We start from the raw sequence: 197,459 nt of genomic DNA on the forward strand, positions 1-197,459 counted from the left end.
GGAAGGTGGGGGCGAAATCCGGGTAGGTGGTAAACAGCCGGGAAACCAGTTCGCGCCCCTGGTCGTACACATCGGGGCCTCCGGCTGAAATCTCGCCGAAGGCGAGGGCGAGTTCCCGCAGCCCATCGGCAGGACTGAGCTCGCGGGTGCGGTTCAGGAATTCCCGGGCAAAGGTTTCCAGCAGCCGGCGGCAGTGTTCCGCGTATTCCAGATCGTCCATGGTGACTCCGGTTCTAGGCCCCCCGCCTTTGCGGGTAGAATGGGGGCGTGGCTCAATGATTCAACTGTTAAGGGTAGTGCATGGTTCCGGCTCTGAAAATCGACGCGCTCAGCAAGACGTACCCCGGCGGCTTCCAGGCCCTCAAGGGTATCAGCCTGCAGGTGCAGCAGGGCGACTTCTTTGCGCTCCTTGGCCCCAACGGCGCCGGCAAGTCGACCACTATCGGCATCATCTGCTCGCTGGTGGCAAAGACCGGCGGCAGTATCCAGGTCTTCGGTGTCGATATCGATGTCGACTTCCCGGGTGCCAAAAAACACATCGGCATCGTGCCGCAGGAATTCAATTTCAACATGTTCGAGAAGGTCGGCGACATCGTCGTCAACCAGGGCGGCTACTATGGGCTGCCGCTGCCGCTTGCGCGGCAGCGGGCGGAAAAGTACCTGCGGGCCCTGGGCCTGTGGGAAAAGCGCGACAACGCCTCGCGTATGCTCTCCGGCGGCATGAAGCGTCGGCTCATGATCGCCCGGGCCCTGGTGCACGAGCCGCGGCTGCTGATCCTCGACGAGCCCACCGCCGGTGTCGACATCGAGATGCGTCGCTCCATGTGGGACTTCCTGCAGGAGATCAACCGGGCTGGCACCACGATCATACTCACCACCCACTACCTCGAGGAAGCCGAGGCCCTGTGTCGCAATATCGCGATTATCAACCACGGCGAAATCGTCGAGTACGGCTCGATCCGTGATCTGCTCCGCCGTCTTCATCGCGAGGTCTTTATCTTCGATAGTGCGGGCAAGCTGCCGGAGCCGCTCACCTTGCGGGGTTTTGAGGTCCGCCGCGTCGACGACCACAGCTTCGAGGTCGAAGTCGAGAAGGGGCAGCATGTTAACGAGGTCTTCGAGGGACTGAGCGCCGCCGGCGTCCGCGTTACCAGCATGCGCAATCGGGCGAACCGACTGGAGGAGATGTTTGTGAAGCTGGTGGAGAGCGCGGCATGAGCCTGCGGGAACAGTACATCGCCCTGATGACCCTTCTGCGCAAGGAGATCCGTCGTTTTTTGCGGATCTGGCCGCAGACGCTGTTACCCTCGGCGATCACCATGTCGCTGTATTTCGTGATCTTCGGTTCGCTCATCGGCTCGCGCATCGGCGAGATGGGCGGCTTTCGCTACATGGAGTTTGTGGTGCCCGGGTTGATCATGATGGCCATCGTCACCAACAGCTACTCGAACGTTGTGTCGTCCTTTTTCGGCTCCAAGTTCAACCACAGTGTTGAGGAACTCCTCGTGTCGCCGACGCCGAACTACGTCATACTCCTCGGCTTTTTGCTGGGCGGCATTGCCCGGGGTCTTCTGGTCGCTATTATCGTCACCGCCGTGTCCCTGTTCTTCACCCGTCTGCCTATTTACAACATCGGCATCGTTATGCTGGTGGTGCTGTTCACCTCAACGCTGTTCGCCCTGGCCGGTTTCATCAACGGGGTTTACGCGAACAACTTCGACGACATCAGTATCATCCCGACCTTTGTACTGACCCCGCTTACCTACCTCGGCGGCGTGTTCTATTCGCTCGATCTTCTGCCTGAGTTCTGGGCCAACGTCTCGAAGCTCAATCCGTTGGTCTACGTCGTCAACGCGTTCCGCTACGGCGTGCTGGGGGTATCCGATGTCAATGTCACTTTTGCCTTTGCCATGATCGCCGTCTTCACGGTGCTTCTGTTTTTCTACAGCATGCACCTCCTGTCCAGCGGCAAGCGACTGAGGCAGTAGGGACGCATGGATCGCGAACTTCCCCTGGGCCGCCAGGTCAGCGGCAGCGCGAGCTACGACCCGTCGCTGCTTTTTCCCCTTGCCCGTAGCGAGGGTCGGGCGCGTCTGGGCCTGGGGGAGGGCGCCCCACCGTTCCACGGCGTCGACGTGTGGCATGGGTACGAGCTGTCCTGGCTTGAGCCTGACGGGCGCCCCCGGGTCGCGCTGGGTCGCATCGAAGTGCCGGCGGATTCGCCGTGGATGGTCGAGTCGAAATCGCTCAAGCTCTATCTGAATGCCATCAACGGCAGCACCTTCGCCAGTGCCGGGGCGGTCCGCGACACCATTGCCAGGGACCTCACTGAGGCTACCGGCGGCGCGGTCGCGGTCAGCCTTGCCCACCTCGACGATCCGGCCTTCCATGGTGTGGCCGCGCCCGGGGAGTGCATCGATGACGCGCCCTTTGCCGGCCCGGTTGATGCCCCCGCGCGGGACCTCCTGCGCGTCGAGTCCGACGAGCGGGTCGAGGAAACGCTGCACTCCCACCTGCTGCGCTCCCTCTGCCCGGTCACGGCCCAGCCGGACTGGGCGACCGTGATTGTGAGCTACCGGGGCTCGCGGCTGGACCGCGGCGCGCTGCTGGCCTATCTCGTCGCCTTCCGCGAACACCAGGACTTCCACGAGCAGTGCGTTGAGCGCATCTTTCTCGACCTTGCCGCCGTCCTCTCGCCCGAGACCCTGGCCGTGCAGGCCCTTTATACGCGCCGGGGCGGCCTCGATATCAGCCCGTGGCGCAGTAGCGGGCCCGGAAAGGCCCCGCAGTATCGACTCCACCGCCAGTAAGCTGCTATGATCCGCGCCCTCCGGTGGGGTGGCCGAGTGGTCGAAGGCGCACGCCTGGAAAGTGTGTAACGGGCAACCGTTCGAGGGTTCGAATCCCTCCCCCACCGCCATCCCCTTCGCGGTCCTTTTTTTGACCTGCCTCTGCTGCCCGGTCTATGCTGCATGGCAATGTTGTGTTGCCGATGAGCTGACGTGCCCGCTGTCTCAAGTGCAGTCCTGCGCGCTGGCGCGTTCCGGATCGCCCTTTACGCGCTTCTCTGGGGCATCCTCGCCGGCTTCGAGCCCGGGAGCTGGTTTCTGGGGGCGCCGGCGGTCCTGCTGGCCGCCTGGCTGAGTCTGCAGCTGGCGTCCCCCGTACCCTTCAGGCCCTGGCCGGTGCTGGTCTTTGTCGCTTTTTTTATCGGGCGCTCTGTGAGCGGAGCTGTGGATGTGGCAAGGCGCGCGCTGGCGCCCCGACTGCGCCTGGCGCCCGCGCTCGTGGTCTATCAAACGTCCCTGCCTGCGGGGTTGCCTCGGGTGCTGTTTCTCAACAGCATATCGCTCACCCCGGGAACGCTCAGTGCGGATATACGCGACGATACCGTCTGGGTACATGTGCTTGATGAAAATGGCGATCATGAGCAGGCTCTAAGTGGGCTCGAGGGTCGTCTTGCGCGGGTGTTCCCGCAGTGACTATCGACGCCGTGCACCCATGGTTGGCGCTGTTTCTCCTGGCGAACCTGCTCGCGGGTCTCTGGCGGGTGCTGACGGGGCCGACGGCCGCCGACCGTATGTTGAGCACGCAGCTTTTCGGTACGACCGCAGTGGCCCTGCTTGCGATCGAGGCCGATACGCGGGCGATGCCGGCGCTGCGTGACGTTGCCCTGGTCTTTGCGCTCCTTGCTGCAATCACCGCGGTCGCTTTCGTGCGCCGGGTGTGGCAGCCGCGGGAGGGCAGTAAATGAACTGGCTGGCGCTTGCGTCCCTGGCGCTCGGGGCGTTTTTCTTTCTTGCCGGCACCGTCGGCCTGCTGCGCTTTCCCGACGTGCACAGCCGGCTGCATGCCTTGACCAAGGCGGACAACGTGGGGCTCGGTTTCCTGCTCTTCGGCCTTGCGCTGGAGGTGGGTTCGCCCCTGGTGGGGGCGAAGCTGTTTGTGATCTGGTGCCTGGTGCTTCTCGCCAGCGCCTCCGTTTCCCACGTTATTGCCCGGGCGGCGCTGCGGCGGGGAGTTGAGCCATGGCAGCGCTGAGCCTTCTGCCGCCGGCGCTGGACCTGTTGCTCGCTGTGGCACTGCTGTTGACGGCCTGGCGGGCCCTTTATACCCGCGCCCTTTTCCCGGCGGTCGTCTTCTTCGTCGCCTTCGGCATGCTCCTGGCGTTGGCCTGGATGCGCCTCGAGGCGCCGGATGTAGCGCTGGCGGAGGCGGCGATCGGTGCCGGGCTGACCGGCGCGCTGCTCATGGCCGCCGTGGCCCGGCTTCGTGGTCGCGACGAGGATAAACCGTGAAGCGCCTCGGTCATGCGGTCCTGGGGCTCCTGCTGCTGATGCTGGCGGGAGTGCTGGCCTGGGCCGTGAGCCTGCCCGTCGCCCCCGGGCAGGACGTCCCGGCGCACATCGCCGGATCCCTTGCGGACAGCGGTGTGAGCCACCCGGTTACAGCCGTGCTCCTGAACTTCCGCGGCTATGACACGCTGCTGGAGCTGGTGGTACTCCTGGTAGCCCTGGCCGGCGTGCGCTGCCTGGCCCCACTGCCGCCGCCCAGCGGCGGGGGGGCTGTCGGCGGCGTGTTGCGGGAACTCGCCGCGCTTCTCCTGCCCGTGCTCGTACTTGTCGCGCTCTACCTTCTGTGGGCCGGTGCTACCAGGCCCGGTGGTGCCTTTCAGGGTGGCGCGCTCCTCGGGGCGGCAGGTATTCTGGCACTCCTTGCAGGGCGTGATCGCTTCCTTGCTGTGTTGGAGCAACGGCTGTGGCTTCTGGCCGGCCTTGGCGTCGGCGTGTTCCTTGCCGTCGCCGCGGGGACGCTGGTGTGGGGTGGCACCCTTCTCGGGTTGCCCCCGGAGCAGGCGGGGATCCTGATACTGGTGATCGAGAGCTTCGCGCTCTTGTCTATCGCAGTGACTCTGGTGGCTCTCTTCCTGGGTACCGGTGAGCTTGAGGACCGGGACCCGTGACGGGGCAGGCCTGCTACGCGGTGCTGGGTGCACTGCTGTTCTGCCTGAGTTTCCACGCGCTGATCATCGCGGTCCATCCCTTGCGCCGCCTGCTGGCGGTGAATGTAATGGGCAGCAGCGTGTTTCTGGTCTTCATCGCCGGCGCCGGCCCCCGTGATCCGCTTCCGCAGGCGCTGGTTATTACCGGTATCGTTGTGGCTGTGGCTGCCACGGCCCTGGGCCTCAACCTGCTTTTGCGCCTTGCCGGGCCGGCGGAAGACGACCGGCCTTCGGCCGGGCAGGATGGTTCGTGAGCGCGTCGTCGCTGCTGCCCCTGCTCGTGCTCTGGCCCCTGGCGGGGGGGCTGCTCGGGCTGCTCCTCCCGCGCGGTGCCGGGCCGCTGCTGCTTGGCGTCAGCACCGGCAACCTGGCGCTGGCTGTGGCGCTGGTGGACGCGCTGGCAGGGGCGGGCAAGGTGGCACACAGCGTCGGCGGCTGGAGCACGCCCCTGGGCATTGCCCTGCGCGCCGATGGCCTATCGGCGGTTCTGATCCTGGTAGCCGGCGCCGTGGCGCCGCTCCTCGCGCTGTACGCCAGTGCCGCCTATGCCGGCCGGGAGCTGCGCTATTTTGCCGGTCTTTTCCTGCTCTTTCTCGGCGCCCTGAACGGGCTGTTCATCGCGGGCGACCTGTTCAACCTCTACGTTACCCTGGAGCTCCTCGGCTTGTCCGCGGTTGCCCTGGCTGCCCTCGGCGGCGGCGCGGCGGCGCTGGCTGCGTCGCTGCGCTATCTGCTGGCGACTATCACGGGCTCCCTGGCCTACCTCCTTGGCGTGGCGCTGCTATACCGTGCGACAGGTACCCTCGATCTTCTTCAGCTCTCGGGCCAGGGTCCGGCCCTGCCGGGCGGTGCCGTGGCCTTTGCGCTTATGGTCGCCGGGCTGCTGCTCAAAGCGGCGGTGTTCCCGCTGCACTTCTGGCTGCCGCCGGCGCACGCGAATGCCTCGCCGCCGGTCAGTGCGGCGCTCTCCGCTCTGGCCGTAAAGGCTCCCCTCTACCTCCTGCTGCGCCTCTGGCTTTCTACCTACGATGGCGCCTGGCCCCTCGTTGCCGAACTGCTCGCAGCTATCGGTGCTGCCGGTGTGCTCTGGTGTTCCCTGCAGGCAGTACTGCAGCGGCGCGCCAAGCTGCTGGTGGCCTATTCCACCGTCGCGCAGCTGGGCTATCTGCTCCTGGCCCTGGCCCTGGTCCCCGCGGCGGGAGCGGCCGCCTACGGTGCCTTTACGCTGCTGCTGGTCTCCCATGTGCTGGCCAAGGCGGGGTTGTTCCTTGCCGTGGGCAACCTCGCGCGACGTGCGGGCCATGACCGCTTAGACGGCTTCGAGCGGGTAGTGCAGCACCTGCCGTTGTCCGCCAGTGCCATCGCTCTGGCCGGAGTCAGCCTGATGGGTATGCCGCCCAGTGGTGGTTTCAACGGCAAGTGGCTGCTGCTTCAGGCCGCTATCGCCACCGGGGACTGGTGGCTGGTAGCGGTGATACTCGTCGGCGGTCTGCTCGCGGCCGTGTATATCTTCAAACTGATCGAGCACACCTTCGGCGGCAGTGATCGCCCCGACGCAACGGCGCTGCCACGGCGCATGGAATGGGCTGCTCTGACACTGGCCGCAAGCGCCGTGGGTGTCGGCTTTCTGGGTCAGCCTCTGCTGCGGCTCCTCGGGGGCGTGCCATGAGCGAGCACGAACTGCTGCCGCTGGCGGTGCTGGCGACATCGCTCCTGCCGGGCCTGGTGATCTTTTTCCTGCCCGAGGGGGCTGTGCGTGTGCGAAGCGTGCTCAATCTCGCCGGGGCCACGGTGAAGCTGGTCCTGGTGGCGGTGATGCTCTGGGGGGTCTCCAGGGGCGAGAACTATGCCGTGTCCTATCCGTTGCTGCCGGGCTTGACCTTTTCCCTGCGAGCGGACTCCCTCGCCTTGCTTTTTGTGACCCTGTCAGCGCAGCTCTGGTTTCTCACCACCATCTATGCCATCGGTTATCTCGAGAGTTCGCCGAACCGGGCGCGCTTTTTCGGTTTCTTCAGCCTCTGCGTCACCGCCACCGTGGGCGTCGCCATGGCCGGGAACCTGATCACCTTTTTGCTTTTCTACGAATTGCTGACGCTATCGACCTACCCGCTGGTGGTACACCGGGAAACAGCCGCGGCGCGGGCGGCGGGCAACCGCTACCTCGCCTATACGATCGGCGGTGGCGCGGCGCTGCTTCTCGGTACGGCCTGGCTTTACGCCGAGACCGGGACTCTGACTTTTACGCCGCGGGGCTTCGTCGATGGCTCCGGGGCATCGTCACCGGTGCTGGCGGCGATTTTTTTCCTTCTCGTAGCCGGCGTCGGCGTCAAAGCTGCACTGGTGCCGTTGCACGGGTGGCTGCCCCGGGCCATGGTGGCACCGGCTCCGGTGAGTGCGCTCCTGCATGCGGTGGCCGTGGTCAAGGCGGGCGCTTTCGGCATCATCCGTATTGTCTACGACGTCTTCGGGGTGGAATACGCGGCAGAGCTCGGTGTGACCGACGCCCTGGCGGCGGTCGCTGCGGTCACCATCATCTATGGCTCCCTCCGCGCCCTGGCGCAGGACGACCTCAAGCGGCGGCTGGCCTTCTCGACGGTGTCGCAGGTGTCCTACATCGCCCTTGGCGTGGCTATCGTCGGCCCGCTCGCCAGCATTGGCGGTATCGTCCACCTCGTCCACCAGGGGTTGATGAAGATCACGCTGTTCTTCTGTGCGGGCAACTACGCCGAGACCCTCGGCCTGCACAAGGTCAGCGAGCTGGACGGCGTAGGACGGCGTATGCCGCTGACGACCGCTGCTTTCACTGTGGCGGCGCTGGGCATGATCGGCCTGCCACCGATGGCCGGGTTTATCAGCAAGTGGTACCTCGGTCTCGGTGCGATTGAGGCCGGCGCCACCTGGGCTGTCTTTGTGCTGGCCGGCAGCAGTGCGCTGAATGCCGCTTACTTTCTGCCGATTCTCCACCGCGCATGGTTCCGCGCGCCCACCGCCGCCTGGGCACCGGTGCCCGCAGGCGTGCGGGCAGAGACGGCCCTTGCGCTGCTGCTGCCCCCGGTGATCACCGCATTGCTGGTGCTCCTCGCAGGCGTGCTGGCATCCGTCCAATACAGTCCCCAGGAGTGGGCTACGCTGGTGGTGCGGCGGGAGTTCTACGCGCCATGAGTCTGCTTACCCTGGTCGTCTTCGCGCCTCTGCTTCTGCTGCCGTTGCTCCCGCTCCTCTGCGGCCGCCCTCGTCAATGGCTGGTGCCGCTGGTCGCGCTTCTGCCTGTCGCGCTGCTGCTGCCGGCCCAGCCCCTGGCGTTACCCTGGATTCTGCTCGGCAGCGGTGTGGCCGGGGGTGGGCCGGGAGCCGCTGTAGTCTCGCTTGTTTCCGTGTTCTTTGCGCTGGCGCTGGCGCCGTGGGGGAAGGGTGCCGGGCTATCGCCCCGCGTCAGCGCTTGCCTGCTCCTGGCTCAGGCAGCGTGTATCGCTGCCCTCGTCGCCACAGACCTGATGCTCCTGCTCGCTGGCTTCACCGTCGCGAGTTACGCGCTGCTCGCTGCCCGCCTGAGCAGCGGTGCGCTGGCCCCGGGCCGGCTGCCGGCCATCGTGCTGCTGCTGGTTCCCGGCGACCTGGCGGCGTTTGAACTTGCGCTGCTTTTTGCCAAGGTCGCAGACAATGCCGTCACTCCCTCTGTTGCCGGCGCAGCCGCTGTGCTGCCGGGGGCAACGGTCATCGCCGGCTTTGCTGCCCTCGCCGCTGCAAGCCGTGGCGCCCTGTTGCTCCTGGTGGCGCGGCGACCGGGGCAGCTGTTGCCCACTGCCACCCTGGTGCTGCTTGTTGTTCCCACGCTGGGCTGGCGCCTCGGCGATGCCGCTGGTGCCCTGAGTGCTGTCCTGGCGGTAGCCGCCGGCGCGGCTGCGACAGCGGCGCTGTCGAGGCTGTGGCCGCCGCTTGCAGCCCGCTTTACTCAGGCGCGGGAACGGGTGTCCTGGCGGTTGTTGCTGTGGCAGGGACTCGATGCCGGCGCATGGCCGGGCCGGCTCGCTGGCGCAGAGCGGGAGCTGGGTAGTTGGCGCTTTGCGCTCGCCGGGGCGATCGTGCTGGTGCTTTTACTGCTGATCGCCACGTTTTTTTAAGTTCGTGCGCTGCGTTTCAGGACACGGTATTCTCGCCAACCCCCGGCGGAATGCCACTGCGGCGGCCGCTGAAACGGCATTTTTTCACAGGCAGACGCTTGACCCGGCGGGTCCGTCGGATACACTTGCTAGACACAAACAAGCAACTCGTCTTACCGAGCCTGACATAAGCCCGAAGGGCCATAACAGGGCAGGAGAGCACGACTATGAGCGCAGACGCCGCGACGATCGAGGTCCTACTGGGGCGCATCGACCAGCTGGAAAGCCGCCAGGCGATCATCGACCTGGCTTCCGAGTACTGCCATGGCTTTGACAAGCGGGATTTCGACCGCTTCCTCGCCATATGGTGGGATGACTGTGTCTGGAATATCGGCCCGCCCTTCGGCGCCTTCGAGGGGCACGACGGGATCCGCGAGGCAGTAAAGAATGTGCTTTGGCCGGCCTGGGACGAAAGTCACCACCTGAGCACCAACAACACGGTCAAGTTCGATGGTCCCGACCGCGCCCGCGCCGTTTGTGACGTCGACTGCGTCGGCCGCCTGGCCGGGGAGAGCGTCTGTCAGATCGTCGGTGCCACCTACGAAGATCTGGTGGAGCGACGCGACGGGATCTGGCGCATCAAGCAGCGTGATGTGACGATCCACTATTTCAACCCGGTCAATGGCACGCCGCTGACAGCTCCCGGCTGAGCGGCGATCGGCCGCGCGCGGCCGCGACAGAATAATAGAAAGAAACGTTAAACCCAGAGTAATAACACAAGGATGTATCGCCGAGGAGGCAAGCCCCATGATGAATCGTAAGAAGCAATTGGTAATTGCGCTGTCTGCCGCCGGTGTAGGGATCACTTCCGTACCGGTTGTACAGGCTCAGCAGGGTGTTCTGGAAGAAATCACCGTTACCGCGCGGAAACGCGAAGAAAGCATGCAGGACGTCGGCCTTTCTGTCAGCGCACTCAGCGAGACGGAAATCCAGCGCCAGTTTGCCCGCGATATTCAGGATCTGGCGAACATCGCTCCCAACCTCATTATTGATGACACGGGGCAGGGGCCGGGCGGTACTGCGGCGATCTTCATTCGCGGCGTCGGTGTTGCCGATCTGGAGAAAAACTTTGACCCGGCTGTCGGTGTCAGCGTCGACGGTGTTTTCATCGGTTCCACCGCCGGTGCCTTGATGCGCAGCATTGACCTGGCCCGGGTGGAAGTCCTTCGCGGTCCCCAGGGGACGCTGTTCGGGCGGAATACCGTCGGCGGCATGATCAATATCGAGCGTACCCGGCCCACCGGTGAACTCGGCGGCCGCTTCCGCGCCGGTGTTGAAAACTACGACACCGCTTACCTGGACGGTATTTTCAATTTCGCCCTTACGGAGGATCTCGCCGTGAAGCTTACGGCGTCGATGCGCGACCAGAACGAAGGTTACTACGACAACGTCACCCGTCGTGGTGACCAGGGTCGCCAGGAGTACACTAACCTCGGTGCAAACTTCCTCTGGAACGCCACGGATACGCTGGAACTCGAGTACACCTACAACAGGGAAGAACTCGATCAGGACACGCCGCCGCTGGTGAATGTCACCCGTCCGGATCAGGCCTTCTGCGGCGTCTACGGCTACTGCGGCACCGCGATCGGCAACACGATCACCGGCGATCGCCTCGGTGCGGCCGGTGGCGGTGGTGCACCGACTCCGCCGCCGGGCTTCGACACGAATGTATCCCTGCGTTCGCAGGTCGGCAATGAGTGGATGGAGGCCTTCTTCGACACGGAGACCCATATCTTCGAGGTGCGCTGGGATATCACCGATTCGCTGCGCATGGACTACATCTACGGCCGTTGGGAGTCAGACGAGGATTCGCTGCAGGACTGGGATGGAACGCCGGATCTTCTTTACCACACGCAGCGCCCCGGCGAATGGGAACAAGACAGCCATGAGCTTCGCTTCACTTGGGACAATAACGGCCCGCTCACGGCCCAGGCTGGCCTGTTCTACTGGGACTCCGAGTATGAAAGCCGTATGCGCAGCTACATCGGCTTCCTCGACCTCGCAAATGGAGCACCGAACGATCCCGCGTTTACGTCGTTGATCGCGGATATCCCGCAGACTACGAATCAGACGACGGAATCTATCGCGGCCTTCCTGGAGGCCGACTGGCGCCTTAGCGATAAGTGGACGCTGACTTTTGGCGGCCGCTATACGGAAGATGAAAAGACCTCTGCGCAGTTTGGCGAGGTCAACACGCTATCGCAGGGACGCACGCAACATCCAAGCGAGAAGTGGGATGAGTTTACTCCGCGCGTCGGTTTGAAGTACTTCTATAACGAAGACGTTATGTTCTTCGCGAACTATTCCGTTGGTTACCGTGCCGGTGGTTTCAATGGCCGCGTGGCGAGTCTTGAGGAAGCCATTCAGCCCTACGACCCGGAGACTGTGGACAACTACGAGCTGGGTGTGAAGTCGGAACTGTTCGATAACCGTCTGCGCATCAACGCCACGATCTTCACCATGGACTACCAGGACAAGCAGGAAGAACTGCAGCTGCCGTCGAACGAGACCGATACCGGGCAGAAGACCGTCGTCATCAACCCGTCGTCGGCTACGATCAGCGGCTTCGAGGTAGACGTGCAGGCCTACGTCACGCAGGGCCTCAGCCTTCGCGCCAACCTGGGCTACCTGGATTCGGAATACGATGATTTCGTGTACACGGATGTCGAGGGAGCCGTTGTGGATCTCAGCAACCTTGAGTTCCGTCGTGCGCCGGAGTGGACCGGTACCCTTGATGCCACCTACGAGTGGGAGATTGGCAGCGGCAATGCCTGGGTGCGGGGTTCCTACCGTTATATCGACGATCATTACACCTCGATCACCAACAACGTGGAGTCGGAGAACGGTTCTCAGGGCCTGGTGGATGCATCGGTCAACTACGCGATCGGCGATCTCCAGTTCAGCCTGTTCGGCCGCAACCTGACGGATGAGGATACCTTCACCCACGGTTATGAAGTTGCGGGCCTCTGGTCTTATGCGTCGGTGCGCCGGCCGCGGACCTACGGCCTGGAAGTGGTCTATAACTTCAACAACAACTGAGACCTCGGGAACCGGGGAGGAGACCTGGATGATGACCATGGAAGAACTCGCGGCCAGGGAGGCCATCAGAGACGTCATTCACCGCTACGTACGCGCCATCGACCGCATGGAAGAGGCGCTTCTGCGCAGCGTGTTCCACCCCGGCTCACGGCACAACCATTTTTACGAGGGCCCCTCCTCGGATCCGTCGGCGCCGTCGTCGCCGGAGGAACCGGGAGACTTTATTGCCTTCGCGTTCGGCTTCCTCTCGACCTGTGCCCGCACGCACCACCAGCTCGGCAATACGCTGATCGAGTTTGACGGTGACGACGCGGCCCGGGTCGAGACCTATTTCACTGCCTACCATCTCATGCGCCCGAAGGGCGATCCGCTCGCCGGGCCGACGGCCTATGACAGCGAGATGGACTACCTGGTAGGCGGGCGCTACGTGGACCGCTTCGAGTGTCGCGATGGCGAGTGGAAGATCGTGCACCGCACCGGTCTGACCGACTGGATGCGCCTCGAGCCGTCCTGCAGCCAGGGCATGGGTGACCTGCCCGCGGCGACGGTGGGGCAGCGGGCACCGCACGATTTCATCAACCAGGGCACCTGAGCGCCCACGCGCGGGCCCCTAGCCGCCAGGCAACAACAGGAAAAGGGAGATAGCAATGCGCCTTGAAGGCAAGACCGCGCTGATCACCGGCGGTGCCAGCGGCATCGGCGCCGCGGCCGCCGAACTGTTCGTCCGCGAGGGCGCGAAGGTGGCCATAGTCGATATCCAGCGAGAGGCCGGTGAAGCGCTCGCTGAACGGCTGGGGGCAGGCGCGTTCTACCGTGACTGTGATGTAACGGAAGAAAGTGATCTGGTGGCCGCAGTGGATGCCACCGTGGAGCGCTTTGGCAGCCTGGATGCATTGTTCCACTGCGCGGGTATCGTCGGCTCTGTAGGACCCCTTGCGACTACCCCGGGCAAGGAGTGGCGCTTCAGCATCGACGTGCTGCTGAACGGTACCTTCTACGCCATGAAACACGCTGCGCGGGTCATGGTCGGCCAGCGCAGCGGCTCCATCATCACCATGGCAAGCACCGCCGGTATCCTTGGTGGCCTTGGCCCCCACGCCTATACGGCTGCCAAGCACGGCGTGGTCGGCCTTACCAAAAGCGTGGCGACAGAGCTCGCTCGCAGTGGTGTCCGTGTTAATACGATCGCCGCCGCAAGCATGGCTACACCCATGGTAGCCAACGTTCTCACCGGTGATCCCAACGATATCGCCGGCGCTGAGCGGGCTCTCGCCGAGGCCTCTCCGCTGCAAGGCCGGCCAGGTTTGGCCATGGATGTGGCGAATGCGGCGCTGTGGCTCGCCAGTGACGACTCGGGCTATACCACCGGGCACACTCTCACCACCGACGCCGGCATCACCATCGGTGCGACTGCCGAGGGGCCGGCTTTTGCTGAGTACCAGCCGATCATCCGTGAGGCTGGGCGCACCGGGCTCGACGTCGACTAGCGTTACCCCGCTAAAATGAAAAAACCCCGGCCGGAGACGGCCGGGGTTTTTTTACGCTGGACGAGAGCTAGTCGGGCAGCTCGAAGACGTAAAGGGCCTGGCCGTTCGTCGGCTGGTAGATTTCCGGCGAGAGCACTGCGGTGAGTGCGCGGAACACACCGATACCGGTCGGTACGGCGATGTACTGCTTGCCGCCGGCCGTGTAGGTGATCGGGTAGCCGTGTAGCGGTGCGCCCAGGCGCGTTTCCCACAGCACAGTGCCGCTGTCCACGTCGAAGGCCTTGAAATAGCGATCCAGATCGCCGATGAACACGAGCCCACCGGCCGTGCCGAGGGCGCCGCTGAGGAACAGGGCGCGCTGCTCGTGGGACCAGCGCTCTTCCAGGGTGCGGACATCGTAGGCGGCCAGCTTGCCCAGCTTACCGCCGGCACCTGGCATTTCGTAGGTGCGTGAGTCACCGCCGTAGCCGCCGCCACCAACCTCGAGGGGTACCTCCCGCCCGACCATGTCGGAGCAGAGCTGGTGCAGGGGGATGACGAGACTGCCCGCTTCGGGGTTATAGGTCGAAGCCTGCCAATTATGGCCGCCGTAGATCCCCGGGCAGGCCTGGATGGTATCGCCTATCTTTGCTTCGAGGATGTCCTCCCGGTAGCTCACCCGGCCTGTTTCCCGATCGATCCCGGCAAAAACGTTCTGCGGCAGCGTTTCCTTGACCGCGATGAAGTCGCCGTTGCGCCGATCAAGTTTCCAAAGCAGCCCGTCTTTCCCGACGGTAAACAGAACCTGTCTACCGTCGATATCCACCAGGACGCGCTCGAAGCCGATATCCATGTCGATGGTCTCGCCGGGCACATGTTGAAAATGCCAGACGATGTCACCGGTTTTCGGGTTCAGGGCGAGGGTGGAATTTGTGTATAAGGCCTGGTCCGTTGCGCTCATGCCGCGGCTTGCCGCCACCCAGGGCTTTGCCTGGGAGGTGCCGATGAAAAACAGGTCGAGCTCCGCGTCGTAGGAACCGGCGATCCAGGCGTCGCCGCCGGCCCGCAGCGCCTGCGGTTGCCCGCCCCAGGTGTCACCTTCGGGGGTACCGGGGAGGGCGATCGTAGAGGTTCGCCACAGCTCCTCGCCCGTGTCCGGGTCGTGTCCGGTGATAAAACAGCCCGCTTTTGTATACAGCTCACAGCCGTTTATGCCCGACAGGACCACGCCGCCGCCGACGATGGGGCCGGCTGTGTGCGTATAGGCTTCACGGTAGTCGGCCTTCGCCGTACGCCAGAGCTGCTCTCCGGTGCGTGCATCGATGGCGATCAGCGCCGCATCGTAGGTGCTCAGGAACAGCTTGTCCTCATAGATGGCAATGTTGCGCACCGGACCGCCGAGGGTCTTGGCCTCCGGTGGGAAGGTGTAGACGAACTCCCAGAGGACCTCCCCACTGGCGCCATCCACGGCCTGGATAATGTTCCCCGGGTGGGTGACGTAGAGGATGCCGTCGTGGGCCAGCGGCGTGACTTGATTGCTGCCGTCGCGCATGGCGAGAACCCAGGCCAGCTTGAGGTCGCCGACATTGTCCCGGTTGACCTGGGCGAGGGGGCTGTAGCCATGTCCGTCCCGGGTCCGACGCCAACTCAGCCAGTCCCCCGGTGGCGGATTGGCCAACATGGCTTCGCTTACCGGGGTATAGCTGTCAAGTCCTTGTCCGCGGAAGCCACCCCGGCTGCGAGCGGCTTGATCGATTGTCCCTGCCTCAGTGAAATTGAACCAGCCCTCGTCGCCGCTTGCCTCTTCGGCACCTTCCCCCACGGGAGCCAGCGCCGCGAGGTCGAGCAGGGGCAGGTCACCGGCTGCGGACTCCCGGTTGCGCTCCAGCAGGTAGGCGACGGCTGCTGCGAGGTCGCGATTGCGCAGCACCGAGGTGCCGCCCGGGGGCATGTTCGCTGCGGTGTAGCGCAGCAGGTCTACCGGTGAGGCCTGGCCCCACTTGTCGAGGAAGACAGGCCCGAGGAGAGCATTGCCGTGCGGCGATCCGCGCAGGGACATACCGTGGCAATTGGAACAGTGCCGAAGGTAGACGGCCTCGCCCGCGCTGGCCAGCTCCGCTGGCGTTGGCGGCTTCGCAGCGGCACCGGAGACGCCGGCAAGGAGCGTGGTGGCGAGAAGGGCAGGGGACAGGGCCTTGGGCATGGGCTTTTCTCCTTCATGATATGCGGCGTCAGGCGCTGTAGCCGCCGTCGACGCCAATGATCTGCCCGTTGATATAGGCCGCCCCCGGGCTTAATAGGAAAGCGACGGTCGCGGCAACCTCCCCGGGATCGCCCAGGCGCGGCGCCGGAGTGCGGTCCAGGCACAGGCGTATCACGTCTTGAGCGGTCTGGTCGGCGGTAAAGGAAGAGTGGACGATACCCACATCAATCACCCCCGGAGCCACGGCGTTGATGCGCTTGCCATCGCCTGCGATCTCCCGGGCGAGCTGACGCACGATGCCGGCGATGGCCGTCTTCGGTATGCCTGACATGCCGTCGTTTTCGAGGGTGCGCAGCACGGCCGTGGTCAGCAGCTGCACAAGGGCGCCGCCGGGGGGGAGGCGCCGGGCCGCTGCCGTAAGTAGATGAAAGGCGCCGAAGACGTCGGTTTCCATGATCTCGCGGAACTGCTCGGGCGTGACATTCACGAGGGGGCAGAGAGGAATGGCGGGACCGGTCGCGTTGACGACCGCCGTCAGCGGCCAGTCACTACTGCCGGCTTCGCTGAGAAAATTATCCACCGCGTCCGGGTCCCGCAGGTCAACGGCGCTGCTGGTCACGGGCACGCCCAGGGCGCCGAGTTCTTCGCTGAGTGCGCGGGCACGGTCGCTATTGCGGTGATAACCGATGTGCAGTCCGTAGCCATCTGCGGCTAGACGACGGCAGCTGGCGGCCCCGAGACCGCCGCTGCCACCCACCACGGCTACCGTACGCTGGTCCATCCCCTGTGCCTTCTCCTGATGCGCCGGCGAGCCGGGAGCTGGGCTCCCGGGGACGCGCCGGCGGCTAGCGCTCAATCCTCCAGATAGTGGCCGTACTTCTTGAGGGCCGCTTCGCGCAGCGTGGGCGTGTGGTAAGTCGGGAACAAGCCCGGCGAAGGCTCGTAGTCACGTAATACCGTGCGCGCCACCGTGATCTTGTGCACCTCTGAGGGGCCGTCGACCACACCAAGCTCCGGAATGTTCGCCCACATGGTCATCAGGGGCGTCTCATCCGACATACCCCAGCTGCCGTGAAGATGCATGACGCGGTAGATAACTTCCTGCAGCACCTTGGGCGTCGCGGCCTTGATGGCGGCAATTTCCTTGCGGACCTCCCGGTTGTATTCCTTGTACTTGTCGATCAACCAGGCTGTGTAGAGCACGTGCAGGCGGTACTGGAGAATCTGCGTGTAGGTGTCGGCGATTTTTTCCTGGGTCAGCTGCTTGTCCGCCAGCAGCTCGCCCTTGGTGTGACGGCTCTTGACTCGCTCGCACATCATGTCCATGGCTTTCTTCAGTACGCCGACGCTGCGCATGGCGTGATGCACGCGGCCGCCGCCGAGGCGCGTCTGCGCCACCAGGAAACCGCCGCCTTCTTCGCCGAGGAGGTTCTCTGCCGGCACGCGGCAGTTCGTAAAGCGCAGGTAGCCATGCACGCCGCCGCCCTGTTCAACATAGGGTCCGACCGCGGTATTGCGCAGGATCTCCAGCCCCGGCGTGCCTTTCTCGACGAGCACGATGGAGGCGCCCTCATGAATCGGCACATCTTTATTGGTCACCACCATGACGAGGAGGAACTCGGAGAAGCTGGCGTGCGAGGCAAACCACTTTTCACCATTAATGACCCACTCGTCACCGTCGCGCTCCGCCGTGCAGGTGAACTGTGCCGGGTCGGCGCCTGCGTGGGGTTCGGTCATGGAGTAACAGGAGGCAATTTTGCCGTCGAGGAGAGGCTGCAGGAACTTTGCCTTCTGCTCCGGCGTGCCGAAGTGCGCGAGGATCTCTGCATTGCCGGAGTCAGGCGCCTGACAGCCGAATACGCTCGGTCCGAAGCGACTGCGTCCGAGGATCTCGTTCATCAGCCCGAGCTTGACCTGCCCGTAACCCTCGCCGCCCAGCTCGGGGCCCAGGTGGCAGGCCCAAAGCTTTTCTTTCTTCACGATATCCCGGAGCGGGGCCATGGCCTTCGCTGCGGGAGATTCCGGATCCCAGGGGTCCCCGGCGCCACGGAAGACGAGATCAAGGGGCTCGATTTCCTCTCGTGTAAAAGTATCAATCCAATCCAGCTTCCGCTGAAACTCAGGGTCAGTCTCGAAACTCCAGCTCACGCAGCCTCCCGTTTGATTTTAGGGCCTCTGGGGTTGGTCCCGGCGCGCCTTGCGGGGCGCTGTGCCTTGACTTGGTAGGCTGCAAGTTTAAACTTGCTAGTCGCAAACAAGCAAATATTTATAACTCCCAAGCGCAGGATGCCATGGACAAAGACACGACTACCTGGATTGTAACCGGAGCCTCCCGAGGGATCGGGCTGGCAGCTGCCGATCGTATCCTCGAGCAGGGCGGCCGCGTCGCCCTTGTGGCTCGCGGCGAGGGCCTGGAAGCGCTCGCAGAAGCTCGCGGTGACAACTGTATTGCCTGTCGCGCGGATGTCTCGCGGCCGGAAGAACTGGCCGCCGTCGCCGAGCGTGTGCTCGGCGAATGGGGTCGCATCGATGTGCTGGTCAACAACGCAGGCCTCCATCGCGGGGGCCGCGTCGGACGCCTCAAGCTCGAAGACTGGCAGGCCGTGCTGGATGTGAACCTTACCGGCGCGCTCCAGGCGATACGGGCGGTGGAGCCGCACTTCACTGACGGCGGTGCTATCGTTAACGTCGGCGCTGTTGTCGGTTTTCGGGGCTTTCCCGGCGATGTCGCCTACGCAGCGTCGAAGGCCGGACTCTCCGGCCTGACCCGCGCCCTGGCGATCGAGCTGGCCCCCCGGGGCATCCGGGTGAACCTTGTTATTCCCGGTCTCGTCCTCACGGAGATGACCGGCGGGGTCTCACCGAAGGCCCTCGAGGCCATGCGCCAGACCATTCCCCTGGGTCGTTACGGCGAGGCTGAGGACATCGCCCGGGTAATTCACTGGGTTGGCTCCAGCGATTATATGACCGGCGCCTTCGTGCCCGTGGACGGCGGCCTGCTGTCGAGCTTCGGAGTCCCCGGACAATGAATCCCGCACAGGAAACGGCCCTGGCCAACTGGCTGGCAACCCACGCCGGCGTAACCGGCGCCCGGGTGTCCGGCGTTCTGGGCGGCGGGAATGCCAATGTCACGCTTCAACTCGACAGTGACGACGGACGCCTGGTGCTGCGCACGCCGCCGGAAAACGCCGTATCCGCCAAGGCGCACCGGGGTATTGAACGCGAGGGGCGGGTACTCCGTGCCCTGTCCGGGCGGGCGCGGGTTCCCGGTTTCGTCGCCTGGTGTGAAGATCCGACGGTCCTGGGCCGGCCCTTTCTTGTTGCGCGCCACGTCGACGGCGTCGCGATCACCTCGACGCTCCCGGCGAGCTACGACGCTACAGCAGAGAGTGTCAACCGCCTCGGCGAGGACCTCGTGGACGAACTGGCGCTCGTGCACACGCTGCCGTGGGCATCGCTGGGTCTGGAGGACTTCGGGCGCCCGGAGGGTTTTCTGGAGCGGCAGGTGACGCGCTGGCGGGAGGTCCGACGGGCCGACCAGGTGCGGGAACTGCCCGAGCTGGAGACGCTGGCTGCCTGGCTGTTGGCAGAGAAGCCGGCAGATCATCCCGGTGCCCTGACCCATGGCGACTACCACCTGGACAATACGCTCTCCCTGCCGGACCGGCCGGGCCTCGCGGCGATCATCGATTGGGAACTGGCGACGATCGGCGACCCGCTGTCAGATCTGGCGCTGCTGCTTATGTTCTGGGGCGACCAGCGGCGCTCGGCCCCCCCCGGCTTCCCGCACATCCAGGAGGTGAGCCGGCGCGCCGGCGTCCACAGCCGCCGGGATCTCGCCGAGCGTTGGTCCGGTCAGACCGGCATCACCCTGGACAACCTTGATTATTACCTGTGTTTTGCCTTCTGGCGCCTGGCGGCCATTGTCGAGGGCGCCTACGTGCTGTACCGCCGGGGCAAGGTCGATACGGCCTATGCCCGCGGTATCGAACAGGACGTACCCGCGCTCCTGGCCGAGGCGGCTGCTGCAGCAAGAGGAGATTGGTAGATGGCCGATTACGCGCCTATGCCCGCCACCATGATGCACATGCCGATGACTGTGCAGATGATTATGCGTCACGGGGCGAGCGTGTTCCCCGACAGCGTCGTTGCAGATTTCGATGGCGACCGGGTAACGCACACCCGCTATGGTGAGATCGCCCGGAACGCTGTGCGCCTCGCCAACCTGCTCCGCGACCTGGGGGTCCGTCTCGGCGATCGCGTGGGAACCTTCAGCTGGAACAACCGCGAGCATCAGGAAGCCTATCTGGCTATCCCTGCCATGGGCGCGATCATGCACACGATCAACGTGCGCCTGTCCACGGAGCAGATCGCCTTCGTGATCAATCACGCCGAAGACCGCGTGCTGATCGTCGATGCGCAGCTTTTTGAGGTGCTCGCGCCGGCGCTGCCGCTCCTTGATACGGTCCAGCACCTGCTTGTTGTCGGAGCCGGGGCCGAGCCCGTCAGTGGCGCTGTTCACAGCCACGACTATCACAAGGCGGTGAGCCAGCAGCCGGATGACTATCCCTGGCCAACGCTGGACGAAAATGCGGCGGCCGCGATCTGCTATACGAGCGGTACCACGGGCAATCCAAAGGGCGTGGTCTACAGCCACAAGACCACCTATCTGCATGCGCTCGCTTCCCGCGCCACCGATACCTTCGGCATCTGCGAGGCGGACCGGCTGCTGCTGCTGCCGCCCATGTTCCACGCCAATTCCTGGGGCATGCCCTACAGCGGTTGGTTCTCCGGCAGCGATCTGATCATGCCGGGGCCCCACGTGCAGCCGGACAAGCTCATTCGCCTGATCGGCAGTGAACGACCCACGTTCAGCGCGATGGTACCCACGGTGCTTGGAGACCTTCTGCGCGTGCCGGAAGAAGAGCTCGACATGCGCTGCTTCCGGCTGCTGGTGTCCGGCGGCTCCGCGGTGCCGCCGGCCATGATCGAAGCGGTGCGTGAACGCTGGGGGGTGCCCCTCCTGCAGGGCTGGGGTATGACTGAGACCAGCCCCATGTGCGTGCTGTCGCATCCGCCGCGGGAACTCGAGGGCCAGGCCGAGTCGCAATGGCGGGCCAAGAGCGGTCGCCCGGTGCCGGGCATTGAAGTGCGAGCAATAGACGATAGCGGTGAGCCGGTTCCCTGCGACGGGGAAACCGTGGGTGAACTGCAGTTGCGGGGGCCCTGGGTGACCGGCGCTTACCACGGCATCGACGCCAGCGACAGCTTTACGGCGGACGGCTGGCTGCGCACCGGCGATGTTGGTCACATCGATAGCAAGTACTTCGTGCAGCTGACTGACCGTACCAAGGACGTGATAAAGTCCGGAGGCGAATGGATCTCGTCCGTGGACCTGGAAAATGCCCTGTCGGCCCACCCGGACGTAACCGAGGCCGCCGTGATCGCTGTGCCGGATGAGCGCTGGCAGGAGCGGCCCCTGGCAATTGTGGTCAGTCACCGTCCCGACCTCGGTGCCGAAGAGCTTCGCAGCTTTTTGCGCGAACGCGTGGCGCGGTTCTGGATTCCTGAGCGCTGGGTTTTTGTCGATGCTCTCGAGAAGACCAGCGTCGGTAAGATCGACAAAAAACGTCTGCGGGAACGACGCGATGCGGGTGAGTTTGAGGTCCTGCGCGTGTCCTGACGCTGCAGCCTGACGAGGAGCCACTCATGCCACAGCCACAGCCATCCAGGGCCGAAGAAGGGCCGCTTACCCAGGCCGAGAGGACCGCGCTGTCTGACCGACGCATGTTCGAGGCGGCCATCGAACTTATCAACGAGTTCGGTACGCGCAAGATGACCCTGAAGGAGATCGGGGAGCGCGCCGGTTACAGCCGGGGGCTCGCGAGCTATCGCTTCGGTTCCAAGGACGGTCTGCTGCGGGAACTTTTCGGGCGCTTCGACATGCGCTGGAAGGAGCACCTCGGCGAGCGGCTCCAGGGGAAGCGCGGTATCGAGGCGATTCGCGCCGGCATCCACGCCCAGCGCGATTTCTTCCGCCGCGAGCCCAACTATCTGCGGGCCATGTACCTGCTCTGGTACGAATCCCTCGGCCACGAGTCGGATATCCGCAGTGCCCTCTCGGACCATCATGCGATCTACCGCAAGGATGCCCGGCAGTGGGCCGAGGCGGGAATCGCCGACGGCGATATCTCCTCGACCATCGACCCGGAGCAGTTCGCCGTGCGCTACTGCTCCTTCATGTTCGGCACCATCTATCAGTGGCTGGTGGATGCTGATGCGCTGGACATCGACGGGCTCTTCGCCGATTACGAAAAGCAGATCATGACTATCCTGAGAACTGGAGTGTAACCGCCATGGCTTACCTGCAACGCGACGACGGCAATGTTTACTTTGAGGATCACGGCAGCGGTGAGCGGACCATGCTGCTGCTGCACGGCTGGGGCATGAGCCTCCGCGTCTGGGATGCGACACTGCTGGCGCTTCTCGACAAGGGCTATCGGGTGGTGCTCATGGACCATCGGGGCTGCGGCGGGTCCGATAAGGATTTCGCCGACATGAGCATCGAGGCCATTGCCGGCGACGTGGTCGCCCTGGTCGGGCAGCTCGCCTTGAATCGCGTTGTGCTCAATGGCTGGTCTCTCGGTGGGGCCGTGGCGGTTGCGGCAGCCGCGCAGCTAGGCGAGCGCTGTGAGGGGCTGGTGCTGACTTGCGCAGCGTCACCGATTTACGTGCAGAAGCCTGATCTTGCCCTGGGTGGCACGCCGGAGGATATGGCCGCTACGGTGCAGGGTCTGAGTGAGGATCGCATCACTTTCCTCCATGGTTTGTCCCGGGCCGTCTGCGCGAAGCCCGTCGGCGAGGCGCTGGAGCATTGGATGTGGCGGGTGTTCACGGAGGCCTCCCCCCGGGCGATTGCGACCCTCGCCGAGCTCGGCCCGCTGGATCAGCGCGCTGTGCTCGCCGGGCTCAGCATGCCTATACTCAGCTACGTCGGTGGCCAGGATGGTTTTGTTGCGCCGCCGATCTGCCGTTGGGTGGCCGATAACAACCCGAATGCCCGCGCCGTGGAGCTTCCCGATTGTGGCCACGCACCGTTCATCGAAGAGCGGGAGCGCTACCTCGAGGAGCTGCTCGCTTTCCTCGGCAGCCTCAGCTGAGGCGCACTGTCCCTTCGCGCCGTCCTACCAGGCGGCGCTGTTAGCACCCACCCGGTCACGATTTGTTTCCAGCAGGGCCCCGTAAGTCAGCACCCGGAAGGTATCTGCCAGTTTGGTCTGGTGCGGCACGCTCTGGGTCATGAAAATGCCGACGATGTCGTCCACCGGGTCCACCCAGAAGCGTGTCCCGGCCGCGCCACCCCAGCCGTAGCTGCCGTCCGCACCCAATTCGCCGGTGGCCCCCGGGTCGACGCTCACGCCGACCCCCAGACCGAAGCCGTCGATGGAATAGAGGTTGTCCGTGGCGAGGCCCGCGACGTGATTGCGGCGCAGATGACGCACGGTAAGGGGTGCGAGTAGCCGCACGCCGTCCACGGCACCATCCCCCGCGAGCATCCGCGCGAAGCGCAGATAATCTCTGGCGGTGCTGACAAGGCCGCCGCCGCCGCTCTCAAACACGTTGCCCTCGACATAACTCCGGGTGAGTTCCGGGTCGGCAACCTGAAGCGCCTGTTCGTCGCTGAATTGCCAGGGCGCGTCCGGGGCCATGGTCGTTCCCCGGGGTGAGTAGAGCTGGGCAAGGCGGTCCCGCTTCGCTGCGGGCACCAGGAAGTGTGTGTCCGTCATACCCAGGGGCTCGAAGATCCGCTCGCGGAAGAAGTCGCCAAGGCTCATGCCGCTGACAGCCTCCACCAGCCGCCCCTGAACGTCCACGGCGACACTGTAATGCCAGCGCGTGCCCGGTTCATATTGCAGGGGCAGGGTGCCCAGAGTCTCTGTAAATGCCGGCAGGTCTGCCTTCTGGAACAGCCCGGCTTCCCGGTATCTTCGATCCACACTGCTATCGCCGAAGAGGCCGTAGCTGAAGCCGGCACTGTGCCGCAGCAGGTCCCGGATCGTCGGTTGCCGTGCCGCCGTCCGCGTGGTCAGGGGGGTGTTGGGGTCAAGGTCTTCGGCGACGGCGAGGTCCGCCAGCTCCGGAAGGTACTCTGCCACCGGATCTCCGAGCAGGAAATGACCCTCCTCATAAAGCATGAGGACCGCCACCGTGGTGACCGGCTTGGTCATGGAGTAGATGCGGTAGAGCGTGTCGGTTGTCGCGGGCCGGCCCGCCTCCCGGTCGCGGTCGCCCCAGGTGGCGTGGTAGACGACGTCACCACCTCTGGCGATGAGCCCCTCACCGCCAACCATGATCCCCGCGGCTACGGCGGCGTCCATGTGCCGGTCGATCCGGGCCAGGCGCTCGGCGGAAAAGCCGGTTGCCGCCGGGTCCGGGGCGGCCGTCAGCGTGCCGCAGGCAAAAAGAAGCAGGGAGAGGGCAAGCTGGCGCATCGCGGTGTTCCCGGTTCAACGAAAGCGCTACGCTAGCTCGCTTTGCCGGTCCAGGCAAATGCGCCTTTCAGCCTGGCTGAGGCGTCCCCACCAGGAGCGAGAGGGCGGCGTAGCGGAGGCCTTTGCCGACAGCAAGCAACGGAGCCACCTTCCATAGCGGTGCCTGCAAGGTGCCGGCGACCAGGGGAAGGGCATCACCGCCGAGGGGCAGCCAGGCGAAGAGCAGGCTCCAGTAACCGTAGCGGCTGTACCAGGCTGTAGCGCGGGCGAGCTGTCGCTCGCTCACAGGCCACCAGCGGCGTTCCCGGAAACGAAGCAGGGCGAGACCAAGGACCCAGTTCACCAGTCCCCCGAGCGTATTACCCAGGGTGGCGACCGCTACGAGTAGCGCAGGATCGCTGCCGCTGGCAAGCAGGCCAAGGAAGACCACCTCGGAGTAGAAAGGGAGAAAGGTCGCCGCGAGGAAGGCGCTGGCAAAGAGTACCGTGAGCTCAGCCACGGCGTTCGAGGGCTGCCCGTACCAGCCAGCGGAAGAGGGCGCGCTGCGCAGACAGATAGAGCAGGTATTCCGGGTGCCACTGTACGCCGAGTATCGCGCGCTCGCGGTGCTCCACACCCTGCACAAGTCCATCAAGGTCGCGGCCGGTGATAGCCAGTTCCTCGCCTGGTCGGTCGACGGCCTGATGGTGAAGGCTGTTTACCCGGAGCCGTTTGCGGTGGGTGACCGCTGCCAGCTGCGAGCCGTGTTCGAGATCTACGCGCTTGGTGGGTAGCAGGCTTCCGCGGTTGCGGGTGCGCCGGCGCAGGGCGCGGATATCGCCGTGGAGATTGCCGCCGAGGACGACGTTGATGAGCTGGGCGCCGCGGCAGATGCCGAGAAGCGGCAGTCTGTGCTCCAGTGCACGCCGAACCCAGCGGAGCTCCAGCGCATCGCGAGCCGCATCGATGCGTACCGCTCCTTCCAGAACGCCGCCATAGTGCTCCGGCGCGATGTCGTTGCCGCCGCCGATCACCAGACCGTCGATGTCCTCAAGGGACTGCTGATGGCGCAGGCTGATGCGGACTGCCCGGGCGCCGCAGAGAGCCAGCGCCACTCGCGTACACCACCAGGCGGATGCGTAGCGGCGGGCAGTGCCGGTCACGCCAATTCGCGGTCGCGCAGCCATGGGGTGAGTTCCGTGCTCCAGGCGGCCCGGTCGACTCCGACGAGCGGCCTTCCGCGTTCAAGAAAAGCTGTGGCGAGGTGCGCAAGGTCCTGCGGCCGCTGGGCGAGATCATCGATGATCCGCCAACCCTCCCAGGCGTTTCCGAGGGACCAGTCCGGGTCGTCGATGAGACAGTTCGGCAGGCGGTAGTGGAAGGCCGGCCGCGCCTTGACGCGGTCGTCCTGAACCGCTGCCTGCACGGCCGCGGCATCGAGGACGCTGAGTAGCGGCAGCATGTCCAGGGCCCGGTTGCGGGTGGAGTTGTGCTCAAGATAGGTGGCCAGGAGTGCCTTGCCGGTAGCTGGCGGTCCCCGCTCGCACAGCGTCCGGGTATAGGCTTCCGGGTAAAGGTCCACATAGGGGCTTACGCGTCGGGCGAGGTCTACGGCATGGGCGTCCACCAGCCACCACTGGAGCAGGGCGAAGGCAACCAGGTAGCGCCAGAGCGTCCCGGCTTCGAGGTCGGGCGCCTCGGTATTGATGTGGACGCCGTAGGCTGCGATCACCGAGTCGCGGGTACCGGCAGCCCCGGCATTGCGGAGCGCGTCTACGAGCGGGTCAAGCAATAGGGCGAGTTTATCAAGAGGGATCGGCGGACAGACCACCTCCAGCGGCACAATGCGCTCAGCGGCAAGGCTGAGGAGTTCTACCCAGCCCTCGCCGCTGCTGCCGTTCTGCTCGGCGGCCTGGCGCTTGAGGAAGTCCCAGTCGATCTCGATCGTAAAGTCGCCGGCTCCGGGAACGGCGAGCACGCAATGGGCCGCGTCCGCTTGCCGGCGCTCACCGCCGATGGCCTTTTGCACCACGTTCGCTGCATCGTCGAGGGACAGGCCGGTGAACTCGATCTCCAAGCCGGCCCGGCGCCAGGCATCCCGGCGTGTGTGTGTTACCGCGGGAAGCGTAAACATGTGCCCAGCATAGCAGACTCGTCCCGTGCCTCAGTCTTGCGCCGCAGCCGGCGTGCCGTCGCGGGCGAGATCAGCAGGCAGGTTGCGGGCCGCGAGGAGGAAGCTGCCGATGGCCAGCAGGCCAACGCAGGCGGTTATCACCATGGCCCAGCGCAGGTTCTGGTCGCCGGCCATCGGCGCAAGCAGATCGCTGGCCAGACCCGTAAAAAAGGGCCCGAGCCCAAGCCCGATCATGTTGAGTACGAAGAACAGCACTGCGGACGTGAGCGCGCGCATGCGGGGTGGCACGAGGGCGTGGGCAATGGCGATGCTGGGCCCGAGGTAAAGGGAGTTCACCACGGAGACCACCGCGAGGACCGCCAGCACTGACGTCGTATGGTTGCTGAGGATTACGTAGAAGTAGGGGAAAAAAGCAAGGCCCCCACCGATGGCGGGCACCCACACGTACCAGCGTCGGTCGCCCACCGCGAGCCGGTCACCGAGGTAGCCGCCGAGGAAAGTGCCAATCGCGCCGGAAAGGCCCGCGACCAGGGACAGCACCAGCCCGACGTCGCCGACGCTCATGCCGTGGTTGCGGATCAGCAGCGAGGGTAGGAAATTGCCGTTGCCATAGGAGACGTAGGAAGTGAGTGCGCAGCCCATCGCGACGTACCAGAAGGATCGCCGCTCGCGGAGCAGGCGCAGGGTCTCGCCGATGCTGGGGCGATGGTCGTTGCTGCCCGCAGCATCCCAGCGTCCGCGGGGTGGCTCGCGAACGGTGAGCGCCAGCACGATGGCGAAGAGAATGCCCGGAAGGCCCACGACCATGAAGGCTGCGCGCCAGCCGAAGGTGTCGGCGAGGATGCCGCCGAAGGCGTAGCCCAGGAGGATGCCAATATAGATACCCGAGGAGTAGAAAGACAGCGCCGTGCCGCGCTGTTCCGGCGGGTAATAGTCGCTGATCATGGAGTGAGCCGGGGGGCTGCCGCCAGCCTCTCCGAGGCCCACGCCGACCCGCGCCAGCAGCAGCTGTCCATAGCTCTGCACGAGGCCCGAGAGAGCCGTCATGCCGCTCCAGACGGCGAGGGCCGCTGCGACAATGTTGCGGCGGTTGCCCCGATCGGCAAGGTAGGCAATGGGGATGCCTGCGGTCACGTAGATGACTGCGAAGGTGAAGCCCGAGAGCAGCCCGAGCTGCGCGTCGGTCAGGCCCATATCGGCCTTGATCGGCTCCTGCAGGATCACCAGGATCTGCCGGTCGATGAAGTTGAAGGCGTAGACGATGGTCAGCATCACCAGCACGAAGCGTCGGTAACGGGAGCTGAAGTTGTCGTCGCGGACATTATTGTTCTGAGTTGTCACGGCGGCACCACTGCTGCAGAGTGCGGAAGACTGTGCCACAGGCGCGGCGGATTTGGTATTTCTGGCTTCAGGCACGGCCTTTGGCTAGACTGCCGGGCCGATGAACGCAAGGCCGGAGCGATGGCGGAGCTGACACACCTTGATAGTGAGGGCGAGGCCCACATGGTGGACGTGGGCGATAAGCCCGTGACCCGCCGGGAAGCGTCTGCGGCCAGTGACGTCATCATGGACGTTTCGACCCTGGCTCTGCTCCGGGCCGGTAACGCGGCCAAGGGCGATGTTTTTGCTGTGGCGCGCATTGCCGGTATTCAGGCGGCCAAGCGCACGGCGGAGCTCATCCCCCTTTGCCATCCGTTGCCGCTGGATCGGATCGACGTGGAAGTGACAGCCTGTGATGAGCTGCCCGGGGTTCGGATTGTGGCCCGCTGCGCGGTTGCAGGGCGCACGGGGGTCGAGATGGAGGCGCTGACCGCGGCGGCCGTGGCCGCGCTTACGGTCTATGACATGCTCAAGGCTGTTGACCGCGACATGACCATCGCCGCCACGCGGCTCCTGACGAAGCGCGGCGGCCGCTCCGGCGACTACCGGCGAGAGAACGCACCGGCGTGAAGGTATTGTTCTTCGCCAGCGTGAGGGAGCGTCTCGGCAGCGGTGAGTGCGAGTTCACCGGCGCAGCGCTGCCGCCGGACCTGGACACGCTGCGCGGTGCTCTGGCGGCACGCAGCGACGTGTATCGGGAAGTGCTTGCACAGCCGAATCTGCTCTGCGCCGTGAACCAGATTGTGGTGCACGGCAATGTTGCCCTCGGGCCCGATGACGAGGTGGCTTTCTTTCCACCGGTCACCGGCGGCTGACATGGGCCCGCGTTTCTGTCGTATCCAGCGGGAGGACTTCGACCCGGCCGCGCTGCAGGCGGCGGTGGCGACAGGAGATAGTGCGGGGGCAGTGGTGACTTTTACCGGGCAGGTGCGGCGGCCCGTCGGTGACGACAGCTTCAGCGGTCTCACCCTGGAGCACTACCCGGGCATGACGGAACGCGCCATCGCGGCGATTCTCGACGAGGCAGGGGAGCGCTGGCCGCTCCTCGCTATCGGTGTGGTGCATCGCATTGGCGAGCTGGCCCCGGGTGCCAGCATCGTCTGGGTCGGTGCGGCGGCCGCCCACCGCGGCGATGCCTTCGCGGCCTGCGAGTTCACCATGGACTACCTGAAAACCCGCGCCCCGTTCTGGAAGAAGGAATATCGGGGTTCCGGAGCGCGCTGGGTGGAGGCGCGCCGCGGAGATGATGAGCGCGCGGCGCGCTGGCAGCGCGCGGCGCCAATGACCACGGCAAGGACGGAAGACTAGCAATTATGGCACTGGATCCTCGGGCGCTGCGCAATACTCTGGGCAATTTCGCGACAGGGGTCTGTCTGGTCACGGCTTTGGACGGCGAGCTGCAGCCGCAGGCCCTCACGGTGAATTCCTTTTCATCCGTGTCCCTGGACCCCCCGCTGGTTCTGTGGAGCCTGCAGAACAACTCCGAAGCTTACGATATCTTTGCAACGCCGCAGCACTATGCCATCAACGTGCTGGCGGCGGAGCAGGAACTTTTGTCCACACGCTACGCGCAGTCCGGGGCTCATCTGCTCGACCCGGCCCATTTCACGCCCGGGGAGAACGGCGCACCGGTGATTACCGGCGCGCTGGCAGTCTTCGAATGCCAGCTGGCGGCGACGCATGAGGGCGGGGACCACACCATCATCGTGGGTCGGGTCGCCCGCTTTGCGGCGGATACCACCCGCGAACCGCTGGTCTTCTACCGCGGCGGCTACCGCGCGCTCGCGGTATCCTGAGCCCATGAAGTTCTGTAGCGATTGCGGCGCTGCCGTTACCTTCCGTATCCCCCCGGGGGATGACCGGGAGCGTTTTGTCTGTGATGCGTGCGAGACGATTCATTACATCAACCCGAGGGTTATCGTGGGCTGCCTGCCGACCTGGGGCGACCAGGTCCTGCTTTGCCGCCGGGCCATTGAGCCGCGCCGCGATTACTGGACACTGCCCGCCGGGTTCATGGAGAACGGCGAGACCACGGAGGAGGGGGCCGCCCGGGAAACCTGGGAGGAGGCCCGGGCGCGGGTCCGGGACCTCGCCCTCTACCGCGTTTATGACGTGCCGTATATCAATCAGGTGTATTTGTTCTACCGCTGCAGCCTGATTGACGGCAGCCACGCGCCCGGACCGGAGAGCACAGAAACCCGCCTCTACCGCCGCGACGAGGTGCCCTGGGACGACCTTGCGTTCCCGAGTATTTATCGGGCGCTGCGCGCCTTCTTCGATGATCGCGAGGCGGGCCGTGACTATCCGCACGCCGTGGAAACCATCTTTCGCCGTCGTGATGCCGGCGGCTGAAACACGCCAGCATGACAGCCAGCCAACGAGGAGATCGCCATGGCATTCCCCAAGATCGGTAACCTGGCTCCGGCCTTTACGCTGCCCGACCAGGATGGCAGCAAGGTCAGCCTGAAGCAGTTTCGTGACGATAAGAATGTCGTTCTCTATTTTTACCCGAAGGCCATGACGCCGGGCTGTACGGTCCAGGCCTGCGGCCTGCGCGATAGCAGCAAGGCGCTGGCGAAGAAGGATACGGTCGTGCTCGGGATCAGCCCGGACCCGGTGGCACGCCTTTGCAAGTTCATCGACAAGGAACAGCTGAACTTCACGCTGCTCTCCGACGAGGATCACGCCATCGCCGAGAAGTACGGCGCCTGGGGCCTGAAGAAGTTCATGGGCCGCGAGTTCATGGGCATCCTGCGTACGACCTTTATCATCGGCAGGGACGGGCGTCTGAAATACATCATGGACAAGGTCAAGACCAAGTCCCACCACGACGATGTGCTCGCTCTGATCGAAGAGCTGGGTCTGTAGCACACCGTGCTTTCCATCGTCACTCTCAACGCGAATGGCATACGTGCCGCTGCCCGAAAGGGTTTCTTTGCGTGGCTCGAGCAGGAACAGCCGGATATCGTCTGCATCCAGGAGACCAAGGCCCAGGAGCACCAGCTGGATGAGAGCCCGTTCTACCCGTCGGGCTACCACTGCTTCTACAATGACGCCGAGCGCAAGGGCTACAGCGGCACCGCGCTCTACTCGCGGGTGCAGCCGCGCAAGGTCATCGACCGGCTCGGCTGGGATCCGGCAGACAGCGAAGGGCGCTACCTTCAGGCGGACTACGACGGCCTGTCGGTGGTGTCTCTCTACCTGCCCTCGGGTTCCAGCAGCGAGGCCGCGCTGGACAAGAAATACGCCTTCATGGATCGCTTTTATGAACATCTTCGTGGCCTGCGCCGCAAGCGCCGGGAGTTCGTGATCTGTGCGGACTGGAACATCTGTCACAGGGAAATCGACCTGCGCAACTGGAAAGCCAACCAGAAGAACTCCGGTTTCCTGCCCGAGGAGCGCGCCTGGCTGGATCGGGTTTACAGCGAACTGGGCTACCGCGACAGCTTTCGCATCGTGGAGCCCGGCCCGGATCAGTACACCTGGTGGTCGAATCGCGGCCAGGCCTGGGCAAAAAACGTCGGCTGGCGCCTGGACTACCAGGTGATTACCCCCGGTCTCGCGGATCGGGTCCGTGCTGCATCCATCTACCGGGAGGAACGCTTCTCGGACCATGCGCCGCAGACCATGGTTTTCGATCTGGCGCTCGCGTCCTGAGCCCGCTTCGTTTGCCCGGGGAGGCCAAACCCGTTACATTGCCGCGGCGGGAATTCACCCTTTGTTTCCAGTGTAAGAAGGACAGCCATGATCCCTTTCATCGCAGCCGCCCACGCCCAGGGCGCAGAGCAGCCGCCCGGTGGCGGCCTGTTTCAGATCGTCTTTCTGGTCGGTCTGTTTGCTATCTTCTATTTCATCGCGATCCGGCCTCAGCGCAAGCGTCAGAAGGAGCACCAGGAACTGGTGGGCAGCCTTACCAAGGGCGACGAGGTCGTCACCAGCGCGGGCATCCTTGGCCGTATCACCGCCCTGGACGACAATTACATGGTGCTCAACGTGGGCGAAAACACGACGCTCAAGTTCCAGCGCCTTCACGTGCACGCCAAGCTGCCTAAGGGCACGCTGAAGGCGATCGGCGACTGACAACGCTGCCTCCTCACCGTACACCGGAACGTCTGTGCGCGATCTGATCGTCACCGTCAATGGCCTGGCCTGGGGGCCGGTCATGCTCCTGCTCCTCCTCGGCACGGGCATCTTCCTGACCCTCGGCCTGCGCTTCGCAACGCTGCGCCGCCTGCCCCGGGCCATCGGCTTGCTGCTGCGCGGGCGCACGGGCACAGGGCAGGGAGACATCTCGCCCTTCAGCGCGCTGATGACGTCCCTGTCGGCGACCATCGGCACCGGGAACATCGCCGGCGTCGCGACGGCCCTCGCCCTCGGCGGGCCCGGCGCTCTGTTCTGGATGTGGCTCACGGCTTTGTTCGGCATGGCCACCAAGTACGCGGAAGCCGTCTGCGCAGTGCGCTTCCGGGAGCAGGATGCCAACGGTAACTACAGCGGCGGCCCCATGTACTACATCCGCAACGGTCTCGGCCGGCGCTGGCATTTTCTCGCCTATGCGTTTGCTATCTTCGGCAGCCTTGCGGGTTTCGGGATCGCCAACACGGTGCAGTCGAACTCCATTGCCCAGGTGCTGAACGACAGCTACGCGGTGCCTCCGCTGTTCACCGGGCTCGTGCTCATGGTGCTGGTGGGGGCCGTGGTGCTCGGGGGTATCCAGCGCATTGCCCAGGTGGCCAGTTACCTCGTGCCGATCATGGCCTCGAGCTACTTGCTTATGAGCGTGCTGGTGGTGGTATTTCATATCGATGCAGTGCCCGGGGCGTTGGTGGAGATCGTTGCGTCGGCCTTCACGGGTTCTGCGGCCACCGGCGGCTTTGCCGGGGCCACGGTCTGGGCCGCGCTGCGTTTCGGGGTGGCTCGCGGTATCTTCTCCAATGAGGCGGGGCTCGGCAGCGCGCCGATCGCCCACGCGGCTGCGCGCACCGACTCGCCGGTGGAGCAGGGCATGATCGCCATGCTCGGGACCTTTATCGACACGTTGGTCGTTTGCACCATGACCGGCCTGGTCATCGTTATCATGGACGTGCTGCCGACCGGTGTGAGCGGTGCGAGCCTGACGTCCCTGGCTTTCGGCGGGGCCTTCCCGGGCGGGGAGATCATCGTCACCCTTGGGCTTTGTCTCTTCGGCTTTACGACCACCATCGGCTGGTCTTTCTACGGCGAGCGCTGCGTGGTGTTTCTGGTCGGGGTCCGCGGCGTCCTGCCGTTCCGCCTGCTCTGGGTCCTGGCCCTGCCGGTCGGTACGATGCTGCAGCTCGATCTCGTCTGGCTCCTCGCCGATACGCTCAATGCCTTCATGGCAATCCCCAACCTCATCGCGCTCCTGCTCCTGGGGCCGCTGGTCTTCCGTATCTCTTGGGACTACTTCGCCGGGGTGCGCTGAGAGCGATCGTCGCCGGTGTTGATCCTGCGCAACGCCGCCCTTCATATCCTGTGCTTTCTTTAGGCGTGCGGCAGCTTTAGGCCTGCGGCAGCTTTGCCGGGTCGAGTACGGGGTGCGCCGCTCAGTCGCTCCCCGTTCGCAGCCGCCCCGGAAAGACCACTCCGGGCCTTGCATGCATAGCGATAAAAAAGGGGACACTCGCCATGACCGAGCTGCAGACTTCTCCTGATGCCTGTGTGGATGCCGCGATCGCGGCCGTAGGCAAGGACATCCGCCTTGCCGCACCGCTGGGCCTCGGCAAGCCCGTCCAGTTGCTCAATGCTTTCTACCGTCGCGCCGCGGCGGACCGCAGCCTGCGGCTGCACATCTATACGGCGCTGTCGCTGGAGGTGCCGGTCCCGAAAGATCCGGTCGAAAAGGAGCTTGCCGGACCGATCATCGAGCGACTGTTCGGCGATTACGAGGGGCTGGCCTATCTGGAGGCGCTTCGAGGCGATGGGCTGCCGGAGAACATCACGGTCAGCGAGCTGTACTTCAAAGCCGGTTCCATGAAGGGGCTGGCCAGCGCCCAGCAGCACTATATCTCGAGCAACTACACGCATATTGCCCGCGATCTCTGCGCCGCCGGAGTCAACGTCCTTCTGCAGCTCGTGGCGGCCCGGGGCAGCGGCAGCGAGCGACGCCTCAGCCTGTCGTGCAATCCCGATACCGCCATGGACCTCCTCGCGTGCCTGCGCCGGGAACGGCCGGGCAGCTACCTGAGCATTGCTCAGGTCCATCCGCAGCTGCCTTTCATGACCAACGACGCGGAGGTGTCCCCGGAGACCTTCGACCTTGTGCTCGAGAACCCGGAGCTCGATCGGCAGCTTTTTGCCGTACCCAACCCGGCGATTCCGTTGACTGACTATGCTACGGCGCTGCATGCCAGCAGCCTGGTGGTAGACGGCGGCACGCTGCAGATCGGTATCGGCGCCCTGGGCGACGCGGTGGCCCATGCGCTTCTGCTCCGGCACCAACGCAGTGCCGACTACCGTGCGGTGCTCCGTGCGCTCGGGGGCACTGCCAGCGAAGGCCGTTTTGAACAAGGGCTGTACGTCTCCACAGAGATGTTCGTGAACGGCATGCTCCGGCTTATGGAGGCGGGCATCGTACGTCGTCGCGTTTACGATAATCTCGCGCTGCAGGAAGGGCTGAATGCCGGTGTTATCACTGACACCATTGACGAGACCCTTTACGGCTACGCCCGGGATCATGGGCTGCTGCCGCGGGTGCTGGACGCCGGGGCCCTGGTTCAGGGACAGCATTGGGGGCTGCTCCCGGAGGAGCTCGCCCTGGCCGGCGAAGCGCTCTCCCTTGGCGGTGTCATGCTCGCCAACGATCTCGATGATGCCGTCACCCGGGCGCAGCTCCTCGACCGCGTCGGCGGGCGCCTGCTACGGCATGGCCGGGTTATCCACGGAGGCTTCTTCCTCGGGCCGCGGGATTTCTATGCAAAACTTTGCAAGCTGGACGACGAGGCCCGCGACGCTATCGCTATGACCAGCGTGCTGCGCACCAACCAGCTCCTCAGAGATTACCCCCTGTACTGCGCCCAGCGCCGGGATGCGCGTTTTATCAATACGGGGATGATGGTGAGCCTGAGCGGGGCGGTCACCTCCGATGCCCTTGAGGACGGGACTGTGATCAGCGGCGTGGGTGGCCAGTACAACTTCGTCGCGATGGCCCACGACCTGCCCGGCGCGCGTTCCATTCTTTGTATCCGGGCTACCCGTGGCACAGGTAAAGGCCTGTCTTCCAATATTGTTCCGCACTACGGACACACCACGATCCCCCGGCATCTCCGCGATATCATCGTCACCGAGTACGGTGTGGCGGATCTGCGCGGGCAGGAGGATGCGGAGGTCATCCGGCGGCTCATCGCCGTCGCCGACAGCCGCTTCCAGGACGAGCTGGCGCAGGCAGCCAAGGCCGCCGGCAAGCTGCCGGAGCACTACCGGGTACCTGCAGACCGACGGCACAACCTGCCTGACCGCCTCGAGCAGGCCCTGGCCGGCTACTGCCAGGGAGGGCTCCTGCCGGACTACCCCTTTGGCACGGAGCTGACGGAGGAGGAGCTTACTCTGGCGGCGAGCCTGCGCCGGATCAAAGCCCTGAGCGAGGAACCCGCACAGTTCCTGGTGCGCTGCGTCCGCGCGCTCCTGCACCACCCGCAACACGAGGAGGCCCGGCACTACCTCGAGCGTATTCACCTCGACCATCCCGAGACCAGTCGCGAATTTCTGCTCCAGCAGCTGCTGCTGCTGGACCTTGAGGAGCGGGGTTTCCTGCGCGTGGGCTGAGCGGGCGTTTCTATGCCGAGCCTTCCACGTTGATGCATGGGCGCGCTATCCTTGCCGCATGCCTGTGACTCTGGACAACAAGCTCGTCATCGCCATCTCCTCGCGGGCGCTCTTCGATCTTGGCGAGAGCCACCAGGTGTTCGAGGATCAGGGCCTTGCGGCGTACTCGGAATACCAGGTCGCCCACGAAGAGGAGCCACTGGCGCCCGGTGAGGCCTTTCCCCTGGTGGAAAAACTCCTGCGCATCAATCAGCGTCTTGAGGGAGATGCCCGGGTTGAGGTCGTGCTGCTGTCACGCAACAGTGCCGACACGGGCCTGCGGGTGTTCAACTCGATCCAGCACTACGAGCTGGCGATAAGTCGCGCAGCGTTTTGCGGTGGCGCCAGTCCCTGGCGCTACGTAAACGCCTTCGGTTGTCATCTCTTCCTGTCGACGGAGCCGGAAGATGTCCGCAACGCGCTGGAGTGCGGAGTTGCCGCCGCCACCCTTGTTTCCTCGCGCGCTGCCAGCGGCGCCGACGACCAGCTACGCTTCGCCTTTGACGGTGACGCGGTCATCTTTTCCGACGAGGCGGAGCGCGTCTTCAAGCTCGAGGGGCTCGAGGCCTTCACCGCGAGTGAACGGGCTTCGGCGCGTAAGCCTCTGGAGGGCGGGCCCTTCAAACCTTTCCTGGCGGCGCTGCACGAGCTGCAGCAGGCTTTCCCGCCGGCAGAAGCGCCGATCCGCACGGCCCTGGTCACGGCGCGCTCTGCGCCGGCGCACGAGCGGGTGATCCATACGCTCCGGGCCTGGAACATCCGCATCGACGAATCCATTTTTCTCGGTGGCCTCGATAAGGCGGATTTTCTTCGCGCCTATCAGGCCGACGTGTTCTTCGACGATCAGGAAACCTATTGCCGCTCCGCCGGTTCCCATGTGGCGACGGGGCATGTCCCGCACGGTGTTGCCAACGACCCTCGCTGAGTCTTATTACGCGAGGTGCTGGCCTGACACTCGTTTGATGGCTATTCTTTATAAAGCGGGGGCGTCCTACGCCGTTCGGTTCAGGGAGGGCTTGCGTGAAACTGCAGCAACTGCGCTACATTTGGGAGGTTGCACACCACGACCTCAACGTCTCTGCCACGGCGCAGAGCCTGTTCACTTCCCAACCCGGCATCAGCAAGCAGATCCGCCTCCTTGAAGACGAGCTGGGCGTGGAGGTCTTTGCCCGCAGCGGCAAGCACCTGACCCGTGTCACCCCCGCGGGAGAGGTCATCCTCGAGACCGCCGGCGACATTCTGCGCAAGGTCGAGAGCATCAAGCAGGTGGCGCAGGAGTTCTGCGACGAGAAGAAGGGCGCCTTGTCCATTGCCACCACGCACACGCAGGCGCGCTATGTGCTGCCACCGGTGATCCGGGGCTTCATCGAGCGCTACCCGGATGTTTCCCTGCATATGCATCAGGGCACACCGATGCAGATCGCCGAACTGGCCTCCGATGGCACCGCCGATTTCGCGATCGCCACGGAAGCCATGGAGCTTTTCGGCGACCTGGTGATGCTGCCATGCTACCGCTGGAACCGCAGCGTGATTGTTCCTCGGAATCACCCGCTGGCCCAGGGCGGTGCGCTGACCCTCGCCGACGTTGCTGCGCACCCGCTGGTGACCTACGTGTTCGGCTTTACCGGCCGCTCGCGCCTCGACGAGGCCTTCTCGGTGGCAGGGCTCACCCCCCGGGTCGTGTTCACGGCCGCCGATGCGGACGTCATCAAGACCTACGTTCGCCTCGGCCTGGGCATCGGCATTATCGCCAGTATGGCGTATGACCCGAATAACGACCAGGACCTGGTCGCCCTCGATGCCGGTCACCTTTTTGCCCCGAGCGTGACCCGAATCGCCTGCCGCAGGGGAACCTTCCTGCGTGGCTACATGTATGACTTTATTGAGGACTTTGCGCCGCACCTGACCCGCGAACTGGTGCAGGAAGCGTTTACCACCCGTAGTCGTGGCGAGCTCGATGCCCTTTTTGAGCACGTTGATCTGCCCAGCTACTGAGCCGTTGTCTCCAGCGTACGCAGGTAGCCGCCCACCTTGTCGTAAATTTCCCGATGCTCCGCCTCGCAGACGGAGTCCGCGACCACTCCGCCGCCGCCCCAGCAGTGAAGCTGCCCGTCTTCCGCGAGCAGGCTGCGGATGAGGATGCTGCTGTCCATGCGGGCAGCGTCATCGAGATAGAACAGGCTTCCGCAGTAGGCCTGACGCGGAGCCCGCTCGAGGCTATGGATGATTTCCATGGCGCGGCGTTTGGGCGCTCCGGTGATCGAGCCGCCGGGCAGGCTGTCGCGGAGTAGCGCAACGGGGGTCTGACCGGGGGCCAGTTCGCCGCGGACGGTGCTCACCAGATGGTGTACCGCTGGAAAACTACGCAGGGCGAAGAGCTCCTCGACACGGATGCTCCCCGGGCGGCAATTGCGACCGAGGTCGTTGCGCAGCAGATCGACGATCATCAGGTTTTCTGCCCGGTCCTTGTCGGATGACATCAACTCCTGAGCCGTGGCGCGATCGGCGGCGGCGTCGGCCGAGCGGGGACGGGTGCCTTTGATGGGTTCGGTGGTCACCACGCCGCGGCGAACGGCGAGGAAGCGCTCCGGCGAACGGGAGAGCAGGGCGCGCCCCGGGCCCAGGGGGAAATAGGCCCCGAAGTGCGCGCTGCCGCTTTGCTGCAGCAGGGCGTAGGCGCCGAGGGGGTTGCCGCTGAACGGCGCGCTGAAGCGTAGCGCGAGATTGACCTGGTAGCAGTCGCCGGCCCCGATGAACCTCTGCACCTGGTCGAAGGCCTCGCGGTAAGCCTCCGCATCCATGTCAGCCTCGAAGGGGGCCGCCAGTTGAAACGCTGCCGTGGGGGGCGGTGACGGGTCTCTGAGGCGCGTCAGCAGCTCTCTGCGCCAGCCTGCGGGCAGTCCTGGCCGGGCGACGAGCCAGGCTTCCCGGCGGCTCCGATCCTGCACGACTGCCCAGGGGTACTCGTTCACCACCGCCGCTGGCGTGCTTCCGGGGCCAGCGCGGCCGGTCAGCCCGTGCAGCGGCAGAGTGGCGTCATAGCCGATGAACCCGATGAGACCGCCGGCGAAGGGCAGGGCGGCCCGGGCGTCGTCCACCGGTGGCCGCGCGCCGTGCCGCGCTTCAAGCCCGGCGAAGAAGGCCGCGACGGCCGCCGCGTCCGGCGCTGCGGGCAGATGCAGACAACAATCGGCCAACGGGGCGGCGGCGATGATATCGAAGCCATGGGGGCCGCCACTGTCCAGGAGAACCGGGTCTGGGAGGTCCGCGACGCACCGGTAGTGGTGCAGGGGGTCGCTGCGGTAGGGAACCGTCTCAATGGCACCGCAAGATGTACTCACCGTCAGCATGGCCGGGATTGACCCGATGGCTGGACTGAAACTCTGGTTATCTTCATAAGCTCTTGTTTTGCATTGACTTCCCGGCCCCCGGGGGCTATCGTCTTGGCCCCGAAATCCGGGTGTCCCCGTGCCGCGCTGCGTGCCCCCTGACCGCGCGGCGTACCCCGCGGGCGCCTGCAAGTAACAATAACCCCGCAGCCACGGTGGAGCACGCCATGAGTCAAGCCAAGCAGACGCCCTACGCCAGCCTCGAGAACCCGTTCGCACCACAGGTGGAACGCACCTTCGAAGTGCCGGGGCAGATCGCTTCGGAGCCCGGACCTTACGAGGAGGCGCTGCGCGCGGGCGCAGCGCTGCAGGCCCGCCCCTTTGAAGCCGCCGGCGTTCGCAATGTGCAGCGACAGCACCTCAAAAAACGGATGACGGTCTGGGAGCGGATCAAGTTCATCGCCGACGAGTCGCCGACGGTGTTATACCAGAACTGGGGCCCGAACCTGGATGGCGCCTCGTTGGTAACGGCGCTGATTCGCGTCAGCGGCCGGGACGTCGCCATCTACGGTCATGATTTCACCGTGCGCGCCGGCTCCATGGACGCCACCAACGGCAAGAAGCTCGCCCGCCTGTTCGAGCTCGCCGCCAAGCGGCGCATTCCCCTGGTCGGTCTTAACGATTCTGCCGGCGCCTACATCCCGGCGGGTGTCGGCGGCCTCGACGGTTATGCCGACGCCTTCACTGCGCTGCGAAAGATCAGCGGCGTGGTACCCAGCATTATGTGCATGTTCGGCTTCAATGCCGGTGGTGGCTCCTATCTCCCGCGCCAAGGTAGTTTCCTCATCCAGCCCAATGACACGTTCTTCGGGCTTACCGGTCCCGGGGTCGTGAAGTCCGTGCTGGGCGAGGACGTCACGCCGGATGAACTCGGTGGCCCCGGTGTGCACAGCCAGAGCGGCGTGACCGACTTCGTTGTGCCCGATGAAGTCGCCGCGCTGCGCAAGGTACGGGAACTGCTCAAGTACCTTCCCGGCTGTAACAACGAGCTGGCCCCGCACCAGCCATCCTCGGACCCGGTGAGCCGCAAGACCTGGGATATCGATATTCTCCTGAAGAAGGCCTTCAACTCGCCGACGGGTTTCAATACGCCGATCGATATCAGCGTTCTTATCCAGCAGCTTTGCGATCACGGTGATTTTCTCGAGCTCCAGAGCGAGCGCGCCCGCAACACCATCACTGCCCTCGGCCGTATGGGCGGTCATGTGATCGGATTCGTCGCCAACAACTCCGCGGTGGCCTCGGGGCAGATCGATATCGACGCCGCCTACAAGAACGCGCGCTTTATTCGGTTCTGCAATCTGTACAACATTCCGATTATCTTCCTCGAGGACACCACGGGCTTCCTGCCCGGAAAGGAACAGGAAAGCCGCGGTATCGTCCAGGCCGGCCGTGCCATGCTCGACGCCATCGTCGATCTGCGCACGCCGCGTTTCCTGGTGCTGGTGCGCAATGCCTTCGGCGGGGCCTACGCGTCTTATAACAACTATCCCACGGGGGCCGACTTCGTCGTTGCTCTGCCCACTACGCGGGTGGCCGTCATGGGCCCCGCCGGCGTCGAGTACGTCTACAAGGATGAGTTGCGCAAACTCCGCAGCGCTGTGCCGGAGCGCCTGGCTGCGGAAACGCGTGCCCAGGAGAGCGCCGGCCTGTCGCCGGCTGAGGCAGAAGACGCTGCCCGGGCCCTGGTCGATGCCTGGGTCAAAGCCGAGGAGGCCGCGCTGGCACAGCGCTACGAGCGCGAGCTCATGAATCCTAACGAGGCACTGAGCCTCGGCTCCATCTCCCAGATCGTCATGCCCTCGGAGCTGCGCCAGGTGCTGGCGGAACACATGGACTTCTGCCTCCGTCACTACACGCCCGCGCCGCTGGCTTCCGTGCAGCGCGAATTCCACTGACCCGGCGCCCCAGCTACGATAAGGAAATCCCGTGTCCAACGAACATTATCTGCACAATCCGCTTATTCACGCCGACCGTCGCCTCGGCCGCCACCGTTCACCCTGGGTGCGCCAGTTCGACTGCACGCACATCGCGCCGCTGATTATCTGCCGGGGGCCGATCCGCAAGGAAGCCATGGACGTGTTCCGGGAAATGGGCATTACCCGTTTTGGCATTCTGCTCTCCGAGAAGGACTCGATCACTTACCAGAATGCCCTCGCTCCCGAGCTGCGTGCCATGACCGACCCGGACCGCATCCACCGCGTGCCGGATTACACGGGCGCCAACAAGGAGGAGCGGGAGCAGCGCATCCGGCAGATCATCAATATTGCCCACGACAACGGCTACAACGCCATCTTCGCCGGCTATGGTTTCATGGCGGAGGATGAGGCCATGGTTGCTGCCATGGAGGCCGCCGGTCTGAACTTTATCGGTCCCTGCTCGCGTACCGTCCACGATGCCGGCCTGAAAGACGAAGCCAAGCGCACGGCCCTCAAGGCGGGCGTCTCGGTCACGCCGGGGGTGGACAACGCCACCGCGCTCACTTTGCTCAAGAAGTGCCCGGACGCTACGGCACTGAAGGCCCTTGCGGAGGAGCATGATCTTGCACTTGATCCGGCGATTTTCGAGGCAGGCGCGCTGGAACTGCCGGACCTCGCTGACCGCGTTCTCGCCGCCTCCTACGGCAAAGGCATTGATCTCTATACCGTCGACGAACTCTGCGAGACCCTCACGGAGGTCGTAGAGCAGATGACGGCCCAATACCCGGAGAACCGCGTGCGCCTCAAGGCCATCAGCGGTGGTGGCGGCAAAGGCCAGCGCATCCTGGGCATCGGCGAAGTCGCGCGCTCTCCGGAATTGACCCGCGAGATCCTCAACGAGGTGAAAACCACCGGTGTGGGCGACAACAAGAACGTGCTGGTGGAGCTGAACATTGAAACGACCCGGCACCAGGAAATTCAGGTGCTCGGCAACGGGCAGTGGTGCATCACCCTCGGCGGGCGGGATTGCTCCCTGCAGATGCATGAGCAGAAGCTGCTCGAAGTTTCCGTGACCGATGAGAGCCTGCGCACAGCGCTCGCCCAGGCCGAGGCGGAAGACAACGCGGAAGAGATCCGTATCCTCACGCAGGAAATCCGAACCCTCGAGGAGATGGAAGACGAGGCGGCGCGCTTCGGCAAGGCCGTCGGCCTGGATTCTGTATCGACCTTCGAGTGCATCGTCGACCGGGACAAGCATTTCTTCATGGAAATGAACACGCGTATCCAGGTAGAGCACCGGGTGACGGAGCTCTGTTATGCGCTCCGCTTCACGAATCCGGAGGATCCGGCCGATTCCTTTGTGGTCGAGTCGCTGGTGGAGGCCATGGTGCTGCTTGCTGCGCACGGTCCCGCGCTGCCGCAGCCGACCCGGGAGGTGCGCCACAATGACAGCGTTGAGGCGCGCCTGAACGCCACCAACCAGGCGTTGAAACCGGCCGCCGGCGGCGTTATTGAATACTGGTCCGACGCCGTCGACGGCGAGATCCGCGACGACCAGGGCATCAGTCTGCACAACCCGGACACCGACAGCTTCATGAAGTACACGCTGGCCGGGGCCTATGACTCGAACATCGCGCTTCTGCTCACGGTAGGGGATACCCGCCTGGAAACGTACCAGCGTCTGGCCGAGACGATCCGCCAGGCGCAGATGCGCGGCAAGGAGCTGGCCACCAACCTCGAGTTCCACTACGGGTTGGTCAATTGGTTCATCGGCAACAACATCAACGCCCGGCCGACGACACGTTTTATTGTCCCGTACCTCACCGCCGTGGGTGAGCTCAGGGCCCGGGCCAACAACATCGACCTGCATCACGCCTGGGAAGGTCTGCGCCGGCACCTGCTGGCAGCGCATGAGGGCGCAGCGGCAAAGGAGCTCGCTGCTGCCCTGGATCGCAAGCAGACGCTGATTCTTCGTCCCCTGGAGCTTCTCCTTGCCCAGCCGCACATGCTCGCCGGCTGGCTCAGCATCCACCGCGACAGCTACACGATGCTCGATGGCCACAGCAGCTGGAACGGCAACCCGCTGCTGCTTCTTGACGAGACCTATCATTACCTGGACATGGACTACGATCCCGATGCCCCCGCGGCCTCGGTGGTCTGGGACCACGATCACGAGCTTCTTCAGGCGGGCCTTGCCTTCTATGGCGAGCTGCATGCTGTGCTCGGGGAGGACGACTGGCTGGCGCTCAGTTCCCGCCTGGCGGAGGAGCGCGCCCCCGACGGTATGGCGGCGGACCGCTGGGCTGCGGTCCGGGCAGCTCATCGGGGCTTCCAGGCCGGAATGGAACTGCTATCCGTGCTGCCGAGGCTCGCGGAGGCGTCCGGTTTCTTCGAGCTGTCGGTGAACGCCGACCTCAGCATCCATATCCCTGAGCGTCTTCTCGATGCCGAGCACCAGGCGGCCATGGCCAAGGTCCTTGTGCCGCCGCCGCGGGCAAAGGCTGACGAGATTCTCGCCGAAAGCGGCGGTATGTTTTACGGCCGCGAAACACCGACGCACGAGCCCTACGTCAGCGTCGGCGATCATTTTGAGGCCGGCGACCCGCTGTATATCGTCGAGGTCATGAAGATGTTCAACAAGGTATACGCGCCCTTTGCGGGCACTGTGGACGAGGTGCTGGTGGAAGAGGACGGGGTGATCATCAGCAAGGGCCAGCCGCTGTTCAAGATCACCCCCGATGAGAAAATTGTCATCGAGTCGCCGGCGGAGGTCGCAGCGCGTCGCCGGGCCGCTACCGATGAATTCCTGGCCCAGCTAGTCTGAGGAGAAGCCATGATCACTGCCCTGGACCATATCGCCATCGCCGTGCCTGACCTGGATGCGGCCATCAAACGCTTTCTGGAGGATTTCGGCCTGCCCTTCGAGGGCACCGAGGATGTCGAGGACGCGAAGACCGCGACGGCTTTTTTCCCGCTTCCCGAGACCAGCATCGAGCTGGTGCACCCGCTGCGCGGTGAGGGGCCTATCGCCCGCTACCTGGAGAAGCGCGGTGGCGGTATTCATCATTTGTGTTTCCGCTCGGACGACATCCATGCCGACGTGGCGCGACTGCGTGATAAGGGTTATCAGTTCCTGGCCGACGAACCCGCACCCGGCGCACACGGCGCCCTGACTATTTTCATCCACCCGAAGAGCTGTGACGGTGTTCTTATCGAGCTGAACCAGCCGGGCGAAGGACACTGACATGAGCAAGAAGATCTACGACCCCGAGCAGGCGACGCCTGAGGCCTGGCGCGCGCTGGCCACGAAGCAGATGAAGGGCGGCGACCCCGCGGAGCTCACCTGGCACACGCCGGAGGGTATCGACGTGAAGCCGCTGTACACCGCGGCTGACCTCGAGGGCCTCGCCTACACGGACACGATGCCCGGGTTGTCACCGTACCTGCGGGGCCCGCAGGCGACCATGTACGCCGGCCGCCCGTGGACCATCCGTCAGTACGCCGGCTTCAGTACCGCCGAGGAGTCCAACGCCTTTTACCGCAAGGCCCTTGCCGCCGGTGGCCAGGGCATCTCTGTGGCTTTTGACCTTGCGACGCACCGCGGCTATGACTCCGACCACCCCCGGGTGACCGGCGACGTTGGCAAAGCCGGTGTGGCCGTGGATTCGGTCGAGGACATGAAGGTTCTCTTCAACGGTATTCCCCTGGACAAAGTGTCGGTATCCATGACCATGAACGGTGCCGTGCTGCCGGTTCTTGCGGGCTATATCGTAGCCGCAGAGGAACAGGGCGTTTCCCAGGAGCAACTCGCCGGGACCATCCAGAACGATATCCTCAAGGAGTTCATGGTCCGCAATACCTACATCTACCCACCGGCGCCGAGCATGAAGATCATCGGCGATATCATTGCCTACTGCTCGCGGCACATGCCGCGCTTTAACACGATCTCCATCTCCGGCTACCACATCCAGGAAGCCGGCGCCGATGCGGCCCTCGAACTGGCCTATACACTCGCCGACGGCAAGGAGTACATCCGCACGGCGCTCGCGGCGGGCCTGCATATCGACGACTTCGCGCCGCGCCTGTCCTTTTTCTGGGGCATCGGCATGAACTTCTACCTGGAAATCGCCAAGTTGCGTGCGGCGCGGCTGCTCTGGGCGAAAATCGTGTCCGAGTTCGAGCCCGAGAACCCGAAAAGCGCCATGTTGCGCACCCACAGCCAGACCAGTGGCTGGTCGCTCACGGAGCAGGATCCCTATAGCAATGTGGTGCGCACCACCATCGAGGCGATGGCGGCGGTATTCGGCGGCACCCAGTCTCTGCATACGAATGCTCTCGACGAGGCCATCGCACTGCCGTCGGAGTTCGCCGCACGCATTGCCCGCAACACTCAGCTCATCATCCAGGAAGAGACCCACATTACCGATGTTGTGGACCCCTGGGGCGGCAGCTATTTCATGGAGAAGCTTACCCAGGACATGGCAGATCGGGCCTGGGAGCTCATCGAGGAAGTGGAGGCGGCCGGCGGCATGGCCAAGGCCATCGAGAGCGGTATGCCCAAGTTGCGCATTGAGGAAGCGGCAGCGCGCAAGCAGGCACGCATTGATCGGGGCGACGACGTCATCGTCGGGGTAAACAAATACCGTTCCGGTAACGACGATGCGGTGGAGGTCCTGGAAATCGAGACGGAGGCCGTGCGCAAGGCGCAGCTCGCCCGCCTCGAGAAGCTGCGCAGTGAGCGCGACGAGCAGGCAATCGAGGACATCCTCGAACAGCTTTATCAAGCCGCTGTCTCTGGGGAAGGTAATCTTCTGGAGCTGTCTATCGAGGCGACCCGGCGCCGCGCCACCGTAGGCGAGATATCCTTTGCCCTGGAGCGTGAGTTCGGTCGTTATACGGCTCATGCGCAGACCGTGTCCGGGGTTTACGGGTCCGCCTTCAAGGAAGACGGCGACTGGCAGGAGATCGCCGGCGACATTGAGGCTTTTGTCGAGCGCCACGGGCGGCGGCCGCGCATGCTGGTTTGCAAAATGGGCCAGGATGGCCACGACCGTGGTGCGAAAGTAGTGGCCACGGCCTTCGCGGACGTCGGCTTCGATATCGATCTGTCGCCCATGTTCTCCACCCCGGAGGAGGTTGCCCGGCAGGCGGTCGAAAACGACGTGCACGTGGTCGGTGCCTCTTCCCTGGCCGCCGGCCACAAGACCCTGGTGCCGGCTCTCCTTGAGGAACTGCGCAAGCAGGGCGCCGGGGAGATCGTGGTCATTGCCGGCGGGGTCATCCCGCGCGGTGACTACGACATGCTGCGCGAGGCCGGTGTCAAATGCATCTTCGGCCCCGGGACGCCCATCCCCAAAGCCGCTCGCGAAGTGCTCACGGCCATCAACGACGCTGTTTGCGACTGAATGGCGGCCGTCGATGTCGAGGCGCTGAAGCGCGGCGAGCGCCGGGCCCTGGCCAAGGCGATCACCCTGGTAGAAAGCCGCCTCCCGGCACATCGGGATGCGGCCCAGGGTCTCCTCGAGAGCGTACTGCCGGCCACTGGCAACAGCGTCCGCGTTGGTATTACCGGCGTGCCGGGGGTTGGCAAGTCGACCTTCATCGAGGCCTTTGGCCTTCACCTCATCGGCAAGGGCAAGCGCGTGGCCGTCCTCGCCGTGGACCCGAGCTCACCGCTGGGCGGCGGTTCTATCCTGGGCGACAAGACGCGCATGGAACAGCTCTCCCGCCGGGACGAGGCCTTCATCCGGCCTTCGCCCTCGGAAGGCACGCTCGGCGGCGTGGCCCAGAAAACCCGCGAGACCATGCTGCTCTGCGAGGCCGCCGGCTACGACGTGATTCTTGTCGAGACCGTGGGCGTCGGCCAGTCCGAATATCAGGTTGCGGCCATGGTCGACTTCTTCATGGTGCTTATGCTCCCGGGCGGTGGTGATGAACTGCAGGGAATCAAGAAGGGCATTCTCGAACTCGCCGACGCGTTGGTGATCAACAAGGCCGACGGCGCCAGTGAAGAGCTCGCGCGACAGTCCCGTCAGCACTACGTTAACGCTATGGGGCTGCTTCGCCACACCACTTTCTGGACGCCGCGGGTGATGACCTGCTCGGCGCTGAAGGGGCTGCATATCGATGCGGTCTGGGGCATGGTTGTGGATTATTACCTGGAAGCAAAGAAGCTCGGGGCCTTCGATGCCCGCCGCGCGCGCCAGTATCGGGACTGGATGCACCAGCTCGTGCGCGAGATGCTCCTCGCCCGCCTGCAGGCGCAGCCTGAACTGAAGGGCCTGCTACCCCGGCTGGAGGCCGACGTCGAGGCCCAGCGTACGACGCCCTACAATGCTGCCCGGCAGATCGTCGAGCTCGTCTGAGGCGTCCCCGAGGCCTCTTCAGATATGCAGGGCGCGCAGTTCCGGCGTTTCCTGCCCCTGGCGCCACAGCACGTCGAAACGCTCCAGGGCCTGCGCTGCCCGGGGGCGGTCGTCGGGCTGGTAGCTGCCGCCGCTCAGTGGGTCGGCAGGCAGAGCGAGCAGACCATCCCGGTCGCGGATCACGCAGCTATCGCCGGGCCACTGCGGGTGCTCCGGCAGTTCGCGCAGGGACAGCTTACTGGGCAGGCGGCGGGCCAGGACGAGGAGGGCACTGCCGCGGGTTGTCAGAGCGCGCCCGTCGGCAACGAGGATGCGCACCTCCGCCTCCCGGGTCTCCCGGCAGAGGGCTGTAATCGCCTCCCTGAGACCGGGGGGCTCAAACAGCGCCGGGTCCAGAGCGGGGCTGAGCAAGGCCAGCTGTCGCCGGGCGCTGCGCGCCAGCGACAGCACGAGCGTGGCGAAGGGCTCCGGCTGGTACACCGGCGCCACAGGAACCGGGCAGTCAAGGAAGTCTATGGTCAGTGCCATGGCCACGTGCGGTATGCCTGCTTCCTCGAAGCGCTCCCCCTCGGCGGCAAAGCCCCGGCTCGCGTAGAAACCTTCGGCGTGAGCCTGGGCGTGGAGATAGACCCGGCGCAGACCGCGCTGCCGGGCTTCCTCGATCAGGGCGGCGAGTACCGCTGCGCCGACACCCCGGCCGCGCCAGGCCGGCAGCACGGCCATGCGGCCGATCTTGCCATCAGCGAGCAGCCGTCCGCAGGCGACGGCTTCGCCCCGGTCCCGGGCAATTACGTGCAGTGCGTCGCGGTCGCGGCCGTCCCATTCGATCTCCGGCGGTACCTGCTGTTCGTGGACGAAGACCGTTTCCCGAAGGCGCTGCAGCGTGGCTTCGTCCTGCGCCCAGCGGGCGCGCGTCAGCGTCAGCTCAGTCGACATCGATGGCCCCCTCTTCGAGGCAGTGCGCGAGCAGCCGCTCGCCGTCCGCCGTGGCGAGCAAGGTGGCGAGTTGGTTGCCGGCGAGGGCTTTGCCCGCCGCCAGCTCAAGCACACCATCGCGAAGCCCGCCCGCGACCCGCAGGGCGCAGCCGTTAGTGAACACGAGCAGATCGTCGCCATCGGCCTGCCAGGCGATGCGGGCGCCGGGACGGGGGGAGACCACGGCCTCCGCGTCAGCCAGGCGCCGCAGCGCCGCGTCGATTTCCTCCTCCCCGGGGGCCTCCACGTGTGGATTCTCCGTGACCAGCTCGCCGAACCAGTCATTATCCTCCAGCTGGTCGAGGGCGGCCTGCAGCTGCAGCCGGGCCCGCTCCAGGTCCCGGCTGCGGATTTCTCCGGCCCGTCGGGCGGGCTCGAGGTGCCGGTCCTGATAGAAAAGCTCGTTGTCCAGGGATTCGAGAGCCCGATCCGCCCAGCGAGAGACCATGTCGTTGAGGCGCGGTGCACGCAGCCCAAGGGAGTAGGTAGTGCAGGGACCCTCGGCGATTCCCCAGTGGGCGATGCGGGGCGGCAGGTAGAGAATGTCGCCGCACTCGAGGAGGTACTCCTGGCGAGTCTCGAAATCGGCAAGAAGGCGCAGCGTGGGGTGCGGCAGCAGCGCACAGTCACGGTCACAGTAGCCGCCGAGGTGCCAGCGGCGGCGGCCACTGCCCTGAAGCAGGAAGACGTCGTAGTTGTCGTAGTGCGGCCCTACGCTGCCGCCGTCGGTAGCCCAGGACACCATCACGTCCTCGATGCGCCAGCGTGGAATCGGGGCGAGGGTGTCGAGGAGGGCGGCAACCGCCGGTGACCAGCGGTCGACGCCCTGAACGAGCAGTGTCCAGGGATGATCGCGATGGAAGTCTTCCGGGGCGAAGGGCCCGTCGGTCTGCCTCCAGCCATCGGGCGCGCGCTCTACGATACGGGCCTCAGCGTCGGGCTCCATGGCGAGCCCCGCAAGGTCATCGCCGTCCAGGGGCGGGGCAAAGGCCGGCAGCGCGCCGCGAAAAAGCCGCGGCCGCTGCTGCCAGTCCCGGGCGAGAAAGGCCTCCCAGTCGATGGCGAGCGGCTCAGGGGCCACGGCTTCAGTCCAGGGCGCGGGCCTGATAGGCCGCGTTGCCGGTGTAGCTGCCGGGGGTCAGGGCGCAGAGCTCGGCGCGGGCGGCTTCCGGCAGCTCAAGGCCGTCAATGAAAGCGGCGAGGCGCTCCGCGGTAATGCCCTGGCCGCGAGTCAGCTCCTTGAGCTTTTCATAGGGCTGCTCGATACCGTGGCGGCGCATCACGGTCTGCACGGCCTCTGCCAGCACTTCCCAGGCGCCGTCGAGGTCCGCGGCCAGGCGGGCCTCGTCCAGCCCCAGCTTGCCCAGGCCCTTTTCGAGGCTGGCATAGGCGATAAGGCTGTAGCCGATCGCCACGCCCATGTTGCGCAGCACCGTGGAGTCCGTGAGGTCCCGCTGCCAGCGGCTCACCGGCAGCTTGCCGGCGAGATGCCCGAAGAGCGCGTTGGCGAGGCCCAGATTGCCCTCGGCGTTCTCGAAGTCGATGGGATTGACCTTGTGCGGCATGGTCGAGGAGCCGACTTCGCCGGCGACGGCCCGCTGGCGGAAATAGCCAAGGGAAATGTAGCCCCAGGCGTCACGGCTGAAATCGATGAGGATGGTGTTGATGCGTGCGAGCGTATCAAACAGCTCTGCCATGTAGTCGTGGGGCTCGATCTGCGTGGTGTAGGCGTTGAAGGACAGCCCCAGAGACTCAACAAAGGCGCGGGCGTGGCCGGGCCAGTCGACGTCCGCATAGGCGGCCAGGTGGGCGTTGTAGTTGCCCACGGCGCCGTTGATCTTGCCGAGGTACTCGCAGCGGTCCAAGGTGGCGAGCTGCCTGCGCAGGCGGGCCACCACGTTGGCGAATTCCTTGCCCACGGTGGTTGGGCTGGCGGTCTGCCCGTGGGTGCGCGAGAGCATGGGCAGCCCCGCGTGCTCCCGGGCGAAGGCCGCCAGCGTGTCTTCGATTCGCGCCAGTGCCGGGCGCAACACGCCGCCGATCCCATCGCGCAGCATCAATGCGTGGCACAGGTTGTTGATGTCTTCGGAAGTGCATGCGAAGTGCACGAATTCGCTGATTGCCGCGAGTTCCGGGCTGTCGGCGATGCTTTCCTTGAGGAAGTATTCTACCGCCTTGACGTCGTGGTTGGTCGTCGCCTCAATGGCCTTGACCCGGGCGGCGGCCTCGGGACCGAACGCCTTGAGCAGTTGTTCCAGTCGCGCCGTTGCATCGCCCGACAGGGGCGGCACCTCGGCGATTCTTGGATGGGCAGCGAGCTGCTGCAGCCAGCGCACCTCCACAAGCACGCGGCGCTTGATCAGTCCATATTCGCTGAAGATGTCGCGAAGGGCGCGGGTTTTGTCGCCGTAGCGACCGTCGATCGGCGAGACCGCGCTTAAGGCCGAAAGCTCCATGGGTGCCTCCCCGGAAAAAGCCGGGATGTTACACCACCCCAAGTTCCCGGGACAGCGCCTGGCAGGTGGCCAGAAGCCGGCGGCGCTCAAGGACCAGGCGCCAGCGGCGGCCGCCGAGCTGGCGCCATAGATAGGCTGAGCGCACGCCCGCCAGGAGCAGGGCGCGAACGGTGTCGGCCATGCGCGGATCCTGCAGGTGCTGGGCACTCCCGGTGACCTTGATGCGGAAGCGGAGCGTGCTCAGGGTGTCCTGGTAGATCCCGGCAATGCTCTGGCACACCGGACCGACATGGCTGCTGAAGTGCTCGGCTTTGAAGCTTGCGTGCTCCAGGCGAGAGTGGACCACCGCCATCCGTTCGGGATCTGCGGCGAAACGTCGTTCCAGATAGAGCAGGGCGAAAAGGTAGCGGACCACTTCCCGATGCTCCGGAGCCTGCCGGTTGGCGAGGACAGCTGCCAGGGTATCGAGACCGAGCCTGACTCCCGGGAGGCCGTCGAAGACCGCCGCGGTGTCGGGGGCATCAAACTGAAACAGGCTGTGGATCGAGGCCGCCAGAAAATGGTCCGGGTAGCTGCCCGTGCGCGCTACCTGGTCGACCAGGCGGGCCGCCTGGGCGACGCCGGCCAGCGCGATGGCCTGGTCTCGCAGTGCAGTCACAGCTACGCCCCGCGCTCGATGATGGCGCCACCGAGGCAGCGATCGTCCCGGTAGAAGACCGCCGATTGTCCGGGGGTCACCGCCCGCTGCGGCGCATCGAAAACAACCCGGAGGCCCTCGCCCTCGCTGTGCACGGTACAGGCCTGATCCTGCTGGCGGTAGCGGATCTTGGCCGCGCAGCGCAGGGGCAGGGACGGCGTCTCGTCGCTGACCCAGGTCGGTGCACCGGTCCACAGGGATTGCTTGAAGAGCGCCGGATGATCGTTGCCCTGGGCGACCAGCAGCTCATTGGTGTCCAGGTTCTTGCCGACGACGTACCAGGGCGCTTCGTCGCGTCCGGCCAGGCCGCCGATGCCGAGCCCCTGGCGCTGGCCGATAGTGTGGTACATGAGGCCCTGGTGCCGACCGAGCTGCTCACCGTCGACGCTGACGATAGCCCCGGGCTGTGCCGGCAGGTACTGCTTGAGGAAGTCGCTGAAGCGGCGCTCGCCGATGAAGCAGATGCCCGTGGAGTCTTTCTTGTCATGGGTGACGAAGCCCGCGGCCGCAGCCAGTTCCCGTACCCGCGACTTCGGCAGGTCGCCCAGGGGGAAGAGGGTGCGCGCCAGCTCGCCGTGGCCGACGGCGTGGAGGAAGTAGCTCTGATCCTTGGCCGCATCGAGCCCCTTGCACAGGGTGGCCCGCCCGGCTTCGTCCACCCCCCGACGTGCGTAGTGGCCGGTGGCGATGCAGTCGGCGCCAAGCTGCAGGGCATAGTCCAGGAAGGCGCGGAATTTGATCTCTCGATTGCAGAGTATGTCCGGGTTCGGTGTGCGGCCGGCCCGGTACTCGGCGAGGAAGTGTTCGAAGACGTTGTCCCAGTACTCGGCGGCGAAGTTGGCGCCGTGCAGGGGGATACCCAGCCGGTCGGCGACAGCCTGGGCGTCGGCGTAGTCGGCCTTCGCGGTGCAGTACTCGGTGCCGTCATCCTCGTCCCAGTTTTTCATGAACAGACCCTCGACCCGGTAGCCGGCCTCCAGAAGCAGGAGGGCGCTTACCGATGAATCGACGCCGCCGGACATGCCGACGATGACGGTCTTGGAGGCGTTCCCGGTCATGAGTCGAAGAGCAGGTCCAGAGGGTGGATGGCGCCGGCACGATGACGCTCTAAGGCGGCGAGCACCAGCGGGCTGCGCAGTTTAGCAGAACGCTCGAGGATTTCCTCGTAGCGGAGCCAGTGCACTGCGGTGATGTCCGCGTCGATCTCGTCCGATGCGCGGTGCGTTACGGGGCTTGCGAGGAAGGTTGTGCGCAGGAAGCTGGGCGCCCCGGCGGGCGGCGTATAAAGAGATACACCGATCACCCCGGTGAGGACTACCTCCCAGGCGGTCTCCTCGCGCACCTCTCGCCGGGCCGCGGCGGCCAGCCCCTCGCCCGGCTCCAGGTGTCCGGCAGGCTGGTTGAACACGAGTTCGCCGGTCGCCTTGTCGCGCTCTTCCACGAGCAGGTAGCGGCTGCCATCAAAGACCACTGTGGCCACGGTGGCACGCGGCGTCCAGCGTTTCATCGGCGCCTCCGGGGCGCGGAGGCCGGCAGGTGTACCCGTGTCTGCCGCCCCTGGCCCGGGGCGAGGTCACCGAGGATCCAGTCGGCAACGGCGATGCGCACCAGGCGCAGCGTTGGCAGGCCGACGGCGGCGGTCATGCGCCGCACCTGACGGTTACGCCCCTCGCGGAGGGAGAGCTCCAGCCAGCAGTCCGGCAACGTTGGACGGCTGCGCACCGGCGGCTGTCGGGGCCAGAGCGGCGGTGCGGGTACCCGGCGGACGCGCGCAGGCAGCGTCGGGCCGTCCTTGAGCAGCGGTCCGGCGCGCAGCGCGTCAAGCTGTGCCTCGCTGGCTGCACCCTCAACCTGGGCCAGGTAGGTTTTCCAGTGCCGGTACCGTGGATTGGCGATGCGCTGCTGCAATGCCCCGTCGTCGGTGAGCAGCAGCAGACCCTCGGAGTCGTAGTCGAGGCGGCCGGCGGGGCGGAAGCCCGGTGCGTCGAGGTAGTCGGCCAGGGTGCTGCGACCCTCGCCGTCGGTAAACTGGCTGAGGACCCGGAAAGGCTTGTTGAACAGGATGATCTCGGCCACAGGGCTCTCCCGCTACGGCGACTAGGGCGGCCTCGGCGCGCCTCGGAAGGAGAGTCCCGGGGGTTATTCTGGTACACTCCGTACCGCTTGAGCAGGGCCCCTGCACGGCGCTCCGCGCTCGACATCCAACCATACTGTATTGGAGATATTCAATGGGCTATCAGCACATCCAGGTGCCCGAGACGGGTGAACGCATCACGGTCAATGACGACCACAGTCTCAGCGTCCCGGACAACCCGATCATCCCTTACATCGAGGGGGACGGCATCGGCGTGGATATCAGCCCGGTCATGATCAAGGTGGTCGACGCCGCTGTCGAGAAGGCCTATGGCGGCAGCAAGAAGATCTCCTGGATGGAGATCTATACCGGCGAGAAGGCCGCGGAACTCTACGAAGGCGACTGGTTCCCCGGCGAGACCCTGGAAGCCATCAAGACCTACTCCGTGGCTATCAAGGGTCCGCTGACCACACCGGTCGGTGGCGGCTTCCGCTCCCTGAACGTGGCTCTGCGCCAGGAGCTGGACCTCTACACCTGCCTGCGCCCGGTGCGCTGGTTCGAGGGTGTGCCGTCGCCGGTGAAGAATCCCGGTGACTGCAACATGGTCATTTTCCGCGAGAACTCTGAGGATATCTATGCCGGTATCGAGTACCAGGCGGATACCGACGAAGCGAAAAAGGTCATTGATTTCATCATCAACGAGATGGGCGCCACCAAGATCCGTTTTCCGGAGAACTGCGGCATTGGTATCAAGCCGGTATCGAAAGAAGGCACGCAGCGCCTGGTCCGCAAAGCGATCCACTATGCCATCGATCAGGACCTGCCCTCGGTGACTCTCGTGCACAAGGGCAACATCATGAAGTTCACCGAGGGCGCCTTCCGCGACTGGGGTTACCAGCTTGCGCAGGAAGAGTTCGGCGGCGAGCTCCTCGATGGCGGTCCCTGGGTTGAAATCAAGAACCCGAACACCGGCAAGCAGATTATTATCAAGGACGTGATCGCCGACGCCATGCTGCAGCAGGTGCTGACCCGGCCGAAGGATTACAGCGTCGTCGCCACCCTGAACCTGAACGGCGACTACCTGTCTGACGCCCTGGCGGCCCAGGTCGGTGGTATCGGCATTGCGCCGGGCGCCAACCTGTCCGATACGGTAGCCCTGTTTGAGGCCACCCATGGCACGGCACCCAAGTACGCCGGTCAGGACAAGGTGAATCCCGGCTCGCTGATCCTCTCCGCCGAGATGATGCTGCGCCACCTCGGCTGGAACGAGGCGGCGGACCTGATCATCAACGGCATGAACGGTGCCATTCAGGCCGGCACGGTGACCTACGACTTCGAGCGTCTGATGGAAGGCGCCACCCTGGTCAGCTGCTCCGGCTTCGGCGACGCGCTCATCGAGCACATGTAAGGGTCTTGCCCCGCGTCAAAGGCCCGCTTGTGCGGGCCTTTTTTTTAATTTTCTGGCAGGTGTCCGGGATTGCTACGGGGTACTCCCGGGGGGCGCTGTTTAGTCCGCGCTTGCCGCAGCATGCCGGGGCAGCTGCTGGAGGGTGCGCCCAGTCGCTCCCCGATACACGCTTTGTGGGCGCACCCTCCAGCAGCCGCCCCTACCGCCGTGGAGCCGGCCACGCCGCGCCGGGAGCTGCACACAGCGGCAGGGTTGAGGGCCGGATGCTTCTCTCACAAAGCGTGTATCGGGGAGCGACTGAGAGAAGCATCCGGCCCTCAACCCGGAATCGTGCGACGCACGGTTCCCACTCCCAGCAGCTCCCCCGACACCGCTGGGATTCAAGGAGATTTGTCTTATAATGCTTGCGTTGGTAACGAATCCGAGGGAGCCGAAGAGCAGTATCGTGAGCATGATGCGCAGCCGTTTCACCGAGCGCCTGTCGGCGCAGGAAGACGACGCCGATGGTGGTCTTGCGCTGGAAAACGCGCAGCCCGAGCTCAAGAAGCCCCCGCTGTTCAAGGTCGTTCTGCTCAATGACGATTACACGCCGATGGAGTTCGTGGTCGAAGTTCTGGAGCAATTTTTCCTCATGAATCGCGAGCAGGCCACCCAGGTCATGCTCACGGTGCACACTCAGGGTAAGGGCGTCTGCGGCGTCTACACCCGCGATATCGCCGAGACCAAAGCGGCGCAGGTCAATCAATACGCACGAGAGCACCAGCATCCGCTGCTGTGCGAAATCGAGGCATCGGAGGGTTGAACCCCGGGGAGCACTGGCCATGCTGAGCAAAGATCTTGAGCAGACGCTCAACGACGCGTTTCGGGCAGCGAGGGCGCGCCGGCACGAGTTCATGACCGTGGAGCACCTGCTCCTCGCCCTCCTTGACAACAATGATGCGATCCGCGTGCTGAAGGCCTGCGGAGCGGCGCTCAGCAACCTGCGCGGGGACCTCGTCGAATTCATTGACTCGACGACGCCACTTATCCCCGAGGACGATGCCGAGCGGGAGACCCAGCCCACCCTGGGGTTCCAGCGCGTGCTGCAGCGGGCCGTGTTTCACGTCCAGTCCTCGGGCAAAAGCGAGGTCACCGGCGCCAACGTGCTGGTGGCAATCTTCTCCGAGCAGGAGAGCCAGGCCGTCTACTTCCTGAAGACCCAGAGCGTCACCCGCCTGGATGTGGTCAACTACATCACTCACGGCATCTCCAAGGTCTCCGACGAAGAGGGCGAGGACGAGCAGATTCCCGGTGCGACGGCAGAGGCGGGCGCCGAGGAGGCCGAGGCAAACCCGCTCGACACCTATGCGACCAACCTGAACGCCGAGGCCGAGGCGGGCCGCATTGATCCGCTTATCGGCCGTATCGCCGAGGTCGAGCGGGTAGTGCAGGTGCTCGCCCGGCGGCGCAAGAACAACCCGCTGCTCGTGGGCGAGTCCGGTGTCGGCAAGACGGCGATAGCCGAGGGCCTGGCCAAGATGATCGTCGATGGTGAGGTGCCGACGCTGCTCAAGGACGCCAGCGTCTACGCGCTGGACCTCGGCTCGCTCCTCGCCGGCACCAAGTACCGGGGTGATTTCGAGAAGCGTTTCAAGGGCCTGCTTGCCGAGCTGAAGCGTCGCGAGGGGGCCATTCTGTTCATCGATGAGATTCATACCATCATCGGCGCCGGTGCCGCCTCCGGGGGCGTCATGGACGCCAGCAACCTGCTCAAACCCCTGCTCACCTCCGGCAAACTGCGCTGCATCGGATCTACCACCTTCAGCGAGTACCGCGGCATTTTCGACAAGGACCGGGCGTTGTCCCGGCGCTTCCAGAAAGTCGATGTGCTCGAGCCCAGCCCGGACGATGCCTACAAGATTCTCAAGGGCCTCAAGTCGCGCTTTGAGGAGCACCACGGCCTGCGCTACACAGACAAGGCCCTGCGCGTTGCCACAGACCTGTCGGCGCGCTACATCACGGACCGCTTTCTCCCGGACAAGGCCATCGATGTAATCGATGAAGCCGGCGCCTTCCAGCAGCTGCAGCCGCCGTCCAGGCGCAAAAAGGTTGTTGGCAAAAGCGACGTTGAGGCGGTCGTGGCGAAGATTGCCCGCATCCCGCCAAAGACCGTGAGCAGCAACGACAAGGAAGTGCTCGCCAAGCTCGAGAGCAACCTGCGCATGGTGGTCTTCGGCCAGGACAAGGCTGTGGGCGCGCTGGCTACCTCCATCAAAATGGCCCGGGCCGGGCTCCGCGGTGGCGACAAGCCCATCGGTTCCTTCCTCCTTGCCGGGCCCACGGGCGTCGGCAAGACCGAGGTGACCCGACAGCTTGCCAACATTCTCGGCCTCGAGCTCATCCGCTTCGACATGTCAGAGTACATGGAGCGGCACACGGTCTCCCGGCTCATCGGTGCACCCCCCGGCTACGTCGGCTTCGACCAGGGCGGTCTGCTCACGGAGGCTGTCACCAGGCATCCGCACGCGGTGGTGCTCCTCGACGAGATCGAGAAGGCGCATCCGGAAGTGTTCAATCTGCTGCTGCAGGTCATGGACCATGGCACGCTGACGGACAACAACGGTCGCAAGGCTGATTTCCGCAACGTCATTCTGGTCATGACCACCAACGCCGGTGCCGAGAACATCAGCCGGCGCACCATCGGCTTTACTACGCAGGATCACAGTACGGACGCCATGGAGGCGATCAGCAAGTTGTTTACGCCGGAGTTCCGTAACCGCCTCGACAGTGTCGTGCAGTTCGAAGCGCTCGGTGAGGACGTGATCCTTACGGTAGTCGACAAGTTCCTGTCGGAGCTGCAGGGTCAACTGGACGAGAAGCGGGTATTGCTGGACGTCGACGAGGACGCCCGCCTCTGGCTGCTGGAGAAGGGTTATGACCGACACATGGGCGCACGGCCCATGGAGCGGGTGATCCAGGAATACATCAAGAAGCCCCTGGCAGACCTCGTACTCTTCGGGCCGCTGGCCACGGGCGGAACCGCTTTCGTACGCCTGAACCAAGCCGGTGATAAACTGGAAGTGCGGGTGGAAGAAGAAGAGGCCGCGCTCGCCGAGGAGGGTTGAGCGCCTGCCCGGGGCGCCTCAGCGCTCGCGGTAGGTGATACGCCCCTTGGTGAGGTCATAAGGCGTCAGCTCCACGCGGACCTTGTCACCGGTGAGGATACGGATGTAGTTCTTGCGCATCTTGCCGGAGATATGGGCCGTGACGACGTGGCCATTCTCCAGCTTGACGCGAAAGGTCGTGTTGGGAAGGGTGTCGATGACTTCCCCTTCCATCTCGATCTGGTCTTCCTTTGCCATATGACCCCGGGGTCCTGAAACGACGAGCGCGCATTTTGCCGCAAAGCTCGCCGGAGTTCCACCAGCCCGACAACGACAGATCGGGCGCTCAGAAAAGCCCGTCGTCCTTGCTAGGATCCACTGCCTGCCAGCGGTTCTCCCGGAATAGCTCCAGGGGCCGGTATTCTGCTTTGTAGGTCATCTTGCGGCAGTTGCGAATCCAGTAGCCCAGATACACGTGGGGCAGTTCCCGTGCCCGGGCCGTCTCCAGCTGCCAGAGGATGGCGAAGCGTCCGAGACCCCGGTCGGCGGCATCGGGATCGAAGAAGGTGTAGATGGCCGATAGGCCGTCGAGCATTTCATCCACCACCGCCACGGCCAGCAGCCGATCGTTTTCCCGGAACTGATAGTAGCGGGTGCAGTCCCAGGCGTTGCTTAGAAACGACTCGTACTGTTCCCGGTCCGGGGGATACATGTCGCCGTCGGCATGGCGCTCGCGGATGTAGCGCTCATAGAGCCCGTAGCATTCGTCGTCGCGGATATGGCCCGCTTCGTGCACGGCAAGATCGCTGTTGCGGCGCCAGCTCCGGCGCTGGCTCCGGTTCGGCTGGAACTGGTCCACGGGGATGCGGGCCGGGATACAGGCGTTGCAGTGCGCACAGTGGGGCCGATAGATGTGATTGCCGGAGCGCCGGAAACCGAGGAGCGACAGGTTGGTGTAGAGGCTCTGGTCGACCGGCTGCCGCGGGTCGATGAACAGAGTCGTTGCCTCCTCCTGCTCCAGGTAACTGCAGCGATGGGGGTAGGTGGTGTAGACCTTGAGATCCCGCAGTGAAGACGTCACGCCAATGCTCCCGTGTCTTCCGGCAGGCGCCAGGCGCCCGCCGCCATCTCGTCGGTCACAGTTTGGGCAAGCATAGCCTCGAAGTCCACTCGGGGGATGAGGCGGGCCCCCAGGGAAAGAAGATGCTCCGTTTCAACCTGGCAGTCGATGACGCGGCCGCCGCCCTCGCAGAGCAGGTGGGCGAGGCCCGCCAGGGCTACCTTGGACGCATCCGGAGAGCGGCTGAACATACTCTCACCGAAGAAAGCACCGCCAAGGCAGACCCCGTAGAGGCCGCCGGCGAGGCGGCCTTCGCGATCCCAGGCCTCGATGCTGTGGGCGTAGCCGGCATCGTGGAGGGCGGCATAGGCGGTCTCCATGCGCGGCGAGATCCAGGTTCCGTCCTGGTGAGGCCGTGGCGCGGCGCAGGCCGTCATGACCTCGCGAAAGCAGCGATTGACGGAAAGCTGGAAGCGCTGCCGGCGGAGGGTGCGGCGCAGGCTGCGAGCGCAGTGGAACTCGCTCGGGAAAAGCACCAGGCGGGGGTCCGGGGTCCACCAGAGCACGGGCTGCGGCTCCTCGAACCAGGGAAAGATGCCACGCCGGTAGGCGGCAAGGAGCCGTCCGGGGGAAAGGTCCTCGCTCACGGCAAGGAGGCCGTTGGGATAGCTCAGGGCCTCCCTCGACGGCGGAAAGGGGTCGTCCGGTGCCAGGAAGGGAAGCAGCGGCACGGCGCGCGAAGCCTAGGCCTTCAGCGCGTCCAGATACTTCTCGGCATCCAGCGCGGCCATGCAGCCGAAGCCGGCAGAGGTGATAGCCTGGCGATAGACATGATCAGCCACGTCGCCGGCGGCGAAGACCCCGGGCACGCTGGTCGCCGTGGCGTTGCCGTCGGTGCCGCTGGTTACCGTAAGGTAGCCTTCGCGCATGGCGAGCTGGCCGGCAAAGATATCCGTATTCGGCTTGTGACCGATGGCGATGAAGACCCCGGCGAGTTCCACCTCCTGCGGCGCATTGTCGATGGTGGAGCGCAGGCGCATACCGGTGACGCCGCTGTCGTCGCCCAGGACCTCGTCGAGCACATGATTCCAGAGGATGCGGACTTTGCCTTCTCGTTCGCGGGCGAACAGCCGGTCCTGCAGCACCTTTTCAGCCCGCAGGGCGTCCCGGCGGTGTACCAGCACCACTTCCTCGGCGATGTTGGCCAGATAGAGGGCTTCCTCCACGGCCGTGTTGCCACCGCCGATCACCGCCACCCGCTGATTGCGATAAAAGAAACCATCGCAGGTGGCGCAGGCGCTCACGCCCTTGCCCATGAAGGCTTCTTCGCTTGGCAGGCCGAGGTACTGGGCGGAGGCGCCGGTGGCTATGATCAGAGCGTCACAGCTGAAGCGACCGCTGCCCTCAAGGAGGAAGGGTCGGCGGGACAGATCCACGGCGTCGATGTGGTCGAAGATCACCGAGGTGTCAAAGCGTTCGGCGTGCTCCAGCATCTCCTGCATCAGCTGGGGGCCCTGCAGGTCCGCCGGGCCGCCCGGCCAGTTCTCCACCTCTGTTGTGGTGGTGAGCTGGCCTCCCTGCTGCATGCCCGTGATCAGCACCGGCTGGAGGTTGGCGCGAGCCGCGTAAACTGCCGCGGTGTAGCCGGCGGGGCCGGAGCCGAGGATGATCAGGGGATGGTGCTGGGGTTCGCTCATGGACCGGTCCTGTCTGCAACTGGCGGGAGTCGGGAAGGGCGCTAATGGTAAAGTATCGGGGCGATGCCGGCAAAGGCTGCGCATGATTTCAAAAGCAATCGAGCTTTTCCCTATAACTTTATGATTTAAATAGCTAAACTAAATCCTTCGCTGCCGGTTGGCAGCGTTCGGAGGAGAGCACGTGGCGCGGACCGCGAAAACAACGGACAGCCCCTGGGGCCCGCGCTGGCGCGAGGGCGCCTTTATCGGTATCAGTGCGGCCTGTCTCTATCTCCTGCTGGCGCTGGTTACCTACGCGACCGGCGACCCCGGTTGGTCTGCCACCGGGAGCGGTGGCGCCGTGCGCAATCTCGGCGGCCCCGCCGGCGCCTGGCTGGCCGACGTGTTCCTGTCGCTGGTGGGCTGGGCCGCCTATCTGTTTCCGGTGATGCTCGGCTATCGGGCGCTCGTGATCTTTCTCGAACGCTATCAACCGGGCTTCTTTGACTGGACGCATGCCAGCATCCGGCTCCTCGGCTTTGTGCTGGTCATGGTCGCGGGCACGGCGTTGGCCGCCCTGAACGACAACGGCCAGTCAGGGCTGCCCCAGGGTGCCGGTGGCATTCTCGGCCAGGCGATCGGTGGTGCCTTTGCCGGCGCCTTCAGCGCCGTCGGTAGCCGGTTGATTCTGGTTGCTGTGTTTCTCTTCGGCGTAACGATTTTCACGGACCTGTCCTGGCTGCGGCTCATGGACCGGGTCGGCGCCGCCGCCTTAGGCGCTGCGTCACGACTGCGCAGCGGCCTGGTGACACGGCTCGACGGTATCCGCGACCGCCGCGCCCGGGAGCGGCAGCTCGAGGCTCGCAAGGCCGTGATTACGCAGCATGTTGAAAAGGAAAAGAAGCGCAAGCCGCCAAAGATAAAGCCGCTTGAAATGAAGGTGGAGACCAGCGAACGAGCGGAGCGCGAGAAGCAGAAACCGCTCTTCGATGCACCGGTCACCGGCGAGTTGCCACCGCTGGAGCTGCTGGATGCCGAGGTCAAGGACCCCAGCAAGGGGTTTTCCGCTGAGGCCCTGGAGAAGCTCTCCAAGCTGCTGGAGCTGAAGCTCGCAGACTTCGGCGTCTCTGCGGAGGTCACCGCCGTCTACCCCGGGCCGGTGATTACCCGCTTCGAGCTGCAGCCGGCCGCGGGGGTCAAAGTCTCACGCATTTCCAACCTCGCCAAGGACCTGGCCCGGTCCCTGGCGGTGATTTCCGTCCGCGTGGTCGAGGTCATCCCCGGCAAGAGCGTGGTCGGCATCGAGATCCCCAACGAGGACCGGGAGGTCGTTAACTTCCGCCAGGTTCTGTCCTCCCGGGCCTTTGACCAGTCGAAGTCGGCGCTGACCCTGGCCCTCGGCAACGATATCTCCGGACAGCCGGTGGTCGCGGACCTGGCCAGGATGCCGCACCTGCTGGTCGCCGGCACCACCGGCTCGGGCAAGTCCGTGGGCGTCAACTCCATGCTGCTGTCGCTGCTCTACAAGGCGACACCGGACGAGGTGCGCCTGATTCTGGTCGATCCGAAGATGCTCGAGCTGTCAGTTTATGACGGCATCCCGCACCTGCTGACACCGGTGATCACCGATATGAAGGATGCGGCTAACGGGCTGCGTTGGTGTGTGGCCGAGATGGAACGGCGCTACAAGCTCATGGCTTCCCTCGGTGTGCGCAACATCGCCGGGTTTAATCGCAAGGTGGACGAGGCGCGGCGGGCGGGAACACCCCTGGTCGACCCGCTCTGGACCCCGGATCCGATCTTCGCCGAGACCGACGAGGAGCAGCAGCCACCGGAGCTCGAGCGCCTGCCCTTCGTGGTGGTGGTCATCGACGAGTTTGCCGACATGATGATGATCGTTGGCAAAAAGGTGGAGGAGTTGATCGCGCGCATCGCCCAGAAGGCACGCGCGGCCGGTATCCATCTGATCCTTGCCACGCAGCGTCCCTCCGTGGACGTGATCACCGGCCTCATCAAGGCCAATATTCCGACGCGCATTGCCTTTCAGGTCAGTTCCAAGGTCGACTCGCGGACCATCCTCGATCAGGGGGGCGCCGAGCAGCTGCTGGGCTATGGCGACATGCTCTACCTGCCGCCCGGCTCCGGGCTGCCGAACCGCGTGCACGGTGCCTTCTGCTCCGATGATGAAGTGCACCGGGTGGTCTCGGACTGGAAACGCCGCGGCGCGCCCGCCTACATCGAAGGGCTCCTGGATGAAGGGAGCGGGGTCGCTGTGACCGCCGGTGAGCTGCAATCCGGGGAGGGCGACGATGAGGACGACGCGCTCTACGACGAGGCCGTGCACTATGTCACTCAGAGCCGCCGGGCCTCAATTTCCAGCGTCCAGCGTAAGCTGCGCATCGGCTATAACCGGGCCGCCCGGCTCATTGAGGCCATGGAGGCCGCCGGGGTCGTCTCGGAGATGGGCAGCAACGGTCAGCGCGAGGTCCTCGCGCCGCCGCCGGTGGGGGACTGAGCCGTGTTTCTGCGCAGTCTCTTGCTCGTCGGCCTGCTTGGGCTGGCGGTGGTCGCCCGGGCGGACGGGGCGGCTGCGGAGCTGGCCGCCAGGCTGGCGCCGCTGGCCCAGCTGAGCGGGCGCTTCGAGCAGACCGTGGAGGGCGGCGGCGGCGCGACGCCAGCCCGAAGCGCCGGCCGTTTCAGCCTGCGCCGGCCGGACCAGTTCCGCTGGGAAATCATCGAGCCGGACCGCCAGCTCCTTGTCGCCGGCAATGGCGTGCTCTGGCACTACGACCGGGACCTGGCGACAGCCACCCGGCGCCGCTTCGACGACGCGGCGTCGGCGCCACTGCTGCTTCTGGCCGCCGACGGGCCGGCCCTCGCCGGGGCGTTCGCGGTGGAGGTCCTTGCTGCCGACCGCTACCGCATCGTGCCGCGGGCGGAAAACGCGGGCTTTCGCGAGGCCGAGCTCACTTTCGCCGCTACGCTGCCGGCCACGATGCGCATCACTGACCGGCTCGGGCAGGCTATCGACATCCGCTTTCTCGCGCTCGATCAGGCGCCGCTGCCCGCGGGTACCTTTGACTTCACCCCGCCCGCCGGAGTGGACGTGTACCGGGAAGACAATTGAGCCATGGCGGGGCTGAGTAGTGACGATCTCTTCGCCGGCAGCTCAGCGGGTGCCTACCAGCCTCTGGCGGCGCGCCTGCGCCCGGCCAGCCTCGATGCCTTTGTCGGGCAGCGTCATCTTCTGGGTCCCGGTAAGCCCCTGGCCAGCGCATTGGCCCGGGGTCAGCTCCACTCCATGCTCTTCTGGGGACCGCCGGGCGTCGGCAAGACCACCCTGGCCCGCCTCGCCGCCGGGGCTGCCGACGCCGAGTTCCTGCAGCTGTCTGCGGTGCTGGCAGGGGTCAGGGATATCCGCAGCGCCGTTGACCGGGCCCTCGCCGCCCGCGCGGGCGGGCGGGACACGGTACTTTTCGTCGACGAGGTACACCGCTTCAACAAGGCCCAGCAGGATGCCTTTCTGCCTTATGTAGAAGACGGCACGCTGATCTTCATCGGCGCCACCACGGAGAACCCGGCCTTCGAATTGAACAGTGCGCTACTGTCCCGGGCGCGCGTCTACAAGCTTCGCCCCCTTGCCCCCGCCGAGCTGGAGACACTCCTGGAGCGGGGTCTGACGGCGCTGCCAGAGGGGCTGCCGGCGGCCCCGGGGGTACTCGCACGGATTGCGACCCAGGCTGACGGCGATGGCCGCCGGGCCCTGAACCTGCTGGAGCTGGCCGCGGATCTGGCCGCCGCCGGCGACGGCGCCCCCGGCTACCTCGACGACACGCTCCTGGACGAGGTACTGCAGCAGTCCCTGCGCCGTTTCGACAAGGGCGGCGATGCCTTCTATGACCAGATCAGTGCGCTGCACAAGGCGGTGCGGGGGAGTGCGCCGGATGCTGCGGTGTATTGGCTCTGCCGCATGCTCGATGGCGGCTGTGACCCGCTCTATATCGCTCGTCGCGTTGTGCGTATGGCCAGCGAGGATATCGGCAACGCCGACCCCCGCGCGCTGGGTCTGGCTCTGGATGCCTGGCAGGTTCTCGAGCGCCTCGGCAGCCCCGAGGGAGAGCTGGCGCTGGCTCAGGCGGTGCTCTACCTCGCCGTGGCGCCTAAGAGCAATGCCGTATACAGCGCCTTCAAGGCCGCGGGCGCGGCCGTGCAGGCGGGCGGCAGCGAGGAGGTGCCGAACCACCTGCGCAACGCACCCACGGCGCTGGCGAAGGCGGAAGGCCATGGCTCGGACTATCGCTATGCTCATGACGAGCCGGAAGGTTATGCAGCGGGCGAGAATTACTTTCCTGAAGCCCTGCAGGGTCTGCGCTTCTATCACCCGGTGGATCGCGGACTGGAGCAGCGTATTGCCGAGCGGCTGGCGCGTTTCCGGTCCCTTGACGCCGGCAGCGCCCGGCGGCGCTACAGGGGTTGAGAGTGTCCGTGCGCTGGTAAAGGCCGTACAATCCCCGCGCAGGATGGCAAGGCAAGGCTCCGCCATGAAATACCTGCTTTTTGTAGCCCTCGGCGGTGCCGGCGGGGCAGTGACCCGATACCTGCTCGGCCTGTGGGCACACGGGCTCTGGGCCGGCCCCTGGCCTCTGGGTACCTTTATGGTCAACGTGCTGGGATCGGCGGGTATCGGCGTCGTATTCGTGCTGCTGGAGCGCGGCAGCCTGCACCCGGATTGGCGCAGCGTGCTTATGGTCGGCTTTCTCGGTGCCTTCACGACCTTCTCGACCTTCTCCCTGGAGACCGTCGAGCTGTGGCAGGGAGGGCAGGCTGGCCTGGCCCTGGCCTATGCGCTGGTCAGCGTCCTCAGCTGTGTGCTCGCTGTCGCCGGTACCCTAACCCTGCTGCGCGCTTTCTCCTGAGCCGCGGTAACAGGATCGATTACAGGACAGAACATGCTCGACGTTCGCGAACTCAGAAAGGACCCGGAGACGGCTGCCGCAGCTCTTGCCCGGCGGGGCCATCATTTTGATGTCGAGGCCTTCCAGGCCCTGGATGGTCGTCGCCGGGAGGCGGCTATTGCCAGCCAGGACCTGCTCGCTGAGCGCAAGGCTGCCAGCAAGCAGGTCGGCAAGCTGGTTGGCGGGGGTATGTCCGTCGACGATGCCAAGGCGAAGGTGAAAGAAACGCTCGAGGCCATCGGCGCGCGGATCGACAGCGCCACGGAAGCGGCCCGGGCAGCGCAGGGGGAACTGGAGGCCTGGCTGGCCACCGTGCCCAATCTGCCCGACGACAGCGTCCCGCCGGGAAAGAGCGAAGACGACAACGTCGAGGTGTTGCGCTGGGGCGAGCTTCCGGTCTTTGCCTTCGATGCCCGGGACCACGTAACTCTGGGGGAGGGGCTGGGCCTTCTCGATACGGACGCGGCGACGAAGATCACCGGCTCGCGCTTCGTCGTCATGCACGGTCAGCTGGCACGGGTGCACCGCGCCCTGGTGCAGTTCATGCTGGATCTGCACACCCGGGAGCACGGTTACCGTGAGGTCTACGTGCCCTACATTGTCAATGCCGACTCGCTACGCGGCACCGGGCAGTTGCCGAAGTTTGCCGAGGACCTGTTCCGCCTCGAGGGAGACGATGATTACTATCTGATCCCCACGGCGGAGGTGCCGGTGACCAACCTCGGTCGGGACCGCATCTTCGAGGCTGCGGAGCTGGGGGAGGGTGGCCTCGCCTTTGCCAGTCACACCCCCTGCTTCCGCAGCGAAGCCGGCAGCTACGGCCGCGACACCCGCGGTATGATCCGCCAGCACCAGTTCGAAAAGGTCGAGCTCGTGCGCTTCGTGCGCCCCGGCACGTCCGACGAAGCCCTCGAGGGCCTCACCGGGCATGCCGAAGAAGTCCTGCGGCGCCTCGAATTACCCTATCGCAAGGTGCTGCTCTGCGGTGGCGATCTGGGCTTCTCGGCGCGCAAGACCTACGATCTCGAAGTCTGGCTGCCGGGGCAGGCGGCCTATCGGGAAATCTCCTCCTGCAGCAATTTCGGTGATTTTCAGGCGCGCCGCATGCAGGCGCGCTGGCGCAATCCGGACACGGGTAAGCCGGAGTTGCTGCACACGCTGAACGGCTCCGGGCTGGCCGTGGGACGGACCCTTGTGGCGCTGCTGGAAAATGGCCAGCAGGCAGACGGCAGCGTAATACTCCCCGCGGCCCTGCGTCCCTACCTCGGCGGACTGGAGCGCCTGGTGGCCTGAGCATGCATTCGCTGCCGGTCTTCCTGCGCCTGGCTGAGCGCCCGGTGCTGCTGGTAGGGGGCGGCACCGTCGCCCTGCGCAAGGCGCGCTTCCTCTGCCGGGCGGGGGCCCGGGTGACCGTGATTGCGCCCACCATCGATCCCGCGCTGCGGTCGCTCCTCGAGACCCGGGGCGGGGTGTGGCTGTGCCGCTGCTACCGCCGCGGCGACCTTGCCGGCAAGGACCTGGTCATTGCGGCGACCCCGGACGGTACGGTCAACGCTGCCGTGGCTGACGAGGCCCGGGCCCGGCGACTGCCCGTGAACGTGGTCGACACCCCGGCGCTGTGCAGCTTCACGTTTCCCGCGATCGTCGACCGGGACCCGCTCCTCATTGCTATCGGTACCGGTGGTGCCAGCCCGGTACTCGCCCGCGCGGTGCGCCGACGCCTGGAAACGCAGCTCCCTGTGAACTTCGGCCGTCTCGCGCGGTTCCTCGGCACTTGCCGCGACCGGCTCCGCGCCGCGATCAGCGACGAGAGCGCTCGGCGCAGAATGCTCGAGACGCTGGCCGAGGGACCGATCGCCGAGCAGGTGCTCGCCGGCAACGAGGCCGGCGCCGGGGCTTCTCTGGAGGCGCTCCTCGCCGGTGGCGCGCAGCCGCGCGGGGAGGTCTTTCTCATCGGCGCGGGCCCCGGCGATCCGGATCTTCTGACCTTCCGCGCACTGCGACTCCTGCAGCGCGGCGATGTCATCCTCTACGACCGGCTGGTCGGAGAAGGTATCCTGGAGCTTGCCCGGCGCGACGCCGAGCGCCTCTACGTGGGCAAGCGCCGGTCCGAGCACAGCGTGCCCCAGGACGAGATCAACCGCACCCTTGTGGAACTTGCCCGCCAGGGCAAGTGTGTTGTGCGCCTGAAAGGCGGCGATCCCTTTGTGTTCGGTCGCGGCGGCGAGGAAATGGATGAACTGGCCCGGGCGGGCATACCGTTTCAGATCGTACCCGGTATCACGGCCGCCAACGCCGCCGCCTGTTATGCAGGTATCCCCCTCACGCACCGGGATTACGCTCAGTCGGTCCGCTTCGTTACCGGGCATACCCGGGACGGCCAGCTCCGGCACCAGTGGGAAGACTTCCAGTCACCGACGGAAACGCTGGTGTTCTATATGGGGCTGGTGGGCCTGCCGATCATCTGTGAGCAACTCGTGGCCCACGGCCGCGACCCCGCTACGCCGGTGGCGCTGGTGGAGAAAGCAAGCACGGCGGAACAGCGGGTCATTACCGGAACGCTGGGCACTATGAAGGCCATCGTGGCGCTGGAGAAACCCGAGCCGCCTACGCTGATCATCGTCGGCGATGTGGTCCGTCTGGCGGCGGAGCTGGGCTGGTACAGCAAGGTAGAGGGCCGGCCGGTCCACTGAGGGATCGGCGGCGCGGCGCCTAGTCTTTTTCGGGGCTGCGGATGGCGTAGGCCTGCTTGCGCATAAGCAGTGCATCAACGAGGATATTGCCGGCCTCGTCAAGCAGCACATCTTCGGCTTCCTCGCCATCCTCCGTGTCACCGGCTTCCGCCAGCGTCTCCTCATCATCCGGCTCTTCATCGAAGGACGTGAGCGGCTCCTCGCCCAGGGCTTCGCGGCGCTTGTTCTCGATCGCCAGGGCCCGGGCCTTGCGCGCCTCGCGCTCCGCGCGGCGCGTTTCCTCGTTCAGGGAGACCACCTTGATATCGTCATTCTCGTCGGCCAGTGCGACCCGATCCACCAGAAAGTTGAAGTCCGGGTCTCCCGCGCTGCGCTCCTGGAAGAGGGCGGAGAGCTCCGGTATGAGTTGATCAAGGTCGCCGTAGCGCCGGTGGCGCACCGGGTTGATCTGGTCCCAGGACAGCGCGTGCTCGAGGGCGCTCTCGCCAATGTCCTCGGGATCGTAAAGAGACGGGAACGTAATGTCCGGAACGACACCGCGGTGTTGCGTGCTATCGCCGGAGATGCGATAGAATTTGCTCTCGGTAATCTTGAGTTGCCCTTCCGTCAGCGGTACCAGCGTCTGCACCGTGCCTTTGCCGAACGAGCGATCCCCGACGATGATTCCGCGCTCGTAGTCCTGGATCGCGCCGGCGAAGATCTCGCTGGCCGAAGCGCTCAGGCGGTTGATGAGTACCACAAGGGGGCCGTCGTAGTAGCTCGAGCGCAAGCGCTTACCGTCCCGCCAGACGCGCCGGGAGGAGTGGCGGATCTGCACCGTGGGGCCGTACTCGATAAACAGGCCCGTGAGCTCATTGGCCTCCTGCAGGGAGCCGCCGCCGTTGTTGCGCAGGTCGACCACGATGCCTTCGACGCCTTCAGCCTCCAGCTCGCCGAGGAGTCGCCGCACGTCGCGCGTCGTGCTCTTGTAGTTGTCGTCGCCCCGGCGCATGGCCTCGAAGTCGATGTAAAAGGCGGGAATGCTGATGACCCCGACCTTGATGGTGCTGTCCTCGCCGGCGGGCACTTCCAGCACGCGACTCTGGGCCGACTGCTCCTCGAGCTTCACGGTGTTGCGCACAATCTGGATTTCCTTGTGCACCTCCGTGGAGGGCGCATCGGCCGGAATCACGCTCAGCCGCACGGTGCTGCCCTTGGGGCCGCGGATCAGGTCGACAACCTCGTCCAGGCGCCAGCCGATAACGTCGACCAGCGCTCCGCTGTCGCCCTGGCCCACCGCGATGATTCGATCGGCCGGCTTGAGCTCGCCCTGCTTGTCGGCGGGACCGGCGGCGACCAGTCGCGATACCTTGGTGTACTCATCCTCGAGCTGCAACACGGCGCCGATACCCTCGAGGGACAGGCTCATATTGATGTCGAAGTTTTCCTTTCGCCGCGGCGAGAAGTAGTTTGTGTGCGGATCATAGAGCTCGGTCAGCGCATTGGCGTAGACCTGGAACACGTCCTGGGCGTTGTACTGGCGGACCCGGGTAAGCTGGGTACGGTAGCGTTTGAGGAGGGTGTCGACGATATCGTCTTCATCTTTGTCGGCCAGGCGCAGACTCAGCGCCTGGTTCTTCAGGTGTTTGCGCCAGCGCTCGTCCAGCGCTGCCTCGTCGGCAGCCCAGTCGCGCAGCTCGGGATCAATCGCGTAGGTCTCGTCGCGGCTGAAGTCCATGGCCGAGTGCAGCTCCGGAAGGGACTCAACCACCCCTTCGAGGCGGGTAGTCAAACGTTCCTCGAAGCGGTTGAAGATCTCGAAGCCCGCATCGAGGCGGCCCCGGGGGAGGGCATCGTCCATGAGATAGCGGTACTGCTCGAAGGCCTCGATATCATCCCGGGTGAAGTACATCCTGCCGCCGTCGAGACTGTCGATGTAGTTGTCGAGGTGCGAGGAGGACACTTCATCGTCGTACTCGAGCTTGGCGTAGTGGCGCTCCTCGAGCTGCTCCACCAGTTCGGCTGCAGTCTCGGACTGGGAATCCGTGTACCACAGTTTCGCCGCGACGGGGGCGGTGGCAAGGAGGGCGGCAAGGGCCAGCCCCGTTCGGAGCCAGGAACGATTCGCTGACATGCGGTTGCCTGTTACCCGGGTATTCACGCCAGTGTAGCGGGATGCCCCCAGGTGGGAAAGCCTGCGGGGGCCATCGCCGCAGGGCTCACTCACCGGGGAGAACCAGATCGAAGACGGCATTCACCCGGCTTTCGAAGACGATGTCCCCGGTAACATAGCTTTCAGAGGCCGGTGTTGCTTCGGCGCTGCGCAGCATCATGTGACTCGCCACGGGGCGGGGCCCGGGATCAACCCGCTGCGCGTCCAGGGAGCGCACGGGGCCGACGGTGACGCCAAGGCTGCCGGCGAGGGCGCTGGCATTGGCGCGAGCGTCCCGGGCCGCTGCTGCGAGCGCATCCCGACGAAGCTGCGCCTCGTTGCTGTGGCCAAGGGCCGGCGGTGTTATCTCGTTGGCCCCCGCATCGGCGGCGTCCTCGATGAGCACGCCCAGGCGGGTCAGATCTGCCAGGCGCACAGCGATGTTCCGCTGCACCAGGTAGCCCTGCAATACCCGCTCTTCCCGCGCCTTGTCCCAGCGGTATTCCGGTCTCAGCGTTACCCCCGGGGCGCTGATGTCACTGTCGGGGATGCCCAGCTTGTCGAGGTGGGCGAGCACCGCCGCGGTACGGGCGTTGACGTCTTCCCGGGCCGTGGCGAGATCCGGCGAGCGCGCCTGCACGCCGAGGCCGATGCGGGCCTCGTCCGGTGCGGCGCTGACGCGGCCCTCACCGTGAACGCTGAGGGCCCGGGGCCGCGCGTTGTCTTCTGCCGTGGCGGCGGCGGGCAGGAGCAGGGCGGCGGCCAGGGCCATGGGGATAAAGGTGCGCATCGATCGCTCTCCTGGGGCGGGTACTACCTATGGACCGGCAGTGGCTGCGAGGGTTCCCGGGCAGTGAAGACAAGCACCGGGGCTTCCGGCGCCCAGAGCGAGCGTACCCGATTGGACTGCGCCTCGGCGACATCGAACAGCAGGGTGTTCGACAGCATCAGGGGCGCCGCGGCGCGGGATACCGGCAGGGTGAAGTACAGCCAGGTCTCGTCGTACGCGATTTCGAGGCCCAGGAACGCCACCGGAGCGGGTTCGGCGCCGTCGGCACTGATTTCGAAGTGGCGGTCGAGATAGGCCTCCATAAGCGCTACCGGCGGACTGGCAGGGTCAAGGAGCACGGGCCCCCCGGCTTCCCGGGACAGGGCGGTTTCCAGGTCTTCGGGGATCACCCGCAGGGCGACCTGCAGCTGATCACCGGCCGCGCTCCAGGAGAGCTCCGCGTAGCTGGCGTGGAAGGGGTGTGCCAAGGCGCCGCCCGCGAAGGTGAGGGCGGACAGCAACACGAGTGCAAGACGGGCCGCGGCCGGGGCCGCCCTCAGCGGATGGGCTGAGACCATGTTTCCTCATCGTCCCGGCGCATCGGATTCGGCTCCTCGCTTTCCTTGAAAAGCCGGAAGCGGCTCGGTACTACCTTGCGCGGCCAGGCGTTGTTGGCGGGCTGCGTGTCAGCGGTACTGCGGTAGGGGTCGAACTCGATGCCGGTGATTTCCCTGTCCGTAATGAAGAGCTTCCTCGCCCGGTCTGCATTGCGTCGCCACACCTCCGCGGGCACGGTGAGTTCTTCCACGGTGCCATCGGCGTAGCTGACGCGCAGCGGCAGAGGCGTGACCAGGCCGCCGAGATTGTCGAAGGTCACAACGTAGAAGTGCTCTGCGGTATCGAGGAGTGCGCGTTCACGCTCTGTGAGCCGATCCAGGGCCTTTTCATACTGTGCGTAGTCCCAGGGCGTTACCCGGTATTCGTCGCTCTCGTTGTAGAAATCCCGGAGCCCGGGCTCCTCGCCCAGCAGCCGCTCCAGGGTGACGTTGCGCTGCTCGCTGAGGGAAGGCTCCTCGGCCGCCTCCCGGGAGGCTTCCCAGGCCTTTTCCCGCTCGGGGTTCAGGCTGTCCACGCGGAAAAGCTCCACCTGGCTCAACGCCACGTCCACGTGGCCCGTGCCGTAGAACCAGCCGCGCCAGAACCAGTCGAGATCCGTGGCCGAGGCATCCTCCATGGTGCGGAAGAAATCTGCCGGCGTCGGCCGACGGAACTTCCAGCGCTCGGCATACTGGCGGAAGGCGTGATCGAAAAGCTCCCGGCCCATGATGCTCTCGCGCAAAATATTCAGCGCCGTGGCCGGCTTGCCGTAGGCGTTGTTGCCGAACTGGTGAATGGACTCGGAGTTGGTCATGATCGGCACCTGCTGGGCGCTGGCCATGTACTCGGTCATCTTCGCCGGCTCGCCGCGGCGGGACGGGTAGCCTTCCTCCCAGGCCTGCTCGGTGAGGAACTGCAGGAAGGTGTTCAGGCCCTCGTCCATCCAGGTCCACTGGCGCTCGTCCGAATTCACCACCATCGGGAAGTAGTTGTGGCCCACCTCGTGGATGATCACGGAGATCAGCCCGTATTTGCTCCGCTCCCAGGTCTTGTCGCCGGCTTTCTGGGCTACATCCCAGTAGGTGCGATCTTTATAAGGTCGCGGCTTGTTGAAGCTGATCATCGGGTACTCCATGCCACCGACAGGGCCATTCACGGAGATGGCCACCGGATACGGGTACTCGAAGGTGTAGCGGGAGTAGACGTCGATGGTATGGGCGATGGCTGCGGTGGAGTACTGGCTCCAGAGCGGCTCGGCCTCGTTCGGGTAGAAGGACATGGCCAGCACATCGCGTTCGCCGGCGCGGGCGCGGCGGGCGTCCCAGATGAACTTGCGCGAGCTGGCGAAGGCGAAATCACGCACGTTCTCGGCGCGGAAGCGCCAGGTGCGTGTACCGGAATCCGCCTCGCGGGCATTGGCGGCGGCTTCCTCCGGTGTGACGACGAAGATCAGCTCATCGCTGGTCCGAGCCTTGCGGAAGCGGGCCAGCTGCTCTTCTGTCAGTACCGCTTCGGCATTCTGCAGCTCGCCCGTAGCCGCGACTACGTGGTCTGCCGGCACCGTGATGGCCACATCGTAATCGCCCAGCTCCAGGGTGAACTCGCCCCGGCCCAGGAACTGCTTGTGCTGCCAGCCGGCATAGTCCGTGTAGGCTGCCATGCGCGGAAACCACTGGGCGATCTCGTAGAGATAGTTGCCGTCCTCCGGGAAATACTCGTAGCCGCCCCGGGCGCTCACTACGGTGGCATCGATGATGTTGTGGGACCAGGCGACGGAAAAGCTCAGGCTGTCGCCGGCGGCCAGAGGCTCGGCGAGGTCAATGCGCATCATGGTGCGATTGACGGTATAGGGCAGGGGGTCACCATCTGCACCGGTGACCGCCTCGATGCTGACGCCACCTTCGAAGCGCCGGCGCTCCAGCAGCGAGGCGAGGGCCCCGTAGGATAGCTGGCTGAAGTCCGGGGCGGTCCGGGTCAGCATGTCGTCGGAGCCGCGGCGGAAGCGGTTCTGGTCCAGCTGCAGCCACAGGTAGGGGAGATCATGGGGGCTCTCGTTGTGGTAGGTGATGGTCTCCCGCCCCTCGATGCGCTGTGCCTTGTCGTCGAGGGTGACCTCGATGCGGTAGTCCGCCCGCTGCTGCCAGTAGCCTGGCCCCGGCGCGCCGGTTGCCAGGCGCGTATCCGTCGGTGTGGCGAGGAGGTAATCGAGCTGGGCAAAGGCGTCTGCGCCGCTGCGCGCCGCAGGGTCGCCGGCGGCGCTGGCAAGGCCGCCAAAGCCGGCAAAGCCGGCAAAGCACATTAAAACCGTGGCGGAATAGGCAGGAAAGAACTTATAGATCATGGGCTTGGCGAACACTCTGAAGGGGCGGAGGCACATAGGGAAAGGCGGTGATTATAGCGTCCGGCTCCCGCTCGCGATAGCGTTGGCTTTGTTAACCGCCAGCCTGTAAGAGGAGCGCAGCTGCCTATCCTTCGACCTTTGCGCCGCTCCCGCGCTTGTCCACCGGGGGCCGCTATGCGACGCTTGAGGCACCGACTGCGCCGGACGGCACAATGAAAATAAGAATACTGGTCGCGACCTTCGGGCTGCTGGTGATCGCCGGCGTGCTTGGCTGGACTTTCCGGATAGACCTGCTCCTGGCGATCGCGGAGCGGCGGGCCGCAGCCGATGAGGTCGCGCCCGCCCAGTCCGTAGCCTGGCAGAAGGCTGCGCCCCAGCCCCGCGACGGCCGGCCCAATATCGTGTTCATCCTCCTCGATGATCTCGGGATCAACGACTTGTCCACCTTCGGCGGTGGCGTGGCCGGTGGTCGGGTCCAGACGCCACATATCGACCGGCTCGCCGCCGAGGGCGCGGTATTCCGCCAGGCCTATGCCGGCACCGCGAGTTGCGCGCCTTCCCGCGCCATGCTGCTCACGGGCCGCTACCCCACGCGCACGGGCTTTGAGTTCACCCCCACGCCCGATGGCATGGGACGCGCCGTGAGCATGATCGCCAACAGCACAGACAGCGGCCTGCCGCCGGTGCGCTACGACCGGGAGGCCGCGGACCGGCAGCCCCCCTACGAGGCCATGGGGCTGCCGTCGTCGGAGGTCACCCTCGCCGAGGTCCTGAAGGCAAGCGGCTACTACACGGCGCACATCGGCAAGTGGCACCTGGGACGAAGCACCGGTTCGCGCCCGACGGATCAGGGCTTCGACGACAGCCTGCTTATGGCCAGCGGCCTGTTCCTGCCCGAAGACCACCCCGATGTGGTCAATGCCCGACTGCCCTTCGACCCCGTCGATCGTTTCCTCTGGGCGCGTATGCGCTTTGCCGCCAGCTTCAACAACGGTCCCTGGTTCGAGCCGGGTGGTTACCTGACGGACTACTGGACCGACGAGGCCGTGAGCATCATTCGCGAGCACCGCGACGAACCGTTCTTTCTCTATCTGGCGCACTGGGGCGTGCATACGCCGCTGCAGGCGACGCGCAGCGACTACGACGCGGTCGGCACTATCCAGCCGCACCGGCTGCGCGTATATGCAGCCATGGTCCGCGCGCTCGATCGCAGTGTCGGCCGCATCCTCGCGGTCCTTGATGAAGAAGGGCTCGCCGAGGACACGCTGGTTGTTCTCTCCAGTGATAACGGCGGTGCCGGCTACCTGGGACTCGCGGAGATCAACGCGCCCTACCGGGGCTGGAAGCTGACCCTCTACGAGGGCGGGCTGCGCGTGCCCCTGTTCCTGCGCTGGCCGGGCAGGGTGCCCGCCGGTACGGTGGTGGAGCCGCCTGTAGCACACATTGACCTCCTGCCAACGCTGGCTGCTGCCGCAGGGGCGCCGCTGCCCACCGACCGGATTATCGATGGCCGCGACCTGCTGCCGATCGCCTCGGGCGCAAGCACCGAGGAGCCCCACGAGGCGCTTTACTGGCACAGCGCTCACTACGCCGCGGTGCGGCGCGGGGACTGGAAGCTGCAGCGCAGTGAGCGGCCGGCTTTCCGGCGTCTCTACGATCTGGTGACGGATCCTACCGAGGAGGTGAACGTTGCCGCCGACCACCCGCTTATCACCAGCGAACTCGACGCACTCCTCGACGCGCACCTTGCCGACCGGCGGCCACCGCTTTATCTGCCGACGCTCGAGGCCCCGGTGGCGCTCGACAAGACCCTCGCTGAACCGGTGAGTGCAGCCGACAGCATCGTGTACTGGCCGAACTGACCCGTGCGCCCGCAACGCCGCCTCCTGCTCGCTGCTGTCCTCCTGCTGGTCCTGGCGCTGGTGCTGTTGCTCGCCTTGCGCCGGCCGATCGGTGAGGCGCTCTTTGAACGCGCCGCGTCAGCGCGGATCGCCGCTGCGGCCGCGAGCACCGCGCCGGTCGACGGCTTACAGGTTTATCTGTGCGGCAGCGGCTCACCGATGCCCGACGCGGCGCGCGCCGGTCCCTGTGTGGGCATCCTCGCCGGCCCACATCGGCTGGTTATTGACGCTGGCGCCGGCGGGCCGCGCAAGCTGGCGGCCATGGGCTTTCCCGCCGGGGGACTCGACCAGGTCTTTCTTACGCACCTGCATTCGGACCACATCGACAGCCTCGGCGAGCTGGTGCTGGTGGACTGGGTCGGCGGAGAGGGAAGGGCGGCGCCGCTGCCGGTTGCCGGCCCTCCGGGGGTTGAGGCCGTCGTTGATGGTTTCAACCTGGCGTACCGCGCAGACCGTGACTACCGTCTCGCTCATCACGGCGAGGCCATAGCCAATCCGGAGGGCTACGGCGCGGAGGCCCGGGTGCTTACACCGCCGGGGTCGCGCGCGGGCGCTGTGCCCGTTTACCAGCGCGGGGAGCTCACGGTCAGTGTTTTCCTGGTAGACCACGCTCCAGTGGCACCGGCCTTCGGCTACCGGGTGACGTACCGGGACCGTATTGCGGTGATCAGCGGCGATACGGTCTACAGCGATAATCTCGTGCGCGCTGCCCGTGGCGCGGACCTGCTCCTCCACGAGGCCCTCGCGCCGGCGATGGTGAAAACGCTGCGCGACGCACTATCCCGGGAGGGCATCGGCAACACCGCGCGCATCATGCACGACATCCTCGACTACCACGCCTCACCGTCGGACGCCGCCCGCGCCGCGGCGGCTGCGGGGGTAGACGCGCTCGTGCTCTACCACCTGGTACCGCCGCTGCCCGGGGGCTATCTTTCCCACGCCTTCCTCGGCGATGCGCGGGCCCACTTCGATGGGCCGCTACGGGTAGCTGTTGATGGCCTGCGCGTGACGCTGCCCGCAAGCAGCGATGCTATCGTATTCGAGGAGTTACTTTGAGCGGCGCTGGCGGCCCAGGAGCACAGCGGCTGCGATAAGCAGTAGCGCCGCGACCGCGCCCAACCGGGGGGCGTAGGCGGCGAGCATGCGTTCCGTCGCGTTGCGGTCGAGCTGCATCGGCGAGGAATAGCCCGCGGGCATGGGCTGTACCCCGACGTGACCCGCGTAGCGGGCATAGGCCGCGGCGAGTTCGTCACGCAGCGCCGGGCGGGCCCCGGCGAGGTCGCGCGTTTCCCCCGGGTCCTTCGCCAGGTCATAGAGCTGCCAGTGTCCGTCGCCCCAGGGCGGCAGGTTGCGAACCAGCTTCCAGCGTCCGCGATAAAGCGCGGCGTTCCCCGCCACTTCGAGCCCAACGGCCTCGTCGAGACCGTACACGCGGTCTGCTTCACCGCGGAGAACCGGCAGCAGGCTGCGTCCGTCCATAGCCGACAGGGCCTCATCGAGCCCCGCAAGCTCAAGCAGGGTCGGCGCGATGTCCGTCGCCAGCGTGAAGGCTTCTGTGACTTTCGGCGCGGTCTCGCTGGCGCCGGCAATCACGAGGGGCACGCGCACGCCACCCTCCGCGGTGGTGAATTTGTAGCGATCCAGGGGCGAGGCCGCTGCGGCGGCCCAGCCGGGCCCGATAAACGCATAGCTGTCCGGCCCGCCGATCTTCGCCGCGTCGAGGCGATACCCCCGGGAGGCCAGCCAAAGGCGCATGCGCCAGTCGTCGTCGGCCCGGGTCGGCTCCGGGCCGTTGTCCGAAACAATCACAAACACGGTGTTTTCCGCGAGGTCGCGCTGGCGCAGGGCGTCGATGAAGCGGCCCAGCTCATGGTCCATGGCCGTCATCATCCCGGCGTTTGCTGCCATGCGCGCAGCCCACAGCTGCTGCTCCTCGTCCGTAAGGCCGTCCCAGGCGGGCACGGCCGGGGGGAGGGGCGCCGTGGGCGCATCGCGGGGGATAAGGCCTGCGGCCCGGGCGCGCTCGGCCCGCTCGGCCCGCAGTACCTCCCAGCCCCGCCGATAGCGTTCGCGATAGGGATCGATGAAGGCAGCCGGCGCCTGCACCGGGATATGGATAGCCTGGAAGGCCAGGTAAGCGAAGAAGGGCTGCTCCGCCGGCGTAGCATCGAGGTAATCGACCATCTGGTTGACGATGAAACGCGAGGAGTAGAAGTCTGGCGGCAGCGTCGCCGGCTCGCCGTCCTCAAACCAGGGCGCGCTGTCGTAGTAGGGCATGTAAGGCGCCTGCGTCCAGTTGTCCGCGCCGGAGGCGTCGAGGGCAAAGGACCGGTCGAAGCCATGGGCGTCGGGCAGGTCGCCGTCGCCGTGGCCCAGATGCCACTTGCCGGTCATCAACGTACGGTAGCCGGCGCCGCGCAGCTGCGTGGCCACGGTCTGCACCCCGTCGGCCAGGCGCATGCCGTAGCCCGGGGCGTCAGCCTGCTCCGGCGGTAGAATCTCGGGGATGGATGCTATCCCGGTGCGGTGACTGTCGAGGCCGGTCAGGAGCATGGCCCGGGAAGGCGCACAGAGGGGCGAGGTCCGGTATTGGGTGAAGCGCGTGCCGCGGCGCGCCAGGGCGTCGATGGTCGGGGTGGCGATCTCGCCGCCGTAGGCCCCGACGTCCAGGAGGCCGGCGTCGTCGATCACGACCAGGACCAGATTGGGGGGCTGCGCCACCGCCGGCATTAGCGGGAGAAGCAGCAGGGCCAGGAGGGCGCCCCGGGCGCGCAGGCAGCGCGCCCGCAGGGCACTCGCGGGAAAACAGCGCGGCCGCCGGGGGCGGGCCGCGCTGCAGCATGACATGGCGACCGCTAGGCCGAGTAGCCGCCGTCCACGGGGACGGACTGGCCGCTGATGTAACCGGCATTCTCGGAGGCGAGGAACGCAACGGTGTCGAACAGTTCCTCCGGGGCGCCGGGGCGTCCGAGGGCGACCTGCCTGGTCCACTGGTCCAGGATGCCGCCGGGGGGCGAGTCGATTTCCTGGGACAGGCCGATGGCAATAAGGCCGACGGCGACGCAGTTCGCGCGGATGTTGTTCGGGCCTTCTTCCCGGGCTATGGCCGTGCACAGGTGCTGCACGCCGGCCTTGGGGATGGAGGACAGGCCGTCTGTGGCGATGTAGCGGGGGATCGCCGCCGTCGTCAACGCCGTGATGGAACCGCCGCCGCCCTCACGCAGATGCGGCACCACGGCCTTCAGCACATGGTAGAAACCTTTAACGTCGGCATCGAGGGTGTCGTAGAACACCTGCGGCTCTGCATCCATAATCGGCAGGATGTGCAGAAAGGGGCCGGTGGCAAAGATCACCGAGTGAATGCGTCCGAACTTCCCTTTCACATCACTGGCGAAGGCCTCGACGGCAGGCAGGTCGAGCAGATCAACGCTGCCGATATGACCCTGCTGCCCGGCGTCCTCGATAGCCTTGAGGTTCTCCTCGGCGGCGTCGCGGTTCTTGTGGTAGGTAAAGGCCACGTTGGTCCCGCTCTGGGCCAGCAGACGGACAACACCACCGCCGAGGCCGCCGGAACCGCCGAATACCAGCGCCGCGCCTTCGGGGAAACGATACACACTCATGAGATACTCCTAGCTGAGTTATGGGTTATGGGGCCCCGGGAGTATAACGCCAAAGCCCCGGGGTAGGCCCACCTCCGGTACCGGAGGAGGCGGGCAGGATCCAGCGCCCCGATCTGCGCGAGGAACGGCACAGCGCCGGACGCGGGCAGCCTCAGGTAGCGAAGTCAATGACCAGCTTGCCCTGGAAGCCTCCGGCATCGAGGTCCCGCAGCGCCGCCGGGGCGTCATGGAAGGGGTAGCGGCGGGCAATGACCGGGTGCAGGCCCTTTTCGCCGACAAAGGCCAGCAGCGCCTCGAGATTAGCCCGGTGCCCGGTACCGATACCGTGAATGTTCGCGTTGCGGATAATCAGCGGGAAAACGGTCAGGTCCAGCGCCGCGCCGGCCACGTAGCCGATGACGTTCACATGCCCCCCGTGGCGTATGGCCGCCAGCGACTGGGGCAGGGTGCCTGCACCACCAATCTCGACCACCGCATCAACACCATGGCCGGCAATACCGTAGGCGCGCTCGCCCCAGTCGGGCGTTTCCCGGTAGTTAATGGTCTCGGTCGCACCCAGGTCCCGGGCGCGGGCGAGGCGCTCGTTGCTGGAGGACAGCACGATACTGTTCGCCCCCAGCGCATGGGCCAGCTGCAGGGCTGCGGTCGCGACGCCCCCGGTGCCCTGAATGAGGACCCAGTTGCCGGCGCCGATGGCTGACTTTTCCACCAGGGCGGTCCAGGCGGTGAGGCCGGCACAGGGGAAGCAGGCGAGTTCGGCAGCGGTGAGGCCGGCTGGCGCCTTCACCAGCGCGTGCTCCGCATAGACACCGTATTCACGCAGCACGCCTGCTGTCTCCAGGCCCCCGGACACCTTGCGTTCGTCGCCCAGGGCCTCGCCCTCGAGCCAATGGGGGAAAAATCCCGGGGCAACGAGATCGCCGACGGCTACCCGGGTAACCCCCGCGCCGACGGCGGTCACGGTGCCCGCACCGTCAGAGAGAGGCACCAGCGGAAAGTCGACATGCGGGGTGAAATGGCCGGCGATGATCTGACTGTCCCTCGGGTTAACACTCGCGGCCTCGATGCGCACCAGAACCTCGCCTGGTCCCGGAACGGGTTCGGGCAGATCGTGGAGGGTGAGTTTGTCGAGACCAAAAGCAGGAAGTTGCCAGGCGCGCATGGAAGTACCTTTATCATTAGCGGGTTCGCAAAGCAGGCCGGATGGCCGGCAGGGGCAGAGAGTGCCAGAGCCCGCTGCGAGGCGCTACTGGCGCGTTACTCGCTGAAGAAGTAATCGAGGGCTGTGGATGACCTGGTGGTCAAATACATAATTTAACATAATATATATTATGCGCACTTGTGGATAAGCGTGGCGACTGCGATGCCAGGCTGCCGGAAAGCTATAAATCGTCTTTTTCAGTCCGCACCGTGCCGCATGCACCCCTGCATGCCCCGTTTACCCTGCTGCGCGCTTTTCTTCCTGCCCGGGCGCATGCGGCGCGCCCGACGTCAAACGGCTGGCCCGTGACGGCATCACGGGCGCCACGTCGCTCCCGGCGTGTGGACAACCGGCCGCCTGGGCCGGCGAGCACGATCCTCCTTCAACTGTACAGGCGGCGAGCGCGAGGCGCCGGCCCGTCAATCCAGCGGCACAGCAAAAAACAGTGGGGAAACAGTCACCTGGCGGCGAAAGGGAAGAAATCTTCTAGCTTTTTTGCAACAACTTTCACAGCCGCCTCAGGCGCTGACCGCGGCATCGCGCCGTCAATAAATGTTTTATGTTAAATGTACGGGCGGCGGCAAAGCCCCCCCCTCCTGCCGCGCCTGCTATGGCCGGTAGCTCCTTGCAACGGCGCTCACCAGGCGAGCTTTCGATAGAGACTGCGCACGCTGATGCCTGCCGCCTGCGCTGCCTGCGTTTTACTGCCGCCGAAGTGGTCGAGAAGCCAAAGCAGGTAGCGCTGCTCTGCGCCCCGCAGGCTCAGATCTTCCGGGATAGCATCGACGGCTGACGCCGCCTCCGCGGGGCGCCCGGCCCGATCGAACTGCGGACGCGAGGGCGTGAGAGCGCGCTCGATAACGTCCCGGTCAAGCACGTTGGTATTGGCCAGCAGCATGGCCCGGGCAAGGATGTTGCGCAGTTCGCGGACATTTCCCGGAAAGCGGTATTCCCGGAGCCGGTCCGCAGCGGATTGGGTCAGATGATGGTGTCTCCCCTCCCCCAGTTCCTCCAGAACGCGCCGGGCAATACCCTGCAGATCCTCGGGACGCTCCCGGAGCGGCGGCACGCGAATGGGGAAGACATTGATGCGGTAGTAAAGGTCCTCCCGGAACAGGCCCTGCTCTACCAGCTGCCCGAGATTTTTATGGGTGGCGCAGACGAGGCGGAAGTCCGAGTGACGCACCTCGGTACTCCCCACCTGGCGATAAGTGCCTGTCTCGATCAATCGCAGGAGCTTGACCTGCAGCGATAGCGGCACGTCGCCGATTTCGTCAAGGAACAGGGTGCCGCCGTTTGCCGCCTCCACCAGGCCGGGCTTGTGGAAGTTGGCGCCGGTGAAGGCCCCGCGGACGTGACCGAAAAGCTCGCTTTCGAACAGCGTCTCGGTCAGGCCGGCGCACTCCAGGGTGACCATGTGACGCTTTGCGCGGCGACTGTGCCGGTGAATGCCGTGGGCCGCCAGCTCCTTACCGGCGCCGGATTCACCGGACAGGAGGACCGCAACATCGGAGGGCGCGACACGGGCTATGAGCCCCATCATCTCATTGAAGGCGGGTGAGCTTCCGGTCATGGCCAGCTCGGGCTCCCTTGCGCTTCCCGTGCGCAGAGGCCTGAGCAGCTCGATGAAGAACTCAAGCTCACCGGCCTCGTCAAAGACCGGGAGCATCTCGACGTCGACGTGCTCCTCACCCCGTGGCGTCTGATGGATATGCAGTACGCGCTCGCGGTTGCCCGAGGCCGTGGCGGCCCGCAGCGGACAGGTTTCACCAGCCTCGTCGCAGGGACGATCGTAGCCGTGGGAGACCGCGTAGCACCGGGGGTGCTCGTCGCTCTGGTCAAGTTCCCCAAACTTGTCCCGATAAAGATCGTTTGTGGCGAGGATCTCGTAGTCCCGGCTGACAAGGATTGCCGGACTATCATAGCTGTCGAGCATCCGCGCGACGGTGGGATGAGTATCGCGGGCAATAAGGTTCATGGCTGCCATTTTTGTCAGAGCTTCCTGCCAATAGTGTCATAATTGGCACGGTGCGGCGAGGGCTGGCGATCTCTCAGCCCCCCGGGTTTACGCCGCTTTATCTGTAAAGTTTCGTTAATTCAGGCTCTTGGCAGGCACCGAGGCAGAACCGGCGGACAACTGGCACGCCTTGTGCTCTAACTCACACAACACCGCATCGGCCGTCGGTCTGCGGACAACGCCTTATTCGACAGCGATAACGCCCGGAGAGATCACCATGGAAACAGCCCAAGCCGCAAACAGTGCCCACAAGGCCCTGGTAACGCCCTTCTTCGACGAGGCGACGAACACACTCAGCTATGTCGTCCGGGACCCGGGCAGCCAGGCCTGCGCCGTAGTCGACTCCGTGCTGGACCTGGACTATGCATCAGGGACCATCAGCTACACGAGTGCGGACCAGATCATCAGCTTCATCCGCGACAACACGCTCGAGCTTGAATGGATTCTCGAAACCCATGTCCACGCGGACCACCTCTCCGCCGCCCCGTACCTGCAACAGGAACTCGGCGGCAGGATCGCCATCGGCGACCATATCACCACCGTGCAGGAGACCTTCGGAGAAGTGTTTTCAACCGGCCAAGGTTTTGCCCGCGACGGCTCACAGTTCGATGTGCTCCTTTGCGAAGGAGACGCAATCAATATCGGCGGCCTTGCCGGCTACGCCATGCACACCCCGGGACATACGCCTGCCTGCATGACCTATGTACTCGGTGACGCTATTTTTGTCGGCGATACGCTGTTCATGCCCGACTATGGCACGGCCCGCTGTGACTTTCCCGGCGGCGATGCAGCCACCCTCTTCCGGTCAATCCAGCGCATCCTTTCCCTGCCGGCGGACATGCGCCTCTTTGTCTGCCATGATTACCTGCCGAACGGTCGAGAGCTTGAGTTCGAGACCACCGTGGGCGCCGAGCGGCAGGACAATATTCACGTGCATGAGGGCATCTCTGAAGAGGCCTTCGTGGCCATGCGAGAGAAGCGCGACGCCACCCTGGGCATGCCGACGCTGATCCTGCCCTCGCTACAGGTCAATATGCGTGCCGGCCATATGCCACCGGCCGAGGGCGAACGCTTTTTCCTCAAGCTGCCGCTCAATGCCTTTGGCGGCCCCGATCTCGGCCGCCTCGCAGCGAAGGGAGAGTAAGGTCATGAGCGTCGATATCATAAGAGTCAGTGACGAATACGCCGTCTCCGCCCAGATCAGCGCTGCCGACATCGAGGCAATTGTCGCCTCCGGGGCGAAGTCGCTGCTCTGCAGCCGACCCGATGGCGAGGCCAATGACCAGCCGACCTTTGCGGAGCTTGAGGCCGTCGCCCGGGAAGCGGGCCTCGAGGTCGCCCACGTGCCGGTTATCTCCGGCAAGGTAAACGAAAAGAACGTGGACGATTTTCTGGCGGTGGTAGAACGGCTGGAAAAGCCCATCCACGCCTACTGTCGCACGGGCACGCGCTCGATGACCCTGTGGACCCTTTACCAGCGCCGCCTCGGCGTGCCGGACGAGGAACTGCTCACGCGCGCCAGCGCCTGCGGTTACGATCTGTCGGAAGTCCTGGCAGCAAAGCAGAAAACCCGCGCCGCCGCAGGTCCGGGGCACCGCCGGGATCACTACGATATTGTTATCGTCGGCGCCGGTGCAGCGGGGATCGCGGTGGCTTCGAGCCTCATGGCGCGCACTCAGGATCTGGCCATCGCCATCATCGATCCTGCCGCCGTCCACTATTATCAGCCCGGCTGGACCATGGTGGGCGCTGGCGTATTCACCCAGCAGGAAACGGTCAAGACCACAGCATCTCTTATCCCCCGCGGTGTCACCTGGATCCAGGCGGCCGTCGGCGACCTGGAGCCCGATGAGAACCGGGTGCTTCTGGAGGACGCGCGGCCGGTGTACTACGACCGGCTCATCGTCGCCCCGGGTATCAAGCTCGACTGGAACGGCATCGAGGGGCTGGTGGACACCCTCGGTGACAACGGCGTGACCTCCAACTACCGCTTCGACCTGGCACCCTACACCTGGGAACTGGTGAGCCAACTGCGCTCGGGCCGTGCGGTCTTCACGCAACCGCCGATGCCGATCAAGTGCGCCGGTGCGCCACAGAAAGCCGTGTACATGTCTGCAGACCACTGGAAGCGCAGCGGCTCCCTGGGGGCTATCGACATCGCCTTCTACAACGCCGGCCAGGTGCTCTTCGGCGTCAAGGAATATGTTCCGGCGCTCATGGCCTATATGGAGGGCTACGGCGTTGACCTCAACTTCGGCAAGCGCCTGGTGCGCATCGATGGCCCGGGCCAGACGGCCTGGTTCGAGACGCAGAACGCCGACGGCGGGATCATTGAGGAAAGCACCGCTTTCGACATGATCCATGTGGTGCCGCCTCAGACAGCTCCGGATTTCGTCCGCGGCAGCCCCCTGGCCGACGAGGCCGGTTGGATCGATGTCGACCAGAACACGCTGCAGCACCGGCGCTACGCGAATGTCTGGGGCCTCGGTGATGCCATGAACGCGCCGAATGCCAAGACGGCGGCTGCGGCACGCATGCAGGCGCCGATCGTCGCCAACAACCTGCTGCAGGATCTCGGCAAGGCCCGGGGTGTGGCCCACTACAACGGCTATGGCTCCTGCCCGCTCACCGTCGAACGCGGCAAGATCGTGCTCGCCGAGTTCGGTTACGGAGGCAAGCTGCTGCCGAGCTTCCCGCGCTGGCTCATCAACGGCGAAAAGCCTTCGCGACTGGCCTGGATCCTCAAGGAAAAAATCCTGCCGCCGGTCTACTGGAAGGCCATGCTGCGGGGCCGTGAGTGGATGGTTGAGCCCGAGCGAAGCAAGCCCGGCGCCAACGCTGCATGAACGGGGGGCCGGCCCGCTTTCTGCCACCCCTCCAGTGGCTGCGGGGTTACGGTGGCGCGACCCTGGCGAGCGACCTGCTGGCGGCGGTGATCGTAACGATCATGCTGATTCCGCAATCTCTCGCCTACGCGCTCCTCGCCGGACTGCCGCCGGAGATGGGCCTCTATGCGAGCATCCTGCCACTGATCGCCTACGCGCTTTTCGGCACCAGTCGCACGCTGTCCGTGGGGCCAGTGGCCGTGGCCTCGCTCATGACCGCCACGGCAGTGGGCAAGGTGGCTGAGGCGGGCACCGCCGATTACGCCAGTGCTGCGGTGGCCATGGCCCTGATGTCCGGCCTCATGCTCGCCGCCATGGGTCTGCTGCGCTTCGGGGCCCTTGCCAACCTGCTGTCACACCCGGTGGTGTCGGGATTCATAACCGCATCGGGGATCATTATCGCCCTGTCGCAGCTGCGCCATATCCTCGGCATCGAGGCACACGGCGAGACACTCCTGGACCTGGGGCACTCGCTGCTGGCACACGTCGCAGCCTTCAACAGCCTCACGCTCGCCACGGGCATGGCCGCCCTCCTCTTCCTGTTCTGGGTGCGCCGGGGCCTGGCCCCGCTCCTTACCCGCGCCGGCCTCCCCGCGGCTACTGCGGGTATGGTGGCAAAGGCCGGTCCGGTGCTGATCATCGTGCTGACCACGCTGGCCAGCTATCTCGGTGGTTTCGAGGCGCAGGACGTAGCCGTCGTCGGCACGGTACCCAGCGGCCTCCCCGCCTTCAGCACGCCCGTCTTCGATGCCGAGCTGTGGTCCGAGCTCGCCGTGTCCGCCCTGCTGGTAAGCATCATCGGTTTCGTGGAATCCGTATCCGTGGGTCGGACGCTCGCCGCCAAGCGGCGCCAGACCATCGACGCAAACCAGGAGCTGCTTGCTCTGGGTGCCGCGAATATAGCCTCCGGGGTCTCGAGCGGCTTCCCGGTCACGGGGGGCTTCTCCCGGTCCGTGGTGAACTTCGATGCCGGGGCAGAGACCCAGCTGGCCAGCGTATTCACCGCCGCGGGCATCGCGCTGGCAGCACTTTTTCTGACGCCGGTGCTTTATTTTCTACCGCAGGCCACACTCGCGGCGACGATCATCGTTGCGGTGACTTCACTCATTGACTGGGGAACGGTTCGGCTGGCCTGGCGTTACTCGCGCTCGGACTTCATCGCGGTGACGGCGACGATCGTGGTCACCCTCGCCCTCGGCGTGGAGCTCGGCGTGCTCGCCGGTATCATCGCCTCCATCGCCCTGCACCTGCACAAGACCTCACGGCCGCACATCGCCGTGGTCGGCACCGTACCGGGCACCGAGCACTATCGGAATGTCGAGCGCCACGAGGTAGTGACCTACCCCGGAATCGTGTCCATCCGCGTCGATGAGAGCCTTTACTTCGTCAACGCCGCCTACCTCGAGAGTGCAATCTACGCCATTGTGGCGGCGCGCCCGGAGGTGCAGCATGTTGTGCTGCAGTGTGCCGCGGTGAATGAAATCGACCTCTCGGCTCTGGAGGCGCTGGAGAACATCGACCACCGTCTGCGTGAACGCGGTATGCAGCTTCACCTATCTGAGGTAAAAGGGCCAGTGATGGACGGCCTGAAGCGCACGGACTTTCTCGAACACCTGAGCGGTGACGTTTTCCTCAGCCACCACCAGGCTGTGGAAGCACTGCGCGACCGCCAGGACTGACGGACAGCACCGGGCTCAGACCTGGCGTCGGTCGAGTCCGCGCTGCCAGAGCCTGAGGATCGCGCGGGTGACGGCAGCTTCCGCAGCGATCCCCAGCCGGTCCTGCCAGCTGCGGCGCTCTACGAAGTGTACGGCGATGAGGTCCCGATCAGTGGCCAGCGCCGTAAGCAGGGCATCCGAGGTGCTGAGTTCATCGACAAGCCCGGCTTCGAGTGCCCGGCGCCCGTACCAGATCTCGCCGGTTGCTACCGCGTCTACGTCGAGGGCCGGACGGTTCTCGCGCACGAAGAGCTTGAACAGCTCATGGGTGTCCTCGAGCTCCTGCTGGAACTTCTGCCGGCCCTTGTCGGTGTTTTCCCCGAACAGTGTCAACGTGCGTTTGTATTCGCCGGCAGTGAGCAGCTCCACATCTACCTCGTGCTTTTTCAGGAGGCGATGAAAGTTCGGCAGCTGCGCAACCACACCGATGGAGCCGAGCACTGCGAAGGGTGCCGCGACGATACGCTCGGCAACGCAGGCCATCATGTAACCGCCACTCGCGGCGACCTTGTCGACACAGACCGTCAGCGGCATGCCGGCGTCACGCAGCCGTTGGAGCTGGCTGGCCGCCAGCCCGTAGCCATGCACAATGCCGCCGGGGCTCTCGAGGCGCAGGATCACGTCATCTCCGTCCCGGCGCGCGGCGAGTACCGCGCTCACTTCCTCCCGCAGCTGCCCGGCGGCGGTGGCGCGGAGATCGCCATCGAAGTCCAGCACGAAGCTCACCGGGCGCTCCCGGCCCCCTTCCCCGTCCCTGGAAGCCTTTTTGCGTGCTTTCGCCGCAGCCTTTTCCGCCTTGCGGCGTGCTTTGGCGGAAGCCTTGGCGGCTATCGGGTCCAGCGCCTCAGCGAGCGTCGCTGCCTGCTGACGGTAGCGCTCGTGCAGCTTGTGCACCTCAAGGTGACCGCCGCTGTCCCCTTTCTTCTGCCGCTGGGCGATCACAGCAATGCCGAGCACCAGGAGCAGCGCCGCCAGCACCACGCTGATCGCCTGGGCCAGGAACAGGCCGACCTCACTCAGGAATTCCACGTGCTGCACTCCCCGCCGTCAGGCGATTTCGTCAAGGTAGGACTGGATCAGCTGACCGGCGATGGAACCGGCCGGCGGGATCGGCGGCAGGTCCCGGTAGTGGAACCAGTCGGCGTGGGCAATCTCTTCCGGCTGACAGCAAATAGCACCACTGGCGTAGCGGGCATGGAAACCCACCATGAGCTGATCGGGAAAAGGCCAGGGCTGCGAGCTGAAGTATCGCGGCGTCTCCACTTCCACTGCGACCTCCTCACGTACTTCCCGTGCGACGCAATGTTCGAGGCTCTCGCCCGCCTCCACAAAGCCGGCGAGGGTGCTATAGAACGGGCGCCGGGTCCGTGCATTGCGCGCCAGCAGAAGATAGTCGCCGCGGGTAACGAGCACGATTACACAGGGTGAAATGCGCGGGTAGACGCTTCGGGCACAGCCGTCGCAGCGCATGGCACGTTCCCTGGCATCCAGCACCATGGGGGCGCCGCAGCGGCCGCAGAAGCGATGGTCACGCTCCCATGCCAGCAACTGAGCGGCACGGCCGGCAAGGGCAAAGAGTGGTTCGTCCACGCGCCCCAGAAGCTGATAAAGGCTGCCGCAATGGTGCTGCATGGGGTCCAGCTGAGCGGTCTCAAGCTCCACCGCAAAACATGGTCGCCCCTGCCAACGACCGATAAACTGTTCCCGGCGCACGGCCCAACCATTGAGTTCGAGCTGACGCAGACTCCACGCCGGGTTCCCGCCGCCCCGAAGCTCACTGACGAGCTGTCCTTCCTGGAAAACGAAATGTAGGGCGTCGTCCCGGTTGTCGGGCGGCGGCGCTTCGAACTCGAACATGGTTAGGCTATTCCCGGGAGAAACGGCGGCTGAGAGCCCGTCATGGTACGCAGCACGACAAGGTGGTCGCAAGGCCTGCCGGTGGCAGACCATCGTGGCCGGGGCTATGCATGCGGGGCGCTAGAGATACTCCAGGAACACATAGACGACTAGCAGCAGGAGCACCCAAAGGGCGATAGTCCGCGTTGACCAGACCCGCCCCAGGAGACCCACCCGCAGCAGCAATCCCTCGGCGCCATTGACGCCGCCTGTGACCAGGCGCTGGCCGCCCTCACCAAGGGCACCGAAACCGCTGCCGGCGACCCGGCGCACGGCACCGGCAGCGGCGGGCAGCAGCCGACGGTAGCTCCACTCCACATCCAGGTTGGTGCTCGGCAGCTCCGGCGGGTAGAGCCCCTTGAGGTTGAGCCAGACAAAAGCCAGGGCTGAGAAGAAGAGCAGCTGGCTCTGGGTGAGGATGTGCGCTGCCGTATAGGGCTCGTAGTTGACCGGGAACGGCAGACGGTCATAGAGGAGCCAGGGGTAGCTGCCGATAAACAGGCACAAGGCCGCGGCCAGTCCCATGGCGACCAACATGCTCCGCGGCGCCTCTCGGCAGCGCAAGCCTGAATCATGGGCATAGAAAGCAAAATAAGGGATTTTGATTCCGGCGTGGTGGAAGACGCCGGCGGAGGCAAACAGCAGTGCCAGCCAGACGATCTCGTGGTGCGCCTCCAGCGCCGCCACCATGACCATGGACTTCGAGACGAAGCCCGAAAACAGCGGGAAGGCGGAGATGGAGGCGGCGCCGACGATACAGAAACCCGTAGTCCAGGGCATGGACTTGTACAGACCGCCGAGATCCGAGCCGTTCATGCGGCCGGTGCGCAGGAGCACGGCGCCCATGGTCATGAAGAGCAGGCCCTTGAAAATCACGTCGTTGAAGGCGTGCGCGACCGCACCGTTGATCGCAAGCTCCGTGCCGATGCCAATACCGACAACCATGAACCCCACCTGGTTGATGAGGCTGTAGGCCAGTACCCGGCGCAGGTCATTTTCGATGACCGCGAAGAAGATGGGAAACATGGCCATGGTGGCGCCGATGTATACAAGGAGCTCCGTACCGGGGAAGGCCCGCGCCAGCGCATAGACCGCGACCTTGGTCGTAAACGCCGACAAAAACACGGTGCCCGCCGGTGTCGATTCCGGGTAAGCATCGGTCAGCCAGTTGTGCAGCCCCGGGAAGCAGCATTTGATCCCGATAGCGAGAAAAATGAGCCAGGGCCCAAGGCCTTCGAGCGTCATCGCCGTGAACGTTACATCGCCGGTTTCGGCGATCACCAGCAGCGCGCCTGCCAGGAGCAGCACGCCGGAGCCGATCTGGATCACCAGGTAGCGCATGGCCGCGCCGAAAGCCCGCGCCGTACGCCGTGCCAACACCAGGAAAACGGAGGTCAGCGCAAGCAGCTCCCAGAACACGAACAGGGTAAGCAGATCGCCGGCAAACACCGCGCCCAGGGCGCTGCCCGCATAGAGCATTGCCGCCACCTGTTGCATGCGATCGCGCAGGGTGAAGGCATAAATGAAACCGATGAACGCTGCCAGGTGGAACAGGTAGCCGAAGAGTTCACTGAGCCGGTCGAGCTGCACCAGCACCAGGGTGTGGTCGAACAGCGTCAGCGTGGCGCTGGCGCCTGCCTCCAGGCCGTAGAGATTCCACGCGCCGATGAGCGGTATAGCGAGCGCGAGCAGCCGACGCTGGGCATCGGGCAGCAGCGCCATGAGCAGACCGCCGGCATAGAAGATGAGAAACGGCGCGACGCTATTCATCGTAGTAGTCTTCTCCGCGCATCAGCAGCTTGCGCATCTCCTTGGCCACCAGCACAAGCAGCACGCAGGCGACGAAGCCATAAAGGCAATAAAAACCCCAGAGGGCTTCCCAGGGGTGATCCACATGCCGGTGTATGACGAAATCCAGCAGCAGGCTCAGGCCACAAAGCGCATAAAGGGCGTACATGAGGCGGCGTACGTTGCGCGGATCATCGAAGAGGTGTTTCTTTTCCGGTTCGGTCATGGCGCGGTCCTCATCCCGATGGCAGCAGGCGGGCCCACTGATAAAGCGGTTCTGCGGCGAAGAAAAGCACGAGACACAGCAGGGACGTGATGCCGATGGCAAGCAGGCTGGGCAGCGGCGCCTCGCGCACACCCCGGAACTCGTCCCCGGGCGCCGGCTCGCGGAAAAAAGCCAGCAGTGGGATCTGCAGCAGATAGATGATGTTCAGCAGCGACGACAGCATCAGCACCGCCACCGCAAGCAGTTCGCCGGCCTCCAGGGCGCCGAGCACCAGGAACCACTTGCTCCAGGCGCCGGCGAAGGGCGGCAGGCCGATAATACTGAGGGCAGCGATGGTAAAAGCGGCGAAGGTAAAAGGCATTGTGCGGCCGACGCCGCTAAGTTCGCTGACCAGCGTCTTGTGCAGCGCCGTGTAGATTGCTCCGGCGCAGAAGAAGAGCGTGATCTTGCCGGCAGCATGAGTCACGATATGCATGGTCGCACCGATGACGCCGGAGGCCGTGGCAAGGGCGGCACCCAGAACAATATAGGAAAGCTGGCTCACTGTGGAATAGGCGAGCCTCGCCTTCAGGTTATCCTTGGTCATGGCGATGAGCGATGCCAGCACAATCGTACCGCTGGCAATCCAGACCAGCCACTGCTGGGCCCCGGATTCGGCCAGCGTTTCCACGCCAAAGATATAAATCACCACTTTGAGGATGGTAAAGACACCGGCCTTTACGACGGCTACTGCGTGCAACAGGGCGGAAACGGGCGTCGGTGCCACCATGGCCGCCGGCAGCCAGCGGTGCACGGGCATCAGCCCGGCTTTCGCCGTGCCGAAGGCAAAGCATGCAAGCAGCACGCCCAGCGCAAGCGGCCCGGTGCCATCGAGGATTCCCCCCGGGGTGAAGTCCAGAGTCCCGGCCTGAACATAGGTCCAGATAACCGCCGGCAGCAGCAGCCCGATGGAGGTGGCGAGGAGAAGGCCCAGATAGACTCGCGCGGAACGCACCGTAGCCGCATCACCTTTATGGCTGACGAGCGGATAGGTGGAGATCGTGAGGATCTCGTAGAAGATAAACAGCGTTAGCAGGTTGCCAGCGAAAGCCACGCCGAGGGCCGCAAAGATCGCGACAGCGAAGGCTATATAGAAACGGGTCTGATGCTTCTCGCCGTTACCGCGCATGTAGCCGATCGAATAAATGGAATTGACAATCCACAGCGATGACGCAAGCGCGGCGAAGAGCATTCCCAGTGGTTCCACCTGGAATGTGATGGCAAGGCCATCAAAGAGTGTTGTCACCTCAAGCCGTGGCCGGGCGCCAGCGAGCACCGGCGGCACGAGGCTCCATACGGTAAACGCCAGCACACCGGCTGTGGTCAGCGTGACGGTTTCACGGAGATTCGGCTTGCTGCCCGCCAGCGAGATACCGGCGGCGCCGACCAGCGGCAGCAACAGAGCGACAAGCATCAGCGATTCGAGATTCATGGCGCTTCACCGAGCAGTGTCATGCTTGCGGCCCGGGCCAGGCCGAGCGGCAGGCTGCTGTCGATACCGAACCAGAGATTGGCCAGGGTCACCAGCCACAAACTGGCCAGGATCATCGGTGGCGCCTCGCAAAGCTCCGGGGCTTCCTCAGGGCGCGGTTTGAAGTAGGCCGCTTCGACCACCTTCCACACATAGACAACAGCGAGCAGCGATGACAGGAGCAGTGCCGCGGCGAGGAAATATCCAGGCACGCCGAACTCGAGGCAGGCCTGGATGAGGTACCACTTGGAGACAAAGCCCACGGTGAGCGGCACTCCGATCATGGAAAGACCTGCCACCACGAAGGCGGCCATGGTCAGCGGCATGGCCCGGGCGCAGCCGGCAATAGCCGGAAGCTGCACACTGCCTGTGCGATGAGCGATGCAGACCACGGCCATAAACAATGCCCCTTTGATAAGGGCATGGTTGAACAGATGGACAATGGCGCCCGTTAGCGCCAGCGGCGTCAGCAGTGCCACGCCGAGAAGAATGTAGCCTATCTGGGCCACCGACGAGTAGCCGAGCATCCGCTTCAGGTTCCGCTCGAAAACGGCAACGGTGGAGCCGACCAGGAACGCCACCACCGCCAGGGGGATGAAGAAGGCGCTTACCTGGGCGGCGTGCTCGGCCAGGTGCGGCAGGAACACGACGAAATCAAAGCGGATCAGCACATAGAGGGCTGCCTTGGTCGCGCAGGCGGCCAGGAACACACTTACCGCGTGCGGTGCAAAGGCATAGGCGTTGGGCATCCAGGCATGCACCGGGAACATGGCGGCCTTCAATGCCAGCCCCATGGTAATAAAGCCGGCGGCAACCAGGACCGGGCGGAGCTCAGAGACCTCTCCAATGCGCAGGGCCATGTCGGCGAGATTCAGGGTGCCGGTCATCATGTAGATGAGGCCGACCCCGATGAGGTAGAAAGTGGCGCCCAGGGTGCCGAGGATGATGTAGCGATGGGTGGCCATGAGGGCCCGCCGGTCGGGCCCTGCGGCGATAAGCACGTAGCTGGCCAGCGACGAGATCTCGAGGAATACAAACAGGTTGAAGGCATCGCCGGTCGTGACCATGCCGCAAAGCGCGGCCAACACAAGCAGCCAGGCGGCAAAGAACAGCGGCGCCCGCTCCTCACCGATCTCCCGATCGAGGCTGGCTTTGCCGAACACCAGGGCAACGGTAGAGGCGCCGCTGATGATCAGGAGCAGGAGCACCGAAAACTGATCAATGGCCAGCTCGATGCCATAGGGCGGCTGCCAGCCGCCCACGGCGTAGCTCAGGGCCCCGTCGGTGGCCACCTGTCCCGCAAGGGCGATCGCCAGAACAAAGGTCAGGGCACTGGTCGCCGTGCTTGCGGCCCAGGGGAGCGAACGCACGCGCAGAAGCGTCACCACCGGTGCCAGCAGAAGTGGCACCACGATCTGTAGCGCCGGCAGATGGTCCTCAATGCTCATGAGCCGACGTCCTGGGCCTTGATGTCGTCCTCTTCTACGCTGCCGTACTCCTCACGGATGCGCACAACCACCGCCAGGCCGAGGGCCGTGGTGGCAATGCCGACGACAATGGCTGTGAGAATGAGCACCTGGGGCAAGGGGTTGGAGAAGATCCGTTCCGTGTTGCCGTTGAGGAAAATCGGCGCCGTACCACCTTCGACCTTGTTCATGGAGATGTAGAGCAGGAAGACCGCGCCCTGGAAGATCGACAGACCGATGAGCTGCTTGACGAGGTTGGTCTTGGCAATCACGGCGTAAAGCCCGATAACCAGCAGCACAGCGAATACCCAGTAATTGAAGTAAGCAAGGATAGCCATGATCGGATCTCAGCGACTGGCGCGACGGGCAAAGGCATGGAATACGGATATGAGCACGCCGGTCACGGTAATGCCGACCCCCAACTCGATGAGCAGCAGGCCCAGGTGCTGGCCCGCGGAGGGGACGGTGGCGAGCACGGAGTAGTCGAGAAAGTTACCCCCGAGCAGGACACAGGCGAGGCCAACACCCCCATAGAGGAGCGCCCCGCCGGCAACCATAAGGCGCAAAAGCCACTCCGGCAGGAGTTCACGGCCGCGATCGTCACCCTCGAGCAGTGAATAGAGAATAATTGCCGCGGCCGCTATGGCGCCCGCCTGGAACCCCCCCCCGGGGCTGTACTCACCATGGAACTGCACGTAGAGGGCGAAGAGCATGATAAGAGGCACCATACCCCGGCCGACGATGCGGGGTATCAGATGATGACGCAGGGAGCGCTGCCGCGCGTCGAGCTCCGCGCCGGAAAGCTCTACCAGCGAATGGCGCACACCTAGAATGGACATGACCCCGATACCTGCAGTGAATACGACGAAAACCTCGCCGAGGGTATCAAAGCCCCGGAAGGAGCCGAGAACCGCAGTGACGACGTTGGGGATGTCGATGAGTGGCAGCGTATTGGCGAGGTACCAGGGCGCAACGTGCTGGTGAACGGGAGCGCTGCCATCGCCGATGTGCGGGTTCTCAAGGCTGGCGTAAAACAGCAGGCTGGCGGTGGCGAAGGAGACCCCTAGCGCCAGCCAGCGGCCGCCCGGGCTTACGGTGTGTCGCGCTTCCTCCTTGCCCGTCAGGGCCAGCGCGCCCAGGAAAAGCACTGTTGCCACCCCGGCACCGACGGCGGCCTCGGTAAGAGCGACGTCCGCGGCATCGAGGAGGAAGAAATTGACAGCCATGAGCAGGGAAAAAATCCCCGATAACATGACCGCCGCGAACAGATCCTCGCTGCGCACGATGGCCAGCGCCACAATGACCAGCAGGATAAGCAGGAACACTCCGAAGATCAGCGTCACGCGTGCCCCTCCCCTTCGCTGTCCGTAGCGCCGCTTTCGTCGCTGACGACCGCGGGACGGTAGCCGGAAACAAGCGCCGCATTGCCCAGTGCGTAGGCCGCCGTCGGCGCTGTGACGGCAAGAAAAACGAGAATCACGGCAAGCTTGAACAGGGCCAGACTCCAGCCGGCCTGCAGCGCCAGCCCCGCGAGCACCAGCAGCGGCCCCGCAGTGTCGGTGATGCTCGCCGCATGCATGCGCGTGTACAGGTCCGGCAGACGCAGCACACCGACACCACCGACGAAGACACAAAAACCGCCCGCAGCAAGCAGGGCGAAACTGATCATGTCGATCACGCTGGCCATGGCGCTAACGTCCCTGACGCTCGTAGCGCTGGCGGATTTCGCGGGATTGGAAAAACTGCAGCACGGCAAGCACCCCGATAAAGTTGATGGCCGCATAAGCGAGCGCGAGATCGAGGAAGTCCGGGCGCCCGAGCATGAAAGCCGTTACCGCCAGAAAGAGTACGGTCTTGGTCCCGAACATGTTGACGGCCAGCACCCGGTCGTAGAGTGACGGGCCCAGCAGCGCCCGCGCGAGCGCGAGAGCCATGGTGGCAATGAGTGCAAAGAGCACCGGATAGAAAATCATGCGCTGGCCTCCAGGGCGCTTGCGCGACGATCCATCTCTCCGCTGCGCAAAGCCTCGGCACCGGCCCGCTCCAGAGCGTGCACGAGCATCGTCTCACCGTCCACGTCCAGCGTCAGCGTCCCCGGCGTCAGGGTGATCGAATTGCCGTAGATGACTTTGCACAGCTGGGAACGCTGGGTGGCCCGGAGGCGAAAGAGCACCGGATCCAGGGCCATGCGCGGGCTCAGGACTACCCGCATCACCTGTAGATTGGCGAGCACGACTTCCTTGAGCAGCCAGGGAAGATAGGCGAGCAGGTGCAGAGGGCGCAGCGCGGGGCCTGCATCTTCCTCCACGCGGTGCATGCGGCTGGCGAGCCAGACACAGAGCAGGCAGGACACGACGCCGAGGCCGAGCACGAGCGGCTTCATCAGTCCGGACAACAACAGCCAGACCAGAGCAAAGACAAGGAACAGGCCCAGGGCGCGCATCAGTGATCCAGCCGATCTTGCAGGGAGGGCCGCGAGTGCATGACTGAAGTGCCTCTCATCCGAAAGGGGTGCAATGGTAGCGATTTTTCGCGAGGAGTCCAGACGTCCTGTCGCGGGAGTACCACAGAGACGCCGACGACGGGCCTCAGGCCCGGCGCCAGGCTACCTGGCCACCGCTGGCGTGTGCTATCACGTCAAGGGTTGCTTCATGCGCGGCAAGCTCAGCTGCGCTCGGTCCGATGACCGGCAGCCGCGGCCGGTCAGCCGGCAGCCGGCGCGGCTCGGCGCCACTGCGCTGCCCTTCCCCGCCGCGGCTCGACGCCTCGAGCTCGAAGGTCGTCTGGCCACCGGTCATGGCCAGGTAGACGTCGGCGAGAATCTCGGCATCAAGCAGAGCGCCATGCAGCTCCCGGGAAGCGTTGTCGACATCGTAGCGTTGACACAGGCTGTCGAGATTGTTGCGCTGCCCGGGATGTCTGTCCCTGGCCATAAGCAACGTGTCTACGATACGGCAGCGCGCGGCAAGCCCGGCTTCCCCGCCGTCCACGCGGCGCAGCTCGCTGTCGAGGAAACCAACATCGAAGGGCGCGTTATGTATCACCAGCTCCGCGCCCTCAATGAAGGCTAGAAAGGCCTCGGCAACGCGGGAGAAGACCGGTTTGTCGGCCAGGAATTCGTTGGTGATGCCGTGTACTTCGATGGCGCCCGGATCGACCTCCCGCTCCGGATTGACGTACTGGTGAAAATGGCGACCCGTGAGTCGGCGGTTGAGCACCTCGACGCATCCGATCTCGATCACCCGGTGACCCTGGCTCACTTCCAGCCCCGTAGTCTCCGTGTCCAGTACCACCTGTCTCATGGCGCATCCTTCTTCAACTGGTCGATACCGCGATTGGCGAGCGCGTCGGCACGCTCGTTGCCTTCGTGGCCGCTGTGGCCTTTTACCCACTCCCAATGCACCCGATGTCGCCGGGCCTCAGCGTCAAGGGCCTGCCAGAGCTCGGCGTTCTTGACGGGTTTCCTGCCCGCTGTCCGCCAGCCCCGGGCCTTCCAGGCCGGCAGCCACTCTGTGAGCCCCTTCATGACATAAGTGGAATCGGTGGTGAGGGTCACTTCGCAGGGCTCCCGCAGGGCCTTGAGCCCCTCAATTGCTGCGCGCAGCTCCATGCGGTTGTTGGTGGTGGCGGGCTCACCGCCGCAGAGCTCGAGCTCGCGGTCCCCGTAGCGCAGCAGCACACCCCAGCCGCCGGGCCCCGGGTTGCCGCGGCAGGCCCCGTCGGTGAATAGTGCGACGCGCTTCACGCGGCGATGTCACTGCCCTGGCGCCGAGGTTGCCGCGGCATACCCCCGGGCGATGCCGCCGGTTTCGGTACCAGGCCGATGAGGCGCCGCGGGACACCCCTGCGTTCCGCGGTCCGGCGGATATTCGGTACTTCCTTGATCGCGTGAGCGATGTACAGCGAGCCGCCGGGAAGATTCCGCCGCATCGCCCAGCCATCCAGCCTGCCCACGGTGGGGCGGAGTTTTTCGCCGCCCCAGAGCGGCAACGGGCAGATGTGGTGGAACTGCTCCAGTTCGCAGCCCACCAGATGGAGCCAGTCCGTGAGACGTCCCTGGCTGACCGGGCGCAGCGCACGCCAGGGACCACGGCGCAAGAGCCCGCGAGCGCGCTGGGAGACGCCGAGGAGGCTGGCCGGGTTGAAACCGACGACAAGGAGGTGCCCGTGCGGGGTGAGCACGCGCTGCATCTCCCGGAGACACTGGTGCGGTGTAGCGCAGAAGTCGAGCGTGTGCAGCGCCACGACCATATCGACACTATCACTCTCCAGGGGCAGCTCGCCGCAGTGGCAGACCAGATCGACCCCGTCGGCACGTTCCTCGCCGGCAAGGATGCGGTGGTTGATGGGGCTCGGGCCGAGCAGGCTGCGGAAGGGCAAGGGGCCGAGCTGCAGCGTGTGATAGCCGAAGGCGACATCCAGGAGAGGTCGCAGCCGTTCGCGCAGCGCAGCGTAAAGAAACGCTCCGCCGTCGCGCGCGTACCAGGTTTCCAGTTGCTGGGAAATCTCGCTAAACTCGCGGGTCATCCGGGTACCACGTGCTGGCCAGATCCAAAGGGTAGCCAGCGCGGGACACCTTTGGCAACCGCTTTCTCCGCGAGGGATCCTATGACAACGCTTGAGCCCCTGCGCGCTTTTAATGACAACTACATCTGGCTTTACGACAACGGCGCCGGCAGGGGCTTCGTAGTGGACCCGGGAGATCCGGGGCCGGTGCGCGCCGCCCTCGACAGCCGCGGTCTTGTCCTGGACGCGATCCTCGTTACCCATCACCATTTTGACCACGTCGGCGGCGTCGACGCCCTGAAGGCCGAGACCGGCTGCACGGTCTACGGCCCCGACAATACCGCGCTGCCTTTCACCGATCGACGCCTCGGCGACGGCGACCGGCTCACGGTGCTCGGCCTCGCCTTCGAGGTGCTGGCCGTGCCCGGCCATACCCTGGACCACATCGCCTATTTTTCTCCGGCGCCCACACCGGTGCTCTTTTGCGGTGATACGCTTTTCGCCGGCGGCTGCGGCAGACTCTTTGAGGGAACGCCGGCCATGATGCATGCCTCGCTGCAGCGGCTGGCGGCCCTGCCGGAGGATACCGCCGTCTACTGCGCTCACGAGTACACCGAGGCGAATCTCGCCTTTGCCAGCGCCGCCGAGCCCGGCAATGAAGCGCTGGCAACGCGGGTCGAGCAGGTGCGCAGCCTGCGCGAACGCGACGAGCCTACGCTACCCTCCTCCCTTGCCCTGGAGCGGCGCACGAACCCCTTCCTGCGGCCCGATGCCGAGGGCATTCTTGCCGGGCTGTGTGCGGCCGGTCAGACGCCCGCGGAAGACAGCATCGGCCGCTTCGCCCAGCTGCGCGCCTGGAAGGATAATTTCTGACCATGGCGACAGCGATCATCAGGCTCTGCCTTGGCGGCCTCGCAATCCTGCTCCTCGCTGCCTGCCAGGGAGCGGGGCCCGCAACTTCAGGCGCTGGTGCCGGGCTCGGCCCCTCCGGCGAAGGCCTGCTCGTCGCCGCGCCGGCGCCGGCGCCGGCGATACCTTCGCTGCCCCCGCCGGAAGATCTCTGGGAGCGGCTGCGGCTGGAGCTGCGCTGGTACGACATCCACAACGCTCAGGTCGCTCATGCGAGGGATCATTTTCTGTCCCAGCCCCGCTACCTTTCAGTCGTCAGTGAACGCGCCGGCTATTACCTCTTCCACATCGTGGAGGCAGTGGAAGCCCGGGGTATGCCGGCGGAAATCGCCCTGCTACCGCTGGTGGAGAGCACCCTCAATCCCTACGCCGTCTCACCGCAGCGCGCGGCGGGGCTCTGGCAGATCATGCCGGCCACGGCTGACTACCTCGGCATGCCCCGGGATTGGTGGTACGACGGTCGCCTGGACGTACGCGTGGCTACGGAGGTCGCCCTGGATTACCTGCAGTCCCTGCATGATCAGTTCGATGGCGACTGGCTCCTCGCGCTGGCGGCTTACAACGCAGGCAAAGGGCGCGTCGCCCGGGCCATTGCGCGCAACGAGCGTGCTGGCAGGCCGACGGACTACTGGTCCCTTCAGCTGCCGCGGGAAACGCGCCATTACGTGCCGAGGCTACTCGCCCTCTCCGCGATCGTGCGCTACGCAGATACCCTGGGAGCAGAGCTGTCTCCCGTGCCCAACGCCCCCGCCTTTGTTGCCGTGCCCACGGGCGGACAGATCGAGCTGCAGCGGGCCGCCCAGCTTGCTGGGGTCGAGCTGCGCACGCTGCGCGCCCTCAACCCCGGCCACCTGCGCTGGGCCAGTGCCCCGGGCCAGGACGAGCTGCTGTTACCGGTGAACCGTGCCGGGCGCTTTCGCAGCGCGGTGGCCCTGCTGGCACCGGAGGATCGCGTTTCCTGGGCCCACTACCGTATTGAGCCCGGCGACAGCCTCGTGCGTATCGCCCGGCGCTTCGACACACAGGTTGCGCTGCTGAGAGAGGTCAATAACATCGAGGGACACCTGATCCGTGCTGGTGCTACGCTGTTGATTCCCCGAGGCTCCGCCTGGCCCGACAGCCTGGCTCTGGCGGATGCGGCCGGCCCACGCAAGCCGCGGGGTTACCGGGTACGCCCGGGGGATTCGCTTTATCGCATCGCCAGCCGCTTCAACGTAACGGTGAACGACCTCGTGAGCTGGAACGCCCTGGATCCGGGCCAGTACCTGCAGCCCGGGCAGCAGCTGCGCCTGTTTCCTGACGGCCGCTAAGTCGCCGCACGCTGCCGAAAGAACAGCAGGTAGAGCGTGGGCACGACGAACAGCGTCAGCAGCGACGCAAAACCAAGGCCCGCCATGATGGTCACGGCCATGTTGACGAAGAAAACGTCGCCGAGCAGTGGTATCAGGCCCAGGATAGTCGTCGCTGCCGCAAGTATCACCGGCCGTAGACGGCTCACGCCGGCGTCGAGAATGCCCTCCTCCAGCCCTTTGCCCGCCGCCAGCTGCTGATCCATTTCCTCGATCAGTACGATCGCGTTCTTGATCAGCAGGCCGATAAGCGACAGCGCCCCTAGTAAAGACATGAAATCGAAGGCGCCGTCCGCTGCCAGCAGGCCGGCGGTGATACCGACAATGGCCAGGGGTACGGTAAGCCAGATAATCAGCGGCTGGCGCACCTTGCCGAAAAGAAACACGGTAGTCAGCACCATGAACAGGATACCCGCCGGAAAGACGCTCAGCAGGCCACCCTGGGCGTTCCTGGCGTCCTCGAATTCTCCGCCCCAGCTCAGGCTGTAGCCCTGGGGCAGCTCAAGCGCTTCGATACGCGGTCGCAGGCGCTCGAAGAGCGGGGCCGTCAGTTCGCCGACGGGGTTGCAGGAGGCGATGATTGTCTGCTGCCGGTTGCGGCCGCGGATGACGCCGTTCTCCCAGCGCGTCTCGAAACCGCTGACCACCTGCGAAATAGGCACCGAGCGGCCAAGAGCGGGGCTCCAGACCTGCAGGTCGCGGAGGCCGCCGATGTCGGAGCGGTCGCCCCCGGTTGCCCGGATAAAAACAGGCAGCACACGGTTGCCATCGCGGAAGGTACCGGCTGCGGCACCGTCGTGGCCGTACTTGAGGGCATCGCCGAGATCTTCCCGGCTGATCCCCAGCCGCCGTGCAAGTTGCTCGCTGAACTGCGGGCGCAGCACCTTTACCGGCGAACGCCAATCATCACGGACATCCCGGGCGTCCGGGTCGTCGCGCATAAGCTGCTTTGCCCGGTCCGCGAGACGGCGCAGCTCTACCGGATCCGGGCCCGAGAAGCGGGCTTCGATCTTGGCGTCCCGGCCGGGCCCCATGCGCAGCGGTTTGACCAGCGGGTCCAGCCAGGGCTTGTGCTCCGCCAGCATCTTCTCTAGGCGCCGCCGGAGCGGTGCCTGCTGTGCCAGCGTTTCCGTGCGCACGACGATCTGGGCATATGCGGGCGTGGATTCCTTTGCATCGTAGACCAGCGTGAACCGCTGGTGTGGCCCGCCGACGACTGCCGCGGCCTGGGTGACCTCAGGCTGCCCGGCCAGCCAGCCGCTCACCGCTCGCGCGTCGTCCCGGGTCTGGCGGATGTCGGTGCCCTCAGGCTCCCACAGGTCGACAAACATCAGCGGCGTGCTCGACGCGGGGAAAAAGCCGGCCTTGACCTGCCCGAAACCCATGACCGCCGCAACAAACATCAGCAACACCGCACCCAGAGTCATCCGGCGGTGCTGTAGCGCCTGGCCCAGCAGCACTCTATAGCCGCGGAACAGGCGGCCCTCGTAGGCGCCGGCGTCTGCTGCCGGCACGGTCTTCATCAGCAGGGAGAAAAGCAGCGGCGTAGAGCTGACCGCCGTGAGCCAGGACAGAGCCAGGGAAATCAGGATTACCCAGAACAGGGAGCCGGCGAACTCACCGGTATTGTCTGTGGACAAGGCGATGGGAGAGAACGCAAGAATGCCGATGGCCGTGCCGCCAAGGAGCGGTATCATGGTTTTGCCCACGGCTTCCCCCGCTGCGCTGCGCGCGCTGGCACCGGCCTGCATCCGCACCTGTATGCCCTCAGCAACAACAATCGCGTTGTCCACGAGCATACCGAGCGCAATGACGAGGGCGCCAAGGGATACGCGCTGCAGCTCGATGCCGCCAAGATGCATGAACAGCAGCGTTCCGGCGACCGTCAGGAGCAACACCGAGCCGATGATGATCCCCACGCGCAGGCCCATGAACAGCAGGAGCACCACGATAACGATGGCAATCGCCTGGGCGACGCTCAGCACAAAGCCGGCGACAGAGTTCTCCACCTCCGTGGGCTGGCTGTAGACGGGATCAAGGCGCATGCCGATGGGAACGCTGCCGCGCAGCGCCTCGAAGCGGGCTGCAAGCGCCCGGCCGACTTCAACGACGTTCCTGCCGGCAGCCATGGAGATGCCGATACTGAGACCGGGCTCGCCATTGACGTAGTAGAGCTTGCGCGGCACCGCCCGGTAGGCGCGGGTGATGTCTGCCACGTCCCGGAGGCGGACCAGGCGACCCTCCTCGGAACTGATCAGCGTGTTCCCCATGGCCTGCACGGAAGCGTAGGTGCCCGTGGGACTCAGGCGCAGGTACTCGTCCCCGAGGGGCATGTTCCCCGCGTCGACCACGCTGTTCTGGGCGCCGAGCACCGCAGCGATCTGCTTCGGCGAGATACCGAGTTCCCCGAGCCGGGCGCGGCTGATGTCGACATAGACCACCTCTTCCTGCACACCATCGATGGTTACCTTGCGAACACCGGGGACCAGTACAAGTTCGCGCTTGAGGGCATCGGCGGTGTCGTAAAGGTCGCGCCAGCTGTAGCCCACCCCGGTAAGCATGAGATAGACGCCGTAGACGTCACCGAAATCATCGATGACCAAGGGTTCGCCGGCCCCCGGTGGCAGTTCCCGGCGGACATCCGCAATCTTGCGCCGGAGCTCGTCGAAAATATTCGGCATTTCGGCAGCGCCGTAGCGGTCCTTGAATTCGATGGTGATATCCGAGAGCCCTGGCCGGGACACGGACATCTTGATGCGCTTTAGTTGTGGTAGGCGCTGCAGCGCATCCTCGAGGTGATAGGTGAGTTCTTCCTGCACCTCACGGGCCGTGGCTCCGGGATAGGGCGTTAGAATCTTGGCCATCTTGATGGTAAAGGCAGGATCCTCAAGCTTGCCCATCTTGGCGAAGCCCCAGAACCCCCCTCCGAGCAGCACAAGCACGAGCAGCCAGGCGCTCACCTTGTTGTCGACGGACCAGGTGGCAATATTATTCATGGGCAGGGACTTAACGATCGCCCGGGCGGGGTTCTGCCTGCTCGAGCTGCGGCAGCGGTTTTACCCGCATGCCCTCGGCCAGGTAGGGAGCGCCGGCGGTGATGATTTCTTCTCCTCCCGCGAGCCCCGCCAGCACCTCGATACGGTCTTCCGCAAGGCGGCCGACTGATACCGGGCGGCCGCTGACGGTGCCCGTCGCCGGGTCGTAGAGCCAGACCCGCGGCTCGAGCTCCGCATCGGCCTGTACCGCCGAAGCCGGCACCCAGAATGCCTGGTCGCCGCCGTAAAGCGGCGAGAAGTCCACGGCGACCTCGGCGCTCATGCCCGGCAGCACGGTGAACTCGGCCGGCGGCTCCATACTGAAGGTAACCCGGTAGGTCTGCGCCGCGGGATCGGCGCGGGTAGCCACTTCACGCAGCGTCAGCGGAAGCCGCAGGGCGGGGTGATCGTCGAAGCTGGCCCAGGCACGCACCCGCGCGGCGTCGGAACTGCGCACGTCCTCCTCAGCGTTAACCGCGGTTTCGCGACGCACGGTCCGGATGATCCCCTCGGGAAGATCGATCACCACGTCCAGCTGCCGCGAACCCTGCAGGTAGAGCACCGGCTGCTTCGCCTGGACCTCTTCAAAGTTCTCCACCAGCCTCTGGGCAACGCGGCCTGCGAAGGGCGCCCGCAGTTCGGTGTAGGCGAGGTTGTTGCGCGCCTGCTTCAGCGCCGCCTCGGCGCTACGGAACTGCGCCTCCATGCGGTCATAGTCGAGGCGGGAGATGCTGCCGCTCTCCACGAGCTCGCTGGCGCGGCGGAAATTGCGCTCGGCATTATCGAAGGTGGCCTGCCGGTCAGCAAGGGTCGTCTCGAAGTCCGTGGGATCAAGGCGGGCAAGAAGTACGCCCGTCTCCACCCGGTCGCCTTCGCGCACGGGTATGTCGCGCAGCAGGCCGGCGACCCGGAAGGACAGCTCCGCCTGCTGGGTTGCCTCGACCCGGCCGGGGAAGCGCCGCAACTCGCTGCCGGCGCCCTCGGCAACGACGTTAGTGCGGACCGGGCGCACTGCGGGCTCCGCCGGTGCGCCCTCCTTGCGCTGACCGCAGGCGCTCAGCGCGAGCGTAGCCGCGAGCAGTACAAGCGGCGCACGGGGGACGAAAAGCATGGGGCGCTCCTTGGGCGCGGGAGACAATCTCAGTATAGCGGTGCCTGCCGTCAGGGGAAGGGCAGCAGGCGGCCGAGGGCCGTGAAGTAGAGCCCGCAGCGCACGGGTGCAGCCAGGATGGCCTCCAGCGCCTCCCGGTAGCGTGCCAGCTGTCCGCCGTGAGCCGCGGCCTCCCGGGCTTCAAAAGCCTCGGCGGTCTCCTCAGGCAGAGGGCGGCTGGTCTTGTAGTCGATGATCCAGTGCTCACCGGTCGTTCCGTCGCGGAAGTAGCGGTCGAGGACCAGCTGTCTCGGGTCCCCCGCCTCATCGAGGGCCGTGAGCGACCATTCGGTAGCGCCCTCCGGGTGCGGGGCGAGCACCCAGCGGCCTTGAGGCTCGGCAAGGGTGCGATCTACGTGGGCGATCACCTCGGCAAGGGCCCCGCTCCGGCTGCCGGCGGGCAGCCCCGCCTGTGCCAGCACCAGCGCAGCCATCTGTTGTTCGACCTCGCCGCAGCAGGCCGGCAGTGGCTCGCGGCCGGTGAGCGCCTCAAGAACCCGGTGCACCGCGGTGCCGATGCAGCGCTCCTGAAAGCCCATGAACTCCCGCGGGGTTTGCGGCCCCGGGGACTCTGGACTCGGCGCTTCCGGTGCCCCTCCGGGGATGGCGAGGCGCTCAAGGGCCAGCGGGGCCGGCCCGGAGGGCGTCGGGCCGGGCTCCACGCTATGCTCTGCGGCTCCCTCGAGTAACCGGGGCCAGAGCGCTGCCGCCAGCGCCGCTGAAGCCGGCTCCCGGTAGCTCTCCCGTTGCTCATCCCAGCGCGGGCGGACGCAAAGCACTAGCTCGCGGACCGCCCGCGTGGCGCCGACGTACAGCAGGCGGGTGGCTTCCAGGCTCCGCTTCATGGCCGCCTCCTCGCGCAGATACTGATAGAGGCTTGGTGAGCGCCGGTCACTATGGTCCTCCGCGGCAAGCAGAAAGAAGCGCTCTCCGGCCCGGGTCACATGCTCGTCCCAGGCCAGGAGCTCGCGCTCGTCGCCGCGGGTGGACGCAGCGATGTCGAGGAGCCAGACGCGGTCGAACTGCAGCCCCTTTGCCTTGTGCAGAGTCATGACCTGAACCGGTGCCCGCGGGTCCCCGGGCGCGGCGTAAAGACGGCTTACCTCGCGTTCGAGCCAGGGCACAGCCAACCCCCGGGCCTCGGCCTCGGCGCGCTCGACCAGGGTGAAGAATTGGGCTGCGGCGCTGTCGCTATCGGGGTCGTAGCAGGCCGGACCGCCGAGGCCGAGCCAGGCCGTCTCGAGCCAGCCCCGCAAGCCGCGGCGGTCCCTGGTTGCTTCAGCGCGTCCGAGAACCGCCGCGAGCGCGGCCAGACGCGCCCCACCGTCCCTGCTGAGGCCGACGGCTGCACGTTCACCGGTCAGCCAGCCGGCTACCGTTCCCGCCCCGACTGCCCGGTGCACAGCGAGCAGGTCCGCGAGGCACAGCCCGCACCAGGGGGCGCGCAGCAGGGAAAACCAGGCGAGCCGGTCATAGCGGTCCGCAAGGGCCCGGCAGAGCACCAGCAGGTCCGCAATCACCGGCCGACTCGCCAGTGCATCCACGTCCTGAGCGGCAACGCTGACCCCGGCAGTCCGCAGCCGGGACAATACCGGCTGCAGCTGCCGGCGGGTACGACCGAGCACAGCGCATGGCTCTTCCGGTGCCTGCCGCAGGGCGGCCAGGACCCCCGCCGCGACGAAATCCGCCTCCGCGGCGGCCAGGTCGGCACCGTCCTCGCCCCGAAAGCAATGCACGGCGACGCCGCCGCTGCCCTGGCGGGTGGGCACCGCCGGCGTATAGCGGACGCGCCCGGCGACCACGTCGTCCTGCGGCGGGAACGCTGCGGCAAAGTGATCGTTGACCCATTCCACCACCGGAGCCACGGAGCGGAAATTACTCGCCAGCTGCAGCGGCACCAGGCGCAGGCCGTCGAAGCCCTCATCCCGGGCCTTCAGAAAGAGGCTGACGTTGGCATCACGGAACCCGTAGATAGACTGCATGCCGTCACCGACGACGAGCACCGTGCGCGGCGCACCGGTGTTGGCGGCGTTATGTTCTGCCCAGCCCCGGGTGAGCCGGCGCACCAGTTCGAACTGCATGTGGGAAGTGTCCTGGAATTCGTCGACCAGGATGTGCTCGATGCGGTAGTCGAGGCGCAGCGCGAGGTCCGTTGGCGTGTCGTCTTCGCCGAGGGCGTCAAGGGCGGCCAGGGCCATCTGCGAGTGGTCCACGGCCCCCCGGCGCTGGAAAACCAGAAGCAACTGCGCCACGGCCCGGGGCAGCACTCGTGCCAGGCTGAGGAGGATCGGCCAGGCGCCGGCATCGTCCGGAGAAGGCAGGATGCGCACCCGCGCCAGCGCCTGTGCCAGTGCCCTGTCGGCGCGGGCTTCTTCCAGCCAGGCATTCATGGCCGCAACTGCCTCGACCTTGGCGCCGCCGGGGAAGCCCTGGGTCTTTGTGACCTTTTTACGCCACTCTCCCTCCCCGGTGAGCAACACTGCGGCGAGCTCGCGCCAGGCCGGGAGCGCCGCCGGCGATGGCCCCGGCATGCCCTCAAGGTCTCCACCTGCCCCCTGCGCGTGACGCCAGCCGAGGAGCGGGCCAAGCGCTGCCGCCCGGAGGCGGAAACGCTCGCTGAGATCGCCGAGCACATCGGCGGCCAGCGCGTGCAGCGCCCGGCGCAGGAACGCTTCTGATGCGGTCCCGTCCCGGTGCTCCCCCAGGTAGCTGTACCACTGATCCCGGCAGGCGAGGAGCGAGGCGAGCAGGTTCGCCAGCCGCTCCCAGTTGTTGTCGAGATGAGCCAGGAGCGCAGCGAGCGCCGGGTTTTGCTGCGGATCCCGGTCCAGGCCGCCGAGCAGCCCCTCCGCCGCCTCCCGGTAGAGTTCGCTGGCATCGTCGACGGTGCTGACGGCACCGCCCAGGGTGCTGAGGAGCGGCATCTGCCGGGCGAGCTCCGCGCAGAAACTGTCTATGGTGCGCACCCGCAGGCGATTGCCATTTTCGAGCAGCCCCCAGCCCGCTTCCCGGTCCCGGAACAGGGCCCGCTCGGCAAGCTCGCGGGTGCGCCGGCCGTGCTCGCTCGCGATCGGCGCCTCCGCGGCGGCCTCCAGGAGTGCGCCGAGAATCCGCTCGCGCATTTCGGCGGCCGCCTTGCGCGTAAAGGTAATGGCCAGCACCGCCTCCGGGTGCTCGACGCGGGCAAGAAGCCCGAGGAAACGCTGGATCAGCAGCTCCGTCTTGCCCGACCCCGCCGGCGCACTGACGCAGACGCTCCGGGTCGGGTCAATCGCCGCCAGGCGGGCGTCTGCATCGGCGAGGCTCACTGTTGCCCCGCCGCCGCTGCGCTGTCGTCGGGCAGCGCAGCGGCAGTGCCGATGCGGCAGAGGCTGGCGAGGTCGCAGTAACGGCAGGCGCCCGGCGCCGGCTGCACGCCCGCGTCACCGGCCATGACTTCGGCGGCCAGAGTAGTGAGACGATCCTCCCAGACACTGCGGAGCGCCAGCCAGTCATCGACGGCCGGGTCGTCGGCGATGCCCGCACGAAGCTTCTTGTCGAGATCGTCAAGTCCGTCACCGACCCCCGCAGCCAGGAGGCGCAGCTGCCGTGGGCGCAGCTGCGCATAGGCGACACCGGCGAGGTCGGAGCCGCGGGCGAGACTGTAGAGCGGCAGCTGGGGACTGGTGATGCGGGTCGGGAAAATGCCGGCGAGCGAAGCACTGCCGCTCTTGTAGTCGATGACAAGCTCGCTTCCGTCGGCGAGCTTGTCTACCCGGTCCAGCTTCAGGCAGAGCTCAAGGCCGGCCAGCTTGAGCGTCACCGGGTCTTCCCGGGCGATTACGGTAAAAGGCCGGGGCCGCTCGGCCTCAAGCGCCAGCCAGGCTTCGAGGGTGTCGGCCAGACGCGTCCGCTCGAGGATCAGGCAGGCGCCGCCGACCACCTCCTGCCGGTCTTTGTGCACGGCATCCATGGCGCTCCCGGCAGCAGCTTCGCAGTGGCGGCGGCGAGCGGGTGCGGCGAGGGACAGAAGTGTTGCGCTGTCTCCGAGGACGCCCCAGAGCTGGTAAAGCGCCGCGTGCAGCAGCACGCCCCGCTCCTGAGGGGTCAGACCTGTGACCGGTTGTGCCGGCGACCTGAGCCGGAGCCGGTGGCGGGCAAAGGCACGGAACGGACAGGCCGCCTGCGCCTCGAGGAGTCCAGCGCCCCCGTGCACGCCCTCCTCGCCCACCGGCGGCGCCCGGGGGTCCTCGAGCTGTTCAAGTACCGCCTCTGCCCGGCGTGCCAGCCATGCCTCCTCTCCTGCCGTCGGCGTGGCCTCGACCGGAGGCAGCGTGCCGAGGAACGGACTTGGCAGCAGCGGTGCCCCGTCGGCGGCTAGCGCTGTGCTCATCACCAGGGTGCCGACGGCCGCCTCATAGCGCCTCAGCAGCTGGCTGGCAAAGGCGTGTTCGCCTTCCGGCGTACACTGGGCCATCCTTGCGCGCCGCTGCAGAGACAGCGGTATCAGCGGGCTCGGTCTGGCCGGCGCCGGCCAGGCGCCCGCGTGCATCCCGGAGACCCAGAGCGCATCGAAGGCCAGCCCCGCTGCCTCAAGAGCACCGAGCACCTGGATGTCCGCGTCTGCGGTCTTGGGCTGGAACACGCGCTGGCTCAAGCACTCACGCAGAAGCTGCAGCGCTTCCGCAGCACCGAGCGCAGGTCCGAGGGCTGCACATTGCGCAAAGCTGCAAAGCGTTTCCTCCCAGAGGCCCTGTTGCTGGTATTCCAGGGAGTCCAGGCTGGGTCCGGGCCAGCCGAAGACTGCAAGGACGTCGCGAAAAAGCTCCACCCAGCCGTCGCCATCGCGACGCCCGGGCCGCTCCGTAGCGTCGCGCAGGGCCATCAGCCGTTCACCGAGCTGTGTCTCCAGACGACCGGCGTGATGGCGCAGCAGGCCGACATCAAGTCGCCGGGCGCCGAGGGCGCGCAACCGCTCCACCAGGGTCACCATGGCCGGGAGGTCCCGATCGGGCAGTGGCACAAAGCGGGAGCGCAGAGTAGCCAGGACCTCCGCGAGGTCCACGCTGCCCTCGAGCAGAGCCAGCAAGCCGAGAGCGTCGCGGACGAGGGGCGCCCGGTCGAGCGCCAGTCCGGCACTGTAGTTGACGGGCAGGCGGTCGTAATTGGCGTCGATACAGCCGAAGGCGCGGCGCAGCTGGTAATCGAGGGCAGCGCGGCGCACCGGGTCAGCGTCGAGCACCACGCCGATGCGCGCACCCGGATCCGCGGCTGCCCGCGCGGCAGCCCAGTCAGCGATAGCCCGGAGTTCGTCATGCTGCTCCGCGAAGCAGCGAAGCTCGCGCTGCGCCCGGGGCGGGCTTGACGGCGCGTCGACCAGTGGCAGGCCGAACCGTTCCAGGCATGCGAACACCAGAGGGGGGAGATCATGGCAGTCGACAAGGGTCAAAGGCACGGGTGCCGGCGCCGGATCATCGAGGAGGTCGCGCAGACAGTCCGCCGGCGTGGCGGCTCCGAGGCGGCGAAGCTCCTCCTCAAAGCGGTGCCGCCAGCGCAGAAAATGGGCGCTGTCGCCACCGAGGCGGAACTGCTGGCGCGTTGCCTCGACATCGCAATCGATCCGCCAGCGCAATAGCGCGTCCCGGGCGCGCTGTGCCAGGCGCGCGGCCTCGCCCGGCTGGAGCAGCGAAAACCCTGTGGCATCATCGCTGTCGGCGGCGATCACCCGTCGCCAGAGGTAGTGGATTGCAGCGGGCTCAAGGCAGTAGCGCAGGGGCAGGCGCCCCGCCGCCACAGCCTCCTCCCAGCGGCCGAGGAGCCAGCTCTCCACCGCCGCCACCGGGGCGGTCACCCAGGCGCGGGCGCCGGTGGTCCGCTGGCGCTCATCCCAGGCGCGCTGAATATAGCGCGCCAGGCGGTGGTTCGCGGTAAGCACGCTGTCGCCACGCTCGAGGCAGGGCGCCAGCGGCGCCAGGTCATAAAGAAGTTTGCCGGCCATGGCCTTCCTGTCAAAGCGGGCGCTGCTGGTCTAGAATGCTGCGCCCTCCATTTGAGAGGGACTTTAGCAGGAAGGCGAGGAAAACCGCCATGAGCGAGCGCGAACTCAAGCAGTCGGTGCACAATGTCAATGTCGCGGGCCAGAAGGTTCTCATTCCGCCGGCGGCGCTGAAGGCCGAGCTGCCCCTCGGCGAAACGGCCCTCGGGACCTTGACCCGCAGCCGCCAGGTCATCGAGGACATCCTCGACGGCCGGGACCCGCGCCTGTTCGTGGTCGTGGGACCCTGCTCCATCCACGACCCGGAGGCCGCCCGGGACTATGCGCGGCGCCTCAAGGCGCTGGCCGACGAGGTCAGCGACACGCTGTTCATCGTTATGCGGGCCTACTTCGAGAAGCCGCGGACGACCGTCGGCTGGAAGGGGTTGATCAACGACCCCTACATGGATGATACCTTCCGCATCGAGGATGGCCTCCGCCTTGGCCGTAGACTCCTGCTGGACCTCCTCGAGCTGGGGCTGCCCACGGCGACGGAGGCCCTGGACCCGATATCACCCCAGTACCTCCAGGATCTCATCGCGTGGTCGGCGATCGGCGCGCGGACCACCGAGTCCCAGACCCATCGGGAGATGGCCAGCGGCCTGTCCTCCGCCGTGGGCTTCAAGAACGGTACGGATGGCAGCCTCACCGTCGCCACCAACGCGCTCAAGTCCGCCGCCCGCCCCCACCGCTTCCTCGGTATCAATCATGAGGGCCGCGTCGCCGTCTACACCACCCGGGGCAATCGTTACGGGCACATCGTGCTCCGCGGCGGAAGCCAGGGGCCAAACTACGACTCGGTGCATGTGAAACTTGCCGAGACGGCCCTGGCTGAAGCGGGTCTGTCGACGAACATCATGGTGGACTGCAGCCACGCCAACTCGAACAAGCGGCCGGAGCTGCAGCCACTGGTGGTGGAAAACGTCGTCAACCAGATTCTGGAGGGTAACGCGTCCATCGTCGGCCTTATGATCGAGAGCCACCTGGAGGCCGGCAGCCAGCCTCTCGCGCCGCCGGCGGAACTGGCCTACGGCGTGTCTGTCACGGATGGCTGCATCGGCTGGAGCGAGACGGAGCAATGCCTGCGTGAGGCGCGGGCTGCGCTGCGGGGGAGACTGCCCGGGCGCCGCCGGGGGGCGGCCGCCCCGGCCACCGATCAGTAGAAGGCCTGGCTGCGATCCGTGTGGTCGGTCACGTCGCGGACTCCAGCCAGCTGCGGTACCTGGTCCAGCAGCGTCCGCTCAACGCCGTTCTTGAGGGTTATGTCCACGGCGCTGCAGCCCTGGCAGCCACCGCCGAACTGGAGCACGGCAAACTGGTCCCCGGTAATTTCCACCAGGCTGACCTCTCCACCATGAGCGGCGAGTGACGGGTTGATCTCGTTATAAAGGATGTAGTTGACGCGGTCCTCCAGGGGACTGTCGTCGCCCACCCGCGGCATCTTGGCGTTCGGTGCCTTGATGGTCAGCTGCCCGCCCATACGGTCCTTGGCGTAGTCCACCAGCGCGTCTTCCAGAAAGGGGACACTCCGCGGCTCGAACCAGGCGGTCAACTTGTCGAAGGCATGCTCGATATCCTCCTCGCACAGATCGCCCTGCCGGCAGTAGGCGATGCAGGTCTCCGCGCGAGGGGTGCCCGGCTGATTGATGAAGACCCTGACGCCGAGCGCATCCTCCTGCTTGGCGAGCAGTTCCGCGAGATAATCCTGGGCAGCTTCGGTGATAGTAATCATGCTGGGCGCTTCTTCCTGAGTGATTTACTCAGGTATTATAGCAGCCCCGGCCGGGGCGAGTGCAAGCGCAGGTGTCCCACGGAAGGCGTCGCCTTCTGCTAGACTACGCCGCTTTCGACGGGTGCCTGCACACCCCTTAACAACCAGCCAGAGGTATCCGTGGCAGCCTACCGAACGCCCAGGACAAGCCCCATCGACAGTGAGCTGCGCGCGCAGCTGGACGCCCGTATCCTCGTGATCGATGGCGCCATGGGTACCATGATCCAGAACGAAGGACTGGCCGAGGCCGACTACCGCGGGGAGCGCTTCGCCGATTTTGCCGGTGACCTCAAGGGCAACAACGACCTCCTCTCGCTGACCCGTCCCGACGTGGTGCGCCGCATTCACGACGCCTATCTCGCTGCGGGCGCCGACATCATCGAAACCAACACCTTCAACAGCACCGCCGTCGCCCAGGGCGACTACGGTCTGCAGGCGCTGGCGCGGGAGCTGAACGTGGCGGGCGCTCGCCTCGCTCGGGCTGCCGCTGATGCGGCCATGGCAGCGGAACCCGATCGCCGCTGCTACGTCGCCGGAGTCCTGGGGCCGACGCCGCGCACGGCCTCGATCTCCCCGGACGTAAACGATCCCGGGGCGCGGAACATCGACTTCGACGCGCTGATCACCGATTACCGTGAGGCCACGGAGGGTCTTATGGACGGCGGTGTCGACCTGCTCATGATCGAGACGGTGTTTGATACCTTGAATGCCAAGGCCGCGATCTTTGCCGCCCAGGATGTCTTCGAAGCTCGCGGCGAGGCCCTGCCGCTGATGATTTCCGTGACCTTCCCGGATACCAGCGGCCGCAACCTCTCCGGGCAGCGCCCGGAGGCGTTCTGGAACGCTATTGCGCACGCCCGCCCGCTTATCGTGGGGAGCAACTGCGGCCGTCGCTTCGCCGAGGTGCGTCCGTTCCTCGAGGAACTGTCGAAGGCTGTGGACTGCTATTTCTCCGCCCACCTGAACGCGGGGCTGCCCAATGCCTTCGGTGAATATGATGAGCAGCCGGAGGATATGGAAGCGGAATTCCGCGACTTCGCCCGTCGCGGTTTCCTTAACGCCGCGGGCGGCTGCTGCGGGACCGGGCCTGCCCATATCGCTGCCATTGCTGCGGCCGTGGACGGCGTGTCCCCGCGGCCGCTGCCGAGCCGGCCCCCGGCCTGTCGCCTGAGCGGCCTGGAGCCCTTTGACATCGGCGCGGATACACTCTTCGTCAACGTGGGCGAGCGCTGCAATGTGACCGGCTCGGCGCGCTTCAAGCGCCTGGTGCTCGACGGTGATTACGCCACGGCCCTGGACGTAGCGCGCACGCAGGTTGAGGACGGGGCGCAGATCATTGACGTCAACATGGACGAAGGCATGCTCGATGCCGAGGCGGCCATGGTCACCTTTCTCCGACTGGTGGCGTCGGAGCCGGATATCTCCCGTGTGCCGCTGATGATCGATTCCTCGCGCTGGTCCGTGATCGAGGCGGGCCTCAAGTGCGTGCAGGGCAAGGCGGTGGTGAATTCCATAAGCCTCAAGGCCGGCGAAGCCGAATTCCTGGAGCAGGCCAGGCTCTGCCAGCGTTACGGCGCTGCCGTGGTGGTCATGGCCTTCGATGAAGACGGCCAGGCCGATAGCCTGGAGCGACGCAAAACGATCTGCCGACGCAGCTACGATCTGCTGCTGGACCGCCTGGACTTCAATCCGCAGGACATCATTTTCGACCCGAATATCTTCGCCGTGGCCACGGGCATCGAAGAGCACAACAACTACGCGGTCGACTTCATAGAAGCAACGCGCTTTATCAAGGCCGAACTGCCCGGGGCTCTGGTCTCCGGCGGTGTATCGAATGTGTCCTTTTCCTTCCGCGGCAATAATATGGTGCGCGAGGCGATCCACTCCGTCTTCCTCTACCATGCCATCCGCGCGGGCATGGACATGGGCATCGTCAACGCCGGCCAGCTCGCCGTCTACGATGAACTGCCGAAGGAACTGCGCGAGGGCGTTGAGGACGTCATACTCAACCGGCGCGAGGACGGTACGGAGCGACTCCTGGCCCTGGCTGAGCGCTACCGCGGCGACGGCAGCGGCAGTGAACGCAAAGAGGATCTCGCCTGGCGCGAATGGCCGGTGGCGAAGCGCCTGGAGCATTCACTGGTCAAGGGCATCAATGGTTTTATTGAAGAGGACGCGGAAGCCGCACGGCAAAGCTTCGATCACCCTATCGAGGTGATCGAAGGCCCCCTGATGGACGGCATGAATGTTGTCGGTGATCTCTTTGGCGAGGGCAAGATGTTCCTGCCCCAGGTAGTGAAAAGCGCCAGGGTCATGAAACAGGCCGTTGCCTACCTGCAGCCCTATATCGAGGCTGAAAAGCGCGAGGGCGCCAAGCCGAACGGCCGGATCCTCATGGCCACCGTGAAGGGTGACGTGCACGATATCGGCAAGAACATTGTCGGCGTGGTCCTCCAGTGCAACAACTTCCAGGTGATCGACCTCGGCGTGATGGTTCACTGCGAAAAGATCCTCCGTGTAGCACAGGAAGAAAACGTCGATATCATCGGTCTCTCAGGACTGATCACGCCCTCCCTCGATGAGATGGTGCATGTTGCCTCGGAAATGCAGCGGCAGGGCTTCCAGGTGCCGCTCATGATCGGAGGGGCGACGACCTCCAAGGCCCACACGGCGGTAAAGATCGAGCCGGCCTACGAGAACGACGCGGTGATCTATGTGCCCGATGCCTCACGCAGCGTGTCCGTAGCGACGCAGCTTGCCGGTCAGGGCAAGAGCAAATTCGTTGCCGAGCGCCGCAATGAATATGCCGAGGTACGCGAGCGCGTCGCCAACCGGAAACCCCGAGCGCCGCGGCTCACCTACCGGGCCGCCCTGGGCAATCGCTTCGCGCCGGACTGGTCGGCCTACAGTCCGCCGCGACCGAGTTTCCTCGGCGTGCGCAGCTGGAAGGACATTCCCCTCGGCGATCTCGTCGATACCATCGACTGGACACCCTTCTTCCTCACCTGGGAGCTCTCGGGGAAGTTCCCGGCGATCCTTGACGACGCGGTAGTCGGTGAGCAGGCGCGGGAACTCTACGCCGACGCCCGGGCCATGCTCGAGCGCATTATCACCGAGGGCTGGCTGAGTGCCCGGGCCGCCGTCGGTTTCTGGCCTGCAAACGCCGACGGCGATGACATCGTACTTTACGAGGACGATGACCGGGGCGCCCCGCTGGCCCGCCTCCACCAGCTGCGCCAACAGGCGCAGAAGGGTAACGACGAGCCGAACTACAGTCTTGCGGACTTCGTTGCCCCTGCCGGCACAGCTGACTACCTGGGGGGGTTCTGTGTGACCACGGGCCACGGCGTCGGGGAGCGTGCCAGCGCTTATGAAGCGGAGCATGACGATTACAACAGCATTCTCCTGAAGGCCCTGGCTGACCGCCTCGCGGAATCGCTTGCCGAGCACCTGCATCGACAGGTCCGCCGCGAGCTCTGGGGCTACGCGCCGGAGGAAGAGCTCGATAACAGCTCGCTCATCCGCGAGCGGTACCGGGGTATACGCCCGGCGCCCGGGTACCCGGCCTGTCCGGACCATACAGAGAAAGCGGCTCTCTTTGAGCTGCTCGATGCAACTGCACGCTGTGGTGTCAGCCTTTCCGAGAGCTTCGCCATGAGCCCCGCCGCCTCTGTGAGCGGGTGGTATTTCGCCCACCCGGATTCGCGCTATTTCAATGTCGGCAAAATCGGCCGGGACCAGCTGGAGGACCTTGCCTTGCGCAAGGGCATGTCCATCGAGGATCTCGCCCGCTGGCTGGCACCCATTCTCGACTAGCACAGGACCCTGAGGGAGCATATGCAAGACCGCGACGACAACGCCAGCGCCACGCCGGACGGGGACGCCGGAAAAAACACGGAGTCGCCTGCGGCGCCGGAAGCGCGGAAGGGTCTAGGCGTTCTTCAGGTGGTAAGCAGCGTGTTCGCCGCGGGCCTCGGTGTGCAGAGCAGCCGTAACCGCGAGAGGGATTTCAGTCAGGGGCGCGCCGGTAGCTTTATCGTGGCGGGGCTGGCTTTCACGGCGCTGTTTATCGGCGCCGTATTGACGGTGGTGAAGCTGGTGCTCGCCGGCGCCGACTGAGCGCGCTACCCCGGCATTCCAGAAAGCCACAGGTAGAGGCCGAAAACCGCGATGGCGATGATCGCCGTGACCGCTAGCGCGTCTGCCGCGCCGTCGCTGCTGCCGTTGTGCCGGGTTGCCATGGAGTTGCAGATCCTTCTTTGTTGTTCGCCGAGCGAGGGAAGTTGCGAGCGTGCCCGGAAGCCCGAGCCGGCGCATTATAACAGGGCCAGCGCCTTTCCCAAGCCCCCCGGAGCCGGCGGCCTTCACGTTCTAAGCTTACGCAGAAATCGAATATCTAGCGGCGTGGTTATTCTGCTAGAGTGCGCCCGAAGCCATAGATCCTGACTCCCATGTATCGCTACGACGACTACGATCAGCGCCTTGTCGACGAGCGCGTTGACCAGTTCCGTGACCAGACGGCGCGCTATCTGCGCGGCGATCTCCTCGAGGCGGAGTTCCTGCCCCTGCGGCTGCAGAACGGCCTCTACGTTCAGCGCCTGGCGCCCATGTTGCGCATCGCCGTCCCTTACGGCCTCCTTGAGGCTCGCCAGCTGCGTAAGCTTGCCTACATCACGCGCCATTACGACAAGGGCTATGCACACATCAGTACACGGCAGAACGTGCAGATCAACTGGCCGCGGGTTGAAGACGTCCCGGACATTCTCGAGGACCTTGCCAGCGTACAGATGCACGCGATCCAGACCAGCGGCAACTGCATCCGAAATACAACCACAGACCCCCTCGCCGGGGTGGCTGCCGACGAGCTCGAGGATCCACGACCGTGGTGCGAGCTCATCCGCCAATGGTCCACACTGCACCCGGAGTTCGCCTTTCTGCCGCGCAAGTTCAAGATCGCCGTGTGTGGCAGCGCCGAGGACCGGGCGGCCATCCACAGCCACGATATCGGCCTCGAAATTGTGCCCGGGCCTGCCGGTGAGAACGGCTTCCGCGTGCTTGCGGGCGGGGGCCTGGGCCGGACACCGGTGATCGGCAGCGAAATCCGTCCCTTTCTCGAGCGGCGCCATCTGCTTTCCTACCTCGAGGCAATTCTGCGCGTGTACAACCAGCACGGGCGCCGCGACAACAAGTACAAGGCGCGAATCAAGATCCTCGTCAAGGCCATGGGCGTCGAGGCCTTCACCGCAGCCGTCGAGAGCGAGTGGGAGCGCCTGCGGGACGGTCCAACGACCCTGCCCGAAGAGGAAATCGAACGCATTGCTGGTTTTTTCCGCGGACCCGCCTATGCGGCTCTTGACCCTGCCGCGGAGGCTGCTGTGCTTGAGGCACACTGCGCCAGCGAACCGATTTTTGCCAACTGGGTGCAGCGCAACAGCCACGACCATCAGGAACCGGGCTACCGGGCCGTTACGGTGTCTCTCAAGGCAACGGGCAACCCGCCCGGCGATGTCTCCGACGCTCAGCTCGACTGCCTTGCGGACCTCTGCGAGGCCTACAGCTTCGGCCAGCTTCGCACCACTCACCAGCAGAACATCGTGTTGGCCGATGTGCGCGAAAGCGACCTGCTTGCGCTCTGGCGGGGCCTGCAGGCCGTAGGGCTCGCCTGCCCCAATGCCGGTTATCTCACGGACATAATCTGCTGCCCCGGCGGCGACTTCTGCTCCCTCGCCAACGCCAAGTCGATTCCCGTTGCCGAGGCCATCCAGGCCCGCTTCGAGGACCTTGACTACCTCTATGACCTTGGCCCCCTCGAGCTCAACATCAGCGGCTGTATGAACGCCTGCGGCCACCATCATATCGGCCACATCGGCATCCTCGGGGTAGACAAAAAGGGCGAAGAGTTTTTTCAGGTGTCCCTCGGCGGCAGCCAGAGTAAGGAAGCGAGCCTGGGCCAGATTCTTGGCCCCTCTTTCCGCCGCGAGGACATGCCCGACGTTATCGAGACCCTGCTTCGGGTCTACCTCGACCACCGCCTGGAAGACGAGAGTTTTCTCGAGGCCCTCCGCCGCATCGGCATGCAACCCTTCAAGGACCGCGTCTATGACAACGGTAACGCCCGCTAACGGCTCGCCTGTGCGGGTAGCTCTCCTGCGCGACGGTGCCATCGTCGCTGACGACTGGCTGCCCCCGGCAGAGCAAAGCCCGAACGACGGCGAGGCCCGCATTCTAACCCTCACCCAGTGGCAAGGGGCCGCCTGCCCCGGCGATGCCGCCGTGCAGCTCGAAGCCGGGGATGACCTAGAGCCACTGCTCGCGGCCCTGGCAGGGCTGCCGCTGGTGGCCGTGCACTTCGCCAGCTTTACCGACGGCCGGGGCTTCTCCCTCGCCCGCAGGCTCCGGGAGGCGGGTTTTATCGGCGAGCTTCGCGCCCGGGGCCAGCTGCTTCCGGACCAGGCACAGTACCTGCAGCGCTGCGGTTTCAATGCGCTGGAATTCACAGATCCAGAGCGCCTGGCCCAGGCGCAGGAACGGCTTTCGGTGTTCAGCAACGGTTATCAGGGTGCTGCAGACCAGCCTCTGCCCTTGTTCCGGCGCCGCGCCTGACGTGCACCGAGCCCCACCGAGGGGCTAGACTGGCTCTTTACGTCATGCCGGGGGCCCCGTGGAAGGCGCGTCCATCACCTTCTCTTTCTTCCTGATCTTTTCCGGTGCGGCAGTCTTCGCTTCGGTTGCCCTCTATACGCGGCAACCCCTGATCATCGCCTATATCGCCCTCGGCGCCTGCATCGGGCCCTACGGCCTCAGCCTGGTGCCGGACCTCAAGCTGTTATCGGACATCGGTCACATCGGAATCATCTTCCTGTTGTTTCTGCTTGGCCTTGATATGCAGCCCCGGGCGCTTTTCGCCACCTTGCGTAATGCCACGGTGGTGATGGTGATCAGTTCGACTCTGTTTCTCCTGGCCGGCTATGCCCTGGCCCTCCCCTTTCTGCCAACGCGCCTTGATGCGCTCGTGGTGGGGGCCGCGATGATGTTTTCATCGACCATCATCGGCATCAAGCTGTTGCCGACCACAGTGCTGCATCACCGGCATACCGGTGAGTTGATGGTAGGGATGCTGCTGCTCCAGGACCTGCTTGCGATTGTTGTGCTCATGCTGCTCATGGGCGGCGACGGCGGCGGCAGCGCGGCCGCCCTGTCGCTGCTCAGCCTGCCGCTCCTTGGTGCCGGGGCCTGGGTCGCCGTGCGCTTCGTATTGCTGCCGCTCATCGCCCGCTTCGATCGCTTCCACGAGTACATTTTTCTGGTCGCTATCGGCTGGTGCCTGGGCGTGGCGGAAGTGGCCCAGCTCCTCGGCCTCAGTGAGGAGATCGGCGCCTTCATCGCCGGCGTAACCATTGCTACCAGCCCCATCGCCCAGTACATCGCCGGCAGCCTGCGGCCGCTTCGCGATTTCTTCCTGATCCTGTTCTTTTTCAGCGTCGGCGCCCGCTTCGACCTCGGTCAGCTGGACCGCATCCTGCTGCCGGCGCTGTTGCTGTCTGCGCTGGTGCTGGCGCTGAAGCCGGTCACTTACCGCTATCTCCTCGGCGGCATGAGCGAGAGTCGCAGCCTCGCCTGGGATCTGGGCTTCCGCCTGGGCCAGGCCAGCGAGTTCTCTCTGCTCATCGCCTATATCGCTTTTGATCGGGCGCTCATCAGCCAGGATGCCTCCCTGCTTATCCAGGCCACCACGATCCTGACACTTCTGGCCTCGTCCTATATCGTGGTGCTCAACTACCCCACCCCGATCGCCATCTCGGACCGGCTTCGGCGGGACTAGGCACAGCAAGAAATCGGGTATTAAGAAGAAACCAGGCCCAGGACAAAAAAAGCCGGCACAGGGCCGGCTTTCAGGGTAGTTGCCCGGCGGGCGGGGGCAGCTGTCAGAGTTTGCCTTCCAGCTCCGGCAAGGCCTCAAAGAGGTCCGCCACCAGGCCGTAGTCGGCGACCTGGAAGATCGGTGCGTCCTCGTCCTTGTTGATGGCGACGATGACCTTCGAGTCCTTCATGCCTGCCAGGTGCTGGATGGCACCGGAAATGCCCACAGCAACGTAGAGGTCAGGCGCCACGATCTTGCCGGTCTGGCCAACCTGCATATCGTTCGGCACAAAGCCAGCATCCACAGCCGCCCGGGATGCGCCAATGGCCGCCCCGAGCTTGTCGGCGATACCGTCGAGAAGCTTGAAGTTATCGCCGTTCTGCATGCCCCGGCCACCGGAGATAACCACCGGTGCCGCGGTCAGTTCCGGGCGATCAGACTGGGCCAGTTCCTCACCGACGAAGCTGGAGAGCCCGGCATCGTGCACCGCGTCCACAACCTCGATGGCGGCAGAGCCCCCCTCGGCCGCGACCGGATCGAAGGCCGTTGCCCGCACCGTGATCACCTTCTTGGCGTCGGCCGTCTGCACCGTGGCGATAACGTTGCCGGCATAGATCGGCCGCTTGAAGGTGTCCGCAGCCTCGACGGCAATGACATCGGAGATCTGCGCGACGTCCAGCAGCGCTGCCACGCGCGGCATGATGTTCTTGCCACTGGTCGTGGCGGCGGCAACAACGTTGTCGTAGCCGGCGGCAAGCTCGGCAATCAGGAGGCTGGTGTTCTCGGCAAGCGCATGCTCGTAGACGGCGTTATCGGCGACCAGAACCTTGCCGACGCCCGGCACCTTGGCGGCGGCTTCGCCTGCAGCACCGCAGCCGTTGCCGGCCACCAGCACGTCAATGTCGGCGCCAAGTGCCTGGGCGGCCGCGACGGCATTCAGGGTGGCCGGGTTGAGGGTCGCGTTGTCGTGTTCGGCTACTACCAGGGTTCCCATCAGATCACCTTCGCTTCGTTCTTCAGTTTGTCCACGAGCTCGTCGACGCTTTCAACCTTGATCCCGGCCTGGCGCTCCGCCGGCGGCTCGACCTTCACCAGCGTCAGGTGCTTTGTCACCTCCACGCCGAGGTCTGCAGGGGTATAGACGTCCAGTTGCTTCTTCTTGGCCTTCATGATGTTCGGGAGCGACGCATAGCGGGGCTCGTTCAGGCGCAGATCCGTAGTGACAATGGCCGGGAGCGTGAGGCTCACCGTCTGCAGGCCACCGTCAACCTCCCGGGTCACCTGCACCCGGTCACCGTCAACCTTGACCACGGAAGCAAAGGTACCCTGGGGCATGCCGGCAAGAGCGCCCAGCATCTGTCCAGTCTGATTGTTGTCGCCATCGATCGATTGTTTGCCCAGGATGACGAGCTGCGGCTCTTCCTTCTCAACCACTCCCTTGAGGAGCTTGGCGACAACCAGCGGCTCCACGGCGCCTTCGGTCTCGACCTGGATACCCCGGTCGGCGCCGAGAGCCAGAGCCGTGCGGATCTGTTCCTGGCAGGCCTTGTCGCCGATCGAGACGGCAATGACCTCGGTCGCAACACCGGCTTCCTTGAGGCGCACGGCTTCCTCGACCGCGATTTCGCAGAACGGGTTAATAGACATCTTGACGTTATTGAGGTCGACGTCGGATCCGTCGGCCTTGGCGCGGACCTTGACGTTATAGTCGACCACGCGCTTCACAGCGACCAAAACCTTCATGAAAACTCCAGTGTCGTGTGGTTGAAAGGGGGTGGGATCACACAGCGAACTGTCACAGCGGGACCCGGGCTGCGCCCCGGGGGGCGGAATCGGCGACACATGTTGCCGAGTTTGTGCGGGGGGGTCAATAGGAGTGTCCCGCCCGGCGGTGGCGCAAAGCGGCGGTTCGCCCGTGCCGGCGTTACCTGTAGACTAGGTGCCTTTTTCGGGCCACGGGGCGGGAAACCATGCTGCAGAGCTTTCTGGTCGCCATGGCCATTTACGGTCGCTGCTACCTGCGCAGTGTTCTGCCGGGGCGGCATCCGGCGGCGCCCCTCGGCCCGCGAAGGCTCCTGTTCCTGCTTCTCTTCCCGCTCTTCCTCCTCCTGCAGCTACTGCACTGGCTGGCTCTGGCGCTGGACGAGCTGTTGTTTCCGGACTATCGCCAGCAAGCCCTTCAGCGCCCGGTCTTCATCGCAGGCATCCCGCGCAGCGGCACCACCTATCTGCACCGGCTACTCGCCAGCGGAGAGGGCTTCACCACCGTGCGCACCTGGGAGGCGCTGCTCGCCCCTGCGATCTGCCAGCGCCGGGCTCTGCGGGCCCTCGCCCGCCTGGACCGGCGGCTGGGCGCCCCTCTCGCGCGGGCCCTGGACTGGCTCATTGCCCGGGGCAGTGGCGACTTTGCCAGCGTCCACGCCGTCGGGCTCCAGGACGCGGAGGAAGACTACCTCTGCCTGCTGCCGGTGGCCGGTTGCTTTCTGCTGCTCATGGCGTTTCCCTTCGACCGGAACCTCGAGCAGCTGGGCACCCTGTCGACCCTGCCCGCACGCCGACGCCGTGCGTTGATGGCCTTCTACCACCGCATCCTGCAGCGCCACTGCTACTGCCACCCGGGCGAGCGTTTCCTGTCGAAAAACGCGGCCTTCGCCAGCTGGCTCCCCTACCTCGCCGAACGCTATCCGGACGCGATGTTTGTTCTTTGTGTACGCCAGCCGAGCACGGCGCTGGCCTCGCAGCTCAGCGCCCTGCGCCCGGCCCGCCGCCTCTTCGGCACGGATCCGGATGGCACCCGGACCACAGCGCGTTTCCGGCGCCTCTACGGCGCTTTTCTGGACGATCTGGTGGCCTTTGCCGCCGCTGCCCCCGGGCGCGTAAAAATCCTGGCGCAGCGCGACCTGCGCGCCGCACCGGCGCCGGTGGCCGCCGCCCTCGCCGACTGGCTTGGAGCACGCAGCGGAGCGCTCCCACCCGCTGAGGCGCCCGGAGGCCATCGCTACAGCCTGGCCGCCTTCCGCCTGTCGGCGGAAAGCGTGGACCGGGAGCTGGGCGCTGCCTACAGCGCTCTCCTGGCCAGCCCGGCGCGTCTGGCGATCGCGCCGTGAGCATGCAGAGGACCACTGCCGGAGGCGATCTGCCCGGCCGTCCCCTGCGGGTAGCCTTTTTCTCCGACGCTCTGCCAGAGCGCAACGGCACGGGCGCCTATTATCACGATCTGCTTCCTCAGCTCGGCCCGCACCTGGCGGGGCTGGTCATGTTCCAGCCCAGCGCTCAGCCGCCGGGGCCGCTCCTGTCAATCCCCATGCCCGGGGACCCGAGCCAGCGCCTCGAGGCGCCGCCGCTGCGACGTACCAACCGGGCCCTGAAAGCACTGAGGCCGGACGTAGTCGTTGTGGTCACGCCCGGTCTCTACGGCCTTCTCGGCTGCTGGTACGCACGGCGGCGGGGCCTGCCGCTGGTTGCCGCCTTCCACACAGACTTCGAGCGCCTCGCCCGCCTGTACTGGCCGCCCTTGGCGCGCTGGCTGGTCAACGTCGTCGTCGGTACTGCCAACCGTCTGATCTGCCGCCGCGCCAGGCTGGTCCTGATCAACAACACTGGACTCACGGAAGCCGTACGCGGCTATGGCGCCGGCCACGTTCAGGTCGTCGGTACCCCGCTGCCCCGGGTGTTCCTCGAACAGCCGGGCCGGCCCATAGCCGGGCGCCTGTCCCGGGTCTGCTTTGCCGGCCGCCTGGCGCCGGAAAAAAATGTCGAGCTCGTGATCGATGCGGCCCGGGTACTGCCCGACGTGGAGTTCGTCATCGGCGGCGAGGGCCCGCTGCGCGAAGCCCTCGAGCAGCGGGCAGCGGGGCTCGCCAATGTGCGCTTCACCGGCTGGCTCGACCGTCCGGCACTTATCGACCTCATCGACAGTGCGAGCCTGCTGCTGCTTCCATCGCGCTTCGAGACCTTCGGCTCTATCGCCCTCGAGGCCATGGCCCGGGGCCGCCCGGCGCTGGTCTCGACGGCGGCGGGGATCCACGACTGGCCCTTGTTGCGCCCCGGGCTTATACCTTTTGCGCCGGGCGACAGCCTTGCAGAGTGCCTGCATTCGCTTCAGGCTTATGGCCCGGGGCGCTGGGAAAGGATTGAGCGCCAGTGCAGGACCTCCGCGGTGATCCTTAACAACGCCACCATCGATGAGTGGCAGGGTCTCCTCCGCACAGTGGTCGCTGACAACGGCAGGGAGACGCGATGAAACCAACGGCCCTCGTATCCGTTCACGACGTGATGCCGGACACTCTGCCGGCGGTGCAGGGCTGCCTCGCCCTCCTCGCCCAGTTCGGCATCAGCCGCACGGCGCTGCTGGTTGTTCCCGGCGCCGGCTGGAACGACACCGGCGTGGCGGTGCTGCGGGAGCTGGCGGGCGCCGGCCACGAGCTCGTGGCCCACGGCTGGACCCACCACACGGTGCCGCGCACCGCTTATCACCGCACGCACGCGGCACTGCTGTCGAGGAATGTGGCCGAGCACCTGGCCCTCGACCGCGGCGGTGCCATTGCCCTTACGTACCGCTCCCGGGACTGGTTTCTAGAGCGCGATCTGCCCGCGCCACACACCTATATTCCACCAGCCTGGGCCCTGGGGCGGCTGCGGGGTAGCGCCCGGGAGGAGCAACCCTTCGCCGTTCTCGAGTCCCTCCGCGGGGTGCACCTGCGCGACGCAGCGGGAACTTTCCGCTTTGTATCCCTGCCCCTGGCTGGTTTCGAGGCGGATACGAGGCTGCGCGCCGAGTTTCTAGGCAAGTGGAACCGACTGCAGCTGCGCCAGGCGCGGCGTCGTGGCCGTCCCTTGCGCATTGCCGTGCATCCGAGAGATCCCGAGCTGTTGCTGGGCCAGCAGCTGCGGGCCGTACTGGGCCTTGGCTGGACACCGCTTACCTACGCCGCTCTGTGCCCGGTGCAGGGTGCTGTCGCGCTGTGCGCCTGAGCCGCTTCGGCGAGAAGTTCGCGGGACGCTCCGGGGTCGTGGACCTTATGAGCGACCTCGGCGAGGCGCTGCGCGCCGATCCGGAGCTGGTATTCATGGGCGGCGGCAACCCCGCACGCGTTCCGGCAGCGGAAGAGACTTTCCGCAAGACCCTCGAGGCGCTGCTCGCCGAGCCCGGGGAGTGGCAGCGCCTGGTCGGGGCCTATCAGTCGCCCCAGGGTAACCCGTCCTTTCGTGAGGCTCTCGCCCGCTACCTCCGCGACCGTTACGGCTGGGAGGTGGGGGCGGAGCACATTGCTGTCTCCAATGGCAGCCAGTCGGCCTACTTTATCCTTTACAACCTCTTCGCCGGCGCCATGCCCGACGGCAGCCAGCGACGCATCCACCTGCCGCTGGTCCCGGAGTACATCGGCTATGCTGATGCGGGCCTTTCAGCTGATTTTTTCTCCGCCACAGCGCCGGCCATTGAGCTGCTGCCAGACCGGCAATTCCGCTACCACGTGGCCTTTGACCAGTTGGTCATCGACGACGGCGTTGGGGCGCTGTGCGTTTCCCGACCCACCAATCCCACGGGCAACGTGCTCGGGGCTGCCGAGCTCGAGCGCCTCGGTACCCTGGCGCGCTCAGCGGACATCCCGCTGATCGTCGACGGCGCCTATGGCGACCCCTTCCCGGCGATCACGTTTACCGAAGCCGCACCCGCCTGGGACGAGCAAACGATACTTACCCTGAGCCTGTCCAAGCTCGGACTCCCCGGGGCACGCACCGGCATCGTGATCGCCGCCGAGCCCATCGTCCGCGCCTTCGCAAGCGCCAGCACCATCATCAGCCTGGCCGCCGGCAACCTCGGGCCGGTGCTGGCGACGCGTATGCTCGAAGACGGCACCATGGACCGGGTCAGCGGCGAGCTGCTGCGTCCCTTCTACCGGGCGCGCTGCGAGGAGACCCTTGCCGGATTGCACCGGGAGCTTGAGGGCCTGCCCTGGCGCGTGCACCGGCCCGATGGTGCCTTTTTTCTCTGGCTCTGGTTCGACGACCTCCCGGTGCCTTCGCAGGAACTCTACCGGCGCCTCAAGGCGCGCGGGCTCCTGGCCATCCCGGGAGAACGGTTTTTCATCAGCCTCGATCCGGCCTGGGCTCACGCGCGCCAGTGCCTGCGCCTGTCCTACGCCCAGGACCCGGCAGTTGTCGCCCGCGGCCTGCGCCTCCTCGGGGAGGAACTGCGCGCTCTCTATGGTGCCGGGCTGAACTAGTTTTTGGCTCCCAGCCCGCTTATAATCCCTTTGCTTTTCAATCTCTTATCCCCACTCCCGGAAGGACGCAGCGAACATGCAGGAGACAGCCGTGGAACGCGAGTCAATGGAATTCGATGTGGTTATCGTGGGCGCCGGGCCGGCCGGCCTCTCCGCCGCCTGCCGCATCATGCAGCTCGCCCAGGCCCATGAGCACGAACTCACGGTCTGCGTGGTGGAGAAGGGCTCGGAGGTCGGTGCACATATCCTGTCCGGTGCTGTGCTCGAGCCCCGCGCCCTCGCCGAGCTTTTCCCGGACTGGCAGGACATGGATGCCCCGATCCAGACGCAGGTGACGGAAGACAACTTCTTCTTTTACACCAGCGCTAAGGGCGCCGTGAAGTTGCCGAACTTTCTCATTCCAAAGCCCACGCACAACGAAGGCAATTACATCGTCTCCATGGGCAATGTCTGCCGCTGGCTCGCGCAACAGGCGGAAAATCTTGGCGTTGAAGTCTACCCGGGCTTTGCCGCCGCTGAGGTTCTCTACCACGAAGACGGCCGTGTGAAAGGCATCGCTACCGGCGACATGGGCATCAGCGCCAGCGGCGAACAGAAAGACAGCTACATGCCGGGCATGGAACTCCACGCCCGCTATACGCTGTTCTGCGAGGGCTGCCGCGGTCACCTTGGCAAGCAGCTCATGGAGCGCTTCAACCTCGCCGCCGATCGCGACCCTCAGCACTATGGCATCGGCATCAAGGAGATCTGGGAAATCCCTGCAGACCAGCATCGGGAAGGCCTTGTGGTTCACGGCCTTGGCTGGCCGCTCAAGGAAAGCGGCACCTCCGGCGGCGCGTTCATGTACCACGCCGAGAACAATCAGGTGTACCTGGGATTCATTACCGATCTGAATTACAGCAATCCGCACGTCTCGCCCTACGACGAGTTCCAGCGCTGGAAGCATCACCCGGAGACGCTCAAGTATCTCGAAGGCGGCTCACGGCTCAGCTACGGCGCGCGAGCCATTGCCAAGGGCGGCCTCAATTCCCTGCCGCGCATGCAGTTTCCCGGCGGCCTGCTCCTGGGCTGTGACGCGGGGACCCTCAATGCCGTCAAGATCAAGGGTAATCACACGGCTATGAAGAGTGGACTGATCGCCGCCGAGGCGGTGGTCGAGGGCCTGCTTCAGGGCGACGACGCGCCCGCAGAGCTGAGCGGGTTCGAAACGAAACTCAAGGAATCCTGGCTCTACGACGAGCTTTACCGGACGCGGAACTTCTCCGGTTTCATGCACAAGTTCGGCTTCATGGTCGGCTCGGGCATGGTCTGGCTTGACCAGAACATCTTCGGCGGCAAGCTGCCCTTCACGCTGAACGACAGCAAGCCGGACCACGCCACCATGAAACCGGCGGACCAGTGTCCGAAGATCGACTACCCGAAGCCGGACAACGTTATCAGCTTCGACAAGCTCTCCTCGGTGTTCCTCTCCAACACCAATCACGAAGAAGACCAGCCCTGTCATCTGACGCTGAAGGACCCTGAGATCCCCATCGGGACAAACCTGCCGCTCTACCATGAGCCCGCCCAGCGCTACTGCCCGGCCGGTGTTTACGAGGTGGTGGAAGAGGCGAACGGCGATAAGCGCTTCCAGATAAACGCGCAGAACTGCGTGCACTGCAAGACCTGCGATATCAAGGATCCCTCGCAGAATATCGTCTGGGTCACACCGGAAGGTTTCGGCGGCCCCAACTACCCGAATATGTAGCGGCGGAGGCCACGCCCTGGCGGGGCTTCAGGCGAGGGGGAAACGCTGGCCTGCGCTGTAGATGACTGTTTCGCCGTCCTCATCGACCGCCAGGTTGACGAGGCGCGGCCAGGCCTTGCGGCTGAATAAAGCCGTCAAACCGTGCTCAAGGCTCACCACCGCCGCCCCCGCGGCAGCAGGCTCGGTGAACAGCGGGTGATCAGCGTCGATGGCCACCTGGCGCCCCGTGTTGCAGGTGGCCAGCAGGGTTGCCTGGCCGGCCTCCATGACAGCCTCGACGTCTTCCACGACCAGCGGGTGCAGATCCACGGCAATCCGCCACTTCTCTACCGGTGTCACCAGATAGTAAGCACCGTCGTTTTCCCGGCGCAGGATACTGGCAAACAGACGCACCAGCGCTTCCCGGCGGATCGGTGTACCTTCGTGGAGCCAGCTGCCGTCTGCGAGAATGCGAATGTCGATGGTGCCGGAGAGTCGCGGGTTCCACTGCTCCAGGGGCGGCCCACCGAGCCCGCTGCGCGCCGCTTCAAGCTGGCGCTGCACGTTGTCGAGGCTGTCACTCATGCAGGGATCTCCACGATAGGGGCCGTCCCTTTCCGCCAGGTGATGTTGCATGCCTGCAGGCAGAATAGCTGCCGCAACCGGGTCTCCCGGCCGCGACGGTCTATGCTACGCGACGTGGCGACGGTGTAAGCGCCGCCAGGGGCGCTCAGTAGACCTCAACTTCCGCGCTGGCGCGTAGCGCGCCTTCGTAGGCCCCGATGATGATGCTGCCGTACTCGCCGGCGATACTCCGGCGCAGCTGATTTTCGCGTTGCGCCGGCAGGTTCTCCAGGCTCCCGGGGGTGACCCGGGTGAGTTCGACCAGAAAGATATCCCCTGCCGGACTGCTGACCAGCTCACGCACCGGCGCCTCGCCTTCAGGCGGGGGCAAGGTGAAGACCCGGCGCCCCAGGGCAGTTGGCAGCGCATTAGCCGAGCGCGTGGCGCCGAGCTCAACCTGCCATTCGTACTCCCCTGCACTGGCCAGAGCATCCAGCCTTTCCCCTCCAGCCAGTGCCGCCAGCAGCCGTTCGCCTTCTTCCAGCGCCGCGGCCCGGGCCCGCTCGGCGGCTATGCGCGTGGCGATCTCGTCGCGCACGGCATCAAGCGGCTGCCGCTCCGGCAGGTGGTGTGCGTCCGCGTGCAAGACAAGATAGCGCTGCGGGGCAAGCTCAAGTACAGGACTGTTGTGGCGCTCGACCAGTACTTCTTCGGAAAACAAGGCACTTTGCACCCGTGGATCGGCAAAGCGCCCTTCGGCGCCCTCCCGGGGTATGCCTTCCGCACGCTCTACGGTCAGCCCGAGGGCCTCCGCAGGCGCCGAAAGGTCCTCGGCATTGAAGGCGCGATCTCGCAGGTCTTCCACGATCCGCAGCAACTCATCGCGCGCGGCACTCTCGCGCAGGCGCTGGGCGAGCTGGCCCCGCACCTCTTCGAAGCTTACCGCCTTGCCCTCCCGCCGATCGAGAATCTTGATGATGTGCGTGCCGGCGTCCGTTTCCACCGGCGCGGACACTGCATTAACGGCGAGTGCGCTGATCGCCTGCTCCATGGCGGCCGGGAAGGTATCGCCGGCGGTGTAGCCAAGATCCCCCCCCACCGAGGCGGAGCCGATGTCATCGGACAGACGGCCGGCGACGGCGGCAAAATCCTCGTCACCCGTTGCTGCTGCCTGGGCCTCCGCGATGCGAGCCGCGTAGGCCGCATCGCTCTCGTCATCACTCTGAATGAGCAGGATGTGCGCAACGCGCGCCTCCGTGGGGACGTCGAAACTGTCGCGGGTGAGGTCGAACTCCTCGCGCAGAGTCTCCTCGCTGACGGGCTCTTCGAAGTCCTCCAGGGTAAGCTCGATGTAACTTACGTCAACACTCTCAGGCGTCATAAAACGCTCGGGATGGTCGTCGTACCACGCAGCAACCGCTTCAGCCTCGACGGTATCCGTTTTATCGAAGCGGTCCACGGGAATCGCCAGATAGCGCAGGTCCCTCTGCTCGCCGGCTATGCGTGCCTGCAGCGCCAGCTCCGCCGGGGTGGCAAAGTCGCTGGCGGCCAGCCCCGCGCGCAGCTGGTTGGTAACCAGGTCCTCCCGCAGGCTTTCCTTGAACAGGGCCGGCGTGAAGCCAGCGGTCGCGAGAACGCTGCGGAACAGATCCTGATCAAAGCTGCCAGCCACTTGAAACTGCTCCATGTCGCCGACAACGGCGCCGATGGTCTGTTCGGCGGTCATCAGCCCGAGGTCACCCGCCGCCTGCACAAGCAACTCCCGCTGGATCAACGTTTCGATGGCCTGGCCGGTGAGCCGGTCATCGTCGAGGAGTGACGGGTCTGCATCGTCGCCGAGCATCGACAAGAGTTGCCGGCGCTGCAGGTTGACGGTCTGCTGAACCTCGAAGGCCGTGATCGCCTCGCCGTTGACCTCGGCCACGCCGCTCTGGCCGCCACCGAGCAGAATCGACTCGATGCCGAAGAGCGCAAAGGAGACAACGATCAGGCCGATGATGACCTTGGCCAGGGTGCCCTGGATATTGGAGCGGATGTTCTGGAGCATGGTGAGTCGCAGTCGCGTTAGTCAGGAATGACAGTGTCGGATACAAAAAGAGCGCACCCGTTGAGTGCGCTCCCTGTGCCGGAGCTACCTGGCTCGCCCCGGTGCCGGCCGTGGATCGTGGTCAGCTGTTGACCGCGTCCTTGAGCGCCTTGCCGGCCTTGAAGCCCGGCACGTTGGAGGGCGCGATCTGGATCGTGGCGCCGGTCTGCGGGTTGCGACCCTCGCGGCCGGCCCGGGGCTTCACGGTGAAGGTACCAAAACCCACGAGGGACACCTGGTCACCCTTCACGAGTGCCTTGGTGATGTTGTCGATAACGGCGTCAAGCGCGCGGCCCGCGTCGGACTTGTTGATATCGGCATCGGCCGCGATTGCATCAATGAGTTCGGATTTGTTCACTGTGATCCCCTTCGGTAATGGACGCCGTGCCGGCGTGTTCAAGCTTTGTTTTATCAGGCTGGAAAGGCCCGCGCAGGAAGGACGGCAGGTTATACCACGGCCCGACGCGCGGTCAACTTGACTGCATCAGTGAGTGTTCATGCGCGCCTCGTCGCCCTCCTCGCCGTCACTTCCGGACGGCTGCCGGTCGGGGGCAGGCGCGAGGTAGTCGTCGTCACTCAGCGGCTCCGGCGCCTTCTCCAGGGCAAGCGCCAGGACCTCGTCGATCCACTTCACGGCAACGATCTCCAGATCTTCCTTGATCTTAAGGGGTACCTCCTTGAGGTCGCGCTCGTTTTCCCGGGGGATAATCACCGTTTTTATCCCGCCGCGGCGCGCCGCAAGGAGCTTTTCCTTGAGACCGCCGATGGGCAGCACCTCACCACGCAGGGTGATCTCACCCGTCATGGCAACATCGGCCCGCACGGGAATGCCCGTGGCGACCGATACCAGAGCCGTGCACATGGCGATACCTGCGCTGGGACCGTCCTTCGGCGTAGCCCCCTCCGGCACGTGGATATGCAGGTCGTGGGTATCATGGTAGCGCGCCGGGATGCCGAGAAGCTGGGAGCGGCTGCGCACCACCGTGCTTGCCGCCTGGATGGACTCCTGCATGACGTCGCCGAGGGAACCGGTCTTGACGTAGCGCCCCTTGCCGGCGACTGTCGCAGCCTCGATGGTCAGCAGTTCGCCGCCAACGGAGGTCCAGGCCAGGCCCGTGACCTGGCCGATCTTGTTCTCTTCCTCGGCCACGCCATAGTTGAACTTGCGCACGCCGAGCAGATCCTCCAGGCCATCGGGCCCTACCTCGGTGCCCACTTCGGCCTCACTGAGCGCGATGTGCTTGACCATCTTGCGGCAGATCTTGGCGATCTCCCGCTCCAGCGCCCGCACACCGGCCTCGCGGGTGTAATAGCGGATGATATCGATGATTGCCGCGTCGCTGAGGGCGATCTCCCCTTTCTTAAGGCCATTGACCTTGAGCTGCTTTGGCAGCAGGTAGCGGAGGGCAATGTTGAGTTTTTCATCCTCTGTGTAGCCGGGGATGCGGATCACTTCCATCCGGTCCAGAAGCGGCGTCGGAATGTTCATGGTGTTCGAGGTGCACACGAACATCACGTCCGAGAGGTCGTAGTCCACCTCCAGATAATGGTCATTGAAAGCGTGGTTCTGCTCCGGATCCAGCACCTCGAGCATGGCCGAGGCGGGATCACCGCGGTGGTCCATGCCCATCTTGTCGATCTCGTCGAGCAGGAACAGCGGGTTGCGCACACCGGCCTTGGCCATTTTCTGGAGGAGCTTGCCGGGCATGGAACCGATGTAGGTACGGCGGTGGCCGCGGATCTCCGCCTCGTCGCGAACCCCGCCCAGGGCCATGCGCACAAACTTCCGGTTGGTGGCCCGGGCCAGGGACTCGCCGAGCGAGGTCTTGCCGACCCCCGGCGGGCCCACCAGACAGAGCACCGGGCCCTTGAGCTTGCGCACACGCTTCTGCACCGCCAGATACTCGACGATGCGTTCCTTGACCTCTTCGAGGCCGTAGTGATCGGCATCGAGGATGTCCTGGGCGCGCTTGAGGTCATGCTTGACCCGACTGCGCTTCGACCAGGGCACGCTGACCATCCAGTCCAGATAGCTGCGTACCACGGAGGCCTCTGCTGACATGGGCGACATCATTTTCAGCTTCGACAGCTCACCCAGGGCTTTCTCCCGGGCCTCATCGGGCATGCGCGCCTCGTTGATCCTGGCCTCCAGCTCCTCGGCCTCGTTCGGCGCGTCGTCCATCTCCCCGAGCTCTTTCTGGATCGCCTTCATCTGCTCGTTGAGGTAATACTCGCGCTGGCTCTTCTCCATCTGCTTCTTGACGCGGCCGCGGATGCGCTTCTCCACCTGAAACAGGTCGATTTCGGCTTCCATGAGGCCCATAAGGTGCTCGAGGCGGGGCTTTACATCAGCAATCTCGAGGATGCGCTGCTTTTCTTCCAGGTCCACGCCCATATGCGCGGCGATCGTGTCCGCCAGGCGACCGGGCTCGTCGATACCGGACAGGGAAGTGAGCACTTCTGCGGGCACCTTCTTGCTCAGGTTGACATACTTTTCAAACTGACTGGACGTGGAGCGGACCAGGCCCTCGGCCTCGCTCTCGTCAGGCTCGGCGCCTTCGATCTCACGTACGCCGGCAACCGCGTAGGCGCCATCGTCATCGACGGAATCCACTGCGGCTCGATACAGCCCTTCCACCAGCACCTTGATGGTGCCGTCGGGAAGCCTGAGCAGTTGCAGGATATTGGAAACGGTACCCACCTGGTAAATGTCGTCGGCACCGGGGTTGTCCTCGGCGGCACTGCGCTGGGCCACAAGGAGGACCTGCTTGTCGCCGCTCATGGCTGTCTCGAGCGCGTCGATGGATTTCTGCCGGCCCACGAAGAGCGGCAGTACCATGTGCGGGTACACCACGACGTCGCGCAGGGGAAGCAGGGGTAGCTGCAAGGCGGATACATCGCCCATAAAATTCTCCGGGTCTGTCACCTGTAATGATCAGTGTTGGGGCGCGACGGCAACTTTACAAGCGCCGCCGCCCGCCGGCGCTTGCCAGTGATCCGATGCCGGAAACGGCGAGAGCTCGCCGGGGACCGTCAGTCCTCCGGCGCCGCGGCGCGGGCCGGTTCGCTGTTCTGGTAGACGAGCAGGGGCTCCGAGTCGCCACGGATGACCGATTCGTCGATCACGACCTTGGCCACATCGTCCCGGGACGGGATGTTGTACATGGAGTCGAGGAGCACGCCCTCAAGGATGGAGCGCAGACCCCGGGCGCCGGTCTTGCGATCCATGGCCCGCTCGGCGACAGCGCGCAGGCCGTCCTCGCGGAAATCCACCTCAACACCTTCCATCTCAAACAGCTTGGCGTACTGCTTGGTGAGGGAGTTCTTCGGCTCGGTGAGAATCTTCACCAGGGCCGTGACGTCCAGTTCCTCGAGCGTGGCGATTACCGGCAGGCGACCGACAAACTCGGGGATAAGGCCATACTGCACGAGGTCTTCAGGCTCAAGTTCGAACAGCAGCTCACCGACGTTCCGGTTCTCATCCTTGCTTTTGACCTCGGCCGAAAAACCGATACCGCCCTTCTCGGAACGGTTACGGATGACTTTGTCGAGGCCGGCGAAGGCGCCGCCACAGATGAACAGGATGCTGGAGGTATCCACCTGCAGGAACTCCTGCTGCGGGTGCTTGCGTCCCCCCTGGGGCGGTACCGAGGCTACTGTGCCTTCGATGAGCTTGAGCAGTGCCTGCTGTACACCCTCCCCGGAAACGTCACGGGTGATTGAGGGGTTGTCCGACTTGCGGGAGATCTTGTCGATCTCGTCGATGTAAACAATGCCCACCTGGGCCTTTTCCACATCGTAGTCGCACTTCTGCAGGAGCTTCTGAATAATGTTCTCGACGTCCTCGCCGACGTATCCGGCCTCGGTCAGCGTCGTGGCATCGGCGATAGTGAAAGGCACGTCGAGGAGCCGCGCGAGGGTTTCAGCGAGCAGGGTCTTGCCGGAACCCGTGGGGCCCACGAGCAGGATATTGCTCTTGCTCAGCTCCACATCCTCACCACGACCGCTGCTACCGTAGCGCAGGCGCTTGTAATGGTTGTACACGGCGACGGAGAGGACTTTCTTGGCGCGCTGCTGGCCGATGACATACTCGTCGAGGATGTCATTGATTTCCCGCGGGGACGGCAGCCGGTCCTGCTTGTCGTCGCTGCCGGCCTCCTGAACCTCCTCGCGGATGATATCGTTGCAGAGATCCACGCATTCGTCGCAGATGAACACGGAGGGGCCCGCAATCAACTTGCGCACCTCGTGCTGACTCTTGCCGCAGAACGAACAGTACAGAAGCTTTCCGCTGTCGTCTCCGCTGCCGGAGGATTCCTTACTCATCTAACCGCCTGTCTCTCTGCCTGCTTGCCGGCAGCTCAAAAGCCGCCCTGATCACGGCCTCGGCCGCGACTCTCTACGCTCCAAGGGTGAGGTTTTTTCGGCGCCTTTGCAAGTCACCGCCGCCCCGGGGGCCGCTGTCAGACCCCTGCCGGCGCTGTGCCACGGGCGCTGACGACCGTGTCGACCAGGCCGTAGTCACAGCTCTGGTTGGCGTCCATGAACCGGTCGCGCTCCGTGTCGCGCTCGATCACCTCAATCGGCTGGCCCGTGTGCTCCGCCATCAGGCGGTTCAGACGCTCACGGATGATAAGGATCTCCCGGGCCTGGATATCGATGTCAGTCGCCTGGCCCTGGGCGCCGCCGCTGGGCTGGTGGATCATCGTGCGGGCATTGGGCAGGATGAAGCGCTTGTCCTTTGCCCCGCCGCAGAGCAGGAACGCGCCCATGGAGGCCGCCTGGCCGACGCACATGGTGCTCACGTCGGGCTTGATGAACTGCATCGTGTCGTAAATCGACAAACCTGCGGTCACGGAACCGCCGGGGGAGTTGATGTAGAGATGCACATCCTTATCGGGGTTCTCCGACTCCAGGAACAGGAGCTGCGCCACAATGAGATTCGCCATTTGATCCTCGATCGGACCCACGACAAAGATGACGCGCTCCTTGAGCAGCCGGGAAAAGATATCGTAGGAGCGCTCACCCCGGGATGTCTGCTCCACCACCATCGGCACGAGGCCGAGGTTCTGTACCGTTTGCCGCTCGTAACCGCCGGGCTGGTTGGCCATATGCTCACTTCCTCTAGCGCGGGGCCCGCAGGAAGCGGGCGCTGGTTTGCGTCCACCCCGGGGTGGACGCGGGTTCGGGTTCAGATGTTGTTCGCCTGCTGGCCGAGGCTGATTGCCTCCTGATAACTGCAGGGCGCCTCGGAGACCGAGGCCTGCTCGAGCAGAGCTTCGACCGCCTGATCTTCCAGCACTTTTGATTCTACGGCCTGGAGCTGCTCCTGGTTCCCGTAGTACCAGTTGATGACCTCTTCCGGCTCCTGATAGGTCGAAGCCAGCTCCTCGATCTCGCCGCGTACACGCTCCGGGTCCGCCTTGAGCTCGCGCTCGCTGATGAGCTCCGCGAGCAGCAGACCCAGCTTGACCCGGCGCCCGGCACGCTCGGCGAACATCTCATCCGGCAGCAGGGACTTGAGATCGAGGTTCTGGGCGCTGGCGCCGCCGAACTGCTGGAACATCTGCCGGCGCATGCCGTCGACTTCCTGGGCGATGAGGGCCTGCGGCACCTCAAGATCATCATGGGCTTCGAGCAGCGAATCCATTACCTGCTGCTTGACCCGGGCCTGGGTCGCATTGCGCAGCTCGCGCTCCATGTTCGCAGCGACTTCGGCACGGAAACTCGCCTCGTCATCGCCCTCAACACCGTAGGCAGCGAAGAGCTTTTCATCGAGCGGTGCCAGCTGAAGCTCGCTGACACTGTTGACTTTGACCGCAAATTCAACCGCCGCGCCCTGCAGACTCTCTTCCTGATAGTCTTCGGGGAAGGTCAGGGCGAGACGCTTTTCCTCGCCGGGGCTCATGCCGGTAATACCGTCCTCGAAACCGGGCACCATGCGACCGCTGCCCAGCTCCAGCTCCGTGCCCTCACCGCTGCCGCCCTCAAAGGGCTCACCGTCACGGGTGCCCGTGAAATCGATATTGACCTTGTCGCCCTCCTGGGCCGCGCGCTCGACTTCCTCCCAGCTGCCTTGCTGGCGACGGAAGACGTCGATGATGTTGTCGACGTCTTCATCGGTGACGCTGGCGGCGGGCTTCTCTACGGTGAAACCGGAGACGTCCTTCAGGGTAACCTCAGGGAACACCTCAAAGGTGGCGACGTACTCGAGATCCTGACCGGCCTCAAGATTGCGCGGCTCGATCGTAGGCTGGCCGGCCGGGCGCAGCTTCTCCTGCATTACCGCGTCCTGGAAGCTCTGACTCATGACCTCACCGAGCACCTCCTGGCGGACCCCTGCACCAAAGCGCTGGCGCATCACCCGCATGGGTACCTTGCCGGGCCGGAATCCTGGCAGCCGCACATTCTTTTTGGCCTGCTGCAGCCGGTTATCGACCTCCTGGTCAACCCGCTCCGCGGGGACCCCGACGGTCAGGCGTCGCTCGAGGCCGGAGGTCGTTTCGATGGAAACCTGCATGGTCTATCCTCACAGTGGTTGCCGGCGGCGCCGGGCGCCGCTCGCTGTCATACTCCGGCCCAAAGGCCGCTTGCACCTGGTGCGGAAGGAGAGACTCGAACTCTCACGCCGTTTAAGGCACTGGAACCTAAATCCAGCGCGTCTACCAGTTCCGCCACTTCCGCCTGAACACGCTCTGCACCTGCCCGCCACCACGGCAATCGCGTCTAAACTGGACCCAAGTCCATGAAAATAAAGCGGATTTCAATCTTGTTGGCAGGCTGGCGGGCTCGCTTCAAGGCGCGAGATTCTGCCACAAGCCCCCTACCCGTTCAACTGGCCTGCGCTCACTGGCCCGCACTCAGTCTGTAAGGCAGTCCGGGTCGAAGGCCCAGGCGCCGTCGAGCCAGGCCAGCAGTTCGCGCGGCGCCGAGCCCGGCAGTGCTGCGTAGCGCTCGCGCAGCCGCCGCCGCTCGCCCCGGTCGAGCTGGTCCCGGGGCCGCGCCTCGAAGAGGGGCGCGTCCTCCGCCAGTGCCGCGGCGACCGAGGGCCCCAGACGCTCCTCGAGCCACTGCGCCGCGCTTGCAATCCGGCCATGCAGCTCAGCAAGGCCAGCCAGAGCGGGTAGTGAGAGCGCGGGCTGGTTCATGGCGTTGCACAGGTGGCCTGCACAATGTGCTCCCAGGGCGCCGCCACGCTGTGGTGGTGGACCGAGGTAGAGATGCAGGGAGCGCTTTGCACCATCGTTTACCGGCCAGTTGTCCCAGAGGGTCAGCGGGCGGCGGAAAGCTGAGCTCGCCGCGGCGAGGTCCGCGCCACTGATGGCCGGGGCACAGACCTCGGGGCCGGTCCAGAAGATGCCCGCCCCCGGGGGTAACGCGGCGCCCAGGGCCTCCCGGTAAGCGTCGGGCCGGGGGCCGAAAACGCGGTCGAGAACCGGGTCGTCACTGTAATAGGTCGGGCAGACCAACAGGCGCTCGGCCCGGCTCCAGGCCGCGACATCGGCAACGATCTCCCCCTGGCGCGCAGCGAGGTCCAGGGTATCGCCGGGCATGTCATCGAAGAGGATGGCCAGCAGCGCCGCACCGAGATCATCGAGCTGACGGACGCGCACCTGCAGTTTGCGCCGGGCCGACGGGCCGTAATCCTCGTACAGCTTGAAGGGCGACAGGCCCAGGCCCAGCATAACGCCCGAGGAGCGGGCGTGGCCTGCCAGCCGCTCCAGCGCGGCAGTCTCGGCTGCAGGCCAGGGTAGCGACCAGCGCCGCCGAAGGTGCGCATCGGCCTTCGGGGCGTACAGGTAGGCGTCGAGTCCGAGGTCGCCCACATCGGTCACCAACTGCCACCGCTCAGCCGCTGACCAGGGACGGCCATAAAACCCTTCAATGGCTCCGGTGAGCCTGGAGGTCGCGATGACGTTAGCAGTCATGGAGATTTCAGGGCTCTTTTTTTATAGCAAAATGAACTAAATATTCCCCTAAAGGGGCATGGAAAATTGTCATGATTCAGCGATACTTAAGTCGTGATCCCATTTCCTCGCAGGAATGTGTGGTCGCAAGAGCAAACCCAATTGCTCTTCGAAGGAAGAAATTCCTTTATGTTTCACTCCTAATGGTCTTATTGGGCTCCTTTTTGGAGCCCACTTTTTTATTGAATATCATTGTGTTAGGAGTGGAGGCAAAAGTAATACTCTAACTATTTTTCACATGGTGTGGGTAGGTTTTTCCGAGGCGAGAAGACCAGCCAGGTACTCCTCAATCTTCGCATTCGCGCCCGCATCCTGCTCGGAGAACTGTACGCCGATGCCGGCAGTGCGATTGCCCTGCGCACCGCGCGGTGTAACCCAGATGACCCGCCCCGCAATGGGTATCTTTTCCGGCTCCTCCATGAGGGTAAGCAGCATGAAGACCTCATCCCCCACCTCGTAGGACTTGTTCGTGGGTACGAAGAGCCCGCCGTTCTTCACGAACGGCATGTAAGCCGAGTACAGGACGGCCTTGTCCTTGATGGTGAGGGACAAGATGCCCTGGCGGCTGCTGTGGTCGTCGCTCACGGGCGCGTCACCGGCGAAAATACGGAACGGAGTTTAGCATTGCCGCCCCGCTCTCCCAAGCGCGTCTCGACGGCGCCCAGTAACGTTGTGCGTACCAGCTCCGGCTGCGGGTTGGCACCGGCGGCGACCGCCCGCGCTGCGCCCAGCACCTCGTCCAGGCTGGCGAGGAGGCCGTGGCCGCGGGGACCACGCAGCGCCGGACCTTCGAGCGCCCGCACGGCGTCCTGCAGACCGCGGGCCAGGAGCTCAAGAAACCCCTCCAGCGAAAGCTCTGCCAGCGCTACCTCGACCGCCGGTGCTGTCGTGCGCCCCGCAAGCAGGGCCTCCAGCGCCGCCCGCTGCCTGCTCGCGGCTGCAAGCTCCCCCTCGCGAAGCAGCGCGGCCGCCCGCAGCGGCCGTCGCGCCGCCAGGGCCAGCGCCTGCCGCGCGGTTTCCGGGTCGCCGCCCTCCGCAAGCCACGGCAGGCACTCCGCCTCGACCGGCACCGGGAACCGCAATACCTGGCAGCGGGACCGTACCGTCGCTGGCAACCGGCTCTCCGCACCGGTGACCAGGAGCAGGTAGGTCTCCGCCGGCGGTTCTTCCAGGGTCTTCAGAAGCGCATTGGCCGCCGCGGCGTTCATACGTTCCGCCGGCGCGATGAGCAGCACCTTGCAACGCCCGAGGCTCGCTGTTTGCGTACCGAAGGCTATGGCCTCACGCACCTGCCCGACAGAAATGACCAGACCCTTGCCCGTAGGCTCAAGGACGAGGAAGTCGCCGTGAGCACCGCTCGCCGAGAGGCGGCAGGCCTTGCAGTGTCCACAATTCATGCCCTCCACCGGCGCCTCACAGAGCAGATAGCGGGCGAGAGCCTGGGCGAAGCGTTCGCAGCCGAGCCCCGGGAGACCAGCCAGGAGCAGTGCATGGGGGAGGCTGCCGTCCCGATGGCTGGTCAGGAGCCGCTCCCAGGCAGCGTGCTGCCAGGGCAGTGGCGGCGTGACCGGCGACAGCGTTTCCAACTCGTCGCTCACTGCCGGTCCCCGTTCTCGCAGGCCAGCAGCTCTGAGCAGATTACATCGAGCTGCGCCCGCACTGCAGACAAGGGCTGGCCCGCATCGATCACCCGATAGCGGCCGCTGCTCTCCCGGGCCAGACGCAGGTAAGTGGCGCGCACACGCTCGAAGAAAGCGACCTGCTCCCGCTCGAAGCGGTCCAGGTCGCCGCGGCCGCGCGCGCGCTCGATGCCGAGGGTCACGGGGGCGTCGAGAAGCAGCGTGCAGTCCGGCCGCAGCTCGCCCTGCACCAGAGTCTCCAGTTGCTGCACCCAGCGTGCTGGGAGCTCCCGGCCACCGGACTGGTAGGCGTAGGTGGCGTCCGTGAACCGGTCACAGAGCACCCATTGCCCCGCTTCCAGTGCCGGTCGGATGCGCCGGGCCAGGTGCTGGGCGCGGGCCGCAAACATGAGCAGGAGTTCGGCAAGATCGTCCACTGGCTCTTCGCGCACGGCCAGCAACACCTCCCGGATGTCCTCGGCAAGCGCGCTGCCCCCCGGCTCGCGGGTCGTCACCAGGGGAACACCGGCGTCACCGAGCCGGGAAGCGACATGCGCAAGCGCCGTGGACTTGCCGACCCCCTCTCCGCCTTCGAGGGTTATAAAAAGACCCCGGCCGCTCACCTACCCGGGTCCCGGTGCAGAGCGGTAATCGGCGCGTCGGCGCAGCTGGTAGTCGCGGACTGCGCGCCGGTGTTCTTCGAGCGTGTCGCTGAACACATGGCTGCCGTCGCCCCGGGCGACGAAGTAAAGGGCGCTGCCCCGGGCTGGCTGCACCGCGGCAAGCAGTGAGGCCCGTCCGGGCAGCGCGATGGGCGTGGGCGGCAGGCCGTTGTGACGGTAGGTGTTGTAGGGATTGCTGTCATCCTTGAGGTGTTCCCGGCGGAGGTTGCCATCATACCTTTCTCCAAGGCCATAGATGACTGTTGGATCGGTCTGCAGGCGCATGCCGCGGAGCAGGCGGCGAACAAAGACGCCGGCAATGCGGTCGCGCTCTGCCGGCACGCCCGTTTCCCGCTCGACAATAGACGCCAGCACCAGTGCTTCGTAGGGCTCACCCAGCGGCAGCTCCGGTGCCCGCTCTTCCCAGGCCACCCCGAGCGCGGCCACAAGCGCGGCGTGCGCGCGCTGCAGCAGCGCCCAGTCGCTTTCACCACGACGATAACGATAGGTCTCTGGTAGGAACAGACCCTCGGCAGAGGCGCGCTCCGGAGCGAGGCCGAGAAGCCGCGGGTCCCGGGGGCCGTCGAGCACACTCTCCAGGGGATCCTCCCGGGCGAGGATCGCGAGGGCCTGTGCGAGGGTAATACCCTCGGGCAGCGTCACCTGGTACTCGATGACCGCGCCCGCCACCAGCTGATCGAGAATCTCTGCGGCCGTCGGCGCCCCGCTCAGCAGATACTCGCCGCGATGGAGCCGTCCGTCGAGACCTGTATAGCGGCCGTAAAGTTCCAGCAGCAGCGCGTTCTCGATAATGCCTTCGGCCTGCAGGCGGCGGCTGACACCGGCCAGGGACTCGCCGGCGCCCACCACAAGCCGATAACCGCCGGTGGGCAGCGTCGCCGGCTGCTGCCAGCGATTAACGATCCAGAGCGCGCCCAGCGCAGCGACCAGGCACAGGCCCAGAAGCCCCAGCGCTAGGCGACGCTTGCGCACAGTGCCTCCCGGTACGCCACCTGCAGCCGCTCAATCATCGGATCATCCCGCCACTGTCGCTGTTCATAACGGCCCACGGCTACGATACCGCGCAGGCTGTTGCAGCAGAAAAGCCCATCCGCAGTCTCGATGGCATCGGGGCCCAGCGTCTGTACCCGGCAGGTGAGGCCCAGCGCGGGAGCCAGCGTTTCAAGGAGCAATCGGCGGCGCGTCCCGGCGATGCCGCAGGCCGTGAGATCCGGCGTGGTGAGCACGTCCCCATGAAGCGCAAACAGGTTGGCACTGGTCGCGGCAATAACCGCGCCGCCGGTGTCACAGACCAGAAGTTCATCGAGCCCCCGCGCCCGGCACTCCCGGGCGGCAAGTACCTGCTCAAGGCGATTGAGGTGCTTGAGCCCGGCAAGCGCCGGCTGACAGGCCCAGCGCAGGGCAGCCAGGGCCGTGTGCAGCGGGGCCGCAGCGGCGAGGGGGTCCCGGGGCGCGGGCGACAGCTCGATGACCGTGCGCGGTATCGGCTCCGCCGGAGGGCCGTAACCCCGGGGCCCGCCTCCCCGGGTGACCGTGAGGCGCACCGCAAGCCAGCGGTCCGGCGCCGGATCTGCCGCCTCCAGGCTCGTAACGAGGTGAGTCCGCCAGGGGGGTTCGGGGATGCCCAGCCGCTCGAGGCCGGCACCGAGGCGCTGCCCATGAAGCTCCAGCCAGGCCGCCTCGCGGCCACGAAAGAGCAGCGTCTCGAAGATACCGTCGCCATAGGCGAAACCGCGATCCGGCAGGGGGAGTGAAGACGCCCGGCGGCCGTCAACGAAGAGGCCGGTCGTCATGACGCCCTCAGGCGAGCTGGCTGAAGACGAGGGTGCCGTTGGTGCCGCCAAAGCCGAAGGAATTGCTGAGCACGTGGCGCAGGGAACGCTCCTGCGCCGCATGCGGGACGTAATCGAGATTGCAGCCCTCGTCCACGTTGTGGAGGTTGATGGTCGGCGGGGCGACCTGGTCGCGCAGCGCCAGGATCGAGATGATCGCCTCCACCGCACCGGCCGCACCGAGGAGGTGGCCGATCATCGACTTGGTGGAGCTCACAGCGACCTTCGACGCCGCTGGGCCGAGCACCTCCTCAATGGCCCGGCTCTCGGCGCGGTCGCCAGCCTGGGTGGAGGTACCGTGAGCATTGATATAGTCGATGGCGTCCGCCGGCAACCCCGCATCGGTAATGGCGTTGCGCATGGCAAGGGCGGCCCCGTGGCCATCTTCCGGCGGCAGGGTCATGTGGTAGGCATCACCACTCATGCCGAAACCGGTGAGCTCCGCATAGATGTTTGCGCCTCGCGCCCGGGCGCTTTCGTACTCCTCGAGGAGGAGCACGCCGGCACCGTCACCGAGCACAAAGCCGTCGCGATCGCGGTCCCAGGGCCTGGATGCTGCTTCCGGATCATCGTTTCGGGTAGAGAGGGCCCGCGCGGCGGCAAAGCCACCGAGCCCAACGGGCGTAGTCGCCATCTCTGCGCCGCCGACCAGCATGGCGTCTGCATCGCCCTGCGCAATCAGGCGCCCGCCAAGACCGATGTTATGCGTCCCCGTGGTGCAGGCGGTGACCAGGGCCAGGTTGGGGCCCTGCATACCGTAGCGCACGGACAGCGTGCCGGCGATCATGTTGATGATAGAGCCGGGTACGAAGAACGGCGAGATGCGTCGCGGACCGGCCGTGCGCACGATCTCCGTATTTTTCTCGATCTGGCCGATACCGCCGATCCCCGAGCCGATGGCGCAGCCCACGCGCGCGGCGTTGGCCTCGGTGATCACCAGGCCGGCGTCTTCCATGGCCTGGATGCCGGCAGCAGCACCATATTGTACAAAGGTATCGAGCTTGCGTGCTTCCTTGCTGCTCAGGTAGGGCGAGACATCGAAATCGCGTACGCTGGCGGCAAAACGCGTGCTGTAATCGCTGACGTCGAAGGCGGTGATCGGCGCCGCGCCGCTGCGACCAGCCAGGAGTGCTGCCCAGCTGTCGGCGACGGTGTGACCCACGGAAGTCACCGCGCCCATACCCGTGATGACAACTCTTCTGCCCTTCAAGGCTTCCGCTCCCCTAGTCTACCGTAGCGGCGCATGACCCACCTGCCCGGTCCGCCACAAAAAAAGCCGCCCTATCGCGCAATAGAGGCGGCCTCGGGGCGGGCAGCTACAACAATCAGGCGAGATGTTCGTTGATGTAATCGATGGCCAGTTTGACCGTGGTGATCTTCTCGGCTTCCTCGTCGGGAATCTCCGTCTCGAATTCCTCTTCGAGGGCCATCACCAGTTCGACCGTGTCGAGAGAGTCGGCGCCGAGGTCCTCAACAAAAGACGCCTCGGTGTTCACCTCTTCCTCTTTCACGCCGAGCTGCTCGGCGACGATCTTCTTTACGCGTTCTTCAATGCTGCTCATGACTGTTGTTGTCTCCTGCTGCTATAAGGGGTGTACCCGATTGAGACGCCCTCTCAGGGGGCGAAGTTTACAAGTTTTTACGGGGCAGTAATAGGACTTTTCCGGCTCGAAAAACAGCCTAGGTCATGTACATCCCGCCATTGATATGGAGCGTTTCACCGGTCACGTAGGCGGCCTGCTCAGAGCAGAGAAACGCGACCACAGCGGCGACTTCCTCCGGTTCACCAAGACGGCCCAGGGGGATCTGCGCCAGCATGGCCTGGCGCTGGTCGTCGCCGAGCTCCCGGGTCATGTCTGTGTCGATGAAGCCCGGCGCGACGCAGTTCACGGTGATATTGCGCCCACCGAGTTCCCGCGCCAGCGCGCGGGTAAAACCGCCGGCGCCCGCTTTGCTGGCGGCGTAGTTACTCTGACCGGCGTTGCCCATGGCGCCGACCACGGAGGTGATGTTCACGATGCGACCCCACCGCGCGCGGGTCATGGCCCGGGCGCAGGCCTTACTCACGCGATAAAGAGCTCCGAGGTTGGTGTCGATCACCGCGTCCCACTCTTCTGCCTTCATGCGCATAAGCAGGTTGTCGCGGGTGATGCCGGCGTTGTTAACCAGCACCAGCGGCGCGCCGAACTCGTCTGTCACCGCTTTGACAAGCGCGTCGACGGAGGCCGCGTCGCCGACGTCGAGCACCCGCCCCGCACCGCGGTCACCAAGGTCCTCGTCGATACGCGCTGCGCCGGCCTCGCTCGTGGCTGTGCCGACCACCGTATGCCCCGCAGCGGCAAGTGCATGGGCTATAGCCCGGCCGATGCCGCGGCTGGCGCCGGTTACCAGGGCGACGCGGGCTTCTGCATTCGCTTCACTCATCGTGTTCTCCCTCAGGCCGCCAGCGCGTCCTGCAATGCGTCCAGGTCAGCTGGCGCTTCGAGATACCAGCTTTCAAGGGTGCGGTCGATGCGACGGTTGAGGCCGCCGAGAACCTTGCCCGGCCCGCACTCAGCCACACGCTGTACACCGCTCGCTGCCATGGCGCGAATGCAATCGGTCCAGCGTACCGGGCTGGAGATCTGCTTGACCAACAGCGCGCGGATAACATCAGGATCGCTCGCCGTCCCGGCGTTGACATTATGCACAACCGGGATCGCCGGAGCCGCCACCGGCAGGTCCGCCAGGGCGTCGTGAAGGCGCTCGCCGGCGGGAACCATCAGGGTGGTATGAAAGGGTGCGCTCACCGGCAGGGACACAGCCCGGCGCGCTCCGGCTCCCTTCAGCGCCACGACCGCCGAGTCCAGGGCGGCCCGCCCGCCGGCGATCACGACCTGCCCCGGCGCATTGTAGTTGACGGCCTCTACAATGCCGCTGCCGGCAGCGGTCACCTCAGCACAGATGCGCTCAATCACTGCATCATCAAGCCCGAGCACTGCGGCCATAGCGCCCTCGCCTACCGGCACCGCCGTCTGCATGGCCTCACCACGCAGGCGCACAAGGCGCACAGCATCATCAAACGCAAAGCTGCCGGCACAGGTGAGCGCAGAGAATTCACCGAGGCTATGCCCTGCCATCATCGCCGGCGGGGCGCCGCCGGCCGCCTGCCAGGCGCGCCACAGCGCCACGCTGCAGGTGAGCAGCACGGGCTGGGTAATAGCAGTGAGATTGAGCGCGTCCTGATCATCGCCACTGACGAGGCCCCAGACATCATAGCCAAGGGCATCGGAGGCTTCCTGGAAGGTCTCACGCACGCACTCGAATCGAGCATGTGCGTCGCAGAGCATCCCTGTCCGCTGCGATCCCTGGCCGGGAAAGACGAACGCGAGGGTGCTGTCGGTCATCGGTGCGCTCCTGGGGGCGGGCCCATGCATCGGTGGCCGGCGCCCCGGGGACGCCGTCGCCGGCAGCAGCCGGCGCGGGTTGGGTCAGTCGTCGTTCCGGGTCTCGACGACCTTCTTGCCACGGTAGAAACCGTCAGCCGTCACGTGGTGACGACGATGGGTTTCGCCGGATACCGGATCCACCGACAGGGTGTTGCCACCGAGGGCGTCGTGGGAGCGGCGCATGCCGCGACGCGAACGGGTCTTCTTGTTCTGCTGAACAGCCATGGTGCTACTCTCCTGAATCCCGGTCCCGCTTCAATGTCGCCAGGACCTCAAATGGGTTGTCTCTCGCCGGCGCCTCCGCCGGTGCCTCCTGCTGCACCCCGTCCGGGGCCAGCCTGTCGATGCAGGCCGGATCGCTGTGATAGGAGAAAGGCGGCAGAGCCAGCACCAGCTCCTCCTCCACCAACTCCCAGAGATCCACCTCCTCGTCGCTGGTCAGCACCGGTTCCAGCTGTGCCGGCAACTGCCGGGCCTGCTCGTCGGTGTACACCGCGGCCAGCTCGCTCCGCGGTGCCAGCACTTCGTCAACCGTTTCCAGGCAACGCTGGCACTCAACCGGCAGCACTGCGTCGACGGCAAGGCTGGCCAGGAAGCGTCCTTCATCGTCGCGGTGAAAATCGATAGCTACCGCGATCGTACCCCGCGTCCCCGCGAGCAGCGGCAACAGACGCGGCAGATCCGCGGGCCGCAGGCTTCCGCTGACGCGCACCTCCCGGGACGCCGCCCTGCGAAAATCGAGCGCTCGCGGGAGGGGGCCAGTCGACATAGGCGCGCACTATAGGGCCGGCCCCCGGCGTTGTCAAAAAAATCTTTACAGAACAATGGCTTCAACAATGCGAGGACGGAGCCGCCCCGGTAGGCGCTGGCCGCAATCGACTGCGTAAAAATAATATTTATTTTTTTTTCATGGTGTTACGAAGCTTTTCGAGAAAGTCTTCCAAGTCTGGATCGAGCGGCGCCACAAGGTCATAAGCCCGCAGTGGATCGCCGAGAGAAAAGCACAGCCGCCAGGCGTGCAGGAAAAGACGCTCAAGCCCGCCCTGTTCGGCCAGGGTGGCTTCCCGTTCCCCCTGGTACTTCACGTCACCTACCAGGGGGTGGCCAGCGTGCAAGGCGTGTACGCGGATCTGGTGCGTGCGCCCGGTGACGGGCCGCGCCTCCACGAGCGTGGCCGTCGGAAAGCGCTCCACCACCCGAAAACGCGTGAGGGAGCGACGGCCTGCGGCCGAGGCCCGCACCACCCGCTCCCCGGAGGCCCGGGCCTGCTTCTCGAGCGGGGCGTCGACTTCATGCAAGCCGCGTGGCCAGCGGCCTGCCACCAACGCCAGGTAGACCTTCTCCACACCGTCGCCGCGCAGCTTCTCGTGCAGTGCCTTGAGCGCCCTTGGCCGCCGGGCTACGAGAATAAGACCGGAGGTATCGCGATCGAGGCGGTGTACAAGTTCCAGATCCCGGTCCTCGGGTCTGAGCTGGCGTAGACATTCAATCAGGCCCAGGTTCACTCCACTGCCCCCGTGCACGGCCAGCCCCGAAGGCTTGTTGATGACCAGAAGATTCTCGTCCTCAAGGACAACACGGCCGGCGAGGCGCTCAGCCCAGTGCCAGGGTACCGGTGGCGGCTTGCGCCTTGCGGGTTGGTGCAGCGGCGGCAGGCGCACGCTGTCGCCCTCGGTCAACCGCTGCCCGGGCTTGGCGCGTCCCCTGTTGACGCGGACCTCGCCCTTGCGAAGCGCCTTGTAAAGACGGGTTTTGGGAACGCCCGGCAGCTCCCGGAGCAGAAAGTTGTCGAGGCGCTGCCCCTCACTGCGGGCCGTCACAATAAGAAAGCGTACGCCACTGCGCTCCGCGGGGAGATTCCTGTCGGCATCGCGGCCGGCGTACTGCTCACCCATGGTGCGCCCGTTCTTTCCTCTTATATTTGAGTAGCGTAGGAATAGTTGCTATGCTGCGCCCGGTGCGAAGCCCGGCTACTGTAAACACCCTGTGCCGGGCTGGCAAATCGACGCCGCTGTAACCCGCCAAGGCCGGGATCGCGGCAGCCGACGCACGCCAGGACCCGGTGCAGGAGGCACGGGCAGCGGCGCGAGACCAAGAGCCGGCGACGCCTTTGCTCTATAGTGCAGTTTCTGCAGTACAGACAAAGCCCCGCCAGAGCCGCGCGCAACGCCACCCAGGAACATGACACCAGCCCCCTGCCCCCGGGAAAACCGATATAGCAAGGTTATCCGGAAAGCAGACAGGACAGCATCGCCCGGCGCCCACAGGCTGCCGGGCTCGATCACCGGGTGGTGGTCCCCGGCCAGCGGCACGCCGCCGCGCCGGCGCATGTCATTCACTTGTGCAAGCAGGAGTATCCGAAGCGTCGTGTTCCCCTGGGCCCTACCCGGGTAAACGAAACGCCAGCAGCGCGGTCCCACCGCGCGTGGGTCACGCACAGGTGCCTTTCCGGCGAACCTTTCACAAGGTGAGTCGCAGCATGAAGAAAATGCTTATCAACGCCACGCAGCCAGAAGAGCTGCGCGTGGCCCTCGTGGACGGGCAGCGCCTGTACGATCTTGACATCGAGAACCGCACCCGTCTGCAGAAAAAAGCCAACATCTACGTCGGCAAGATCACCCGCGTGGAACCCAGCCTCGAAGCCGCTTTCGTGGACTTCGGCGCCGACCGCCACGGCTTCCTCCCCCTCAAGGAAATTGCCCGCGAGTACTTTTATCGCAAGCCTGCCGACGCAGACGGCAAGACGAAGATCAAGGACGTGGTCAAGGAAGGCACCAAGATCATCGTCCAGGTCGACAAGGAAGAGCGCGGCACGAAAGGCGCCGCGCTCACGACCTTTATCAGCCTCGCCGGGCGCTACATGGTGCTCATGCCGAACAACCCCCGGGCCGGCGGCATCTCCCGTCGCATTGAGGGTGACGATCGCGCAGAGCTGCGCGAAGCATTAAGCGTTCTCGATATCCCCGACGGCATGGGCGTGATCATCCGCACTGCCGGCGTCGGCCGAAGCGCCGAAGAACTGCAATGGGACCTGGCCTACCTGCTCCAGCTCTGGGAGTCGATCAGTACCGCAGGCCAGGAGAACGCCAAACCGGTGCTGCTTTACCAGGAAAGCAACGTCATCATTCGCGCCGTGCGCGACTACCTTCGGGACGATGTCGACCAGGTGCTCATCGACTCTCCGGAGGCCTTCCGCCAGGCCACGGACTTTGTCGGCATGGTCATGCCGAAGTACCTGAACCGCATCAAACTCTACGAGGACAGCACTCCTCTCTTTAACCGCTTTCAGATCGAAAGCCAGATCGAGACGGCTTTCCAGCGCGAAGTGCGCCTGCCCTCCGGCGGCTCCATCGTCATCGACCCGACGGAAGCCCTGGTGTCCATCGATATCAACTCGGCGCGGGCCACCAAAGGCGCGAACATCGAGGACACAGCGCTGCAGACCAATCTCGAAGCGGCCGACGAGATAGCCCGCCAGCTGCGCCTGCGGGACATGGGCGGATTGATCGTTATTGACTTCATCGACATGTCTGCTGCGCGCAACCAGCGCCAGGTTGAGAATCGCATGCGCGACGCGCTCGAGCTGGACCGCGCCCGGGTGCAGGTGGGCCGCATCTCCCGCTTCGGCCTGCTGGAAATGTCGCGGCAGCGGCTGCGCCCATCGCTCGGCGAGACCAGTGCCATCGTCTGCCCGCGCTGCACCGGCCAGGGCGCTATCCGCGACACCAAGTCCCTTGCCCTGTCCATCCTCCGGCTCATGGAGGAAGAGGCCATCAAAGAGCGCAGCGCCGAAGTCCGCGCCATTGTGCCCGTCGATGTGGCCGCCTACCTGCTCAACGAGAAGCGAAACGCTCTCACCGATATCGAGCGTATCACCCGCGCCCGGGTCCTTGTGGTCCCCAACCCGAACCTGGAGACCCCGCACTTCGACGTGCAGCGCCTGCGTGACGACGAAGTGAACGGCGACCACGAAACCAGCTACAAAATTGACGTAGAGGTGCCGGAGGCAGATCAGATCAGCGATGCCCACAGCCCCGTGGCTGCCCCGCCGAAAGCTATTGTCGAGGCGCCGCGGCCCACGCAGCCCGCCCCGGTGAGCCGTGAAGCTGTCGAGGCGCAGACCCCCGCGGCGGAACCCGCGACGCCGCCCGCCGAAGCCAGGGCGGCGACGCCCGCTGCACCGCAGGCCGTACCGGCTGCTCCCCGGGAAGGCCTTCTGCGCCGCCTCGCCGTGACGCTCTTCGGCCCGGCTGAGCCTGTGGTGCCTGCGGAAACCGTACCCACCCCCGAACCGCCACCGACGGCCCGCAAGCCACGCGAGGATAACAGTGAAGAGCGCGAGGAGCGGAAGGAAGGTTCCAGTCGCCGTCGCCGTAAGCCGCGCCGGCCGCGGGAGGACGCGCCGAAGGAAGCAGTCGAAGCTGCCGGCGCTGAAACCCAGAGCGCTGACAATGTTGCCGACGACAGTTCCCAGACCGATCAGAGCAATGGCGAGCAGCGGTCGAGTAGCAGCCGCCGTCGGCGCCGGCGCAAGCCACGGCGCAGCGGCGACACGAGCGGCAACAGCCAGGCAGAGAGTCAGGCCGACAGCCGGTCGGACCACTACGAGACCGGTTACAACCCGGATGAGGACGACTCCCTTGAAGCTCAGGACAGTGACCTGGATCCCAAGGAAAGCGCCGAGCAGGGTCAGGACGACGCTGACCTGCGCCGTCGCCCGAGCGACATGAAGCGTGCCCGCCCCCAGCGCCGCCGCCGGGAGACGGAGGCCCTGGACCTGCCGGAGAACATCACCGGCGGAGACGGCGCCAATGTCGAACTGCCCAAGGCCATCGCCGACAAGGTTGCCAGAGACAGCGCAGCCGACACGGCCTCCGACGATGCGGCTACTACGGCGTCGTCCGAGACCGGCGTAGACCCGGAGCAGCCGGCAACCGGGCAGGAAGATGCACCCGCCCCGGTCGAAGACACACCACGGGCTGCCGCGGCTGACGCCACCTCCCCCACCGCGTGGACCGATGAGGAAACACCGGGCCCGACCGCGTCCATCGGTGATGAAGCTACGGGGGAAAGCACGAGCACGGCGCCCCTCGCCGAAACAGAAGAGGAGCCCATCCTCGAGCAGGCCCACCCGGAGCCTGTGCGCAGCCAGGCCGCTGCCAACGAGCAGCAGCCCGCGCAGGACGCGACCCCGACGCCCGCGAGGGGAACCGACGCCGGGAGCCGCGCGCCGAACGACCCTCGTATCGCACCGGCACCGGTCAACGAGCTGCGCATCGAGACGGCGCACATTACCCTGTTCAGTGACACGCCGGCGCCGGCCGTGGCGCCCCCGGCACGCAATGTACCGCGTGCCAGCAACGATCCCCGCGGCCCCCGCGGCAACAAAGACGCTGCAGGCCAGCAGGCCTGATACTAAAAGGCACTACCGGCGGTTGTTAGCCGCCGGCAGTGCCGTATAATCCCGTATTCACGGTGGGCTGGCTGAGTGGTCGAAAGCGGCGGTCTTGAAAACCGTTGAGGGGCAACCCTCCCGGGGTTCGAATCCCTGGCCCACCGCCATAACATGAGGAGAAACGGCACCTTCGCGGTGCCGTTTCCGTTTCCAGAAGCTTTCTAGAATGTAAGGCGCACACCCGCCTCAATGCTCTCCCCCGGCTGCGGTGCGTAATTCCGCAGGAAGGAGGTGCTGAGGCGGATTTCCTCGTCGCCGATATTCTTCAGCTTGAGGAAGGCCAGAAGCCGCGTATCACCGGCAAACTGTACGTTGTAGTCGATGCCGGCGTCCCAGCGGGTGTAACCGTCGGTCTCGGTCTCGAAATCGCCCGGGCTGTCCTGCTCCTCAGCGCTGAGAACGCTGACGTAGATGCCCAGATTGTCACTGCGCCAGGACAGCTCACTGCCAACGCGCAGCGGTGGCAGCCGAGGTACGTCGCCGGCATCGTCAAACTCGCCATTGACCATGTCACCGAAGACACCGAGCGTGAGGTCGCCGCCGCCCAGACTGGCCAGGTCCACGCTTGACTCGAACTCCACACCGTAGAAGTCCGCATCATCCTGCTCATAAACGAAGACCGGCGTCTCGCCTACAGCTCCCCCTGTGTTGAGCAGGAAGATGTAGTCGTTGAAGGTGTTGTAGAACACCGTCAGCTCCGCGAAAGAACGCTCCCCCTGCCAGGTGAGAGAGAGGTCTGCGTTAAGGGAGACTTCTTCATCGAGGTCGGGATCGCCGATCTCGATGATGCCCGTGGCTGCATGGGTGACCAGCTGCTGTTCCGCGTTATTCAAGTTGGAAAAGAGCTCCTCCGTAGACGGCGCCCGCGCCGAACGCGCCAGGGAGAGGCCGATGTTCCAATGCGGGCTGATCGTGTAGAGCGCCGTTCCCGACAGGCTGAAGCTGGTGAAATCCTCCTCGAACCCCGTGGCCGGATCGCGCTCCACGTAATCCGCACGCCCGCCAAGCTCGAACAGCCAGTCGGCCGTGTGGAAGTCCTGGACATAGAACAGGCCCCACTCGGAAGAGTCCGTTGCCGGCACGTAGGCCTCGTCACCGATCGCCTCGAACTCGTCGGCGCGCCACTGAAGGCCCAGGACACCGTGGTTCGCCCCTTCGCGGACGAGTTCCAGGCGGCCCTCGTAGGTCTGGCGATCGAACTGCGTACCGATCTCCATGCCTTCGAGTTCCACATGCTCGTAGTCCGTGTAGGTCAGGTAGGCCCGGGCCACATCAATCAGCCCGGGCATAAGGTCATGCATGTGCAGCTGCGCGTCGTAGCGCTCCTGCTTGAGGTCGATGCGGATGTTCTCATCTTCCTCACCGTGCGCGTGATCCTCGTGACCTTCCTCCTCGTGACCTTCCTCCTCGTGACCTTCCTCCTCGTGCTCGTCACCGTGCTCGTCGCCATGGTCGTGCTCGTGAGCCCCGGGCGGAATACCATAGTTGGTCTCGAAGCTGTTGTAGGCAAAACCGACGAAGTTGCGCTCCCCGAAATGGTAGCTGCCGCCGATGGTGAAGACGTCCGATTCACCGTCCGTGTTGGCGATGAAGCCATCGGAGTTCTCCAGTTCTTCCTCGTCGTGCTCCTCGTGGTCATGCTCTTCGTGATCGTGGTCAGCATGCTCAAGACCCAGGAGTTCCTCCTGCCGCTCCACGGCTGCCTCATCGATCGCCAGGCCGGGAATCTCCAGATCGTCGAACTCTCTGAAGGTGCCACTCAAATGGAAGGCGAAATTGCCTGTGCCTCCTTCGAGCTTGAGCACGCCGGTATCCATGTCCGCCGCCTCGTCGTAGCGATACTCCACGGCACCCTGCACGCCATCAATACGCTGGCCCGGAATCCGGTTGTCAAGGGTGTTGATCACGCCGCCGATGGCGCCGCCACCGTAGAGCAGCGTCGCCGGCCCGCGGAGTACCTCTACCGTTTCAGCCAGCATCGGTTCAATGCTGACAGCGTGGTCGGGGCTGAGGCTGGACACATCTGCCGCGGCGATGCCGTTGGTCAGATTGATCGTGCGGGGTCCGGCCTGGCCACGAATCACCGGCCTGCCGACGCCGGGGCCGAAGGACGAGTTGGAAATGCCCGGGCGATCGCCGAGAGTTTCACCGAGGCTGCTGGCGGTGAGGCGCCGTAGTTCGTCGCCGGTGAGGATGGTGACAGGCAGCGCGGTTTCCGCTGCCTTCTTGTGAATGGGCACTGTGACAAGCACGTGCTCGATCCGTGATTCCGGAATTTCTGCCATAGCCTGGCTGGCGGCGCCAACACAGACCGCAAGAAGAGTGCGCTTCATGACTTTCTCCTAATAGTAAACGAGGGTGTATGACTATCAGGAAAGGGCTGGCGGACCTCGCGCCTGGAGACGGTAAGGGGTGCTAAGGGGCGCCGCGACCAGCGGCTGGTCGGGGCTGGCTGGCTGCGGAATTAAGAGCGGAGCTGCGCCGGTGCCCGAAACGGCGGCGTCGCCATTGTAATGCTGGCACTGTGCGCAATCGACGATGGGATCGTCAGCCCCATGGAGGTGGCCGGCCAGTTCAACCTGCGCAGCAAGGAACACCAGCAGCATGGCGGCTGGCAGAGTCCCGAAGGTGCGAAGGGTCTGGCGAAGCTTGTGCATCAGGGCGTGAAGCTCAAACGGTTAGAGTAGGCAGCAGCGGCGGCGCCGGCGTGCGGCCCACGACGGCCGCAGATTGTTATGCGAATGAATCCCTTTTGCAACCGTCTCTTTCACTTCAGCGCTGCGGCGCCCTCGGTCAGCAGTTCATGTGGGGGCTGAAGTTCGAAGCGTTGCTAGCTAAAGGTGCTGACCGCAACACCACCCGGAGGCCCAGGCCCACTGGAAATTATAACCGCCCAGCCAGCCCGCCACATCCAGGGCCTCACCGACAACGTGTACGCCGGGCATTTTCTTCAGTTCAAAGGTTCTGGAGGAGACCTCGCTGGTTGCGATACCGCCCAGGGTAACCTCCGCGGTACGGTAGCCCTCGGTGCCATTCGGAAGGAACTCCCAGGCGTTCAGCCGTTCACCTACCGCCTGCAGTACAGCGCCTGGCACACTGCCGAGCCGCCCGTCCTCAAACCACATCATGCACAGCTGCTCGACAAGGCGTCGCGGCAACACACCCCTCAGCAGCGAGGAAAGCTGCTGCCGCGGATTGCGCTGCTGCGCATCGCGGAGCCACGCTGCAGCATCCCGGCCCGGCAGCAGATTTATCACCACGGGATCACCGTCCCGCCAGTATGATGAGACCTGTAACATCGCCGGCCCGCTGAGACCGCGGTGAGTAAACAGGATGTTCTCCAGGAAACTCATGCCGTTGACCGTGACAAGGGCCTCCAGGGAGATACCGGAAAGCGGCGCAAAGCGGGTCTTGTCGGCGGCTTTCCAGGTGAGTGGCACCAGGGCCGCCCGCGGCGGAACCACGTCCAGCGCCTGGCCCTGGGCGAAGCGAAAGGCAAGGTCGCTGGCGATTTTCGGCATCGACAGCCCACCGGAGGCAAGCACCACACGGGGCGCCTCATGGCGGTCAGACTCGGTTTCCACGGCATAGCCGCCCCCGGCGGCAGGCCGGATCGCGGTGACCCGTTGCCGGACGGCAATCTCAACGCCCGCCCATTCGCAGTGTTGCAGCAGCATAGCCACAATATCCCGGGCACTGTGATCGCAGAACAGCTGCCCGAGCTTTTTCTCGTGGTAGTCGATACCCGCCGCTTCCACCATGGCGATGAAGTCTTCAGGCGTGTAGCGCTTCATGGCAGAGATACAGAAGTGCGGATTGTCGGAGAGGAAGTGCTCGCGAGGGTCCGCGAGGCGATTGGTGAAATTGCAGCGCCCACCGCCGGAGACCAGGATCTTGAGCCCCACCTTGGGCCCTAGCTCCAGCACCTGCACGGAAAGGCCGCGGTAGCCGGCGCTGATGGCACACATCAGGCCGCTGGCGCCGCCGCCGACGACAATGACATCGGGCTGTTGCTTCATGGGCAGAGGAGGTATGGCAGAAAGGCCGAAAGTATACCCTGCCTCTTCGCCGTGATCAGGCAGCGGCTAGGAGACGCCCTCTGCCAGCAGTCGCTGCAGCGCCTCGTCCGGCTCTTCGCAGGCGGTCTGGCGCGCCTCGATTCCGTTGCGCTTCAGCCGCGCAACCAGGTTGTCGCACATACCCGTGGAAACCAGCGCGTCGATGGCCGTGAGCTCATGGGGTATACCCGGCGAGACCTCATGCAGCGTATCCGTCTTCGCCAGCTCGAGGAGCGCCTTACCCGTCACCCGGCCGTCCTCGACGTCATAGACCCAGAAGCGCCGGCAGCGTCCCGCGTGGGCTGTCACGGTACGGCGGTTCTGGCTGGTGATTGCAATCTTCATGAGGCTCAATCCTCGTGCTTCGCTCTGTGCATAGCGACCACGAACAGGCCGCGCAGTTCGTCGGGGCCGTAGCCGGTCGCCTTGTCGTCGGGATATTCCTGCTTGATCAGGGCAAGCGTTGCCGGGCTGATCTCTGAACCCGCCTTGCCGTGGCACTGCAGGCACATGCCGTTGGTGACGATCGGATAGTAGGCCACCACCTCGTCATCGCGCTCGCGCAGCGCAGGCGCAGGCTTCTCTCCAGCAGCGAGCGCTCCCTGGAGCTCACGAATGATAGCGAGCTCCTCCGCATCGGCCGCATTGGCCGGGTTGCGCGGCCGGTCGCTCACCCGACGGATAGACGCATCGAGCTTGGCCGACATCTCGGCCGCGATCGGCTGAGCCCGCGCCTTGCAGAACGTGACGGCATGCTCGGGACCGCCCTCCTTCAAGGCCTTCTTCAGGTTACTGCCGAGCTCGGTCTTGGTCTGCATGGCTACCTGCTGCCCGTAGCGAAGGTAGTCCTGCGTGGTAACGGGCCCCGCTCCCCTCGCTGCGTAGCGCGCCCGGTCGCGGGCATAGGACCAACCCGGCCTGTCCAGGGGCGTGTAATAAAGGTAATAAGCGACCGCATCGAGCGTGGCCTCGTCGAAGGACAGCTTCGGCATGAGACCGAAGCGGTTCACCGCACCGCGCATGCGGGCGTTGGTGGCGGACGGATCGTTGACGAAATTCACGAGGTCGCGGCGGAAGGCCTCGAAGGAACCATTGCCCATGAGGTAGCGGTGGCGGATAGCCGCCATGGGCGGGGCGATCCGGTCAGCCGGCGCCGCATCGGGGCTATGGCAGGTAAAGCAGGCGCTCTCGAGCGTCTGGAAGCCCGTGGCCATGGCGCTCTCGTCCAGCGTCTCTTCAGCGTTGGCGACAGCGACCCCGAGCGTTGCGGCGAGCGCTGTTGCCAGTAGCGCCCCCGGCACACGGCGGGTATTGAAGCAGTTCTGTCTTGTCATCGCGAACTCCAGTCAGGCGGGGGGAACTTTCCTCGCCGGTCAATAAGTGTTATTTGTTATAATAGTTTAATGTTCTAATGCAAGGCAAGCACGGGAAAGCCCGGGAGACTGAACGATGCGATTGACCAGCTACACAAATTACTCGCTGCGCATCCTCATGTACTGCGCGCTCCACCGGGACCGGCTCGTAACGATCCCGGAAGTGGCGGAGGCCTACGGCATCTCCCGGGCGCACTTGCTGAAATCGGCGCGGCACCTCGGCCAGCTGGGCTATCTGCGGACGGTCCGAGGGCGCAACGGCGGCATTGCACTCGCCCGCGCACCGGAGGCTATCCCGGTCGGCCAGGCGGTCCGCGACCTCGAAGACACCGGCGACTTCGTGGAGTGCTTCAATCCAGCGCGCAACCGGTGCCGTATCGCCGGCACCTGCAAACTCACGGGGTTGCTGCGGCGGGGCCTCGAAGGCTTCTACCGCGAGCTGAACGGCAGCACCCTCGCTGATCTCGTAACAGACGAGACCGCCCTTCGCGATCGACTGGCGCTGGCAGCCATAGCGTGAACCAACCGACCAGGGCCGGCGCAGAAGCCTGCCCGGAGACCAGATCAATCAGTTGACGATATCTTCGCGAAAAACGCCTGCGTTACCGGTGGAAACCTGCAGTGCCCGGATTTCGAGAACCCGTGCCTCGCCCTTCGCTGGAGGCAGCGTACCGGCGAAGCGACCTGTCTCACCGGTGAACGCCAGCGGGGCGCGGTGAAGGATCTCGCCCTCGCGATAAAGCAGCGCTTCCACCCGGTAGTCCCCGGCCCGCCAGGGGCCGTCGTCGGTGATCGTGCAGCCGCAGAGCATGGAGACATCAGCCTCGATGCTCAGCCCCGCCCGCGTGCTGTCGTAGCCGACAAGGTCCACCAGCAACCCGTTCAGGTGCAGCACCAGTGGATACGTGGAGCGGTCCTGACCGGGCAGGAGCCAGGTGGTCGTCGTCACCCGTTGCCGCCCCTGGGCCACCGCCTGAGGCCCCGTCACACTGACCTCGATGCGCCTGGGCTGCTCGAGGTCCAGGGTCAGTGCCAGACTGGCTGCATCGTCGCTAACGGCGGTAGCGCCGCGAGGCCGCGGCTCGCTCATGAGCGCCGCCGTGTCGCCCGTCCCCCCGGCCACGGCGCCGCCGCCGAGGAGCTCCCCCGTGTCCGCGTCGCGCACCGTCGCGTAGAGCCCGCCCACGCCCGTGCCGATGAATTTCGCGTCATCGGCGCGCACGAGGATGCGCAGCGGTGTGTCCTCGGCCCGCACCCCGGTCAGGGGAACGGCGCTGGCCAGCAACAGGATTACGAAAAGCGGGAGACGGCGGCGTCGATGCATGGCGGGTTCGCTCCGGTAGGATCAGAAAGCTCGGCAGTCTACCGGAATCCCGCGCGGTCGGCCTGCTTCCCTGGCCAGCACGATGCTATATCTGAAAAACCGATCTTTATTAACTTTTTTAACGGTTTCACCTTTTTCTGGCCTCGCCCTATGCTGGGTTCACTGCAACACAACAGGCCAAGGGAGAACGCCAATGACCGCCGCCGACGCAAACACCCTGAAACCCGTCGTCACCCATTTTTTCGACGAGCCGACCAATACTTTCAGCTACGTGGTCGAGGACCCGTCCAGCAGCGCCTGCGCCATCGTCGATTCCGTGCTCGACTTCGATTACGCCGCGGGGCGGATCGGCTACGCCGGCGCTGACCGCATCATCGCCTTTGTTCGCGAACGCGGGCTGACCGTGGAGTGGATCGTCGAGACCCACGTCCACGCCGACCATCTTTCCGCTGCGCCCTATCTGCAGGCTGCCCTGGGCGGCCGCACGGGCATCGGCGAACACATCGATGTCGTTCAGGAAACTTTCGGCAAGATTTTCAACGAGGGCACGGAATTCCAGCGCGACGGTTCGCAGTTCGACCGGCTGTTCAAGGACGGCGACCGCTACCGCATCGGTGCGCTGGAGGCAGAAGTGCTGCATACGCCCGGCCACACGCCGGCCTGCACCACCCACGTGATCGGCGATGCCGCCTTTGTCGGCGACACGATTTTCATGCCGGATGCCGGCTCCGCCCGCGCCGACTTCCCCGGCGGCGACGCGGCCACGCTGTACCGGTCCATCCGCAGGGTACTGAGCCTGCCCGGGGAGACCCGGCTCTTCATGTGCCACGACTACGCCCCCGGCGGCCGTGAGCTCAAGCACCTGAGCACCGTTGCCGAGCAGCGCGCGGAGAACATTCACGCCCGCGACGGCATCGACGAAGAGACCTTCACCCGCCTGCGCGAGGAGCGTGACCGCAGCCTGGCCATGCCGCGGCTCATCATTCCCTCGCTGCAGGTCAACATGAAAGCCGGCGAGCTGCCGAACGAGGACGACAACGGCACGCGCTACCTGCGCGTCCCCCTGAACACGCTGTAAGCCAGCGGCGCAAGCCGCCCCTTAACCCGCGCCCGCAGGCGCACACAACCCGAGCAAGGAGCAAGACCATGGAAGCAAGCAACGAAACGATCGGCCTCCCCCGCCTCAACGAGCCGGCGCCGGCCTTCAACGCCCCGACCACGGACGGGCCCCGCAGCCTCGACGATTACAAGGGCAAGTGGCTGGTGCTGTTCTCCCACCCCGCCGACTTCACCCCGGTGTGCACGACGGAGTTCATCGCCTTTGCCCGCCGCGCGGATGACTTCCGCCAGCGCGGCGCGGAACTCCTCGGCCTGTCCATCGACAGCACGCACTCGCACATCGCCTGGATGCGCAACATCGAGGAGAAGTTCGGGGTCGAGATCCCCTTCCCGATCATCGCGGACCTGAAGATGGATGTCGCCCGCGCCTACGGGATGATCCACCCCGGCGCCGCCGACACCTCCGCGGTGCGCGCGACGTTCATCATAGACCCCGAGGGGATCCTGCGCGCCATGGTCTACTACCCCATGAGCAACGGCCGCTCCATCGACGAGTTCCTGCGCCTCCTCGATGCGCTGAAGACCTCCGATGAGCACGGCGTCGCCACGCCGGAAAACTGGCAGCCGGGCGACAAGGTCATCGTGCCGCCGGCGAAGACGGCAGCGGAAGCCGCCGAGCGCATGGCGAGCGGTGAGTACGAGTGCACGGACTTCTACTTCTGTCAGAAGAGCCTCTAAGCTTCGGCTCCGTTATCGCCCCGGCCCTGAGCCGGGGCTTTTTTTTGGTTCTTCGTAGCCTTCCGGGGGGCAGCTTTAGCTGGCCGGGCGCTGCTCGAGATTCATGCATCGCAGCATTCCGGGCCGGCTGCGGGAGGGTGCCGCCGGTCCCTCTACCATATAGGCTCGGCGCCCGTTCTCGTCCTGGAGCGAAAATACCAGGGCCTTGGCCTCCTCTGCTGCCGCGAAGTACCCTTCAGGGGCTCGCCGGCAATGTGGTGGACGCTGTTTTCGTCCGCAGCGTGAAGCATCGGTGCAAGGAGCGACAGAACAGGGGCAGCATGCGAACCATGGCACGATACCTCGCCGCGACTGATCACGCCGTGAACACGAGCCGGCGCAGCGCCGGGCGGCCACCGAAAGCACCGGTGGTAGAAAGCTGATGGCAACGCTCGACTGGTGGGTCATCGGCTCCTACCTCGCTGGCATGCTGCTCCTTGCCCTCGGTCTCGGTCGGCACCAGCATTCCCGGGAGGACTATTATCTGGCGGGCCGCGGCCTGCCGAACTGGGCCTTGGCTACATCGATCATTGCCACTCAGTGCTCTACCAACAGCCTGCTCGGCGCGCCCGCCTTCGTCGGCTTTGCCGCGGCCGGCGGGCTGCTCTGGCTGCAGTACGAACTCGCGGTGCCGCTGGCGATGCTTGCGCTCTGCTTCCTGTTTGCGCCGGTCCACGCGAGCGGTGTGATCTCGATCTATGCGTTTCTGGAAAAGCGCCTCGGGCCGGCGGCCCGTCTGCTGGCCAGCGGCTGCTTCCTCGTTTTCCGGGGGGTCGCCACCGGGGTCACGGTCTACGGCGTCGCCTCGGTACTGGGGCTTATCACGGAGCTCAGCTACCCCGTGGCCGTTTGCCTGCTCATGGGTATCACGATCGCCTACGACGTGCTCGGCGGCATGCGCGCGGTGGTCATCTCCGACATGATGCAGATGGTCCTGCTGGTGGCGGCCGTGCTGTTTGCCCTCGCCTGGCTGGCCGAGCCGCTGCTCGCGGACCTCGACGGACTTGCGCCCCGGCTCGGGCCCCTGGTGAACGACTGGGGGCTGACCACGGGCAACGACTACGGCTTTTGGCCGATGCTCTTCGGTGGCTTTTTCCTCTATGTGGCCTACTACGGCTGTGACCAGAGCCAGGCGCAACGGCTGCTGGCAGCGCGGGACCGGCAGGGCCTCGAACGGGTGCTGGTCCTGAATGGCCTGCTCCGCTTTCCCCTGGTGCTCGCCTACTGCCTTCTCGGCCTGGGTCTGGCAGCCTATGCGACGCGGCAGCCGGAATTTCTGGCATCCCTGCCGCGCACGGCGGACGGCAGCGCCAACATCAACCTTGTCTTTCCGGCCTTCGTCTCCCGGGAGTTCGCTCCGGGCTTCGCCGGCCTCGCCATCGTCGGTCTGTTCGCGGCCGCCATGTCCTCTATCGACTCGGCGCTCAACAGCCTCTCTGCAGCCACGCTGGAGGACTTTATCGACCGGGGCCGGTTGCGCAGCGAAGAGCAGCTGTTCCGCCTCTCGCGCCTCGTGACCCTCGCCTGGGGAGCGGCGGCCGTGGGTTTTTCCTTCACCGTGGAGCGTATCGCTCCCACCGTGCTCGAGGCCATCAACAAGGTGGGCTCCATGGCCAACGGGCCGCTCCTGGCGCTGTTCCTACTGGCGCTCCTTGTCTCCGGGGCGCGGGGCCTGCCGGCACTGGGCGGATTCCTTGTGGGTATCGGCGGTAATATCATTATCGCGCTGACGCTGCCCGGGGTCTCCTGGCTTTGGTGGAATGTCTCCGGCCTGCTGCTGGCGCTGGCTGCGGCCCTGGTGCTCACCGCAGTGCAGGGACACCCGCTGAACCTGCAGGCTCTTCGCCTGCCGGGGCGGCGCAGCCTCCGCTGGCTCGGCGCCGGCACAGCGTCGATCATCGCCGTCCTGGGCGCTGTCCAGGTGCTGTCCCGGGGGCTCGGTTGACAGGTCCGATGCCTCTTGCAAAGCGCCCCACAGCCCCCATACTGTAGGACAGTGTCGGGGAACCATTAGTGGTGGCCCCGGTCTTACTTCAGCACGTGTTCCGACGGAGTTAACGATGGAGAACAGAAGCCTTTATAACGTTGCCAGCAGCGGCATGGAGCAGGCGGCCAGCACCAATAAGGTGCTTCGCAATACCTACATGCTGCTGGGAATGACCCTGCTCTTCAGCGCTGGCACGGCGGGCGTGTCCATGGCCCTGGGCCTCGGCCACGGCGCCGCGCTGGTGCTGACGCTCGTCGGCTTCGGATTATTATTCGTGGTCAACCGCCTCGCCGACACGGCGAAAGGCCTGCCGGCGATCTTCGCCTTTACCGGTGTCATGGGCGCTTCCCTGGGGCCGCTCCTCAGCTACTACCTGTCGATGCCCGGCGGCTCAACGCTGGTACTGCAGGCACTCGGCGGCACCGCCGTGGTGTTCTTCGCTTTGTCGGCCTATGCGCTGACCACCCGCAAGGACTTCTCCTTCCTGGGCGGTTTCCTCATGGTCGGCCTGCTGGTCGCCGTGGTGGCGATGATCGCCAATATTTTCCTGGCGATCCCGGCCCTGTCACTCACGATCTCCTCGGCTGTGGTGTTCATCATGTCGGGCCTGATCCTTTATGACACCAGCCGCATCATCCACGGCGGCGAGACCAACTACATCCGCGCCACGGTGGGCCTGTATCTGAACATCTACAACCTGTTCATCCACCTGCTGAGCCTGCTCACGGCGCTCGGCGGCGACGATTGACGGGGCCCCGCGCCGCCCCGGAAACCCCGGCCCTGCCGGGGTTTTTTGTTTATACTCCATCCCCATGCGTTACGCCCTCCTCGTGCTCGCCCCGCCCCAGGCCAGCGCCGTGCACCGCGCCGCCATCGCTCTCTGCGAAGCCGCCATCGCGGCGGGGCACGCGCTGCCCCGGGTTTTCTTCTCCGACGCGGGGACGCAGGTGGCCCTCGACAGCACTGTACCCCCCGGCGACGAGCCGTCCGCCCGGGAGGGATGGCAGGCCCTGGCCCGCAACCACGGCGTTGAGCTCATCGCCTGTATCGGCTCGGCCGTGCGCCATGGGGTGCTCGATGCGGACGAGGCCGCCCGCTTCGAGCGCCCGGCCGCCACCCTGGCGGAGGGCTTTACCCTTGGCGGACTCGGTCTGCTGGTCGAGGCCACCGCAGCCGCTGACCGGGCCCTGACCTTCGGCGGCGGTGCGCCGTGAAGGCGACACTGCTGCTCATGAACCGGGCGCCCTACGCCGGTACCCTCGCGCGGGCGGGGCTGGATGCCGCCCTCGCCTACGCCGCCTTCGACCAGTCGGTGAGCGTGCTCTTCGCCGGTCCCGGCGTCCTGCAGCTGGCGCCGGCACAGGAGCCGGCAGCCATCGGCCGCAAAAGCCTGCGCCGGTTGATCGACTCCATGCCGCTCTACGACCTCGAGGCGGTCTATGCCGACAGCGAAGCGCTTGACCGCCACGGCCTGGCAGAGGATGACCTGCCCGCCTTCGTCACCGTGCTCGATCCCGCGGCCCAGCGCGAGCTGCAGGACCGGCACGAACACCTGCTGGCTTTCTGATGGCGCTGCACACGGTCAACCTGCTCCCCGGCGCCCGGGCCGCCGAGACTGTCCTGGCCCAGCTCCGGGAAGGTGACGCGGTTCTGTTCCACGGCGATGGAGCCTGGCACGTCGCCGCTCCCGGCCTGACGGCCTGGGCGGAAAGCGGGGCCACGCTCCACGTACTGGCTGCCGACCTAGCCGCCTGCGGACTCACGGAGCGCTGCGACTCGCGCGTCGCGGTGGCCGACGCCGCCGGCTTCCTCGCCCTGACCGAGCAGCACACCGCCCAGCGGGCCTGGTTCTGACCCGCTCATGGCCCTGCCTCCGCTGGACAAGGACGGCTTCCTCCGCGACAGCGGCGACTGGGACCGCGACGTCGCCGCGGCGCTCGCCGTCGAGGAGGGTATCGCCCTGGGCGATGCCCACTGGGAGGTGCTCGAACTTCTACGGCGTTATTACGCCACCTTCGACAGCTCGCCGGCCATGCGGGCGCTGGTGAAGTATTGCCGGCAGGAGCTCGGCCCCGACAAGGGCACGAGCCTCTACCTTCTCAAGCTCTTCCCCGGTTCGCCGGCGAAGGTCAGCGCCCGCCTCGCCGGCCTGCCCCGGCCGGCGAACTGCCTGTGAGCCTGCCCCGCTTCCAGCCCGCGCGCTACGACGCCCTGCTCGCTGACAAGGTCGCCCGTGTGAGCGCCCTCCTGGCGCCCTTCGACCCGCCGGCAGTCACGGTCGCGCCCTCGCCGCCGGAAGCCTTCCGCATGCGTGCTGAATTCCGTTTCTGGCACGCGGGCGACGACAGCTTCTATGCCATGTTCGATCCGGCCGCACCGAAGGAACCGCTGCGCGTCGACGACTTTCCCATTGCCTGCATCCCGATCCGCGAGCGCATGGAGCCGCTGCGCCGGGCGCTCCGCGACCACGACCACCTGCGACGCAAGCTGTTCCAGGTGGAGTTTCTGGCGACAACCACGGGCGAGGTCCTGGTCACCCTGGCTTATCACCGGCGCCTTGACGAGGTCTGGGAAGCGGCGGCGACCGCACTGGCAGAAGCGCTCGATCTGGCCATCGTCGGGCGCAGCCGCGGCCAGAAAGTAGTCATCGGCCGCGACTGGGTCACGGAGGTGCTGACCGTGAACGGCCGTCCCTGCCGCTACCGGCAGCGCGAGCAGGCCTTTACGCAGCCGAACGCCGCCGTCAATGAGGCCATGCTCGAGTGGGCCTGTGCGGCCGCCGCGGAGCTGCCTGGCGACCTCCTCGAGCTCTACTGCGGCAACGGCAATTTCACCGTGCCGCTGGCCCGCTATTTCCCGCGCGTGCTCGCCACGGAGCTGTCCAAGGTGTCGGTGCGCGACGCCCGGCACAACCTCGCCGACAATGGCATCGACAACGCCGCCGTGGTGCGCCTGTCGGCCGAGGAGATGAGCAGCGCCCTGCGCGGCGAACGCCCTTTCCGCCGCCTCGCCGAGCTGCCGGTCGCGCTGGAAGAGCACGACCTGCGCACCGCCTTCGTGGACCCGCCGCGAGCCGGCCTGGACCCGGCGACGCTCGCGAGCTTGCGCCGCTTCGACCACCTGCTCTACGTTTCCTGCAACCCCCTCACGCTGGCGGAGAATCTCGCCGCGCTGCACGGCGACTACCGCATCACCCGTTTTGGGCTCTTCGACCAGTTCCCCTACACTGAGCACATGGAGTGCGCTGTTGCCCTGGGGCGACGCTGACCCATCTGCCGTTACTCCTGCGCGAAGCACGGCGCACACCACAGTACCCAACGCACACAAGGACCCATCACGGAGGTTTCCATGGAAAGGCTCGACGACGACACTGTCGCGGCGGCCCTCGACAAGCTCCCCGGCTGGCAGCGGAACGGCGACCACCTGCGGCGCGACTTCAAATTTGCCGACTTCAATGCGGCCTGGGGGTTCATGAGCCGGGTGGCGCTCCTGGCCGAGGCCATGAATCATCACCCGGAGTGGAGCAACGTCTACAACTCGGTGAGCATCGGACTGTCGACGCACGACGCCAACGGGCTGACGGAACTCGACCTGAAGCTGGCGGCGGCAATCAATGACAGCGCCGGGGACAGCTAGAAGCGAAAACCGAACTCCAGCAGCCGCCGCCCCAGTACCTCGTCGAGGCGGCTCTCGTCGCGCGCGTTGATCTCGATATTGCGCAAACCGAGCTCAACGTAGATGTCGCGCTTGCGCAGCCGGCTGCTCAGTTCACCGGCGGGCACATCCGCTTCCCAGCAGTCCACATAGATGCGGCCGGCGGGCAGGTAAAAATCGGCGCAAAGGGGCTCATCCACTGGCAGGGAACGGGCGTGCGCGTGCGTGAGCTGTGCCAGGTAGAGCCAGTTACACACATGCATCTGCAGCGGGCTGTGCAGCACGTGCCCGTCGATACCGGCATAGCCTTCTACGCTAAGCCGCCCCGAGCTTGCAAAAAGATCCGGCTCCGCGCTGTCGTCGACCCGCGGCGCGCCGTGCTCGGAGAAGCGACCGAGCTCCCGATGTACCACCGCCTCGTCGATAAGCTCATGGGGCCAGCTGACATAGAGCGCCCCCGAGTCGTCGCTTTCTTCCTGCTGGCCTCCGAAGCGGCGGCCGAGTTCGGTGAGCTCCCAGCCCAGGAGCGTATGCTCCTGCAAACCGAGCTCGGCCAGGGCACGGTTGATGGTCTGCGGATGAAGCTGCGGGTAGTAGCGGCGCATGCCCCGGACGGTGATCCGCTGCCGTGACTCGATGGCCGCGAGAAGCGGGTGGGTAGCAAGCTTCTGCGGCCAGACCACGTAGCGACCGAAACGCTTGCTGTCCTGGTAACCGCCGCCCTCGAACTCACCCTTCGGTGTCAGCAGCCAGTGGTCGCCGCTGCGCTCGATCCAACCGTAGTCGCGCAAGGTGGCGAAGAGCTGCTGCATCGGCAGCTGCAGCTTCTTGGCCAACGCCGAGGTGGAGAGCATCGTGCCCTCCTCCCGGTCGTCACTCCCCGGCGCCATAGCGCTCGCCGAGGGCGGCATAGAGCCGCTCGGGAAAGTCCGCGGCACCGCGGTCGAGGCTGCCGAGGACCTCGTGCAGATGCTCGTTGTCTTCGCGGCCGGCCCAGAGCTTGCGGTAGCTTCCGTCCTGGTAGCCGTGGTCCTGACGGAAAAAGTTGAGCACGTTCTTACCAACATAAGTGCTGTAGAGGTCGTCGATGGTCAGGCCGGCGGTAAGCATGAGGTCGCGAAAGGCGGTGACGGAAAAGCGCCGTGCTGTCAGCGCTTCGGCAGCCAGGGCTTCCGTGGCCAGGCGCAGGTCTTCGGTGGCCGGCGCCCGACTTTCAAGCGCCGCCGCCAGGCGCGCAGCCAGCGCCGCGTGGTCGTCGTCGCCCTGAAGGAGCATGGAGAGACCGAAGTGCCAGATGTCGACGACCTCCAGGCGCACCTGCTCCATGCACGGCTCCTGCCGCTTCCACCATTTGTAGCCGTAGTGCTCCAGAAGCTCGGCACACTCGATCCAGGTGGCCCGGTACCAGGCGAAGTTCTGGGCCCGCCACTCAGGGTGAACCCGCGTATTCATGCGGTCCTGCATGGCGAGCATGGTCTCGAGTTGCTGCTGCACGGCCTGGCTCCTACGCATCGGAGACCGCAGTGTAGCAGCGCCCGTGAAGGCCTCACAGCCTGCCGATCAGCCCGTTTTCTTCTCCGCAGGTGCGGCAGCCGGCACCTTGGCCTGCACGATGCGGAAGCGGCCGGCGACAAACGCGAGGTCCGCGAGGCAGGCATTGCCCGCAGGGTTGAGGCCGGTAACGTGATAGTCCGAATAGGCGGCCGCAAAATTGATCGGCATGCCGTGCAGGTTGCACGCAACGGACGCGCCGGCGTCGTGGTAGGCGTCAATGGCGCGCTCGATAAAAGCCGCATCCGTGCTGTACACATGAGCGGTAATCGCACCGCACTCGCGCGCGTTGCGCGTCGCATCTTCGAGGGCTTCGTCGGCGGAACGGTGGCGGATCACGAAGGACACCGGACCGAAAACCTCCTGGCGGTACCAGTCCGCGTCATCGGGTGTCGCGGCGATCATGAGCGGCGTCGCCGTTCGCGCAGCGGGGAAATCAGGATTTTCGTAGCCGGTGGAATCGCGCAGGATCGTCCCGGCGCCGGCGGCGCGTTCCCGGCACGCATCAACCGTTGCCTGCACCGATTCGTCGAAGAGGGTCCCGCACAGCGTCGCCGCACGACGCGGTTCCGCGAGCCAGCCATCCACAGCCTCGCGCAGAGCCTGCTCCACCGTCTCGACCGGCACCAGCTCGCCTCCCACGCGTACGCCAGCGGCGGGCACGTGAATGTTCTGCACGCTGGTACACATCTGTGCCGAGGCCTGGCAGAGCGACTGGGCAATGGCCCGGGCCGTTGCGGCAAGGTCATCGGTGGATTCAAGCACGACGGAGTTGCAGCCGGCGGTCTCCGTGAACACGAGCTTGCCCGGGCAGTTCTGCTCCAGCCAGCTGCCGAAGACCGGGCTGCCGGTGTAATCGACGATCGCGGTCTGCGGCTGAGCGAGCAGTTCCTGGGTGGCGGGCTCAGCGCGGGTATCGGCGACAAGCGTGACAAGGTTGGGATCGAAGCCCGCTTCTTCCAGCACCGCGCGGCACGCCGAGACCACAAGCGCTACCGGCAGCACCGCCCGCGGATGTGGCTTCAGCACCACCGGGTTGCCGGTCGCCAGGGAAGCGCAGAGCGCCGGATAAGCATTCCAGAGAGGAAAGGTGGCACAGCAGATCACCACGCCGACACCCCGGGGCCGAAGCCGGTACTGTTTGACCAGGTCCGCTACGCCGTCGCGGCCGAACTGCCGCTGCCAGCGGCCACTGCGCGGCACGTCAGCCATAGCCTTATGAGCGTAGGCCAGTGCTTCCAGTCCGCGATCCAGCGCGTTCGCTCCGCTACCGGCAAAGGCCATGACGTAGGACTGGCCGGACGTATGCATGGTGGCGTGGGCGTTTTCAAACAGCTGTTCACCGCAGCGCGCAAGCATCTCCAGGCAGACTCCCACCCGGGTATCGGGATCCGCGGCCGCCCAGGGACCGTGCGCGCTATCGATCGCCGCGTACAGGGCGGGCACGTCCACCTTCGGGTAACTGATGCCCAGGGGCTCGCACGTGTAGGGCGACACTTCTTCGCCGATGCGCCCACGCTCCGCCGGCTGCGCCAGCGGGAAGGGCCTGCCGAGCAGGTCTTCGAAGCGGGCCTTGCCGGCCGCCGGCACGTCCTCGCCGTGAAGCTTGCTACTCGGGTTTTCGGGCCAGCCGCTGAAATGGCGTCGGTCCGCGCAGGCGGCGAGCGCCTGATCGAGCAGGGTCCGATGGCGGGCAAGGTAATCGATCGTCATGATGCATAGTCTCCTGCGGTAGTGGGCTCCCGCTCCTCAGCGAAGGTCAGCTCCACGTCATGGGCCTCAAGCGGATCGCCACACTGGTCGCAGCGTACGCGGCTGCGCAGGCGTTCACCGCAGGGACCGTGGCGGAGCAGCATCGGCGGCCCTTTGCCGTTGAGGTCACACCATCGATCCCCCCAGTGGAGCAGTGTCTGGAAGAAGGGAAACAGGTCCCAACCCTTGCTCGTGAGGCGGTATTCAAAGCGCCGTGGCCGACGTTGATAGGCCTGGGCGGCGAGCACGCCGGCGTCTTCGAGCAGGCGAAGACGATCAGTCAGGGTGTTTGTGGCCACCGGTAATTCCCGGTGGAAATCGTCGAAGCGTGCGATACCGTGGAAGGCGAGTGCGATGACATTGGCGGTCCAGCGATCGCCGACCAGGGTCACGAGCTGGCGATAGACGTTGCGCGCCGCAGGGACGGCGCTTGCGGGCAGCGACGAGCGCCGCCGGGTCTTGACCGGCCGCTCGTCCCTCGCGGCGCCGGGGCCGGGCTCGTAGGCAACGGCGCGGCCGTCCACGGGCAGCTCACAGGCCTCACAGGCAAGCACCGGCGAAAATCGCTGCCCGCAGCGACGGTGACGCAGCGTGAAGTCCTGCTGCGGCGCTACCGGGTAGTGACACCGCTCCCAGGCCACGGCCATGAGAGCCGTATCGTAGAGGTCCAGGGACTTGCGGGTGAGGCGGTAACGACCATGCCGCTGACGCAGGCAGTCAATACCCCGGAGCCACTTCAGCCGGTCCGACAGAACGCCGCGGGAGGCGCCGGTCGCGGCGAGGAGGCCACCAAAGGTGGAACCGCCCCAGAAGGCTTCCTGCAGGATAAGCAGACACCAACGGTCACCGATCTCGTCAAGCGCCCGGTTGATGGAGCTGGCACGGGTGACGAGAACGCTCACGATTCAGGCGCGATACAAGTCCTCGCCCCGGGCCCAGGTGGCATGGAAGCCAAAGGGCACCCGCCGCGGCAGATGCACCCGGGCCAGGGGGCCGTCCTCGATGGCGCGGGCGTCGAAAACCAGGCAGTCCGACTGCCAGCTATTGCTGTCGGTCACCAGGGTGATCACGTAGCCATCGTCCTCGGCCCGTTCCCGCCCGGCACCGCGGCGCGGGGCGAAGACGGCTTCGCTGCCGAAAACCCCGGCACCGTAGTCCCACTGCCAGCGCCGGCCGGTCTCGTTGTCATACTTGACCAGCCCGGTGAAGCGCAGCGTATGACCGCCTTCATGGGACAGCGGGATGCGCTGGTGGTACGCATAGCGGCTCTTCTCACCATGAAACAGCGGATTGGTCTTGTTGAATTCGGTATTGAGATCGTCAATGTCGCCCTCGCGCACCTCGCCCGTGCGCAGGTTGAAGCGCCAGCGATAATTGTTCGCCTCCAGGCGCATGTAGGCGAGCATGTGCGCGAGCTCGCCCTCGCCGGGCCTGGCCTGCGGCATGGGGTTGCGGGAACGGCAGCCGTCCATCACCACCCAGTCACCCTCCTCCCAGCAGTTGCTCACGTGAAGGATGTAGCAGGGCTCGCACTCGAACCAGCGCACGTCCCCGCCGTCACCGTAGCGCGGCACGATGCCAAAGCGCGTCGGGATATCGCGGTGGAAGGTAAGTACGCGCAGATGGTGCTTGCGCAGCACGTCCATGTCGTGGAAGAACGGCAGGTCGTGCACGACCGCATAATGACGGGTGAAACCGATATCGTGGGGCAGCCGCGGTCCGGGCAGCTCGATGGCCGTCTCGTGCACCAGGCGCCCCGTGCGGTCTGCAATGCCGTAAGTCATGTAGGGCGGCTCGTCGCCATAGTCGAAGAAAATCAACTCTCCCGTGGCCCAGTCGACCTTCGAGTGTGCGGACATGCGCGCATGGCGCCGCCCGGGAAGCTCAAAGGCTCCATGGGTAGCGAGCGTTTCGCCGTCCAGGCGGCAGGGATTGCCCGCGTTGTACCAGAGGGAGATCAGGTCCCCGTGGTAGTAGACAAGATCCGTGTTCGATGTGTCCTTGATACCGAAGGGCGAAACGCTGTAATCGAAGGGGCCCATGACGCCGGGGGATAGGGAACTTCCCCGGGCCTGCTCCTCGGCGAGGGCATGGGTTGCGACCCACCGGTTGCGGTAGCCCACAGTTCCGTCGCGGAAATAAACCCCGTGAATCATGCCGTCGCCGTCGAAGGGGTGATATCGGTTCTTCGGCGGCAACTGCGGGTTGGGGCCATTGCGCAGGTACGCCCCCTCGAGGTCCGCTGGCAGCTCGCCGGTTACCGGCAGGGACTCTGCCGCCAGCTCGCCCGTGACCGGCGCGTACACGCCGTGAAGGTAGGGGTTATCGAGGCTGTAGATCCAGTCCGGAGCATCGTCAAAACGGGTCACGCCCCCGACGCAGTGATTAACGGTGGGATACTTGGGATGCTGTGCCGGAAGACCCATGGTGCGCTCCTGGATGGGTAACTCTTCCCCCGAGTATAGAGCCGCAGTTCTGTTATGCAAGCCACTGATGGGAGGACCGGGCGTACCCGTATCATGGGTATTTGCGGCACTGCGCCTGCTGGCCTAGACTTCAGGTCTAATTAAAAAAGTGACTGTGGTTACCCGATGACGGACTGCCTGTCCCGCCTGCGCCTGCCCGTGTTCCAGGCCCCCATGTTCCTTCAGTCAGGTCCGGCGATGGTCATCGCGGCCTGCCATGCCGGTATCGTCGGCTGCTTCCCGTCCGTCAATGCCCGCACCATCGAGGACCTTGAACGCTGGCTCACCGACATCACCGGGGCGGTAAGCGACAGCGAGCATGCGCCCTGGGCGATCAACCTGATGATGCATCGCTCCAATACGCGTCGGCACGCGGATCTGGACCTCGCCGTGCGCTTCCGCGCTCCGCTGGTGATCACCGCCCTCGGCAGCCCCCGGGAGGCCGTGGAGGCGGTGCACAGCTACGGCGGCCTTGTCTTCGCCGACGTCATCGACCCGCGCTTCGCCGCCAAGGCGCTTGAGGCCGGCGCAGATGGTCTGGTGCTGGTTGCTGCCGGGGCCGGAGGACATACGGGGCAGATCGCCGGCTTCGCTTTCGTAGAGGAGGTGCGCCGCTTCTGGGACGGGCCTATCGTCCTCGGCGGCGGCATCAGCACCGGACGAGCCGTCCGTGCCGCAGAAGTACTCGGCGCGAACTACGCTTACCTGGGCACCCGCTTCATCGCCAGTGAGGAGAGCATGGCAGACCCCGACTACAAGGCCATGGTTGTGGCCGCTTCAAGCAACGACATTGTCTGCTCCGATGCCCTCACCGGCGTGCGCGCCAACTGGCTGCGACAGAGCCTCCTTCGAGCGGGCTACGATCCAGAGGCCATGCCGGCAGCGGGGGACATCGACGTGCTTGCCGCGGCCGGCGAAGCCAGGCGCTGGCGCGACGTCTGGTCCGCCGGCCAGGGGGTCGGTGCGGTGCGCGCGGTACAACCGATCAGCGCCATTGTTGAAGAGCTCATCCGCACCTATAACGCTGCGAAGGAAACGCCCTGACATGAAAACGAGCACCGCGGCGCGGATCGCCGCTCACCGGCAGGCCGGCCACTGGGCTGACGACACGCTCCACAGCCTGCTTGCCGGCCTCGCTGGGCGCGCAGGAGACCGGCCGGCTGTCATCGATCCCCCGAACAGTGAAGCCCTTGGTGCCGGCCCACCGCGCCGCCTCGACTTCTCAATGCTCGACCGGGAGAGCAACGGCCTGGCCCGGGAACTCGCGGCGCGCGGCATAGGCCCCGGCGACGCCCTCCTCGTGCAGCTGCCCAACACCCATGCCCTCGTACTGCTCTACGTCGCAGCGAGCAAGCTCGGCGCCGTGCTGTCGCCGCTCGCGGTGCAATACGGCCTGCACGAGATCGCCGGCTTTGCCAGCGCCCTGTCGCCCCGCGCCTTCATCAGCCAGCAAGTGTTGGGCGACCGTACCCTTCTCGATGACGGCGCCGCCGCCCTGCCCGGGATAGACGCCTGGCCGATCGATGAACTCCTCGCCGGCGCGGCCGCGCGCGACCAGACCCGGGGCAACTGGGCGGATGATGCCGACGCCATCCTCACCGTCTGCTGGACCTCCGGCACCACCGGCACACCGAAGGGCGTGCCCCGCTCCCACAATATGTGGTCGGTGCAGGGCCGCACCACGCAGACCGCCGGTGGCTACCGCCCGGGGGAGGTACTTCTGGCGCCCTTCCCTTTCGTGAACATGGCGGCCCTCGGCGGCTTTCTGTTTCCCATGGCGCTGCTTGGCTGCACCGTCGTTCTGCACCACCCCCTGGACCCGGCGCTATACCTCGCCCAGCTTCAGGACGAGAGCGTAAACTTCACTATTGCGCCGCCGGCCCTCCTGAACCGCCTGGCGCAGCAGCCTGCGCTTTGGGAGCAGTTCGATTTCAGCGCCCTTCGCGCCGTGGGCTCCGGCTCGGTACCCCTCTCGCCCGCAATGATCGAAGCCTTTGAGGGGCGTTACGGCAAGCCAGTAGTGAACTTCTATGGTTCCAACGAGGGCATCGCCCTCTTTGCCACCCCGGAGACGGCGCCAGCGGCGGAACAGCGCGCAAAGCTGTTTCCCCGTCTCGGTGTCGCCGGCATGCCCTTTACCGGCTATGGCGCCGAGGTCCTGCAAACCCGGGTCATCGACCCCGCCAGCGGCGCCCCGATCAACGAGCCCGGTGCCTCCGGGGAACTGTGCATTGCCGGCCCCGGCGTCTTTGACGGTTATCTCGGCCACGACAACCGGGGCCTGTTCAGCGACGACGGCTTCTTCCGCACCGGCGACCTGGTGGAGATCAGCGGCGCCCCCCCGCTCTACTACCGGATCGTCGGCCGCTGCAAGGACATCATCAACCGCGGCGGCATGAAGCTTTCACCGAGTGAACTCGACACGCTCCTTGAGGGGCACCCGGACCTGGCCGAAGCTGCCGTTTGCAGCTACGCAGACCCGGAGCTGGGCGAGCGCATCTGCGCCTGCCTGGTGCTCACTGACGGCGCGAGCGCACCGACCATCGACGCTCTCGGAACATGGCTCAGTGAGCGCGGGCTCGCCCGTTTCAAAGCCCCGGAACGCATAGAGCTCTTCGATACCCTGCCGCGTAATCCGCTAGGCAAGGTTGTCCGCGACGAACTGGTGGCTGCGGTCGCAGCCCGGGGAGACACGCTGTGAACCACGTTTACATCCTGGGCGGCGCCCAGAGCGATTTCGCCCGAAACTGGGCCCGGGAGGGACTGGACCTCTTCGCCATGTTCCGGGAAACCCTGGAGGAGGCGGTAACCGACGCCGCCATCGAACCGGGGCAGATCGAAGTCGGCCACGTTGGCAACTTCGTCGCCGATCTCTTCGCCCGCCAGGGGTTGCTCGGCGGCTTTTTCGGCCACGTCTATCCGGAGCTCGCAGGCATACCCACCGCGCGCCACGAGGCCGCCTGCGCCTCCGGCTCCATGGCCGTACTCGCCGCCATGCGCGACCTCGAGGCCGGACACTACAGTGTCGCCTGCGTGCTGGGCCTTGAGCTCATGCGCAACGTCGACGGCCGTACCGGCGCAGAGTACCTCGGTGCTGCCGCCTGGCAGGGTCAGGAGGCGCAGGACGCGCCGTTCCCCTGGCCCCATCTCTTCGATCGCATCACCGCCGAGTACGAGCAGCGCTACGGCATCCGCGAGGAGTACCTCGCGCGCATCGCCGAGATCAACTTCGGCAACGCCCGCGGCAACCCGAAGGCCCAGACCCGGGAATGGACCTTTCCGGATGGCTGCTTCGCCAGCGATGACACCTTGAACCCCGTCATTGACGGTCGCATCCGCAAGCTCGACTGCGGCCAGATCACCGACGGCGCTGCCTGCCTGGTACTGGCCAGCGAGGACGCAGCCCGCGCCCATGCGCAGCGCCGCGGTCTCGCTCTCGCGGATATCCCGCGTATCAAAGGCTGGGGCCACCGCAGCGCGCCCCTGCTCCTGGAGCGCAAGCTTGCCCTCAGCGCGGGCCAACCGCTGATCTTCCCCCATGCGGCGAAGACCATCGAGGATGCCCTGCACCGCGCAGGCTATGCCCGGGTCAGCGAGCTGGACGGCCTCGAGACCCACGACTGTTTCACCATCACCGAATACCTCGCCCTGGACCACAGCGGTCTCACGCCCCCCGGCCAGGCTTGGCAGGCGATCGAGGATGGCCGCATCGCCCGGGACGGCGCCTTCCCGGTAAATCCCAGTGGCGGGCTCATCGGCCTCGGGCACCCGGTGGGTGCAACGGGCGTGCGCATGGTGCTCGACGGCGCCAGACAGGTCACCGGCCGCGCCGGGGTCTGCCAGGTCGCCGGCGCGGAGAACCTGCTCACTTTCAACGTCGGGGGCTCCACGACCACCTGCGCGAGCTTTGTAGTGGGGGTCGGCGCATGAGCGAGGCCTATCTTTACGAGGGCGTACGCAGTCCTCGTGCGCGCGCGAAAGACTCCGGCGGACTCCACGCATTAACACCCCATGCTGTGCTCGCCCAGCTCTATGAAGCCCTTGCCACCCGCGCACAGCTGGCACCAGCCGCAGTCGATGACGTGATTCTCGGCTGCGTCACCCAGTACGGCGAGCAGGCCGGGAATATCGCCCGCGCCTCCGTACTTTATGCGGGCTGGCCCGATCGGGTTCCCGGACTCACGGTAAACCGCTACTGCTCCTCAGGCATCGACGCTATCGCGCTGGCCGGGCTCAAGGTTCGCAGCGGCGAGGCCAACGCTGTAGTGGCCGGGGGCGTGGAGATGATGTCCCGGGTGCCTATGCTCGCGGACCAGGCGCGTGTATTCACGGACCCACCCTTCGCGGCCGCCTGTCGCATGCTGATGATGGGCAGCGGGGCGGACCTGATCGCCACCCTGAACGGGGTAAGCCGGGAAGCAGCGGACGCGGTGGCCCTGGAAAGCCAGACCCGAGCCGCCCACGCCCGGGACGCCGGCCACTTTGACCGCTCCCTGGTGCCTGTCAGGACGCCGGCGGGCACGGTGGGCGTGGACGAGTGCATCCGCGACGGCCTTAGCGCCGAAGACCTCGCCGCCCTGCCTCCGGCCTTCGCCGAAGCCGGGGCAGCGGGCGTGGACGCGTTTCAGCGAAGCGCCAACCCCTCGCTCGAGGGGATCGAGCACATTCACACCGCCGGCAACTCGCCGGCCATGGCCGACGGTGCCGCCCTGCTCCTCGTGGGCAATGAGGCGCTCGCCGATACGCTCGGCCTGGCACCCCGCGCACGGATACGGGCGGCATGTACCGTCGCGGCAGATCCGCTTCAGGTGCTGACGGGCTGCCTGGCGGCGACCGAGGCGCTCCTTGAGCGCGAGGGCCTGACCCGGGATGCAATCGATCTGTTTGAGATTCATGAAGCGTTTGCCGCAGTCCCCGTGGTGGCCCGGGAGCGACTGGGTATCCCGGCAGCGCGGCTCAACGTCAACGGCGGCGTGATCGCCCTCGGCCATCCCATGGGCGCCACCGGTGCAGTGATGGCGATCACGCTTCTGGACGAACTGGAACGGCGTGGCCTGGAGCGAGGCCTGGTGGCGGCTGCCGGTGCCGCCGGCAGCGGCAGCGCGCTGATCATCGAGCGGGTTCATTACCCTTAGAGAGCTAAGGGAAAAAATCCAAAAAGGCCCAAAATCTTTTTGTGACGGAAGTATTATCAGTCCTGACACCGGGGCTGTTTTTTGCAAAAAACGTTCTAAATCGGCAACTTAGTTGATATTTTTTCTCATATCTGTATGATTGAGGACAAATTTGATTTGGGACTAAACCATTACACCCGAAAATAGTGATGTACCCCGGAAGACCGCAAAGCTCCGGGCGCCCACCCTCAACGATGGCCCGGCTGTTCATAAACTGATCAGCGAGTGCCCCCCGCTCGACGAAAATTCTGTCTACTGCAACCTGCTTCAGTGCGACCATTTTTCGGCCACCACAGTCGTCGCAGAGCAGGATAACGATCTCGTCGGCTGCATTTCGGGGCACCTCATTCCAGCCCGGCCGGACACCCTCTTCATCTGGCAGGTCGCCGTCGGGGCTGCCGCCCGCGGTCAGGGTCTTGCCCTGCGCATGCTCCAGCATCTCCTTGAGCGCCCCGCCTGCCGCGCCGTACGTTATCTGGAGACAAGCATCACGCCGGACAACGACGCCTCCTGGGGCCTGTTCCGCAAGCTGGCAGCCACCCGGGACGCAGCGCTCACGGACAACCCCTGGTTCGACCGGGACCGGCACTTCCAGGGCGCCCACGACAGCGAACAACTCGTCCGCATCGGCCCCTTCACGGCGGCCGCGGACAGCGAAGCAACCCTCAACGACGAGAGGACCAACGCATGAACATCTTCAAGGAAACGGAATCGGAAGTTCAGAGCTATGCACGCTCCTTCCCGCGTAGCTTCAACCGCGCCCAGGGCGAAGAGCTTTTCGATGAGGACGGCATCGCCTACCTCGACTTCCTCGCAGGCGCCGGAGCGCTGAACTACGGCCACAACAACGCCGTGCTCAAGGAAAAGCTCCTCGCCTACATCGAAAACGACGGCATCACCCACGGCCTGGACATGCACACCCGTGCCAAGGCGGACTTCCTGGAAGCGCTCCGCGACAAGATCCTCGCACCCCGCGGGCTCGACTACCGCGTGCAGTTTACGGGCCCTACGGGCACCAATGCCGTGGAGGCAGCCATGAAACTCGCGCGCAAGGTCAAGGGCCGGGAGACCATCGTTTCCTTTACCAACGGCTTCCACGGCGTGAGCCTTGGCCCCCTTGCGGCGACGGGCAATGCCCATCATCGCGGTGGCGCCGGAACACAGCTCGCCGGCATCGCGCGGGTTCCCTATGACGGCTACCTGGGCAAGGGCGTCGACACTACGGCCTACCTTGACAAGCTGCTCTGTGACGGCAGCTCCGGCATCGACCACCCCGCCGCCGTGCTCGTCGAGACCGTGCAGGGCGAAGGGGGCGTCAACGCCGCCTCCGCCCAGTGGCTGCGCAACCTCGAAAAGGTCTGCCGCAAGCACGACATGCTTCTGATCGTGGACGACATCCAGGCCGGCTGTGGTCGTACCGGTACTTTTTTCAGCTTCGAAGGCGCCGGGATCAAGCCGGATATCGTCACACTGTCGAAGTCCATCAGCGGCTACGGCCTGCCCATGGCGATCGTGCTGCTGCACCCGGAACTCGACGCGTGGAAGCCCGGCGAGCACAACGGCACCTTCCGCGGCAACAACATGGCGTTCCTCACGGCGAAAGCGACCATTGATGAATTCTGGTCGAGCAGCGCCTTCAGCGACAGTGTAAAACGCAAGGGCGCCTACGTCGCAAAGCGTCTGCAGCGCATGGCCGAGAACCATGGCGAGGGCCATTTCTCTGTTCGCGGCCGCGGCATGTTCCAGGGTCTCAACTGCGTCTGCGGTGAGCTCGCCGGCAGGATCGCGGCGCGCTGTTTCGAGGAGCGCATGATCATCGAGACCTGTGGCGCCGACGACGAGGTCATCAAGATTTTCTGCCCGCTGACGATCACTGATGCCAACCTCACCCGTGGGCTCGACATCCTCGAGAAGGCAGTAGCCGAGGTCTGTGCCGAGACCGACGAAATGCCCGAAGCCACAGAAGTCTTCAAACTGCGCCGCGCCTCCTGAGCCGGCCGGAGCAGCGACAGCGAACAGCACAACAAGGAGCCAAGCAATGATTGTCAGGACCCTGGCGGAGGCAAAAGCCTCCGGCCGGCGCATCGTATCGCCGGACAACAACTGGGAAAGCACCCGCATGTTGCTCAAGAACGACAACATGGGCTTTTCCTTCCATATCACCACGATCTACGCGGGTGCGGATTTCCGCATGCACTACCAGAATCACCTTGAGTCGGTGTACTGCGTCAGTGGCGAAGGCGAGGTTGAGACCCTGGCGGACGGTAAAAAGTACCCGATCGCCCCCGGCACGCTCTATATCCTGGATCAGCACGACGAACACATCCTGCGGGCGTTCAGCGAGATGACCATGGCCTGCGTGTTCAACCCCCCGCTCTCGGGTAAGGAAGTACACAATGCCGAGGGCGCCTATGAACTGGAGGCGGAGGCTATCGAATCGTGAATACCCATACGGTGGAGAAGATCGGCGGTACGTCGATGCTCGACTACCGCGCGGTCCGGGACAATATTTTTCTGCACGGCGGTCACAGCGACAACCTCTACGGCCGCGTGTTTGTGGTGTCGGCTTATGCGGGTATCACCAACCGGCTCCTTGAGCACAAGAAAAGCGGGCGGCCCGGCATCTACGCGCTCTTCTCAGGCAGTGAGCAGGACGCTTCCTGGCAGGAAGAGTTCACGACGCTGCGCGAGGAAATGCATGCGCTCAACAGCGCGTTGTTTGACGATGAGGGCGAGACGAAGCGAGCAAACGCTTTCATCGACGAACGACTCTATTCGGCCGAGGCCTGCCTGAACAACCTGGCCAAACTCTGCGGCCACGGACACTTCTCGCTGGAGGCCCACCTGGATACGGTCCGCGAGATGTTGGCGAGCCTCGGTGAGGCGCACAGCGCCTGGAACACGGCACAGCTCCTGCAGCGCGATGGGGTCAATGCCTGTTTCGTGGACCTGACGGCCTGGCGCAGCGAAGAACACCTGCCCCTCGACGATCGTATTCAGGAAGCAATGGCCGAGATCGACGTGAGCACCACCATGCCCATCGTCACCGGCTATGCCCACAGCGATGACGGCCTCATGGCCAACTTCGATCGCGGCTACAGCGAGATGACCTTCAGCCGCCTGGCGGTCATCACCGGCGCCAGTGAGGCCGTGGTACACAAGGAGTTCCACCTGTCCAGCGCCGACCCGAAGGTCGTCGGAGAAGACAAAGTGGTTCCCATAGGCCGCACGAACTACGATGTAGCGGACCAGCTTGCAAACCTTGGCATGGAGGCTATTCACCCCAAGGCGGCAAAGGGGTTGCGTCAGAGCGGGATTCCGCTCCGGGTCAAGAATACCTTCGAGCCGGAACACACGGGCACGCTGATCACCTCCGAGTACATCAGCAGCAAGCCCTGCGTGGAAATCATTGCCGGCTGTCGCGGCGTCTATGCCCTCGAAGTTTTCGACCAGGAAATGGCCGGCCAGACAGGCCGGCATGATCAGGAGATTCTCGGCATTATCCGCCGCTACAAGGCGCACATCGTGTCCAAGGACATGAATGCGAACACGATCACGCACTACCTCGCGTGCAACCTGAAGACCGTGAAGCGCATCCGACGCGAGATCGAAGCGCAGTTCCCGAGCGCGGAGCTCGATCAGCAGCGCGTGGCGGTCGTCTCAGCGATCGGCAGCGATATGCAGATCCCGGGGATTCTCGCCCGCACCGTGACGGCGCTGGCCGAAGACAATGTCTCGGTGCTCGCCATGCACCAGTCGCGGCGCCAGGTCGACATGCAGTTCATGGTCAGCGACAGTGACTACGAGCGCGCCGTGGTGGCCCTGCACCGAAAGCTGGTAGAGCCGATCGATCACGGCCGCGCCATCTCCCTCGCGTCCTGATGTCGAGCTGAAGCGGGGGCCTGGCGCGTGGTCGCGACCTTCATCCTGTGCCTTCTCGGCTTCACCCTCATCGGCATCTCGTCAGCGCGGGCGAGCCGGGGCACCCGGCACGATTACTATCTCGCAGACGGCAGCGTCGGCCCCTGGCTGGTCGGCCTTTCCGCGGTGGCCACCAACAACTCCGGCTACATGTTTATCGGGGTCATCGGCTACACCTACGCCACCGGCTTTCCCGCCATCTGGCTTATGCTCGGCTGGCTTCTCGGCGATTATCTGGGCTCCACTTTCATTCATGCAAAGCTGCGCGCCGCAACGGCCGGCTGTGACGAAGTCTCCTACGCCGGCGTGCTCGCCCGCTGGCACGGCGAGCGGAATACGGCGCTGCAGCGCACCATCGGCGCCATTTCCCTGCTTTTCCTGCTCAGTTACGCCGGCGCCCAGCTCCTCGCCGGCAGCAAAGCCCTGCATGTGCTCTTCGACTGGCCGCTCTGGGCCGGGGCCGTGCTCGGTTCGGTCCTTGTCGTGGCCTACTGCTTTGCCGGGGGTATTCGCGCCTCCATCTGGACGGACGCGGCGCAGTCGATAGTGATGATCGTCGCCATGACCGTACTTCTGATCGTTGCTCTGATTGAGCTGGGCGGCTTCCCTGCTGCCTGGGCGGCGTGGAAGGAGATCCCCGGGTTCACCCGCTGGACACCCCAGGCGCCCGCCTTCCTTGGCTGGACCGGGGGCCCACTGTTCGTCCTCGGCTGGATGGCCGCGGGCCTGTCCGTCATCGGCCAGCCCCACGTGATGGTCCGCTTCATGACTCTCTCGGGCGGGCCAGGCGGCATGCGCCGGGCCAGGACCTGGTACTACCTCTGGTTCACAGCCTTCTACTTTGCCGCTACCGCCGTGGGCCTGCTGTCTCGCCTGTATCTCACCGACAGCGCCAGCTTCGACGCGGAGCTGGCCCTGCCGACCATGGCCCTGGAGCTGCTGCCCGGTGTGCTCGTCGGTGTGATTCTCGCGGGCATTTTTGCTGCAACGATGTCGACAGCTGATTCGCTGATTCTCTCCTGCTCCGCTGCCCTCACTCACGACCTGCTGCCACACCGGATCGAACGGCCGCTGCTGATCAAGGCCTCCACCGTCCTCATGACCGCTGGTGCACTGGTTCTCGCTCTCTCCGGCAGTGACAGTGTCTTCGCGCTGGTCATCCTGTCCTGGTCGGCGCTGGCCAGCGCCTTTGCGCCGCTGCTCATCGCCCTCGCCCTCGGCGCACGCCCGTCCCAGACGCGCGCACTCTCCGCACTCGCCATCGGCCTGGGTGTATCGCTCCTCTGGCGTCAGCTGGGCTGGGAATCAGTGGTGTACGAGGGGTTGCCGGGGATCGCTGCCGGGCTCTTGGTACACATGCTGCCCGCCGCCGGGCGCAAGGCTATACACGCCGCCGCGGAAGCTGCCGAATGAAGAGCGTGTGAAGTGCCGTGGCTGCTCGCGGGTCGAGATTGATCAGCGCATAGCTGATATTACGAGGGCCCAGGTGGGCGTCAAAACAACGGATGGCCGCAGGCCTCACCGCCGCGCCAAAGAATCAACTGCTTTACGCTGCGGGCGCCGCAACCGGTTGTATGAAAGCGGCCAAAGAAGCGCGAATGCAAAACAGAAAAGGCTGGCCGTAACGGGCCAAGACGCGACGTGCATTGCGGCCGATCCGTTGTGCGCCAAATAAAGAACCACAAGCGCGATCAGGCACCCTCCCAGAAGCAGTGGATAACGCTGTCGTACAAACTTGGCATCGAGGCGTGCACCCAAGGAAGTCGTCACCAGCAGAACAAGCCAGAACACCCAGCCGGCGCTACCGGCGCCGCCCATCAGTGTGGCGATGGCAGACGTGGCGAGGGCTATCGGCGTACCCCAGACAAATGCAGGCCAGAGATCATCCATCATGGTGCGACGCTTACGCTTGCCCAGCCAGATTGAAACTCCGCTGGCACTGACGACGGCAAGCATCATCCCCAGGATAAAATAGAGAACCTTCGTACCCACACCCGCAAAGTCACCGAAATGAATTCGGTAAAGAGAGTAAACAAACTGCTTCCCGCCGGCGCCGTCACGATAGCCCCCGCGTCCGATCCGTTCACCGTCGGGTGAAAAACGGTAGTTTTCGGAATAAATCAGACGCCCGGGCTGCTGCACGTAGAGCTCTACAAACTCATCCACCGTACCCGGGTCGTGAATGGTGAGAAAAATGGGCCTGCCTTCCGGGTCCACACGGAGCACATGATCGACAGCACGGGCAATATCGGGAAGCGCAGCACCCTCGACGCCGTAACCGGACGGCTCGGGCGCAAATACGGGCGCGGAGACCGCCTCGGTATCGCCATCAAAAAAAGCGTGAGCTGCAAGTGACACAAGCAAGCCTATCAGGCCGTAGTAGGCGCCGGTGATGGCAATCGTCAGGTGAAACGGCAGACCCCACACACTCAGGCGATTATGCAGATCGATGCTGGCCTGAGTGCCGTTCCCGCCTCTGCGAAAGCGGAAGGCATCCCGCACGATGCGAGGATGAGCAAGAATCCCTGACACAATCAGAGCCACCAGTAATGCGCCGCAAACACTGACCAGGATCATGCCGAAGTTCTTCGGCAGGTGCAGGTAGTAATGCAGGTCGATCAGCATTCGTGTCCATGGAGCTGACTCAATCGCACCCAGGGTCCCGTCGTCGCGAACGAAGTGCGCGATGTCGTCGTTCTCGACCACCAGTCGCGGAATACCGGAAGTAGGAAACACAACGTGAAAGTGGCTCGTATCGCGACCATAGCGCTCCACGAAATGCTCGAGCCCCTGTGCCGCGAGCTTCGGCCTGACCCGTGTGTCCTCTTCAACCGCTGGCTGCTCCCAGCGCTCGAATTCCTGATTGAAAACAGCGAGCGCGCCCGACAGGCAAATCAGGTACATGGCGGCGCTGATCATGAGGCCCAACCAGGCATGGGCATCCAGCGCCGCGGCATCCAGGGCTCTCCCTCGATTTGGGCCCGCCACCATGCGCTTCATAAGTACATCACCGCAGCCAGGAGCGAGGTCCCAGTCGACCCGGCGAGTAACCATTGCATGCGGCGTCGGCTCGCCAGATACAGAAAAACATACAGCGCCGTGAGCAGGGGCAGCAGCAGGATCCCGATCGCCGCCTGGCTGGCTCCAGTTACGGGAAGCTGAAAGCTGATAAATACTGTAAGGATTCCGGCCATGAGGGGGAGCACAAGGGCGACGACGATTGCCGTCCCGACATTCACAACCATCTGCGCTACCGACCATTGCGGCGCCTCACGGGGGCGTTGCTGGCCGTCACGGGAGGGAATCCGGGACGCCTCTCTGCTGACGTAGGGCCACACCAGCAGAGCGGGCGCAAACAGCATGTACACCAGTCCGTACTGCAGACCTGCAGCCGGAATCCACGCCAGCACAGAAGACGCTGTCAGGGCCCAGCCGAGCGCACTGCTAAACCGGTTTGCCTTTTTCCAGCCCCAATAAACCCATCCCAGTCCGAAAAAACACAGAAAAACGGCAAACAGTGCTAGTACAGACGCATTAAACATCAGCCTCGCTCGACTCAGAAGGCGTAGGTGAGGCTCGCGCTGAGCTGCCGACGCATACCCGGAAAGCAGTCGCCGCGCGTCAGGCAGGAGGTCAGGTACTGTTCGTCGGTCACGTTTCTCACGTTCAATGCCAAGTCGAGGCCATTACCCATGGCATAGCCAAGCATGAGATCGCCAAGCAAATAGTCCTGTGTTACGTAGCGCAGGTTACTGTTCTCCGAGACGCTCTCACCCACCCAGCGTACGCCGCCCCCGGCGTGAAACCCCTGCAGCGCCGCAGGCTCCCAGGTTACCCACAGGGATGCCTGACCGTCCGGTGACGCCGAGAGCTCAAAACCATTGGGGTCTTCCGCATCCAGTGTCGCGTACGCGACCTGCACCGCAAAATCACCGAGGCGGAACTTGCCCTCCAGCTCAACCCCTCTGAGCGTGGATTCACCCTGCTGCTGCGCCGCATCGCCGGGCAAGTTGTTCGGATTCGGTAGATTCGTGATATCAATATCAAAGTACGCTAGCGTGAAATAGCCGGGGAACGCGGGCGGCTCATACTTGATGCCCGCCTCGACCTGGGACGCACGCTCCGGCTCCAAGGGATCGCCAGACAGCGTCTGGCCCACCACGGTTTCGAAAGACTCTGCATAGTTAAGGTAAGGCGACAGCCCGTTGCCGAAACTGTACATCACTGCGGCGCTGATCGACATTTCACTGTCGGTCTGGTCCAGCGCGCCGTTCGTGTTCTCGAGTTCGTCGTAACGAACACCGGCCGTGACGCGCCAGTTTTTCCAGCTGATCTGGTCAGAGATATAAAGACCCAGGTCATCGACCTGTTGAGATGGGTTGTCCCTGTAGATCGCGTCGAAGACCGACTGCTGGGGAGCGCCGGTGTATTCGGGATTAGCGAGATCAAGGGCAAAACGAAAATCACCCGACAACGCGCCACCGCCATACAAAAAGGATACGTTGTTGTCCGTCTCGACATCCTGATACTGAACTCCGACGAGCAGCTCGTGTTCCAGCGCTCCCGTGGTAAACGAACCACTGAGGCGGACATCGAGCGCCTTCTGCTCAGAGGTATTGTCCGCCTGGTAAAACGATCGCGCCACAGTCGTCGACGTCGCGACAGAATCGCCCACAATGTCATTGAGGTAGCGGCTGTTGCCCGCGCCGGTGAAGCTTGGCCACGCCTGGTGATAATCAGCCTCGCCGTCGCGCCACAGTGCCGTCGCATTGACATACCAATCCCCTGTCAGCCGATGTTCGGCGAGCAGCGTGACCTGCGTGGACTCGGTATCAAAGCGATTAAAGCCAGGCTCACCGGCGTAGACATCCTGGTCCAGGGCCACACCACCAGGCCCTGGCTGCAGCGTACCGGCCACCGGTACAAACTGAGAGCCCGTATCGCTCTCCGTTTCCTGGCGCAAGAGTATGCCAGTAATGGCGGTATCGGGTGTCGGTGCGAAGGTCAGGGACGGCATCAGCACGAGTGTATCGTCGAACACGTTATCTACCTGTGTGTCGCTGTCGCGGTAAAATGCGACAAACCGGCCGCGCAGCGCCGAATCCGCACCGGCGGTGCCGTTGAGGTCGACGCCCAACTGCTGTCGGCTGAAGTTCCCAACCTGCGCGGTGACCTCTCCGCCTGTTTCCATCTTCGGCGTTTTCGAAACAACGTTGACAATACCTCCGGGAGAACCCTGACCGTAAAGGACTGAGGCCGGGCCGCGCAGGACCTCAACCTGTTCAATGGTATATATCTCGGTGCGCGTGGTGTTATAGCTGCCGAACAATTCCTGAATCGAATCACGGTACCTCGGGATGTCGAGTCCGCGGGATCGTATCCAGTCGCCTCGCGTGGCAAAGCCGTAGGTTTCGGCGGTCACGCCCGGCATGTAGGCTGTCGTCTGCGACAGGTTCAAGGCGCCCTTTTCCGTAAAGGCATCCGCCGTTTCGATGGATAGTGATCGCGCCGTATCGACGATTGGCGTGTTGGACTTGGTAGCGCCAAAGCGGTTCATGTTGCCATAGACAAATACCTCCTCAATCCGGTCGTCGGGATCCGCCGATTTGCCTGAGGCATTGTCCTGCGCATACACCGATGAAGTGACTGCGATGGCGACTCCGACCACCAGAAGCCTGGGCTGTGATCTAACCTTCATGCTCTCTCCCCTGGGTTCTCGGCCGCCTAGGCAGCCCGACGAAAGAGCATGTTAATCGTAATCGTTATCGTTAGCAACTGAGTTAGCGTTTAGGCTATGCGGGTGGGGCCGATAGCGCGGGGTCCACGTCGGCCACGCGCCCGACCTCGAGGCCAGGCCAGCGAAGTCGGTCTTTGTTGCGAGGAGGATCAGGCATCCCGGCCGGCGCGCGTGCCGGCTCGACCACCGCTCATGCAGGCTGGCGGCGAGAGCCGGACTCGATGGTCCGGCATCCCGGCCGGCACGCGTGCCGGTTCGACCGCCGCGTGTTCAGGCTGGTGCCCGGAGCCGGACTCGAACCGGCACGCTCGCAATGAGCTGGAGATTTTAAGTCTCCTGTGTCTACCAATTTCACCATCCGGGCGCCCGGCGGAGGATAGCATAGGGAGCCTTGCCGGCGCCCGCCGCTGAGGCCGCGGCGTGCTAGACTCGCCCGGTGATCGGCACACGCGGACCCCGGGCGACCATGCGCAAACTCCTTGTCGCATTCCTCCTCCTGGCCGGCATACCCCTCGCTGGCCTTGTCATCACCTTCTCTTCAGACCGGGCCACCTTTGCCGTGACCGGCTATCTGGTGCAAACCTTCACGCCCTACCGGCTCGTGCTGGAGGCGCCGGTCTGGGACCGCGGAGCCGGGCGCCTGAGCGCTGCCGGCGTCCGTCTCTACCAGCAGGGCCTGGATGGACCGCCGCTGCTGGCGGTGCAGAAGCTTGAGGTGCAGCGCCTTGGTGCCCTGCTGCGTCGGGGCGATCTCCGGGAAACAGCACTGGCCGCAGCCAGCGTGCAAACCTACGTCGACGCCACGGACAACACGGAAGACCCGGAGCCTGCGGACTGGCTACGCCAGACCCGCTGGCTACCCGGGACGCTCGACGTCGGCGTTGTGCATGCCATCAAACGCGGCACAGATGTGCGCATCGTGCCGCTACGCAACAGCCGGGGCCGCTGGACACGTACCGGGCAGTTCACCCTCGACAGTACTGCACAGCTGCCAGAAAAGCTCCTGGAGCTGGCGTTGACCCTCGAGGCGCCGGCCCGGGAGTCGATTGCCCTCCAGGCGACAATCACCACGCCCGCGGACGAGAGCGTAGTGTCCCTCGATGGCTCGCTGACCGCCAGCGCCGGGGAACTCACCTATCAGTTGGCCCTTGAGGGCGACTACCGACGCGTCGAGACCCTGCTCGCCAGCCTCGATAATGACGCCTACGGCTTCGCAGGCCGCCTCCGGCTTCGGGGCGAGCTGAGCGGCAACCTCGACGCCGCAAAGCTGGCGGTGCAGCAGTTGACCCTGAACAACAGCCCCGCCTATGACTTCAGCGCGAGCGGCAGCCTGCGTTGGCACCGGGAAGAGCCCGTCACCGTAGACCTGAGCGCGCGGGGAACCATGGCCAGCCTTGGTCCCTTTGCGGCACTCCTGGGGACGGACCTCTCGGCCCTCGGTGAGGTCGACGCGACCCTTGCTCTCGACGGCAGCCTGCGCCGACCGCGGGTCCGCCGGTTCGCCTTTACCAGCCAGAGTGACAGCGGGCTGACGCTCACAATCGAACCCGGTGAAGCCGAGCTCTACCTGGACGAACGGCTGCCCACGGACCTTGCGCTCAGGCTCCGTGCCAGCGGACCTGCTGCAGGGGCGCTGGCCCCCTGGCTCACCCTCCCCCCGCTGGAAACCGGTCCCTGGGTGCTGACCGGTACAGTGCAACGCAGCGAGAACGCCATCACCGCCAGTGACCTGGACCTCACGGTGCAGGCACTTGCCGGCGGCACGGCCCATGCCCGGGGGTCCGTCGACTACATCGCCATGGGCGAGGACGGGCCACGCTTCCGGGGGCTCGCGTTGCGGGTGAACGCCAGGGGCCTGGCCATAGAATCCTTGCTGGCCGCCAAGGGCGTCGCCCTGCCCTTTCCCGCCGAGGGCATCCTGTCTCTGACCGGCACCCTGCGCGGGGACGAGGGCGCCCTTGCACTGGGAGACCTTGATGCCAACCTTCAGGCTTTCGGCGGCACAACCAGGGCTAGCGGCAGGGTCGAGAGTCTCGGCGCCCTCGAGGGAGTGGATCTGCGGCTCGTGCCTGTGAACCTCGATCCGGCAAGCCTTGGCGATGCACTGGCTCCGGCTCTTCAGCAAATCGTCGCCGGGGGCCGCGCCGCGGGCAGCCTGCATCTGCGCCGCGGGACCGGCGACTGGGGCCTCGACAACATTAACCTCACCCTGGAAGGTGCGGAGCGCATCGATCTGGCGATCACTGGTTCGATCCAGCACCTTACGGGCGTTCCGCGGGCGCAGCTGGAGGCCAGCTACCGGGTCCGGCGACCCGCGGACGACACCGGCATCGGGCTGCCACCCGGCGAGGGAACCGCCGTGCTTGATCTACAGTCCACGCGCCAGCTGATCGGCCTGCACGCTTTCCTGGGGGAAACGGACCTCACCAGTGTCATCACGGTGGAGCGGGATCACACGGGCATTACCGGCCTCCGGGCGGAGCTCAACGCCCCACGCCTGCACTTGCCGGACCTTGCCCGGTTGCAGCGCCAGCAGCAACTCGTCGCTGACGAGCCAGGAGAGAGCGGCTCCCGGGAGACAGGCGGGTCCCCTTTCACTCGCCTCCCCGCCTATCCGCTCGAACTCCGCCTCGACATCGGCGAGGTCAGCGGCAGGAATACCAGCCTGAGCGATTTCTCGATCATCGTCCGCGGTGCTGATCGCCGCTTCACCCTCGGCAACTTCGACGTGGAATACGCCGGCGGCGCCATCCACCTGCGGGGCGTTGCCGATTTCAGTGGCGCCGAGGCGGCGATCAGCCTCGCCGGCGACGCCCTCGGTGTTCCGGTGACGGCTCTCGCCGCGGACCTCGGCTACGCCGGCGAGATCGAAGGCACCTTAAGCCTTCGCGGTGGGCTTACCACCCGGACGGCCAGCCTCGAAAATCTGGTGGCAAACCTTGACGGCACCGTCGCCGGCGCCGTCGCCGACGGCTACGTCGAGGGAGCCGCCTTCGATCTGCTGATGACCGATCTTGTTTCCTGGCTGCTCCTCGGGGGGGTGCTGCAAAGCAATACCAACTTCGAATGCGGCATGGCGCAGTTTCTGTTCCGGGACGGCGTTGCACGCAGTGAGGACATCTACCTGGCCACCCGGCACATGATCGCCCAGGGCAAGGCGACCCTCGACTTTACGCAGAAGGAGCTCGATGTGCGCATCGATCCCCGGGCCCGCTCCAGGACCGTGCAGATTCCATCGTCCGTCCGCATCCGCGGCGCCATGAATGACCCTTCGATCATCCCCTCACCGATCTCCGCCACCTTCGATGCCTCGGCCAGGCTCCTGTTCATGACCCCCGAGCTCGGCATGAGACTCTTCGGCATCAAACCGGAGAAAACTGATGCAGCCGCGCCCTGCGCAGGGCTGCTGCTGCAGCCGGACGAACGACCACAGTAGCGTGCTACACTCGCGCCGGTTTCGATAAGTACAGGAACAACCATGGCCTCCGCGCGCGGCGAATTCAGTTCACGCTTCGGGTTCATCATGGCCGCAGCGGGAAGTGCCGTCGGCCTGGGCAACATCTGGGGGTTCCCGACCCAGGCAGCGAGCAATGGCGGTGCGGCCTTTCTGCTTGTTTACCTGCTCCTGGCTTTTATCCTTGCCTATCCAGTACTCATGGCGGAGATCATCATCGGCCGCCACGCCCATGCCAATGCGGTAGGTGCACTCCAGCAAATTGCCCGCGGGCCCTTTACCCGACGGGCGGGAGCACTCACGGGGCGTGTCGGGCTGGTGGTAGCGAGCTTCATTCTCAGCTTCTACGCCATCGTGGCCGGCTGGATGATCGCCCACTGCCTCAGCTCCCTGGCATCACTGGCCGGTGCCGCGGAGGTGGCCGAGTGGCTGACTTCCTTCTCTTTCGGCCGCAACGCAAGCTTCGTGGTGGTGTTCATGCTGTTGACCATCGGCATCATTGCCGAGGGCGTGCACGACGGCATCGAACGCTGGTCCAGCCGGCTCATGCCGATGCTGTTGGTGACCCTGGGCAGCCTTGTGCTCTACGTGCTGACCCTCGACGGCGCCATGGAGGGCCTGGCGGTCTACCTGCTCCCGGACTTCTCCGCCGCCCTGTCCCCGCAGCTGATCATCAACGCCCTGGGCTCGGCGTTTTTTTCCCTGTCCCTCGGCGTTGGCACCATGCTCATCTACGGTTCCTATCTTAACGACCAGGAGAACCTGCCGCTGCTCGGCGGTCTGGTGACCGGCCTGGATATCAGTATCGCCGTGCTGGCCGGTTTCCTCGTGCTGCCAGCGATGTACGTGGCCCTGCACAACGGGGTAGAAATTTTCAACAGCGCCGGCGAGCTCATCTCCGAGGATACGCTTATCTTCCTGGTGCTGCCGGAACTGTTCACCAGCATGGGGCTGGCCGGGGCCTTCTTGTCAGCGCTGTTTTTTTTCCTCATGAGTATCGCCGCCCTGACTTCCTCTATCTCAATGCTGGAGGTCCCGGTGGCCTACGCAATCGAGGAGCACGGCAGCAGTCGACGCAGCGCAGTAGTGCTGATCGGCGGCGTGATTACCGGCCTCAGTCTGTTGATCCTGCTGAATTTCGAGGCGCTCTTCGGGCTGGTGATCACCGCCACGACGCGCTATGGCCAGCCGCTGCTGGGTTTTGTATTCTGTATCTATGCTGGCTGGATCTGGCGGCGCGACGCACTGCTGGCGGAGCTGCGCAAGGGGTCTCCGGAAATTGCCGGCACGCTCTTCTGGCGAATCTGGCCCTGGCACGTGCGCCTCGTCTGTCCTTTGCTTATCCTTGGGATCTTTGCTCAGAACCTCCTAGGCTGACTACTCATGGCACGCTTTCTGACAATCTTTCTCCTCCTGCTGACGGCGCTGTTCACCCTCGAAATGCTCGAGCCGGTGCAGCGCCACCTGGTGCAGCCGTTCACGGCCTCGCTTGCCGACATCAGCGCGGCGCTGATCATGCCCTTCGATGACCAGGTCACCACCAGCGGTCGGGTAATCCGCCATACGGAGACCTACTTCGCGGTCTCCATCGAGGCCGGCTGCAACGGCGTAGAAGCCGCCATCGTGCTCATTGCTGCCGTTATCGCCTTTCCGGCACGCTGGCAGCACAAGCTCGCCGCGATCGGCATCGGCTTCCTCGCCATCCAGGCCATGAATATCCTCCGCATCATCAGCCTGTTTTACCTGGGCATGTGGAACATGGACGTGTTCAGTTTTACGCACCTGTACCTGTGGCCGGTACTGATCATGCTCGACGTACTGGTCGTGTTCCTGCTGTACCTCCGCGTAGTGAATCGACAACCGGTGCACGCATGACGCCGCTAGCTTTCTTTGGCCGCGTACTCCTGCTCATGGTGCCGGCTTTTATCGTCTGGTACCTGCTGGGCTCAGTGCTGGCGGCGCCAGCTGTCTGGGTGGTCTCCGAGCTGCTTCCGGCGTGGCTGCCGGAGCTGGTTGACACGGTCTACCTGGAGGGCACCACCATGACCGTGGTATCCAGCCTCGGGGAGGTCGGCGGCGCCTTCCTGCCCGCGGAGCAGGCCGGCGGTGCACTGGGCTTCCGCATCGATTCCAAGGTACTCAGCTACTCTGTGCCATTCTTCGCCGCGCTGCATTTCGCAACGCCGCTGCCGGGACGCTGGGAGCGCTTTGCCCGGGGGCTTTTCCTACTCTGGCTGCTTCTCATCCCCGGACTTATCAGTACGGCCCTGAAGGACCTCATGCTGACGCTGGGGCAAAGCTACCTGGCCGCGCCCGGAGTGCCCCCTTCCAACGTGGTGGCACTGGCCTATCAGTTCAATACCCTGATCGTACCTCCCCTTGCGCCCATTCTCCTCTGGGGCTGGGAAGCGAGGCGCTCCCCGGCCATTCAGGCGCTCTTTCCCGCGCTCTTCCCGGTCATGGCGGAGGGGGACGACGAGGACGACGGCACCGCGCCTCCAGCAGGTCGCTCACCGCTCGAGCGATAGCGCCAGGGACGTCCGTCGCAGGTCGCATAATTGACGCAAGCCGCGGTACAGCCGCGGCACGGCAGGCGCCGGGGTTGCTCAGGCTGCATCGTCGACCCCCCCCGCCCGCGTTCGCTCTTCGTGCAGCAGGGCCTGAAAGTCATCCCCCCGCTCTTCGAGCACCGCATGGAGAGCTTTTTCCATCAGGTGCCGCGCCTGCCCCGTGTAGGCGTAAATGCAGGCGTGGACCGCCGCCTCGTGCCAGTTGTCGACAGAACAGGAAGCCGAATAGTCCTCGAAGTTCACCAGGGCGCGGATGAGATCCGTGATATGGCGGGGGCATTCGCAGTCAAGGCGGCTGCGCAGACGGCGGGCGGCCGACAGTTCGAGCTCGCTGAACTCCCGGGGACGCGCCGCCACCAGCTCGCCCATATCTGCTTCGCCGAGGCGCACGGCCTTCTCTGCGCTGCTCCGGGTTATTTCGAAGGCCAGATAGGCGGGGTCCGGCGGCAGGGAGGTGACGACGAGGCCCCGGCTTCGCAGCTCCTCCAGCCAGCGCTCGTTGCCAAACTGGTAGCAGACGATGGTACGACCCGGCTGCAGCTGGTCCAGCACGGTCTGGAGTCGCGCGACGCTTGCACTGGCCAGGTTGGGACACTCGACCACCAGCGTGTCGAGGCTGCCGAGCCCTGCGAGCAGGTCTTCGCTGAGTTCGGCAAGACCGAGGCGCGCCAGCCGGGCATCGACGCCGGCGATGCAGCCCTGGTGCCCATCGAGCCACTCACACAGCTGCTTGCCGACAAAGGCGACTCGCGGCTTGCGCTCGGCGAGAAGTTCGCGGCTGTTGCGGCCGCGCTGGCGCAGGAGCATCTCCAACGTCTTGCGCTCCGAGGCCGCGATTTCTCCGATCCGGGCCCCATCGCGAACCAGCGCAGCTACCAGCTGCAGGTGGTCGAGGTCTGCCTGCGTGTACTGGCGCCGACCGGTGGGCGACTTGTGGCTCGCGCCAAGGCCATAGCGGCGCTCCCAAACACGAAGTGTGTCCGGTTTTAATCCTGTTAGCCGCGCAACCGTACCAATACCATAGAGCGGTCGCGTTTCGAGATGGACTCTAGCGCCGGTGGTCGTGGAGCCTCCGGCGTCTGCCGCCTGCGTCGCGCTGTCTGTCGCTTGATCCATGATCAGGGCCTCGCTGGGTGATTTCACGACAGGTTACGCGACAAAACCTGGTCCAGATCTACTATTTTGGGGCCTCGTCTTGGTTTTGTCGCGCTTTTACCCGGACAAACCGGCGAAATTCTTGTCCAAAAAGCTACTTTTGAGCGTATTCCTGAACAAGACGAGCCAGATAAGAGGTATCCCGTGGATTCAGTCTTGGCAAACACCGAAGAGAAAGACCTCGAGCGACTCTTTGCCGAGGCCCGGCGCTACCCGCTGCTGACGGCGGAGCAGGAGCGAGAGGTGGACACGCGTAAGTGGGCGGCAGTACACGGGCTCCAGGCCCTGTTTGCCCGCGACGCCGCCGCCCGTCATTATCTGCGCGAGTGGTCCGGCAACTGCGAATTGGCCCCGCTGGACATCGCCGCCTTCGACAATCGCGAACACCATTTTATCCTCCGCCGGGAGCTGGCCGACTACCTCCCGGGCGGCAAGGCCCAGGAGTTGATGCAGGCGCTGGCTGCTGGCCTGCGCAAGGGACGCTCCCAGCGTCACCTGGCCCGGCTCATCGATGATCTGCGGCTGCCCGCCAGTCTCACCGTAGGCCTCGCCGGCGTGATGCTGCGCCTCGACGGCCAGAAGGTACCCTGCAGTGTGGCTAATGCACTCCAGGACTGGCAGCGAGGCTGGCAGCGTATCAGCCAGCGCGCCCGGCCTGCACTGGATGAGACGGCGCGCATGACCCTCGAGGCACTTCTTGACGAGTACACCGATGCCCGTGACACGCTGACCATGCACAACCTACGTCTTGTCTACTCCATCGCCGGTCGGCATCGGGGGAAGGGCGTCAACTTCCTCGACCTCATCCAGGAAGGCACCCTGGGCCTGATCCGCGCCGCGGAGAAGTTCGAGTACGACAAGGGCTTCCGCTTCAGCACCTATTGCTTCAACTGGATCACCCAGTCGGTGCGACGCTTTGTCGGCGACACCGGCGGCCTGGTGCGTTACCCCACCCACGTGCAGGAGCAGGTCGGCAAGCTCTACCGGATCAAGCTCAACCTGGTCAATCGGACCGGCAATGAACCCGGGGACGAGGAGCTGGCGGCGGCAGCCGGTTTCACAGTAGAGAAAACACGGCAGCTCCTGCAGCTGCGCAACCTGGGCGTCTCCCTGGACACGCCGCAATACGAGGACGATGACACAACGCTTCTGGACACGCTCTCCGGCGGGCCCTTCCAGCACACGGAAGCCCGGGCCGAGACCGAGTCCCTGCACGAGCGACTGCTCTCGGAGATCACCAGCCTGGAGCCTGCGGAGCGGCAGGTAGTGATCGCCCGCTGGGGCCTCCACGAAGGGCCTCCGCTGTCGCGGGCGGAGATTGCCGACAAGATGGCCGTGTCCCGGGAATGGGTACGGCAGCTGGAGCGCTCGGCCCTGAACAAGCTCAGCCGCAGCGAGAACGTGCGCAGTGCCTATGAGGACTACGGCGCGGTCAGTTCCTAGAACTGGCGCCCGGGCGCTTGCTCCCGGGTCCTGCCGAGAAGCTGGCCTAAGGCACTGTCGATCTCGGGGTAATGAAAGGTGAAGCCAGCGTCCCCCAGGCGCTTCGGCAGAACCTTCTGTCCTGCGAGTAACAGCTCGTCGGCCACTTCGCCGAGCAGAACGCGCATCACGACGCCAGGAACGGGCATGCCGGGGAGCGTTGTCAGCTTGCGACGGATCGCTGCGCAGAGCTCCCGGTGCGTCACCGGTGTCGGGGCGGTGACATTGATGGGCCCGGAGATATCCTCCCGCTCCAGCAGGAAGGCAAAGGCAGCAACGACATCGCCACGGTGAACCCAGCTCAAGTATTGATGGCCGCTACCGACCCAATTGGCGATACCCAGGCGAAAAGGCCTGGACAGCTCGACAAAAGCACCGCCTTCCCGGTCGAAGACAACACCCAGGCGAGCCAGACAAACGCGTACGCCGGCCTCCCCGGCCTTCAGCGCTTCAGCCTCCCAGTCGCGGCAAAGTGCCGCGGAGAACCCCTCGCCAGGGCCGCTGTCCTCGTCAAGGGGTTCGCTCCCCCGGTCACCGTAGTAGCCGATCGCGGAGGCACTCACAAGCACCGAAGGCGGCTGCGCCAGGCGGCGGCACAGAGCAACCACGGCAGCGGTCGTCTCCAGCCGGCTGCTCACCATCTCCTGCTTATAGGCATCGGTCCAGCGCTTGCCATTAAGCGAAGCCCCTGCAAGATTGATAATGCCGTCAATGGCGGTGTCGTCGGCGATTTCATCAAGACTTTGCACATAACGTACCCCCGCACCAGCGGCGTGCTTGCCCCGCGACACGATGGTGACCGCATGGCCGTCCTCGCACAGCCGGGGCACCAGGGCTGAACCGATAAATCCTGTCCCGCCAGTCACTAGCACATGCATCGTTGAGCGCTCCTGTTGCTTGCTGGGTCCGCCGGCGGCTGGCGCGCCGGTTGGCGCCTGCAGCGAGAGCAAAACCTGGACAGGGGGCGCCGAGCCCCCCGACACACCGTATAGTAACCGGATGAGCACTTCTCTACAGTCAGACCTTGAGCAACTGCTGGAATTCCAGGCCCGAGCCCCGCGGCTGCTGGTGCTGACCGGTGCAGGTATCAGCGCAGACTCGGGCATTCCGACCTACCGGGACGCCGACGGCACGTGGCTGCGGGTTGCACCAATCACCCATCAGGAGTTCCTCCGCGACCCGGCGCGGCGGCGGCGCTACTGGGGCCGCTCGACCGTGGGCTGGCCCGGCGTGCGCGATGCGCGCCCGAACGACGCCCACCGCGCCCTCGCCCGCCTGGAGCGTGCCGGCGCG

The 197,459-nt window shown here is 65.3% G+C and carries 179 protein-coding genes and 4 tRNA genes (1 of these 183 only partly in view); 95 read left to right on the top strand and 88 right to left on the bottom strand.

The features are described 5' to 3' along the window. Positions 1-220 carry the 5' portion of a PA2817 family protein gene (locus tag HRUBRA_RS00285; protein WP_035513373.1) on the bottom strand. The gene continues 98 nt to the left of window position 1, outside the view, so the window shows 220 of its 318 coding nt (coding positions 1-220); it begins with the start codon at positions 218-220; the stop codon falls past the left edge of the window. Positions 221-300: 80 nt separating this feature from the next. On the opposite strand from HRUBRA_RS00285, the gene HRUBRA_RS00290 reads away from it, so the two are divergent. The 17 genes from HRUBRA_RS00290 to HRUBRA_RS00370 all read left to right on the top strand — a co-directional run bounded on the left by HRUBRA_RS00290 (position 301) and on the right by HRUBRA_RS00370 (position 13,688). After that, a complete protein-coding gene (locus HRUBRA_RS00290) occupies positions 301-1,218 on the top strand; it encodes an ABC transporter ATP-binding protein (protein ID WP_035513375.1) in 918 nt (305 codons plus the stop codon). Continuing rightward, positions 1,215-1,988 (top strand): ABC transporter permease, encoded by a 774-nt coding sequence (locus HRUBRA_RS00295; protein WP_035513377.1) that lies wholly within the window; start codon positions 1,215-1,217, stop codon positions 1,986-1,988. Before HRUBRA_RS00290 ends, HRUBRA_RS00295 begins: the two co-directional genes overlap by 4 nt. Positions 1,989-1,994: 6 nt before the next feature. Then, on the top strand, positions 1,995-2,810 hold the full coding sequence (gene queF / locus HRUBRA_RS00300; RefSeq protein WP_035513380.1) for an NADPH-dependent 7-cyano-7-deazaguanine reductase QueF: 816 nt from the start codon (positions 1,995-1,997) through the stop codon (positions 2,808-2,810). Positions 2,811-2,832: 22 nt separating this feature from the next. Further along, a tRNA-Ser gene (locus HRUBRA_RS00305) sits at positions 2,833-2,920 on the top strand. 82 nt (positions 2,921-3,002) lie between these two features. After that, a complete protein-coding gene (locus HRUBRA_RS00310; protein ID WP_084592366.1) occupies positions 3,003-3,482 on the top strand; it encodes a Na+/H+ antiporter subunit E in 480 nt (159 codons plus the stop codon). Then, entirely contained in the window at positions 3,479-3,754 is a 276-nt protein-coding gene (locus HRUBRA_RS15075) for a monovalent cation/H+ antiporter complex subunit F (RefSeq protein ID WP_201771490.1), read from the top strand. The genes HRUBRA_RS00310 and HRUBRA_RS15075 overlap by 4 nt, the downstream gene beginning before the upstream one ends. Then, positions 3,751-4,041 (top strand): monovalent cation/H(+) antiporter subunit G, encoded by a 291-nt coding sequence (mnhG, locus tag HRUBRA_RS00320; RefSeq protein WP_035513382.1) that lies wholly within the window; start codon positions 3,751-3,753, stop codon positions 4,039-4,041. Before HRUBRA_RS15075 ends, mnhG (HRUBRA_RS00320) begins: the two co-directional genes overlap by 4 nt. Beyond that, complete coding sequence (locus HRUBRA_RS15080; protein WP_035513385.1) at positions 4,029-4,298, top strand: Na(+)/H(+) antiporter subunit B; 270 nt, start codon at positions 4,029-4,031, stop codon at positions 4,296-4,298. The genes mnhG (HRUBRA_RS00320) and HRUBRA_RS15080 overlap by 13 nt, the downstream gene beginning before the upstream one ends. Beyond that, positions 4,295-4,963 (top strand): MnhB domain-containing protein, encoded by a 669-nt coding sequence (locus HRUBRA_RS00330; protein WP_035513386.1) that lies wholly within the window; start codon positions 4,295-4,297, stop codon positions 4,961-4,963. Before HRUBRA_RS15080 ends, HRUBRA_RS00330 begins: the two co-directional genes overlap by 4 nt. Beyond that, a complete protein-coding gene (locus tag HRUBRA_RS00335; protein WP_035513387.1) occupies positions 4,960-5,256 on the top strand; it encodes an NADH-quinone oxidoreductase subunit K in 297 nt (98 codons plus the stop codon). The genes HRUBRA_RS00330 and HRUBRA_RS00335 overlap by 4 nt, the downstream gene beginning before the upstream one ends. Then, a complete protein-coding gene (locus HRUBRA_RS00340) occupies positions 5,253-6,671 on the top strand; it encodes a complex I subunit 5 family protein (protein WP_035513388.1) in 1,419 nt (472 codons plus the stop codon). The genes HRUBRA_RS00335 and HRUBRA_RS00340 overlap by 4 nt, the downstream gene beginning before the upstream one ends. Beyond that, the gene (locus HRUBRA_RS00345) at positions 6,668-8,164 is read left to right on the top strand and encodes a complex I subunit 5 family protein (protein WP_035513389.1); all 1,497 of its coding nucleotides are present in this window, start codon (positions 6,668-6,670) and stop codon (positions 8,162-8,164) included. Before HRUBRA_RS00340 ends, HRUBRA_RS00345 begins: the two co-directional genes overlap by 4 nt. Beyond that, entirely contained in the window at positions 8,161-9,123 is a 963-nt protein-coding gene (locus HRUBRA_RS00350) for a hypothetical protein (protein WP_035513390.1), read from the top strand. The genes HRUBRA_RS00345 and HRUBRA_RS00350 overlap by 4 nt, the downstream gene beginning before the upstream one ends. 206 nt (positions 9,124-9,329) lie before the next feature. After that, on the top strand, positions 9,330-9,812 hold the full coding sequence (locus HRUBRA_RS00355; RefSeq protein ID WP_035513392.1) for a nuclear transport factor 2 family protein: 483 nt from the start codon (positions 9,330-9,332) through the stop codon (positions 9,810-9,812). A gap of 97 nt (positions 9,813-9,909) precedes the next feature. Continuing rightward, on the top strand, positions 9,910-12,201 hold the full coding sequence (locus tag HRUBRA_RS00360) for a TonB-dependent receptor (protein WP_035513393.1): 2,292 nt from the start codon (positions 9,910-9,912) through the stop codon (positions 12,199-12,201). A gap of 28 nt (positions 12,202-12,229) precedes the next feature. Then, on the top strand, positions 12,230-12,793 hold the full coding sequence (locus tag HRUBRA_RS00365) for a nuclear transport factor 2 family protein (RefSeq protein ID WP_236629736.1): 564 nt from the start codon (positions 12,230-12,232) through the stop codon (positions 12,791-12,793). 55 nt (positions 12,794-12,848) lie between these two features. Next, positions 12,849-13,688 (top strand): SDR family oxidoreductase, encoded by an 840-nt coding sequence (locus HRUBRA_RS00370; RefSeq protein WP_035513394.1) that lies wholly within the window; start codon positions 12,849-12,851, stop codon positions 13,686-13,688. 67 nt (positions 13,689-13,755) lie between these two features. On the opposite strand, the gene HRUBRA_RS00375 is transcribed toward HRUBRA_RS00370, so the two are convergent. The 3 genes from HRUBRA_RS00375 to HRUBRA_RS00385 all read right to left on the bottom strand — a co-directional run bounded on the left by HRUBRA_RS00375 (position 13,756) and on the right by HRUBRA_RS00385 (position 18,018). Beyond that, positions 13,756-15,870 (bottom strand): outer membrane protein assembly factor BamB family protein, encoded by a 2,115-nt coding sequence (locus HRUBRA_RS00375; RefSeq protein WP_084592367.1) that lies wholly within the window; start codon positions 15,868-15,870, stop codon positions 13,756-13,758. 28 nt (positions 15,871-15,898) lie between these two features. Then, complete coding sequence (locus HRUBRA_RS00380) at positions 15,899-16,651, bottom strand: SDR family NAD(P)-dependent oxidoreductase (RefSeq protein ID WP_035513396.1); 753 nt, start codon at positions 16,649-16,651, stop codon at positions 15,899-15,901. A gap of 71 nt (positions 16,652-16,722) precedes the next feature. Beyond that, on the bottom strand, positions 16,723-18,018 hold the full coding sequence (locus HRUBRA_RS00385) for an acyl-CoA dehydrogenase family protein (RefSeq protein ID WP_035513397.1): 1,296 nt from the start codon (positions 18,016-18,018) through the stop codon (positions 16,723-16,725). A gap of 143 nt (positions 18,019-18,161) precedes the next feature. On the opposite strand from HRUBRA_RS00385, the gene HRUBRA_RS00390 reads away from it, so the two are divergent. From HRUBRA_RS00390 to HRUBRA_RS00410, 5 genes are read left to right on the top strand one after another with little or no spacing between them, the layout of a single operon-like run. Beyond that, positions 18,162-18,899 carry an SDR family NAD(P)-dependent oxidoreductase gene (locus HRUBRA_RS00390; protein ID WP_035513399.1) on the top strand — a complete coding sequence of 246 codons (738 nt, stop codon included), beginning with the start codon at positions 18,162-18,164 and terminating at the stop codon, positions 18,897-18,899. Next, complete coding sequence (locus tag HRUBRA_RS00395) at positions 18,896-19,918, top strand: phosphotransferase family protein (RefSeq protein WP_035513401.1); 1,023 nt, start codon at positions 18,896-18,898, stop codon at positions 19,916-19,918. The genes HRUBRA_RS00390 and HRUBRA_RS00395 overlap by 4 nt, the downstream gene beginning before the upstream one ends. Then, the gene (locus tag HRUBRA_RS00400) at positions 19,919-21,553 is read left to right on the top strand and encodes a long-chain fatty acid--CoA ligase (protein ID WP_236629737.1); all 1,635 of its coding nucleotides are present in this window, start codon (positions 19,919-19,921) and stop codon (positions 21,551-21,553) included. Positions 21,554-21,579: 26 nt separating this feature from the next. Continuing rightward, complete coding sequence (locus HRUBRA_RS00405; protein WP_035513402.1) at positions 21,580-22,221, top strand: TetR/AcrR family transcriptional regulator; 642 nt, start codon at positions 21,580-21,582, stop codon at positions 22,219-22,221. A gap of 5 nt (positions 22,222-22,226) precedes the next feature. Continuing rightward, entirely contained in the window at positions 22,227-23,030 is an 804-nt protein-coding gene (locus tag HRUBRA_RS00410) for an alpha/beta fold hydrolase (protein WP_035513404.1), read from the top strand. Between the two features lie 24 nt (positions 23,031-23,054). Here the strand turns inward: HRUBRA_RS00410 and HRUBRA_RS00415 are convergent, their stop codons facing one another. From HRUBRA_RS00415 to HRUBRA_RS00435, 5 genes are all read right to left on the bottom strand, one after another. Continuing rightward, on the bottom strand, positions 23,055-24,362 hold the full coding sequence (locus tag HRUBRA_RS00415; protein WP_052094226.1) for a serine hydrolase domain-containing protein: 1,308 nt from the start codon (positions 24,360-24,362) through the stop codon (positions 23,055-23,057). A 67-nt stretch (positions 24,363-24,429) separates the two neighbouring features. Continuing rightward, complete coding sequence (locus tag HRUBRA_RS00420) at positions 24,430-24,861, bottom strand: YqaA family protein (RefSeq protein ID WP_035513406.1); 432 nt, start codon at positions 24,859-24,861, stop codon at positions 24,430-24,432. Continuing rightward, positions 24,854-25,504: a gamma-glutamyl-gamma-aminobutyrate hydrolase family protein gene (locus HRUBRA_RS00425; protein ID WP_236629738.1), complete on the bottom strand. Its 651-nt coding sequence runs from the start codon at positions 25,502-25,504 to the stop codon at positions 24,854-24,856. The genes HRUBRA_RS00420 and HRUBRA_RS00425 overlap by 8 nt, the downstream gene beginning before the upstream one ends. Then, the gene (locus tag HRUBRA_RS00430; protein ID WP_035513411.1) at positions 25,501-26,475 is read right to left on the bottom strand and encodes an amidoligase family protein; all 975 of its coding nucleotides are present in this window, start codon (positions 26,473-26,475) and stop codon (positions 25,501-25,503) included. Before HRUBRA_RS00430 ends, HRUBRA_RS00425 begins: the two co-directional genes overlap by 4 nt. 30 nt (positions 26,476-26,505) lie before the next feature. Beyond that, positions 26,506-27,816, bottom strand: coding sequence for a spinster family MFS transporter (locus HRUBRA_RS00435; RefSeq protein WP_236629739.1), 1,311 nt, complete (start codon positions 27,814-27,816; stop codon positions 26,506-26,508). 120 nt (positions 27,817-27,936) lie between these two features. Between HRUBRA_RS00435 and moaC the strand changes: the two genes are divergently transcribed. From moaC to cysB, 12 genes are all read left to right on the top strand, one after another. Continuing rightward, a complete protein-coding gene (gene moaC, locus HRUBRA_RS00440; protein ID WP_035513413.1) occupies positions 27,937-28,425 on the top strand; it encodes a cyclic pyranopterin monophosphate synthase MoaC in 489 nt (162 codons plus the stop codon). Then, positions 28,422-28,670, top strand: coding sequence for a MoaD/ThiS family protein (locus tag HRUBRA_RS00445; RefSeq protein WP_035513414.1), 249 nt, complete (start codon positions 28,422-28,424; stop codon positions 28,668-28,670). Before moaC ends, HRUBRA_RS00445 begins: the two co-directional genes overlap by 4 nt. 1 nt (position 28,671) lies before the next feature. After that, a complete protein-coding gene (moaE, locus tag HRUBRA_RS00450) occupies positions 28,672-29,163 on the top strand; it encodes a molybdopterin synthase catalytic subunit MoaE (protein WP_035513416.1) in 492 nt (163 codons plus the stop codon). 5 nt (positions 29,164-29,168) lie between these two features. Continuing rightward, positions 29,169-29,651 (top strand): flavin reductase family protein, encoded by a 483-nt coding sequence (locus HRUBRA_RS00455; protein WP_035513420.1) that lies wholly within the window; start codon positions 29,169-29,171, stop codon positions 29,649-29,651. Positions 29,652-29,655: 4 nt separating this feature from the next. Beyond that, entirely contained in the window at positions 29,656-30,207 is a 552-nt protein-coding gene (locus tag HRUBRA_RS00460) for an NUDIX hydrolase (RefSeq protein ID WP_035513421.1), read from the top strand. Positions 30,208-30,246: 39 nt separating this feature from the next. Then, a complete protein-coding gene (bcp, locus tag HRUBRA_RS00465) occupies positions 30,247-30,723 on the top strand; it encodes a thioredoxin-dependent thiol peroxidase (RefSeq protein WP_035513423.1) in 477 nt (158 codons plus the stop codon). Between the two features lie 6 nt (positions 30,724-30,729). Then, a complete protein-coding gene (locus HRUBRA_RS00470) occupies positions 30,730-31,512 on the top strand; it encodes an exodeoxyribonuclease III (protein ID WP_035513426.1) in 783 nt (260 codons plus the stop codon). A gap of 87 nt (positions 31,513-31,599) precedes the next feature. Beyond that, positions 31,600-31,935 (top strand): preprotein translocase subunit YajC, encoded by a 336-nt coding sequence (yajC, locus tag HRUBRA_RS00475; protein ID WP_035513428.1) that lies wholly within the window; start codon positions 31,600-31,602, stop codon positions 31,933-31,935. A gap of 82 nt (positions 31,936-32,017) precedes the next feature. Continuing rightward, positions 32,018-33,298 carry an alanine/glycine:cation symporter family protein gene (locus tag HRUBRA_RS00480; RefSeq protein WP_456107044.1) on the top strand — a complete coding sequence of 427 codons (1,281 nt, stop codon included), beginning with the start codon at positions 32,018-32,020 and terminating at the stop codon, positions 33,296-33,298. Positions 33,299-33,501: 203 nt separating this feature from the next. After that, positions 33,502-35,637 (top strand): acetyl-CoA hydrolase/transferase C-terminal domain-containing protein, encoded by a 2,136-nt coding sequence (locus tag HRUBRA_RS00485; protein ID WP_035513433.1) that lies wholly within the window; start codon positions 33,502-33,504, stop codon positions 35,635-35,637. 58 nt (positions 35,638-35,695) lie between these two features. After that, a complete protein-coding gene (locus tag HRUBRA_RS00490) occupies positions 35,696-36,601 on the top strand; it encodes a 5'-nucleotidase (RefSeq protein WP_035513435.1) in 906 nt (301 codons plus the stop codon). 95 nt (positions 36,602-36,696) lie between these two features. Beyond that, positions 36,697-37,671 carry an HTH-type transcriptional regulator CysB gene (gene cysB, locus HRUBRA_RS00495; protein ID WP_035513437.1) on the top strand — a complete coding sequence of 325 codons (975 nt, stop codon included), beginning with the start codon at positions 36,697-36,699 and terminating at the stop codon, positions 37,669-37,671. Here the strand turns inward: cysB and HRUBRA_RS00500 are convergent. Beyond that, entirely contained in the window at positions 37,665-39,026 is a 1,362-nt protein-coding gene (locus HRUBRA_RS00500; protein ID WP_035513440.1) for an anthranilate synthase component I family protein, read from the bottom strand. The two genes, cysB and HRUBRA_RS00500, sit on opposite strands and share 7 nt — an antisense overlap. 206 nt (positions 39,027-39,232) lie before the next feature. On the opposite strand from HRUBRA_RS00500, the gene HRUBRA_RS00505 reads away from it, so the two are divergent. The 5 genes from HRUBRA_RS00505 to meaB are packed head-to-tail and all read left to right on the top strand — an operon-like array spanning position 39,233 to position 47,349. Further along, a complete protein-coding gene (locus HRUBRA_RS00505) occupies positions 39,233-40,963 on the top strand; it encodes an acyl-CoA carboxylase subunit beta (protein ID WP_035513441.1) in 1,731 nt (576 codons plus the stop codon). A gap of 31 nt (positions 40,964-40,994) precedes the next feature. Further along, a complete protein-coding gene (locus tag HRUBRA_RS00510) occupies positions 40,995-43,808 on the top strand; it encodes an ATP-binding protein (RefSeq protein WP_035513443.1) in 2,814 nt (937 codons plus the stop codon). A gap of 9 nt (positions 43,809-43,817) precedes the next feature. Then, entirely contained in the window at positions 43,818-44,228 is a 411-nt protein-coding gene (gene mce, locus HRUBRA_RS00515) for a methylmalonyl-CoA epimerase (RefSeq protein ID WP_035513445.1), read from the top strand. Position 44,229: 1 nt separating this feature from the next. Further along, complete coding sequence (gene scpA / locus HRUBRA_RS00520) at positions 44,230-46,389, top strand: methylmalonyl-CoA mutase (RefSeq protein WP_035513447.1); 2,160 nt, start codon at positions 44,230-44,232, stop codon at positions 46,387-46,389. Next, complete coding sequence (gene meaB, locus HRUBRA_RS00525) at positions 46,390-47,349, top strand: methylmalonyl Co-A mutase-associated GTPase MeaB (RefSeq protein WP_035513448.1); 960 nt, start codon at positions 46,390-46,392, stop codon at positions 47,347-47,349. It abuts the gene before it with no gap. An 18-nt stretch (positions 47,350-47,367) separates the two neighbouring features. On the opposite strand, the gene HRUBRA_RS00530 is transcribed toward meaB, so the two are convergent. From HRUBRA_RS00530 to HRUBRA_RS00560, 7 genes are read right to left on the bottom strand one after another with little or no spacing between them, the layout of a single operon-like run. Continuing rightward, the gene (locus HRUBRA_RS00530; protein WP_035513449.1) at positions 47,368-48,285 is read right to left on the bottom strand and encodes a GNAT family N-acetyltransferase; all 918 of its coding nucleotides are present in this window, start codon (positions 48,283-48,285) and stop codon (positions 47,368-47,370) included. Then, on the bottom strand, positions 48,275-49,405 hold the full coding sequence (locus HRUBRA_RS00535; RefSeq protein WP_035513450.1) for a cupin domain-containing protein: 1,131 nt from the start codon (positions 49,403-49,405) through the stop codon (positions 48,275-48,277). The genes HRUBRA_RS00530 and HRUBRA_RS00535 overlap by 11 nt, the downstream gene beginning before the upstream one ends. Positions 49,406-49,409: 4 nt before the next feature. Beyond that, on the bottom strand, positions 49,410-50,780 hold the full coding sequence (gene purB / locus HRUBRA_RS00540) for an adenylosuccinate lyase (RefSeq protein WP_035513452.1): 1,371 nt from the start codon (positions 50,778-50,780) through the stop codon (positions 49,410-49,412). Between the two features lie 28 nt (positions 50,781-50,808). Then, the gene (gene hflD, locus HRUBRA_RS00545) at positions 50,809-51,438 is read right to left on the bottom strand and encodes a high frequency lysogenization protein HflD (RefSeq protein WP_035513453.1); all 630 of its coding nucleotides are present in this window, start codon (positions 51,436-51,438) and stop codon (positions 50,809-50,811) included. Between the two features lie 2 nt (positions 51,439-51,440). Beyond that, a complete protein-coding gene (mnmA, locus tag HRUBRA_RS00550; RefSeq protein ID WP_035513455.1) occupies positions 51,441-52,535 on the bottom strand; it encodes a tRNA 2-thiouridine(34) synthase MnmA in 1,095 nt (364 codons plus the stop codon). Beyond that, complete coding sequence (locus HRUBRA_RS00555; RefSeq protein WP_035513456.1) at positions 52,532-52,984, bottom strand: NUDIX domain-containing protein; 453 nt, start codon at positions 52,982-52,984, stop codon at positions 52,532-52,534. Before HRUBRA_RS00555 ends, mnmA begins: the two co-directional genes overlap by 4 nt. Continuing rightward, positions 52,981-53,553 (bottom strand): pseudouridine synthase, encoded by a 573-nt coding sequence (locus HRUBRA_RS00560; protein WP_035513457.1) that lies wholly within the window; start codon positions 53,551-53,553, stop codon positions 52,981-52,983. The genes HRUBRA_RS00555 and HRUBRA_RS00560 overlap by 4 nt, the downstream gene beginning before the upstream one ends. Before the next feature lie 152 nt (positions 53,554-53,705). On the opposite strand from HRUBRA_RS00560, the gene icd reads away from it, so the two are divergent. The 3 genes from icd (at position 53,706) to clpA (ending at position 58,063) form a co-directional block, all read left to right on the top strand. Beyond that, a complete protein-coding gene (icd, locus tag HRUBRA_RS00565; protein WP_035513458.1) occupies positions 53,706-54,959 on the top strand; it encodes an NADP-dependent isocitrate dehydrogenase in 1,254 nt (417 codons plus the stop codon). A 451-nt stretch (positions 54,960-55,410) separates the two neighbouring features. Beyond that, a complete protein-coding gene (clpS, locus tag HRUBRA_RS00570) occupies positions 55,411-55,761 on the top strand; it encodes an ATP-dependent Clp protease adapter ClpS (RefSeq protein ID WP_201771497.1) in 351 nt (116 codons plus the stop codon). A 19-nt stretch (positions 55,762-55,780) separates the two neighbouring features. Next, on the top strand, positions 55,781-58,063 hold the full coding sequence (clpA, locus tag HRUBRA_RS00575; RefSeq protein WP_035513459.1) for an ATP-dependent Clp protease ATP-binding subunit ClpA: 2,283 nt from the start codon (positions 55,781-55,783) through the stop codon (positions 58,061-58,063). An 18-nt stretch (positions 58,064-58,081) separates the two neighbouring features. Here the strand turns inward: clpA and infA are convergent, their stop codons facing one another. The 4 genes from infA to trxB form a co-directional block, all read right to left on the bottom strand. Then, complete coding sequence (gene infA, locus HRUBRA_RS00580; protein WP_035513460.1) at positions 58,082-58,300, bottom strand: translation initiation factor IF-1; 219 nt, start codon at positions 58,298-58,300, stop codon at positions 58,082-58,084. Between the two features lie 88 nt (positions 58,301-58,388). Next, positions 58,389-59,123, bottom strand: a complete 735-nt coding sequence (locus HRUBRA_RS00585) for an arginyltransferase (protein WP_035513462.1) — start codon at positions 59,121-59,123, stop codon at positions 58,389-58,391. Further along, a complete protein-coding gene (gene aat / locus HRUBRA_RS00590; RefSeq protein WP_052094227.1) occupies positions 59,120-59,833 on the bottom strand; it encodes a leucyl/phenylalanyl-tRNA--protein transferase in 714 nt (237 codons plus the stop codon). The genes HRUBRA_RS00585 and aat overlap by 4 nt, the downstream gene beginning before the upstream one ends. 12 nt (positions 59,834-59,845) lie before the next feature. Further along, positions 59,846-60,799, bottom strand: coding sequence for a thioredoxin-disulfide reductase (gene trxB, locus HRUBRA_RS00595; protein ID WP_035513465.1), 954 nt, complete (start codon positions 60,797-60,799; stop codon positions 59,846-59,848). Between the two features lie 181 nt (positions 60,800-60,980). Between trxB and HRUBRA_RS00600 the strand changes: the two genes are divergently transcribed. From HRUBRA_RS00600 to cysG, 6 genes are all read left to right on the top strand, one after another. Beyond that, on the top strand, positions 60,981-63,293 hold the full coding sequence (locus tag HRUBRA_RS00600; RefSeq protein ID WP_035513466.1) for a DNA translocase FtsK: 2,313 nt from the start codon (positions 60,981-60,983) through the stop codon (positions 63,291-63,293). A gap of 3 nt (positions 63,294-63,296) precedes the next feature. Next, complete coding sequence (gene lolA / locus HRUBRA_RS00605; RefSeq protein WP_052094228.1) at positions 63,297-63,905, top strand: outer membrane lipoprotein periplasmic chaperone LolA; 609 nt, start codon at positions 63,297-63,299, stop codon at positions 63,903-63,905. A gap of 3 nt (positions 63,906-63,908) precedes the next feature. Next, positions 63,909-65,255, top strand: a complete 1,347-nt coding sequence (locus tag HRUBRA_RS00610) for a replication-associated recombination protein A (protein ID WP_035513467.1) — start codon at positions 63,909-63,911, stop codon at positions 65,253-65,255. Between the two features lie 64 nt (positions 65,256-65,319). Further along, positions 65,320-65,694: a fluoride efflux transporter CrcB gene (gene crcB / locus HRUBRA_RS00615; RefSeq protein WP_035513468.1), complete on the top strand. Its 375-nt coding sequence runs from the start codon at positions 65,320-65,322 to the stop codon at positions 65,692-65,694. A 33-nt stretch (positions 65,695-65,727) separates the two neighbouring features. Next, the gene (gene serS, locus HRUBRA_RS00620) at positions 65,728-67,026 is read left to right on the top strand and encodes a serine--tRNA ligase (protein ID WP_035513469.1); all 1,299 of its coding nucleotides are present in this window, start codon (positions 65,728-65,730) and stop codon (positions 67,024-67,026) included. A gap of 2 nt (positions 67,027-67,028) precedes the next feature. After that, positions 67,029-68,426 carry a siroheme synthase CysG gene (cysG, locus tag HRUBRA_RS00625; protein WP_035513472.1) on the top strand — a complete coding sequence of 466 codons (1,398 nt, stop codon included), beginning with the start codon at positions 67,029-67,031 and terminating at the stop codon, positions 68,424-68,426. Positions 68,427-68,445: 19 nt separating this feature from the next. On the opposite strand, the gene HRUBRA_RS00630 is transcribed toward cysG, so the two are convergent. From HRUBRA_RS00630 to HRUBRA_RS00645, 4 genes are all read right to left on the bottom strand, one after another. Further along, the gene (locus HRUBRA_RS00630; RefSeq protein WP_035513473.1) at positions 68,446-70,539 is read right to left on the bottom strand and encodes a carboxy terminal-processing peptidase; all 2,094 of its coding nucleotides are present in this window, start codon (positions 70,537-70,539) and stop codon (positions 68,446-68,448) included. An 85-nt stretch (positions 70,540-70,624) separates the two neighbouring features. Continuing rightward, positions 70,625-71,347 carry an SIMPL domain-containing protein gene (locus tag HRUBRA_RS00635; protein ID WP_052094229.1) on the bottom strand — a complete coding sequence of 241 codons (723 nt, stop codon included), beginning with the start codon at positions 71,345-71,347 and terminating at the stop codon, positions 70,625-70,627. Between the two features lie 23 nt (positions 71,348-71,370). Continuing rightward, positions 71,371-71,904, bottom strand: coding sequence for a DUF6702 family protein (locus tag HRUBRA_RS00640; RefSeq protein WP_035513475.1), 534 nt, complete (start codon positions 71,902-71,904; stop codon positions 71,371-71,373). Next, positions 71,883-74,264: a M1 family metallopeptidase gene (locus tag HRUBRA_RS00645; protein ID WP_144244334.1), complete on the bottom strand. Its 2,382-nt coding sequence runs from the start codon at positions 74,262-74,264 to the stop codon at positions 71,883-71,885. The genes HRUBRA_RS00640 and HRUBRA_RS00645 overlap by 22 nt, the downstream gene beginning before the upstream one ends. 212 nt (positions 74,265-74,476) lie before the next feature. On the opposite strand from HRUBRA_RS00645, the gene HRUBRA_RS00650 reads away from it, so the two are divergent. Both HRUBRA_RS00650 and HRUBRA_RS00655 read left to right on the top strand, forming a co-directional pair. Continuing rightward, positions 74,477-76,126: a sulfatase-like hydrolase/transferase gene (locus tag HRUBRA_RS00650; protein WP_035513477.1), complete on the top strand. Its 1,650-nt coding sequence runs from the start codon at positions 74,477-74,479 to the stop codon at positions 76,124-76,126. Between the two features lie 3 nt (positions 76,127-76,129). Beyond that, entirely contained in the window at positions 76,130-77,221 is a 1,092-nt protein-coding gene (locus HRUBRA_RS00655; RefSeq protein ID WP_035513479.1) for an MBL fold metallo-hydrolase, read from the top strand. Here the strand turns inward: HRUBRA_RS00655 and HRUBRA_RS00660 are convergent. The 4 genes from HRUBRA_RS00660 to HRUBRA_RS00675 all read right to left on the bottom strand — a co-directional run bounded on the left by HRUBRA_RS00660 (position 77,213) and on the right by HRUBRA_RS00675 (position 82,973). Beyond that, positions 77,213-79,012: an arylsulfatase gene (locus HRUBRA_RS00660; RefSeq protein ID WP_201771492.1), complete on the bottom strand. Its 1,800-nt coding sequence runs from the start codon at positions 79,010-79,012 to the stop codon at positions 77,213-77,215. The two genes, HRUBRA_RS00655 and HRUBRA_RS00660, sit on opposite strands and share 9 nt — an antisense overlap. Before the next feature lie 8 nt (positions 79,013-79,020). Beyond that, positions 79,021-79,785 carry an SDR family NAD(P)-dependent oxidoreductase gene (locus tag HRUBRA_RS00665; RefSeq protein WP_035513481.1) on the bottom strand — a complete coding sequence of 255 codons (765 nt, stop codon included), beginning with the start codon at positions 79,783-79,785 and terminating at the stop codon, positions 79,021-79,023. 151 nt (positions 79,786-79,936) lie between these two features. Then, complete coding sequence (locus HRUBRA_RS00670) at positions 79,937-80,947, bottom strand: zinc-dependent alcohol dehydrogenase family protein (protein ID WP_035513483.1); 1,011 nt, start codon at positions 80,945-80,947, stop codon at positions 79,937-79,939. Positions 80,948-81,623: 676 nt separating this feature from the next. Then, complete coding sequence (locus HRUBRA_RS00675) at positions 81,624-82,973, bottom strand: sigma-54 interaction domain-containing protein (protein ID WP_201771493.1); 1,350 nt, start codon at positions 82,971-82,973, stop codon at positions 81,624-81,626. A 247-nt stretch (positions 82,974-83,220) separates the two neighbouring features. On the opposite strand from HRUBRA_RS00675, the gene HRUBRA_RS00680 reads away from it, so the two are divergent. From HRUBRA_RS00680 to HRUBRA_RS00690, 3 genes are read left to right on the top strand one after another with little or no spacing between them, the layout of a single operon-like run. Beyond that, positions 83,221-84,147 carry an MBL fold metallo-hydrolase gene (locus HRUBRA_RS00680; protein WP_052094230.1) on the top strand — a complete coding sequence of 309 codons (927 nt, stop codon included), beginning with the start codon at positions 83,221-83,223 and terminating at the stop codon, positions 84,145-84,147. Positions 84,148-84,151: 4 nt separating this feature from the next. Beyond that, positions 84,152-85,849, top strand: a complete 1,698-nt coding sequence (locus HRUBRA_RS00685; protein ID WP_035513485.1) for a bifunctional protein tyrosine phosphatase family protein/NAD(P)/FAD-dependent oxidoreductase — start codon at positions 84,152-84,154, stop codon at positions 85,847-85,849. Continuing rightward, positions 85,846-87,567 carry a SulP family inorganic anion transporter gene (locus HRUBRA_RS00690; RefSeq protein WP_035513486.1) on the top strand — a complete coding sequence of 574 codons (1,722 nt, stop codon included), beginning with the start codon at positions 85,846-85,848 and terminating at the stop codon, positions 87,565-87,567. The genes HRUBRA_RS00685 and HRUBRA_RS00690 overlap by 4 nt, the downstream gene beginning before the upstream one ends. 15 nt (positions 87,568-87,582) lie before the next feature. Here HRUBRA_RS00690 and sohB read toward each other — a convergent pair whose 3' ends face one another. The 14 genes from sohB to HRUBRA_RS00760 all read right to left on the bottom strand — a co-directional run bounded on the left by sohB (position 87,583) and on the right by HRUBRA_RS00760 (position 99,019). Next, positions 87,583-88,635, bottom strand: a complete 1,053-nt coding sequence (gene sohB, locus HRUBRA_RS00695; RefSeq protein ID WP_035513487.1) for a protease SohB — start codon at positions 88,633-88,635, stop codon at positions 87,583-87,585. Between the two features lie 18 nt (positions 88,636-88,653). Next, the gene (gene nudC / locus HRUBRA_RS00700) at positions 88,654-89,463 is read right to left on the bottom strand and encodes an NAD(+) diphosphatase (RefSeq protein WP_035513489.1); all 810 of its coding nucleotides are present in this window, start codon (positions 89,461-89,463) and stop codon (positions 88,654-88,656) included. A gap of 120 nt (positions 89,464-89,583) precedes the next feature. Then, on the bottom strand, positions 89,584-91,272 hold the full coding sequence (locus HRUBRA_RS00705; protein WP_035513491.1) for a Na(+)/H(+) antiporter subunit D: 1,689 nt from the start codon (positions 91,270-91,272) through the stop codon (positions 89,584-89,586). Then, positions 91,265-91,516, bottom strand: coding sequence for a hypothetical protein (locus HRUBRA_RS00710; protein ID WP_035513493.1), 252 nt, complete (start codon positions 91,514-91,516; stop codon positions 91,265-91,267). The genes HRUBRA_RS00705 and HRUBRA_RS00710 overlap by 8 nt, the downstream gene beginning before the upstream one ends. A gap of 10 nt (positions 91,517-91,526) precedes the next feature. Continuing rightward, positions 91,527-92,987: a monovalent cation/H+ antiporter subunit D family protein gene (locus HRUBRA_RS00715; protein ID WP_035513494.1), complete on the bottom strand. Its 1,461-nt coding sequence runs from the start codon at positions 92,985-92,987 to the stop codon at positions 91,527-91,529. After that, positions 92,984-94,474 (bottom strand): monovalent cation/H+ antiporter subunit D family protein, encoded by a 1,491-nt coding sequence (locus tag HRUBRA_RS00720; RefSeq protein WP_035513496.1) that lies wholly within the window; start codon positions 94,472-94,474, stop codon positions 92,984-92,986. Before HRUBRA_RS00720 ends, HRUBRA_RS00715 begins: the two co-directional genes overlap by 4 nt. After that, positions 94,471-94,830 (bottom strand): cation:proton antiporter subunit C, encoded by a 360-nt coding sequence (locus HRUBRA_RS00725; protein ID WP_035513497.1) that lies wholly within the window; start codon positions 94,828-94,830, stop codon positions 94,471-94,473. The genes HRUBRA_RS00720 and HRUBRA_RS00725 overlap by 4 nt, the downstream gene beginning before the upstream one ends. 9 nt (positions 94,831-94,839) lie before the next feature. Then, on the bottom strand, positions 94,840-95,835 hold the full coding sequence (locus tag HRUBRA_RS00730; RefSeq protein ID WP_035513500.1) for a DUF4040 domain-containing protein: 996 nt from the start codon (positions 95,833-95,835) through the stop codon (positions 94,840-94,842). Next, a complete protein-coding gene (mnhG, locus tag HRUBRA_RS00735) occupies positions 95,832-96,179 on the bottom strand; it encodes a monovalent cation/H(+) antiporter subunit G (protein WP_035513501.1) in 348 nt (115 codons plus the stop codon). Before mnhG (HRUBRA_RS00735) ends, HRUBRA_RS00730 begins: the two co-directional genes overlap by 4 nt. Positions 96,180-96,183: 4 nt before the next feature. Then, on the bottom strand, positions 96,184-96,465 hold the full coding sequence (locus HRUBRA_RS00740; protein ID WP_236629740.1) for a monovalent cation/H+ antiporter complex subunit F: 282 nt from the start codon (positions 96,463-96,465) through the stop codon (positions 96,184-96,186). Then, a complete protein-coding gene (locus HRUBRA_RS00745) occupies positions 96,462-96,935 on the bottom strand; it encodes a Na+/H+ antiporter subunit E (protein WP_035513502.1) in 474 nt (157 codons plus the stop codon). Before HRUBRA_RS00745 ends, HRUBRA_RS00740 begins: the two co-directional genes overlap by 4 nt. A gap of 145 nt (positions 96,936-97,080) precedes the next feature. After that, entirely contained in the window at positions 97,081-97,794 is a 714-nt protein-coding gene (dnaQ, locus tag HRUBRA_RS00750; RefSeq protein WP_035513504.1) for a DNA polymerase III subunit epsilon, read from the bottom strand. Next, on the bottom strand, positions 97,791-98,237 hold the full coding sequence (gene rnhA, locus HRUBRA_RS00755) for a ribonuclease HI (RefSeq protein ID WP_035513506.1): 447 nt from the start codon (positions 98,235-98,237) through the stop codon (positions 97,791-97,793). The genes dnaQ and rnhA overlap by 4 nt, the downstream gene beginning before the upstream one ends. Next, complete coding sequence (locus HRUBRA_RS00760; RefSeq protein WP_035513508.1) at positions 98,234-99,019, bottom strand: class I SAM-dependent methyltransferase; 786 nt, start codon at positions 99,017-99,019, stop codon at positions 98,234-98,236. The genes rnhA and HRUBRA_RS00760 overlap by 4 nt, the downstream gene beginning before the upstream one ends. Before the next feature lie 81 nt (positions 99,020-99,100). On the opposite strand from HRUBRA_RS00760, the gene gloB reads away from it, so the two are divergent. Together gloB and HRUBRA_RS00770 are read left to right on the top strand one after the other, a co-directional pair. Then, positions 99,101-99,871 carry a hydroxyacylglutathione hydrolase gene (gloB, locus tag HRUBRA_RS00765; RefSeq protein WP_035513510.1) on the top strand — a complete coding sequence of 257 codons (771 nt, stop codon included), beginning with the start codon at positions 99,101-99,103 and terminating at the stop codon, positions 99,869-99,871. Positions 99,872-99,873: 2 nt separating this feature from the next. After that, complete coding sequence (locus HRUBRA_RS00770; RefSeq protein ID WP_084592369.1) at positions 99,874-101,217, top strand: LysM peptidoglycan-binding domain-containing protein; 1,344 nt, start codon at positions 99,874-99,876, stop codon at positions 101,215-101,217. On the opposite strand, the gene HRUBRA_RS00775 is transcribed toward HRUBRA_RS00770, so the two are convergent. Genes HRUBRA_RS00775 through HRUBRA_RS00790 form a run of 4 tightly spaced genes read right to left on the bottom strand, consistent with a single transcriptional unit; the run spans position 101,214 to position 111,418 of the window. Then, positions 101,214-104,252 (bottom strand): efflux RND transporter permease subunit, encoded by a 3,039-nt coding sequence (locus HRUBRA_RS00775; RefSeq protein ID WP_035513513.1) that lies wholly within the window; start codon positions 104,250-104,252, stop codon positions 101,214-101,216. The genes HRUBRA_RS00770 and HRUBRA_RS00775 overlap by 4 nt on opposite strands. Before the next feature lie 10 nt (positions 104,253-104,262). Further along, complete coding sequence (locus HRUBRA_RS00780) at positions 104,263-105,402, bottom strand: efflux RND transporter periplasmic adaptor subunit (protein WP_035513514.1); 1,140 nt, start codon at positions 105,400-105,402, stop codon at positions 104,263-104,265. A gap of 50 nt (positions 105,403-105,452) precedes the next feature. Beyond that, on the bottom strand, positions 105,453-108,749 hold the full coding sequence (locus HRUBRA_RS00785; protein WP_035513517.1) for a UvrD-helicase domain-containing protein: 3,297 nt from the start codon (positions 108,747-108,749) through the stop codon (positions 105,453-105,455). After that, the gene (locus HRUBRA_RS00790) at positions 108,746-111,418 is read right to left on the bottom strand and encodes a PD-(D/E)XK nuclease family protein (protein ID WP_035513519.1); all 2,673 of its coding nucleotides are present in this window, start codon (positions 111,416-111,418) and stop codon (positions 108,746-108,748) included. The genes HRUBRA_RS00785 and HRUBRA_RS00790 overlap by 4 nt, the downstream gene beginning before the upstream one ends. 89 nt (positions 111,419-111,507) lie before the next feature. On the opposite strand from HRUBRA_RS00790, the gene HRUBRA_RS00795 reads away from it, so the two are divergent. Next, entirely contained in the window at positions 111,508-112,617 is a 1,110-nt protein-coding gene (locus tag HRUBRA_RS00795; protein ID WP_035513520.1) for a 3-deoxy-7-phosphoheptulonate synthase, read from the top strand. On the opposite strand, the gene nfuA is transcribed toward HRUBRA_RS00795, so the two are convergent. Beyond that, complete coding sequence (nfuA, locus tag HRUBRA_RS00800) at positions 112,611-113,186, bottom strand: Fe-S biogenesis protein NfuA (RefSeq protein ID WP_035513522.1); 576 nt, start codon at positions 113,184-113,186, stop codon at positions 112,611-112,613. The genes HRUBRA_RS00795 and nfuA overlap by 7 nt on opposite strands. Positions 113,187-113,345: 159 nt before the next feature. Between nfuA and metH the strand changes: the two genes are divergently transcribed. After that, positions 113,346-117,041, top strand: coding sequence for a methionine synthase (gene metH, locus HRUBRA_RS00805; protein ID WP_084592370.1), 3,696 nt, complete (start codon positions 113,346-113,348; stop codon positions 117,039-117,041). A 21-nt stretch (positions 117,042-117,062) separates the two neighbouring features. Then, positions 117,063-117,344 carry a DUF2970 domain-containing protein gene (locus HRUBRA_RS15750; protein ID WP_035513525.1) on the top strand — a complete coding sequence of 94 codons (282 nt, stop codon included), beginning with the start codon at positions 117,063-117,065 and terminating at the stop codon, positions 117,342-117,344. A gap of 5 nt (positions 117,345-117,349) precedes the next feature. On the opposite strand, the gene HRUBRA_RS15525 is transcribed toward HRUBRA_RS15750, so the two are convergent. After that, positions 117,350-117,466: a methionine synthase gene (locus HRUBRA_RS15525; protein ID WP_201771494.1), complete on the bottom strand. Its 117-nt coding sequence runs from the start codon at positions 117,464-117,466 to the stop codon at positions 117,350-117,352. Positions 117,467-117,676: 210 nt separating this feature from the next. Between HRUBRA_RS15525 and HRUBRA_RS00815 the strand changes: the two genes are divergently transcribed. Genes HRUBRA_RS00815 through HRUBRA_RS00825 form a run of 3 tightly spaced genes read left to right on the top strand, consistent with a single transcriptional unit; the run spans position 117,677 to position 121,047 of the window. Continuing rightward, positions 117,677-119,347, top strand: a complete 1,671-nt coding sequence (locus HRUBRA_RS00815; RefSeq protein WP_035513527.1) for a nitrite/sulfite reductase — start codon at positions 117,677-117,679, stop codon at positions 119,345-119,347. Continuing rightward, a complete protein-coding gene (locus tag HRUBRA_RS00820) occupies positions 119,325-119,828 on the top strand; it encodes a DUF934 domain-containing protein (RefSeq protein WP_084592371.1) in 504 nt (167 codons plus the stop codon). The genes HRUBRA_RS00815 and HRUBRA_RS00820 overlap by 23 nt, the downstream gene beginning before the upstream one ends. A gap of 58 nt (positions 119,829-119,886) precedes the next feature. Then, positions 119,887-121,047 carry a cation:proton antiporter domain-containing protein gene (locus HRUBRA_RS00825; RefSeq protein ID WP_035513532.1) on the top strand — a complete coding sequence of 387 codons (1,161 nt, stop codon included), beginning with the start codon at positions 119,887-119,889 and terminating at the stop codon, positions 121,045-121,047. 103 nt (positions 121,048-121,150) lie between these two features. Here HRUBRA_RS00825 and HRUBRA_RS00830 read toward each other — a convergent pair whose 3' ends face one another. After that, entirely contained in the window at positions 121,151-122,080 is a 930-nt protein-coding gene (locus HRUBRA_RS00830) for an FAD-binding protein (protein WP_035513534.1), read from the bottom strand. Continuing rightward, positions 122,080-122,829, bottom strand: coding sequence for an electron transfer flavoprotein subunit beta/FixA family protein (locus HRUBRA_RS00835; RefSeq protein WP_035513536.1), 750 nt, complete (start codon positions 122,827-122,829; stop codon positions 122,080-122,082). The genes HRUBRA_RS00830 and HRUBRA_RS00835 overlap by 1 nt, the downstream gene beginning before the upstream one ends. 227 nt (positions 122,830-123,056) lie before the next feature. Between HRUBRA_RS00835 and HRUBRA_RS00840 the strand changes: the two genes are divergently transcribed. From HRUBRA_RS00840 to HRUBRA_RS00860, 5 genes are all read left to right on the top strand, one after another. Beyond that, positions 123,057-124,193 (top strand): sulfotransferase, encoded by a 1,137-nt coding sequence (locus tag HRUBRA_RS00840; RefSeq protein ID WP_052094231.1) that lies wholly within the window; start codon positions 123,057-123,059, stop codon positions 124,191-124,193. Between the two features lie 2 nt (positions 124,194-124,195). Then, entirely contained in the window at positions 124,196-125,329 is a 1,134-nt protein-coding gene (locus HRUBRA_RS00845) for a glycosyltransferase (RefSeq protein WP_035513697.1), read from the top strand. After that, positions 125,326-126,060, top strand: coding sequence for a DUF2334 domain-containing protein (locus tag HRUBRA_RS00850; RefSeq protein WP_052094232.1), 735 nt, complete (start codon positions 125,326-125,328; stop codon positions 126,058-126,060). Before HRUBRA_RS00845 ends, HRUBRA_RS00850 begins: the two co-directional genes overlap by 4 nt. Further along, positions 126,051-127,313 carry a valine--pyruvate transaminase gene (locus HRUBRA_RS00855; RefSeq protein ID WP_035513539.1) on the top strand — a complete coding sequence of 421 codons (1,263 nt, stop codon included), beginning with the start codon at positions 126,051-126,053 and terminating at the stop codon, positions 127,311-127,313. Before HRUBRA_RS00850 ends, HRUBRA_RS00855 begins: the two co-directional genes overlap by 10 nt. 91 nt (positions 127,314-127,404) lie before the next feature. Continuing rightward, the gene (locus HRUBRA_RS00860; protein ID WP_035513702.1) at positions 127,405-129,060 is read left to right on the top strand and encodes an electron transfer flavoprotein-ubiquinone oxidoreductase; all 1,656 of its coding nucleotides are present in this window, start codon (positions 127,405-127,407) and stop codon (positions 129,058-129,060) included. A 27-nt stretch (positions 129,061-129,087) separates the two neighbouring features. On the opposite strand, the gene HRUBRA_RS00865 is transcribed toward HRUBRA_RS00860, so the two are convergent. The 21 genes from HRUBRA_RS00865 to HRUBRA_RS00965 all read right to left on the bottom strand — a co-directional run bounded on the left by HRUBRA_RS00865 (position 129,088) and on the right by HRUBRA_RS00965 (position 149,113). Continuing rightward, entirely contained in the window at positions 129,088-129,624 is a 537-nt protein-coding gene (locus HRUBRA_RS00865) for a DUF1285 domain-containing protein (RefSeq protein ID WP_035513540.1), read from the bottom strand. A 145-nt stretch (positions 129,625-129,769) separates the two neighbouring features. Beyond that, positions 129,770-131,650: a SurA N-terminal domain-containing protein gene (locus HRUBRA_RS00870; protein WP_035513543.1), complete on the bottom strand. Its 1,881-nt coding sequence runs from the start codon at positions 131,648-131,650 to the stop codon at positions 129,770-129,772. A 121-nt stretch (positions 131,651-131,771) separates the two neighbouring features. Further along, positions 131,772-132,047 carry an HU family DNA-binding protein gene (locus HRUBRA_RS00875; RefSeq protein ID WP_035513545.1) on the bottom strand — a complete coding sequence of 92 codons (276 nt, stop codon included), beginning with the start codon at positions 132,045-132,047 and terminating at the stop codon, positions 131,772-131,774. A 126-nt stretch (positions 132,048-132,173) separates the two neighbouring features. Beyond that, positions 132,174-134,594, bottom strand: a complete 2,421-nt coding sequence (gene lon / locus HRUBRA_RS00880) for an endopeptidase La (RefSeq protein WP_035513547.1) — start codon at positions 134,592-134,594, stop codon at positions 132,174-132,176. 128 nt (positions 134,595-134,722) lie between these two features. Then, positions 134,723-136,015 (bottom strand): ATP-dependent Clp protease ATP-binding subunit ClpX, encoded by a 1,293-nt coding sequence (gene clpX, locus HRUBRA_RS00885; RefSeq protein ID WP_035513549.1) that lies wholly within the window; start codon positions 136,013-136,015, stop codon positions 134,723-134,725. Between the two features lie 137 nt (positions 136,016-136,152). Then, the gene (clpP, locus tag HRUBRA_RS00890) at positions 136,153-136,800 is read right to left on the bottom strand and encodes an ATP-dependent Clp endopeptidase proteolytic subunit ClpP (RefSeq protein WP_035513551.1); all 648 of its coding nucleotides are present in this window, start codon (positions 136,798-136,800) and stop codon (positions 136,153-136,155) included. A gap of 80 nt (positions 136,801-136,880) precedes the next feature. After that, positions 136,881-138,209: a trigger factor gene (gene tig / locus HRUBRA_RS00895; RefSeq protein WP_035513554.1), complete on the bottom strand. Its 1,329-nt coding sequence runs from the start codon at positions 138,207-138,209 to the stop codon at positions 136,881-136,883. A gap of 77 nt (positions 138,210-138,286) precedes the next feature. Further along, positions 138,287-138,373 (bottom strand) — tRNA-Leu (locus tag HRUBRA_RS00900). A gap of 176 nt (positions 138,374-138,549) precedes the next feature. After that, positions 138,550-139,617 (bottom strand): beta-N-acetylglucosaminidase domain-containing protein, encoded by a 1,068-nt coding sequence (locus HRUBRA_RS00905; protein WP_052094233.1) that lies wholly within the window; start codon positions 139,615-139,617, stop codon positions 138,550-138,552. Between the two features lie 273 nt (positions 139,618-139,890). Further along, positions 139,891-140,241: a PilZ domain-containing protein gene (locus tag HRUBRA_RS00910; protein WP_035513556.1), complete on the bottom strand. Its 351-nt coding sequence runs from the start codon at positions 140,239-140,241 to the stop codon at positions 139,891-139,893. Next, entirely contained in the window at positions 140,238-141,254 is a 1,017-nt protein-coding gene (holB, locus tag HRUBRA_RS14540; protein WP_161787581.1) for a DNA polymerase III subunit delta', read from the bottom strand. Before holB ends, HRUBRA_RS00910 begins: the two co-directional genes overlap by 4 nt. Next, positions 141,251-141,898, bottom strand: a complete 648-nt coding sequence (gene tmk, locus HRUBRA_RS00920; protein ID WP_035513557.1) for a dTMP kinase — start codon at positions 141,896-141,898, stop codon at positions 141,251-141,253. The genes holB and tmk overlap by 4 nt, the downstream gene beginning before the upstream one ends. Further along, complete coding sequence (gene mltG, locus HRUBRA_RS00925) at positions 141,899-142,930, bottom strand: endolytic transglycosylase MltG (RefSeq protein WP_035513559.1); 1,032 nt, start codon at positions 142,928-142,930, stop codon at positions 141,899-141,901. Then, positions 142,912-143,751, bottom strand: coding sequence for an aminodeoxychorismate lyase (gene pabC, locus HRUBRA_RS00930; RefSeq protein WP_035513561.1), 840 nt, complete (start codon positions 143,749-143,751; stop codon positions 142,912-142,914). The genes mltG and pabC overlap by 19 nt, the downstream gene beginning before the upstream one ends. Positions 143,752-143,758: 7 nt before the next feature. Continuing rightward, entirely contained in the window at positions 143,759-145,000 is a 1,242-nt protein-coding gene (gene fabF, locus HRUBRA_RS00935) for a beta-ketoacyl-ACP synthase II (protein WP_084592374.1), read from the bottom strand. A gap of 115 nt (positions 145,001-145,115) precedes the next feature. After that, positions 145,116-145,352 carry an acyl carrier protein gene (acpP, locus tag HRUBRA_RS00940; protein ID WP_035513564.1) on the bottom strand — a complete coding sequence of 79 codons (237 nt, stop codon included), beginning with the start codon at positions 145,350-145,352 and terminating at the stop codon, positions 145,116-145,118. A 118-nt stretch (positions 145,353-145,470) separates the two neighbouring features. Further along, on the bottom strand, positions 145,471-146,214 hold the full coding sequence (gene fabG / locus HRUBRA_RS00945) for a 3-oxoacyl-ACP reductase FabG (RefSeq protein WP_035513565.1): 744 nt from the start codon (positions 146,212-146,214) through the stop codon (positions 145,471-145,473). An 11-nt stretch (positions 146,215-146,225) separates the two neighbouring features. After that, the gene (fabD, locus tag HRUBRA_RS00950; RefSeq protein WP_035513566.1) at positions 146,226-147,176 is read right to left on the bottom strand and encodes an ACP S-malonyltransferase; all 951 of its coding nucleotides are present in this window, start codon (positions 147,174-147,176) and stop codon (positions 146,226-146,228) included. A gap of 84 nt (positions 147,177-147,260) precedes the next feature. Next, a complete protein-coding gene (gene rpmF, locus HRUBRA_RS00955; RefSeq protein ID WP_035513567.1) occupies positions 147,261-147,443 on the bottom strand; it encodes a 50S ribosomal protein L32 in 183 nt (60 codons plus the stop codon). Positions 147,444-147,447: 4 nt separating this feature from the next. Beyond that, complete coding sequence (locus HRUBRA_RS00960; protein ID WP_052094235.1) at positions 147,448-147,930, bottom strand: YceD family protein; 483 nt, start codon at positions 147,928-147,930, stop codon at positions 147,448-147,450. A 184-nt stretch (positions 147,931-148,114) separates the two neighbouring features. After that, positions 148,115-149,113 (bottom strand): RluA family pseudouridine synthase, encoded by a 999-nt coding sequence (locus tag HRUBRA_RS00965; RefSeq protein WP_052094236.1) that lies wholly within the window; start codon positions 149,111-149,113, stop codon positions 148,115-148,117. Between the two features lie 584 nt (positions 149,114-149,697). Here HRUBRA_RS00965 and rne point away from each other — a divergent pair. Both rne and HRUBRA_RS00975 read left to right on the top strand, forming a co-directional pair. Continuing rightward, entirely contained in the window at positions 149,698-152,631 is a 2,934-nt protein-coding gene (rne, locus tag HRUBRA_RS00970) for a ribonuclease E (protein ID WP_035513569.1), read from the top strand. 61 nt (positions 152,632-152,692) lie between these two features. Then, positions 152,693-152,780, top strand: a tRNA-Ser gene (locus HRUBRA_RS00975). 54 nt (positions 152,781-152,834) lie between these two features. Here HRUBRA_RS00975 and HRUBRA_RS00980 read toward each other — a convergent pair. Next, positions 152,835-155,006 (bottom strand): TonB-dependent receptor, encoded by a 2,172-nt coding sequence (locus HRUBRA_RS00980; RefSeq protein ID WP_035513570.1) that lies wholly within the window; start codon positions 155,004-155,006, stop codon positions 152,835-152,837. A gap of 180 nt (positions 155,007-155,186) precedes the next feature. On the opposite strand from HRUBRA_RS00980, the gene HRUBRA_RS15255 reads away from it, so the two are divergent. Beyond that, the gene (locus tag HRUBRA_RS15255; RefSeq protein ID WP_154664291.1) at positions 155,187-155,360 is read left to right on the top strand and encodes a hypothetical protein; all 174 of its coding nucleotides are present in this window, start codon (positions 155,187-155,189) and stop codon (positions 155,358-155,360) included. A 147-nt stretch (positions 155,361-155,507) separates the two neighbouring features. On the opposite strand, the gene HRUBRA_RS00985 is transcribed toward HRUBRA_RS15255, so the two are convergent. The 3 genes from HRUBRA_RS00985 to HRUBRA_RS00995 form a co-directional block, all read right to left on the bottom strand. Further along, positions 155,508-156,692: a BaiN/RdsA family NAD(P)/FAD-dependent oxidoreductase gene (locus tag HRUBRA_RS00985; protein WP_035513572.1), complete on the bottom strand. Its 1,185-nt coding sequence runs from the start codon at positions 156,690-156,692 to the stop codon at positions 155,508-155,510. 66 nt (positions 156,693-156,758) lie between these two features. Then, positions 156,759-157,076: a NifB/NifX family molybdenum-iron cluster-binding protein gene (locus HRUBRA_RS00990; protein WP_035513574.1), complete on the bottom strand. Its 318-nt coding sequence runs from the start codon at positions 157,074-157,076 to the stop codon at positions 156,759-156,761. A gap of 5 nt (positions 157,077-157,081) precedes the next feature. Then, positions 157,082-158,065, bottom strand: a complete 984-nt coding sequence (locus tag HRUBRA_RS00995; protein WP_052094237.1) for a Tll0287-like domain-containing protein — start codon at positions 158,063-158,065, stop codon at positions 157,082-157,084. A 115-nt stretch (positions 158,066-158,180) separates the two neighbouring features. Between HRUBRA_RS00995 and HRUBRA_RS01000 the strand changes: the two genes are divergently transcribed. Next, a complete protein-coding gene (locus HRUBRA_RS01000) occupies positions 158,181-158,624 on the top strand; it encodes an Rrf2 family transcriptional regulator (RefSeq protein ID WP_035513576.1) in 444 nt (147 codons plus the stop codon). A 48-nt stretch (positions 158,625-158,672) separates the two neighbouring features. Here HRUBRA_RS01000 and HRUBRA_RS01005 read toward each other — a convergent pair whose 3' ends face one another. Beyond that, positions 158,673-159,428, bottom strand: coding sequence for a hypothetical protein (locus HRUBRA_RS01005; RefSeq protein ID WP_035513577.1), 756 nt, complete (start codon positions 159,426-159,428; stop codon positions 158,673-158,675). 193 nt (positions 159,429-159,621) lie between these two features. Here HRUBRA_RS01005 and HRUBRA_RS01010 point away from each other — a divergent pair, with 193 nt between their 5' ends. From HRUBRA_RS01010 to HRUBRA_RS01055, 10 genes are all read left to right on the top strand, one after another. Then, positions 159,622-160,506 (top strand): MBL fold metallo-hydrolase, encoded by an 885-nt coding sequence (locus tag HRUBRA_RS01010; protein ID WP_035513580.1) that lies wholly within the window; start codon positions 159,622-159,624, stop codon positions 160,504-160,506. Positions 160,507-160,574: 68 nt separating this feature from the next. Then, positions 160,575-161,225: a peroxiredoxin gene (locus HRUBRA_RS01015; RefSeq protein ID WP_035513581.1), complete on the top strand. Its 651-nt coding sequence runs from the start codon at positions 160,575-160,577 to the stop codon at positions 161,223-161,225. Positions 161,226-161,646: 421 nt separating this feature from the next. Next, a complete protein-coding gene (locus tag HRUBRA_RS01020) occupies positions 161,647-163,209 on the top strand; it encodes a sodium:solute symporter family transporter (RefSeq protein WP_052094238.1) in 1,563 nt (520 codons plus the stop codon). A gap of 115 nt (positions 163,210-163,324) precedes the next feature. After that, a complete protein-coding gene (locus HRUBRA_RS01025; protein WP_035513583.1) occupies positions 163,325-163,999 on the top strand; it encodes a Bax inhibitor-1/YccA family protein in 675 nt (224 codons plus the stop codon). A gap of 64 nt (positions 164,000-164,063) precedes the next feature. Continuing rightward, positions 164,064-164,465 carry a sulfurtransferase complex subunit TusD gene (tusD, locus tag HRUBRA_RS01030; protein WP_035513585.1) on the top strand — a complete coding sequence of 134 codons (402 nt, stop codon included), beginning with the start codon at positions 164,064-164,066 and terminating at the stop codon, positions 164,463-164,465. Then, positions 164,462-164,818, top strand: a complete 357-nt coding sequence (gene tusC, locus HRUBRA_RS01035) for a sulfurtransferase complex subunit TusC (protein ID WP_052094239.1) — start codon at positions 164,462-164,464, stop codon at positions 164,816-164,818. The genes tusD and tusC overlap by 4 nt, the downstream gene beginning before the upstream one ends. Next, entirely contained in the window at positions 164,818-165,105 is a 288-nt protein-coding gene (locus HRUBRA_RS01040; protein ID WP_035513587.1) for a DsrH/TusB family sulfur relay protein, read from the top strand. The genes tusC and HRUBRA_RS01040 overlap by 1 nt, the downstream gene beginning before the upstream one ends. 7 nt (positions 165,106-165,112) lie before the next feature. After that, complete coding sequence (locus HRUBRA_RS01045) at positions 165,113-165,427, top strand: TusE/DsrC/DsvC family sulfur relay protein (RefSeq protein ID WP_035513589.1); 315 nt, start codon at positions 165,113-165,115, stop codon at positions 165,425-165,427. Further along, the gene (trmA, locus tag HRUBRA_RS01050; RefSeq protein ID WP_035513590.1) at positions 165,424-166,518 is read left to right on the top strand and encodes a tRNA (uridine(54)-C5)-methyltransferase TrmA; all 1,095 of its coding nucleotides are present in this window, start codon (positions 165,424-165,426) and stop codon (positions 166,516-166,518) included. Before HRUBRA_RS01045 ends, trmA begins: the two co-directional genes overlap by 4 nt. Positions 166,519-166,599: 81 nt before the next feature. After that, complete coding sequence (locus tag HRUBRA_RS01055; protein ID WP_035513593.1) at positions 166,600-166,887, top strand: 4a-hydroxytetrahydrobiopterin dehydratase; 288 nt, start codon at positions 166,600-166,602, stop codon at positions 166,885-166,887. On the opposite strand, the gene HRUBRA_RS01060 is transcribed toward HRUBRA_RS01055, so the two are convergent. The 5 genes from HRUBRA_RS01060 to HRUBRA_RS01080 all read right to left on the bottom strand — a co-directional run bounded on the left by HRUBRA_RS01060 (position 166,884) and on the right by HRUBRA_RS01080 (position 172,634). After that, entirely contained in the window at positions 166,884-167,795 is a 912-nt protein-coding gene (locus HRUBRA_RS01060; protein ID WP_052094240.1) for a hypothetical protein, read from the bottom strand. The two genes, HRUBRA_RS01055 and HRUBRA_RS01060, sit on opposite strands and share 4 nt — an antisense overlap. Next, on the bottom strand, positions 167,779-168,399 hold the full coding sequence (locus HRUBRA_RS01065; RefSeq protein WP_035513598.1) for a dUTP diphosphatase: 621 nt from the start codon (positions 168,397-168,399) through the stop codon (positions 167,779-167,781). Before HRUBRA_RS01065 ends, HRUBRA_RS01060 begins: the two co-directional genes overlap by 17 nt. Before the next feature lie 66 nt (positions 168,400-168,465). Further along, positions 168,466-170,169, bottom strand: coding sequence for a phenylacetic acid degradation protein PaaN (paaN, locus tag HRUBRA_RS01070; protein ID WP_035513599.1), 1,704 nt, complete (start codon positions 170,167-170,169; stop codon positions 168,466-168,468). Continuing rightward, entirely contained in the window at positions 170,166-171,110 is a 945-nt protein-coding gene (locus HRUBRA_RS01075; protein WP_236629741.1) for a winged helix-turn-helix transcriptional regulator, read from the bottom strand. The genes paaN and HRUBRA_RS01075 overlap by 4 nt, the downstream gene beginning before the upstream one ends. Positions 171,111-171,113: 3 nt before the next feature. Further along, the gene (locus tag HRUBRA_RS01080; protein WP_035513601.1) at positions 171,114-172,634 is read right to left on the bottom strand and encodes a carotenoid oxygenase family protein; all 1,521 of its coding nucleotides are present in this window, start codon (positions 172,632-172,634) and stop codon (positions 171,114-171,116) included. Between the two features lie 165 nt (positions 172,635-172,799). Here HRUBRA_RS01080 and HRUBRA_RS01085 point away from each other — a divergent pair, with 165 nt between their 5' ends. From HRUBRA_RS01085 to HRUBRA_RS01125, 9 genes are all read left to right on the top strand, one after another. Further along, entirely contained in the window at positions 172,800-173,717 is a 918-nt protein-coding gene (locus tag HRUBRA_RS01085; RefSeq protein WP_035513602.1) for an NAD(P)H-dependent flavin oxidoreductase, read from the top strand. 1 nt (position 173,718) lies between these two features. Beyond that, on the top strand, positions 173,719-175,374 hold the full coding sequence (locus HRUBRA_RS01090; protein ID WP_035513604.1) for a class I adenylate-forming enzyme family protein: 1,656 nt from the start codon (positions 173,719-173,721) through the stop codon (positions 175,372-175,374). Continuing rightward, positions 175,371-176,603, top strand: a complete 1,233-nt coding sequence (locus HRUBRA_RS01095) for an acetyl-CoA acetyltransferase (RefSeq protein ID WP_035513605.1) — start codon at positions 175,371-175,373, stop codon at positions 176,601-176,603. The genes HRUBRA_RS01090 and HRUBRA_RS01095 overlap by 4 nt, the downstream gene beginning before the upstream one ends. Next, a complete protein-coding gene (locus HRUBRA_RS01100; RefSeq protein WP_035513606.1) occupies positions 176,600-177,808 on the top strand; it encodes an acetyl-CoA C-acyltransferase in 1,209 nt (402 codons plus the stop codon). Before HRUBRA_RS01095 ends, HRUBRA_RS01100 begins: the two co-directional genes overlap by 4 nt. Before the next feature lie 256 nt (positions 177,809-178,064). Further along, positions 178,065-178,538: a diaminobutyrate acetyltransferase gene (gene ectA, locus HRUBRA_RS01105; protein ID WP_236629746.1), complete on the top strand. Its 474-nt coding sequence runs from the start codon at positions 178,065-178,067 to the stop codon at positions 178,536-178,538. Further along, positions 178,535-179,839 (top strand): diaminobutyrate--2-oxoglutarate transaminase, encoded by a 1,305-nt coding sequence (ectB, locus tag HRUBRA_RS01110; RefSeq protein WP_035513609.1) that lies wholly within the window; start codon positions 178,535-178,537, stop codon positions 179,837-179,839. The genes ectA and ectB overlap by 4 nt, the downstream gene beginning before the upstream one ends. A gap of 46 nt (positions 179,840-179,885) precedes the next feature. Beyond that, entirely contained in the window at positions 179,886-180,290 is a 405-nt protein-coding gene (locus HRUBRA_RS01115) for an ectoine synthase (protein ID WP_035513612.1), read from the top strand. A 35-nt stretch (positions 180,291-180,325) separates the two neighbouring features. Further along, the gene (locus HRUBRA_RS01120; protein WP_236629747.1) at positions 180,326-181,729 is read left to right on the top strand and encodes an aspartate kinase; all 1,404 of its coding nucleotides are present in this window, start codon (positions 180,326-180,328) and stop codon (positions 181,727-181,729) included. 27 nt (positions 181,730-181,756) lie between these two features. Next, on the top strand, positions 181,757-183,181 hold the full coding sequence (locus HRUBRA_RS01125; protein ID WP_035513617.1) for a sodium/proline symporter: 1,425 nt from the start codon (positions 181,757-181,759) through the stop codon (positions 183,179-183,181). Between the two features lie 105 nt (positions 183,182-183,286). Here HRUBRA_RS01125 and HRUBRA_RS01130 read toward each other — a convergent pair whose 3' ends face one another. The 4 genes from HRUBRA_RS01130 to HRUBRA_RS01145 all read right to left on the bottom strand — a co-directional run bounded on the left by HRUBRA_RS01130 (position 183,287) and on the right by HRUBRA_RS01145 (position 187,869). Continuing rightward, positions 183,287-184,768 carry a PepSY-associated TM helix domain-containing protein gene (locus HRUBRA_RS01130; protein WP_084592376.1) on the bottom strand — a complete coding sequence of 494 codons (1,482 nt, stop codon included), beginning with the start codon at positions 184,766-184,768 and terminating at the stop codon, positions 183,287-183,289. Continuing rightward, entirely contained in the window at positions 184,765-185,310 is a 546-nt protein-coding gene (locus HRUBRA_RS15325) for a hypothetical protein (RefSeq protein WP_161787582.1), read from the bottom strand. The genes HRUBRA_RS01130 and HRUBRA_RS15325 overlap by 4 nt, the downstream gene beginning before the upstream one ends. 14 nt (positions 185,311-185,324) lie before the next feature. Then, the gene (locus HRUBRA_RS01140; RefSeq protein WP_035513620.1) at positions 185,325-187,466 is read right to left on the bottom strand and encodes a TonB-dependent siderophore receptor; all 2,142 of its coding nucleotides are present in this window, start codon (positions 187,464-187,466) and stop codon (positions 185,325-185,327) included. A 315-nt stretch (positions 187,467-187,781) separates the two neighbouring features. Next, a tRNA-Leu gene (locus HRUBRA_RS01145) sits at positions 187,782-187,869 on the bottom strand. A gap of 102 nt (positions 187,870-187,971) precedes the next feature. Here HRUBRA_RS01145 and HRUBRA_RS01150 point away from each other — a divergent pair. From HRUBRA_RS01150 to HRUBRA_RS01165, 4 genes are read left to right on the top strand one after another with little or no spacing between them, the layout of a single operon-like run. Next, a complete protein-coding gene (locus tag HRUBRA_RS01150; RefSeq protein WP_035513621.1) occupies positions 187,972-190,941 on the top strand; it encodes an AsmA family protein in 2,970 nt (989 codons plus the stop codon). A 42-nt stretch (positions 190,942-190,983) separates the two neighbouring features. Further along, complete coding sequence (locus HRUBRA_RS01155; protein WP_035513624.1) at positions 190,984-192,336, top strand: sodium-dependent transporter; 1,353 nt, start codon at positions 190,984-190,986, stop codon at positions 192,334-192,336. Positions 192,337-192,342: 6 nt separating this feature from the next. Beyond that, complete coding sequence (xrtH, locus tag HRUBRA_RS01160) at positions 192,343-192,834, top strand: exosortase H (RefSeq protein ID WP_035513627.1); 492 nt, start codon at positions 192,343-192,345, stop codon at positions 192,832-192,834. Further along, positions 192,831-193,487: an exosortase H-associated membrane protein gene (locus HRUBRA_RS01165; RefSeq protein ID WP_201771495.1), complete on the top strand. Its 657-nt coding sequence runs from the start codon at positions 192,831-192,833 to the stop codon at positions 193,485-193,487. The genes xrtH and HRUBRA_RS01165 overlap by 4 nt, the downstream gene beginning before the upstream one ends. Before the next feature lie 78 nt (positions 193,488-193,565). Here the strand turns inward: HRUBRA_RS01165 and HRUBRA_RS01170 are convergent, their stop codons facing one another. Then, complete coding sequence (locus HRUBRA_RS01170) at positions 193,566-194,645, bottom strand: MerR family transcriptional regulator (RefSeq protein WP_084592381.1); 1,080 nt, start codon at positions 194,643-194,645, stop codon at positions 193,566-193,568. A 195-nt stretch (positions 194,646-194,840) separates the two neighbouring features. Here HRUBRA_RS01170 and HRUBRA_RS01175 point away from each other — a divergent pair, with 195 nt between their 5' ends. Continuing rightward, positions 194,841-196,127 (top strand): sigma-70 family RNA polymerase sigma factor, encoded by a 1,287-nt coding sequence (locus tag HRUBRA_RS01175; protein WP_236629742.1) that lies wholly within the window; start codon positions 194,841-194,843, stop codon positions 196,125-196,127. On the opposite strand, the gene HRUBRA_RS01180 is transcribed toward HRUBRA_RS01175, so the two are convergent. Then, positions 196,124-197,044: a TIGR01777 family oxidoreductase gene (locus tag HRUBRA_RS01180; RefSeq protein ID WP_035513631.1), complete on the bottom strand. Its 921-nt coding sequence runs from the start codon at positions 197,042-197,044 to the stop codon at positions 196,124-196,126. The two genes, HRUBRA_RS01175 and HRUBRA_RS01180, sit on opposite strands and share 4 nt — an antisense overlap. Before the next feature lie 121 nt (positions 197,045-197,165). On the opposite strand from HRUBRA_RS01180, the gene HRUBRA_RS01185 reads away from it, so the two are divergent. Continuing rightward, on the top strand, positions 197,166-197,459 hold a 294-nt coding region (locus HRUBRA_RS01185; RefSeq protein WP_322786712.1), incomplete at its 3' end, for a Sir2 family NAD-dependent protein deacetylase.

The sequence above is a fragment of the Pseudohaliea rubra DSM 19751 genome (genome assembly GCF_000764025.1).
Lineage (GTDB): Bacteria > Pseudomonadota > Gammaproteobacteria > Pseudomonadales > Halieaceae > Pseudohaliea > Pseudohaliea rubra.

Coding starts and splice junctions, on each gene's coding strand:
- HRUBRA_RS00290 (WP_035513375.1), top strand. CDS start 301: ATGGTTCCGGCTCTGAAAATCGACGCGCTCAGCAAGACGTACCCCGGC.
- HRUBRA_RS00295 (WP_035513377.1), top strand. CDS start 1,215: ATGAGCCTGCGGGAACAGTACATCGCCCTGATGACCCTTCTGCGCAAG.
- queF (WP_035513380.1), top strand. CDS start 1,995: ATGGATCGCGAACTTCCCCTGGGCCGCCAGGTCAGCGGCAGCGCGAGC.
- mnhG (WP_035513382.1), top strand. CDS start 3,751: ATGAACTGGCTGGCGCTTGCGTCCCTGGCGCTCGGGGCGTTTTTCTTT.
- HRUBRA_RS15080 (WP_035513385.1), top strand. CDS start 4,029: ATGGCAGCGCTGAGCCTTCTGCCGCCGGCGCTGGACCTGTTGCTCGCT.
- HRUBRA_RS00345 (WP_035513389.1), top strand. CDS start 6,668: ATGAGCGAGCACGAACTGCTGCCGCTGGCGGTGCTGGCGACATCGCTC.
- HRUBRA_RS00350 (WP_035513390.1), top strand. CDS start 8,161: ATGAGTCTGCTTACCCTGGTCGTCTTCGCGCCTCTGCTTCTGCTGCCG.
- HRUBRA_RS00355 (WP_035513392.1), top strand. CDS start 9,330: ATGAGCGCAGACGCCGCGACGATCGAGGTCCTACTGGGGCGCATCGAC.
- HRUBRA_RS00360 (WP_035513393.1), top strand. CDS start 9,910: ATGATGAATCGTAAGAAGCAATTGGTAATTGCGCTGTCTGCCGCCGGT.
- HRUBRA_RS00365 (WP_236629736.1), top strand. CDS start 12,230: ATGATGACCATGGAAGAACTCGCGGCCAGGGAGGCCATCAGAGACGTC.
- HRUBRA_RS00370 (WP_035513394.1), top strand. CDS start 12,849: ATGCGCCTTGAAGGCAAGACCGCGCTGATCACCGGCGGTGCCAGCGGC.
- HRUBRA_RS00375 (WP_084592367.1), bottom strand. CDS start 15,870: ATGCCCAAGGCCCTGTCCCCTGCCCTTCTCGCCACCACGCTCCTTGCC.
- HRUBRA_RS00380 (WP_035513396.1), bottom strand. CDS start 16,651: ATGGACCAGCGTACGGTAGCCGTGGTGGGTGGCAGCGGCGGTCTCGGG.
- HRUBRA_RS00390 (WP_035513399.1), top strand. CDS start 18,162: ATGGACAAAGACACGACTACCTGGATTGTAACCGGAGCCTCCCGAGGG.
- HRUBRA_RS00395 (WP_035513401.1), top strand. CDS start 18,896: ATGAATCCCGCACAGGAAACGGCCCTGGCCAACTGGCTGGCAACCCAC.
- HRUBRA_RS00400 (WP_236629737.1), top strand. CDS start 19,919: ATGGCCGATTACGCGCCTATGCCCGCCACCATGATGCACATGCCGATG.
- HRUBRA_RS00405 (WP_035513402.1), top strand. CDS start 21,580: ATGCCACAGCCACAGCCATCCAGGGCCGAAGAAGGGCCGCTTACCCAG.
- HRUBRA_RS00410 (WP_035513404.1), top strand. CDS start 22,227: ATGGCTTACCTGCAACGCGACGACGGCAATGTTTACTTTGAGGATCAC.
- HRUBRA_RS00415 (WP_052094226.1), bottom strand. CDS start 24,362: ATGCGCCAGCTTGCCCTCTCCCTGCTTCTTTTTGCCTGCGGCACGCTG.
- HRUBRA_RS00430 (WP_035513411.1), bottom strand. CDS start 26,475: ATGTTTACGCTTCCCGCGGTAACACACACACGCCGGGATGCCTGGCGC.
- moaC (WP_035513413.1), top strand. CDS start 27,937: ATGGCGGAGCTGACACACCTTGATAGTGAGGGCGAGGCCCACATGGTG.
- moaE (WP_035513416.1), top strand. CDS start 28,672: ATGGGCCCGCGTTTCTGTCGTATCCAGCGGGAGGACTTCGACCCGGCC.
- HRUBRA_RS00455 (WP_035513420.1), top strand. CDS start 29,169: ATGGCACTGGATCCTCGGGCGCTGCGCAATACTCTGGGCAATTTCGCG.
- HRUBRA_RS00460 (WP_035513421.1), top strand. CDS start 29,656: ATGAAGTTCTGTAGCGATTGCGGCGCTGCCGTTACCTTCCGTATCCCC.
- bcp (WP_035513423.1), top strand. CDS start 30,247: ATGGCATTCCCCAAGATCGGTAACCTGGCTCCGGCCTTTACGCTGCCC.
- yajC (WP_035513428.1), top strand. CDS start 31,600: ATGATCCCTTTCATCGCAGCCGCCCACGCCCAGGGCGCAGAGCAGCCG.
- HRUBRA_RS00480 (WP_456107044.1), top strand. CDS start 32,018: ATGCTCCTGCTCCTCCTCGGCACGGGCATCTTCCTGACCCTCGGCCTG.
- HRUBRA_RS00485 (WP_035513433.1), top strand. CDS start 33,502: ATGACCGAGCTGCAGACTTCTCCTGATGCCTGTGTGGATGCCGCGATC.
- HRUBRA_RS00490 (WP_035513435.1), top strand. CDS start 35,696: ATGCCTGTGACTCTGGACAACAAGCTCGTCATCGCCATCTCCTCGCGG.
- HRUBRA_RS00500 (WP_035513440.1), bottom strand. CDS start 39,026: ATGCTGACGGTGAGTACATCTTGCGGTGCCATTGAGACGGTTCCCTAC.
- HRUBRA_RS00505 (WP_035513441.1), top strand. CDS start 39,233: ATGAGTCAAGCCAAGCAGACGCCCTACGCCAGCCTCGAGAACCCGTTC.
- mce (WP_035513445.1), top strand. CDS start 43,818: ATGATCACTGCCCTGGACCATATCGCCATCGCCGTGCCTGACCTGGAT.
- scpA (WP_035513447.1), top strand. CDS start 44,230: ATGAGCAAGAAGATCTACGACCCCGAGCAGGCGACGCCTGAGGCCTGG.
- meaB (WP_035513448.1), top strand. CDS start 46,390: ATGGCGGCCGTCGATGTCGAGGCGCTGAAGCGCGGCGAGCGCCGGGCC.
- HRUBRA_RS00530 (WP_035513449.1), bottom strand. CDS start 48,285: ATGTCGACTGAGCTGACGCTGACGCGCGCCCGCTGGGCGCAGGACGAA.
- purB (WP_035513452.1), bottom strand. CDS start 50,780: ATGGAGCTTTCGGCCTTAAGCGCGGTCTCGCCGATCGACGGTCGCTAC.
- mnmA (WP_035513455.1), bottom strand. CDS start 52,535: ATGACCGGGAACGCCTCCAAGACCGTCATCGTCGGCATGTCCGGCGGC.
- HRUBRA_RS00555 (WP_035513456.1), bottom strand. CDS start 52,984: ATGAAACGCTGGACGCCGCGTGCCACCGTGGCCACAGTGGTCTTTGAT.
- icd (WP_035513458.1), top strand. CDS start 53,706: ATGGGCTATCAGCACATCCAGGTGCCCGAGACGGGTGAACGCATCACG.
- clpS (WP_201771497.1), top strand. CDS start 55,411: ATGATGCGCAGCCGTTTCACCGAGCGCCTGTCGGCGCAGGAAGACGAC.
- clpA (WP_035513459.1), top strand. CDS start 55,781: ATGCTGAGCAAAGATCTTGAGCAGACGCTCAACGACGCGTTTCGGGCA.
- infA (WP_035513460.1), bottom strand. CDS start 58,300: ATGGCAAAGGAAGACCAGATCGAGATGGAAGGGGAAGTCATCGACACC.
- trxB (WP_035513465.1), bottom strand. CDS start 60,799: ATGAGCGAACCCCAGCACCATCCCCTGATCATCCTCGGCTCCGGCCCC.
- HRUBRA_RS00610 (WP_035513467.1), top strand. CDS start 63,909: ATGGCGGGGCTGAGTAGTGACGATCTCTTCGCCGGCAGCTCAGCGGGT.
- crcB (WP_035513468.1), top strand. CDS start 65,320: ATGAAATACCTGCTTTTTGTAGCCCTCGGCGGTGCCGGCGGGGCAGTG.
- serS (WP_035513469.1), top strand. CDS start 65,728: ATGCTCGACGTTCGCGAACTCAGAAAGGACCCGGAGACGGCTGCCGCA.
- cysG (WP_035513472.1), top strand. CDS start 67,029: ATGCATTCGCTGCCGGTCTTCCTGCGCCTGGCTGAGCGCCCGGTGCTG.
- HRUBRA_RS00630 (WP_035513473.1), bottom strand. CDS start 70,539: ATGTCAGCGAATCGTTCCTGGCTCCGAACGGGGCTGGCCCTTGCCGCC.
- HRUBRA_RS00635 (WP_052094229.1), bottom strand. CDS start 71,347: ATGCGCACCTTTATCCCCATGGCCCTGGCCGCCGCCCTGCTCCTGCCC.
- HRUBRA_RS00640 (WP_035513475.1), bottom strand. CDS start 71,904: ATGGTCTCAGCCCATCCGCTGAGGGCGGCCCCGGCCGCGGCCCGTCTT.
- HRUBRA_RS00645 (WP_144244334.1), bottom strand. CDS start 74,264: ATGATCTATAAGTTCTTTCCTGCCTATTCCGCCACGGTTTTAATGTGC.
- HRUBRA_RS00650 (WP_035513477.1), top strand. CDS start 74,477: ATGAAAATAAGAATACTGGTCGCGACCTTCGGGCTGCTGGTGATCGCC.
- HRUBRA_RS00660 (WP_201771492.1), bottom strand. CDS start 79,012: ATGTCATGCTGCAGCGCGGCCCGCCCCCGGCGGCCGCGCTGTTTTCCC.
- HRUBRA_RS00665 (WP_035513481.1), bottom strand. CDS start 79,785: ATGAGTGTGTATCGTTTCCCCGAAGGCGCGGCGCTGGTATTCGGCGGT.
- HRUBRA_RS00670 (WP_035513483.1), bottom strand. CDS start 80,947: ATGCGCGCCTGGCAACTTCCTGCTTTTGGTCTCGACAAACTCACCCTC.
- HRUBRA_RS00675 (WP_201771493.1), bottom strand. CDS start 82,973: ATGGCAGCCATGAACCTTATTGCCCGCGATACTCATCCCACCGTCGCG.
- HRUBRA_RS00680 (WP_052094230.1), top strand. CDS start 83,221: ATGGAAACAGCCCAAGCCGCAAACAGTGCCCACAAGGCCCTGGTAACG.
- HRUBRA_RS00685 (WP_035513485.1), top strand. CDS start 84,152: ATGAGCGTCGATATCATAAGAGTCAGTGACGAATACGCCGTCTCCGCC.
- HRUBRA_RS00690 (WP_035513486.1), top strand. CDS start 85,846: ATGAACGGGGGGCCGGCCCGCTTTCTGCCACCCCTCCAGTGGCTGCGG.
- nudC (WP_035513489.1), bottom strand. CDS start 89,463: ATGTTCGAGTTCGAAGCGCCGCCGCCCGACAACCGGGACGACGCCCTA.
- HRUBRA_RS00705 (WP_035513491.1), bottom strand. CDS start 91,272: ATGAATAGCGTCGCGCCGTTTCTCATCTTCTATGCCGGCGGTCTGCTC.
- HRUBRA_RS00710 (WP_035513493.1), bottom strand. CDS start 91,516: ATGACCGAACCGGAAAAGAAACACCTCTTCGATGATCCGCGCAACGTA.
- HRUBRA_RS00715 (WP_035513494.1), bottom strand. CDS start 92,987: ATGAATCTCGAATCGCTGATGCTTGTCGCTCTGTTGCTGCCGCTGGTC.
- HRUBRA_RS00720 (WP_035513496.1), bottom strand. CDS start 94,474: ATGAGCATTGAGGACCATCTGCCGGCGCTACAGATCGTGGTGCCACTT.
- HRUBRA_RS00725 (WP_035513497.1), bottom strand. CDS start 94,830: ATGGCTATCCTTGCTTACTTCAATTACTGGGTATTCGCTGTGCTGCTG.
- mnhG (WP_035513501.1), bottom strand. CDS start 96,179: ATGGCCAGCGTGATCGACATGATCAGTTTCGCCCTGCTTGCTGCGGGC.
- HRUBRA_RS00740 (WP_236629740.1), bottom strand. CDS start 96,465: ATGATTTTCTATCCGGTGCTCTTTGCACTCATTGCCACCATGGCTCTC.
- HRUBRA_RS00745 (WP_035513502.1), bottom strand. CDS start 96,935: ATGCGCGCCCTGGGCCTGTTCCTTGTCTTTGCTCTGGTCTGGCTGTTG.
- dnaQ (WP_035513504.1), bottom strand. CDS start 97,794: ATGAGACAGGTGGTACTGGACACGGAGACTACGGGGCTGGAAGTGAGC.
- HRUBRA_RS00760 (WP_035513508.1), bottom strand. CDS start 99,019: ATGACCCGCGAGTTTAGCGAGATTTCCCAGCAACTGGAAACCTGGTAC.
- gloB (WP_035513510.1), top strand. CDS start 99,101: ATGACAACGCTTGAGCCCCTGCGCGCTTTTAATGACAACTACATCTGG.
- HRUBRA_RS00770 (WP_084592369.1), top strand. CDS start 99,874: ATGGCGACAGCGATCATCAGGCTCTGCCTTGGCGGCCTCGCAATCCTG.
- HRUBRA_RS00775 (WP_035513513.1), bottom strand. CDS start 104,252: ATGAATAATATTGCCACCTGGTCCGTCGACAACAAGGTGAGCGCCTGG.
- HRUBRA_RS00780 (WP_035513514.1), bottom strand. CDS start 105,402: ATGCTTTTCGTCCCCCGTGCGCCGCTTGTACTGCTCGCGGCTACGCTC.
- HRUBRA_RS00790 (WP_035513519.1), bottom strand. CDS start 111,418: ATGGCCGGCAAACTTCTTTATGACCTGGCGCCGCTGGCGCCCTGCCTC.
- HRUBRA_RS00795 (WP_035513520.1), top strand. CDS start 111,508: ATGAGCGAGCGCGAACTCAAGCAGTCGGTGCACAATGTCAATGTCGCG.
- nfuA (WP_035513522.1), bottom strand. CDS start 113,186: ATGATTACTATCACCGAAGCTGCCCAGGATTATCTCGCGGAACTGCTC.
- HRUBRA_RS15750 (WP_035513525.1), top strand. CDS start 117,063: ATGCAAGACCGCGACGACAACGCCAGCGCCACGCCGGACGGGGACGCC.
- HRUBRA_RS15525 (WP_201771494.1), bottom strand. CDS start 117,466: ATGGCAACCCGGCACAACGGCAGCAGCGACGGCGCGGCAGACGCGCTA.
- HRUBRA_RS00815 (WP_035513527.1), top strand. CDS start 117,677: ATGTATCGCTACGACGACTACGATCAGCGCCTTGTCGACGAGCGCGTT.
- HRUBRA_RS00820 (WP_084592371.1), top strand. CDS start 119,325: ATGACAACGGTAACGCCCGCTAACGGCTCGCCTGTGCGGGTAGCTCTC.
- HRUBRA_RS00830 (WP_035513534.1), bottom strand. CDS start 122,080: ATGGGAACCCTGGTAGTAGCCGAACACGACAACGCGACCCTCAACCCG.
- HRUBRA_RS00835 (WP_035513536.1), bottom strand. CDS start 122,829: ATGAAGGTTTTGGTCGCTGTGAAGCGCGTGGTCGACTATAACGTCAAG.
- HRUBRA_RS00840 (WP_052094231.1), top strand. CDS start 123,057: ATGCTGCAGAGCTTTCTGGTCGCCATGGCCATTTACGGTCGCTGCTAC.
- HRUBRA_RS00845 (WP_035513697.1), top strand. CDS start 124,196: ATGCAGAGGACCACTGCCGGAGGCGATCTGCCCGGCCGTCCCCTGCGG.
- HRUBRA_RS00850 (WP_052094232.1), top strand. CDS start 125,326: ATGAAACCAACGGCCCTCGTATCCGTTCACGACGTGATGCCGGACACT.
- HRUBRA_RS00865 (WP_035513540.1), bottom strand. CDS start 129,624: ATGAGTGACAGCCTCGACAACGTGCAGCGCCAGCTTGAAGCGGCGCGC.
- HRUBRA_RS00870 (WP_035513543.1), bottom strand. CDS start 131,650: ATGCTCCAGAACATCCGCTCCAATATCCAGGGCACCCTGGCCAAGGTC.
- lon (WP_035513547.1), bottom strand. CDS start 134,594: ATGGGCGATGTATCCGCCTTGCAGCTACCCCTGCTTCCCCTGCGCGAC.
- clpX (WP_035513549.1), bottom strand. CDS start 136,015: ATGAGTAAGGAATCCTCCGGCAGCGGAGACGACAGCGGAAAGCTTCTG.
- clpP (WP_035513551.1), bottom strand. CDS start 136,800: ATGGCCAACCAGCCCGGCGGTTACGAGCGGCAAACGGTACAGAACCTC.
- tig (WP_035513554.1), bottom strand. CDS start 138,209: ATGCAGGTTTCCATCGAAACGACCTCCGGCCTCGAGCGACGCCTGACC.
- HRUBRA_RS00905 (WP_052094233.1), bottom strand. CDS start 139,617: ATGACTGCTAACGTCATCGCGACCTCCAGGCTCACCGGAGCCATTGAA.
- pabC (WP_035513561.1), bottom strand. CDS start 143,751: ATGACGACCGGCCTCTTCGTTGACGGCCGCCGGGCGTCTTCACTCCCC.
- acpP (WP_035513564.1), bottom strand. CDS start 145,352: ATGAGCAGCATTGAAGAACGCGTAAAGAAGATCGTCGCCGAGCAGCTC.
- fabG (WP_035513565.1), bottom strand. CDS start 146,214: ATGAGTGAAGCGAATGCAGAAGCCCGCGTCGCCCTGGTAACCGGCGCC.
- fabD (WP_035513566.1), bottom strand. CDS start 147,176: ATGACCGACAGCACCCTCGCGTTCGTCTTTCCCGGCCAGGGATCGCAG.
- rpmF (WP_035513567.1), bottom strand. CDS start 147,443: ATGGCTGTTCAGCAGAACAAGAAGACCCGTTCGCGTCGCGGCATGCGC.
- HRUBRA_RS00965 (WP_052094236.1), bottom strand. CDS start 149,113: ATGGGTGAGCAGTACGCCGGCCGCGATGCCGACAGGAATCTCCCCGCG.
- rne (WP_035513569.1), top strand. CDS start 149,698: ATGAAGAAAATGCTTATCAACGCCACGCAGCCAGAAGAGCTGCGCGTG.
- HRUBRA_RS00980 (WP_035513570.1), bottom strand. CDS start 155,006: ATGAAGCGCACTCTTCTTGCGGTCTGTGTTGGCGCCGCCAGCCAGGCT.
- HRUBRA_RS15255 (WP_154664291.1), top strand. CDS start 155,187: ATGCTGGCACTGTGCGCAATCGACGATGGGATCGTCAGCCCCATGGAG.
- HRUBRA_RS00985 (WP_035513572.1), bottom strand. CDS start 156,692: ATGAAGCAACAGCCCGATGTCATTGTCGTCGGCGGCGGCGCCAGCGGC.
- HRUBRA_RS00990 (WP_035513574.1), bottom strand. CDS start 157,076: ATGAAGATTGCAATCACCAGCCAGAACCGCCGTACCGTGACAGCCCAC.
- HRUBRA_RS00995 (WP_052094237.1), bottom strand. CDS start 158,065: ATGACAAGACAGAACTGCTTCAATACCCGCCGTGTGCCGGGGGCGCTA.
- HRUBRA_RS01000 (WP_035513576.1), top strand. CDS start 158,181: ATGCGATTGACCAGCTACACAAATTACTCGCTGCGCATCCTCATGTAC.
- HRUBRA_RS01005 (WP_035513577.1), bottom strand. CDS start 159,428: ATGCATCGACGCCGCCGTCTCCCGCTTTTCGTAATCCTGTTGCTGGCC.
- HRUBRA_RS01010 (WP_035513580.1), top strand. CDS start 159,622: ATGACCGCCGCCGACGCAAACACCCTGAAACCCGTCGTCACCCATTTT.
- HRUBRA_RS01015 (WP_035513581.1), top strand. CDS start 160,575: ATGGAAGCAAGCAACGAAACGATCGGCCTCCCCCGCCTCAACGAGCCG.
- HRUBRA_RS01020 (WP_052094238.1), top strand. CDS start 161,647: ATGGCAACGCTCGACTGGTGGGTCATCGGCTCCTACCTCGCTGGCATG.
- HRUBRA_RS01025 (WP_035513583.1), top strand. CDS start 163,325: ATGGAGAACAGAAGCCTTTATAACGTTGCCAGCAGCGGCATGGAGCAG.
- tusD (WP_035513585.1), top strand. CDS start 164,064: ATGCGTTACGCCCTCCTCGTGCTCGCCCCGCCCCAGGCCAGCGCCGTG.
- HRUBRA_RS01040 (WP_035513587.1), top strand. CDS start 164,818: ATGGCGCTGCACACGGTCAACCTGCTCCCCGGCGCCCGGGCCGCCGAG.
- HRUBRA_RS01045 (WP_035513589.1), top strand. CDS start 165,113: ATGGCCCTGCCTCCGCTGGACAAGGACGGCTTCCTCCGCGACAGCGGC.
- HRUBRA_RS01055 (WP_035513593.1), top strand. CDS start 166,600: ATGGAAAGGCTCGACGACGACACTGTCGCGGCGGCCCTCGACAAGCTC.
- HRUBRA_RS01060 (WP_052094240.1), bottom strand. CDS start 167,795: ATGGCGCCGGGGAGTGACGACCGGGAGGAGGGCACGATGCTCTCCACC.
- paaN (WP_035513599.1), bottom strand. CDS start 170,169: ATGACGATCGATTACCTTGCCCGCCATCGGACCCTGCTCGATCAGGCG.
- HRUBRA_RS01080 (WP_035513601.1), bottom strand. CDS start 172,634: ATGGGTCTTCCGGCACAGCATCCCAAGTATCCCACCGTTAATCACTGC.
- HRUBRA_RS01085 (WP_035513602.1), top strand. CDS start 172,800: ATGACGGACTGCCTGTCCCGCCTGCGCCTGCCCGTGTTCCAGGCCCCC.
- HRUBRA_RS01090 (WP_035513604.1), top strand. CDS start 173,719: ATGAAAACGAGCACCGCGGCGCGGATCGCCGCTCACCGGCAGGCCGGC.
- HRUBRA_RS01100 (WP_035513606.1), top strand. CDS start 176,600: ATGAGCGAGGCCTATCTTTACGAGGGCGTACGCAGTCCTCGTGCGCGC.
- ectB (WP_035513609.1), top strand. CDS start 178,535: ATGAACATCTTCAAGGAAACGGAATCGGAAGTTCAGAGCTATGCACGC.
- HRUBRA_RS01115 (WP_035513612.1), top strand. CDS start 179,886: ATGATTGTCAGGACCCTGGCGGAGGCAAAAGCCTCCGGCCGGCGCATC.
- HRUBRA_RS01120 (WP_236629747.1), top strand. CDS start 180,326: ATGCTCGACTACCGCGCGGTCCGGGACAATATTTTTCTGCACGGCGGT.
- HRUBRA_RS01130 (WP_084592376.1), bottom strand. CDS start 184,768: ATGAAGCGCATGGTGGCGGGCCCAAATCGAGGGAGAGCCCTGGATGCC.
- HRUBRA_RS15325 (WP_161787582.1), bottom strand. CDS start 185,310: ATGTTTAATGCGTCTGTACTAGCACTGTTTGCCGTTTTTCTGTGTTTT.
- HRUBRA_RS01140 (WP_035513620.1), bottom strand. CDS start 187,466: ATGAAGGTTAGATCACAGCCCAGGCTTCTGGTGGTCGGAGTCGCCATC.
- HRUBRA_RS01150 (WP_035513621.1), top strand. CDS start 187,972: ATGCGCAAACTCCTTGTCGCATTCCTCCTCCTGGCCGGCATACCCCTC.
- HRUBRA_RS01155 (WP_035513624.1), top strand. CDS start 190,984: ATGGCCTCCGCGCGCGGCGAATTCAGTTCACGCTTCGGGTTCATCATG.
- xrtH (WP_035513627.1), top strand. CDS start 192,343: ATGGCACGCTTTCTGACAATCTTTCTCCTCCTGCTGACGGCGCTGTTC.
- HRUBRA_RS01165 (WP_201771495.1), top strand. CDS start 192,831: ATGACGCCGCTAGCTTTCTTTGGCCGCGTACTCCTGCTCATGGTGCCG.
- HRUBRA_RS01170 (WP_084592381.1), bottom strand. CDS start 194,645: ATGGATCAAGCGACAGACAGCGCGACGCAGGCGGCAGACGCCGGAGGC.
- HRUBRA_RS01180 (WP_035513631.1), bottom strand. CDS start 197,044: ATGCATGTGCTAGTGACTGGCGGGACAGGATTTATCGGTTCAGCCCTG.